General features: G+C 36.6%; 212 protein-coding genes and 1 riboswitch (2 of these 213 running past the window's edge). Of the genes, 192 read left to right on the forward strand and 20 right to left on the reverse strand.

Features of this window, described 5'->3' with window-relative positions; genetic code table 11:
- The 14 genes from lpdA to holA all read left to right on the forward strand — a co-directional run.
- Nucleotides 1-396 carry the 3' end of a dihydrolipoyl dehydrogenase gene (lpdA, locus tag BW727_RS02550; protein ID WP_062467673.1) on the forward strand. Its footprint begins 1,011 nt before the window's first position, so 396 of the gene's 1,407 nt are visible here — the last part of the coding sequence; its start codon lies off the left edge, out of view; it ends in the stop codon at nt 394-396.
- 111 nt (nt 397-507) lie between these two features.
- Nucleotides 508-780, forward strand: coding sequence for a UPF0223 family protein (locus tag BW727_RS02555; RefSeq protein WP_062467674.1), 273 nt, complete (start codon nt 508-510; stop codon nt 778-780).
- Nucleotides 781-790: 10 nt separating this feature from the next.
- Complete coding sequence (locus BW727_RS02560; RefSeq protein WP_062467675.1) at nt 791-1,585, forward strand: inositol monophosphatase family protein; 795 nt, start codon at nt 791-793, stop codon at nt 1,583-1,585.
- A 176-nt stretch (nt 1,586-1,761) separates the two neighbouring features.
- On the forward strand, nt 1,762-3,606 hold the full coding sequence (typA, locus tag BW727_RS02565; RefSeq protein WP_062467676.1) for a translational GTPase TypA: 1,845 nt from the start codon (nt 1,762-1,764) through the stop codon (nt 3,604-3,606).
- 179 nt (nt 3,607-3,785) lie between these two features.
- Nucleotides 3,786-4,997, forward strand: coding sequence for an FtsW/RodA/SpoVE family cell cycle protein (locus tag BW727_RS02570; protein ID WP_062467677.1), 1,212 nt, complete (start codon nt 3,786-3,788; stop codon nt 4,995-4,997).
- Between the two features lie 21 nt (nt 4,998-5,018).
- Nucleotides 5,019-6,014 (forward strand): CAP-associated domain-containing protein, encoded by a 996-nt coding sequence (locus BW727_RS02575; protein WP_062467678.1) that lies wholly within the window; start codon nt 5,019-5,021, stop codon nt 6,012-6,014.
- Nucleotides 6,015-6,028: 14 nt separating this feature from the next.
- Entirely contained in the window at nt 6,029-6,481 is a 453-nt protein-coding gene (locus BW727_RS02580; RefSeq protein ID WP_062467679.1) for a YlbF/YmcA family competence regulator, read from the forward strand.
- Nucleotides 6,471-6,758 (forward strand): YlbG family protein, encoded by a 288-nt coding sequence (locus tag BW727_RS02585; protein ID WP_062467680.1) that lies wholly within the window; start codon nt 6,471-6,473, stop codon nt 6,756-6,758. Before BW727_RS02580 ends, BW727_RS02585 begins: the two co-directional genes overlap by 11 nt.
- 13 nt (nt 6,759-6,771) lie before the next feature.
- Nucleotides 6,772-7,329, forward strand: coding sequence for a 16S rRNA (guanine(966)-N(2))-methyltransferase RsmD (gene rsmD / locus BW727_RS02590; protein WP_062467681.1), 558 nt, complete (start codon nt 6,772-6,774; stop codon nt 7,327-7,329).
- A gap of 16 nt (nt 7,330-7,345) precedes the next feature.
- Nucleotides 7,346-7,840 (forward strand): pantetheine-phosphate adenylyltransferase, encoded by a 495-nt coding sequence (gene coaD, locus BW727_RS02595; RefSeq protein WP_062467682.1) that lies wholly within the window; start codon nt 7,346-7,348, stop codon nt 7,838-7,840.
- Between the two features lie 87 nt (nt 7,841-7,927).
- Complete coding sequence (locus BW727_RS02600) at nt 7,928-8,566, forward strand: helix-hairpin-helix domain-containing protein (protein ID WP_062467683.1); 639 nt, start codon at nt 7,928-7,930, stop codon at nt 8,564-8,566.
- A gap of 80 nt (nt 8,567-8,646) precedes the next feature.
- On the forward strand, nt 8,647-9,165 hold the full coding sequence (locus tag BW727_RS02605) for a ComE operon protein 2 (RefSeq protein WP_062467684.1): 519 nt from the start codon (nt 8,647-8,649) through the stop codon (nt 9,163-9,165).
- Complete coding sequence (locus BW727_RS02610; RefSeq protein WP_062467685.1) at nt 9,131-11,461, forward strand: DNA internalization-related competence protein ComEC/Rec2; 2,331 nt, start codon at nt 9,131-9,133, stop codon at nt 11,459-11,461. The genes BW727_RS02605 and BW727_RS02610 overlap by 35 nt, the downstream gene beginning before the upstream one ends.
- Before the next feature lie 32 nt (nt 11,462-11,493).
- The gene (gene holA, locus BW727_RS02615) at nt 11,494-12,516 is read left to right on the forward strand and encodes a DNA polymerase III subunit delta (protein ID WP_062467686.1); all 1,023 of its coding nucleotides are present in this window, start codon (nt 11,494-11,496) and stop codon (nt 12,514-12,516) included.
- A 44-nt stretch (nt 12,517-12,560) separates the two neighbouring features.
- Here the strand turns inward: holA and rpsT are convergent, their stop codons facing one another.
- On the reverse strand, nt 12,561-12,815 hold the full coding sequence (gene rpsT, locus BW727_RS02620) for a 30S ribosomal protein S20 (protein WP_062467687.1): 255 nt from the start codon (nt 12,813-12,815) through the stop codon (nt 12,561-12,563).
- Nucleotides 12,816-13,024: 209 nt separating this feature from the next.
- Between rpsT and uvrB the strand changes: the two genes are divergently transcribed.
- The 8 genes from uvrB (at nt 13,025) to cls (ending at nt 23,160) form a co-directional block, all read left to right on the forward strand.
- Nucleotides 13,025-15,016 carry an excinuclease ABC subunit UvrB gene (gene uvrB, locus BW727_RS02625; RefSeq protein WP_062467688.1) on the forward strand — a complete coding sequence of 664 codons (1,992 nt, stop codon included), beginning with the start codon at nt 13,025-13,027 and terminating at the stop codon, nt 15,014-15,016.
- Nucleotides 15,017-15,145: 129 nt separating this feature from the next.
- On the forward strand, nt 15,146-15,415 hold the full coding sequence (gene rpsO, locus BW727_RS02630; protein ID WP_062467689.1) for a 30S ribosomal protein S15: 270 nt from the start codon (nt 15,146-15,148) through the stop codon (nt 15,413-15,415).
- A 246-nt stretch (nt 15,416-15,661) separates the two neighbouring features.
- Complete coding sequence (pnp, locus tag BW727_RS02635) at nt 15,662-17,767, forward strand: polyribonucleotide nucleotidyltransferase (RefSeq protein ID WP_062467690.1); 2,106 nt, start codon at nt 15,662-15,664, stop codon at nt 17,765-17,767.
- Between the two features lie 264 nt (nt 17,768-18,031).
- On the forward strand, nt 18,032-19,069 hold the full coding sequence (locus BW727_RS02640) for an aspartate-semialdehyde dehydrogenase (protein ID WP_062467691.1): 1,038 nt from the start codon (nt 18,032-18,034) through the stop codon (nt 19,067-19,069).
- 49 nt (nt 19,070-19,118) lie between these two features.
- Nucleotides 19,119-19,292: a hypothetical protein gene (locus tag BW727_RS10595; protein WP_156179541.1), complete on the forward strand. Its 174-nt coding sequence runs from the start codon at nt 19,119-19,121 to the stop codon at nt 19,290-19,292.
- Nucleotides 19,293-19,365: 73 nt separating this feature from the next.
- Nucleotides 19,366-21,045, forward strand: a complete 1,680-nt coding sequence (locus BW727_RS02645; protein WP_062467692.1) for a ribonuclease J — start codon at nt 19,366-19,368, stop codon at nt 21,043-21,045.
- Between the two features lie 13 nt (nt 21,046-21,058).
- The gene (locus tag BW727_RS02650; RefSeq protein WP_062467693.1) at nt 21,059-21,613 is read left to right on the forward strand and encodes an energy-coupled thiamine transporter ThiT; all 555 of its coding nucleotides are present in this window, start codon (nt 21,059-21,061) and stop codon (nt 21,611-21,613) included.
- A 98-nt stretch (nt 21,614-21,711) separates the two neighbouring features.
- The gene (gene cls, locus BW727_RS02655) at nt 21,712-23,160 is read left to right on the forward strand and encodes a cardiolipin synthase (protein ID WP_062467744.1); all 1,449 of its coding nucleotides are present in this window, start codon (nt 21,712-21,714) and stop codon (nt 23,158-23,160) included.
- 48 nt (nt 23,161-23,208) lie between these two features.
- Here cls and BW727_RS02660 read toward each other — a convergent pair whose 3' ends face one another.
- The gene (locus BW727_RS02660; protein ID WP_062467694.1) at nt 23,209-23,559 is read right to left on the reverse strand and encodes a hypothetical protein; all 351 of its coding nucleotides are present in this window, start codon (nt 23,557-23,559) and stop codon (nt 23,209-23,211) included.
- 220 nt (nt 23,560-23,779) lie between these two features.
- Between BW727_RS02660 and BW727_RS02665 the strand changes: the two genes are divergently transcribed.
- From BW727_RS02665 to BW727_RS02755, 19 genes are all read left to right on the forward strand, one after another.
- A complete protein-coding gene (locus BW727_RS02665) occupies nt 23,780-24,100 on the forward strand; it encodes a hypothetical protein (RefSeq protein WP_062467695.1) in 321 nt (106 codons plus the stop codon).
- Entirely contained in the window at nt 24,087-26,051 is a 1,965-nt protein-coding gene (locus BW727_RS02670; RefSeq protein WP_062467696.1) for a V-type ATP synthase subunit I, read from the forward strand. Before BW727_RS02665 ends, BW727_RS02670 begins: the two co-directional genes overlap by 14 nt.
- A 26-nt stretch (nt 26,052-26,077) precedes the next feature.
- The gene (locus BW727_RS02675) at nt 26,078-26,554 is read left to right on the forward strand and encodes a V-type ATP synthase subunit K (RefSeq protein ID WP_418268857.1); all 477 of its coding nucleotides are present in this window, start codon (nt 26,078-26,080) and stop codon (nt 26,552-26,554) included.
- 28 nt (nt 26,555-26,582) lie between these two features.
- A complete protein-coding gene (locus BW727_RS02680) occupies nt 26,583-27,158 on the forward strand; it encodes a V-type ATP synthase subunit E (RefSeq protein WP_062467698.1) in 576 nt (191 codons plus the stop codon).
- A 14-nt stretch (nt 27,159-27,172) separates the two neighbouring features.
- Nucleotides 27,173-28,174, forward strand: coding sequence for a V-type ATPase subunit (locus tag BW727_RS02685; RefSeq protein WP_062467699.1), 1,002 nt, complete (start codon nt 27,173-27,175; stop codon nt 28,172-28,174).
- A complete protein-coding gene (locus BW727_RS02690; RefSeq protein WP_062467700.1) occupies nt 28,164-28,475 on the forward strand; it encodes a V-type ATP synthase subunit F in 312 nt (103 codons plus the stop codon). The genes BW727_RS02685 and BW727_RS02690 overlap by 11 nt, the downstream gene beginning before the upstream one ends.
- 16 nt (nt 28,476-28,491) lie before the next feature.
- A complete protein-coding gene (locus tag BW727_RS02695; protein ID WP_062467701.1) occupies nt 28,492-30,276 on the forward strand; it encodes a V-type ATP synthase subunit A in 1,785 nt (594 codons plus the stop codon).
- Nucleotides 30,269-31,645, forward strand: coding sequence for a V-type ATP synthase subunit B (locus BW727_RS02700; RefSeq protein WP_062467702.1), 1,377 nt, complete (start codon nt 30,269-30,271; stop codon nt 31,643-31,645). Before BW727_RS02695 ends, BW727_RS02700 begins: the two co-directional genes overlap by 8 nt.
- Nucleotides 31,646-31,649: 4 nt before the next feature.
- Nucleotides 31,650-32,279, forward strand: coding sequence for a V-type ATP synthase subunit D (locus BW727_RS02705; protein WP_062467703.1), 630 nt, complete (start codon nt 31,650-31,652; stop codon nt 32,277-32,279).
- Between the two features lie 189 nt (nt 32,280-32,468).
- Nucleotides 32,469-33,080: a guanylate kinase gene (gmk, locus tag BW727_RS02710; protein WP_062467745.1), complete on the forward strand. Its 612-nt coding sequence runs from the start codon at nt 32,469-32,471 to the stop codon at nt 33,078-33,080.
- Nucleotides 33,081-33,087: 7 nt separating this feature from the next.
- Complete coding sequence (gene rpoZ, locus BW727_RS02715; RefSeq protein ID WP_062467704.1) at nt 33,088-33,288, forward strand: DNA-directed RNA polymerase subunit omega; 201 nt, start codon at nt 33,088-33,090, stop codon at nt 33,286-33,288.
- A 139-nt stretch (nt 33,289-33,427) separates the two neighbouring features.
- A complete protein-coding gene (gene priA, locus BW727_RS02720) occupies nt 33,428-35,839 on the forward strand; it encodes a primosomal protein N' (protein ID WP_062467705.1) in 2,412 nt (803 codons plus the stop codon).
- A gap of 24 nt (nt 35,840-35,863) precedes the next feature.
- Nucleotides 35,864-36,808: a methionyl-tRNA formyltransferase gene (gene fmt, locus BW727_RS02725; protein ID WP_062467706.1), complete on the forward strand. Its 945-nt coding sequence runs from the start codon at nt 35,864-35,866 to the stop codon at nt 36,806-36,808.
- Nucleotide 36,809: 1 nt separating this feature from the next.
- Entirely contained in the window at nt 36,810-38,171 is a 1,362-nt protein-coding gene (gene rsmB / locus BW727_RS02730) for a 16S rRNA (cytosine(967)-C(5))-methyltransferase RsmB (RefSeq protein WP_077795710.1), read from the forward strand.
- A gap of 21 nt (nt 38,172-38,192) precedes the next feature.
- Complete coding sequence (locus BW727_RS02735; RefSeq protein WP_062467708.1) at nt 38,193-38,942, forward strand: Stp1/IreP family PP2C-type Ser/Thr phosphatase; 750 nt, start codon at nt 38,193-38,195, stop codon at nt 38,940-38,942.
- On the forward strand, nt 38,936-41,005 hold the full coding sequence (gene pknB, locus BW727_RS02740; RefSeq protein ID WP_062467709.1) for a Stk1 family PASTA domain-containing Ser/Thr kinase: 2,070 nt from the start codon (nt 38,936-38,938) through the stop codon (nt 41,003-41,005). The genes BW727_RS02735 and pknB overlap by 7 nt, the downstream gene beginning before the upstream one ends.
- Before the next feature lie 107 nt (nt 41,006-41,112).
- On the forward strand, nt 41,113-42,009 hold the full coding sequence (gene rsgA / locus BW727_RS02745) for a ribosome small subunit-dependent GTPase A (RefSeq protein WP_062467710.1): 897 nt from the start codon (nt 41,113-41,115) through the stop codon (nt 42,007-42,009).
- A 16-nt stretch (nt 42,010-42,025) separates the two neighbouring features.
- Nucleotides 42,026-42,679, forward strand: coding sequence for a ribulose-phosphate 3-epimerase (gene rpe / locus BW727_RS02750; protein ID WP_062467711.1), 654 nt, complete (start codon nt 42,026-42,028; stop codon nt 42,677-42,679).
- Nucleotides 42,672-43,322 (forward strand): thiamine diphosphokinase, encoded by a 651-nt coding sequence (locus BW727_RS02755; protein WP_062467712.1) that lies wholly within the window; start codon nt 42,672-42,674, stop codon nt 43,320-43,322. The genes rpe and BW727_RS02755 overlap by 8 nt, the downstream gene beginning before the upstream one ends.
- Nucleotides 43,323-43,364: 42 nt before the next feature.
- On the opposite strand, the gene rpmB is transcribed toward BW727_RS02755, so the two are convergent.
- Complete coding sequence (gene rpmB, locus BW727_RS02760; RefSeq protein WP_062467713.1) at nt 43,365-43,553, reverse strand: 50S ribosomal protein L28; 189 nt, start codon at nt 43,551-43,553, stop codon at nt 43,365-43,367.
- Between the two features lie 327 nt (nt 43,554-43,880).
- On the opposite strand from rpmB, the gene BW727_RS02765 reads away from it, so the two are divergent.
- From BW727_RS02765 to BW727_RS02935, 35 genes are all read left to right on the forward strand, one after another.
- Nucleotides 43,881-44,243: an Asp23/Gls24 family envelope stress response protein gene (locus tag BW727_RS02765; RefSeq protein WP_062467714.1), complete on the forward strand. Its 363-nt coding sequence runs from the start codon at nt 43,881-43,883 to the stop codon at nt 44,241-44,243.
- Nucleotides 44,244-44,284: 41 nt separating this feature from the next.
- Entirely contained in the window at nt 44,285-45,958 is a 1,674-nt protein-coding gene (locus tag BW727_RS02770) for a DAK2 domain-containing protein (protein WP_174446762.1), read from the forward strand.
- A 67-nt stretch (nt 45,959-46,025) separates the two neighbouring features.
- The gene (gene recG / locus BW727_RS02775) at nt 46,026-48,062 is read left to right on the forward strand and encodes an ATP-dependent DNA helicase RecG (RefSeq protein ID WP_062467747.1); all 2,037 of its coding nucleotides are present in this window, start codon (nt 46,026-46,028) and stop codon (nt 48,060-48,062) included.
- Between the two features lie 76 nt (nt 48,063-48,138).
- On the forward strand, nt 48,139-49,161 hold the full coding sequence (gene plsX / locus BW727_RS02780) for a phosphate acyltransferase PlsX (protein ID WP_062467715.1): 1,023 nt from the start codon (nt 48,139-48,141) through the stop codon (nt 49,159-49,161).
- 119 nt (nt 49,162-49,280) lie between these two features.
- Nucleotides 49,281-49,520 carry an acyl carrier protein gene (gene acpP, locus BW727_RS02785; protein ID WP_062467716.1) on the forward strand — a complete coding sequence of 80 codons (240 nt, stop codon included), beginning with the start codon at nt 49,281-49,283 and terminating at the stop codon, nt 49,518-49,520.
- A 289-nt stretch (nt 49,521-49,809) separates the two neighbouring features.
- Nucleotides 49,810-50,820, forward strand: a complete 1,011-nt coding sequence (locus BW727_RS02790) for an ABC transporter ATP-binding protein (protein ID WP_062467717.1) — start codon at nt 49,810-49,812, stop codon at nt 50,818-50,820.
- 10 nt (nt 50,821-50,830) lie between these two features.
- A complete protein-coding gene (locus tag BW727_RS02795) occupies nt 50,831-51,772 on the forward strand; it encodes an ATP-binding cassette domain-containing protein (protein WP_062467748.1) in 942 nt (313 codons plus the stop codon).
- A 2-nt stretch (nt 51,773-51,774) separates the two neighbouring features.
- Nucleotides 51,775-52,737 (forward strand): oligopeptide ABC transporter permease, encoded by a 963-nt coding sequence (gene opp4B / locus BW727_RS02800; protein WP_062467718.1) that lies wholly within the window; start codon nt 51,775-51,777, stop codon nt 52,735-52,737.
- A gap of 28 nt (nt 52,738-52,765) precedes the next feature.
- On the forward strand, nt 52,766-53,716 hold the full coding sequence (locus BW727_RS02805; RefSeq protein WP_077795712.1) for an ABC transporter permease: 951 nt from the start codon (nt 52,766-52,768) through the stop codon (nt 53,714-53,716).
- 18 nt (nt 53,717-53,734) lie between these two features.
- Nucleotides 53,735-55,531, forward strand: a complete 1,797-nt coding sequence (gene opp4A / locus BW727_RS02810) for an oligopeptide ABC transporter substrate-binding protein (RefSeq protein WP_062467719.1) — start codon at nt 53,735-53,737, stop codon at nt 55,529-55,531.
- Nucleotides 55,532-55,691: 160 nt separating this feature from the next.
- Nucleotides 55,692-56,390: a ribonuclease III gene (gene rnc / locus BW727_RS02815; RefSeq protein ID WP_062467720.1), complete on the forward strand. Its 699-nt coding sequence runs from the start codon at nt 55,692-55,694 to the stop codon at nt 56,388-56,390.
- A gap of 23 nt (nt 56,391-56,413) precedes the next feature.
- Nucleotides 56,414-59,980, forward strand: a complete 3,567-nt coding sequence (gene smc, locus BW727_RS02820) for a chromosome segregation protein SMC (RefSeq protein WP_062467721.1) — start codon at nt 56,414-56,416, stop codon at nt 59,978-59,980.
- The gene (gene yidA, locus BW727_RS02825; RefSeq protein ID WP_062467722.1) at nt 59,977-60,789 is read left to right on the forward strand and encodes a sugar-phosphatase; all 813 of its coding nucleotides are present in this window, start codon (nt 59,977-59,979) and stop codon (nt 60,787-60,789) included. The genes smc and yidA overlap by 4 nt, the downstream gene beginning before the upstream one ends.
- Nucleotides 60,790-60,807: 18 nt before the next feature.
- On the forward strand, nt 60,808-61,821 hold the full coding sequence (gene ftsY / locus BW727_RS02830) for a signal recognition particle-docking protein FtsY (protein ID WP_062467723.1): 1,014 nt from the start codon (nt 60,808-60,810) through the stop codon (nt 61,819-61,821).
- 127 nt (nt 61,822-61,948) lie between these two features.
- Nucleotides 61,949-62,287, forward strand: a complete 339-nt coding sequence (locus tag BW727_RS02835; protein WP_062467750.1) for a putative DNA-binding protein — start codon at nt 61,949-61,951, stop codon at nt 62,285-62,287.
- A 20-nt stretch (nt 62,288-62,307) separates the two neighbouring features.
- The gene (gene ffh, locus BW727_RS02840; RefSeq protein WP_077795714.1) at nt 62,308-63,732 is read left to right on the forward strand and encodes a signal recognition particle protein; all 1,425 of its coding nucleotides are present in this window, start codon (nt 62,308-62,310) and stop codon (nt 63,730-63,732) included.
- Between the two features lie 87 nt (nt 63,733-63,819).
- Nucleotides 63,820-64,092, forward strand: coding sequence for a 30S ribosomal protein S16 (gene rpsP, locus BW727_RS02845; protein WP_062467725.1), 273 nt, complete (start codon nt 63,820-63,822; stop codon nt 64,090-64,092).
- A 54-nt stretch (nt 64,093-64,146) separates the two neighbouring features.
- On the forward strand, nt 64,147-64,392 hold the full coding sequence (locus BW727_RS02850; RefSeq protein WP_062467726.1) for a KH domain-containing protein: 246 nt from the start codon (nt 64,147-64,149) through the stop codon (nt 64,390-64,392).
- Nucleotides 64,393-64,493: 101 nt separating this feature from the next.
- Nucleotides 64,494-65,012, forward strand: a complete 519-nt coding sequence (gene rimM, locus BW727_RS02855) for a ribosome maturation factor RimM (protein ID WP_062467727.1) — start codon at nt 64,494-64,496, stop codon at nt 65,010-65,012.
- Entirely contained in the window at nt 65,009-65,743 is a 735-nt protein-coding gene (trmD, locus tag BW727_RS02860) for a tRNA (guanosine(37)-N1)-methyltransferase TrmD (RefSeq protein WP_062467728.1), read from the forward strand. Before rimM ends, trmD begins: the two co-directional genes overlap by 4 nt.
- 147 nt (nt 65,744-65,890) lie before the next feature.
- On the forward strand, nt 65,891-66,232 hold the full coding sequence (gene rplS / locus BW727_RS02865) for a 50S ribosomal protein L19 (RefSeq protein WP_062467729.1): 342 nt from the start codon (nt 65,891-65,893) through the stop codon (nt 66,230-66,232).
- A 99-nt stretch (nt 66,233-66,331) separates the two neighbouring features.
- On the forward strand, nt 66,332-66,760 hold the full coding sequence (locus tag BW727_RS02870; RefSeq protein WP_062467730.1) for a hypothetical protein: 429 nt from the start codon (nt 66,332-66,334) through the stop codon (nt 66,758-66,760).
- 134 nt (nt 66,761-66,894) lie between these two features.
- Nucleotides 66,895-67,659, forward strand: a complete 765-nt coding sequence (locus BW727_RS02875; protein ID WP_062467731.1) for a prolyl oligopeptidase family serine peptidase — start codon at nt 66,895-66,897, stop codon at nt 67,657-67,659.
- Between the two features lie 60 nt (nt 67,660-67,719).
- Nucleotides 67,720-68,058: a metal-sulfur cluster assembly factor gene (locus BW727_RS02880; RefSeq protein ID WP_062467732.1), complete on the forward strand. Its 339-nt coding sequence runs from the start codon at nt 67,720-67,722 to the stop codon at nt 68,056-68,058.
- Between the two features lie 83 nt (nt 68,059-68,141).
- Entirely contained in the window at nt 68,142-70,739 is a 2,598-nt protein-coding gene (gene clpB / locus BW727_RS02885; RefSeq protein WP_062467733.1) for an ATP-dependent chaperone ClpB, read from the forward strand.
- Nucleotides 70,740-70,859: 120 nt separating this feature from the next.
- Nucleotides 70,860-71,456 carry an NfeD family protein gene (locus BW727_RS02890; protein ID WP_062467751.1) on the forward strand — a complete coding sequence of 199 codons (597 nt, stop codon included), beginning with the start codon at nt 70,860-70,862 and terminating at the stop codon, nt 71,454-71,456.
- A gap of 4 nt (nt 71,457-71,460) precedes the next feature.
- Complete coding sequence (floA, locus tag BW727_RS02895) at nt 71,461-72,441, forward strand: flotillin-like protein FloA (RefSeq protein WP_062467734.1); 981 nt, start codon at nt 71,461-71,463, stop codon at nt 72,439-72,441.
- Nucleotides 72,441-73,127, forward strand: coding sequence for a hypothetical protein (locus BW727_RS02900; RefSeq protein ID WP_062467735.1), 687 nt, complete (start codon nt 72,441-72,443; stop codon nt 73,125-73,127). The genes floA and BW727_RS02900 overlap by 1 nt, the downstream gene beginning before the upstream one ends.
- A 152-nt stretch (nt 73,128-73,279) precedes the next feature.
- Nucleotides 73,280-74,425: a tRNA guanosine(34) transglycosylase Tgt gene (gene tgt / locus BW727_RS02905; protein ID WP_062467736.1), complete on the forward strand. Its 1,146-nt coding sequence runs from the start codon at nt 73,280-73,282 to the stop codon at nt 74,423-74,425.
- A gap of 61 nt (nt 74,426-74,486) precedes the next feature.
- A complete protein-coding gene (gene yajC, locus BW727_RS02910) occupies nt 74,487-74,801 on the forward strand; it encodes a preprotein translocase subunit YajC (RefSeq protein WP_062467737.1) in 315 nt (104 codons plus the stop codon).
- A gap of 29 nt (nt 74,802-74,830) precedes the next feature.
- Complete coding sequence (locus BW727_RS02915) at nt 74,831-75,112, forward strand: post-transcriptional regulator (protein WP_062467738.1); 282 nt, start codon at nt 74,831-74,833, stop codon at nt 75,110-75,112.
- Between the two features lie 253 nt (nt 75,113-75,365).
- Nucleotides 75,366-77,975 carry a bifunctional acetaldehyde-CoA/alcohol dehydrogenase gene (gene adhE / locus BW727_RS02920; protein ID WP_062467739.1) on the forward strand — a complete coding sequence of 870 codons (2,610 nt, stop codon included), beginning with the start codon at nt 75,366-75,368 and terminating at the stop codon, nt 77,973-77,975.
- 119 nt (nt 77,976-78,094) lie between these two features.
- Nucleotides 78,095-78,748, forward strand: a complete 654-nt coding sequence (locus BW727_RS02925; protein WP_062467740.1) for a metal-dependent transcriptional regulator — start codon at nt 78,095-78,097, stop codon at nt 78,746-78,748.
- Between the two features lie 17 nt (nt 78,749-78,765).
- Nucleotides 78,766-79,896 carry a DNA polymerase IV gene (gene dinB / locus BW727_RS02930; RefSeq protein ID WP_062467741.1) on the forward strand — a complete coding sequence of 377 codons (1,131 nt, stop codon included), beginning with the start codon at nt 78,766-78,768 and terminating at the stop codon, nt 79,894-79,896.
- A gap of 22 nt (nt 79,897-79,918) precedes the next feature.
- Entirely contained in the window at nt 79,919-80,740 is an 822-nt protein-coding gene (locus BW727_RS02935; protein WP_062467742.1) for a ZIP family metal transporter, read from the forward strand.
- A gap of 44 nt (nt 80,741-80,784) precedes the next feature.
- Here BW727_RS02935 and BW727_RS02940 read toward each other — a convergent pair whose 3' ends face one another.
- Nucleotides 80,785-81,720, reverse strand: a complete 936-nt coding sequence (locus BW727_RS02940) for an IS30 family transposase (RefSeq protein WP_077795716.1) — start codon at nt 81,718-81,720, stop codon at nt 80,785-80,787.
- Nucleotides 81,721-81,929: 209 nt separating this feature from the next.
- Here BW727_RS02940 and BW727_RS02945 point away from each other — a divergent pair, with 209 nt between their 5' ends.
- The 3 genes from BW727_RS02945 to BW727_RS02955 are packed head-to-tail and all read left to right on the forward strand — an operon-like array spanning nt 81,930 to nt 84,935.
- The gene (locus tag BW727_RS02945; RefSeq protein WP_062472296.1) at nt 81,930-82,610 is read left to right on the forward strand and encodes a metal-dependent hydrolase; all 681 of its coding nucleotides are present in this window, start codon (nt 81,930-81,932) and stop codon (nt 82,608-82,610) included.
- A 20-nt stretch (nt 82,611-82,630) separates the two neighbouring features.
- Nucleotides 82,631-83,962 carry a DRTGG domain-containing protein gene (locus BW727_RS02950; RefSeq protein ID WP_062472299.1) on the forward strand — a complete coding sequence of 444 codons (1,332 nt, stop codon included), beginning with the start codon at nt 82,631-82,633 and terminating at the stop codon, nt 83,960-83,962.
- Nucleotides 83,963-83,975: 13 nt separating this feature from the next.
- The gene (locus BW727_RS02955) at nt 83,976-84,935 is read left to right on the forward strand and encodes a DHH family phosphoesterase (RefSeq protein ID WP_062472302.1); all 960 of its coding nucleotides are present in this window, start codon (nt 83,976-83,978) and stop codon (nt 84,933-84,935) included.
- A 48-nt stretch (nt 84,936-84,983) separates the two neighbouring features.
- Here the strand turns inward: BW727_RS02955 and zwf are convergent, their stop codons facing one another.
- Nucleotides 84,984-86,477, reverse strand: coding sequence for a glucose-6-phosphate dehydrogenase (gene zwf, locus BW727_RS02960; protein WP_062472305.1), 1,494 nt, complete (start codon nt 86,475-86,477; stop codon nt 84,984-84,986).
- A 123-nt stretch (nt 86,478-86,600) separates the two neighbouring features.
- Between zwf and BW727_RS02965 the strand changes: the two genes are divergently transcribed.
- Complete coding sequence (locus BW727_RS02965; RefSeq protein ID WP_062472309.1) at nt 86,601-87,920, forward strand: DEAD/DEAH box helicase; 1,320 nt, start codon at nt 86,601-86,603, stop codon at nt 87,918-87,920.
- A 44-nt stretch (nt 87,921-87,964) separates the two neighbouring features.
- Here BW727_RS02965 and BW727_RS02970 read toward each other — a convergent pair whose 3' ends face one another.
- Nucleotides 87,965-88,750, reverse strand: coding sequence for a DUF1189 family protein (locus BW727_RS02970; RefSeq protein ID WP_062472312.1), 786 nt, complete (start codon nt 88,748-88,750; stop codon nt 87,965-87,967).
- 149 nt (nt 88,751-88,899) lie between these two features.
- Here BW727_RS02970 and BW727_RS02975 point away from each other — a divergent pair, with 149 nt between their 5' ends.
- On the forward strand, nt 88,900-89,508 hold the full coding sequence (locus BW727_RS02975; protein WP_062472315.1) for a superoxide dismutase: 609 nt from the start codon (nt 88,900-88,902) through the stop codon (nt 89,506-89,508).
- Here BW727_RS02975 and BW727_RS02980 read toward each other — a convergent pair.
- Together BW727_RS02980 and BW727_RS02985 are read right to left on the reverse strand one after the other, a co-directional pair.
- On the reverse strand, nt 89,490-91,208 hold the full coding sequence (locus BW727_RS02980; RefSeq protein ID WP_149025714.1) for an IS1182 family transposase: 1,719 nt from the start codon (nt 91,206-91,208) through the stop codon (nt 89,490-89,492). The two genes, BW727_RS02975 and BW727_RS02980, sit on opposite strands and share 19 nt — an antisense overlap.
- A 122-nt stretch (nt 91,209-91,330) precedes the next feature.
- Entirely contained in the window at nt 91,331-93,997 is a 2,667-nt protein-coding gene (locus BW727_RS02985) for a YfhO family protein (RefSeq protein ID WP_062472176.1), read from the reverse strand.
- Nucleotides 93,998-94,140: 143 nt separating this feature from the next.
- Here BW727_RS02985 and BW727_RS02990 point away from each other — a divergent pair, with 143 nt between their 5' ends.
- Nucleotides 94,141-96,171: a peptidoglycan D,D-transpeptidase FtsI family protein gene (locus BW727_RS02990; protein WP_062472173.1), complete on the forward strand. Its 2,031-nt coding sequence runs from the start codon at nt 94,141-94,143 to the stop codon at nt 96,169-96,171.
- A gap of 49 nt (nt 96,172-96,220) precedes the next feature.
- Here BW727_RS02990 and BW727_RS02995 read toward each other — a convergent pair whose 3' ends face one another.
- A complete protein-coding gene (locus BW727_RS02995; protein ID WP_062472170.1) occupies nt 96,221-96,685 on the reverse strand; it encodes a hypothetical protein in 465 nt (154 codons plus the stop codon).
- A gap of 2 nt (nt 96,686-96,687) precedes the next feature.
- Nucleotides 96,688-97,056, reverse strand: coding sequence for a hypothetical protein (locus BW727_RS03000; protein WP_062472166.1), 369 nt, complete (start codon nt 97,054-97,056; stop codon nt 96,688-96,690).
- Nucleotides 97,057-97,272: 216 nt separating this feature from the next.
- Here BW727_RS03000 and rpmG point away from each other — a divergent pair, with 216 nt between their 5' ends.
- The 5 genes from rpmG to BW727_RS03025 all read left to right on the forward strand — a co-directional run bounded on the left by rpmG (nt 97,273) and on the right by BW727_RS03025 (nt 100,258).
- Nucleotides 97,273-97,422, forward strand: coding sequence for a 50S ribosomal protein L33 (gene rpmG / locus BW727_RS03005; protein WP_062472163.1), 150 nt, complete (start codon nt 97,273-97,275; stop codon nt 97,420-97,422).
- 52 nt (nt 97,423-97,474) lie between these two features.
- The gene (locus tag BW727_RS03010; RefSeq protein WP_062472159.1) at nt 97,475-98,023 is read left to right on the forward strand and encodes a 5-formyltetrahydrofolate cyclo-ligase; all 549 of its coding nucleotides are present in this window, start codon (nt 97,475-97,477) and stop codon (nt 98,021-98,023) included.
- A gap of 36 nt (nt 98,024-98,059) precedes the next feature.
- On the forward strand, nt 98,060-98,737 hold the full coding sequence (locus BW727_RS03015) for a rhomboid family intramembrane serine protease (RefSeq protein ID WP_227807217.1): 678 nt from the start codon (nt 98,060-98,062) through the stop codon (nt 98,735-98,737).
- A 31-nt stretch (nt 98,738-98,768) separates the two neighbouring features.
- On the forward strand, nt 98,769-99,731 hold the full coding sequence (locus BW727_RS03020; protein ID WP_062472157.1) for an ROK family glucokinase: 963 nt from the start codon (nt 98,769-98,771) through the stop codon (nt 99,729-99,731).
- A gap of 125 nt (nt 99,732-99,856) precedes the next feature.
- Entirely contained in the window at nt 99,857-100,258 is a 402-nt protein-coding gene (locus BW727_RS03025; RefSeq protein ID WP_418268838.1) for a rhodanese-like domain-containing protein, read from the forward strand.
- Nucleotides 100,259-100,308: 50 nt separating this feature from the next.
- Here BW727_RS03025 and BW727_RS03030 read toward each other — a convergent pair whose 3' ends face one another.
- Entirely contained in the window at nt 100,309-100,452 is a 144-nt protein-coding gene (locus BW727_RS03030; RefSeq protein WP_077795717.1) for a DUF4044 domain-containing protein, read from the reverse strand.
- A gap of 160 nt (nt 100,453-100,612) precedes the next feature.
- Between BW727_RS03030 and gndA the strand changes: the two genes are divergently transcribed.
- The 3 genes from gndA (at nt 100,613) to BW727_RS03045 (ending at nt 104,429) form a co-directional block, all read left to right on the forward strand.
- Nucleotides 100,613-102,046 (forward strand): NADP-dependent phosphogluconate dehydrogenase, encoded by a 1,434-nt coding sequence (gene gndA / locus BW727_RS03035; protein WP_062472155.1) that lies wholly within the window; start codon nt 100,613-100,615, stop codon nt 102,044-102,046.
- Nucleotides 102,047-102,199: 153 nt separating this feature from the next.
- Nucleotides 102,200-102,907, forward strand: a complete 708-nt coding sequence (locus tag BW727_RS03040) for a response regulator transcription factor (RefSeq protein ID WP_062472153.1) — start codon at nt 102,200-102,202, stop codon at nt 102,905-102,907.
- A 19-nt stretch (nt 102,908-102,926) separates the two neighbouring features.
- Complete coding sequence (locus tag BW727_RS03045) at nt 102,927-104,429, forward strand: HAMP domain-containing sensor histidine kinase (protein WP_062472151.1); 1,503 nt, start codon at nt 102,927-102,929, stop codon at nt 104,427-104,429.
- A gap of 56 nt (nt 104,430-104,485) precedes the next feature.
- Here the strand turns inward: BW727_RS03045 and yidC are convergent, their stop codons facing one another.
- Together yidC and BW727_RS03055 are read right to left on the reverse strand one after the other, a co-directional pair.
- Entirely contained in the window at nt 104,486-105,412 is a 927-nt protein-coding gene (gene yidC / locus BW727_RS03050) for a membrane protein insertase YidC (protein ID WP_077795718.1), read from the reverse strand.
- Between the two features lie 100 nt (nt 105,413-105,512).
- Nucleotides 105,513-105,791, reverse strand: a complete 279-nt coding sequence (locus BW727_RS03055) for an acylphosphatase (protein WP_062472148.1) — start codon at nt 105,789-105,791, stop codon at nt 105,513-105,515.
- Nucleotides 105,792-105,909: 118 nt separating this feature from the next.
- Here BW727_RS03055 and BW727_RS03060 point away from each other — a divergent pair, with 118 nt between their 5' ends.
- The 22 genes from BW727_RS03060 (at nt 105,910) to queA (ending at nt 132,040) form a co-directional block, all read left to right on the forward strand.
- Complete coding sequence (locus BW727_RS03060) at nt 105,910-106,200, forward strand: DUF1033 family protein (RefSeq protein WP_062472145.1); 291 nt, start codon at nt 105,910-105,912, stop codon at nt 106,198-106,200.
- 127 nt (nt 106,201-106,327) lie between these two features.
- A complete protein-coding gene (locus tag BW727_RS03065) occupies nt 106,328-108,766 on the forward strand; it encodes an FtsK/SpoIIIE family DNA translocase (protein ID WP_062472142.1) in 2,439 nt (812 codons plus the stop codon).
- A gap of 162 nt (nt 108,767-108,928) precedes the next feature.
- A complete protein-coding gene (locus BW727_RS03070; protein ID WP_062472139.1) occupies nt 108,929-109,999 on the forward strand; it encodes a BMP family lipoprotein in 1,071 nt (356 codons plus the stop codon).
- Between the two features lie 189 nt (nt 110,000-110,188).
- Complete coding sequence (locus tag BW727_RS03075) at nt 110,189-111,763, forward strand: ABC transporter ATP-binding protein (RefSeq protein ID WP_062472135.1); 1,575 nt, start codon at nt 110,189-110,191, stop codon at nt 111,761-111,763.
- Nucleotides 111,756-112,829 carry an ABC transporter permease gene (locus tag BW727_RS03080; RefSeq protein WP_062472132.1) on the forward strand — a complete coding sequence of 358 codons (1,074 nt, stop codon included), beginning with the start codon at nt 111,756-111,758 and terminating at the stop codon, nt 112,827-112,829. The genes BW727_RS03075 and BW727_RS03080 overlap by 8 nt, the downstream gene beginning before the upstream one ends.
- A complete protein-coding gene (locus tag BW727_RS03085; RefSeq protein WP_062472130.1) occupies nt 112,830-113,786 on the forward strand; it encodes an ABC transporter permease in 957 nt (318 codons plus the stop codon).
- 125 nt (nt 113,787-113,911) lie between these two features.
- Complete coding sequence (yfmF, locus tag BW727_RS03090; protein ID WP_062472128.1) at nt 113,912-115,183, forward strand: EF-P 5-aminopentanol modification-associated protein YfmF; 1,272 nt, start codon at nt 113,912-113,914, stop codon at nt 115,181-115,183.
- On the forward strand, nt 115,176-116,477 hold the full coding sequence (gene yfmH / locus BW727_RS03095; protein ID WP_062472125.1) for an EF-P 5-aminopentanol modification-associated protein YfmH: 1,302 nt from the start codon (nt 115,176-115,178) through the stop codon (nt 116,475-116,477). The genes yfmF and yfmH overlap by 8 nt, the downstream gene beginning before the upstream one ends.
- Nucleotides 116,474-117,199 (forward strand): elongation factor P 5-aminopentanone reductase, encoded by a 726-nt coding sequence (gene ymfI, locus BW727_RS03100; protein WP_062472121.1) that lies wholly within the window; start codon nt 116,474-116,476, stop codon nt 117,197-117,199. Before yfmH ends, ymfI begins: the two co-directional genes overlap by 4 nt.
- Before the next feature lie 69 nt (nt 117,200-117,268).
- The gene (locus tag BW727_RS03105) at nt 117,269-118,129 is read left to right on the forward strand and encodes a helix-turn-helix domain-containing protein (protein ID WP_062472118.1); all 861 of its coding nucleotides are present in this window, start codon (nt 117,269-117,271) and stop codon (nt 118,127-118,129) included.
- Between the two features lie 31 nt (nt 118,130-118,160).
- Nucleotides 118,161-118,745: a CDP-diacylglycerol--glycerol-3-phosphate 3-phosphatidyltransferase gene (gene pgsA, locus BW727_RS03110; protein WP_062472115.1), complete on the forward strand. Its 585-nt coding sequence runs from the start codon at nt 118,161-118,163 to the stop codon at nt 118,743-118,745.
- A gap of 94 nt (nt 118,746-118,839) precedes the next feature.
- Complete coding sequence (locus BW727_RS03115) at nt 118,840-120,087, forward strand: competence/damage-inducible protein A (RefSeq protein ID WP_062472112.1); 1,248 nt, start codon at nt 118,840-118,842, stop codon at nt 120,085-120,087.
- Nucleotides 120,088-120,188: 101 nt separating this feature from the next.
- The gene (gene recA, locus BW727_RS03120; protein WP_062472108.1) at nt 120,189-121,244 is read left to right on the forward strand and encodes a recombinase RecA; all 1,056 of its coding nucleotides are present in this window, start codon (nt 120,189-120,191) and stop codon (nt 121,242-121,244) included.
- A gap of 216 nt (nt 121,245-121,460) precedes the next feature.
- The gene (rny, locus tag BW727_RS03125) at nt 121,461-123,014 is read left to right on the forward strand and encodes a ribonuclease Y (RefSeq protein ID WP_418268858.1); all 1,554 of its coding nucleotides are present in this window, start codon (nt 121,461-121,463) and stop codon (nt 123,012-123,014) included.
- Nucleotides 123,015-123,126: 112 nt separating this feature from the next.
- Nucleotides 123,127-123,927, forward strand: a complete 801-nt coding sequence (locus BW727_RS03130; protein ID WP_062472102.1) for a TIGR00282 family metallophosphoesterase — start codon at nt 123,127-123,129, stop codon at nt 123,925-123,927.
- A 6-nt stretch (nt 123,928-123,933) separates the two neighbouring features.
- Nucleotides 123,934-124,299, forward strand: coding sequence for a YlbF family regulator (locus tag BW727_RS03135; protein WP_062472099.1), 366 nt, complete (start codon nt 123,934-123,936; stop codon nt 124,297-124,299).
- Nucleotides 124,300-124,308: 9 nt separating this feature from the next.
- A complete protein-coding gene (mutS, locus tag BW727_RS03140; RefSeq protein WP_062472096.1) occupies nt 124,309-126,870 on the forward strand; it encodes a DNA mismatch repair protein MutS in 2,562 nt (853 codons plus the stop codon).
- Between the two features lie 11 nt (nt 126,871-126,881).
- Nucleotides 126,882-128,687, forward strand: coding sequence for a DNA mismatch repair endonuclease MutL (gene mutL / locus BW727_RS03145; RefSeq protein ID WP_062472181.1), 1,806 nt, complete (start codon nt 126,882-126,884; stop codon nt 128,685-128,687).
- A gap of 74 nt (nt 128,688-128,761) precedes the next feature.
- Nucleotides 128,762-129,187, forward strand: a complete 426-nt coding sequence (gene msrB, locus BW727_RS03150) for a peptide-methionine (R)-S-oxide reductase MsrB (RefSeq protein ID WP_062472093.1) — start codon at nt 128,762-128,764, stop codon at nt 129,185-129,187.
- A 145-nt stretch (nt 129,188-129,332) separates the two neighbouring features.
- Nucleotides 129,333-129,935: a Holliday junction branch migration protein RuvA gene (gene ruvA / locus BW727_RS03155; protein WP_062472090.1), complete on the forward strand. Its 603-nt coding sequence runs from the start codon at nt 129,333-129,335 to the stop codon at nt 129,933-129,935.
- A gap of 14 nt (nt 129,936-129,949) precedes the next feature.
- The gene (gene ruvB / locus BW727_RS03160) at nt 129,950-130,963 is read left to right on the forward strand and encodes a Holliday junction branch migration DNA helicase RuvB (RefSeq protein WP_062472087.1); all 1,014 of its coding nucleotides are present in this window, start codon (nt 129,950-129,952) and stop codon (nt 130,961-130,963) included.
- 30 nt (nt 130,964-130,993) lie between these two features.
- Complete coding sequence (gene queA, locus BW727_RS03165) at nt 130,994-132,040, forward strand: tRNA preQ1(34) S-adenosylmethionine ribosyltransferase-isomerase QueA (RefSeq protein ID WP_062472084.1); 1,047 nt, start codon at nt 130,994-130,996, stop codon at nt 132,038-132,040.
- Between the two features lie 62 nt (nt 132,041-132,102).
- Here the strand turns inward: queA and BW727_RS03170 are convergent, their stop codons facing one another.
- Nucleotides 132,103-132,285 carry a YjzD family protein gene (locus BW727_RS03170; RefSeq protein WP_062472081.1) on the reverse strand — a complete coding sequence of 61 codons (183 nt, stop codon included), beginning with the start codon at nt 132,283-132,285 and terminating at the stop codon, nt 132,103-132,105.
- A gap of 131 nt (nt 132,286-132,416) precedes the next feature.
- Between BW727_RS03170 and dnaE the strand changes: the two genes are divergently transcribed.
- The 14 genes from dnaE (at nt 132,417) to BW727_RS03240 (ending at nt 148,696) form a co-directional block, all read left to right on the forward strand.
- Nucleotides 132,417-135,746, forward strand: coding sequence for a DNA polymerase III subunit alpha (gene dnaE, locus BW727_RS03175; RefSeq protein ID WP_062472078.1), 3,330 nt, complete (start codon nt 132,417-132,419; stop codon nt 135,744-135,746).
- Nucleotides 135,747-135,899: 153 nt separating this feature from the next.
- A complete protein-coding gene (gene pfkA / locus BW727_RS03180) occupies nt 135,900-136,862 on the forward strand; it encodes a 6-phosphofructokinase (protein WP_062472074.1) in 963 nt (320 codons plus the stop codon).
- Nucleotides 136,863-136,896: 34 nt separating this feature from the next.
- A complete protein-coding gene (gene pyk, locus BW727_RS03185) occupies nt 136,897-138,654 on the forward strand; it encodes a pyruvate kinase (RefSeq protein WP_062472072.1) in 1,758 nt (585 codons plus the stop codon).
- Nucleotides 138,655-138,841: 187 nt separating this feature from the next.
- Complete coding sequence (locus BW727_RS03190; RefSeq protein ID WP_062472069.1) at nt 138,842-139,714, forward strand: CvfB family protein; 873 nt, start codon at nt 138,842-138,844, stop codon at nt 139,712-139,714.
- Nucleotides 139,715-139,733: 19 nt separating this feature from the next.
- Complete coding sequence (gene xerD, locus BW727_RS03195) at nt 139,734-140,624, forward strand: site-specific tyrosine recombinase XerD (RefSeq protein ID WP_062472065.1); 891 nt, start codon at nt 139,734-139,736, stop codon at nt 140,622-140,624.
- Between the two features lie 15 nt (nt 140,625-140,639).
- Nucleotides 140,640-141,812 (forward strand): phosphopentomutase, encoded by a 1,173-nt coding sequence (gene deoB, locus BW727_RS03200; protein ID WP_062472062.1) that lies wholly within the window; start codon nt 140,640-140,642, stop codon nt 141,810-141,812.
- 24 nt (nt 141,813-141,836) lie between these two features.
- Nucleotides 141,837-142,655: a purine-nucleoside phosphorylase gene (locus BW727_RS03205; RefSeq protein WP_062472059.1), complete on the forward strand. Its 819-nt coding sequence runs from the start codon at nt 141,837-141,839 to the stop codon at nt 142,653-142,655.
- Nucleotides 142,656-142,767: 112 nt separating this feature from the next.
- Nucleotides 142,768-143,151, forward strand: a complete 384-nt coding sequence (locus BW727_RS03210) for a GNAT family N-acetyltransferase (RefSeq protein WP_062472056.1) — start codon at nt 142,768-142,770, stop codon at nt 143,149-143,151.
- The gene (locus BW727_RS03215) at nt 143,151-143,924 is read left to right on the forward strand and encodes a segregation and condensation protein A (protein ID WP_062472053.1); all 774 of its coding nucleotides are present in this window, start codon (nt 143,151-143,153) and stop codon (nt 143,922-143,924) included. The genes BW727_RS03210 and BW727_RS03215 overlap by 1 nt, the downstream gene beginning before the upstream one ends.
- Nucleotides 143,925-143,926: 2 nt before the next feature.
- Nucleotides 143,927-144,505 carry an SMC-Scp complex subunit ScpB gene (scpB, locus tag BW727_RS03220; RefSeq protein WP_062472050.1) on the forward strand — a complete coding sequence of 193 codons (579 nt, stop codon included), beginning with the start codon at nt 143,927-143,929 and terminating at the stop codon, nt 144,503-144,505.
- 12 nt (nt 144,506-144,517) lie between these two features.
- Complete coding sequence (locus BW727_RS03225) at nt 144,518-145,249, forward strand: pseudouridine synthase (RefSeq protein ID WP_062472047.1); 732 nt, start codon at nt 144,518-144,520, stop codon at nt 145,247-145,249.
- A gap of 33 nt (nt 145,250-145,282) precedes the next feature.
- Nucleotides 145,283-145,984 (forward strand): response regulator transcription factor, encoded by a 702-nt coding sequence (locus BW727_RS03230; RefSeq protein ID WP_062472044.1) that lies wholly within the window; start codon nt 145,283-145,285, stop codon nt 145,982-145,984.
- A 34-nt stretch (nt 145,985-146,018) separates the two neighbouring features.
- Nucleotides 146,019-147,785 (forward strand): HAMP domain-containing sensor histidine kinase, encoded by a 1,767-nt coding sequence (locus BW727_RS03235; RefSeq protein WP_062472041.1) that lies wholly within the window; start codon nt 146,019-146,021, stop codon nt 147,783-147,785.
- 76 nt (nt 147,786-147,861) lie between these two features.
- Nucleotides 147,862-147,995, forward strand: a riboswitch (FMN riboswitch).
- 125 nt (nt 147,996-148,120) lie between these two features.
- On the forward strand, nt 148,121-148,696 hold the full coding sequence (locus BW727_RS03240; RefSeq protein ID WP_062472038.1) for an ECF transporter S component: 576 nt from the start codon (nt 148,121-148,123) through the stop codon (nt 148,694-148,696).
- A 58-nt stretch (nt 148,697-148,754) separates the two neighbouring features.
- Here the strand turns inward: BW727_RS03240 and BW727_RS03245 are convergent, their stop codons facing one another.
- Together BW727_RS03245 and BW727_RS03250 are read right to left on the reverse strand one after the other, a co-directional pair.
- Nucleotides 148,755-149,690 (reverse strand): IS30 family transposase, encoded by a 936-nt coding sequence (locus BW727_RS03245; protein WP_077795672.1) that lies wholly within the window; start codon nt 149,688-149,690, stop codon nt 148,755-148,757.
- Nucleotides 149,691-149,803: 113 nt separating this feature from the next.
- On the reverse strand, nt 149,804-150,028 hold the full coding sequence (locus BW727_RS03250) for a ferredoxin (RefSeq protein ID WP_062468463.1): 225 nt from the start codon (nt 150,026-150,028) through the stop codon (nt 149,804-149,806).
- 46 nt (nt 150,029-150,074) lie between these two features.
- Here BW727_RS03250 and BW727_RS03255 point away from each other — a divergent pair, with 46 nt between their 5' ends.
- The 20 genes from BW727_RS03255 (at nt 150,075) to BW727_RS03350 (ending at nt 173,558) form a co-directional block, all read left to right on the forward strand.
- Entirely contained in the window at nt 150,075-151,136 is a 1,062-nt protein-coding gene (locus BW727_RS03255) for a YpbB family protein (protein WP_062468465.1), read from the forward strand.
- The gene (locus BW727_RS03260; RefSeq protein WP_062468466.1) at nt 151,118-152,566 is read left to right on the forward strand and encodes a RecQ family ATP-dependent DNA helicase; all 1,449 of its coding nucleotides are present in this window, start codon (nt 151,118-151,120) and stop codon (nt 152,564-152,566) included. Before BW727_RS03255 ends, BW727_RS03260 begins: the two co-directional genes overlap by 19 nt.
- 65 nt (nt 152,567-152,631) lie before the next feature.
- Nucleotides 152,632-153,282, forward strand: a complete 651-nt coding sequence (locus BW727_RS03265; protein ID WP_062468468.1) for a LysM peptidoglycan-binding domain-containing protein — start codon at nt 152,632-152,634, stop codon at nt 153,280-153,282.
- A 59-nt stretch (nt 153,283-153,341) separates the two neighbouring features.
- Nucleotides 153,342-154,022 (forward strand): (d)CMP kinase, encoded by a 681-nt coding sequence (gene cmk / locus BW727_RS03270; protein ID WP_062468470.1) that lies wholly within the window; start codon nt 153,342-153,344, stop codon nt 154,020-154,022.
- A 144-nt stretch (nt 154,023-154,166) separates the two neighbouring features.
- On the forward strand, nt 154,167-155,420 hold the full coding sequence (rpsA, locus tag BW727_RS03275; RefSeq protein WP_418268843.1) for a 30S ribosomal protein S1: 1,254 nt from the start codon (nt 154,167-154,169) through the stop codon (nt 155,418-155,420).
- Between the two features lie 207 nt (nt 155,421-155,627).
- Nucleotides 155,628-156,941, forward strand: coding sequence for a ribosome biogenesis GTPase Der (gene der / locus BW727_RS03280; RefSeq protein ID WP_062468497.1), 1,314 nt, complete (start codon nt 155,628-155,630; stop codon nt 156,939-156,941).
- A 186-nt stretch (nt 156,942-157,127) separates the two neighbouring features.
- Nucleotides 157,128-157,406: an HU family DNA-binding protein gene (locus tag BW727_RS03285; protein ID WP_062468472.1), complete on the forward strand. Its 279-nt coding sequence runs from the start codon at nt 157,128-157,130 to the stop codon at nt 157,404-157,406.
- Nucleotides 157,407-157,543: 137 nt separating this feature from the next.
- Nucleotides 157,544-158,815, forward strand: coding sequence for a tetratricopeptide repeat protein (locus BW727_RS03290; RefSeq protein WP_062468473.1), 1,272 nt, complete (start codon nt 157,544-157,546; stop codon nt 158,813-158,815).
- Between the two features lie 14 nt (nt 158,816-158,829).
- Entirely contained in the window at nt 158,830-159,390 is a 561-nt protein-coding gene (locus BW727_RS03295) for a YpiB family protein (RefSeq protein ID WP_062468475.1), read from the forward strand.
- Between the two features lie 24 nt (nt 159,391-159,414).
- Nucleotides 159,415-160,986, forward strand: a complete 1,572-nt coding sequence (locus BW727_RS03300; protein WP_077795875.1) for a CCA tRNA nucleotidyltransferase — start codon at nt 159,415-159,417, stop codon at nt 160,984-160,986.
- Between the two features lie 191 nt (nt 160,987-161,177).
- On the forward strand, nt 161,178-162,131 hold the full coding sequence (locus BW727_RS03305; protein ID WP_062468477.1) for a sugar ABC transporter substrate-binding protein: 954 nt from the start codon (nt 161,178-161,180) through the stop codon (nt 162,129-162,131).
- A 52-nt stretch (nt 162,132-162,183) separates the two neighbouring features.
- Nucleotides 162,184-163,671: a sugar ABC transporter ATP-binding protein gene (locus tag BW727_RS03310; RefSeq protein WP_062468479.1), complete on the forward strand. Its 1,488-nt coding sequence runs from the start codon at nt 162,184-162,186 to the stop codon at nt 163,669-163,671.
- A 10-nt stretch (nt 163,672-163,681) separates the two neighbouring features.
- Nucleotides 163,682-164,614, forward strand: coding sequence for an ABC transporter permease (locus BW727_RS03315; RefSeq protein WP_062468481.1), 933 nt, complete (start codon nt 163,682-163,684; stop codon nt 164,612-164,614).
- A 148-nt stretch (nt 164,615-164,762) separates the two neighbouring features.
- Nucleotides 164,763-165,230, forward strand: a complete 468-nt coding sequence (locus BW727_RS03320) for a hypothetical protein (protein WP_062468483.1) — start codon at nt 164,763-164,765, stop codon at nt 165,228-165,230.
- 142 nt (nt 165,231-165,372) lie between these two features.
- Entirely contained in the window at nt 165,373-168,120 is a 2,748-nt protein-coding gene (locus BW727_RS03325) for a helicase C-terminal domain-containing protein (RefSeq protein WP_062468485.1), read from the forward strand.
- A 13-nt stretch (nt 168,121-168,133) separates the two neighbouring features.
- Entirely contained in the window at nt 168,134-168,613 is a 480-nt protein-coding gene (locus BW727_RS03330) for a cell wall elongation regulator TseB-like domain-containing protein (protein ID WP_062468487.1), read from the forward strand.
- A gap of 16 nt (nt 168,614-168,629) precedes the next feature.
- Complete coding sequence (locus BW727_RS03335; RefSeq protein WP_062468489.1) at nt 168,630-169,814, forward strand: pyridoxal phosphate-dependent aminotransferase; 1,185 nt, start codon at nt 168,630-168,632, stop codon at nt 169,812-169,814.
- A 39-nt stretch (nt 169,815-169,853) separates the two neighbouring features.
- A complete protein-coding gene (asnS, locus tag BW727_RS03340; protein WP_418268859.1) occupies nt 169,854-171,137 on the forward strand; it encodes an asparagine--tRNA ligase in 1,284 nt (427 codons plus the stop codon).
- A 67-nt stretch (nt 171,138-171,204) separates the two neighbouring features.
- A complete protein-coding gene (locus BW727_RS03345) occupies nt 171,205-171,900 on the forward strand; it encodes a DnaD domain-containing protein (protein ID WP_062468493.1) in 696 nt (231 codons plus the stop codon).
- A 134-nt stretch (nt 171,901-172,034) separates the two neighbouring features.
- Entirely contained in the window at nt 172,035-173,558 is a 1,524-nt protein-coding gene (locus BW727_RS03350) for an IS1182 family transposase (protein ID WP_077795725.1), read from the forward strand.
- A 102-nt stretch (nt 173,559-173,660) separates the two neighbouring features.
- On the opposite strand, the gene BW727_RS03355 is transcribed toward BW727_RS03350, so the two are convergent.
- Nucleotides 173,661-176,276 carry a PBP1A family penicillin-binding protein gene (locus BW727_RS03355; RefSeq protein WP_062470556.1) on the reverse strand — a complete coding sequence of 872 codons (2,616 nt, stop codon included), beginning with the start codon at nt 176,274-176,276 and terminating at the stop codon, nt 173,661-173,663.
- Nucleotides 176,266-176,910, reverse strand: a complete 645-nt coding sequence (gene recU, locus BW727_RS03360; protein ID WP_062470553.1) for a Holliday junction resolvase RecU — start codon at nt 176,908-176,910, stop codon at nt 176,266-176,268. The genes BW727_RS03355 and recU overlap by 11 nt, the downstream gene beginning before the upstream one ends.
- Before the next feature lie 195 nt (nt 176,911-177,105).
- Here recU and tig point away from each other — a divergent pair, with 195 nt between their 5' ends.
- From tig to BW727_RS03470, 22 genes are all read left to right on the forward strand, one after another.
- Nucleotides 177,106-178,386, forward strand: a complete 1,281-nt coding sequence (gene tig / locus BW727_RS03365) for a trigger factor (RefSeq protein ID WP_062470550.1) — start codon at nt 177,106-177,108, stop codon at nt 178,384-178,386.
- 176 nt (nt 178,387-178,562) lie between these two features.
- Nucleotides 178,563-179,807, forward strand: a complete 1,245-nt coding sequence (gene clpX / locus BW727_RS03370) for an ATP-dependent Clp protease ATP-binding subunit ClpX (RefSeq protein WP_062470547.1) — start codon at nt 178,563-178,565, stop codon at nt 179,805-179,807.
- Nucleotides 179,808-179,896: 89 nt separating this feature from the next.
- Entirely contained in the window at nt 179,897-180,478 is a 582-nt protein-coding gene (gene yihA / locus BW727_RS03375; RefSeq protein ID WP_062470544.1) for a ribosome biogenesis GTP-binding protein YihA/YsxC, read from the forward strand.
- Nucleotides 180,479-180,584: 106 nt separating this feature from the next.
- Nucleotides 180,585-182,444 (forward strand): DNA primase, encoded by a 1,860-nt coding sequence (gene dnaG / locus BW727_RS03380; RefSeq protein ID WP_062470541.1) that lies wholly within the window; start codon nt 180,585-180,587, stop codon nt 182,442-182,444.
- A gap of 27 nt (nt 182,445-182,471) precedes the next feature.
- Nucleotides 182,472-183,599, forward strand: coding sequence for an RNA polymerase sigma factor RpoD (rpoD, locus tag BW727_RS03385; protein ID WP_062470538.1), 1,128 nt, complete (start codon nt 182,472-182,474; stop codon nt 183,597-183,599).
- A gap of 160 nt (nt 183,600-183,759) precedes the next feature.
- A complete protein-coding gene (locus BW727_RS03390; RefSeq protein ID WP_062470536.1) occupies nt 183,760-184,461 on the forward strand; it encodes a tRNA (adenine(22)-N(1))-methyltransferase in 702 nt (233 codons plus the stop codon).
- A complete protein-coding gene (locus BW727_RS03395) occupies nt 184,458-185,603 on the forward strand; it encodes a Nif3-like dinuclear metal center hexameric protein (RefSeq protein WP_062470533.1) in 1,146 nt (381 codons plus the stop codon). The genes BW727_RS03390 and BW727_RS03395 overlap by 4 nt, the downstream gene beginning before the upstream one ends.
- Before the next feature lie 20 nt (nt 185,604-185,623).
- Nucleotides 185,624-186,859, forward strand: coding sequence for a peptidase T (gene pepT / locus BW727_RS03400; protein WP_062470530.1), 1,236 nt, complete (start codon nt 185,624-185,626; stop codon nt 186,857-186,859).
- Between the two features lie 16 nt (nt 186,860-186,875).
- The gene (locus BW727_RS03405; protein ID WP_149025716.1) at nt 186,876-187,127 is read left to right on the forward strand and encodes a DUF1294 domain-containing protein; all 252 of its coding nucleotides are present in this window, start codon (nt 186,876-186,878) and stop codon (nt 187,125-187,127) included.
- An 86-nt stretch (nt 187,128-187,213) separates the two neighbouring features.
- Nucleotides 187,214-188,140, forward strand: coding sequence for a tRNA pseudouridine(55) synthase TruB (gene truB, locus BW727_RS03410; RefSeq protein WP_062470527.1), 927 nt, complete (start codon nt 187,214-187,216; stop codon nt 188,138-188,140).
- Between the two features lie 12 nt (nt 188,141-188,152).
- The gene (gene ribF, locus BW727_RS03415) at nt 188,153-189,118 is read left to right on the forward strand and encodes a riboflavin biosynthesis protein RibF (RefSeq protein WP_062470523.1); all 966 of its coding nucleotides are present in this window, start codon (nt 188,153-188,155) and stop codon (nt 189,116-189,118) included.
- A gap of 15 nt (nt 189,119-189,133) precedes the next feature.
- A complete protein-coding gene (hemW, locus tag BW727_RS03420; protein WP_062470521.1) occupies nt 189,134-190,267 on the forward strand; it encodes a radical SAM family heme chaperone HemW in 1,134 nt (377 codons plus the stop codon).
- A gap of 97 nt (nt 190,268-190,364) precedes the next feature.
- Nucleotides 190,365-191,411, forward strand: coding sequence for a heat-inducible transcriptional repressor HrcA (gene hrcA, locus BW727_RS03425; RefSeq protein WP_062470519.1), 1,047 nt, complete (start codon nt 190,365-190,367; stop codon nt 191,409-191,411).
- 12 nt (nt 191,412-191,423) lie between these two features.
- Nucleotides 191,424-191,945 carry a nucleotide exchange factor GrpE gene (grpE, locus tag BW727_RS03430; protein ID WP_077795728.1) on the forward strand — a complete coding sequence of 174 codons (522 nt, stop codon included), beginning with the start codon at nt 191,424-191,426 and terminating at the stop codon, nt 191,943-191,945.
- A 48-nt stretch (nt 191,946-191,993) separates the two neighbouring features.
- Nucleotides 191,994-193,814 carry a molecular chaperone DnaK gene (gene dnaK, locus BW727_RS03435; RefSeq protein ID WP_062470515.1) on the forward strand — a complete coding sequence of 607 codons (1,821 nt, stop codon included), beginning with the start codon at nt 191,994-191,996 and terminating at the stop codon, nt 193,812-193,814.
- Between the two features lie 174 nt (nt 193,815-193,988).
- Nucleotides 193,989-195,134 carry a molecular chaperone DnaJ gene (dnaJ, locus tag BW727_RS03440; RefSeq protein WP_062470512.1) on the forward strand — a complete coding sequence of 382 codons (1,146 nt, stop codon included), beginning with the start codon at nt 193,989-193,991 and terminating at the stop codon, nt 195,132-195,134.
- 158 nt (nt 195,135-195,292) lie between these two features.
- On the forward strand, nt 195,293-196,939 hold the full coding sequence (locus tag BW727_RS03445) for a phosphoenolpyruvate carboxykinase (ATP) (protein ID WP_062470509.1): 1,647 nt from the start codon (nt 195,293-195,295) through the stop codon (nt 196,937-196,939).
- A gap of 182 nt (nt 196,940-197,121) precedes the next feature.
- Entirely contained in the window at nt 197,122-198,945 is a 1,824-nt protein-coding gene (gene lepA, locus BW727_RS03450) for a translation elongation factor 4 (RefSeq protein ID WP_062470508.1), read from the forward strand.
- Nucleotides 198,946-199,053: 108 nt separating this feature from the next.
- Nucleotides 199,054-200,727 carry a formate--tetrahydrofolate ligase gene (locus tag BW727_RS03455; RefSeq protein ID WP_062470563.1) on the forward strand — a complete coding sequence of 558 codons (1,674 nt, stop codon included), beginning with the start codon at nt 199,054-199,056 and terminating at the stop codon, nt 200,725-200,727.
- A gap of 60 nt (nt 200,728-200,787) precedes the next feature.
- Complete coding sequence (locus BW727_RS03460) at nt 200,788-202,677, forward strand: ABC-F family ATP-binding cassette domain-containing protein (protein ID WP_062470506.1); 1,890 nt, start codon at nt 200,788-200,790, stop codon at nt 202,675-202,677.
- A gap of 16 nt (nt 202,678-202,693) precedes the next feature.
- Entirely contained in the window at nt 202,694-203,641 is a 948-nt protein-coding gene (locus BW727_RS03465; protein WP_062470503.1) for a thymidylate synthase, read from the forward strand.
- 17 nt (nt 203,642-203,658) lie between these two features.
- A complete protein-coding gene (locus BW727_RS03470) occupies nt 203,659-204,132 on the forward strand; it encodes a dihydrofolate reductase (RefSeq protein WP_062470500.1) in 474 nt (157 codons plus the stop codon).
- A gap of 54 nt (nt 204,133-204,186) precedes the next feature.
- On the opposite strand, the gene trhA is transcribed toward BW727_RS03470, so the two are convergent.
- Complete coding sequence (gene trhA, locus BW727_RS03475) at nt 204,187-204,834, reverse strand: PAQR family membrane homeostasis protein TrhA (protein ID WP_062470497.1); 648 nt, start codon at nt 204,832-204,834, stop codon at nt 204,187-204,189.
- Nucleotides 204,835-204,939: 105 nt separating this feature from the next.
- On the opposite strand from trhA, the gene BW727_RS03480 reads away from it, so the two are divergent.
- The 14 genes from BW727_RS03480 to codY all read left to right on the forward strand — a co-directional run bounded on the left by BW727_RS03480 (nt 204,940) and on the right by codY (nt 218,012).
- Nucleotides 204,940-205,572 carry a YpmS family protein gene (locus BW727_RS03480; RefSeq protein WP_062470494.1) on the forward strand — a complete coding sequence of 211 codons (633 nt, stop codon included), beginning with the start codon at nt 204,940-204,942 and terminating at the stop codon, nt 205,570-205,572.
- 28 nt (nt 205,573-205,600) lie between these two features.
- A complete protein-coding gene (locus BW727_RS03485; protein ID WP_062470491.1) occupies nt 205,601-205,825 on the forward strand; it encodes a YozE family protein in 225 nt (74 codons plus the stop codon).
- A gap of 29 nt (nt 205,826-205,854) precedes the next feature.
- The gene (gene deoD, locus BW727_RS03490; RefSeq protein ID WP_062470488.1) at nt 205,855-206,559 is read left to right on the forward strand and encodes a purine-nucleoside phosphorylase; all 705 of its coding nucleotides are present in this window, start codon (nt 205,855-205,857) and stop codon (nt 206,557-206,559) included.
- Between the two features lie 41 nt (nt 206,560-206,600).
- Nucleotides 206,601-208,085, forward strand: a complete 1,485-nt coding sequence (locus BW727_RS03495) for a S41 family peptidase (RefSeq protein WP_062470485.1) — start codon at nt 206,601-206,603, stop codon at nt 208,083-208,085.
- Nucleotides 208,086-208,622 (forward strand): signal peptidase I, encoded by a 537-nt coding sequence (gene lepB / locus BW727_RS03500; RefSeq protein ID WP_062470482.1) that lies wholly within the window; start codon nt 208,086-208,088, stop codon nt 208,620-208,622.
- 30 nt (nt 208,623-208,652) lie between these two features.
- A complete protein-coding gene (gene lepB / locus BW727_RS03505; protein ID WP_062470480.1) occupies nt 208,653-209,318 on the forward strand; it encodes a signal peptidase I in 666 nt (221 codons plus the stop codon).
- Nucleotides 209,319-209,376: 58 nt separating this feature from the next.
- Nucleotides 209,377-210,237, forward strand: a complete 861-nt coding sequence (gene ylqF, locus BW727_RS03510; RefSeq protein WP_062470477.1) for a ribosome biogenesis GTPase YlqF — start codon at nt 209,377-209,379, stop codon at nt 210,235-210,237.
- 8 nt (nt 210,238-210,245) lie between these two features.
- Complete coding sequence (locus tag BW727_RS03515) at nt 210,246-211,022, forward strand: ribonuclease HII (protein ID WP_062470474.1); 777 nt, start codon at nt 210,246-210,248, stop codon at nt 211,020-211,022.
- A gap of 55 nt (nt 211,023-211,077) precedes the next feature.
- Complete coding sequence (gene dprA / locus BW727_RS03520) at nt 211,078-211,983, forward strand: DNA-processing protein DprA (RefSeq protein ID WP_062470471.1); 906 nt, start codon at nt 211,078-211,080, stop codon at nt 211,981-211,983.
- A gap of 107 nt (nt 211,984-212,090) precedes the next feature.
- Entirely contained in the window at nt 212,091-214,157 is a 2,067-nt protein-coding gene (gene topA, locus BW727_RS03525) for a type I DNA topoisomerase (protein ID WP_062470468.1), read from the forward strand.
- Between the two features lie 129 nt (nt 214,158-214,286).
- On the forward strand, nt 214,287-215,201 hold the full coding sequence (gene xerC, locus BW727_RS03530; protein WP_062470464.1) for a tyrosine recombinase XerC: 915 nt from the start codon (nt 214,287-214,289) through the stop codon (nt 215,199-215,201).
- A gap of 39 nt (nt 215,202-215,240) precedes the next feature.
- On the forward strand, nt 215,241-215,768 hold the full coding sequence (gene hslV / locus BW727_RS03535; RefSeq protein ID WP_062470461.1) for an HslVU peptidase proteolytic subunit: 528 nt from the start codon (nt 215,241-215,243) through the stop codon (nt 215,766-215,768).
- A gap of 15 nt (nt 215,769-215,783) precedes the next feature.
- Complete coding sequence (gene hslU, locus BW727_RS03540; protein ID WP_062470458.1) at nt 215,784-217,190, forward strand: ATP-dependent protease ATPase subunit HslU; 1,407 nt, start codon at nt 215,784-215,786, stop codon at nt 217,188-217,190.
- A gap of 12 nt (nt 217,191-217,202) precedes the next feature.
- Nucleotides 217,203-218,012 carry a GTP-sensing pleiotropic transcriptional regulator CodY gene (gene codY / locus BW727_RS03545; RefSeq protein ID WP_062470455.1) on the forward strand — a complete coding sequence of 270 codons (810 nt, stop codon included), beginning with the start codon at nt 217,203-217,205 and terminating at the stop codon, nt 218,010-218,012.
- 44 nt (nt 218,013-218,056) lie between these two features.
- On the opposite strand, the gene plsY is transcribed toward codY, so the two are convergent.
- Nucleotides 218,057-218,665, reverse strand: a complete 609-nt coding sequence (plsY, locus tag BW727_RS03550) for a glycerol-3-phosphate 1-O-acyltransferase PlsY (RefSeq protein ID WP_062470451.1) — start codon at nt 218,663-218,665, stop codon at nt 218,057-218,059.
- Nucleotides 218,666-218,868: 203 nt separating this feature from the next.
- Here plsY and parE point away from each other — a divergent pair, with 203 nt between their 5' ends.
- The 10 genes from parE to BW727_RS03600 form a co-directional block, all read left to right on the forward strand.
- Complete coding sequence (gene parE / locus BW727_RS03555) at nt 218,869-220,902, forward strand: DNA topoisomerase IV subunit B (protein ID WP_062470448.1); 2,034 nt, start codon at nt 218,869-218,871, stop codon at nt 220,900-220,902.
- Nucleotides 220,902-223,373: a DNA topoisomerase IV subunit A gene (gene parC, locus BW727_RS03560; RefSeq protein ID WP_062470447.1), complete on the forward strand. Its 2,472-nt coding sequence runs from the start codon at nt 220,902-220,904 to the stop codon at nt 223,371-223,373. The genes parE and parC overlap by 1 nt, the downstream gene beginning before the upstream one ends.
- Nucleotides 223,374-223,667: 294 nt before the next feature.
- Nucleotides 223,668-224,429 (forward strand): pyruvate formate-lyase-activating protein, encoded by a 762-nt coding sequence (gene pflA, locus BW727_RS03565; protein WP_062470443.1) that lies wholly within the window; start codon nt 223,668-223,670, stop codon nt 224,427-224,429.
- Nucleotides 224,430-224,525: 96 nt separating this feature from the next.
- Nucleotides 224,526-225,455: a manganese-dependent inorganic pyrophosphatase gene (locus BW727_RS03570; protein ID WP_062470440.1), complete on the forward strand. Its 930-nt coding sequence runs from the start codon at nt 224,526-224,528 to the stop codon at nt 225,453-225,455.
- A gap of 117 nt (nt 225,456-225,572) precedes the next feature.
- Nucleotides 225,573-226,061: a Cys-tRNA(Pro) deacylase gene (gene ybaK, locus BW727_RS03575; RefSeq protein WP_062470437.1), complete on the forward strand. Its 489-nt coding sequence runs from the start codon at nt 225,573-225,575 to the stop codon at nt 226,059-226,061.
- 31 nt (nt 226,062-226,092) lie between these two features.
- Nucleotides 226,093-226,917, forward strand: coding sequence for a metallophosphoesterase (locus tag BW727_RS03580; protein WP_062470434.1), 825 nt, complete (start codon nt 226,093-226,095; stop codon nt 226,915-226,917).
- 148 nt (nt 226,918-227,065) lie between these two features.
- Entirely contained in the window at nt 227,066-228,019 is a 954-nt protein-coding gene (locus BW727_RS03585; RefSeq protein ID WP_062470431.1) for a glycine betaine ABC transporter substrate-binding protein, read from the forward strand.
- A 21-nt stretch (nt 228,020-228,040) separates the two neighbouring features.
- On the forward strand, nt 228,041-229,192 hold the full coding sequence (locus BW727_RS03590; RefSeq protein ID WP_062470428.1) for an ABC transporter permease: 1,152 nt from the start codon (nt 228,041-228,043) through the stop codon (nt 229,190-229,192).
- On the forward strand, nt 229,185-230,117 hold the full coding sequence (locus BW727_RS03595; RefSeq protein ID WP_062470425.1) for an ABC transporter ATP-binding protein: 933 nt from the start codon (nt 229,185-229,187) through the stop codon (nt 230,115-230,117). Before BW727_RS03590 ends, BW727_RS03595 begins: the two co-directional genes overlap by 8 nt.
- Nucleotides 230,104-230,686 carry the 5' portion of an ABC transporter permease gene (locus tag BW727_RS03600; protein WP_062470422.1) on the forward strand. Its footprint extends 152 nt past the window's final position, so only the first 583 of its 735 coding nucleotides appear in the window; its start codon is at nt 230,104-230,106; the stop codon falls past the right edge of the window. The genes BW727_RS03595 and BW727_RS03600 overlap by 14 nt, the downstream gene beginning before the upstream one ends.

Consider the following 230,686-nt stretch of genomic DNA (forward strand, 5'->3'; position numbering starts at 1 on the left):
TCAGGAAAAGCGTCTGCTATTGACTATGTTGCTATGCCAGCAGTAGCATTTACAGATCCTGAGTTAGCAACCGTTGGTTTAACTCAAAAAGAAGCAAAAGAACAAAACATAGATGTAAAAGTATCTAAGTTCCCGTTATCCGGAAATGGACGAGCACTTTCGCTAAATGCAACTGAAGGATTCGTTCGTTTGGTAACAACCAAAGAAGATAACGTGTTGGTTGGAGCCCAAGTAGCTGGTGTAAGTGCATCAGATGTAATTGCTGAACTTGGTCTCGCAATTGAGTCTGGAATGAATGCAGAAGACATCGCGCTTACCATTCATTCACATCCATCCTTATCAGAAACGGTTATGGATGCAGCAGAGTTAGCGTTAGGGTTACCTATCCATATCTAAATAGTACAAAAAGCCTTGAATTTTATTCAAGGCTTTTTTTACTATCTCGTTTATTGATTAATAAGCATATATGGTATGATAAATGAAATGATAGTAGTGGAGGAAAGACAAATGAACAATTATAATTATCCCCTGGATTTGCAATGGACTCGAGAAGAGCTGCAAATTGTTATTTCAACTTGGAATGCCGTTGAAGCAGCTTATGAAGGCGGAGTTGATCGAGAAGATTTCATAAAAAAATATCGCTTATTTAAAAAAGTTGTCCCATCAAAAGGTGAAGAGAAACAACTTGGAAATCAATTTGAAAAAGTTTCTGGTTATTCGCTTTACCGAGTTGTCAAAGCAGCACAAACAGAAGTAAAAAAAATAAATATAAGGGAGTAGGGAAAAAGTAATGGATATCGCTGTAACAGCTAAACTTGTTCGAGGATGGGTTGAGGAAGCTGGACAACTGTTACGAGAATCATTATCAAATACTTCGATTGTAGTAGAAGAAAAGAGTCACCCAAGTGATCTCGTAACAGAAATGGATCGTTTTATAGAGGCCTTTTACGTAGAAAAAATTCGAAAAGAGTTTCCAACTCATCAAATTATTGGTGAAGAAGGAAGCTATGGAGAAGTTGATAACATGGACGGTTATGTTTGGATTATTGACCCGATTGACGGTACTTTGAACTATGTAAAACAAAAGAGGAATTTTTGTTCAATGATTGCCTTATATAAAGATGGTGTGGGTATCTTTTCTTTTATTAATGATGTTATAAATGAAGATATCTATTATGCCATAAAAGGAAAAGGCGCTTATTGTAATGATAAGCAATTAGAAAATGTTACAACGTATCCTTTAGGAAAAGGTCTCGTTGCATTGAACACTAAGATGGTTATGCTAAAACCTACGCTTTCCAAAAAAATTATTCAGGAAGCACTTGGTGTGCGTCTGATTGGATCTGCGGGTTTGGAAATGGTACAAGTCATTACAAACCGAGTATCTGCGTATGTGACAACGCCACTTAATTTTTGGGATGTGGCTCCAGGCATTATGATTGCAAGCGAACTAGGTCTTAAATGTTCGCGTACGGATAATAGTCCTATTAAGATGTTAGAAAAAAATCCAATTGTAATCGCAAATGAGAATACGCACCAAGATATTATCAATATAATGAAAAAAACTAGCAATATAGATGTATAAGAAGTTTTTTTCTTTCCAAATAATTAATGGCATGGTACAATGGACAAGTTGAAAATGTGCTAGATAAAAACTAAAATATTTAAACAAAGTTATTCGAGTAACCGTTTGATTGCCCCTATCTCATAGGAAAATTGAGGGCATTCTTTTAGGCAGTAGATAAGTGGAGGAATAAAAAAATGAAGTTAAGAGAAGATATCAGAAACATCGCAATTATCGCCCATGTTGACCACGGAAAAACAACTATGGTTGATGAACTGTTGAAGCAATCTGATACATTGAGTGAGCGTGCACATATTGAAGATCGTGCCATGGACTCAAACGATATCGAAAGAGAACGTGGGATTACTATCCTTGCTAAAAATACTGCAGTATCTTACAAAGGAAACCGTATCAATATTATGGATACACCAGGTCACGCGGATTTCGGTGGCGAAGTAGAACGAATTATGAAAATGGTAGATGGTGTCCTTTTAATTGTCGATGCCTATGAAGGCACAATGCCACAAACCCGATTTGTTTTGAAAAAAGCATTGGAACAAAAATTGATACCAATTGTCATTGTTAATAAAATAGATAAACCAACTGCACGTCCGGCAGAAGTAGTAGATGAAGTTTTAGAATTATTTATTGAATTAGGTGCGGATGATGATCAGCTTGAGTTTCCAGTTATTTATGCTTCTGGATTAAATGGAACATCTAGTTTATCTGAAGACCCAGCAGACCAAGAAGCGTCTATGGATCCAGTTTTTGATGCTGTATTAGAGCATATTCCTGCACCCGTAGATAATTCCGATGAACCCTTACAATTCCAAGTTGCGATGTTAGATTATAGCGAGTTTGTCGGGCGTATCGGTATTGGTCGAGTCTTCCGCGGTAAAATTAAGGTTGGCGATCAAGTATCATTAATGAAACTAGACGGTACAGCTAAAAACTTCCGTGTAACCAAGTTGTTTGGCTATTTTGGTCTAGACCGTATTGAAATTGATGAAGCCATAGCAGGAGATTTAATTGCTATTTCAGGGGTAGAGGATATTTATGTAGGGGAAACCATTACACCAATCGACCACCAAGATGCACTTCCTATCTTACATATCGACGAACCTACTTTACAAATGACCTTTCTAACAAACAATTCTCCTTTTGCTGGTCGCGAAGGAAAACATGTGACATCTCGTAAATTGGAAGAACGTTTGATGAAAGAACTTCATACAGATGTTTCCTTACTGGTTGAAAATACAGAATCACCTGATGCATGGGTTATATCTGGTCGTGGAGAGTTACATTTGTCCATCCTAGTCGAAAACATGCGTCGTGAAGGATTCGAATTACAAGTATCTCGTCCAGAAGTAATTATCAAGAATTTTGATGGTGTTAGAAGTGAACCGTTTGAACGTGTGCAAATTGACAGTCCAGAAGAATATATGGGCTCCATTATTGAATCGTTAAGCGAACGTAAAGGTGAAATGCAAGATATGGTTAACCCCGGTAATGGACAAATTCGTCTAATTTTCTTGGTGCCATCTCGCGGATTGATCGGTTATTCTACAGAGTTTCTTTCTTTGACACGCGGATATGGGATTATATCTCATACCTTTGACTCTTACTTACCAGAATTAAGTGGTAAAATTGGAGGTCGCCGTAATGGCGCACTAGTATCTACTGAAACCGGTAAAGCAACGACTTACGGAATCATGGGTATTGAAGACCGTGGTACTATTTTTGTTGAACCAGGAACAGAAATATACGCCGGAATGGTTGTTGGTGAAAATGCCCGCGAAAATGATATAGCAGTTAACATTACTAAAGCAAAACAACAAACCAACGTTCGTTCAGCAAATAAAGACCAAACAAACGTCATCAAACGTCCACGTATTTTAACTCTAGAGGAGTCACTTGAGTTTATGGGTGAAGATGAGTATTGTGAAATCACACCGAAGAGTATTCGTCTACGTAAACAAATACTTGATAAGAGTGAAAGAGAAAAAGCTGCAAAACGTAAAAAGAAAGCCTTAGAAGAATAAGTTTAAACGGATATGCGTCTTTTGATGCATATCTTTTTTTATATATCAAGAAAACTCTATGCTATAATAACGAAGGAGGGAGCTAATCAGATGCATACAAGAATAGTCGCCCTTAAAGGTTTAAGCGATGGTACTAAAAAATATGCGAACGAGTCGCTCTCATATAAAGGAGAGTAAAAATGGAAAAAAAGAAGAGTGTAGTATTTTCTCAAGTAAAAGAAAAATTAAAATATGTTGACTGGAAACTAATCGTTCCTTACCTTGTTTTGTTAGGAACTGGTTTGTTAATGGTTTATAGTTCGAGTAGCTATTTTGCTATGACGCAGTTTAATAATTCGGAATATTTCCTAATACGACAGCTTATCTTTACTGTCACGAGCATTTTAGTAATTTTTATAGTCTCAATGGTCAATGTAAGAATTTGGAAGTCACGAACATTTCTGATTTATACAGGATTTTTAATATTTTTAATGCTTATCTTTCTGCTCGTTAGAGGGGTTGCTATAAATGGTGCGAGTGCTTGGATTAATTTAGGGTTTTTCTCCATCCAGCCGTCAGAATTATTAAAAGTCATTCTAATATTATATTTAGGTGTCTACTTATCAGAGAATCAAGAGAAATTTGCAAATATTCAAATTGTTAATGAAAAAAGTATATTTAAAAAAATTTATTATGTTGCTAAAAAACCACTTCTCATAATCGGATTATTTATACTGTTGGTTGGTCTTCAACCCGATATGGGTGGCGTCATTATTATTAGTGGTATCTGTCTAGTCATGATATTAGTGAGTGGATTGCCTCTGCGGTACAGCTTAGGAGCAATCGGGATTATAACTGGCATTTATTTAGTGTTCATTCTGTTTGTGAAGTGGCAAGGAACGCTTCCTTTTTTACCAGCTTACATGGTAGAGCGGTTTACGGCCTTTCTTGATCCTTTTGGTGATACAAAAGCTTCTTCTTTTCAACTCGTTAATTCTTTTTATGCTTTGGCTCGAGGAGGATTGTTTGGTGTTGGAATTGGGCATAGTGTTCAAAAAACAGGTTACCTGCCTGAATCCTATACAGACTTTATTATTCCTATTATGGCAGAGGAATTAGGTTTAATTCGTGTCATCATTATTTTAATGTTGTTTTTCTATATAATCTACCGTATTTTTAAAATTAGCTTAAAAGTAAAAGACTCCTTTGGACAATTAGTCACTATTGGAATTGGCACCATGTTTTTGATTCAAGGAACAATCAATGTCGGTGGTGCGATAGGCATCCTTCCCCTAACAGGTGTTACTTTTCCATTTGTAAGCTACGGAGGATCAAGTCTTTTAGTCTCAACAGTTGCACTAGCAATCGTGAACAATATTTATATAAATGATCAAATGAGGAAACGCAAATGAAGGGATTAGGATGGGACGCAAGTGCTTAAAAGAATTTTATTTTTTGTTGTACTACTATTAGTAGGCTTGTATTATGGGCCCATTATATACGAAGTTGAACGTGAGCAAGAATACATAACTAATATCGATAACCAAGAACCATTTTTATTTACAGAAAATGATACGGTTTACCCACTTCCAGCAAATGGTTACGAAAATTATGTGGGTACAAATATTGATAGTTATGTGGAACGACATGGAAGTCCAGATAAAGTGATTGTAGACAAGGAAAGCAATCGAAATTGGTGGAGCTATCACCTTCATTCAGACGAATTTCTTCAACTTGAAGTTGTAAATAAAATTATTCAGTCGATTTTTGTAATGGGAAACCAGGTACAAACAGGAACGATTCATGTGGGAATGACACGGGAAAACTTACATGAGGAAACGCAGTTAAGTGACACGTTCAAATTTAAGGTAAACAGTGAGGCATACCAATTAAATCTTACTAAAGCTCAAAAGCAACGATTTCCACTTGTCCAGTTTGATAATAATACATTTGCGATGATATTTTTCCATCCCCAGTTAGATAATGTTTATGCTATTCGTTATTTATCACCTCGTACGTTAGTTAGAATCAACTATTACGAAACAGAAGGTGGAGAATATTTACCGTTAACCTATGCTTCTAGCACAATAGAAGCACTTTTCCCCCTTTATAGTCTTGTTATGTTTCAAAATATAGAAAATGAAAACTTTGAATACGAACCACGCCTCAGACAGTTTGGAGAGCAGGTAATCGAAACCGAAGGGGAAAATAGGTTGACTTCTCATGGACTGTCGAGTGGCTCAATAGCGCATTATGCAGATGCTGGTAAAGAAGTTTTTTACACAACAGGAAATCAGATTTGGGATCCACCAACACGTTTTGGAACATTTTATAATGAAATAGCAAATCATGCTATTTTCCGAAAGACTAATAAAAAGACATTCGCAGTAAAAGCCGTTGATAATGACTTGCTATTTATTTTTGAATGAGAAGGTGGATTTTTGTGATTATTAACCAAGAACTATTCGATATAGAGGATCAATGTGAGGCTGTGTTGGAAAAGATTAGAACATCTAATTTGCAGATATCACTCCAGAAGGCAAAGCAAAAATTAGCAGAGTCCTTACCGGCTCAAAGGAAAATCACCATGTTTAACGAAGCAAAAGTCGCATTTGAACAAGTAGCGGATTATGGTACTTATGCTCCGGATTACCAACAACTTCGGAAAAAATTGTTTGAGACAAAACGACATATGGATTTAGACAAAGATATTTACGGCTACCGTTTGGCAGAACGAGATTTTCAAGTTCAATTAGACTTGGTAGCCAATCGGATAGCTACTGCTGTGTCGGAAAATATCATAGTTACAGCAGGGGATGCTTTCTCTTTATCAGCTACAGGCTTGTCAGAAGCATGTGAAATTCATTTAGAAAAGAGGAAAGAAATTGAGTTTTGAAGTAACGAAAAGACAAGGCGTGATTATTTGGGTTTACACATTGCGACAATTAAAAAATTTAAGGAGGTTCGGATATATTCATTATGTATCTAACCGACTAAAATATGTTGTGATGTATGTGAACCAAGATGTTATTGAGGAAAAAATGAAACAATTGAGTAACTTACATTATGTACGTAAAGTAGAGCCGTCATACCGTCCTGAAATTGATATGACCTTTAAAAATAGTCTGAAACAACTCGAAGAAGAAAATAAAGAACAAGTAGAGGAAAGCTAAGGGAGGTTTCAAAATGCGCGTTATTTCTGGAGAATATAAAGGAAGAAAATTAAAATCTACTGCTGGGGATAATACGCGTCCGACAGCAGATAAAGTAAAAGAATCGATTTTTAATATGATTGGTCCCTATTTCGATGATGGTGAATGTTTAGATTTATTTGCTGGTAGTGGTGGATTAGGAATTGAAGCCGTTTCACGCGGCATGAGTCATGCCATTTTATCAGAAAAAAATCGTCATGCCGTTCAAACAATTAAAGAGAACGTTACAATGACCAAAGAACCAGAACGTTTTACGATTTTAATGGGTGATTCTCGTAAAAATATGCTGAAACTAGCAAATAAAGAGCCGAAAATCATTTTTAAATTAGTTTTTATTGACCCTCCTTATCAAGCAGAAAAAACAGCAGCGGATATTCAATTACTAATAGAAAATGGTTTAATTGACGATGAAACGGTATTAGTTTGTGAAATGGATAGTAAAAAAAGTTTACCAGAAGAAATTGCTTATTATTATAAGCGTAAACGAGTAGAATATGGTGCTATTGCGGTCGAAATATTTGAAGCGAAGTAGAAAGGTGACTATGCATATGAGTAAAAAAATTGCTTTATTTCCGGGAAGCTTTGATCCTTTGACGAATGGACATGTGGATACAATTGTTAGAGGACAAAATATTTTTGATGAAATAGTTGTTGCGGTGTCAACTAACATTTCAAAAAAATCACTATTTACAGGAGAAGAACGGCTAGAATTAGCAAAAGAAGTTTTAAAAGATAGAGATAAAGTTCGAGTTATCGAACATACTGGTGGGCTGACTGTTGACATGGCTAGAGATTTAGGAGCTACAGGTATTCTACGCGGAGTACGTAATATAAAAGATTTTGAGTATGAAGAGAGTATTGCTATGATGAACCGTACCCAATATCCTGAGCTAGAAACCGTATTATTAGTGGCGTCCGCAAACTATCGGTTTTTAAGCTCAAGTTTAATTAAAGAAGTAGCTATGTTTGGTGGTGATATATCACAATTGGTGCCCCTAGCCGTAAATAAAGCAGTCCTAGATAAATACAAAAACAAGCAATAAGCAAAGTGTGCCAATAAAATGGCCACTTTTTTTGTTAAAAAAACGTTTTTTTGATTATTCTACGTATCTATATATAGGAGGGACCCTATGAGTAGAGAAAAACGAATACCAACCCAACTATTAGTTGGGGTAGGAATCATTCAACTAATAGCTATCTGTATATTATTGATTCTGGTCTTAAGCAGGGAAAGTAAAAAAGATGAAAATCTAACAGATGAATTTTGGTTGGAATCTTCTATTGTAGCAATAGAAGATTCTGTTGTTGAGTCAACAAGCGTAGCTACTGTAGGATGGGTTGTTGATGTGAAGGGAGCAGTTGCTAATCCAGGTATATATGACGTTGAATCCGACATGCGTGTTCAACATGCCATCGATCTCGCAGGAGGATTTTTGAGCGAAGCAGAAACAAGTCAACTTAACTTATCTCAAAAAATTACAGATCAGATGATGATTTATGTCCCTCTTAAAGGTGAATTAGTAGCAGAGTCAAGCAATATGACAGTTAATCCACTTGAAGAACCAAGTGTTAAGAGGGTTAATATTAATAAAGCAACTGAAGTTGAGCTACAAGCATTACCTGGTATAGGAGAAAAGAAGGCAGCCCAGATTGTCGCTTTTAGAAATGAAAACGGATCTTATACTTTTATAGAAGATTTAATGAATGTAAATGGAATAGGTCAAAAAACATTTGATGGATTAAAAGATTTAATCACTATATCAGACTAATCTATGGTAGTTAAATTAGAAAAAATAGCTGGCATCGTTTCTTCTTTCGTGTATGATAATAAAAAAGGAGTGACGAAGAGATGCAAAAAAGAATACCTTGGGATCAATATTTCATGGCACAAGCAGTTCTATTGTCATTAAGAAGTACATGTACACGGCTAGAAGTGGGTGCTACCATCGTTAGAGATAAGCGAATTATCGCAGGTGGCTATAATGGTTCTGTATCTGGCGACGTTCATTGCATTGATGAAGGCTGTTATATGGTTAATGGTCACTGTTTAAGAACCATCCACGCCGAAATGAACGCAATCCTCCAATGTGCAAAATTTGGTATTCCTACTGAAAATGCCGAAATTTACGTAACGCATTTTCCTTGTCTCCAGTGCCTAAAAATGATTCTTCAAGCAGGCATAAAAAAGGTATACTATTTGAAAGATTATAATAATCATGAATACACATTGGCTTTGCTAGAAAGAATGGAAATACCTTATGAGCAAGTTGCATTAGATCCAGAATATTTTAAGACCTTAACTGAACTGCCTGCGATTTTATCGGAGGAAAAAAATGAAAGTAACTATACAGATTCTTCAGAGAAATAAAGGTTATTATCTACTAGCTAGTCTAACGGCTACCGCTCTCATCTTACTCATTTTGCTTCCTAAAAATGCGTTTAGCTGGGGGTTTTTTTTATTCATGTGTGTGCGGGTGATCCAAATGAAATCCCCACCATTTACTTTTTTAGCAATTATAATTATTCTATTCACCTTAGGGGTGACATTGTTACACACACTAACAAATCATTCCAAGCTAACAACAAATTCACATATAGAAGAGATTTATTTGAACCCGGTATCTTATCACGTTAATGGCGATTATCTATCGGGAGAAGGTGAAGTAAAGGGAGAGAAAGTTAGTTTCTATCATCGTATTGAAACAGTTGAGGAACAAGTCTATTGGCAAAATTTACTTGAACCCGTCTCGATTACAGCTCAATTAAATTTGGATAAACCAGAAAAAGCTCGAAATCGTTATCAGTTTGACTACCAAAAATACTTATCCGAGAAAAGAATTTTTTGGACGGTAGAAATAAAAAAAATTACTAAAATAAATAAAGTTATTTCTATAAACGCCTATTTATCAAAAATCAAGCTAACAATTATTCATTTTTTCCATTCTAAATTACAAAACGGTAAAACACATGATTACATAATGGCCATGATTTTTAATCAAGCTGACTACGTAGACGCCAACAATATGGAGTTTTATCGTCAAATCGGTGTTATTCATTTATTTTCAATTTCTGGAATGCATGTTCACTTGCTTATCCAAGCTTTTCAATATCTGTTGCTTCGTCTGGGAGTGACACGCGAACGGACAAAGCCCATATTACTAATCACAATTCTTTTGTATGGGTTTATAAGTGGTGGAAGTGTAGGCATATTTCGAGCAGTTCTGACGCATAGCCTATTATTAATTGCTGATATTTGTGAGGTAGATTTGGAAGTTAAGGATGTTTTTGCTTTTGTATTGCTTCTCTCTTTGTGGTTGAATCCCTATATCGTATTTAGCCTTGCTTTCCAGCTGAGCTACACCTTATCAGGTTTGCTTTATATGCTTTCGGCACGTTTGGAACTATTAAAAATTTCGGTTTTTAGAAAAAGTGTTTTTTTGTCTTTTATTATGACGTGTACAGCGGGTATTTATTTAAGCTACCATTATTTTGAAATTGCCTGGTTAGGGGTGTGGGTTAATGTTTTATTTTCATTTTTATTTACAACGGTCTTATTTCCCATATTTTGGGGTCTTTGTCTTCTGATACTTTTGCCATATTTCCAACTTATAAGTGCTCCAATTTTCTTATTAACAGACAAGTTACTCTTAGTAACCGAAAACTTATCACAGTATTTAGCTAACAAAAATGGACTGATAGCCATTACGGGTCGTCCAATTTTTATCTTTTATATCTTATTATTAATCATTGTAATTCGTTTTTTAGTTGCTATTGAAGAAGAAAAACATATTCGAAGAATGACTCTTCTAACAATTTTTGCTTACGTCTGTTTTAGTTCTCTTCCTTACCTTAATCCAAATGGTCGTGTGATTATTTTAGATGTTGGTCAAGGAGATGCGATTTTAATTAAGACCCCCTTTCAAAAACAAACTATTCTAATTGATACTGGGGGTTATGTATCTTTCGATCAAGAAAAAGAGCCATGGCAAATACGGAATACTATGGACCACAATGGCAAAGAACTTGTGTCAGCAATAAAAGCAGAGGGAGTAAAAAGACTAGATGCAGTCTTTTTGACCCATGCTGATACTGATCATATGGGGAATATAGGTTATTTGATTAATAAATTTTCTGTTGAAACGGTTTATGTTCCAAGTGGGATGGAAGAGGATACAGGTTTTATGACTGTTTATCGTAATTTACAGGAGAAACCGGCTCTGATTGCTTTAGTTGCCCCCCAAGTTGTTTCTCTAGCTGATTTACATTTTAAGGTCTTATCTCCGCACACAAAAGGGCGTGCAGATAACAATTCGTCGTTAGTCTTGTTAACTAAAATAGCTGGCTTGAACTGGTTATTTACAGGAGATTTAGAAGAGTCAGGTGAGTTGAACTTAATTAATCGCTATTCGCAATTAAGAATTGATGTATTAAAAGTAGGACATCACGGAAGCAATTCTTCCAGCTCTGAGGAATTTTTAAATCACATCAACCCTAGAGTAGCCTTAATATCAGTAGGCCCTAATAACAGATATGGACATCCTCATGGTGACGTAATAGAGCGCTTAAGTAAAAAAAATATGAAAATTTATCGAACTGACAAACAAGGTGCCTTGCATTTTATTTATTCCAGTCGGAAAAAAATAATGCAAACTATGCTACAATAAATAAAAGATTAAAATGATTGTGATGTGAAACTATGAGTTATATGAATGAACTAACAAAAATAAAAAAGGGTGAATTTAGTCCTGTTTACTTATTTCTAGGGACAGAGTCCTTTTTTATTGAAGAAGCAAGAGCCGCCTTGCTTGGGAGCGCCATGCCGATTGAAGACCAAGAATTAAATGTCGGAATATATAATATGGAGGAAGTTCCTTTAGCCAATGCACTTGAAGACGCAGAATCAATGCCTTTTTTCGGCGACCGTCGTTTAGTTATGATCGATAATCCTTATTTTTTAACAGGTGAAAAAGCAAAAAGTCACTTGGAACATGATACAAGTTGGCTTGAAAACTATTTACAACAACCGTCTGAAACGACAATTTTAGCAATTTTTGCTCCCTATGAAAAGATTGATAACCGTAAAAAAGTATCAAAGTTACTCAAAAATAAAGCTACAATGGTTGATGTTAAACCGCTGGAGCCAAGCGCTAGTCGGAATTATTTAAGTCAACTAATTCGTAATGCAGGGTATCAAATGGAACGCCAAAGTGTGCAATTCTTTTTCGAACGAATCGATGATAACTTATCTCAAGGTGTACGTGAGTTAGAAAAATTATTTTTATCCGCGCGTGATGATAAAATTATTACCAAACAAATGGTAATTGATTTAGTTCCACGCAATTTGGAACAAAACATTTTTGATATTGTTAATTTGGTTTTGAAAAAACAAGCTGATCAAGCGATTCAAATCTATCGTGACCTCTTATTACAAAAAGAGGAACCATTAAAAATTAATGCGATTCTCCTGAGCCAGTTTCGCCTCTTGCTACAAGTGAGGATACTAGCTAAAAAAGGCTATCAGCAACCTGATATGGCGAAACTTTTGCGTATTCACCCATACCGTGTAAAGTTAGCAAATCAACAAATTCGCACACTCGATGAGAAAGTACTAATGGAAGCTCATTTGGGGTTGGTTGAAATTGAAACTAAGATGAAGACAGGCGATGGTTTGAAAGAAATTCAATTTGAATTGTTCATGTTGAAATACGCTCAAGCTTGAGAAATAAAAAAAGCAACCTTTATAGGCTGCTTTTTTAATGTGCATTATTTATTAAGTTTTTTAGCTAGACGTGATTTATCACGAGCTGCTTTGTTTGCGTGGATAAGTCCTTTAGAAGCGACTGAATCAATCGCTTTTTGAGCATCTAACAATAGAGCTTCGCTGTTTTCTGCACCTTCAGCTACTGCTGCTTCGTACTTTTTAATTTTAGTACGCATCGCGCTCTTTTGATTGTTATTCAATAGGTTTGCTTTTTCACTCGTGCGAACACGTTTGATTGCTGAGTCAATATTTGGCATTGGGTTCACCCCTCTTTCAGTATTTCTGTTTAGTCAGACATTTGTTGCCAACACGCCATATTATACAGAATTTTTAAACTTATTGCAATAAAGAATGAGAATCCTTTGAAAAAGTTTTGGAAGAGGCAGGATTCTTGGCGAATGTACGTTCAAGTGATAGAATAGAGAGAACATAAAAGTGTAGGCAAATATGAGGAGAATGCAAAAAAATGATAGACCAATTTAAATTAGAATCACATTATCAGCCTAGTGGCGATCAACCAACCGCGATTAAACAATTGGTTAATGGACTAAATGAAGACAAAGAAGCACAAATTCTTCTAGGTGCAACTGGAACTGGTAAAACGTTCACCATTGCAAATGTTATCCAAGAGGTTAACAAACCGACACTTGTATTAGCGCATAATAAAACATTAGCGGGACAGTTATATAGTGAATTAAAAGAATTTTTTCCTAACAATGCAGTCGAATATTTTGTGAGTTACTATGATTATTATCAACCAGAAGCTTACGTCCCTTCAAGTGATACCTTTATTGAAAAGGAAGCGAGTGTTAACGACGAAATTGATAAACTCAGACATTCAGCAACCAGTTCATTAATTGAACGACGGGATGTTATTGTCGTTTCGTCAGTCTCTTGTATTTATGGATTAGTCAATCCTGAAAACTATCGTGAACATGTCTTATCAATTCGAAAAGGTATGATTATGGAACGCAATGACTTACTGAGACAATTAGTTGATATGCAATTTGAAAGAAACGATATCGATTTCCAGCGTGGGCGATTCCGTGTTCGAGGCGACGTTGTTGAAATTTTCTTGGCTTCTCGAGACAGTGAAGCCATCCGCGTGGAATTTTTTGGAGATGAAATTGAACGCATTCGTGAAATTGATGTTTTGACGGGTGAGATTAAAAATGATGTCGATCATTTTCCCATATTCCCTGCAACTCACTTTGTTGCTAACGAAAGTCAAACACTAAAGGCAGTCAGCTCGATTCGTTCCGAGTTAAAAGAACGTTTACCAGAACTACGTTCTGAAAATAAATTATTAGAAGCACAAAGACTCGAACAACGGACAAATTATGATTTAGAGATGCTGATGGAAATGGGCTATTGTAACGGCATTGAAAACTACTCTAGACACATGGATGGCCGTAAACCAGGTGAATCCCCTTATACGTTAATTGACTTCTTTCCAGAGGATTTTTTGATTGTAGTAGATGAGTCACATATGACTATGCCGCAAATTCGTGGTATGTATAACGGTGACCGTGCGCGTAAGCAACAATTAATTGATTACGGGTTCCGTCTTCCTTCAGCTTTGGATAACCGTCCACTCAAAATTGAAGAATTTGAAGAACACGTAAACCAAATTATTTATATCTCAGCAACACCTGGTCCTTACGAATATGAAAAAACAGATGAAGTTGCTCAGCAAATCATTCGACCAACGGGATTACTCGATCCAATCATCGAAGTTAGACCGATAAAAGGTCAAATTGATGATTTGATTAGTGAAATTAATGCCCGTACAGAAAAGAATGAACGTGTCTTTATTACGACCTTAACGAAAAAGATGTCTGAGGATTTAACTGACTATTTAAAAGAAGTAGGGATTAAAGTTAAATACCTCCATAGTGATATTAAAACACTGGAACGAACTGAAATATTACGCGATTTACGTTTAGGTGAGTTTGATGTCTTAATTGGTATTAACTTGTTACGTGAAGGCTTAGATGTTCCGGAAGTGTCACTTGTTGCGATTTTGGATGCCGATAAGGAAGGTTTTTTACGTAGTGAGCGTGCTTTAATTCAAACGATTGGACGTTCCGCTCGTAACGAACATGGCCGAGTAATCATGTATGCAGAAAGAATTACTGACTCAATGCAAAAGGCTATCGATGAAACCAGCCGCCGTCGTTCGATTCAGCAAGCTTATAACGAAAAACATGGTATTACTCCAAAAACAATTATTAAAGAAGTTCGCGGCTTGATATCAATTACGCACCCCGCAGACGATGTGGTTGAAACAGGCAGTACTTATGAGATGTTCAAACAGATGACGATGGAACAAAGAAGAGTGTTACTCGATGAAATTGATCTAGAAATGCGACAAGCTGCTAAAGAATTAAACTTTGAAAAAGCTGCTGAGTTACGCGATATTGTTTTGGAACTAAAAGCAGAATATAAAGGATTATAATTTCTCTTGCTTTTTATTATTGAGTGAGGTAATATTAATTTTGTCTAAATGACACAACCTTTTTCTTGGTTTTACGAATCACCAACGTATTACTCAGAATAAGGCAATCTAATAGAAGAGGTGAAAAGAATGGCAATTTCAAAAGAACGTAAAAATGAAATTATCAAAGCATATGCTATTCATGAAGGAGATACTGGTTCTCCAGAAGTGCAAATTGCTGTATTAACTGAAGAAATCAATCACTTGAACGAACATGCACGTGTACATAAAAAAGACCACCATTCATACCGTGGTTTGATGAAAAAAGTTGGACACCGTCGTAACTTGTTAGCATACTTGCGTAACAAAGACGTTCCACGTTACCGTGAACTAATCCAACGATTAGGTCTACGTCGTTAATATAACGTTTAAAATGAACTCTCGTCTGGGAGTTCATTTTTTTGTATATATAAAGCGGAATAATTAACAGAACAAAAGAAAAGAATCTGATGTTTTAGTGTTAAAGAACTATATTTTAAGCTATAATAAATAATGTCTCCCTGTGCTTGGCACTACTTTACAAACGTGAGGTCACTCATTCGTGAAGACTTGACTTTTGTTAAGTAGTCAGCAATTAGGGAAGAACAATTAAAGGAGAATAGTGGAATGACAGAAAAAAAAGTATTTCAAATGGATTGGGCAGGACGTCCTTTACAAGTAGAAATCGGGCAAGTAGCTAAACAAGCAAACGGTGCTGTTTTAGTTCGTTATGGCGATACCGTTGTATTGACTGCTGCAGTTGGATCAAAAAAAGCAAAAGATACCAATTTCTTCCCATTAACAGTTAACTATGAAGAGAAAATGTATGCAGTTGGTAAAATACCCGGTGGATTTATTAAAAGAGAAGGTCGTCCAAGTGAAAATGCGACGCTAACAGCACGTATGATAGACCGTCCGATTCGCCCAATGTTTCAAGAAGGATTTCGTAATGAAGTTCAAATTACAAACGTTATTATGTCAGTAGATCAAGCATGTCCACCAGAAATGGCAGCAATGTTTGGTTCCTCTTTAGCTTTATCAATTTCAGATATTCCTTTTGGAGGACCGATTGCAGGGGTAAATGTGGGCCGTGTTGATGGAGAATTGGTGCTAAATCCAACTCCCGAACAGCAAGAACAATCTGATATTGAATTAACGGTTGCTGGTACAAAAGATGCTATCAATATGGTAGAAAGTAGTGCCAAATTTGTTAAAGAAGAAGATATGCTTGCAGCCTTACTCTTTGGTCATGAAAATATCAAAGAACTCTGTGAATTCCAAGAAAAAATTACTGCAGAAATTGGTAAGGAAAAGATGGAAGTGACCTTATTAGCAACAGATTTAGACTTGGCGACAGAAGCAAATGAACTGTTTAGTGTTAAAATGAAAAATGCTATTTTAACAAAAGATAAATTACAACGAAATGACAATATTGATGCGGTTAAGTCAGAAATTGACGATTACTTTACGAAAAAATTCATGGAATCAGAAAATTTTGTAGAGATTATGAAAGATATCCAACAAATTACAGAAGATATCGAAAAAGAACAAGTTCGCCTTTTGATAACTAAAGATAAAATCCGCCCTGATTTCCGTAAAGTAGACGAAATCCGTGATTTAGATTCAGAAGTAGGCATTTTACCACGGGTTCATGGTTCTGGTATGTTTACGCGTGGACAGACTCAGGCTATTTCAGCTGCTACCCTAGCACCACTTGGTGAGCATCAAATTTTAGATGGTTTAGGACTTGAAGAGAGCAAACGGTTTATTCACCACTACAATTTTCCACAATATTCAGTAGGAAGCACCGGGCGTGCTTTTGGACCTGGTCGACGTGAAATCGGGCATGGTGCGTTAGGCGAACGTGCACTTAAACAAATTATTCCCGATGTTGAAGATTTTCCATATATGATCCGTTTAGTATCAGATGTATTAGAATCTAATGGTTCTTCTTCACAAGCAAGTATCTGTGCGGGCACTTTAGCTTTGATGGATGCAGGTGTTCCAATTAAAGCACCAGTTGCTGGTATCGCAATGGGACTAGTGAAAGATGGCGAAAATTACACCATCCTAACGGATATTCAAGGAATGGAAGATCACCTTGGCGATATGGACTTTAAAGTAGCGGGTACAAGAGAAGGAATTACTGCACTTCAAATGGATATAAAGATTGATGGAATTACGGAGCAAATTTTAGAAGAAGCACTGAATCAAGGTAAAAAAGCACGTGTTGAAATTCTCGATCACTTGGAAACAGTGATGCCTGCACCGCGCAAAGAACTTTCTCAATACGCACCAAAAATTGAAATGATGCAAATTAAACCTGACAAGATAAAAGTTGTCATTGGTAAAGGTGGCGACACCATTAATGGTATTATTGAAGAGACAGGTGTTAAGATTGATATCGATCAAGATGGGAATGTAAGCATTGCTTCTGCCGATGCAAGTATGATTCAACGTGCTAAAGAAATCATTGATGAATTAACACGTGAAGTAAAAGTAGGCGAAGTGTATCTTGGAACAGTAAAACGTATTGAAAAATTTGGAGCCTTTGTTGAGATTCTTAAAGGAAAAGACGGACTCGTCCATATATCTGAAATCGCTAAGGAAAGAATCAAGCAAGTTGAAGACGTACTAGCAATTGGAGATAAAATAGAAGTGAAAGTTATTGAAATTGACAGACAAGGTCGCATAAATTTATCACGTAAAGTTTTACTTGAAGATAAAGAATAAAGTCCATTAGAAGCACTGGAAACCAGTGCTTCTTTTGTTATTTTTAATTATAAGGCAAGAAAATAGCAGGAAATAGTTTGCTTTACTTATTTGGCTATCGGATATGACTAGTTTATTAACCTAAGAAATTAGAACCTCAAAAGCTCTTTGCCTAAACTTGCAAAGAGCTTTTTTGAAACATAAAATTAAAATTTTCTCATAATTATGTTAGTATGAAATCATCAGGATAGCAAAATAAAAACTCAAGAAGTGAGGCAGCTGAGAATGAAAAAATATAGTGTAGCTATTGTAGGTGCAACTGGTGCAGTTGGTAAACAAATATTATACTTACTAGAAAAATCAACCATTCAAATTGATCAATTACGTTTACTAGCTTCCGCAAAATCAGCAGGTAAAACAGAAAAGTTCAAAAATAAAGAAATAGTGGTTGAGGAAACAACAGAAGATTCTTTTAAGGATATTGACCTAGCCTTTTTCAGTGCAAGTGGAACAGTTACCAAAAAATACCAGCAAGTAGCAAGAGATTTGGGAGCCATTGTTATTGACAATACAAGCGCCTTTAGAATGGATGCAGATGTCCCTTTGGTCATTCCAGAAGTAAATCCCGAACAGTTACATGCGCATAATCAGCTAATAGCAAATCCTAACTGTTCGACGATTCAAATGGTGGTTACACTAAAACCAATTGCAGAAGCATTTGGTTTGCAACGGGTGATTGTATCCACCTATCAAGCGGTGAGTGGAGCTGGATTGGATGCCTTAAAAGAAATGGAAACACAAACGCAAGCGGTTCTCAACGGAAAAAAACCTCAGGCACATATCCTGCCATCAAGCTCAGATAAAAAGCACTATCCAATCGCTTTTAATGCTATCCCACAAATTGATTTATTTTCTGAAGATGGTTATACACTAGAAGAATGGAAAATGATTAACGAGACTAAAAAAATCATGAAAATTGAAGCATTACAAGTCGCCGCGACTTGTGTCAGAATACCAGTTAAAAGTGGTCATTCTGAGTCAATTTATCTGGAAGTGAATAAAGATAATGTTACGGTGAACGACATCAAAAAAGTTTTAGAAAATGCTCCTGGAGTCCTATTAGAAGATAAACCGTCAAATCAGATTTATCCAATGGCAATCACAGCAGCAGGAAAAAAAGAAGTATTTGTTGGTAGAATTAGACGTGATCTTGATAACAAAAAAGGGTTCCACCTTTGGGTTGTTTCTGACAATTTAATCAAAGGTGCTGCTTTGAATGCGGTGCAAATTGCGGAGAAAATGATTGATATGTCCTTGCTCTAAAGTTTTTTATATTTGCTTATTGTTACAAATTGATTGCGGATAAGGTATAATGGTTGAAAAGAGAGTTTCCTTTACGAAACTTAGAGAAGGTTCTTTAGAGACTATTATTTATTTCGTATTAAAAGAGAAAAGTTTTTTCATACGGATGTTGACGGATGAGGTTCTGTTGCCTGCTTATAGAACCCTTTTGGAAGCATACGTCATGATGGGAGCTGTTCTCTAATAATAAAAGGATTAATATCCTTCGCTCTTAAAAAATATATAAAAAACAATAAGTATAATAGAAGAGGTGTCTTATGAGTAAAATAAATATTATTCCGTTAGGCGGCGTTCGCGAAAACGGAAAAAATATGTATGTAGTAGAAGTAGATGAATTAATTTTTGTGCTGGATTGTGGACTGTTGTACCCTGAAAGTGATTTATTAGGGATCGACATCGTTATTCCAGACTTTACCTACTTAGAAGAAAATAAAAATCGTATAGCTGGTGTATTTTTAACACACGGCCATGAAGATGCAGTAGGAGCGCTTCCGTACTTTTTAGAAAATATCGATGCTCCTGTATTTGGTACCGAGTTAACGATTGAACTGGCTAAATTGGCAGTTAAAGAAACAGGATTAACTCCAAAATTTGATAGCTATCATGTTGTTAACGAAAAAACAGCAATTGAATTTGAAAATGTTGTCGTGAAGTTTTTCCGAACCACCCATTCTATTCCTGATTCAGTAGGGATTTGTTTACAAACAAAAGAAGGTAGCATCGTTTATACTGGTGATTTTAAATTTGATCAAAGTTCTCCGGATATGTATAAAACAGATTTTGCACAAATTACTTCTATCGGTACAGATGGTGTTTTAGCTTTATTAAGTGATTCAAGTGACGCAGAATCTGCCCTTGAAAATGCCAGTGATTTACGCGTCACAGAAGAGATTGTTGATACTTTCAACAATGCAGAAGGACGTGTTATCGTTGCCAGTATTGCTAGTAATATTATGCGGGTCCAGCAAATTTTTGATGCTGCTTACCAAACAAAACGTAAGATATTTATGACGGGTTCAAAACTCGTTGAAGTAGTTGATACAGCTATAAAACTTGGAAAACTTGTCTTACCTTCTCGTGATGTCATTGTGACAGAAGAAAATTTAGATAAGTATGCAGATAATGAATTAATTATTCTAGAAACAGGACAAACTGTTGATCCGATGCAAGCTCTTCAAAGAATGGCAAAAAATAAACATAGCCAAATTCAGATAGCCGAAGGAGATTTGGTGTACATCACAACAACTCCTTCCACCTCGATGGAAACAGTAGTAGCTAAAACAAAAAATATACTATATCGTGCTGGAGCAACGGTAAAAGAAATATCGGATACATTGAAAGTTTCCGGTCATGCAACACCAAATGATTTGAAGTTAATGATGAACCTCTTGCAGCCTAAATACTTTATTCCTGTACAAGGTGAGTATCGCTTTCAAGCGGCCCATGCTGAACTAGCAAACGAAGTGGGTATTCCATATAAAAATATTTTTATACCTGGTAAAGGTGATATTATGGAATATAAAGATGGCCGTATGCGTATGGCAGGCCAAGTACCGGCAGGGAATGTCTTGATTGATGGTATTGGAGTTGGAGACATCGGGAATATTGTCTTACGTGACCGTAAATTGTTAGCAGATAATGGTATTTTTATTGCGGTGATAACAATTTCACGTCGGCAAGGTAAAATACTTTCCGGTCCAGAAATTATTTCACGCGGATTCGTTTACATGAAAGTCAGTGAAGATTTAATTAAAAACAGTGCCGAAATAGCTAGAAAAGTAGTGGAAGATAATTTAAAAAATAAAGATTTTGAGTGGGCAACTTTGAAGCAAGAAATAAGAGATTCATTAAGCAGATATTTATTTGAAGAAACAAAACGTCGCCCAGTTATTTTACCAATTATCATGGAAGCTTCTAGTTATACTAAGAAACGATAAGGAGAGTAGCTAAATGGGTTCGACAAGTTTAAAAAATTGGATGGAAATTTTATTAGCAGCGGCAATAGCGTTTGTATTAACGCTGATACCGATTGTGATAGGAGAGTTTCAAATCACCTTGGCAATATTGCCACTTATTTATTTTGGGCTGCGTAGGGGATTAGCTAAAGGGTTAGCTGCTAGCTTGTTAGCTGGAGTAGCTTTGTTAGCACTTCATCAAGGACAATCAAACTTTACAACAGTTTTTGTTACTCATGTAGGTCCCTACGCCTTTATTGGAATTACTGGATTATTTGCCAGAAATACACAACGTACTTTAAATAATAAACGTTTTCCAAACGCTGCATTAAATATTATTACGGCCACTACTATTGCAACAATTCTATTAGTTATCTGGCAGTTATTAGCACAAGGAGATACAGAAAATATTCTTATTTCCGGTGTCTTAACCCTTGTTGCTAACGCCATAATTTTAATGCTTGTAGCAAGATTTAGTCCAAAGGCTTATATCCCGAAAGATACACCATTTTTAAGTCGTAAAGAAAAATCTAAACTATTAAATGATTAAAAGTTGCTACTATAAGTTTATAAAGAAGGAGGAAGGTAAATCCTTTCTCTTTTTTATTTTCAAATTAAGCAGAATAAATTGGGGTGTGGGTCATGAGTATGAGTATCTGGTTAATAATTGTTTCAGCGATTATATTTCTTAACACTGTCGTCGCTATTTTTACAGTTTTTTATGAAAATAGGGATGTAACAGCAATCTGGGCCTGGCTATTAACACTCATCATGTTGCCTGGTATTGGATTTGTTATTTACTTTTTTATTGGTAAAAAAATGTCATCTAGCCAAATATATGATTTGAATACACAGCAAGTTTTAGGTATGTCAGAATTAGCAGAGTTTCAAAAAGAGATGTTAGAAGATAGTGAATACAGTGAAATTAGTACGGAAGAAGTTTACAGTGTCCATACCGCGATACTGTTGCTAGAAAGTAATGAATCCATTTTAACTCGAGGTAATAAAGTCGAAGTGTTGGTTGATGGAGAAAAGCTATTTGATCAATTTATTGCGGATATTGCCCAAGCGACCCAACACGTTCATATACTGTACTATACTTTTCGTTCTGATGGTTTAGGCAGACGGGTGATGGCAGCTTTAGAAGAAAGAGCCGAAGCAGGTGTTGAAGTTTTAGTAATTTATGATGCATTAGGTTCTCGAACAATCGATAGGGATTTCTTTGATCGCTTAGAAGAAAAAGGCGGAAAAGCACGGGTGTTTTTCGGATCCAAAATACCAATTGTAAATTTCCGAATGAACTACCGCAATCACAGAAAAATTTTAGTTGTAGATGGGAAAATTGGTTATATGGGTGGGTTTAATATAGGAGATGAATACCTCGGTTTAGGTCCTTTAGGAAATTGGCGTGACACCCACTTGAGAATTCAAGGAAATGCAGTACTTAGCCTACAAAACAGGTTTTTTATAGATTGGAATGCTGTTGTATCCAATGAGGAAAAGGTCAAATACGAAGAACATTATTTTCCTATTGCAAAAAAAGTCGGTGAAACAGCCATGCAGATTGTAGCGAGCGGACCTGAGAATGATGTCCAAGCTATTAAAATGGGATTCATTAAAATGATTAGCCAAGCTAAGCATTCTGTTTATATCCAAACACCTTATTTTATACCAGATATGAGTGTTTACGAAGTTATTAAAATTGCTGCTTTATCAGGTGTCGAAGTAAATATTATGATACCCAATAAACCGGATCATCCATTCGTATACCGTGCGACGGAGTATTTTGCAAAGGATATATTAGATTCCGGGGCAAATGTTTATACGTATGATAAAGGTTTTTTTCATTCTAAAGTGATGGTGATTGATAATGAAGTGGCTTCAGTTGGTTCTGCTAACATGGATGTCAGAAGTTTTCGTCTCAATTTTGAAATTAATTCATTTATTTATGATACAGAAGTTGCGAGTGAACTAGCGAGTCATTTTAATAACGATATAAAAAATAGTACGAAGCTCGATTTAGAGTATTTTATGAATCAGTCTAAATGGCGTAAGTTTAAGCAGCATTTTTCGCGCTTACTATCTCCTATACTATAATGAGGTAACAAAAAAAGGTTGGAAAAAAAACCCAACCTTTTTTGTTATCTAAACTTCAGCCAATTGAATAGCTAAAAGTTGCTCAATGCTAAGAATATAAGTAATATTAGGATTATTAGTTTCAAAGACAATTTGTCTATTTTCATTTACAAGAGAACGAAAAATGCCTTTAAAAGTTTTTCGAGTGTAGGATCCATTGGCTCGTTTAAATTCAATAGTTGTATAGACTTTAAGTTGATGTTTTGATGCTTGGTTGGCAAAGCGAATAATCTGATACAAAGGCATGATTGAGTCGATTAATTCTGGTTGAATAGAGTGGACCTTCTTTTGTTGTTCTCTTGTTGAGCGAGTGAACTGCTTGGTTACGGGGCGGAAGTGACGACTATGATTATTTTCCATACTATTTCCTCCGAACGTTTGTTTGTATATAACCATTATAGAACATATGTTCTATAATGCAAGTAAAATCAAAAAATAATAAAAAAAATCCAAGTTCTTCCTATTATATAGAGGGGTTTTAATAGAGATGCTCTTTTTAAATTAATTTGATACATCGTTGATAAGAGGCTATAATAGGAATGTAGCATAAAAACCAGATAAAAAAATGGAGGTGGTATATTTGAATATGATATCTGAAGTCAAGAAAATAGAAGAAGAAGCAAAACAGCTAGAAAAATCTTATGATGAGAAACTTCTTGAGATGGATAGAAATGCCGACTCCAGAATTTCGGAGATGAGAGAAAATATTGAAAGCGATCTAGAAGTTTTTCAAATGACTGAAAAACAAAGTCGTGAGAAAAAGCTTGACGAGATGAGAGCTTCACTACTTGCGGAAACAAACCAGGAAAAAGAAAACCTTCATAACCTGTTCCGCAACAAAAAAAACGAGCTTGTCGATATTGTAATTGAAGAGGTGATGAAACAGTATGGCAATAGCTAAAATGAAAAAAATTAAACTTATTTCATTCCAAAATCAAAAAGATGCTATTTTAGAAGGAATCCAAAGCCTTCAAAGCATTGAGTTAATTGATATGTCAGCGGAATATGCTGAAGTGAATGCAATGAGTGTAAGTAGCAGAGATTATTTTGAATCGCAAAGTAAAGAGTGGGAAGAAAAATATAACAGCTACCAAGATTTGTTATCTTTTTTACGTCCCTATCTGCCACAGCCAAAGATGTTAACAAAATTACGGACACCTAAAGAAATGTTAACCATTCAAGAAATGCAAACTGAGTTATCAAAAGTTGATAAAGAGTTGATTTTAAAAACACTTAATGATGCACGTCAAAGATTAAAACAAAATGATCAAGAAGTGGAACGGTTAAATGAAGAGGAATCCTTTTTACTCAAGTGGCAAAAATTAGAACACATTCCAAGTGATATTGTAACGAATGAGTATGTCGGTACTTTAACCGGCTTAGTCCCACAAACGGTATCAGATTCTTTTATTCGCGAAATCAAAAATCATAAAGATATTTTTGTTGAAGAAGTATTTCAAACAAAAGATGAATATGGAATTACCGTTGCCTTTGATAGAAAATTTGAACAAGAAGTAAACAAAGTATTAGATGAAAATCACTTTGCGGTGTTACACTATCCTTTTGAAGAAATTCCTGGAATCGAACTGAATAGAATTTCCGAAGAAAAAACGCAAATGATTGAGGATTCGAAAGCATTAAAAGAACAGCTTGGAAAGATGCAAAAAGAAGAATGGGTATTAAAACTCATGGTTGAAATTTCTTATGCAGAACTTCAACGTGCACGCAGTAAGCAATTGCTAGTAGACGAACGTCATCTGTTTGTTCTAGAAGGTTGGATGGAAGATAGCAAGGTAGGCGACATTCGTGAAGCGTTAGAAGAGCGGTTAGAAAAAGAAAACTTTGCTTTGGTTACAGAAGAAGTTCAAGAAGAAGAAATGGATAAAGTTCCGATTGTCTTAGAAAATAATAAAGTCGTTACTCCTTTTGAAAACATTACCGATATGTATAGTTTGCCTAAGTATAATGAAATGGATCCAACACCCTTCTTAACACCATTTTATTTATTGTTTTTCGGAATGATGTTAGCTGACTTAGGTTATGGAATGCTTTTATTCGCTGCTACAGCAGTTGCACTAAAGTTTTTCCACTTTGATAAAGGAATGAGAAAGAACCTCAGCTTTTTCCACTTATTATCTTATCCTACGATGATGTGGGGATTAATATATGGATCGTTCTTTGGATTTGAACTACCATTTGTTTTACTATCTACTATGGATGACGTTAATACCATTCTTGTACTTTCAATTGTATTTGGGGTTTTACAAATACTTTTAGGACTCGGACTGAGAACTTACCTGCTTTTACGCGATAAAGACCCGTTTGGCGCAGTAGCAGAGGGAATTGGTTGGATTGTTATCTTTGTAGGAATCATCATTGTACTAATAGCAAATATGGTGTTCCCAAATGCCTTCGTAGCCACACTAGGACAAGGAATTGCAATAGCAGGTGTTGTCGCAATCTTGGTGGCATCCACATTAGGTTCTGAAAGTAAAGGGCTTGGTTTTGGTTCAGGTCTTTACAACCTATATGGGATTACCGGATACGTTGGGGATATTGTTAGTTACACACGTTTGATGGCGCTTGGTGTTTCAGGAAGCAGTATCGCATTAGCATTTAATATGATTATCGGTTTCTTACCACCCGTCGCAAGATTTACAGTAGGGATTTTATTATTTATTGCTTTACATTCCATAAACTTCGGACTTTCATTATTAAGTGCGTATGTGCATGGCGCTCGTTTAATTTTCGTTGAATTTTTTGGTAAATTCTACGAAGGTGGGGGGAAAGCACTAAATCCCTTGAAAACTTCAGAAGAATACATAGAATTAAAAAATAATTATAATCGATAAGATGGAGGAATATATTAATGGAAAACATGACATGGTTACAATTTTTTATTGAAAACAGCGGTGGTTACGTCTTTGCAGCACTAGGGATCGGTATGGCAGTAATATTCGCAGGTATGGGTTCAGCTAAGGGTGTTGGTATGACAGGTGAAGCTGCAACCGCGCTTATTAAAGAACAACCTGAAAAATTCGCTAAAGCATTGATTCTACAACTATTGCCAGGTACACAAGGTTTGTATGGTTTCGTTATTGGTTTCCTAATTTATATAAATATGTCTCCAGAAATGGCATTTCAAGATGGATTGTACATGTTCATGGCAGCTCTACCAATTGCATTTACTGGATTAACATCAGGTGTTGCACAAGGTCGTGTGGCTACTGCTGGTCTACAAATTCTAGCAAAACGTGAAGAACATAACACTAAAGGAATCATCTTTTCAGCGATGGTTGAAACGTATGCAATTCTAGGGTTTGTTATCTCCTTCCTACTAGTTCTAAACGGATAATAACGAACGAAGGGATGGTTGAAAATCGATGAAAGAATTAGAAGGACTGTCAAGTCAAATATTGAATCGAACAAAAGAAAAAGGCCAGGAAAAACTGGTTGCAAAAGAAACAGAATTAAATGCTAAGATTGAGGCAAATCGTATTCGTTTAGTAGAGTTTCAAAAAAACCAAAAAGAGTTGATCCATTCCAGAAATGAAATGGAGTATGAGCGTCAAAAACAATCATTACGCAACGAAAAACGAAATACACTATTAGGTGAAAAACAAGCTATATTAGCAGACATTTACGAGGGTGCTATTGAAAAAATGTCTAATTGGGATACCGAAACCTTCCAGCAATTTGCTGGGAATATTCTAAAACGATTCTCAAATAAGGCCGTCACTTTCGTAACTGGGGAGAAATCAGCAGAGCACATTACCAGTGCATTCAAATCTGCAAATCCGTCCGTCACGTTTTCTGATGATTTTATGCCAGGAAAAGCTGGCTTCATCGTGAGTGTCGATGGAGTAGATTATAATTATTTCTTTGATCAAGTTGTGGAGGAAATCCAAAAAGATTTCACTCCTAAGTTGGCCTCCCTTGCATTTAAAAAAAATGAGTAAGGGGTGAAGGATGCATGAAAGATACTGATTACAAAGGTATCAATACATTAATTCGCACATATGAATTACGTTTACTAAAGTCTGAAGACATGGAGCGTTTATTAAAAGCTGAGTCTTTAAGAGCTGCTTTAGAAATGTTGAGAACAACTGATTACGATTTTGATATCGAAGCTGTTATAAATAGTAAAGATTTTAATAGGTTTTTGATAGCGCATTTGCACGATGTCTATCAAGAATTATATGAACTAGCACCAGAACCTGAGCTATTAGGTTTGTTTACATTACGCTATAGTTACCATAATTTAAAAGTAATGTTTAAAGAGCGCTTTTTAGATGAGCAGCATGATGATTTATTAATTCCGATTGGTGAGATGTCATTAGAATCGCTGCGAAATTTGGTGGAAACTGGTGAAAGTTCACAAGCCCACCCAATTATGGTGGAGGCAGTTCAAGCTTTGAAGACAGAGTTTGAAGAGAGTGGACGTATAGAAGCAGTTACAGTCTACATGGATACTTATTATTTACGTCATTTACGGGCTGTTACGGATGAAGTTAATTATCCAAGTGTGACTGAAATTGCTGACACTATTATTGATATGTATAACTTAACATCTGTAGTGAGAAGCCAGAATCAAGATAAACCACGAAGTCATTTATATACGCTGCTATCATCAGCGGGTTCGATCGCTAAACAAGATATTATAGATGAATCTATAAACGGTTCTGTTGCGATTATTCGTAAACTGTATGCTGGAAAAGCTTACAGTGGAAGATTAGAGAGTGTGATAAATGACAATAAGGTGAACACATTAAAACTCGATCAGTTAATGAACGAGTTGATTCACGAAGTTGTTTCGGATGGTTTTTATCAAGCCTTTGGTCCTTTGCCATTACTCGGTTATATTTATGCTAAAGAAACAGAAGTGACAAATTTAAGATTAATTTTAGTTGGTAAAGATAACGGAATTAGTGAAGATATTTTACGTGAAAGGGTGCGATTAGTTTATGGCTCATAATATTGGTGTTGTTGGCGATAAAGATTCCATCCTCCCATTCAAAATTTTAGGTTTCTCAGTTTTTGCAAGCACAAATCCTAGAGAAGCAAGAGAAATTGTCGATCGACTTGCACGTGAAAATTATGGAATTATTTATCTAACAGAAGAATTAGCTGCTCAAATGTCGGATACCATTGAACGTTACGATGCGACATTAGTTCCTGCTATTATTCTTATTCCAAATCACAGTGGGTCTTTAGGAATAGGTAAAAGAAGAATTCAAGAAAATGTAGAAAAAGCAGTTGGACAAAATATTTTATAAGTAGGAGGGAACTTGTTTGAAAAATGGAGAAATTATAAAAGTTTCCGGTCCTTTAGTTATGGCAAAAGGTATGGAAGCAGCAAACATTTTTGATATCTGTCGTGTTGGCGATTTAGGGCTAATTGGAGAAGTTATCGAAATGCGTGAAGACGTTGCTTCTATTCAAGTTTACGAAGAAACCTCAGGAGTTGGACCAGGTGAGCCTGTTATAACAACTGGTGAAGCTTTGTCAGTTGAACTAGGACCAGGAGTTGTATCTCAGATGTTTGATGGGATTCAAAGACCTTTAAATGTATTTATGGAAGAAACAAACAGTGATTACCTAGTCAGAGGGGTTCATATCGAACCACTTAACCAAGAAAAAAAATGGGACTTTGAACCAAAGAAAAAAGTTGGTGACAAAGTCATCGCAGGTGACATTGTTGGGACAGTTCAAGAAACAAAGGTAATCGAACACCGTATAATGGTACCTTATGGTATTGAAGGAACCATCGCTTCAATAGAAAGCGGTAGTTTTAATTTAAAAGATACTGTTTATACGCTTGAAACGGAAACTGGAGTTAAAAAGTTTACGATGATGCAAAAATGGCCTGTTCGTACTGGTCGTCCGATTGCACAAAAATTAGATCCCAATATTCCCCTAACAACAGGGCAACGTGTTATTGATACTTTTTTCCCGATTACTAAAGGTGGTAGTGCCGCTGTTCCAGGACCATTTGGAGCTGGAAAAACAGTTGTACAGCATCAAATCGCAAAATTTGCTGACGTTGATTTAGTTGTCTATGTTGGTTGTGGTGAACGTGGAAATGAAATGACGGATGTACTTAACGAGTTTCCGGAGCTAATTGACCCAAATACTGGTGAATCATTAATGGAAAGAACTATACTGATTGCTAATACTTCTAATATGCCAGTTGCTGCTCGTGAAGCATCTATCTATACAGGTATTACAATTGCTGAATATTTCCGTGATATGGGTTATAGTGTCGCGGTTATGGCCGACTCAACTTCACGTTGGGCAGAAGCACTCCGCGAAATGTCAGGACGTCTAGAAGAAATGCCTGGGGATGAAGGATATCCTGCTTACCTAGGAAGCCGTATTGCAGAATATTATGAACGTGCTGGACGCGTAACTGCTTTAGGTAGCGATGGTCGGGAAGGAAGTATTTCGGCAATTGGTGCGGTATCGCCACCAGGTGGAGATACATCTGAACCGGTTACTCAAAATACACTCCGAGTGGTTAAAATATTCTGGGCCTTAGATTCCACACTTGCTCAAAAACGTCACTTCCCAGCTATTGACTGGTTAACTTCTTACTCACTTTATAGTTCTGAAGTAGGGAAGTATATGGATAACCACTTAGAAAGTGATTGGTCACAAAAAGTTCAATATGCTATGAATTTGTTGATTAAAGAGTCAGAATTGGAAGAAATTGTTCGTTTAGTTGGTTTAGACTCACTTTCTGAAAAAGACCGCTTAACAATGGCTGTTGCAGAGTCACTTCGAGAAGATTTCCTCCAACAAAATGCTTTTGATGATGTCGATACTTATACATCTCAAGAAAAACAATATGCTATGCTAGATAATATTTTAAGTCTAGAAGACGAAGCTAGAAAAGCAATGGAGCTAGGTGCTTACTTTGAAGAAATTTTTGAAGGGACCGCAAATATTAGAGAGCGTATCGCACGTTCTAAATATATTAGTGAAGAGAACCTAGAAGATATCAAACAAATTAAGGTTGATTTAAAAGAAACAGTTCGCAAGGTTGTAGCTGAAGGAGGAATGACGAGAAATGCTTAAAGAGTATAAAACAGTTACTGAAGTCGTCGGTCCTCTTATGGCAGTTGAAGGCATCGAAGGTGTTAAATTCGATGAAGTTGTTGAAATTCAAATGCAAACTGGTGAAATTCGTACTGGTCAAGTTTTAGAAGTATCTGAAGACAAGGCTATGGTACAAATTTTCGAAGGCCCAAGCGGAATTAACATCAAAGAAACTAAAGTCCGTTTTCGTGGAAAACCGTTGTCAGTAGATGTCTCTGAAGATATGGTGGGACGTATTTTTGATGGTATGGGACGTGTAATAGATGGGGGACCTGAGATCATTCCTGAAAAGTCGCTAGACGTGAATGGTCAAGCGATTAACCCTGTTGCACGCGATTATCCAGATGAGTTTATCCAAACTGGTATCTCAGCAATCGACCATTTAAATACTTTAGTACGTGGTCAAAAACTTCCTGTTTTCTCAGGTTCAGGTTTGCCTCATAAAGAATTAGCAGCACAAATTGCACGTCAAGCTACTGTTGTAAATAGTGATGAAAACTTTGCGGTTGTTTTTGCCGCAATGGGGATTACTTATGAAGAAGCAGAATACTTTATGGATGACTTTCGAAAAACAGGCGCAATCGATCGTTCGGTAATGTTTATCAACTTGGCCGATGATCCTGCAATTGAACGAATCGCAACTCCGAAAATTGCTTTGACAACAGCTGAATATCTTGCCTTTGAAAAAGATATGCATGTACTCGTTATCATGACAGATATGACAAATTATGCAGAAGCGCTACGTGAAATTTCTGCAGCACGTCGTGAAGTACCAGGTCGTCGTGGTTATCCGGGTTACCTCTATACAAACCTTGCTACGCTCTATGAACGTGCAGGCCGTTTAGTTGGTAAAAAAGGTTCTGTTACACAAATCCCAATTTTAACGATGCCAGAAGATGATATTACGCATCCAATTCCTGACCTTACTGGTTATATTACAGAAGGACAAATTATTCTTTCACGTGAGTTAAACGGATCCGGTATTAAACCTCCGATTGACGTATTGCCATCTTTATCTCGTCTAAAAGATAAAGGGACTGGTGAAGGGAAAACCCGTAAAGACCACGCTCCAACAATGAACCAGCTGTTTGCTGCTTATGCAGAAGGTAAGCAAGCGAAAGAATTGGCTACTATTTTAGGTGAGTCAGCACTTTCTAAAACAGATAAGTTGTACGTGGAATTTACAACGCGCTTTGAACAAGAGTATATCAATCAAGGATTCTATAACAATCGTACAATTGAAGAGTCTTTGGATCTAGGGTGGGAACTTCTATCCATTCTACCTAAGTCTGAATTAAAACGGATTAAGGATGACATGATCGAAGAGTTTATGCTGAAAGGAGAATGATCCTATGGCACGCTTGAATGTCAAGCCAACACGTATGGAGCTATCGAATCTAAAGGATCGCCTCGCACTTTCAACACGTGGTCACAAGTTACTTAAAGATAAACAAGACGAGCTGATGCGTCAATTTATCGTTATGATAAGAAAAAACAATCTCTTACGTGACGAAGTAGAAGCAGAGCTCATCGCGGCAATGCAAGAATTTGTTGTTGCAAAATCGTTAATAAATGAATCATTTATTGAAGAGTTATTTGTGGGAACAGAAACAAATGTCGAGTTAAACATTGTTGAAAAAAACATTATGAGTGTTCTTGTACCAGAAATGAATTTTACGACAAGTGAAGCAGAGGTTTCATCGGATGTACAATATGGTTATTTAAATTCAAGTAGTGAACTTGATGAGGCGATTGATCGTATTGAAACAGTATTACCGAAGTTACTCGAACTGAGTGAAATCGAGAAAACGTGCCAGTTGATGGCAGATGAAATCGAAAAGACCAGACGTCGTGTAAATGCGTTAGAGTACCGCATGATTCCTCAGCTTCAAGAAACCATTCGTTACATTCAAATGAAGCTTGAAGAAAATGAGCGTTCGGCGATTGTCAGAATGATGAAAGTTAAAGACATGGGTGATTAGAAAAGGGAGTGTGACAATGTCGCACTCTTTTTTAAATACCCATTTCGTAATTTTTATACAACATATGATAAATCAATGAAAAGTTTCCTCAAATGTTTTCATAGTCAAGGATTTATGTTACACTAGGTAGAAATAATAATGCACACGCAAAAGCAACACAGAAAGTAATAAATGGATGGTGGTTTGAAAGTGACCGAAAAAGGGTTGTTAATTGTATTATCTGGGCCTTCTGGAGTTGGTAAAGGAACAGTTAGGCAAGCGATTTTTTCAAAAGGAAAACGGGAATTCATATATTCCATATCAGCAACAACACGTCAAAGTCGCCCAGGCGAAGTAGATGGTGTTGATTATTTTTTTAAAACTAGAGAAAGTTTTGAAAAAATGATTGAAGCAGAGGAATTGTTAGAGTATACGCAATATGTTGGCAACTACTACGGAACACCGATCGATTATGTCAAAAAGACCTTGGAGTCGGGTAAAGATGTTTTCTTAGAAATTGAAGTTAGAGGCGCGATGCAAGTAAAAGAGCGAATGCCTGAAGGCGTCTTTATCTTTTTAACACCACCAAATATGGATGAATTAGAAGCACGTATAATCAATCGCGGAACAGATGCATCACCGATTATTCGTCAGCGTATGGAAAAAGCGATTGAGGAAATTGATCTCATGCGCTATTATGATTATGCTGTTGAGAATGATACAGTCGAGAACGCCGTTAATAAGATTTTGGCAATTATTCAAAGTGAACATCTAAAAGTATCCCGTTTATTAGAATCGAAAATATCAAACGAAGAGGAATGATGTAATAATGATGCTTTATCCATCAATTGATAAATTGTTAGAACAGGTAAATTCTAAGTACACAATGGTTATTTTATCATCAAAACGAGCGCATGAACTTCATAATAATGGTCAACCTTTATTAGAAGAATATAAATCTTATAAAAATGTGGGTCGTGCTTTAGAAGAAATTGTTGCAGGCGAATTATCCGTTATGGAAGAAAAATAGGATTATAACAAAATCAAAAACTGCTGTATTTGCTAGTCAAATTCAGCAGTTTTTGATTTTATTTCGAATTAGCAAGACATTGGATGCCGAATCTAGTAAAATTAATAGTAGGAACAAATTATTGAAGGAGGCAAAAAAGATGAACCAAATTGCTAAAGTCGTTGTCGATGTGCCTGTTATGCAGACAAATCAACCATACGACTATGTGATTCCTCCGGAGTTGATTAATCGATTAGAAAAAGGGATGCGCGTTGAGGTTCCATTTGGTCCTCGTCATATACAAGGATTTATTGTGGATATTGTCAATCAATCTGACTTTGTTGGAAAGTTAAAAGAAATTATTCGGCCCCTTGATTTAGAACCCGTGTTAACACCTGAACTTCTAAAATTAGGCGAAGAAATGGCTGAAAAAATATTCGCTTTTCGTATCCACTGTTATCAAACCATGTTGCCACCAATGCTAAAGGCAAAATACGAAAAAGAATTTTATTTAACAAACGAAACCTATACTGAAAAACAAAAAGATGTTTTTGAAGGGCTACAAGCGATTAGCTGGGACGATGCGATAGAAAAAGAATTGCTTCCTCTTTTACTTGAATGGAAAAAACAAAATGTTGTAGATATCCGCTATCTCGTAAAGAACCAAGCGAAGGCTAAAAAGGTAACAGTTTATCAGCCTAATTTGCTACCCGTTGATATTGAAAAAGAACTTAATTCCTTATCTCAACGAGCTAAGAGCCAACGCTCTTTATTGAAAGTGATAGGTGATTTAGAACCAGAAGCTACACTGACGAAGCAAGAATTTTTTGAACTTTTTGAAGTAACCAATCGAACCCTTCAAATTGGGATTAAGAACGGCTGGCTTAAATCAATTGAAAAAGAAGTTTACCGTAATCCTTTGAAAAATCAAATGTTTCCAAAAACGCAGGCTAAAGTCTTAAATGCAGGGCAATTGAAAGCTTTTGACGCAGTTATGAAATCTATTCAAGAGGAAAAACATGATGTCTTTTTATTAAAGGGAATTACCGGAAGTGGAAAGACGGAAGTTTACCTCCAGCTGATTGGAAAAGTCTTAGATGAGGGTAAAACGGCCTTAATGCTTGTTCCGGAAATCGCTTTGACACCTCAGATGGTCCATCACTTTAAAGGTCGCTTTGGTGAACAAGTAGCGGTTATGCATAGTCGTTTATCTACTGGAGAAAAATATGATGAGTGGCGTAAAATAAAAAGTGGAGAAGCACGAGTGGTTGTAGGTGCACGCTCTTCAATTTTTTCTCCTGTAGAAAATGTAGGAATTATTATCATTGATGAAGAGCATGAGACAAGCTACAAACAAGAAGAGAACCCAAAGTATCATGCTCGAAATGTGGCAATTCATCGCGGTCAGTATCATCATTGTCCCGTTGTTTTAGGAAGTGCGACACCGTCATTAGAGTCGCGTGCTCGTGCTCAAAAGAATGTTTTTCACTTGTTAGAATTAAACGAGCGCGCAAACCAACTCGCTTTACCAGATGTTGAAATCGTCGATATGCGTCAGGAATTCCAAAATAACAATCGGGGTAATTTCTCACTATTATTACAGGAAAAAATAAGGGACCGTTTGGAAAAACGTGAGCAAGTTGTTCTGCTCTTAAATCGCCGTGGCTATAGTTCGTTTATTATGTGCCGGGATTGTGGTTACGTGCATGAGTGTCCGAATTGCGATATCAGTATGACATTCCATATGGATACCAAAGGTATGAAGTGTCATTATTGTGGTCATGAAGAAAATGTCCCTCACCGTTGCCCGAAATGTCATGGGAATCAGTTTCGCTATTTTGGTACGGGGACACAAAAAATAGAAAATGAACTGCAGGAACTTTTTTCTCAAGCCAATATTATCCGTATGGATGTAGATACGACGCGAAAAAAAGGCGCACATGAACGTTTGCTCGCTTCATTTGGTAAAGGGCAAGCTGATATTTTATTAGGCACTCAGATGATTGCCAAAGGGTTAGATTTTCCAAACGTAACTTTAGTAGGCGTCATCAATGCAGATACCTCTTTAAACTTACCTGATTTTCGTTCTTCGGAAAAAACGTTTCAACTTTTAACGCAAGTGAGCGGCCGTGCAGGAAGATCAACGTTGGCTGGTGAAGTTATTGTACAATCGTTTAACCCCGAGCATTACGCTATTAAGTATGCACAAAATCATAACTATGATGGCTTTTACCGACAAGAAATGGCTTTAAGACACCGCGGCGGTTATCCACCTTACTATTTTACAACCCAAATTACTGTCAGTGATATTGATGAAAATAAAGCGCAAGTAAAAATATATGAAATTAATGCCTTTTTGCGAAAAAAACTAGGCAATAAAACGGTTATACTAGGGCCTTCTAAAAGTTCGATTGCTAGAATGAATAATCGTTATTATTTTCAGTTATTAATCAAGTATAAAAACGAACCCGATTTACAAAATGTATTGACCGAAATATTAAACAATTCTCAAAAAGATAATGCAAAAGGCCTTTATATTTCAATTGATACTGAACCAATCAATTTCTTTTAAAATTATAAAAAAGGAGCGATATGAATGAAAAAAATTATATTTATGGGAACACCAGAATTTTCAGTACCTATTTTAAAAGCCTTGATAGCCAGTCAATACCAGGTCATTGCTGTAGTTACTCAGCCTGATCGTTTAGTAGGAAGGAAACGTACATTAACACCACCTCCTGTAAAAATAGCCGCCTTAAGACATGACATTCCTATATTTCAACCCGAAAAAATATCAGGATCGCAAGAAATGGAACAGCTAATTGAAATGGATGCTGATTTAATTGTCACTGCTGCCTATGGACAATTTTTACCTACAAAATTATTAAATGCACCTAAATACCGTGCCATTAATGTGCATGCTTCTCTATTACCAAAATACCGAGGCGGAGCGCCTGTTCACTATGCCATAATAAATGGAGAAAAAGAAACAGGTGTTTCCATTATGTATATGGAAAGAAAGATGGATGCTGGAGATATCTTGGCTCAAAGAAGTATTCCAATTAAAGCAGATGATGACGTCCAATCCATGTTTGATAAATTAAGTATTCTTGGACGGGATTTATTAATGGAAACTTTACCGAAATTATTTGATGGGCAACTACAGCCTATTCCCCAAGATGAATCATTGGTTACTTTCTCACCCAATATTAGTCGAGAAGAAGAACGTATTGATTGGAATAAATCTGCTCAACAAATTAGTAATAAAATTAGAGGAATGCGACCATGGCCAGTTGCGCATGCATTATTAAGTGGTGAGCGGTGTAAAATCTGGCAAGCTCAACCTCTCGAAGACCAAACAACAAGTGAAGCCCCTGGAAAGATTATTTCATGGGATAAAACAAGTATGTCAGTAGCTTGTGGTCATGAAAGTGTCCTGCAAATTTTAGAAATCCAACCAGCAGGGAAAAAACGGATGTCGGTTGCAAATTTTGTTAATGGAAATGATATGGAAGCTTTATCTCAGATAGGATTTGATTAGTTTGGCTAAGAAAAAAAATAATAAGATTTTACATTCTGTTCGCTATTTAGCGATGGAAATTTTAGAAGCGATTGAAACTGAAGGAGCTTATTCAAATATACTTTTGAATGCAACTATTGAAAAAGAAAAATTAGATGCAAAAGATGCGGGACTGTTAACGACTCTGGTTTATGGGGTAACGCAAAGAAAATTAACGATCGATTATGGACTTGAACCATTCATCCGGTCTCCTAAAAAATTGGAGAACTGGGTTAAAAATTTAATTCGTTTATCTGTTTACCAAATGGTTTATTTGGATAAAGTACCCGATCACGCTGTTTTGTTTGAAGCAGTAGAGATCGCTAAGATAAAAGGGCATGTAGGGATATCCAAACTTGTAAATGGTATTTTACGTAATGTACAACGAAACGGTTTGAAGGACTGGCAGCAAATTGAAAATCCAACACAACGTATCAGTATTGGAGCAAGTGTTCCAGAATGGTTGGTTAAAAAATTTGTAGCTGAACGTGGTCTAGAAAAAACTGAAGCACTTTTCTTTTCTTTGTTAACAGCTCCTTATATATCAATACGAGTGCAGAATGCTAGTGAACTTAACAAGGTAATAGAAGATTTAGAAAGTAGTGGTATTCAAGTAGAAAAAAGTCCTCTTTCTCCTGTGGGACTGCGAGTTTTATCAGGGAAAATAGTTGACTCCCCTTTATTTAAAGACGGTACCATTACGATACAAGATGAATCTAGTCAACTAGTGGCACTACTGGGATCTTTAAAACCTGTTGATTATGTGTTAGATGCATGTGCCGCTCCAGGTGGAAAAACAACTCATATAGCTAGTTTTATCGATTCTGGTTTAGTTCATGCTCTAGATATCTACGATCATAAAATACGCTTAGTCAGAGAAAACGCAAAACGCCTACAAGTTTCTGAAAAAATTAAAACCCATATTTTAGATGCCAAAAATGCCGAAGAAACATTTGAAAAGGATACCTTTGATAAAATATTTGTTGATGCACCTTGTTCTGGTCTTGGTTTAATGCGACGAAAACCTGAAATTAAATATGGGCTTACACCAAATACTTTTAATCAGCTACAAAAGGAACAATTAGAAATATTAAACGCAGTTGTACCATTATTAAAAAAAGGTGGACGTTTAGTGTATAGTACTTGTACACTGGCGAAGGAAGAAAATCAAGAGGTAGTAAAACGTTTTTTAAGTGGTCATTCAAACATGCAAAGCCTTGCTATTGACTGGGAAGATTACAATCTTCCCAGTCAGGTTATAACTGCAGAGGGGATGGTTGAAATTTCACCTGAACAGTTTGGAACAGATGGTTTCTTTATTTGTATAATGGAGAAAAAGAAGTAACAGAAGGGCAGAAGATAGCTTATGCAAATCGCATTTAAAAGTGACATTGGTAAAAGTAGAACTACAAATGAAGACTATGTAAATTGGTTTGAAAATTCGAAAGGCCAACTATTGATGATTTTATGTGACGGTATGGGTGGCCATCTCGCAGGCGATGTTGCGAGTGAGATGGCTGTGTCTCATATGGGCGAAGCGTGGAAAGAAACAGCTTTTGATAAACCGGAAAATGTTTCAACATGGTTACTACAAACCATCCAGAAAATAAATCGTCTTATTTTCCAAAAATCACTCGATTTTATTGATTTAGATGGGATGGGAACAACTTTAGTAGCTGCCGCTTATGTGGAAGGAGAAATAACACTGGCTCATGTTGGGGATAGCCGCGCTTATTTGTATCGTGATTTTCTTTTGAAGCAATTAACAGAAGACCATTCGTTAGTTTCTGAGTTAATTAAATTTGGAGAAATTACGTATGAAGAAGCCGAAAAACATCCACAAAGAAACTATATTACGCGAGCAGTTGGAATGAAAGAAAAAATTTTAATTGATCTCACTACTTTCACTATGCAAGAAGGTGATACCTTAATTTTGTGTACGGATGGGTTAAGTAGTGTATTAAGTACCAATCAAATTAAACACGTTTTAAAAGGTTGGCATCCGATTAAAGAAAAAACCAAAACCCTCGTTGACCTTGCGAATAAGGAGGGCGGACCAGATAATATTTCAGTACTTATTGCTGAAGTTGGAAAAGGAGAGGAAGGGCGATGCTGATTGCAATTGGTACTAAAATAGGTGGTCGATACAAAGTATTAGGACTAATTGGACGAGGCGGAATGGCTAATGTTTATTTAGCTAGAGATTTGATTTTAGATCGTGATGTAGCTGTAAAAATTTTACGTTTTGACTTCCAAAGCAACAAAGAAGCTTTAAGGCGCTTCAAGCGCGAGGCTCTTTCGACGACGCAACTAATACACCCAAATATTGTATCCGTTTATGACGTTGATGAAGATGATGGGCTTCAATATATTGTTATGGAATACATCCAAGGTAGAGACTTAAAAAAATTTATCCAAGAAAAGGGTCAATTATCACTTGAAGATGTGATTCATATTATGAGTCAAATCCTATCTGCGATGGCTTTGGCTCATCAAAATCGGATTATTCATAGAGATATTAAACCCCAAAACTTGCTGATTGATAGCGATAATGTTATCAAAGTCACAGATTTTGGAATTGCTATTGCGCTTTCTGAAACATCGCTAACGCAGACAAACTCTTTGTTGGGCTCGGTTCACTATATGTCACCAGAGCAAGCGCGTGGAAGTATCCCAACTATTAAATCTGACATCTACGCCTTAGGAATTGTTTTATATGAATTAGTAACCGGTAAAGTACCCTTTGACGGCGAATCAGCGGTTTCAATTGCTTTGAAACATTTTCAAGAACCTATTCCCTCTGTCAGAGCAGAACGGCCTGAGATCCCACAAGCATTAGAGAATGTTATCTTGAAGGCAACGGCTAAAGAGCCACACGATCGCTATAATTCTTGCGAAGAAATGTCTCAAGATTTGCAGACTAGTCTTGACGATAGTCGTTTGCAGGAAGCAGCTTTCACACCAGAAGTGATGCTTGATGAAACAAAAGTAATCACACCGGTTAAATTAGAAGGAAACGACCTACCAAAAACGGAAAATACAGATCAAGTGACAGACGTAAGGAAATCACAAAAAAAACCACGTAAGAAAAGAATCGTATGGGGGATTTTATTAATTTTATTGCTAATTGTTACGGGTGGTAGTTTAGCAGCAATGATTACTAATAATAACCCAGATTTAATCGCAGTTCCAAATGTATTAGGGGTCAAAGAAGAAAAAGCACGTGAGATGTTATTAGAAGCAAACTTTACAATAGGTGAAGTATATACGCAATATAACGAAAATGCCGAAGAGGGCAGCGTGTTTAAAGTTGATCCCGAAGTAAACACACAATTAGCACCTAAAACAGCAATCAATTTATATATAAGCCAAGGTGTAGAACCATTTTTAATAGAAGACTATTCTGGACAACCCTATTCTGATGTCCGTAAAGAGCTGGTAAAAAAAGGTATACAGGTAGAACGCGAAGATGTCTATGATTCTCTTGATGAAGGATTAATAGTTGGTCAAAGTCTAGAATCAGATACAGAAGTAATCCCTAATGAGACAACGATTACCTTACGAGTTAGCCTGGGACCAGAGACATTTACTATGGAAAATTTAAGTGGTTACACACGTGAAGACGTTGAGCGTTATGCGGAAAACTATGGTCTAAAGCTCACCATCAAAACTGAAAAGTCCGAAGAAGTTGCTGAAGGGTTAGTGCTTTCTCAATCTATTGCTGCAGAAAGCAGCTTTTACAGTGGGGATTCTTTGGAAGTTATTATTTCCGAAGGAATGCCGCAAACTTCAACAGAAACAGAAAAACCAAAACCTGAAAAACCAGAATCCCAAGCGACAGAATCTAGCTCAGAATCCAAAACAGAAGAACCAGAGATTATAACTTTCACAAAAAAAATAACGATTCCTTACCTTCCGCCTGAAGAAAATTCAAGTGAAACGGACTCAGAATCAGATAGTCCAGACGTTGATAATGAAGAAGAACTCAAAGCATCCAACCATATTATTATCTATATGTTGGATAGTGACCATCAGTTAACGGAAGTTTTTCGAGAGTTTGACATAACCGAGGATAAAGAAGTGAATTTAAATTTCCGTATTTACTCTGATCAACCTGGTGCTTTTATTGTTGAACGGGATGGTATAAATATAATGGAAGAAACCAATCTAATTGATTAAAAACAATCGAAAAACAGGCGGTATGATGAAACGATCATGACTCCTGTTTTTTAGTTTCGACTTTTTTGGTATAATAGCTATGAATGAAAGATAAAAGGAGATGAATTATGCCAAAAGGACAAATTAGAAAAGCGTTGAGTGGGTTTTATTACGTCTATTCTGAAGGCGAAACCTACCAAACTCGCGGGCGTGGAAATTTCAGGGTACGTGATATCACACCGCTTGTGGGAGACATTGTTGAATTTGAAAGTGGCAGTCTAACAGATGGAATGCTCCACTCTATCTACCCAAGAAAGAACGAATTGGTTCGACCGCCTATTGCCAACATCGATATAGGCGTGATTGTGATGTCAGCAATCGAACCAGATTTTTCAACCTATCTTTTGGATCGCTTCTTAGTCTATTTAGAGGGACAAGAAATCGAAGCGATTATTTATATTACAAAAACAGATTTATTAGATGAATCTCAAAAGCTTGAAGTTGAGAACTATAAAAAGGCTTACCAAGAGTTAGGGTATACTGTAATTATGTCTGATTTTCCTAGCGAAGAGTCTTTAACGCGCTTATTAACGGTTGTAAAAGATAAAATTGTTGTTTTTATGGGGCAATCGGGTGTGGGAAAGTCAACACTCCTTAACCAGATTTTACCAGAATTAAAAATTAAAACAGGTGAAATTTCAACTGCGTTAGGAAGAGGGCGCCATACTACCCGACACGTGGAATTGATTCCAGTTGCTGGTGCACTTATTGCAGATACACCCGGGTTTAGCAATGTTGAATTAGTAGAAATTGAAGAGCAAAATTTACCTGATTTATTTCGTGAGTTTTTAGCTAATCGTGATGAGTGTCGTTTTTCAGGTTGTCTTCATCTTAATGAACCTGGTTGTAGAATTAAAGAACTTGTTGCTGAAGGAGAAATTATGTCTTACCGGTATGAACATTACTTACAATTTTTAAATGAAATTCAAACGCGGAAACCGATGTATAATAAAAATAAAAAGTAAAGGTTGTTGGAAAGAAATGAAAATAGCGCCATCAATTTTAAGTGCAGACTTTGCTAATTTAGAAAAAGAAGTAAAAAGAATAGAAAAAGCTGGGGCAGACTACGTTCATATAGATGCTATGGATGGGGTTTTTGTTAATAATTTGACCCTCGGACCTAATATTGTTCAAGCTATTCGTCCTCACACCAAGTTACCTCTGGATTGCCATTTAATGATCCAAAATCCTGAGAATTTGATACCTGCCTTTGCAAAAGCTGGTGCGGATATTATTTCTATTCATGTAGAAGCAACAAACCATATTCACGGTGCCATCCAATTAATAAAAAATGAAAAGATTGCTGCTGGTGTTGTTATTAATCCTGGAACACCGCTTGCAATGATTAAACCTATCTTAGGAGATGTTGATATGGTTTTAGTCATGACGGTTAATCCCGGTTTTGGCGGGCAAACATTTATTGAAAGTACTCTGTCAAAAATAAAAGAATTAAAAGAATTACGTGAAACGAATAATTATACTTATAAAATAGAAGTTGACGGTGGAATTTCAGATCAAACTATTAGTCGCGCGCTCGAAGCTGGAGCAGACATTTTTGTTGCAGGATCATACATTTTTGGCGCTACCGATATGGATCAAGCTTTTAAAGCTTTGCGTGATGCTGAACATGTATAAAAAAGCTTTTCTTGTAGCTGGTGGAGATAAAGATAATCTTGAGGCGTTTTTTTTAAATATTCATGATGATGAGTTAGTTGTCGGTGTTGATGAAGGAGCATTTTATCTGCTAAACAAAGGAATCCATGTCGACATAGCAGTGGGGGACTTTGACTCAATCAGTAAGGAACAACTCTCTATTTTAAAGAAACATATCGGGAAAGTTGTTCTATTACCGAGTGAAAAGGATTTAACGGATACAGAAGCGGCACTTGAGTATGTATTTCATCATTACGAACTTGATGAAGTCAAACTCTTTGGCGTCTTTGGGGGCAGAGTGGATCATATGATTAGTAATTTATGGATTGCCTTTCTTCCTCAATTTGCTAAAAATATTGAAAAAATCAGTTTTTTTGACAAAAAAAATAAACTATCGTTTTATAAACCGGGTGCTTATGAACTGGAAAAAGAAGAAAACAAAAAATATCTTTCCTTTATTTCTATGACGGCGCTTGTTAACCTCAACTTAAAACAAGTTAAATATCCGTTAGAAAATAGCAACTATGAACACCCAGTGGCTCTCATCAGCAATGAGTTTAAATCGCAAACTATGCAGTTTACTTTCGATGAAGGACTACTGGCGGTTATACAAAGTAGCGATTAAAAAAAGAGGCTGGAACAAAATGTTCCAACCTCTTCTCTATTATTAAACGCGTTCTACTAGACCAGATTTCAAAGCGCGAGCTGAAACCCAAACTCTTTTTGGAGCACCATCAACCATAATGCGGACTTTTTGCAAGTTTGGTTTGAAGGTACGTTTTGAGTGATTCAATGCGTGAGAACGCGTGTTACCAGTTCTAGTTTTACGACCTGTAACATAACATACTTTAGACATAATTTTACCTCCTTTGATTGATTCGGAAAAAACTAACTTTAAAGTTTAACTTAAACCAAATTTCATACACTTGAATATTCTATCATAACTCAAAAAAAAAGCAACTAATTTAAAAGTACTCTAGGTAACAGTTTGTATTGAAATTTTTTTTATTTCTAGGTAACATAAGGAAAGCTTGTCAAATAGAACCTTTATTTGGCATCTTATCACGACTTCCACTACAAACTTTGTTATAATATACTTAAGAAAAGCTAATTTTAAGCAGAATATATGCTATGATTGTTGTTAATAGTATTTTTCTGTTCAAACTCAAGGAGGCTATTTAACATGGCAGTAACAATGCAGACAAATTTAGGCGAAATTATCCTAAACAACGAAGTAATTGCAACAGTAGTCGGCGGAGCAGCAACGGATAATTATGGTGTTGTTGGGATGGCAAGTAGAAGCCAAATTCGTGATAATATTAATGAAATATTGAAAAAAGAAAATTATTCAAGAGGTGTCATTGTACGACAAGAAAATAATATCGTTTCTGTAGATGTGTATATTATTGTTCTGTATGGGACCAAAATTTCCGAAATCTGTCGAAATGTCCAAATCCAAGTGAAATATAATCTAGAAACAATGTTGGGATTTTCCGCAGAGAAAGTAAATGTCTACGTACAAGGCGTTCGTGTTATAAATGACTAACGAGAGATCACCATTTCATATGGTGAAGGGGGATATGCAAGGTGAATAAAAGAGAACTAACTGCAAGTGATTTTAAAGCGATGGTAGGAGTTGCGAATGAGCGTCTGCATGAAAATGCCGAATACGTAAACTCATTAAACGTTTTTCCTGTCCCAGATGGTGATACAGGAACAAATATGAATTTATCATTTACGTCCGGTGCGGAGCGCGTCTCTTTATCAGATGCCAGTCGGGTTGATGTACTGGGTAAAGATTTAGCGAAAGGTCTTTTAATGGGGGCCCGTGGTAACTCAGGTGTCATTTTGTCACAACTGTTCCGTGGGTTTTCAAAAGCCATGGAAGGCAAGGAAACCTTGGATGCAAGTCAATTTGCCTCAGCTTTTTCTCAAGGCGTAGAAACCGCCTATAAAGCAGTTATGAAACCGGTAGAAGGAACGATTCTCACCGTTGCGCGAGAATCAGCTGAAGCAGCGGTAGAAAAAGCTAAAAGTACTGACAATATTATTGAAATCATGGAGACAGTCGTTGAATCCGGTAACGTTAGTCTCGCTAATACACCAAATCTTCTAGCAGTTTTAAAAGAAGTCGGCGTTGTAGATAGTGGGGGCCAAGGGCTCTTATATATTTATCAAGGATTTTTAGAGTCATTGACTGGAGAGAAAGTTTCGGCGCAAGCGAATATTCTTCCAACGATTGACGTCACTGAGCTAGCACATCACGAAAACTTTGACCATATTGGCCATTCTGTTTCAGCTGAAGATATCAAATACGGATACTGTACAGAAATAATGGTACATTTAGGCGAAGGTGAAACAGTTACAGATACGTTTAACTACGATACTTTCCGGAATCATCTAAATGAGTTAGGTGATTCTCTGCTTGTTGTTGCCGATGATGAGATTGTCAAAGTACATGTGCATACGGAGTATCCGGGTGAAGTCATGAATTATGGTCAAAAATTCGGCTCTCTTATAAAGATGAAAGTTGATAATATGCGCTTACAACATGAAGACGTTCTTGAAAAAGGCAAAGCTACTAGTAAAGAAAGCAAAGCTTCTAAACCCTATGCCGTGATTGCGGTAGCCGCGGGTGAAGGAATTTTCAAACTATTCAACAGCCTTGGTGTTTCGAACCTTATCAAAGGTGGACAAACAATGAATCCAAGTACTGAGGATATTTTAAAAGCGATTGATGAAGCTAATGCTGAAAAAACAATTATTTTGCCCAACAATAAGAATATTTTTATGGCTGCGGACCAAGCGGCTCTTGTATCAGACAAAAATGTAGTAGTTATCCCATCAAAAACGATTTCACAAGGGTTAACCGCCATGCTGGCTTTTAATGACCAAGTAGATTTAGAAACAAATAAAGCCAATATGACTGATGAACTGGACAGTGTCAAGAGTGGCCAAATTACTAATGCCATTCGAGATACTGAAATTGATGGCGTATCTATTAAAAAAGACGACTATATGGGGATTGTTGATGGAAAAATTGTTATATCTATCGCAGATCGAGAAGAAGTCGTTTTAGAGACATTACGAAAAATGATTGACGAAGAGAGCGAAATTGTTACTTTGATTTACGGTGAAAGTATCACTGCTGAAGAATGTCAGGGGATAGCTGATAGAATCTCTGAAGAATACGAAGAGCTAGACGTTGAAATTCAAGAAGGATTACAACCAGTTTACTGCTATTTGATTTCAGTTGAATAATCTTTCGGGAGCTGGAGCTTTTGCTTCAGCTTTTTCTATTAAAAAAGGAGGCCAAGCTATGGCAACTATGACGATTTATGATCCTGTGGAAGTAATTAGTGGTATTGGCCCGAAGCGGTTAGATTCTTTGCATGCATTAGGTATTTACACAATTTACGATTTACTGACGCACTTTCCATTCCGTTACGAAGATATTCAAGTACGTAGTTTGGATGAAATTGAGGATCAAGAGAAAGTGACACTAAAAGGGCATGTCGTTACACAAGCTGTTGTTCAATATTACGGGCACCGTAAAAGCCGCCTGTCCTTCAAAATGTCATTAGATAGTGCGGTTGTCAGTGTTACTTTTTTTAATCAGCCCTATTTAAAAAGCAAAATTAATCTTGAAGATGAAATAGCTGTTTTTGGTAAGTGGGACTCATTGCGACAAAATTTATCTGGCTTTAAGATTTTAGGGACAAGTGACGGTGATCAAGATTTTGAATCTGTTTACCATGTCAATAGTGGTATCAAACAAAAGACAGTTTTAAACCTTATTAAAGAAGCCTATGATCGCTACCAGTCGCTTATACCTGAGATAGTCCCGGAGTCCTTGAGACACCGTTACCGATTGATGACTCATAAAGAAGCAATCCGTTCGATGCACTTTCCACAAACAGAAGAAGAATTTCAAAAAGCAACCCGACAAGTCATATATCAAGAGTTTCTAGTTTATCAAATGAAGTTGCAGCTTATTCGTTTTAAACGAAAAAGTGAACGGAATGGGCAAGCGATTTACTATGATGTGCAAAAACTTAAAGATTTTATAAAACTATTACCTTTTGAATTGACAGATGGGCAAAAAAAAGTAGTGAACGAAATATGTCGTGACTTACGTGCACCATTTGAAATGAACCGCTTGTTACAAGGAGATGTGGGAAGCGGAAAGACAGTTGTTGCTGTTATAGCACTTGTAGCAAGTATTTTAGACGGATATCAAGGTGCTTTTATGGTTCCCACAGAAATATTGGCAGAGCAACATTTTCAAACGATAGCGCAACTGTTTTCCAAAACAGATTATACCGTCTCTTTATTAACAGGAAGCACCAAAAGTAAGGAGAGGGTAGAAATCTTAAAACAACTAGCTTCTGGAGAATTGGATTTACTTATTGGTACCCACGCGCTAATTCAAGAAGATGTTGTTTTTCATAACTTAGGGCTTGTTATTACAGATGAGCAACACCGGTTTGGGGTTAAACAACGACAATTATTAAATGATAAAGGGAATAATCCGAATGTCTTATATATGACAGCAACACCTATTCCAAGAACCTTAGCAATCACAACGATGGGGGAAATGGATGTTTCTGTATTAGACCAAATGCCAGATGGACGTATTCCTATTCGGACTATTTGGAGTAAGTCTGATCAATTAGCTAAAGCACTCACCTTTATAGAACAGGAATTACAAAAAGGAAGACAAGCTTATATCATTACCCCTTTAATTGAAAAATCAGAACTTATTGATTTGAAAAATGCGGAAGAAGTGCATCAAAAAGTAAGTGAATTTTATGGTAATAGGTGGCGAGTGGGATTACTTCATGGTCGATTAAAACCAAACGAAAAAGACGAAATCATGCATGCCTTTAAGGATAATCAGTATCAGGTACTTGTATCAACAACCGTTATCGAAGTAGGCTTAAATGTCCCTAATGCGACAGTAATGGTTATACAAGATGCCGAACGTTTTGGTCTCGCCCAATTACATCAACTACGTGGCCGAGTGGGACGAGGCGAAGCTGAATCTTATTGTATCTTGCTTGCAGACCCAAAGACTGAAATTGGTAAAGAACGTATGAAGATTATGACAGAGTCAACAGATGGTTTTTATCTTAGTCAAAAAGACTTGGAGCTTAGAGGTTCAGGAGATTTATTTGGAGTCAAACAATCTGGGTTACCGCAATTCAAATACGCAGATGTTATCAAACATGCAGAGATTTTGGATACTGTAAACAGCGATGTCCTGTTACTATTAAATGAAGGCTCTTTTTTTGAGAAAAAAGAATACCAACCTTTACGCGAATTTTTAAAAACAGAGCAAAACTTAGCACAAAAACTTCAATAAATAAGCAATAACGGATGACAATCAGCAAATGCTTCTTTAAAATAGAGAATAGGTAATAATGAAAAGAGGGTAAAAAATGAGAATAGCTGTAGATGCAATGGGTGGCGATCATGCTCCGCAAGCAATTGTAGAGGGAATTCTTTTAGCTGCTCAAGAATATTCAGACGTAGAATTTATTTTATATGGTGATGGAGAAAAAATAAAACCTTATTTGGGAGATCATTACAATACAGACAAAATTAAAATCGTTCACACATCTGAGAAAATTGAAAGCGATGATGAACCCGTTCGTGCTATCCGTTCAAAAAAACAAGCTTCAATGGTCTTGGCCGCCAGAGCTGTAAAAGAAGGGAAAGCAGATGCTTTGTTTTCAGCGGGAAATACCGGTGCTTTGCTAGCGGCAGGGTTGTTAATTATTGGACGTATTAAAGGTATTGATCGTCCTGGCTTAATGCCAGTTTTACCAGTGATTGGTAAAGATGAGCAATTTGTCTTTATGGATGTAGGAGCAAATGCAGATTCCAAAGCAGAAAACATGCATCAGTTTGGTATTTTAGGTTCTTATTATTCTGAGTTTGTTCTTGGTAAAAAAAATCCAAAGGTAGCATTGTTGAATAACGGATCTGAGCCACGTAAAGGAAGCGAGTTATCAAAAAAAGCGTATGATTTGTTAGCTGCAGATGAAGGGATAAATTTCATTGGAAATACAGAGGCTCGTGAACTGTTCTCGGGTCTAGCTGATGTTATTGTAACCGATGGCTTTACAGGTAATGCCGTGTTAAAAACAATTGAAGGGACCGCTATGAGTGTGATGGAATTAATGAAAGCAAGCATTCTAGATGGCGGTGTAAAGGCTAAGTTAGGAGGCCTTATGCTGAAAGACTCTCTCAGAACGGTTAAGGATACAATGGATTACTCGAAATTTGGTGGTGCCGTATTATTTGGACTACGGGCGCCGGTAGTTAAAACACATGGATCCGCGGACAAAGTCGCGGTCTACCATACCATTAAACAAATTCGACAAATTCTAACATCGAATGTTATTGATGACCTCGTTGTTCATTTTGAAACGCTAAATGAAAAGCAAGCGATTGAATAGCAGGAGACAATTAGTAAATTAGATTGGACAAATTTTTGTGGAAACGGTAGAATAAGCTATATTAATTTCAAACAAAAGTTTTAAGATTAATAAGACTGAATAGGCAGGAGGTGTTTTCTTTGTCAGAAGATACGACACTAGAAAGAATTTCTACTATGATTATTGAGCGTTTTGGTGTTGATGCTAAAAAGGTATCACGTGATTTAACGTTTCAAGAAGATTTAGGTGCAGACTCTTTAGACGTTGTAGAATTAATTATGGAAATGGAAGACGTTTTTTCAATCCAAATTTCAGATGAGGATGCTGAAAAAATTACCACCATTGGTGACGCCGTTGATTATATCAACAATAATAAGTAAGCGACAAACTCCATGTCAGCTAAGTAAGAGCAACATTAGCCTGAGTGTATCTGGTGAATGTTGCTCTTTAATAACCTTTTTTTTTATTAATAAATAAGAAGAAAATTATAAAGTTAAGATATGATGAAAAAAAAGGTTGTTTTTATAATATTAAGTTAGTATAATTAATACTATTAATAAACACACTGGTGATTTCACAAAGAAACACAGATTTCAAATAAAGAAATGCTCAGTCACAGTGTAGTCATTATAGATTACGAATATTCACTAATTAGAAGGAGGGCGTCCCATGCAAACAGGGAAACCACTGCTAGAGATAAATAATCTCCATACAGCATTTAGAATTAAAGATGATTATTACGATGCTGTTGATGACGTTTCCTTAACCTTAGAAAAAAATGAGATTTTAGCTATTGTAGGGGAATCTGGGTCAGGGAAAAGTACATTAGCAACAACAATTGTAGGGCTTCATAACAAAGCAAATACCCAAATTAAGGGTCAAGTTTTATATCAAGATTTAAATTTAATAGACTTAAATGAAACCTTATACAACCGAATTCGCGGAAATGATATTGGAATGATTTTCCAAGATCCCTTGGGTGCATTAAATCCACTTATGACGGTAGAAGATCAAATTGAAGAAGCATTGGTTTATCACACTAAAATGGATGCAAATGAACGGAGAGCAAGAGTTTTAGAATTGCTAGACCAAGTTGGTATTCCAAAGCCAGAACGGATTGCTAAACAATTTCCTCATGAACTATCCGGTGGTATGAGACAACGTGTTGTTATTGCAATTGCCTTATCATGTAAGCCACCCATTATCATTGCCGATGAGCCTACAACAGCCCTTGACGTGACGATTCAAGCACAAATTCTCGATTTATTAAATGATTTACAAGATGAAATGGGAACCGGTATTATTTTAATTACGCACGACTTGGGAGTAGTGGCAGAAACTGCAGATCGTGTAGCGGTTATGTATGCGGGGCAGATTGTTGAACTTGCTTCAGCGGTTGAGCTTTTTACTAACCCAAAACATCCTTATACGCGTTCATTATTAAAATCAATACCACAATCAGAAGAGTTAGAAGGAAGTTCTGCTGAGTTACATGTTATTCAAGGGACCGTTCCATCGCTGAAAAATCTACCAAGAACAGGTTGTCGATTTGCGCCGCGTATCCCATGGATGCCAGCAGAAGTACACGAAGAACACCCAACCTTGCATGAAATTTCTCCAGATCATTTTGTGAGATGTACCTGTTATAAACATTTCCATTTTGAAGGGGAGGCTGAATAACTTGAGTTTTATGCAAATTAAAGATTTAAAAGTTCATTATCCAATTCGAAGTGGCTTTTGGAACCGTGTCACTGACCATGTATATGCCGTTGATGGTGTGGATTTAGAAATTGAAGAAGGTAAAACGTATGGTCTAGTTGGAGAATCTGGTTCTGGTAAATCAACAATAGGAAAAGCTATTATCGGTCTTGAACGAATCACTTCTGGAAAAGTTTATTTTGAAGGACAAGACGTTACTAATAAAGCTCGGAAACGTACTTCCTCTTATAACCGTAATGTTCAAATGATTTTCCAAGACTCTATTTCTAGTTTAAACCCGCGTAAACGTGTTTTAGATATTATATCTGAACCCTTAGACAATTTTGAACGACTATCGCCTGATGAAACAAAGCGTCGTGTAATCGAGTTATTAGACATTGTAGGCTTACCTGAAGACGCGCTCTACAAGTACTCACACGAGTTTTCAGGAGGGCAAAGACAGCGTATTGGAGTTGCTAGAGCGGTTGCAACAAATCCAAAGCTAATTATCGCAGACGAACCAACGTCAGCTTTAGACCTTTCGGTACAAGCCCAAGTTTTAAACTTTATGAAACGAATTCAAGAAGAATATAATGTTTCTTATTTGTTTATTTCACATGACTTAGGTGTTGTAAAACATATGTGTGAAGATTTAGCTATCATGTATCGCGGACGATTTGTTGAATTTGGGAATAAAAAAGATATTTATACGAATCCTGAACATATTTATACAAAACGACTACTTTCTGCTATTCCAGCAATGGATCCAGTTAATAGAGAAGCTCACAAAGCTGAACGTATTGCTGTGGAGCAAGAATATGAAAGAAATAAAGAGAAGTTCTACGATGAAGATGGCCGTGTATACGATCTAACTGCGTTGTCAGATACACATAAGGTTGCCATTCGTCCCAGCTTCATTAAGGGAGGCGCTTAATTATGTGGAAAACAATTTTACGACGTGTTTTAGTGATGATTCCACAAATTTTAATTTTAAGTTTATTGGTTTTTTTAATGGCACAAATCATGCCAGGGGATCCTTTTACTGGTTTAATCACACCAGATATGGACCCTCAAACAATTGAAAAATTAAGAGAAGCTGCAGGGTTGAATAATCCTTGGTACATTCAGTATTGGGATTGGATTACTAATGCATTACAAGGGGACTTTGGAAAAAGCTATACGTATAAAGTTCCAGTAGCCGAACTAATTGGGCAACGTGTCGGTAATACAATTTGGTTATCAATTGTATCTCTCATCTTTACATACTTAATTGCTTTACCATTAGGTATGTATGCAGGGCGTCACAATGGCTCTTTAGGCGACAAAGCGATTAGTTTTTATAACTACATTAGCTTTGCAATTCCAGTCTTTGTTTTCGCCTTGCTATTAATTTGGATCTTTGGTTTTGTCCTTGGTTGGTTCCCAACAAGAGGAACGGTTCAAACCGGCTTAGCCGAGGGGTCGTTGGCCTATATTTGGAGTCGTTTCTATCACTTGATTTTACCAGCTTTATCTTACGCTCTGTTAGCCACTACGGTTATCATTCAGTATTTAAGAACAGGAGTTATCGATGCTAAGCAAGAAGACTATGTTAAAACTGCTCGAGCAAAAGGTGTTCCTGAAAAAGTTGTCTACAACAAACATATTTTCCGTAACTCAATTTTACCTATTGCATCCTTCCTTGGGTATGACATTACCGGTTTAATTGGCGGATCGATTTTTATTGAACGTGTTTTCTCTTTCCCTGGTATGGGACGTCTGTTCATTGATTCGCTACTAGCCCGAGACTATAGTGTTATTACTGCATTGATTCTATTATTCGGATTAACAGCGTTATTTGGTACTCTATTATCTGATATTATTATGAGTATTGTTGACCCTAGAATCCGTATTGAATAATAATGAATAAGGAAAAGGAGGTTATGAGATGCAATCTGAAGAAGAAAAAAAATTAGCTGAGATAGAAAGAAATGAAACAGAGCTTGATTCCTTAGTAGAAAATGCTGATGAACAAGGAACGGTTGTTGGATTTGCCGTTATTGCGCGTGAATTTAAAAAAGATAAACTCGCTATGTTTTCATTGGGTTTATTAATTACAATGTTGCTAGTGATTTTTATAGGATCGTTTGTCTTGTTTGATCAAAGTGAAGTAATGAAAGTTAGCATCTTGAACCGCTATGAAGCGCCAGGAGCTGAATATCTACTAGGAGCTGATGAAGGAGGACGAGATGTTTTAGGACAACTCTTTATCGGCGCACGAAATTCTATTATTATAGGGTTTAGTGTAACAATTTTGACAGGTATTATTGGAATAGGATTAGGAATTATTTCTGGTTACTATGGAGGAATTATCGATAATATTTTGATGAGAATTGTTGACTTCATAATGGTCTTACCTACTAATATGATTATAATTGTTTTTGTTTCAATGATAAAAGATTATAATATTGTATCTTTTGTACTGATCATGAGTGCGTTTAGTTGGGTAGGTAAAGCGCGGATATTCCGAAGTAGAACATTATCTGAAGCAGAACGCGACTATGTAAATGCTTCTAAAACATTAGGTACAAGTGATTTTAAAATTATGTTTCGAGAAGTGATGCCTAACCTTAGTTCATTGATTATTGTTAATTCAACATTAAACTTTGCAGGGAACATTGGGATAGAAACCGGATTAAGTTTTTTAGGGTTCGGCTTACCCCCTTCTGTACCGAGTTTAGGAACACTCATTGGGTTTGCGACATCCCCAGATGTCATAGAAAATAAAACGTGGGTTTGGTTGCCAGCGTCAATATTAATTCTAGTATTGATGTTAAGCATAAACTATGTCGGTCAAGCGTTGCAGCGCTCGGCAGACTCAAAACAAAGATTAGGATAAGAAAAGGGAGGAAAAGATATGTTTAAGAAAAAGATTGGTTTAGTTTCATTAGCAGCATTTACACTCGTTTTAGCAGCTTGTTCAGGTGGGACTGACGAAACTGCTGGTTCCACAGATACAGGAATGGCGTCAGACTCTACTGCTGAAAGCAGTGGACTAGTTGAGTTCGAAACAGTCATGACAAATGATGAAGAAGCAATTGAAGGTGGAACGTTACGCTATGCTATGGTAGCTAGTTCTCCATTCCAAGGGATTTTCAGTCCAGAATTCTATGAAGATGCCTACGATGCTGAATTAATGGGGTTTACTCATCAAGAGTTATTCTCTATAGATGAAAACTTCATGTATTCACAAGATGGTATGGCAACATATGAATTTGATGAAGAAGCTAGAACAATTGCGATTACCTTAAAAGATGATTTGAAATGGTCTGATGGTGAAGACTTGACAACCGAAGATGTTTTATTCTCTTATGAAGTAATTGGCCACCCAGACTACCCAGGTGTTCGATATGGGGCTGACTTTGCCAATATTGTAGGGATGGAAGAATATAACAGTGGTAGTGCTGACACTATTTCGGGAATTACCATAGAAGATGATCAAAATATTACAATCGAATATATTGAAGTTAATCCGTCAATTCTTCAAGCAGGTGGTGGTATTTGGGGTTATCCAATGCCAAAACACCAACTTGGTGATGTTGCTATAGAAGATATGATAGCTTCTCCAGAAATTCGTAAAAACCCAGTTGGAGCTGGACCATTCCGAGTTAAATCAATTAACCCGGGTGAGTCTGTTGAATTTGAAGCAAATGAATACTACTGGAAAGGTGCTCCAAATGTAGATGGCGTTGTTCTTGAAGTAGTATCACCAGAAACAATCGTATCTGAAATGCAAAATGGGAACTATGATATTGCTAAAATGCCTACTGACCAATTTGATACCTATAAAGACATGGAGAATATTACTCTCTTAGGACGTCCAGAATTAGCTTATACCTATATCGGCTTTAAATTAGGTCACTTTGATAAAGAAGCTGGAAAGAACGTTTCTGATCCAGATAAGAAAATGGCAGATGTCAATTTACGTAAAGCAATGGCATATGCTATTGATAACAACGCAATTGCATCTGAGTTTTACCAAGGTCTTCGTGAAAATGCTAAGGGTATGATTCCACCAGTATTCGGTGATTATGTAAATACTGATATTGAAGGATACTACTATGACCATGACATGGCAAACCAACTTCTTGATGATGCAGGCTATGAAGATGTTGATGGTGACGGATTCCGTGAGAACCCAGAAGGTGAAGAGCTAGTTATTAAGTTTGCTTCAATGTCGGGTGGTGCTACAGCTGAGCCAATCGCCCAATACTACATGCAAGAATGGAATGAAGTTGGACTGAATGTTGAATTGTCAACAGGTCGTTTGATTGAATTCCAAGCGTTCTACGATATGCTTGAATCAGATGACGATGAAATTGATGTTTTCCAAGCCGCTTGGGGTACAGGAACCGATCCAAACCCAACTGGACTTTACGGTGAGACAGCAAGCTTCAACTACATCCGTTACGTTGATGAAGAAAACAGCGAACTTCTAAGCAAAATTAATTCTAAAGATGCTTTTGATCCAGAATTAAAATTCCAAGTTTTCCATGATTGGCAAGAACATATGTATGAAAATGCACCTGTAATTCCAACACTTTGGAGATCTGAGTTATTTGCAGTTAACAACCGTGTTAAGAATTATGGAATTGATTATGATAGATTAGAGGGTTATGAAGCAATTGAATTAACTGCTGATTCACCATATTAATTCGATTAATGAAAGTCTTAAGAGCTGAGAGCAATCTCAGCTCTTTTTATTGTTACGATTACTTAAGGATACACAATTATTTCTATTTAATGAAAAATGTCTGATTTTAGCGTATAATATAAAAGGATAACCATAATATATTTTGAAAGGAGGAAATAAGATGAAAGACTTAAGTGAGATGTTGAAAGAAAAGTATGGGGTTGTTTTTAACAATCAAGAATTGTTAAAAGAAGCCTTTACCCATTCATCATATGTGAATGAGCATCGTCAGTTGAAACTAAAACATAATGAACGTTTAGAGTTTTTAGGTGATGCTGTTTTAGAAATATCCGTTTCTGAGTTTTTATTTCACTATTATCCACAATGGAGTGAAGGTCAGTTAACGCGTTTGCGTGCCAAAATTGTATGCGAACCAAGCTTGGCTAATTATTCAAAAACGTCAGGTTTTAACAAACATGTTTTACTTGGAAGAGGAGAAGAAACAATGAACGGTCGTAAACGACCCGCCTTACTAGCAGATTTATTTGAAGCTTTTATAGGTGCTTTATTCTTAGACCAAGGGATGGATGCTGCCAAGAACTTTATTCAATTAACAGTATTGGATTCTATTAAAGAGGATGCTTTTTCACATGCGATGGATTATAAAACATTGCTTCAGGAAGAATTACAGAAAAATGGTGATATTTTAATTCAGTACATCATACTAAAAGATGAAGGACCTTCGCATGCGAAGTTTTTTGAAGTGGCGGTAAAGGTAAAAGGTCAACATTTAGGTATTGGTACTGGTACAAGTAAAAAGAGTGCTGAACAGGCTGCTGCGCAACAAGCCTTAAAAGCGCTAGTCAGTCAAGGAAAATAGGTTTTCTAGGAAGGATGGTTTTTTTGCATCTTGAAAGAGTTGAAATGATTGGATTCAAATCATTTGCAGATAAAACCGTTATTGAATTCGATAAAGGTGTAACTGCGATTGTCGGCCCAAACGGGAGTGGGAAGAGCAATCTTTCTGAAGCCATTCGTTGGGTACTGGGGGAGCAATCTGCCAAAAATTTACGTGGTATGAAAATGAACGATATAGTTTTTTCAGGTTCTGATTCTAGGAAACCAGTTAATATCGCAGAAGTAACACTCGTATTAAATAATGAAGATCGAACGTTACCGATTGATTTTACTGAAGTGAGTTTAACGAGACGAATTAATCGAAATGGAGAAACGGAATGTTTCATTAATAGAAAGCCCTGTCGTTTAAAAGATCTAACAGACCTTTTAATGGATTCTGGTATAGGGAAAGATTCTTTTTCACTTATTTCCCAAGGTAAAGTCGAAAAAATATTTCAAAGTAAACCCGAAGAACGCCGGTTTATATTTGAAGAAGCGGCGGGAGTAGCGAAATATAAAACACGCAAACTTGGGGCTGAGCGTAAGTTAAATGAAACACGCGAACATTTGAATCGAGTAGAAGATATTCTGCACGAAATAAAGGATCAAATGGATCCGCTCGAAACGCAACAAAAGATTGCTAAAATTTACCAAGAAAAAAGCAGTCAGCTTAGCGAGATAGAAGTCGCCTTGTTGGCAAGTGAAATTAATGTATTGAATCAGGAATGGCAAAAAAGTAAGGCGCAAATAGATGTTTTTCAAAAGAAAGTTATTCAAGAAGAGAAAGAACAAACAGAATTACAAGATGATTTAGCTTTGCTGAAGCATCAGTTGTCACTGTATGAACAAAAGTTACAGACGCTACAAACAAATTATATTGATACGATTCAAAAAATCGAACAATTAGAAGGTCAGAAAAACGTGTTGATGCAAAAAACAGCTTTTTCTGAAAAAAACCAAGAAGAACAAGAGTACTTATTAGCAGAAAAACAAGCGAACATAAAAAAAGAAACAGATAAAATGATTGCTTTTAAAAAGCAGATAAATGAAAAACAGACGAATTATGAGCAACTACAAGCGGTTATAAATGATTTAGAAAAACAAAAAACACAGCTATTAGATGATAATAATTTTAGCTTACAGGAAGTTAGAGACCACTATATCGATAAGCTTCAAGAACAATCAGTAAATAAAAATACGATTCAACAGCTTGAGCGAGAAAAAGAAATCATTTCTGAAAAATTATCTTCAGTTGTAAGTAAATTATCAGATTTACGAGATTCAATTGCAAATAGTAAAGAAGAAATGCGTCAATACCAAGATGAACGCATAAAAAAAACGGTAGCGCTTAAAGAGAAACAGGAAGAATTAAATGCTATTGTTCTGTCCTTAGCCCAAGCAGAAAGAGAGCGCGTAGCATATGATAAAAACATTACCGATGTTTTGCGTACCATTCACCAAGCTGAAGCACGCCGTGAGAGTCAACAAGAATTAACGGATTCTTACGCTAGTTATTATCAAGGAGTTAAGGAAGTTTTAAAACGTAAAAAACATCTTCCGGGTATATACGGTCCTATTGGCGAACTCTTCCAAGTATCAGAAACCTATACGCTCGCAATCGATACGGCTTTAGGAGGAGCGATTCAAAGCATTGTGGTTAATCATCCTCAAACAGCTGCCAAAGCAATCCAAATGCTAAAAACGAATCGCCTAGGGCGTGCTACATTTTTACCATTAAGCGTTATTCAAGGGAAACAAATTCCTAATAACTTAAAAGAAAAATTAAACAAGCAAGAAGGATTTATGGGCCTTGCTTCTGAACTTATAGAATATGATGATATCTACTCTAATGTTGCTACTAATTTATTAGGAACAACAATTATTTCTCAAGACTTAAAAACAGGATTAGTACTTTCCAAATTTTTAAATAATCGTTATCGCGTTGTATCTCTAGAAGGCGATGTGATTCATGCGGGTGGATCAATGACCGGTGGTGCCTCAAAAAACCAACAGGGAAATTCAGTTTTTAACCGCAAAAATACAATTATAAAACTAACTAAGTCTATAGAAGAAAATACCCATCTGTATGAAGATATGAAAGCAAAAAAACAAGCATTATTAGCGAATGATAGGGAAACACTTGAACAAAAAGATGGTTTACAAGAAGAAATTCGCCAATTACAATTTGAAATTGATAAAAATCAAGAAGATTTAGAAAATAACAAAAAGCGTATTTTAGAATTTGAAGATAAGCAAGCTGTTTATCTTTTTGATAAAGAAGAATACCAAAAAAATCTACTTGAATTTAATGATATGTTAGCCAAAGAACTGGGTAAGAAAGAATCTTTAGTAACAGAATTAGAAGTTATAAAAAAAGATATGGCTAAACTAAGTTTAAGTGAAGAAGAAAGACAAACCTTACTTGAGTCGATTCAAACTGATTTAAGCATCAATCAACAGCAGTTTGCAGTTTTGAAAGAACAGTTAAAACAGCTGAAGAATACTGTTAGAGCTAATCGTGACTGGATCGAAAAAGAAACCCAAGTAATCCAAAGACTCCAAAAAATGCTTGAGTCTAATAATTTAGAAGAAACAACTAATCGCCAGCTGACTTCAAAATTACTAGAAGCACTAAAAATAAGTGCTAGCCAGAAAGAACAATTAAATCAAGAGCTAAGTGATATCCGTGAAAAGAAACATAGTTTGGAAGAAGAAACAGAAACTAAAAATAATCAATTAAGAAAATTGACGATAAGTATCCAGGATACACTTGAAAAACTATCGAAATTAAAAAGTGAATCGGGCCGACAAGAGTCATCGATTGATCATCATTTGAATCGGTTAAGTGAAACCTATGGATTAAGTTATGAAGCAGCGATTGCCAAGTTTAAGTTAACCCTATCGGTTGAAGAGGCCAAACAAATTGTTTCACAGTTAAAACAAGAAATTGTAAATCTTGGACCTGTTAATATCGCGGCAATTGGAGAATATGAACGTATCTCAGAGCGATTCACTTTCCTAAGTCAACAGCAAGCAGATTTAATGGAAGCAAGACGGTCCTTGCTAGGAACCATGGAGGAAATGGATGCAGAAGTTTCAAAACGTTTTCTAATTACTTTTAATGCCATCAAGAAACAATTTGAGAAAACTTTTCCTAAATTGTTTGGTGGAGGTAAAGCTACCATTGTTATGTCAGAGCAAGATAATATTTTAGAAACCGGAATAGATATTATTGCTCAACCACCTGGGAAAAAATTAGAACAACTCAGTCTACTTTCAGGTGGTGAAAAAGCCTTTACGGCTATTGCCCTACTGTTTGCTATTATTGAAGTTTCACCGGTTCCTTTTTGTGTTTTAGACGAAGTAGAAGCGGCATTAGATGAAACAAATGTTACGCGATTTGGTAAGTACCTCGCTTCTTTTGAAAACCAGACACAATTTATCGTTATCACCCATCGTAAAGGAACAATGGAAGAAGCTGATGTTCTATATGGGGTTACGATGCAAGACTCAGGAGTTTCTCGTTTAGCGTCTGTTAAATTTGCAGAAAATCAGGAGGAAGAAATAAAATGATTAAATTAATCGCACTTGATTTAGATGGGACGTTATTAAATTCTCAAAAAAAAATAAGTAAAGCAAATAAAGCTGCCATCCATTCAGCAATAAAAAAAGGTGTTAAAGTGGTGTTATGTACAGGAAGACCCTTGATGGGGATTAAACAATATGTTGATGAGCTACAGTTATTAGATGCGGAAGATTTTTCAATTACTTATAATGGTGGGTTAGTACAAAGAAATCATAATTCGGAAGTCTTATCCCAAAAAACTTTGTCTTACGAAGATATTCAAGCCATTTATACTCTGAGTCAAAAATTGGAAGTACCAATGAATATATTAGATTTGAATTATGTTTACGAACCAGCGTATCCCGTTGATCGCCCTTCTTTATACCCCTCCTTACAGAGCGCCAGTTTGCCCTTTATAAAATGTGATATTGATTCGTTTAAAGAAAATCAGCGATTCAATAAGGTTGTCTTTTGTACAGAAGCCAAATTTTTAGATCAAACAATTTCTAAAATACCAGCAGATTTTTACCAACGTTTTTCAACAATGAAATCTCGTCCGCTTCTATTTGAAATTATGCATCCAGAAGTGAATAAAGGTTCCGGTATTGCACAACTTTGTAACTTACTCAATATTACATCTGACCAAGTAATGGTCTGCGGGGACGAAGAAAATGATTTAGCTATGTTAGAGTATGCGGGTGTAGCTGTTGCGATGGCTAATGCAAGTGAACAAGTTAAAAAAGCTGCTACATTTATTACGAAAAGCAATGATGAGGATGGCGTTGCATACGCGATTCAACACTATGTAAACGAATAGATAAAGGGAGTGAAGAAAATGGGTTTATTTGATCGCATAAAACGAGCATTTACCGGCGAAGACGTTACACAAGAACCAGTTAGCGAAGAGAAACGCATCGTAATTGATAAGTTTGATAAAGGTATGGAGAAAACACGAAAAAGTTTTTCAGAAAAAATTAATGAACTATTTGCTGGCTTTCGCGAAATCGATGAAGACTTCTTTGATGATTTAGAAGAGGTGTTGATCTCAGCAGACGTCGGTTTTGACATGACTATTGCCATTTCAGATGTTTTACGCGAAGAGATGCGTGTGCGTCCAGGACGAACCGGTGAAGAAGTAAAAAATATTATTATTGAAAAAATGGTTGAAATTTATGAAAAGGGTGAAATTGATTTACCCGTTATCAATGAAAATCCTAATGGCTTAACGGTGATCTTATTTGTAGGAGTTAACGGTGTCGGGAAAACAACGACTATCGGAAAATACGCCTATAAGCTTAAAAATGAAGGGAAAAAAGTTTTACTAGCTGCCGGGGATACCTTCCGAGCAGGTGCGATTGAGCAGTTAGAGGTGTGGGCTGAGCGTGTGGGCGTAGATGTTGTGACGAACGCTGCAAAATCAGACCCTGCAGCTTTAGTCTTTGATGCTCTGAAAAAAGGTAAAGCTGATCATTATGACTACTTATTAATAGATACAGCCGGTCGTTTGCAAAACAAAGTCAACTTAATGAAAGAGCTAGAAAAAATAAATCGTATTATCGAACGTGAAATTCCAGGTGGCGCTTCTGAAACGCTTTTAGTCTTAGATGCAACAACAGGACAAAACGCTTTAATTCAAGCTAAACAATTTAAAGAAACCACCAATGTAACAGGATTAATTTTAACCAAGTTAGATGGAACTGCTAAGGGTGGCGTTATCTTGGCTATTCGCCAAGAAATGGAAATACCTGTTAAATTTGTAGGACTAGGAGAAGGGTTAAACGATTTGCAGACCTTTGATCCTGAACAATATATTTATGGCTTAGTAAAAGGTTTAGTTGAGAAAAATTAAAAATGGTTGATGCCTTTATTGAACGTTTTACCTATAATTCACATTGACATTTAGATAGAGAGTCGGTATTCTAGAAAGTAATGTAAAGTCGTTACCTTGACAAAGAAAGTGGGATGAAAGAATAATGGTGGCAATTTCAAAAACTAATTACATGAATACCTTATTCGATTTTTACGGTATTCTACTAACATCCAAACAAAGAGGGTACCTCGCACTTTACTACGGCGATGATTATTCATTAGGAGAAATTGCTGATGAATTCGAAGTGAGTCGCCAGGCTATTTACGATAATATTAAACGAACTGAAAAGCTTCTAACGGCCTACGAAGAAAAACTCCATTTAGTGGAAAATTTCACCTTACGTCAGGACTTACTAGAGCAGCTCAAGGAACATGCAAATGAGAAATACGTAGATGATACAGAATTAAATCATCTTATTTATCAACTGGAATCAATCGATGAGTAATTAAAAGGATGTGAATGAATATGGCATTTGAAGATTTATCAGATCGTCTCCAAGGAGCGATGACCAAAATCGGTAAGAAAGGTAAAATTACCGAAGCAGATTTAAAAGAAATGATGCGTGAAGTACGCCTTGCTTTACTTGAAGCTGATGTTAATTTTAAGGTAGTAAAAGACTTTGTTCGAAAAGTAAACGAGCGCGCGTTAGGGTCAGATATACTAGAATCCCTTTCACCTGCCCAACAAGTTGTTAAGATTGTTAACGAAGAATTGACCGAATTAATGGGTGGCGAACAAGAACCATTTGTTTTCGCTAAAAAGCCGCCTACAGTTGTAATGATGGTTGGTTTACAAGGGGCCGGGAAAACTACGACTGCTGGTAAAATAGCAAACTATATGAAGAAACGTGAAAATAAAAGACCTTTGCTAGCAGCAGCCGATGTTTACCGTCCAGCAGCGATTGACCAGTTGCAGACTATTGGTCAACAACTAGATTTTCCAGTTTATTCAAAGGGAACCGAGGCAAATCCAGTAGACATTGCTCGCGAAGCAGTTGAAGAAGCACGTTTGACTGGCCGTGATTTGGTTATTATTGATACAGCGGGACGCTTACACGTCGATGATGTTCTAATGACAGAGTTAAAAAATATTAAAACAGCTATTCAACCAGATGAAATTCTTTTTACAGTGGATGCAATGACCGGACAAGATGCCGTCAATGTTGCTAAAGCCTTTAATGAACAATTAGATATTACTGGCGTTGTCTTAACAAAACTAGACGGTGATACACGTGGTGGTTCTGCTCTTTCTATTCGTTCGATTACTGGTAAGCCGATTAAGTTTACAGGTCAGGGCGAAAAATTAGATGATATTGAACCATTCTATCCGGATAGAATGGCGTCACGTATTTTAGGGATGGGCGATATGCTTACTTTAATTGAACGTGCGCAACAGGACTATGACGAAGATAAAGCCAAAGAAATGGCGGACAAAATTCGCGAAAACACCTTTAATTTTAATGATTTTATAGATCAAATGGACCAAGTAGCTAATATGGGTCCCTTAGAAGACCTACTAAAAATGATTCCGGGTATGAACCAAATGCCAGGGATGGATCAAGTAAAAATTGATCCTCAAGATATGGTTCATATGAAAGCCATCGTTCAATCCATGACCAATGAAGAAAGAGAAAATCCGGATATGCTATCGCAAAGCAGACGTCGCAGAATTTCCAAAGGTTCAGGGCGAAATTTAGCAGAAGTTAATCGGATGATTAAACAATTTAATGAGTCACGTAAAATGATGAATAGCATGTCAAAAGGTAATTTCAGCGGCATGGAAGGCCTAATGGGTAACGGACCAAAGGGTAAGCTTAACCAGTTAGCGATGAAAAAAATGGCTCGTAAAATGGGTAAAAAGAAGAAAAAGAAGAAAAAGAAAAAAAAATAGGCCTGTAAAGAAAAAACACTTTACAAGCTCCTTATTAACTGGTATCATATCATTTGTGAGATTTAGAAATTGGAGGTGTATTTAAGAATGTCAGTTAAAATTCGTTTAAAACGTATGGGATCAAAAAGAAATCCTTTTTACCGTGTAGTTGTTGCTGATTCTCGCGCTCCGCGTGATGGTCGCTACATCGAAAAAATTGGTTCATACAACCCAGTTGTAGAACCAGCTGAAGTGAAATTTGATGAAGAACTTGTATTAAAATGGTTAGCTAATGGTGCGCAACCTTCTGATACAGTAAGAAACTTGCTATCCAAAGAAGGCATTATGAAAAAATTCCACGACTCTAAATTAGCTAAATAATGAATGAGTTGAGTATTCAGTAGCATTGAAATTACCAAAAGGATGGTGGATTACATGCCTGATATTGAAGAATTGATTCTAACCATGGTCAAACCACTCGTAGAGCATCAAGATGAGGTTTCGATTGATATTAAAGAAACAAAAGAGTTCCTCGAGTATCATTTAAACGTTAACCCTGATGATGTTGGCCGTGTCATTGGTAAACAAGGTCGGATTGCTAAAGCAATTCGAACAATCGTGTACAGTGTCCGTACAAAACAATCGAAACGTGTCCGCTTAGTTATTGACGGTGGAAACTAAGAAAAGTTTAAACGACGCATACACAAATATAAAAAGAGGACATTCAATTTTTATTGATCTGTCCCTTTTTTTTTTCAAATTAATTTCGAAGAGGTGGATAAATGGAAGAATACTTAGAAGTAGGAAGTATTGTTAACACACAAGGTTTAAAAGGTGAGGTTCGAGTCGTTTCTGTAACGGATTTTGCTGAAAAACGCTATAAAAAAGGGTCGGAATTACTTCTATTTCAGGATGGAAAAGATCCAATCACCTTAACTGTTAAGAGTCACCGTAAACATAAGAACTTCGACCTTTTGACATTTGAAAGTAAAAATTCCATTGAAGCTGTTGAAATATATAAAGGTGGGATATTGAAAGTCTCTACTGATGATCTTCATGAATTACCAGGAGATGAATATTACTATCATGAAATTATCGGCTTAACTGTTAAAACAAAAGAAGATGAGATATTAGGTGAGGTAAAAGAAATTTTACCATTAGGTTCAAATGATGTTTGGGTTGTTCAGAGAAAAGGCAAAAAAGATTTATTATTGCCTTATATCAAAGATGTCGTTCAAAAGGTTGATCTAAACGAAGGTATAGTGGAAGTGACTCTTTTGGAAGGAATGCTGGACGAATGAAAATCAATATTTTAACCCTTTTTCCAGATATGTTTGAAGGTCCTTTAACAGATTCAATTATTGGTAAGGCAGCTGAAAAAGAAATTGTAAAAATTGAAACCACTAATTTTCGTGATTTTTCCGATAGTAAACACAAAACAGTCGATGATTATCCCTTTGGTGGTGGAGCAGGAATGTTGTTAAAAGCACAACCAATAGTGGATGCGATTACTCACATTGCTCAGGAAAACCCTGAAACTAAAAAAAGAGTTATACTAATGGATCCAGCTGGTAAAAAGTATAATCAAAACTTAGCTGAGGAATTAGCTCAAGAAGAACATCTTGTATTCATATGTGGCCATTATGAGGGATACGACGAGCGTATTAAAGCACATATTACAGACGAAATTTCAATTGGTGACTTTATTCTAACGGGTGGAGAATTGAGTGCGATGGTTATTATAGACAGCGTTGTTCGACTACTCCCAGAAGTATTAGGCAATACCTTATCGAATCAAACTGATTCATTTTCAACAGGCCTGCTGGAACATCCTCAGTATACACGGCCCCGTGAGTTTCGTGGACAAGAAGTACCCGAAGTGTTGCTCAGTGGCAATCATGCTAAAATTGCTGAATGGCAAGATAAAGAATCCTTGCGTAAAACATGGATTAGACGTCCGGATATGCTTGATAAGCTTGATTTAACGCAAAAACAAAAAGAATGGATACAAGAATTTGAAGTAGGAAACTAAAAGAATCTAAAATATTAATTAAGACTTTACAGATATTTTTAATTATGTTAAACTCATACGAGTGGGCAGGAAACTGTTCCAAGATAACGATATTCCGCTGATAGGTTATAGACTATATATGAATATTTGTTGGAAGGAGAAAAAGATATGAATCTAATTGACAAAATTACTCAAGAACAACTACGCAGTGATATTCCTAGTTTCCGTCCAGGAGACACAGTGCGTGTACACGTTCGTGTTGTAGAAGGTGAAAGAGAACGTATTCAGCTATTTGAAGGCGTTGTAATCAAACGTCGTGGCGCAGGAATTAGCGAAACTTATACAGTTCGTAAAATTTCTAATGGCGTTGGCGTTGAACGTACATTCCCTATCCACACACCACGTGTTGCTAAAATCGAAGTTGTTCGTTTCGGTAAAGTACGTCGTGCAAAACTGTACTACTTACGTGCATTACACGGAAAAGCAGCTCGTATTCGCGAGCGTCGTTAATCAAATATGCGTCTTAAAAGAGTCAGCTTATGCTGGCTCTTTTTGTTTATATTCATCTGTGATATACTGGATTAGTAAAATCCGAAGGGGGTAAAAAGATTGAAAATTTTAGAAGCGATTGATACATTATTTGCTGAGAAAAAATTACCACTAAAAAGACAAGATATTCCTAATAATCAATATTTATACCAAGGAAATTTTCAAATTCGTCCAGGTAGAAGAATTCCATTCGGTCTGGTAATTGCAGAGGGAGAAGAAATAGTAGATTTCCAAATAAGTTTTAAAAGACTTGCCTATTTGACGAATTATGATGACAAAACAAAAATTTTAGAGTTACTCAATGAGTTGAACAATACAAAGACTTTTTATTACCGAGCTTGTTTAGCAGCAGACGGCGAAATTTTTCTGAAGGCAATGGGAAAAACGACTGAAGATGTCCGTCCTATTTATGAGCAATTAGTGATTGGATCCAGAGTAGCAAAACTAGTAATTGATGAACTTGAAAAAATAATTCCACCAGTTGAATAAGCGCAAAAGCCACCAATTATTGGTGGCTTTTTTTAGAAAAAACGAACGGCCTAAAGTGGTTCTTAACTCGCTATAATGGTAAACTTATATTAATAGGTTAATGAACCAATTAGTTGCAGAAAGGCGATGTCAACGTGATTATAGTAAATGAATTTGAGATTTCAAATATACCGGTTATAGAAATGGTTGAGAAAGATGCCACCAATAAAAAGCTGCCACTCGCTTTTTTTCTTCATGGATTTACCAATCAAAAAGAACATGGCTTGATGCCGGGTTATGAAATGGCACGACAAGGCATGCGGGTAATAATTCCAGATGCATTTTTGCATGGTGAAAGAAAAGACGAGTCTTTTTCTGAATCAAAAGAGAGAGCATTTTGGGAGATTGAGTGGAAAACAGTTCATGAGTTACCAGATATCGTCGATTATTATGTTTCTAAAGGTCTTGCAGCTAAAAATGATGTTAGTGTAACAGGACTTTCGATGGGAGGCATTGCGGTTTGCATGGCGATGGTAAAGTATCCGTGGATTCGTTCGGCTGCCTGCCTTATGGGAAATCCCAATCCCTTGCACTTTACTAATTGGTTGTTAACTTCAAAATGGCAGACTGATCGTGAAGAATTACAAGTTATCAGTCCGGAAGCAATCGATGAGATGATGAAAGACTTTATTCCGCTAACGCTACAAGCTTTTCCGGAGAAAATTGCCGGTCGGCCGTTTTATATTTGGCACGGGAAGGCAGATGATACAGTACCTTTTTCACATATGCAACACTTTGCAAATGAACTTGTTGGCAAAGATTATGCACGACAGGTTCATGTCGATTTTTATGAAGGATATGGCCATAAGGTACCGTTAGAAGTTTTTAAAAAAATGGCACTGTTTTTAGCTAGTCAGTAAGAAGTTGTGAATCTATAAAGGCCTTGTTAAAATAAAGAAGAGAAAACAGGAGGTGATTGAATGGCTAACACGGTTGAATATACAAATGAAGAAATAGAATCAATTAAGGATCGTGCTCTTGAGGCACTTGAGACCGTTATAGACCCTGAATTAGGAATCGATATTGTGAATTTAGGTTTGATCTATGATGTCATCATTGAAAATGATGGATTCTGTCAAGTTAACTTAACACTTACAACTATGGGTTGCCCATTGGCTGATGTAATTACAGATGAAATTAATCGTGCATTAAAGACAATCCCTGAAATCAGTGACATAAAAACAAAGTTGGTTTGGTACCCAGCGTGGACGACTGAACGAATGTCTCGCTACGCGCGTATTGCATTAGGTATCAGATAAGAAGTGTGAATGACGCCTACATAAAGTGGATAAAGTTTTCTAATTTTATCGTTACCCTTGGTTATTGAAAAGGAGAGGTATTTATGGAAGTAGAAAAAATGACACAAACGATGCAAGATGCAATAGGCGAAGCACAAAATGTTGCGGCTACAAGAAAACATCAATTCATTGAAATTCCTCATCTTTGGAAAATATTTCTTCAACCCCAATCTTTTGCGCGCAACGTCTACCAAGAGATAGGGGTAGATATAGACGCTTTTGAAAATTTTATCGATATCCAGTTAGATAAAATTTCTCAAGTGAGTGGGACCAACATTCAATACGGTCAGTCTATTGGACAAAATTTGTACCAACTACTCTCAAATGCGCAGCAAGAAATGACTCTGTTTCAAGATGAATATTTGTCAACAGAAGTAGTCCTACTCGCTATATTTTCTTTGAAAAATCATCCGATTACTACTTACTTAGTAAAACAGGGGATAACAAAAGAAAAAATGAAACAATACATTACAACAATTAGAGGAGGAGAGCGTGTGACCTCGAAAAATCAAGAAGACAACTATCAAGCGCTTGAAAAATATGGAATCGATTTGGTTCAAGCGATGAAGAGTGGTCAAGAAGATCCCGTCATTGGACGTGATGAAGAAATTCGTGATGTTATTCGTATCTTATCCCGTAAGACAAAAAATAATCCCGTCCTAATTGGTGAACCAGGTGTAGGTAAAACGGCAATAGTGGAAGGATTAGCACAGCGGATTGTCCGTAAAGACGTTCCAGACAACCTAAGAGATAAAACGATTTTTTCTTTAGATATGGGTTCTTTAATTGCCGGTGCAAAATATCGTGGTGAGTTTGAAGAAAGATTGAAGGCTGTACTAAATGAAGTCAAAAAGAGTGAAGGTAAAATCATTCTTTTCATCGATGAGATCCATATGATTGTCGGTGCCGGAAAAACAGAAGGAAGCATGGATGCAGGGAACCTCTTAAAACCCATGTTAGCCAGAGGTGAACTACATTGTATTGGTGCAACAACCTTGGATGAATACCGCCAAAATTTTGAAAAAGATAAAGCACTTGAACGGCGTTTCCAACGTGTCATTGTCTCGGAGCCTACTGTAGCAGATACCATCAGTATCTTACGTGGATTAAAAGAACGGTTTGAAATTCACCACAGTGTTAGCATCCATGATAATGCACTTGTAGCGGCCGCAACCTTATCAGACCGTTATATTACCGATCGTTTTTTACCCGATAAAGCAATTGACTTAGTAGACGAGGCGTGTGCAAGTATCAAAGTAGAGATGAACTCTATGCCAACAGAACTAGATCAAGTGACACGTCGTCTCATGCAATTAGAAATCGAAGAAGCCGCTTTGAAGCAAGAGTCAGATACACTTAGCCAACAGCGACTTGAGCAGCTCCAAGAAGAGTTAGCCCAAACGCGTGAAGAAGCTAATCGCTTGAAAATGCAATGGGAAATTGAAAAAGAAGAAGCAGAAAAAATTCGTTCAAAACGAGAAGAACTTGATAAAGCGAAACGACAACTAGAAGAAGCCGAAGGGGAGTATGATTTAGAAAAAGCTGCTGTACTAAGGCACGGTACCATTCCGCAATTACAAAAAGAAGTATTAGCGATGGAAGAAAAAAATGAAGAGAGTAATCATTCGCTTACAAGATTAGTTCAAGAGGCTGTGACAGAGAATGAAATAGCTGTCGTAGTAGCACGATTAACAGGCATTCCAGTTACCAAACTCGTTGAAGGGGATCGCGAAAAATTGTTGAAGTTAAGCGAAACCCTGCATAAACGCGTAGTTGGGCAGGAAGAAGCGGTTGAAAGTGTGACGAATGCGGTTTTACGCTCGCGTGCGGGCTTACAGTCACTAAATAGACCCATTGGCAGCTTTCTCTTTTTAGGCCCGACAGGGGTCGGTAAAACAGAATTAGCTAAGGCTTTAGCTGAAAACCTCTTTGATTCGGAGGACCACATGGTACGAATCGATATGAGTGAATATATGGAAAAATATTCAGTAAGCCGTTTGGTGGGGGCACCTCCTGGTTATGTCGGTTATGAAGAAGGAGGACAATTAACTGAAGCAGTCAGAAGAAGTCCTTACACCATTATTTTATTAGATGAAATCGAAAAGGCGCATCCTGACGTCTTTAATATCCTCTTACAAGTACTAGATGATGGCCGATTAACGGATTCAAAAGGTAGAACAGTCGACTTTAAGAATACTGTTTTAATCATGACTAGTAATTTAGGTTCAGAATTATTATTAGAGAGTATGGATGAAGAAGGTCAAATATCAAACCAAGCAGAAGAGCAAGTTATGGCATTGCTTCGTGCAACCTTTAAACCAGAATTTTTAAATCGGATTGATGACACAGTGTTATTCTCTCCTTTAACAAAAAAAGATATTCGTACGATTGTGGCCAAAAATATAGCCGAGTTAGAAGAACGATTAGCTCAACGTCATATTCAGTTAGAGTTGACATCTGAAGCTGTTGAGTGGATTGCTGATAATGCATACGATAGCCAGTATGGAGCGAGACCACTCCGAAGATTTATTACCAATCATATCGAAAACCCATTAGCACGTGAAATTATCAAAGGAACAATCGATGAGGATAGTAGTGTAAAAATAAAATTAGAAAATAATCATCTTGTTTTTGCCCATTAAAGTAAAGGCGCGATAGTATGATAAATTGTCACTATCGCTATCTTTATTGAATAAAATGCGATAAAATAAGGGTATCACAAAATTTCATAAGCAGTCCTCAGTTAGGAGGTGGTAAATGTGATGGAAGTTCTTTTCTTGATTGTCGGATTTATTAGTCTCGTTCTATTGCTTTTTACCAATCGTTTTTTAGTCTTTGGCTTTTTGTCAATCGCTAGTTTCCTCAGTTATTTCATGATTGTGGGAAGTGGAACATGGTTAAGTTTTTTCTTGTTTCTATTTGGAATATTACTTATTATACTTGAGTTATTTATCCCTAATTTCGGGTTAATTGGTATAATTGGAGGGTTATCTTTAGGGTTTGGGTATTTTACTAGCCAAGTGGATGTATGGGGAAGCGTACTTGATTTAGCACTTGCTTTTATCCTTGCAACAGTAACTGCTTTTATATTATTGAAAAAAGGATATAGTTTTTTACCTGCTAAGACGCTTGTATTAGGGACATCCATGCAGAAAGAACAAGGGTATTCAGCTGGTAAAGACTACTCTGCGTATTTAAGAAGAAGAGGGGTTGCGGTAACTACTCTAAGGCCTTCAGGAAAAGTTGAGATAGATGGAAATGTTTTAGATGTTGTCAGTAACGGACCAATCATTCGTGAAGGGTCTGAAGTTGAAGTTATCCACGTTGAAGGAACAAAAATAATAGTCAGGGAGTTGTAGAAAAATGCCAGAAGGATTTATTGGATTAATTGTCATTACTGTTATTCTTATCCTAGTACTGTCACTGTTTTTCCGTTTTGTGCCAGTAGGTTTATGGATTACTGCCTATTTCTCAGGGGTTAAAGTTAAAATATCTGATCTAATCGGTATGCGTTTGAGACGTGTAACACCAAGTATGATTGTACAACCAATGATTAAATCGACTAAAGCAGGTTTAGATATTGATATTAATGAACTAGAAGCCCATTATTTAGCAGGTGGAGACATTAATTTAGTCATTGATGCTTTAATTGCAGCCCAACGTGCCAACATTGATCTTGGCTTCAAGCAAGCTGCAGCTATTGATTTAGCAGGACGTAATGTATTTGAAGCAGTACAAGTAAGCGTTAATCCCAAAGTCATTGAAACACCTATTATTGCAGGTGTGGCTATGAATGGGATTGAGGTTCAAGCAAAAGCTAAAGTAACAGTACGTGCCAACATCGAACGACTTGTTGGTGGGGCAGGAGAAGAAACAATTATTGCCCGTGTTGGTGAAGGGATTGTTACAACAGTAGGCTCAGCCATAACCCATTCCCAAGTATTGGAAAATCCTGACTCTATTTCACAAACAATTTTACGAAAAGGATTAGATTCAGGAACAGCTTTTGAAATTCTATCCATTGATATTGCAGACGTGGATGTTGGACGAAACGTTGGGGCGAAACTACAAGCCGAACAAGCCGAGGCTGACAAGCGTGTGGCCCAAGCAAAAGCCGAAGAAAAACGTTCATTAGCTGTTGCAGAAGAACAAGAAATGATTGCTGAAGTTCAAAGACAGCGTGCTAAAGTTGTTGAAGCAGAAGCACAAGTACCATTGGCTATGGCTGAAGCTCTACGCAATGGAAACTTAGGTGTGATGGATTATTATAAAATGAAAAATGTCAATGCTGACACAGAAATGAGAAGTTCGCTAGCTGGCGATAAAGATAGACGTGATTCCTAATGGCAGGAATAGCTATCGCATTCGTTTTTAACTTTATAATTGTCCTTTTTGTGGCTTTTGTTGTAGGAAAGTTTTTAAGAGATTTAATGCAAAATGCTCGTAGCAGTGCCTATCGAAATACAAGTGCTCAGGGGCAAAACACTCAAGTAAACCAAACAAAAACAGTAGAAAGTAGTCGGTCAGTTGCTAATAATTTACAATTACTGTTAAAGAAGGAACCAGCTGAGCAGTATCAAATCTTGCGTGAAAGATTGCCGGAACGTTACCATAAAGAATTAAAAAGTGTCTATACATCATCACAGTCCAAACTTGCGGTTATAAAGTTTATAAGACGTAAAGATATATGGCCGTATTTGCAAGATTTGAAAGTATCAGAAGGAGTACGAAATCTAAATAAACAACCAAGAATAGACCAAAGAAAAAATACGACACAAAGGTTATCTGGAAATTTAAAACAAGATACTTCGTACAAACCGGTAGAGATGGAAAAATACATCAACGATTTTACTGATGAATATGATAATTATGGTGTTTATTTTGACCAATTATTAGGAGATATTTCCTCGGGATTACAACCCCCGACAAAGGAAATAATTCAAATCGAAAAAATTACAGAATCTAAGGAAAAAAAATGGTTGCGGCAGGCTATTATAGGAAGTACTATTCTAGAACGCCCAAAACATTAATTTTTAATTAATGGCATAGATTTGAGAAAGGCTAATCCTCTATGGGTTAGCCTTTCTATTCTGATTATCTCTGTAATAAAACTTCAATATATTCTATAAGGGGAATATGTTATACTAAAATACAATATGTTTTACAGAAAGGAATAAATAGAGTGACTGAACCAGCAATTACATACAGATTGATTAAAGAAGAAAAGCATACCGGAGCAAGATTAGGTGAAATTACGACACCACATGGAACGTTTCAAACACCCATGTTTATGCCTGTTGGTACGCTCGCAACTGTTAAGACAATGACTCCTGAAGAATTAAAAGAGATGGGCTCACAAATTATTTTGAGTAATACTTACCATCTGTGGTTACGTCCAGGAGCAGAGCTGATAGAAGAAGCAGGTGGACTTCATAAGTTTATGAACTGGGATCAAGGTATTCTAACCGATTCAGGGGGATTTCAAGTTTTTTCATTAGCAAAAAACCGTAAAATTACAGAAGAAGGTGTACATTTTAGAAATCATTTAAATGGATCGAAAATGTTTCTATCACCTGAAAAAGCGATTGATATCGAAAATAAATTAGGCGCAGATATTATTATGAGTTTTGACGAGTGTCCACCATTCGATGAAAGCTATGATTATATTAAAGCTTCTGTTGAACGAACAAGTCGTTGGGCAGAAAGAGGTTTAAAAGCCCATAAAAAAGCAGATACGCAGGGTCTTTTTGGAATTATTCAAGGGGGCGGTAATAAAGATTTACGTTTGCAGAGTGCTCATGATTTACTCGCAATGGATTTTCCAGGTTATTCAATTGGGGGGCTATCTGTAGGTGAAACTAAAGAAGAAATGAATGCTGTTCTAGATTATATTACGCCGGTCATTCCAGCTCATAAACCACGCTATTTGATGGGAGTAGGAGCACCGGATTCGTTAATTGATGGCGTTATTCGAGGAGTTGATATGTTTGATTGTGTCTTGCCTACTCGGATTGCGCGTAATGGTACATGTATGACAAGCCAAGGTCGTTTGGTTGTTAAAAATTCTAAATATGAACGCGATTTTCGTCCGCTAGACGAAAAATGTGATTGTTACACATGTAAAAATTATACACGAGCTTATATTCGCCATTTATTTAAAGCAAATGAACTACTAGGAATGCGTTTAACGACTTATCATAATCTTCATTTCTTGCATAATCTAATGAGTAATGTACGTCAAGCGATTATGGATGATAATTTGTTAGAATTTCGAGAAGCATTTATGGAAGAATATGGGTATAATAAAGAAAATGCTAAACTGTTTTAATAATTTATGTTATGATTTCTCATAGATTATTAATTGAATATATTAATGGAGGTCAATAGTTATGAATGGTATTGTAATGTTAGGTTTTTATGGACTTTTATTTGGAGTCATGTATTTCTTGATGATTCGTCCACAAAAAAAACGTGCTAAAGAAACACAAGATATGCTAAGTCAAATGAAGCCAGGGGATAAAGTTGTCACAATTGGAGGACTTCACGGTATTATTGATGAAGTTAACGCAACCGATAATACAGTAACGTTGGACTGTGAAGGGATTTTCTTAACTTTTGAAAAGAGATCAATTGCTCGTATCAAAGAATCTGGATTAGGTGCAACCGTAAGTGACCCTATTGTTGACAGTCAAATTGAAGAATAATGTTTTTGCAGTAATGGAGTGAGAAGCGAATGGCTGAAGAAAAACCGGATTATTATGAAGAATTACTCCCATGGTTTGAATTGAAGGTGTCTGAATTTTCTAAAGAAGGCTATCCAAATATTGAAACAGAAAGTATCTATCTTTGTTTTAAAAACTTTGTATGGAAGCATACGTTACCGGAACATTATTATCAACGCGTATTCGATATCATGAAATTTAGTGCAAATCAATATTTCGATTATGAATCACTAGAAGCTCAAATCTATAATGTCTCTTCTTTAGAAGATATTGACTTTAATGATTTCTTATAAAACAATGATTTAAGAGACCGTAACGGGTCTCTTTTTTATTTGATAAAAGCGACATGTACTATATTTGCACATCATGTATAACGATTCACAAACTTTAATTGGCTATATAAGTTGTCAATTCAAAAATGAAAACGCAATCAGTGTTTTTCATTGTGTATATGTGAAAGTAATCACAATAGACTATGTACTCTCTGAAGGTGCTGATATACAATGTTCTTGTAGAGTAATTAATAAATTATTAGGAGAGATCATGATGGCTAACAATACAAAAACAGATGTAAAAACGTTATCAGCTACTGAATCAGTCTCAATATTAGCAAAAAAAGGAAAAGAAGCTCTTGCAATACTTGAAACCTTCAATCAAGAACAAGTTGATAAAATTGTTCACGATATGGCTATTGCTGCTCTAGATAAGCATATGGAACTCGCTAAACTTGCTGTAGAAGAAACAGGACGTGGCGTATACGAAGATAAGTGTTTGAAAAATATCTATGCTTCCGAAAATATATGGCATGCAATCAAAAAAAATAAAACAGTTGGAATCATCGAAAATAATGATGTTGATCAAATAATGAAAATAGCTGCACCTTTAGGTGTTATTGCTGGAATCATCCCAACTACAAATCCAACTTCGACAACTATTTTCAAGGCTTTAATTAGTATGAAAACAAGAAATCCTATTATTTTTTCTTTCCATCCAAGTGCAGAAAAATGTTCTGCTCGTACAGCGGAAATTCTATACCAAGCAGCTTTAGATGCTGGTGCTCCTGAAGGATGTATCCAGTGGATTGAAAATGTCTCGATGGACAAAACCGCTGCGCTTTTAAACGATCCTGATGTTGCTTGCGTTCTTGCTACAGGCGGATCTGCAATGGTAAAAGCTGCTTATTCAACAGGAAAACCAGCTTTAGGAGTTGGTCCTGGGAACGTTCCGGCATACCTAGAAAAATCAGCAAATATTCAAAAAGCAGTGAACGATCTAGTTTTATCAAAAACGTTTGATAACGGCATGATCTGTGCTTCCGAACAAGGCGTCATTGTAGATAAAGAAATTTACGAAGAAACGAAAAAAGAATTTTTGAAACGGAATGTCTATTTTGTAACAAAAGCAGAACTTCCTCAGCTAGAAGATGCAATGATGCGTGAAGATCGCATGGGTGTCAAAAGTAATATTGTTGGAATGCCTGCTACAGAAATTGCAAAATTAGCCGGAATTAAAGTGCCAGAGAAAACGAAGATGTTAATTGCAGAATTGGACGGCGTAGGTGCTGATTACCCTCTTTCACGAGAAAAGTTATCTCCCGTTTTAGCAATGTTGAAGGCAGATTTCACTGAGCACGGATTTGATTTGAGTAAACAGATGTTAGATTTAGATGGTTTAGGCCATTCAGCATCCATCCACACCAGAAGAAACGAATTAATTGAAAAATTTGGGAAAGAAATGAAAGCTTGTCGTATATTAGTAAATTCTCCATCAGCACAAGGTGGAATTGGTGGTTTATACAATCATAATATCCCATCGCTAACATTAGGGTGTGGCTCATATGGACATAACTCTGTATCAGGAAATGTTTCAGCCTTTGATTTGTTAAACATTAAAACAATTGCTAAAAGGAGAAATAATATGCAATGGATGAGAGTGCCTGACCGGATTTACTTTGAAGAAAATTCAATTCGTTACTTACGTGATATGCGTGGAATTGATCGCGTATTTATTGTTTGTGATGACGGGATGATGAAATTAGGGTATGTAGATAAAATAATTGAACAATTAAAACAACGTAACACTCGCGTTTCTTACACAATTTTCTCTGATGTTGAACCGAACCCTTCTACAAATACAGTACAACGAGGAACAGAAAAAATGCGTGATTTCAAGCCGGATACAATTATTGCAATCGGGGGTGGTTCACCGATGGATGCTGCTAAGGCAATGTGGTTATTCTACGAGCACCCAGACAGTAATTTCTTTGGAGCAAAACAAAAGTACCTAGACATTCGTAAACGTACCTATAAAATTGAACCAATGACCAAAGCACAGTTAGTGTGTATCCCAACGACATCAGGTACTGGTTCTGAAGTTACGCCGTTTACAGTTATTACTGATAGTGAAACAAATATTAAATACCCACTGGCAGATTATGCTCTTACACCAGATGTGGCTATCATAGACCCACAGTTTGTCTATAGTGTTCCCAAAGTTGTTACCGCTGATACAGGTATGGACGTTCTTACACATGCAATTGAGTCATATGTATCAGTCCTAGCAAGTGATTATACAAAAGGGTTAAGTCTCCAAGCAATTAAACTAGTTTTTGATCACTTACATCACTCCTATGAGTACGGAGATCAAGAGTCACGCGAAAAAATCCATAACGCCTCTACAATTGCTGGTATGGCTTTCGCCAATGCTTTCTTAGGAGTTTCCCATTCACTTGCACATAAAATTGGTGGTCTATGGGATCAAGTTCATGGGCGTACAAACGCAATTTTATTACCACATGTTATTCGCTATAATGCATCAGAACCTAGCAAATTGAGTATGTGGGCAAAGTATGAATCTTTCCAAGCGGATGAAGACTACGCAACAATCGCCCGTTATATCGGATTAAAGGGAGAGACAACTCAAGAGTTAGTAGATGCCTTAGCTAATGCGGTATATCAATTAGGGATTGATGTTGGAATTAAGATGAGTTTACAAGAGCAAGGTGTTTCTGAAGAATGGCTGGAACGAGATGGCGATCGGATTGCTGAATTAGCATTTGAAGATCAATGTACAACAGCAAATCCAAAACAACCGCTTATCTCTGAACTAAAAGAAGTTCTAACAGCCGCTTACTACGGAACTGGTAATAAAAAATAAATGGATAAACAAGAAACTCAGGGGTTAGGATAACCTCTGAGCTTCTTTGTTTGTTGCTTTGATACGTATTTACTCGTATAATTTAACTAAATTTAGGTAAACCTAAAGGAGGGGATTGGGTGACACCACAAAAAGAAGATTATTTAAAAACAATCATAAAACTGGGTGGAAACACAAAACTGATTAGTAATAAACTGATTGGCCAAGCTTTGTCAGTTTCAGCTGCTTCAGTAACTGAAATGTCAGCTAAATTACTCAAAGAAGGCTACATTATTCATGTCCCTTATCGAGGCGTCAAACTAAGTGAAAAAGGAATTGCTTATGCCAACCAAATGATAAGAAAACATAGGCTATGGGAAGTTTTTTTGTCTAAACACTTAGGCTTTAACTGGGATGAGGTACACGACTTAGCTGAAACGTTAGAACATGTTTCGCCTGATATTTTAATTGAACGGCTAGATGCTTTTTTAGATTATCCAACTCAAGACCCACATGGCGGTCTCATTCCTGATGGGGAAGGGAACATTTCTGAAACGTCTTTTAAGTCTATGAGTGATATCAAAGAAGGAGACAGTTTTAAGATTGTAGAGGTAGCAGATGATTCAGATTTTTTAAAAAAATTGACGGATAAAAAAATCCTTATGGGAAAAGTATATCAAATCGTCCAAAATAAACAGTCTGCAGAATATATTTATTTTTCAGACGAAAGTGGGGAAAGGTATCAGATTTCTTTTACGACGGCTGAAAAAATTCGTGTCCAAGAGCTGGCTTAATAGAAAAGGAGATAAGTATGGAATATGGCATGTTAACTTTTAAGGAACCATTCAACAATGTCAATCGAAAAATAATCCATATTGATATGGATGCTTTTTATGCTTCTGTTGAAGAGCGTGACAACCCTTCCCTAAAAGGTAAGCCTCTTATTATTGCCCATGATCCAAGAAAAACAGGTGGGCGAGGGGTTGTGACAACCGCTAATTATGCAGCTCGAAAATTCGGTGTCCATTCTGCGATGAGTTCTCAACTCGCTTATGAGAAATGTCCAAAAGCGACGTTTATTGCACCTCGAATGAGTTATTATGCAGAGGTATCACAAGAAATTAGAAAGATTTACAAACAATATACGGATGTTATCGAACCACTGTCATTAGATGAGGCCTATCTAGACGTAACGCTTAATAAAAAAGAAATAAAAAGTGCAACACTAATAGCTAGAAGTATTCAACGTCAAATATGGAAAGAGCTAAGGTTAACCTGTTCAGCGGGAGTGTCGTATAATAAATTTATAGCAAAAATTGCTTCTGATTATAAAAAACCTTCTGGTATAACGGTTATTCCGCCACAAGATGCTCAAAAGTTCTTATTGAATCTTCCCATTAACAAGTTTTACGGTGTTGGGAAAAAAACAGCAGAAAAATTAGAAAAAATGGCCATTGAAACGGGTAGCGACTTGTACCAGTTATCTGCCAAAGATCTTACAGATTCATTGGGCAAGATGGGGTATACACTCTATCAACGTGTACGTGGGATTGATAATAGACCTGTTGCAGTCGATCGCGAGCGTAAATCAATTGGTAAAGAAAGTACCTTTGGGCCTTTTCTGGTTTCTGAAGAACAAGTTGAAAAAGCTTTGCAACAAATAGCAGAAGGTGTCGCTAAGAGTTTAGAAAAACATAAATTGCACGGTCGTGTTGTTACCATAAAAATTCGTTACGGTGATTTTGAAACTTTAACACGTCAAAAAAGTTTTTTTACTTTTACAGAAGGAGCAGAAGATATCTTTTGGAAAGCGCGAGATTTATGGCAAGAGCATGGTGAAATAGAAAAAGAAATTCGTTTATTGGGTATAACCGTCTCACAATTAGCGCCTCATTTTTATACAAACGTACAGCTACCCTTATGGGAAACACCTAAATTCTAATGAGAAAAGGGAGTGATAGAACATGTTAGAAACGTTTGGGGGATTCAATCCCATCTTACAAGCACTTATAGCGGGATTATTTACTTGGTTTTGTACAATTGTTGGATCTTCGTTTGTATTTCTATTTAAAACAGTGAACCGTAAAGTTATGGATGTAATGGGAGGATTTGCGGCAGGAGTTATGATTGCAGCATCGTTTTGGTCCTTATTAGCACCATCCATTTCATATGCGGAATCCAATGGTTATGGTATTTGGTCTTTTGTTCCGGCAGCTGTAGGTTTTCTTTTAGGTGGAGCTTTTTTACGCCTGACAGATGCCATAATCCCGCACCTCCATATGGGTGATCCAGTGGAAAAAAGGGAGGGACCGGAAACAAAGGCTTCGCGAAATTTATTACTTTTTTTAGCAATTACTATTCATAATATACCTGAAGGATTGGCAGTGGGGGTTGCTTTTGGAGCAGCTGGTTTAAGTTTAGCAGTAGATAGTACTCTGGTGGGGGCAATCGCTTTGACACTTGGTATTGGACTACAAAATATTCCGGAAGGATCAGCATTGTCTATGCCAATTCGAGCGGATGGAAATAGCCGATGGCGATCTTTTAATATTGGACAGCTATCAGCTATCGTTGAACCAGTAGCGGCTGTTATTGGTGCGGCAGCGGTTTTATCTATGACAGCCATTTTACCTTATGCACTAGCTTTTGCTGCAGGAGCAATGATTTTTGTAGTTGTTGAAGAGTTGATTCCAGAGTCGCAAACTAATGGTAATAGTGATATTGCTACAGTAGGCTTAATGTTTGGCTTCACAGTAATGATGATTTTAGATGTTGCTTTAGGATAAAAAGTGCTGAGACGTTGGTCTTGGCTTTTTTTTGTGATAGTTTGTCAAATTAAGTGCAACACCTCTTCCATAAAGACCTCGTGAGGTGTTCGGTAGCCAAGACATTTTCTTGGTCTATTATTAATCAGGTACAAAGCTTTTTGAAGTTCTTCCTGTTCCACATGATCAAAGTTGGTTCTCTTCGGAAAGAACTCCCTCAGGAGTCCATTACTGTTTTCATTGCTTCCTCGTTGCCAAGAAGAATAAGGATCTGCGAAATAAACAGGGATGCTTAAGTCTTCTTCAATGACAGGATAACAGCTGAATTCCTTTCCTCTGTCTGTCGTAAAACTTTGGAAGGCAGTTTCAGGAAAAAGCGTAGTCAGTTTTCGTATAGCCCCTTCCATTGAGGAAGCGGAACGGTTGGGTATTTTGATGGCGAGGTACCAGCGGCTTTTCCTCTCTAGGAAAGTAGCAACGCAACCTTTTGCCTGTCCGCGTCCTGATACGACGGTGTCCAGCTCCCAGTGACCGAAGGTCGTTCGCTTCTTGACGTCTTTTGGTCGTTTTGAAATAGAGGTTCCGATATTGAATCTTCCTCTGGTTTCTTTTGGTTTCTGTCGTTTGCCTTTTTGTCTCAGAACGGACAATGGAACTTGTAAGAGACCGTAATAGAGCCAGCGATAGATTGTTTTGAAAGAAATTTTCCCTTGAAATAGCCGGCCTACAATTTGTTCTGGAGACCAGGTAAGAGTTAGTTTTTCCTGAACCTTTTCTTTGATTTCAGAAGTCAACTTTGATTTTGCTCCACAGTTCGCTTTCTTTTGTTTATAGCGTTCCTGTGCCTGATCACACTGATAATATGGGTTCCTGTTCAGTTCCCGTGAAACAGAAGAAGGGACACGACCAAGGATTCGAGCGATCCGGCGGATCGAAAAACCTAGATCACGAAGCGTTTCTATTTTTGAGCGTTCGGCTATGGTAAAATGAGTGTAGCTCATGGCGAGTCCTCCAGTCGAATGTTGTGTGGTAACTCCATTCTACACGAGGTCGTCATGGGTTTCTTTTATTTTACCTAGGTGTTGCACTTAATATTACAATTCATCTTGTAAAAAAAATTATTTAATTGGCGAATTTGCCTTTTACTGATAGAATAAGTAAAGAATGATACAGTTTTTAGTAACAGGACATAACAGAGAGGAAGATAAAAATGAAAGTCGGATTCCACGGACAGTCTTGTGTAACAGTCGTTAGCAAGAAAGGGCACAAAATCCTAATAGATCCATTCATAGAAGGTAATCCTTTAAGTGATTTAGATGTTGATACAGTGACTTGTGATTTTATTATTATCACGCATGGGCATAATGACCATGTAGGAGATGCGGAAGCAATCGCTAAAAGAACTGGAGCATTAATTATTTCCACCGTTGAAATTGCTAACTACTTTAATGCGCGCGGCTTAAAAACACATGGCATGCAACCAGGTGGCGGATATACATTCGAATTTGGCTATTTGAAGTTAACGCCTGCTATTCATGGGTCGACGCTTGAAACGCCGGAGGGAGCTATTCCTTTAGGTTTAGCAATAGGGTTAATCATTCATGAAGAAGGGAAAACAATTTATCACGCAGGTGATACGGCATTGTTTTCTGATATGAAACTGATTGGAGAAGAGTTTCCTATTGATCTAGCCTTTCTGCCAATTGGAGATAATTATACTATGGGGCCAAAGGATGCGGCAAAAGCTGCTCAATTATTACAGGCAAAAAAAGTAGTGCCAATGCACTACAATACATTCCCTTTAATTAAGCAAAACCCAGAAGATTTCACAAAACGCTTAGCTAGTGAACAAGGAGTTATTTTACAACCAGGTGAATCGATTAAAATATAAAATGAGTGTGAGGGATAATTATGGTAACGAAGCATGAACAAATCATCCAATATATAGAAACCTTGCCAGTTGGCGAAAAATTATCCGTACGCTCAATTGCTAAAAATATGCGAATGTCGGAAGGAACAGCCTACCGAGCAATTAAGGAAGCTGAAAATAACGGGTTAGTATCTACAATTGAACGTGTGGGAACCATTCGTATTGAAAGAAAAAATAAAGATAATATCGAAACGCTTTCCTTTGGTCAGATCGCTAATATTATCGAAGGAGATATTTTAGGTGGACATCAAGGTTTAGATAAAACCTTGAGCAAATTTATTATTGGGGCTATGCAACAAGAAGCTATGGGGCGTTATATTAGCCCTGGTTCTTTAATGATTGTCGGTAACCGCAATAATATACAGCGGTATGCCCTTGAAAATGGTGCGGCGGTATTAATTACAGGGGGCTTTGAAACCGAAAATGAAATAATTGATTTAGCAAATCAGTTAGAAATGCCTATTTTGCGTACTACTTACGATACCTTTACGGTTGCAACAATGATAAACCGTGCGCTTACAGATCAGCTTATTAAAAAAGATATTATGGTTGTAGGGGATATTTATACACCTTTAGAAGAAACAAGCTATTTGACAGCAGAGCATACCATTCTAGACTACCAACATTTAAACACACAAAGTAAGCATTCACGCTTTCCAGTTGTCAATCATAACATGCGATTGATCGGCGTTATTACGGCAAAAGATACATTGGGAAAATCTGACACATTAAATATGGAACGGGTTATGACTAAAGATCCTATTTTTGCCAAGGAGCATATGAGTGTTGCCAGTATTGCACATCAGATGATTTGGGACGGTTTAGAGGTGATGCCAGTTGTGAAAGATAATTTACAATTGCTTGGTATTATTTCGCGTCAAGATGTAATGAAAGCTATGCAAGTAGCTCAACGGCAACCTCAAATTGGTAATACCATTGAGGATCAGATATTAGAAGGTTTAGAAGTGAGTGCTAATGCCAATAAAAATGATTCCAAAAGTGCACCTACTTATCAGTTTAAGGTTACTCCCCAGATGACTGATAATCTTGGTACTGTTTCATTTGGAGTGTTGTGTGAAGTCATTGCAAGTGTCAGCAAAAAGGCGCTCTACCATATTCAAAAACGAAGTGCGGTTATTGAGCAAATTGATGTCCATTACTTTAAAATGATTCAAATTGAGAGCGTAATCGAAATAAAGACAGCTGTATTCGAAGTTGGAAGACGATCTTCGAAACTGGATGTTGAAATCTACTTGGAAAATTCAATTGTGGCAAAGGCATTAGTTGTCTGTCAAATGATGGAGCAAACTTGAAAGGAAGATTTGGTTGATTAAAGAATTATACGAGCGTATTTATGAAGAGATAAGAGCATATGAAACCATTATTATTCACCGCCATCTGCGGCCAGATCCAGATGCACTTGGTTCACAATTAGGTTTAGCTTATCTAATTAAAAATAAATTTCCTGAAAAAAATATAAGAGTAGTCGGTTCTGAAGTTGATAGTTTAACTTATTTAGGTGTTATGGATCAAATTGAGGACAAAGAATATGCACATTCGTTAGTAATTGTGACAGATACTGCGAACCGTCCTAGAATCGATGATAAGCGCTATAGCCAAGGGGAAAAACTGATAAAGATTGACCATCATCCTAACGATGATGAGTACGGAGATATTCGTCTCGTAAATACTAAAGCAAGTAGTTGTAGCGAAATCATCGCCGATTTATCCATTTATTTAGGAGAACGACTTCCTATGGTAAATAAAGCTGCACGAGTTTTATATGCCGGTATGATTGGTGACACGGGCCGTTTCCTTTATCCATCCACGACCGCGCACACTTTGCGTACAGCTTCTTATTTGATGGATTTTGATTTCTCGGCATCTGAAGTAGCACAATCAATGAATACGAATTCTCAAAAAATTGCGCAATTATCGGGATATGTGCTGCAAAATTTAAAAATCAGTGAAAATGGTGTAGGATCTATTATTCTGTCTCGTGAAGTATTAGATAAATTTGATGTGAATGATGATGACACAGCACCGGTCGTTCCTTTACCTGGCACCATTGAAGGGGTAATATGTTGGGGCATTTTTGTTGAACAAGTGAGTGGTTATTATCGTTGCCGCTTACGATCAAAAGGTCCGGTTATCAATGAAGTTGCAAAAGCTTATAATGGTGGAGGACATCCTTTGGCCAGTGGTGCAAATGCAAAGGATAAGCATGAGATTAATGAGATATTAACTGCTTTTGATGCGCTAGTTAGAGATTGGCAGAAAGAATAAGTAAAAAAAACCACCTACAATTTATTATTTTGTAAGTGGTTTTTCTCTTTAATCTTTTTTGTAATGTCGAGCCCAGTCAAAAGAAATCCATTCGAACCCGTCACGTTCTAATAATTCAAAGCTTTCTTTAGGGCCCATAGAGCCTGCTTCATAATCGAATAATTTCCATCCATTCCTGTCCCAGGTTTCACGAATATAATCAATAAATCGCCATGATTGCTCAACTTCTTGCCAGTGGGTAAAGTTAGTTGGATCTCCATTCAAACAGTCTAGCAGAAGACGCTCATACGCTTCTGGACTGTTAGCAACAGCTTGCTCATCAAAAATTGAATGCATACGAATGTTTTGTATTTCTGTTCCCTGACCTACACGCTTTGCATTCATTCTTAAAGAGAATCCTTCTAAAGGAGAGATATGGATCGTTAGAATATTTGGTTCGGCCACATCTTCGACACCTTCTGTTGGGAAAAGTTCCATTGAAACATGTTTAAACTGAACATGGATATAAGTATCTTTTTGAGACATTCTTTTTCCAGTTCGGATATAAAAAGGAACACCTGCCCATCGGAAATTATCAACTAATATTTTACCAGCGACAAAGGTTTCTGTATGAGAATCCGGGTTCACCTTAGGTTCTTCTGTATAACCGAGCATCTCTTCGTTAGCAACATATTGACCTCTGACAAAATTGTTGAGGACGTCATTGCTATCTTTATAGAGATGCAAAGAACGCAGAGCTTTAATTTTTTCATTTCGTATATCGTTACCGTTTAAAGATAATGGTGGCTCCATTACTAAAAGCGCAACGGTTTGTAAAATATGATTTTGTACCATATCACGTAAAGCACCTGTTTTATCGTAATAATCACCACGATCTTCCACGCCAACTGTTTCTGCTAATGTTATTTGAACATTATCAATATACTTATTATTCCAGAGCGACTCAAAAATCATATTAGAGAAGCGAACGGCAGAAATGTTTTGAATCATCTCTTTTCCTAAGTAATGATCGATACGATAAATTTGATCTTCTGAAAACGACTTTGTTAATTGATTATTCAGTTTTGTAGCTGATTCTAAATCGTGTCCAAAGGGCTTCTCTATAATTAACCGATTGAAACCTTCATCCGTAATTAAATGATTAGAACTAAGCATATCACCAATAATACCGAAAAATTGCGGTGCCATTGCTAAATAGAAAATACGATTTTGTTTGATGGCATACTTTTCATCTAATTGTTCGGACAGTTTCTTTAACTCGATATAATTATCAGCATCTGTGACGTTATGTGAGATGTAATAAAAGTGGGATATAAACTCGTGCAGCTCTGTTTCATCCTCTACCAAATTCTGAATAGATTTAGTAATGACCTCGTGAAAGTAGTCATTCGACCACTGTCTTCTTGCCGTTCCTATAACTGCGAAGTTATTTTTAATATACCCTTTTTTGTATAACCGAAAGAGTGAAGGGTAAAGCTTACGATTCGCTAAATCGCCAGTAGCTCCAAAAATAGTAAATAGTGCACGGATATCAGTGTCCATAATAGCCTCCCCAAATTATTTGAAAATGTTCATTTTTCTATTGTACTATTATCATTTTTTAACTGCAACAGGTTTTGTGTTATAATAACACGTAACTATACAAAGAGACAGAAGAGGTGCATCATGAAATTCGAATCATTTAATCTCAAGCCGTTTATTTTAAAGGCTATTGAGGAGTTGGGTTTTGCCGAACCAACTGAAATACAAGAAAAAATTATCCCAATCATTCAAAAAAATAATAGTGTGGTGGGAAGATCCCAAACAGGTTCAGGTAAGAGCCATAGCTTCCTTATTCCACTTATTAATCGATTAGATGCCACAAGCCAAGATACCCAAATTGTTATTACATCACCAAGTAGAGAATTAGCTGAACAATTATACCAAGCTGCTCTACAGCTCGTCGAACACGCGCCTCAAGAAATTAGAATTTCTAATTTTGTTGGCGGAACCGACAAGCAACGTCAAATTTCAAAATTAAAAAATCAACAACCACATATCGTTATTGGAACACCTGGTCGAATTTTGGATTTGATTAACGAGCAAGTTCTAAAAATCCATACTGCTACATCATTTGTTGTGGATGAAGCTGATATGACACTTGACATGGGTTTTTTACATGATGTGGACCAAATTGCGAGTCGTTTGCCAAATAAACTGCAAATACTGGTTTTCTCGGCAACCATTCCTAACAAGTTACAACCTTTCTTGAAAAAATATATGGATAATCCATTAGTTATTAATTTATCACCAAAAGAAATTATTGCCCCATCCATTACTAATTACTTGTTAGCAACAAAAGGGAGCGATAAACTGGATGTACTCGATAAAGTTTTATCAATCGGGCAACCTTATTTCACGCTTATTTTTGCAAATACCAAGCAAAAAGTAAATGAAATTGCTCAAGACCTTCGCGGACGAGGTTATGATTTAGCCGTACTCCATGGAGATATCCCTGCTCGAGAGCGTAAAAGAATTATGCGCCGCGTTCTTAATCTAGAATTTCAGTTTATGGTTGCTACCGATTTAGCAGCTCGGGGATTAGATATTGAAGGTGTCTCACACGTTGTTAATTTTGAAATTCCTAAAGATACCGAATTTTTCATTCACCGAATTGGTCGAACCGGTCGTAAAAACTTGCCCGGAACTGCGATTACTTTATATGGTCCTGATGAATTAGAAGGCGTTGAAGCAATCGAAAAGGTAGGTATTAAATTTCAACCGGTTATTGTTAAAGACAAAGAATTTATTGAAATCGACGACAGAAGAAATCGCGATCGAAAGAAACCAGTGAAAAAGGAAGAAACGGATTCACGTATTATAGGAATGGTCAAGAAGGCCAAAAAGAATGTTAAGCCAGGGTATAAACGCCGTTTGAATGAGCAAATTAAGCAACAAGTTCGTAAAAATAAAGGTTCAGATGGAAAACGTAGAGGAAAAAAATAAGTAAATAAAAAGAGGAGGCTACTTGAATAAACAGCCTCCTCTTTTTATAAGTTTTCTTTTAAATGTTTAACAACCCCTATATGGTAAAAGTAGAGAGTTAAAATGGAGATAAGTATAAGTTGGCTGTTCGGGTAGATGCTAAAGCTATTCATAAGCGAAAAGATTGATACAGGTATAAAACTAGCTACCATAACAAACTTTAAATTTAGACTAAATGGCAGTTGTAACCGAGATAAGAGTGCGTAAATGTTGACCATCATCGTTAGTAATAGAACTTGAACGCCTGTTTCAATGATACCTGCCAGAAAACTTACAATTAGAATTGGTAGTAGTGTAAAAAAGCTAAGGTTGTTAAACTGGTTCATGATGGTTTTAAAAAACGCATCTGATAACCCTTCAAATAAATCATAATTGAATTCAAAAGATTGTTGGGGCGTTTTAAATATAAGTTTTGTCTGTTCTAAAAACAAGCTAATTGGAACACGGGCAACTTCTTTATCAATCAAATTCGATTCATTAAGTTGATCAGAGTTAATAAAGAGTGTCACCGTATTTGTTTTAGAAATAAATGGTCGATCGAGGTCAGTTTCGAATTTGATTTCACCATCTTCAATAACAAAAGCAGGGATTCTCTCAGCGATTTTCCCCATGTCATTCCCAATTGTTCTTAAATCATTAACACTGTCTAATGCGTAAGGAATAGACATGATAAGAGCAGTTAAGAAAAATAATTTAATAGCTTTCCCTCTTGTTAAGGCTGTTACTTTCCAGAGTTCTTTTGGATTCATAAATGTATTTTTAATTATTTTAAATAATGAAATGTTAACCACACTCTTCCTTTTTAAATATAATAACAGCTTAGCGAAAAAAAATAGAAAAGGCAATCTTGAAAATGATAAGCATAAATTTTGAATTAAAGCCTTCTGAATGGTAATATGAAATTAGTTAGATTTAAAATAAATTTTGGGAGGAATTATTAATGGCTTTCAAATTACCAGATTTACCATACGCTTACGATGCACTAGAACCAAGTATTGACAAGGAGACAATGCACCTTCATCATGACAAACATCATGCTGGTTATGTAAATAATGCAAATGCTGCATTAGAAAAACATCCGGATTTGTCAGATAAAACAGTTGAAGAATTACTTGCTGATTTAAATGCAGTTCCAGAAGATATCCGGACTGCTGTTCGCAATAATGCTGGAGGACATGCAAACCATTCATTATTTTGGGAAGTTTTATCTCCAAATGGTGGCGGCCAACCGACAGGTGCGGTTAAAGATGCGATTGAAGAAGCTTTCGGAACCTTTGAAGACTTCAAAAAGAAATTTGCAACAACAGCTGCAACGCAATTTGGTTCTGGTTGGGGATGGCTAGTTGTAAATAACGGTAAACTTGAAGTAATGTCAACTCCTAACCAAGATAGCCCAATTTCAAATGGTAAAACTCCTATTCTTGGAGTAGATATTTGGGAACACGCTTATTATCTAAATTACAAAAACTTGCGTGCGGACTACATCGATGCATTCTGGAATCTTGTTAACTGGGATGAAGTAAACAAACGTTACGAAGCAGCAAAATAATAAATAAACTCAATTAAAAAGGGCTGGGAAAAAACTAGCCTCCAATAAAAAAATCGTAATGAAAGAATCAAAATTCTGATTGTTTCATTACGATTTTTATTTTTTACTGCTTTTTTGTAAAAAGAACCCACTTTCCTTCTAGCCTCAAGGGCTAGTTTTGTAAGATTCATGCTCATAAGCATGATGCCGATGTCATTATGAACGGCTTGCTTACCTCTGACATGGGTTCTGCGCATGCCAAATACACCTTTCAAACGACCAAAAACAGTTTCTACGTCAATTTTTCGTTGTGCGTAGATTTCTTTGCCACGATCGCTTTCAAGATTTTCTTTTGCATGCTGCTTAAAGTATTCCCAGTTATAGTTGACCGCTGTCTGGCGCTGGGCACCTTTCGGTGTCTTGGCTAATTGCTTGCGTGTTTCGTCCGGTTGTTCCTCATCAGCCTTGTATACTTTAAATTGTCTTTGGTAACCGTTCTTATCATTTCGCGTACTGTAATGTGAGAAACTAAAATGGACGCCGTCTAAATCTGTATAAGCATCTTTAATCTCATCATAGTCCCAGTTAGCGCGGTGTTTAGGATTAGAACGATAGGTTTTACTGTTCTCTTTATGATACATGCCGTATGGAATGAGCGGTACTTTCTGAAAGGTATCCAGAACCGCCTCGTAATTTTCTTCACTGCCATAGCCAGCGTCTGCGGCGATATATTTAAATAAATCTAACGTTTGAATAGATTCTAAAAAAGGGATAAACGTGCGTGTATCCGTCGGATTTGAAAAAATATCATACGCAATGACAAACTGATTGCTCGATGCGACTTGAAGATTATAACCTGGTTTTAACTCACGGTTCTTCATCGGGTCTTCTTTCATGCACATGAACGTTGCGTCTGTATCTGTTTTTGAGAAACTGTTGCGGCCATCAAATATGGCGTTTGCTTCTTTATAGCGTTGCTTACGCGGCAAGAAATCTTTTTTACATTTATTCCGATGTTTCTTGAGGATGCGACGACGTCGCTTCAGTTTTGAACCCCCTTTGGGAATCACTTTTTCTTCTGTAATCGCCGCTTCAACGGCCACAAGTTCTTTGTCTAGGGAACCGATTATTTCTTCAATGCCTTCGGATGTTTGTAAGGTCTCTTCCGATAGAGCGAGGTTTACTTTTGCTTGGATGAGCTCCTCATACAATTGTGAAACGTTGTCATTGAGTTTCGCTTCATAGCGTGCAATTGCTTTCTTCCAAGTGAAACTATAAATATTGGCATCGGCTTGTATCTTTGTACCATCGATATAGAGCGCATCTTCATGAATCAAGCCGTTGTCACTCAAGAGTGTTGTGAAAAGAATAAAGGCATACTTGATGAGTTTTGATGCGTGCTCACTTGACCGGAAATTATTGATAGTCTTGTAGCTAATAGGAGTATCGCCCGTTAACCACTTCATAGGAATGGATTCTTCATTCATCCGTTCTATTTTGCGTCCAGAAAAGGTTGTGCGACTATAGGCAAACAAACACATTTTTAAAAGCATGGCGGGATGAAAAGCAGGACGACCTGTATGAGACGTTTCTTCCAGAAGAAATTCCGAAGGAATCGAATCGACAAAACGGCTAATGAGGCGGGCTTCATGGTCATTCGGGATTGTAAAATCCAATTGTAGTGTGAAGGCTGTTTCCATTGTGTTATAATTTTGATACACGGTGAGTCACTCCTTTGGTTTTTGGTCGTACTTAAATTATAAGGTATTCGACTCACTGTGTCTTTTAAAACGATAAAAATTCCCCACTCCTTCAAAATGAAAGAGTGGGGGATTTTCTTTATTCAGAGACTAAGTTTTTTCCCAGCCCCTTTTTTTCTGCTAATGATAAAAACAATACCAAGTGAAGTGAGGGAAATGAGTGTTCCTTGCCATAAATAAGGAGTTTGATACTGTAATTTTATAGAATGGTAGCCAGGGTCAATATTTACCGCTAAAAGACTATCTAAAACTTCGAGTGTATCAACCTCTTTATCATCAACTTTTACTTTCCAACCGTTTGAATAGGGGATCGTGAACATTAATACCGGCTTAGTAGCATCTGCCATCACGCTACCTTCAATTTTTGTCTGAGAAAAAGAATCGATATCCAATTGATTCGATTTTGTTTCGGCTACTACACGCTCGAATTCTTTCTGATCAAACTGATATACTCTCAAATCATGGATAGTGAGTGATTCTTTTTTAAAATCAAACGTAAACTGTATGTGTTGGTCGTTAACTCCACTTGCGAGATTGATAACTTGATCATTACGGTATGTTTTATAATAGTTCAGTGGTTGACCGTCCAGCTTTAAGTCAGCTACGTCTTTATCGATTTTTGAATCAAGAACCAGATAATAAGGGTCCTTAGATTTAGTAGTCAATTGAATTTCTAAGCTGGCGTCTTCATTCGTATCTTTCTTCGTATAAGTTCTATTTAAATCACTGCTCTGGCTAGAACGGATATTAGTTGTTATAAGAGTATTAATTGGAACCTCTGCGTAGAAGGGCTGAAAAACAGAACTCACGCTTAAGGCCTCTAGAATTTTTTCTTGATTTTCTATCGGTCGACTATTTTCTAGGTTAGTAGATAATATTTTTTCAGGGGCTGTAAACCCTAGAGATAAGGCATATGGATTTTGATAAGTTTTGGTCCGAAATGCTTCCGACATTAATTGGTAGTGTGTAAGGTCAGGTCGATTTGCATTTGCACGTAAATCATAAAAATGCTCTGTATTTTGGATGGTTTCTGGCAATGGTTTATTTTCAATCATATAGCGAATACCAAAAAAAGCGTCCGTAAACAAAGTTCCTGATGAATAGGAGATCACAAAGGAGCTATCCGGAAAACCCAAGCGTCCGAATAAACCTGGTGTTTCGGTTTCAAAAGTCGAGCTAAAATGTGATGCACTTGGGTAATGCGCTTGAAAGCTATCATTTTTAGAACGCTGGAACACTTTTTCAATACGATAGAAATCATCTTCAGGTGGACGTATATCTGCAAGCATAGTGTTTAAAACACTCTGATAATCATTGAAGGGTGCCATATCGACATAGCTAAGTCGTGTTAAATCAATTGCCGCATTCGCACTCATTTCTACTATTGTGACCAATAATAAAAGTCCCGGTAACCAATTATATTCAGTCTCCCTTAGTAAAAATAAAACAAGAACAAAAACAAGTAAAAGAACTGTTGCTAGTACTTGAAGTGGGGTTAGAAATGAAAAATCTTTCTTTAGAACATATAAGGCGCTAGCTGTTTGCAAAAATAATAAGGTAATAGCAAACCAAAGTGGAAAATGTAATGTCTTATTCAGACTTCTAAAACCGTTTAAAATAAAAAAGAAACAGACAAGAAAAGAAAAACGGTACGGATACCAGGCTGGGTTTTGGAAAGCATGCCAAACCTTATTGAGAAAATCAACATTCATACTGAAAAAGAAAAAAATTGTCAAGAGGGTAGCAGTTAAGCGTTCTTTCCAAGAAAACTTTTTATTAACTAAGTAATATAGGAAGCTAATAATAGCCACGGTTCCAACAAATAAATTTGGATGGCCACTTGGCATTTGGTCAAAATTAAAAGAACCAATATAAAATTTTGACAAAACCTCTAGGAAAGGGTACTTTAGTCCCCAATCTAATATTTCGCTTGTATGACTGGCCTTTCCTCCTAGAAGGGATACGAAGTTAGGCAGAAGTGAAAAGGCTGCTAGACCGCCTGCAAGTAGAGAATAGCCAGTGAATTTTAAAAAACGATTAATATAGAAGCGAATGGTCTGTGAACGAGTAAAAAATTTAGTATGTGTCTGTTTAACTATTGCAAATACAAAGTAAAAAATGAGAAACAGACAGATCATATAGGTTAAATAATATTGGGAGAATAAAGCAAGCCCTAAAATTAAACTATAAAAAACGCCACTCTCACCATCAATTATTTTTTCGAGCCCCAATATGATAAGGGGAAGGAAAATAAGACTATCTAACCACATGATATGTAGCTGATTGACAATTATAAATCCCATAAGTGCATAAGAAAGTGAAAAAATAGGAACGAGTAAATCTTTTCCTTCGAATTTTTTTATCAATAAGTAAGCAAATGATAAACCTGATAAGGCAATTTTAATTAATAATAAAACAGTTACCCCTACCGGTAAAAAACGCTGCGGGAATAATAGCATGATTAAATTAAAAGGACTATTTAAATAATAAGACCATAAACCGGTCATTTCACCGCCAATTCCTTTAGAGAAAGAATAAAAGAGTGCTTGCGGTTCATGTAATAAAGTGTGGCGATAATAGCTTAAAAAATCAACATATTGCTGGCCCAAGTCAATTGTCAATAGTGTCTCTTTTCCAAAGGGGTAAACACCCATAGCTATATAAATAATAGTCATAATAAAAAAAGGTAAAAGAAAGGCTAGTATTAATAAAAATTTATGTGAATAGATTTGTTTTTTAGATGAAGACATATAAAGTTTCCTCCCTTACCAGTGTTAGTCTTTTAATAAAATACCATAGTTAAGAAAGTAATGCATTTCTGACTGGCCGTTGAATTAGCACTTTTTTTTGTTATAATAGGTTATTGAATGTGAAGGAACAAGAGGTGTAAACAGTGAACAAGAAAAATCACGAATTTAAAAAAAATAAATCTCATATTCCCTTTCGATTGAATCTCTTATTTTTTATTGTATTTGTTCTCTTCTCAACCATTATTATTAGGTTAGGATATTTACAAATTATTAGAGGCGAGGAATTCGAAGCAATTGTTAGAAGAACAGAGACAACGCTAATTACGCAAACAGTTCCGCGGGGATTAATTTATGATCGAAATGGGAATGTGCTCGTCGGGAATGAAGCGCAACATGCAATTACCTATACCAGGGGAACCAACGACAGTGCTGCCTCGATGGCAGAGACAGCTTTGCAATTATCCGATATGATAGAGATTGATGACAGTGGATTGAGTGAAAGAGATAAAAAAGATTTTTGGGCTGCTTCTAATCGTGAGACTTTACTTGATCGATTAACTGAAGATGAAAAACTACTTTCCGGAAGCGAAGTTTATGAAGTGGAGCTAGCGAAAATAACTGAACAAGACATTGCCTTTTCAGAAAAGCAAATACAAGCGGCAGCCATTTTTAAAAAAATGAATGGTGCCACTGCATTAACCAATATAAATATAAAGAATGAAAATGTAACTGAAAAGGAATTAGCAACCGTAAGTGAAAACCTGGCACAATTGAAAGGTATCAATGTTTCAAAAGACTGGACACGTGTCTATCCAAACGGTTCCTTGTTAGCAACCATTTTTGGTGGCGTCACTTCAGAGAAAACAGGTATCCCAACCAATATGCTCGAAACTTACTTAGCGATGGGGTATGCACGTAATGATCGAGTAGGAGATGCTTATTTAGAGCAGGAATACGAAACGGTATTACGTGGGACTAAAGCGAGAATTGACACGGTTACCAATCAAGATGGAGAAGTTGTGACCACAACAGAAACTTATAAAGGTAAACCAGGTGATAATTTAGTCTTAACAGTTGATATCGAGTTTCAAAAACAAATTGAAACGATTGCGACAAATTTCTTAGAAAGTCGGATTGATCCTTGGAATGACCGAGTTTACATTGTAGCAATGGATCCCAATAATGGTGATATTATTGGGATGACGGGAAAGAAAATTAATGTAAATACAGGTGAAATTACTGATAGTGTTCATGGTGTTTTAAATGAGAACTTTATTGTTGGATCGAGCATCAAAGGAGCAACCGTTTTAGCAGGCTATATGTCAGGTGTGATTGACTTTGATAATAACGTTATGGTGGATGAACCAATCACATTTGAAGGTACAGAAAGAATCTCTTCTTTGTTTAACCGAAATGGCAGTGTCTCTTTAAACGACATTGGTGCTTTGGAAAAATCATCAAACATTTATATGATTAAAATTGCTTTAATGATTGGTGGCCAATATAATTTTGAAAATAATACCAAGATTGGTATTGACATGGACGATACACTTGCCCAGTTGAGAAGCTACTATTCACAATTTGGTCTTGGTGTTAAAACCGGTATTGATTTACCTTCCGAGTCTTCTGGAATATTAGGAATTCCCGATAATCCAGGGCTGGTTCTTGCCCAGTCTTACGGACAATTTGATAACTATACCCCCTTACAATTAGCTCAGTACGCTGCAACCATTGCTAATGGTGGAACTCGTTATGCGCCACGTTTAGTTAAAGAAATTAGAAGTTCAGATGAATTAGGTGGCTTGGGTCCTATTGAACTAGTGAAAGAACCTATTATTATGAATCAGGTTAATGTAAGTGCTGAAGCAATGGAACGTGTCCATGCTGGTTTTTGGGCAGTAACCCATGATCCAGGAACAGGTTCTTACAGAAATTTTGCTAACTATCCAGTAGGAGTAGCAGGCAAGACAGGTTCAGGGGAGTCTTTCTACCAGGGAGACGTTGATGAGATTTTGAATAGTCAAACGACTAATTCAACCTATGTTGCTTTTGCACCAGCGGATAAACCAGAAATTTCTGTTGCGGTAGTTGTCCCGTACATCCAATCAGATACTATTATACCGGCTGGAGATCTTGCTCGCGCAACTTTAGATGCTTATTTTGGATATAATTAAACAAGCAGGCTTACCCAATATAAAGGGCAAGCCTGCTTGTTTCATTATTTTACTCTTGTGTAATGAAGGTAGTAAAAATTTCTTGATAGGTCATGTCCTTGGTTAATTCATAAGTTCCAAAAGGAATACGACTTGCCAAGTTCTCTTTCTCTAGATAGGCTTGAGCCGCGTCAATATCATCGATAAGGTCTGCCTTATGGAGATTTTCAATGATAACTAAAGATGGTTCACCTTCTTTTATAGTAAATAAAATAGGTTTATCCGTCTTAGAATCAGTATCAGAACTGACCGATTCTTCTTTTGAACTTTCTTCAGGTCGCGATAGTGAAGATGCTGAAGACGATGCAACACTCTCACTCGTAGACTCTATAGATAATTCGGTAGTTGTTTCATTTTCGGTAATGCTCAAATTTGTTATATTAAAACCACTACTTTGTAATAGTTGGAAGGCCATTAGAAAGATGGCAGATAAAAAGAATCCCAAGGCCAGAAAACGTAATTTTTCTTTTTTCATGTCTAATCCTTTCTATCGCTATCGTCCATTGAATCTTGATGATTATCAATGACTAACTCAACGGTTGTTTCAGGTAATGTTAATTGGTCCGCAATCTCATCAAAAGTTTTGCCATTTTCATAGAGTTTTAAAACTTGTTTTTTGGTAATATCATTAACTTTTTTTACAGTAATTTCTTCATTCGGAGTACCAAGGTTTTTCTCGAGTTGAGTAATGCGTGTTTTTAGTGCCTGAATTTCTTCTGTCATTTGCAAGGTGTATTCAGCGACTTCAGCTAGAACACCATCATCATTATTATTAACAAAGAATGAAATAACTAAAAGAATAGATGATATCACTAATAAAAGTATAATAATTGGCCATAATTCCATATTTTCACCCCAATTCTTTAATGTTCATTCATCATTAACATTTTAATATGCCACATTACTTTGTGCAACCTCAACTTTTTCTTTTTATTATCTTGAATAAAGTGTATAATAAAATCAGTTGTTATTTAAGGCTGGCTTTTCAGCAAATAAAATGATACAATTCAGAATGCAAGAAGATGAGAGTCTTCAATTTTTTTATGTTTGGAGGTATAAACAATGAGAGTACACATTACATTAGAATGTACAGAATGTAAAGAACGTAATTATCTTTCTACTAAAAACAAACGTAACAATCCAGATCGTTTGGAAGTTAAAAAATACTGCCCACGTGAAAGAAAAGTTACCCTTCATCGTGAAGTTAAATAACAACAGGGCCTCCTGTTGTTTTTTTTATTAAAATAAAGAAAGGGGTTTCTTAATGCTGAAAAAAGATATTCGTCTTCAAGTATTAAAAGAGCTAAGAGAAATTCCACATGCCATTAGAAAAGAATATAATATAGATATACAAAATCAACTTTTTGCAAGCCAAGAGTGGAAACAAGCAAAACATATTGGTATTACCTTATCACGCTATCCTGAGGTGGACACGGAAGCCATTATCAAACAGGCGTGGGAAGAGGGTAAATCAGTTTCTATCCCTTACAGCACAACCGATAGAAAATTGTATTTCTACTTATACAAGCCTGATACGAAATTAGAATTGAGTAAGTTTGGTTTGTTAGAACCCACTGTTAAAACACATCCACAGCCCAAAGAAGCAATTGATTTATTAATTGTTCCTGGTGTTGTTTTTAATCAATCAGGATACCGGATTGGTTTTGGTGGCGGCTACTATGATCGTTATTTAAAAGATTACAACGGTAAAACAATTTCTTTAGCATATCCACTGCAAATTAAAAATGAAGTAGACAGGTTAATTGAAGGTCATGATGTGCCTATTGGAAAAATATTTCTTGCTGCTAAATAATGCGATTAAGGATGCAACAAGAAGGAGGCTTAAGAAGTGAAAAATTTAAATATTAACAAAAGTTTTCTTAAACAGAAACCAGTTATGACCTATTTATTCCTAGCCTTACAACTTTTCGTTTATGTTTTATTATCCTTGAACGGAGGGAGTACGAATACTTATACTCTCATTGCATTTGGAGCAAAATTTTCACCTGCAATTATCGCCGGTGAATGGTGGCGATTGGTCACACCCATTTTTATTCATATTGGATTTACACATATTCTTTTAAATAGTATTACCCTTTATTATTTAGGAAGTCAGATGGAATGGATTTTGGGTAGTTGGCGATTTGCTATTGTTTACTTATTAGGTGGTATTATGGGAAATACTATGAGCTTTGCTTTTTCTCCTTCAGTTTCTGCAGGAGCCAGTACTTCTCTGTTTGGACTTTTTGCCGCAGCAATTGTTTTGGGTAGGTTTTATCCCACTAACTACACAATTAGAAGTACAGCACAAGGGTTTGCTATCTTGATTGCTTTGAACTTTGTAAGTGGCATAATCTCTCCTGGAATTGATAATTGGGGTCATTTAGGTGGTGTATTAGGTGGAGGATTGGCTGCTATCCTTCTAGGCGTGCCAAGATTACGTGCGATTAATTTAAAAACTCGTACCATTGCAAGTCTCGCCTATATTATCTTATTTAGTTTGTTTGTCGTAATCGGAACTTTTTAGTTAGTTCATTTTAATTGAGGAGGGTTTCAAAATGTCAAAGAAAATCTTAGGAATTGATTTAGGTGGCACATCTATTAAATTTGCTATTCTAACAGAAGCAGGAGATATTCAACAAAAATGGAGTATTGAAACGAATATACTGGATGATGGGCAATTTATTGTTCCCGACATTATCGAATCAATTCAACATCATTTTTCCTTATATCAAATGACGGCAGAAGATTTTTTGGGAATTGGTATGGGGTCACCGGGAGCAGTTAATCGTGAAAAAGGGACAGTATATGGTGCCTATAATCTCAATTGGAGAGAATTAGTAGAAGTAAAAAAGCCGATTGAAGAAGCGATTGGTCTACCTTTTTACATCGATAATGATGCGAACGTAGCAGCACTGGGAGAAAAGTGGAAAGGTGCCGGCGCAGATGATGAAAATGTTGTTTTTGTAACCCTAGGAACAGGTGTAGGGGGTGGCGTTATTGCAAATGGAGAGCTCGTTCATGGTGTGGCAGAATCTGGTGGCGAGATTGGACATGTGACTGTTGATCCCAATGGTTTTGACTGTACATGCGGTAAAAAAGGCTGTCTGGAGACAGTTGCAAGTGCGTCTGGGGTTCTCAACTTGACGCGCAAGTTCTCAGAAGTATACGCAGGTGATTCGGTTCTAAAAAAGATGGTCGATGACGGAGAACAAATAACTTCTAAACAAGTCTTTGAACTTGCAAAAGAAAATGATGACTTAGCTGTTAAAGTTGTTGAGGAGTTTTCTTTCTTTCTCGGACTTGCTTGTAGTCACTTAGGAAATATTTTAAATCCACAATTTATAGTTATTGGTGGTGGTGTATCTGCAGCGGGAGAATTTCTTCTTGAAAAAGTTCGTAAAAATTTTGAACGATTTACTTTTCCTAATGTTCAAGAATCAACTAAAATCAAAGTTGCCAAACTTGGGAATGATGCCGGTGTAATAGGAGCAAGTTACCTTGTAAAAATGGGCAAGTAAGCTTTGTAGTTGGAACGACTGTTCCAACTTTTTTCTGTTCTTTAGTCAAAATATTAAAAAAGATAGAAAATAAACCAAAAGTTGTGTAGAATTAAGAAGTGATATTTATGGAAGGATGAGAAAATGTGAATTTGAGTGGACTTAATATATTAACGATTGTTTTATGGGCAGGATTAATTATTTATGGCATTTACCGTCTATACCGCTTTTTTGAAGGAAGACGCGCTTCAAAAGCTTTAGAATCAGATGAATTTCGTCAAGATATGCGTAAAGTTCAAGTCATTGATATTCGAGAAGCCCCAGAATTTGAAGCAGGACATATTCTAGGTGCACGTAATATTGCCTATACACAATTTAAAGATCGTTACCGTGAAATACGTAAAGACCAGCCTGTTTACCTTTATGATCAACGTAACGTTTTAACAGGTCGTGCAGCGGCAAGATTAAAAAAAGCAGGTTATACAAATATCTACACCTTAAAGGGTGGCTACGACAAATGGAATGGAAAAATTAAAAAAGGCCGTTAAATTTAACAGGAGGTTGGGACCAATGTCCCAACCTCCTGTTAAATTTTAAATTATAAGTTAGTTAATAAAGAGGCGAATAAAGAAATAACAATACCGCCAACCATCGCAAAGACCATAAGCCAAATAATAAATTTTGAAATTTTATTGAATTTTGAGGATGACGAACTTGATTTTTTATCCAAACGTATTCCCACCTTTTTTTATATCATTGTTAAGTTTACAAGAAAAAGAAGCGTTTGTAAACATTGTTCCCAATAAATAAGTTAAGTAGAAAAGATTACTTTTCATTTTCATGAATTTTTGATAGGATAACAATTAGATAAACATGTGTCTAGTATGAAGGGAGTCTTAAATATGACCAAGCAAGAAATTGGTGTTGTAGGAATGGCTGTTATGGGTAAGAACCTAGCATTAAACATTGAGAGCAGAGGATATTCTGTTTCAATCTACAACCGAACTGGATCGAAAACAGAAGAAGTAATGAAGGAAAACCCTGATAAAAAATTAGTTCCTACGTATACGATTGAAGAGTTTGTGGCGTCGCTAGAAACGCCTAGACGTATTTTATTGATGGTAAAAGCGGGTGCTCCAACTGATTTAACAATCCAAGCTTTGCTACCCCATTTGGATAAAGGAGATGTTTTGATAGATGGAGGAAATACCTTCTATCAAGAAACCATTCGTCGCAACAAAGAACTTGAAAATTCAGGTATTAACTTTATCGGAACAGGGGTTTCAGGTGGAGAAGAAGGCGCGCTGAAAGGACCTTCCATAATGCCTGGTGGGCAAAAAGAAGCATATGAATTAGTGGAACCGATTTTAAAAGAAATTGCTGCTAAAGCAGACGATGGAACACCATGTGTCATTTATATCGGAAGTGACGGAGCAGGTCACTATGTAAAAATGGTCCATAATGGTATTGAATATGGCGATATGCAACTCATTGCCGAGTCCTATGATTTAATGCGCCATTTTCTAAACATGAGTGTAGAAGAAATAGCAGCTGTTTTTAAAGAATGGAATGCAGGAGAACTAGACAGCTATCTTATTGATATAACGGCTGATATCTTAACAAAGTATGATCCAGAAACAGGTAAACCAATGGTTGACGTTATTCTTGACCGTGCTGGTAATAAAGGTACAGGCAAGTGGACTTCTCAAAGTGCACTTGATTTAGGAGTGCCATTACCATTAATTACAGAGTCTGTTTTTGCACGCTTCATTTCCGCACTAAAGGCAGAGCGAATCATGGCAAGTAAAATACTTCCTAAAGTTGAGGGAGAGTTCCCTACCGTCGATCGTGAACAGTTCTTAGAAAATATTCGTCAAGCATTATATTTTAGTAAGATTATGAGCTATGCCCAAGGATTTTCACAAATGCGTATAGCAAGCGAAGAAAATAACTGGAATCTTGAATATGGTGAGATTGCTAAAATATGGCGCGCAGGTTGTATCATCCGTGCAGGTTTCTTGCAAAATATTACAGATGCTTATGCTAAAAAACCTGACTTAAGTAATTTATTGCTAGATGATTATTTTGTGGATATAACAAAAAAATATCACCAGTCAGTGCGTAAGGTTGTTGCAACAGCAGTAACATCAGGAATTCCTGTTCCAACTTTTTCTTCTGCTATTGCTTACTTCGACTCTTATCGAGCTGAAACACTGCCAGCAAATATTATTCAAGCACAACGAGACTACTTTGGTGCTCATACATATGAACGAACTGATAAACCAGGAAACTATCATTTTGAATGGGATACTGAAGTAGAAACACTTCAAGATTAACAACAAGCATGAAGCAGGAGATGGCCAAGTCGTCTGCTGCTTTTTATATTTTTACTATTGCAATACGCTTTTAGTAGGAAATGTGTTAAAATAAGAAAAGAATTTGATTATAAAAAGAATACATGACAATTAAAGTAATAAAAGGAGACGCCTATGGAAAAAAATGGAAAACAACGAATATTGATTATAGAAGATGAAAAAAATTTAGCACGCTTTATTGAATTGGAATTAAAGCATGAGGGGTTTGAAACACAAACATGTGAAAACGGTCGGACTGGTTTAGAAGCGGCACTTAGTTCAGATTGGGATCTTATTCTACTAGATTTGATGTTACCAGAACTAAATGGGATTGAAGTTTGTCGCCGTCTTCGCCCCGTCAAGAATGTACCAATTATTATTATGACTGCACGCGATTCAGTAATTGACCGTGTGTCGGGATTAGACCATGGCGCAGATGACTATATTGTCAAACCTTTTGCTATTGAAGAACTATTGGCTCGTATTCGTGCATTATTACGTCGAATTGATATTGAAGAAGAACAACGTAAAGTCAAACAAACAACTGTCTCTTATCGTGATCTCGTTATTGAAAAAGAAAATCGCATTGTTAAACGAGGTGACGAACAAATTGAATTAACTAAGCGTGAGTACGAGTTACTCTTAATCCTAATGGAAAATATCAATATTGTTTTATCACGGCAAGTTCTTTTGAACAAAGTATGGGGTTACAAGTCTGAGGTAGAAACAAATGTCGTTGACGTTTATATCCGTTATTTGCGTAATAAAATCGATGTTCCTGATAAAGACAGCTACATCCAAACTGTCCGTGGAACAGGATATGTCATGCGCTCATCCAATTAGGAAATGATAGGTGACAGTTATGCTAAATAAGAAAAAAGGAAACCCTAAATCCATCCGGTGGAAATGGGGTTTTCGTTTAACAATTGCATTTTTTTTACTAGTTGTATTAACGGCTACGGTCTTATTAAACGGGTTTAGAGATAAACTTTACGAGCAAGAAAAAGAAAATGCACGCGTTTTCGTTAGTCGGATTTCAGAAACGTTTGGACAAGTAAACACACGTCTTACCGCACAAAACGTAGAGAGTTTGATTGAAAAGATTAATGTGTCCACCACTACAAGAGGACTAGTACGAGTTAATAATATACCTTATATTGACGCATTAAGGGAGCAAGGAATTGTTATCCGTGTGTTTAATCCAAAAGGAGAGCTTCTCTACCAAACACGACAAAATAATTCTAACTTTGCAAGACCATCAGGTTTTTATTTATTAGAAACACCCTTTAATGGAAAAGAGGGTTTTACCGGTGGAGATACAATCGTGAGCGAAAATGAGGGTGTTTTAAATGGATACGTTCAAGTATTCTTTCGTCTTTACGATTATCATGACATAGTTGCTTCAGCCAATAAGTTAGTTTTTATTATTATACTAACTGGTTTTTTTATATCGGCAGCATTAGGATATGGGTTTGCGCAAATATTCTTTCGTCCTATTAAACAAATGACTGATACTATGACAGAAATTACCGAAGATAATCTATCGCAAACGCGTATCCGTATGAAAAAAATTGGGAGTGAAGATGAGTTGAGTGACTTGTCTTTTCAAATCAACCATTTATTGGATAAAATGGCTACTTATGTGACACAGCAAAAACAATTTGTAGAAGATGTTTCACATGAATTACGGACTCCAACGGCAATTGTAGAAGGTCACTTAAAGTTATTAAATCGGTGGGGAAAAGATGATCCGCAAGTATTAGATGAATCACTTGCAGCGTCATTAAATGAAATAACGCGTATGAAAACGCTCGTACAAGAGATGTTAGATTTATCACGAGCCGAGCAAGTACAAACGCACTATCATAGCGAAGTAACGCCCGTTGTAGACGTCATATCGCAAATATTTCATAACTTTAAAATACTTTATCCAGATTTCACTTTTTATTTCGATAACGATTTATCTAAAGAACGAGAAATTCAAATTTATAGAAATCACTTAGAACAAATATTGGTGATATTATTAGATAATGCCGTTAAATATTCAACAACACGAAAAGAAATCCACATTTCTATTTCAGAAACATTAATGAAAATTCAAATTGCTATTCAAGATTTCGGTGAAGGCATGTCACGAGAAGACCAGGAGAAAGTATTTAATCGTTTTTATCGGATTGATAAAGCCCGTTCACGCGAAAAAGGGGGACACGGGCTAGGACTGTCAATTGCTAAAGAGCTAATTGAAGGTTACAAAGGCGATATCTCTGTTGAGAGCGCTTTGGGCCACGGAACTGTATTTCGTATTCAATTACCATTTATAAGTGATGAAATAGATGAAAAAAATATGTTGGACAACCAACTATAAGATAATAAAAGGGCCACTCTCCAAAAGAGTGGCCCTTTTATTATCTTAGTAATCGTTTATTTTCGTTGTTGTTTTCCAGCATTACGGTTACGCTTTTTGCTTTTATTGGCGTACTCTTGTGAAGAGGATAGTGTTTTTACTTCCGTTTTTGGTGCTGGTTTTACTTTTTTGATTGGGCGTTTAATTGGATTTTTTGTCATTTCTTCTGAAACTTGTGACTTAACACGCGGTTTAATCAACTTGTTTTGTAAGTAGGTTTGACCAATTGCGAATAAACCACCTGCAAACCAGTAAAGAGCCAACCCAGCAGGTGAAGACCATGAGAAGAATAAAATCATCAATGGGCTCATCAGAGTCATTGTTTTCATTTGTTGTCGTTGTGCTTCTGGCATGTCAAGCATCGATATTTTACTTTGAATATAGTAAGAGATACCAGCTAAGATAGCGAGTAGAGCACTTGGTTCACCTAAATTAATACCTAAAAAAGTACTTTGAGAAATTTCAGGTGTTAAGTTAACAGCTTGATACATTGACGTAAAAATTGGCATTTGGATGAGAAGGGGTAAACAACCAATCCCACCTGTCATACTAATATTATTATCTTTATAAAGGGCCATCATTTCTTGAGAAATTTCTGCTTTTTCTTCCTGATTTGTTGCTTCTTTTTGACGACGCTGAATATCGTCTAAATCAGGTTTGATATACTTCATTTTTTCTTGCTGAATCATGGATTTACGCATTTGACTAAAGTTCAATGGCAAAATAATAATCCGGACAATGATGGTAATTACAATAATCGCAAGGCCATAATTTCCACCTAAGGATTCTGCCAACCAGACAATTGCCTTGCCAGTGGGAACAACAAGATATTCATAAATAAATCCAGTTGGATTTCGGTCGCTATCATACTGCATACAACCGGTTAGAAACGTAACGATTGCAAGCATTTGTGCAGAAAACAATAACTTTTTGCTTATTTTCATATCAACATTCCTTTTTCTAAATTTCAATCGCTTTTAACTATAGCGTACCGTTTCACTTATTTCAATGGCCTTTAGAATAAATAAGGAAAACTAAAGGAATTTAAGGATAAACTATTTTAAACGAATTGTAGTTAGGCAAATCATTTTCTGTAGTCACCGTCACATCATCTATTACGGCGAAGGAAGGCTTTTTATTTTTTAACTGTGAGACAAAGGTTTGTAAATCTTCTTTATTAGAAGAAGCATGAATTAAAACAGAACCATCTGATTGATTTTCTACTGTTCCTAAGATGCCTATTTGATCAGCTAAAGTTTTTGTATGGTAACGAAAGCCAACACCCTGAACTTTCCCTTGGACAACTATTTTTACATTTTCCATATTAAGGCTCCTTTCGAAAGCTAAAAATTTTATTCTTCCTTTCTTATTTGTTATATTTCTAGTGTACCGACTTATAGAATACGCGTCAATTTTAATCCTAGTGAAATGAGGGAATTTTATGTATCAAGTTATTACAATGAAAGGCGAATATGAACCTTGGTGGTTCTTTGATAATTGGGAATTATTAATTGAAAGGAACGAATCCTTTCCTAAATTTGAACAAGCACTTCAAGTTTATGAAGAAAAACTAGCCGTCTTATCTAAGAAATATCCAAATAGAAAAACAAAGGAACCATATCTAACAGCTTTTTGGACTAAGGAAGAAGCTACTTATTGCGAGTCATGCTCAGATGATTTACAAATATACCATGGGTTAATTTTATTAAAAGATAATAAAAGAATCAGTTAAGGTGGTTTACAGTATTTCCTCAAGGAATGCTGTTTTTTTAGTATCTTTGTAAATTTTAAGGAATCCTCTATAAACATGTTATAATGTCATATAGTGTATATGATTTTATTAGAAATGAGTGAGCGTTATGGCAAGACAAAAAACTACAAAGAGAAAATTGAATCGGCCTAGAAAAAAAACGAGTCGAATGTCTTATGAATTAATAGGCATTTTATTCGTATTTGCAGCAGTTTTAGGAATAAGTCACCTAGGTTTTATCGGGATATTAGTTGCGAATTTTTTCCGGTTCTTTTTTGGAGAAGTCTATCAGATCCCTCTTTCTTTATTTGGTATCTATGGTCTATATTTACTCATAATAGGCAGGGAACCACGTATTAGAAAACGTTATTTATTTTCACTACTGATTATTTTAGCAGCAGGCATGCTACTATTACATGCTCTGACATTTAAACATGTCATCAATGATAACAGTTCATTGTTTCAAATAACGTTGCTGCGTTTTCTAGCTGATATGAATGCTGGCCTTATTTCAGGCATCATGGGCGGGGGAATGATTGGTGCTCTTTTATACACAGTGAGTCATTTTTTGTTTGCACAATGGGGAACCTACGTGATTGTAGCCATTCTACTATTTTGGGGTATTTGTATTGCTTTAGGTTTAACGACAAAGGATATTATGGATAAAATTCGAACGTTTACATTATATGTCATTCGTTCAATCAAACAGCTGTTAAGTCCTGTAGTTAGATTTGTTAAGTCTAAATTTGCTACAGCAAAAGAAAAATCACAAAAGAGTAAAACAGAGAATCCAGTTGTTGTAAATAACCATATGAATACTGAACGATCACAAGATTATACAGAAAATAAAAGTGTAAAGACTTCTTGGTTAGATAATGCTAAGAATAAAATAAATAAAGTAGCAAAAAATTTAGAAGAGGATACTGCTTTAAAAAATGAAAAAAACGAACAATTAACAATTGATAGTTATCAAACAGAAGAGTTATCACAATTAAAACTAGCAGTAGAAAAGGATGATTTATTAAACGATCAAAATGAGGAAATGGATAGTGAGGACGATAACGAAGGTGTGTTAAGTTTTGAAATAGAAGCAGAAGCTGAAAATCGAGATTATCAGTTACCTCCGGTTACTTTGCTTAAAGAATTACCTCCAACAGATCAATCAAATGAATACACAATTATCGAAAAAAATGTAAAAAAATTAGAAGATACCTTTTCTAGTTTTGGTGTTGATGCTAAAGTTCGTAAAGCAAATTTAGGTCCTTCAGTTACAAAGTATGAAATCCAACCTGCTGTGGGGGTAAAGGTTAGTAAAATTGTCAGCCTGTCTGATGACTTAGCGTTGGCCTTAGCAGCAAAAGATATCCGAATAGAGGCACCGATACCAGGGAAATCATTTATTGGTATTGAAGTGCCTAATAGTGAAGTAAGTACGGTTTCTTTTAGAAGTGTGATTGAGCGCCACTCCAATGCAGATAAATTATTAGAAGTTCCGCTAGGAAGAGATGTTTCTGGTTCTGTCCAATATGCGGATTTAACCAAAATGCCCCATCTTTTAATTGCCGGAGCAACTGGGAGTGGTAAGTCAGTAAGTATCAACGGTATTATTATTAGCATCTTAATGAAAGCTAAACCAAACGAAGTTAAAATGATGATGATTGACCCAAAAAAAGTAGAATTAAATGTTTATAATGGGGTACCGCATCTTTTAACACCAGTTGTTACGAACCCACGTAAAGCTGCTCAAGCGCTACATAAAGTGGTAGCAGAAATGGAAAGGCGCTATGAATTGTTTGCTGGAACAGGTATGCGAAATATTGATGGCTACAATGAGCTCGTCCTTGAACATAATATTGAAACAGGAGAAAACAATCCAAAACTACCTTATATTGTTGTAATAGTCGATGAACTAGCTGATTTAATGATGGTAGCAAGTAATGAGGTCGAAGATGCCATTACGCGTTTAGCTCAAATGGCACGAGCAGCTGGTATTCATATGATTTTAGCTACACAAAGACCTAGTGTGGACGTCATTACAGGAATTATTAAGGCAAATGTCCCATCCAGAATTGCGTTTGCAGTTTCGAGTTCAATTGATTCTCGAACGATATTAGACGGATCAGGCGCAGAAAAATTATTAGGACGCGGGGATATGTTGTACCGCCCTATGGGGGAGAATAAACCCAAACGTGTTCAAGGTGCCTATATTTCTGATTCTGAAGTGGAAAGGATTGTTACTTTTGTTAAAGAGCAGCAAGAACCCAATTATTCTGAAGAAATGATGAAACTCGATACAACACCGGTTCAAACAGATGAACCCGAAGATGAATACTTCCAACCAGCATTAGAATTTATTATTGATGAAGAATCCGCTAGTATTTCTAAGCTACAACGTCGATTTAGAATTGGCTACAACCGAGCTGCTCGGATTATAGACGATATGGAGGCGCGTGGTTACGTAGGGCCAGCAGACGGAAGTAAACCTAGAAAAGTGAATGTTACAAGTGATATGATAGAAGATAATTCGGATTCTACGGAGTTAATTTGATAGTAAGTGTTTTCAAAGAGACAAGTCATTAATGTAAAATGAAAATTAGATAATAATTAACTGAAGTATATTCCTTAATTTTTTTAAATGTGCTATTCTTTAACTAAGCGAGAGATGAACTTGCAAAAATAGAGTGAATTTACTCAAAATGGAGGGTTTATATTGAAAAACAAAAAATTAATCAGCTTACTAACGCTAGGAATGAGTGCCAGCGTATTACTTGCTGCATGTTCTAGCGAAGGAGAAGAAGTGTCATCTGGATCTGTCGAAACAGCAGGTGATGATTTTTCAGTCGCAATGGTTACAGATACAGGCGGCGTTGATGATAAGTCCTTTAACCAAAGTGCTTGGGAAGGTTTGAAAGCATGGGGTGAAGAAAATGGAAAAGAAAAAGGATTAAGTGGTTATGACTACTTCCAATCTGAAAATGAATCTGATTTCATTACACACTTTGCAACAGGTGCGAATAGCGGTTTTGATGTGATGTTTGGTGTTGGTTATCTTCTAAAAGATGCAATTCAAGAGTCTGCTAATAACTACCCAGATACTAAATTTGCTATCATTGACGATACAATTGAGGGTGAAAATACAACTTCTGTCTTATTTTATGATAACGAAGCGGCATTTTTAGCTGGTGTTGCAGCTGCTAAAACAACTAAAACTGACCATGTGGCCTTCGTAGGTGGTATGGAAAGTGTGGTAATTGACCGCTTTGAAGCAGGTTTTGTTGCTGGTGTTGAGCATGTAAACCCTGATATTGAAATTTCAGTTCAGTATGTAGGTAGTTTTGCAGATGCAGCACAAGCTAAATCAATTGCCAACGGCCTATACTCAAACGGCGCGGATATTATCTATCAAGCAGCTGGTAATGCTGGAAATGGTGTCTTCTCCGAAGCGCGTGATATTGTAACGGCTGATCCAAGTCGAGAAGTATATGTTATCGGTGTTGACCGTGACCAAGAAGAAGAAGGTAAGTTAGAAATTGATGGGGAAGTACGTGATTTAACTTTAACATCAACAGTTAAAGGTGTCGGAACTGCCGCTCAAGAGATTGCTAATAAAGCTTTGAATGGCGAATTTCCAGCTAATGAAACACAATTCCTTGGTTTGGCAGATAACGGTGTAAGCTTAACCGATGGTGTGCTAAGTGAAGAAGCACTTGAAGCAGTTAGAGAAGCAGAAGAAGCGATTATTAATGGTGAAATCGAAGTACCTGAATCACCTGCTGAATAATTAAATAACAATAGATAACACTTGTGAGTCGGTTGGAACAATTGTTCCAACCCTTTTTTACCCTTTTTTTCAACGAAATCCATACTAATTATCATCATATTTTAATTAATAAAGCTATAGTCATCTAAAGATTCTTCTAGTATAATAGTTGTAATTATTTTAAATAAGATTTAATAAGGAGGAAAGCTAATGGCTGAGGAGAACGTGGTTATTGAAATGCTCAATGTCACGAAGGCTTTCGGGAATTTTAAGGCAAACGATAATATTAATCTCAAAGTTAAAAAAGGTGAAATCCATGCGCTTTTAGGAGAAAATGGTGCTGGAAAATCAACGCTAATGAATATCCTTTCTGGTTTACTTCAACCAACAAGTGGCGTCATTAAAGTAAACGGGAAAGAAGAAGATATTGCATCACCTACAATCGCAGACAAACTTGGTATTGGAATGGTTCACCAACATTTTATGCTTGTTGATGATTTTACTGTTACTGAAAATATTATTTTAGGTAAAGAAACAAGTCAAGCCGGTGTTTTAAATAATAAAAAAGCACAAAAAATGATTAAAGATTTATCGAATCAGTATCGCTTATATGTTGATCCAAAAGCGAAAGTAGCTGACATATCGGTAGGGATGCAACAACGGATTGAAATTTTAAAAACGCTCTATCGAGGAGCAGACATACTAATTTTTGATGAACCAACAGCTGTTTTAACACCTCAAGAGATTGATGAGTTAATGTCTATAATGAAGGGCCTAGCTGCAGAAGGAAAATCAATTATTCTAATTACTCATAAATTAGATGAAATAAAACAAGTTGCAGATAAAGTTACTGTTATACGTAAAGGACAAAGTATTGGAACCGTAAACACGGCTACAACATCAAAACAAGAACTAGCAGACATGATGGTTGGACGCTCCGTTATATTTAAAACTGATAAGACTGAATCTAATCCAAAAGATGTTGTTTTAGAAATAGATGACTTACATGTCAAGGAAAGTCGTGGGCTGGAAGCTGTTAAAGGTCTAAATTTGAAGGTCCGTGCAGGTGAAGTAGTCGGGATTGCAGGTATTGACGGCAATGGTCAGTCAGAACTCATTCAGGCTATAACGGGTTTACGTAAAGTAGAAAGTGGCACCATCCGTTTAAGCGGTGAGGATGTTACGAATCTTCCACCTAGAAGAATTACTGAAACTGGTTTGGGTCATATTCCGGAAGACCGCCAACGTCATGGACTCATCTTACCAATGACTTTAAGTGAGAATATTTCACTACAAAGTTATTATAAAGAACCGTTAAGTAAAAATCATTTTTTAAATGAAGATGAAATGGATAAATTTGCAGTTCGACTCATTAAAGAATTTGATGTGCGGACTCAAAGTGAGCGCTCAACAGCTGGCTCTTTATCTGGTGGAAACCAACAAAAAGCCATTATTGCTCGCGAATTAGAGCGACAACCGGATTTATTAATTGCGGCTCAACCGACACGAGGGTTGGATGTTGGTGCTATTGAATTTATTCACCAAAGATTAGTCAATCATCGTGATGCAGGTCATGCAGTTATCCTGATGAGCTTTGAATTAGATGAAATATTAAATGTCTCAGACCGCATTGTGGTTATGTATGATGGTAATATTGTCGCAGAAGTAAAACCATCTGAAACAAGTGAACGTGAATTGGGATTACTGATGACAGGTAGTACACTTGAAAAAGCGCGTGAAGAATTAGCAGAAATGAATGTAGGAGGAGGAATAAAAGATGCGTAATCTGTACGACGACAAACGGTTTCAGTCGCTGGCTATTCCTTTTTTCTCAATTATATTAGGAATTATTGCAGGGGCAATACTCATGGTAATGTTTGGCTATGATCCGATAGCAGGATATCGTGCCATGGTTACCGGAGCAGTCGCAAACCCTTTTTATATCGGTCAGACCCTTCGACTAGCAGCTCCTTTAATCGTTATTGGTCTTGGTTTTGCCGTAGCTAACACAGCAGGGTTCTTTAACATTGGTCTATCCGGACAAATGTTAATGGGTTGGTTCGCTTCTGTTTTTGTGGCTCAAGCTTTTCCAGACTTACCGAAATTAATACTTCTACCACTTGCTGTTATAGCAGGTATGATTGCTGGTGCCCTATGGGCCGGCATTGCAGGGTATCTCCGTGCCTATTTTGGCACAAGTGAAGTAATTGTAACCATTATGCTTAACCATATTTCTTATCATGTTGTGAATCATGTTGTCCGGACTTATATGGCAGAAGTTGGCGATTCAACAGAAAAAATTAGCCAAAACGCTAGTCTTCGTTTACCGTTTCTGACAACAATCACTAATAATTCAACGCTTCACAGTGGGATTTTTATTGCGATCATTATGGTTTTTCTTGTATGGATATTTATGAACCAAACAACATTTGGTTTTGAATTACGTTCTGTAGGTCTTAACCCGGATGCAACTGAGTATGCTGGAATGAATGCTAAGAAAAATATTATTTTGGCCATGTTAATGAGTGGGGCACTTGCTGGGTTAGGTGGAACCATGGAAGGATTGGGAAATTTCCAAAACCTATTTGTTCAGGGTGGAATTCCACAACTTGGTTTTGATGGACTAGGTGTGGCATTACTGGGATCAAGTAACCCAATTGGTATTTTATTCTCTGCTTTGTTATTTAGTGTTATGAAAACAGGTGGGACAACTATGCCTTTAGTGGCAGGAATCCCTAATGAAATTGTTGATATTGTGATTGCGATGATTATATTCTTTATCGGCGCTAACTATATTATTCGTTTACTCTTATCAAAAATGAAAAAAACAGAAAAGAAAGAGGTGGCTTAAATGAATATCATCGGAATACTGACGTTAGTTGTGTCGAATACTTTGGTTTATTCTGCCCCTCTGATATTTGCAGCCTTGGGTGGAACTTTTTCTGAACGAAGTGGGATTGTTAACGTAGGGATTGAAGGAATAATGGTTATGGGAGCTTTTTCTTCAATTGTTTTCAACTTGAGTTTTGTTAATGTTTTTGGAAATGCAACACCTTGGGTAGCTTTGTTAGTGGGTGGAATTGTTGGGATTTTATTTTCTCTCATACATGCAGTTGCAACCGTTAACCTACGTGCTGATCATATTATTTCTAGTACTGTTTTGAATTTATTAGCACCGGCACTCGCTTTATTTTTAACAAAAGTCCTTTACCAAAAAGGACAAACAGAATTTATCTCAAAAAACTTTGGAAAAACTAGTTTTCCTATATTAAAAGATATTCCAATTATTGGACCAATCTTTTTTACTAATACACTAGCAGTTGCTCATGTGGGTATTCTTGTAGCAATTATTAGTTATTTCATAATATTCAAAACAACATTCGGGTTGCGCCTTCGTTCTGTAGGAGAGCATCCACAAGCAGCTGACACTCTAGGAATCAATGTTTATTTAATGCGTTACGCAGGAGTAATGATTTCTGGTTTCTTAGGTGGATTTGGTGGGGCTATCGTCGCACAATCAATTTCATTAAACTTCTCACATGCTACAATAGCTGGCCAAGGCTTTATTGCGATGGCTGCGATGATTTTTGGGAAATGGAATCCAATTGGTGTGATGGGCGCAGCTCTATTCTTCGGTTTTTCACAAAGTCTAAGTGTCATTGGAAACTATATTCCAATTATCAAAGATATTCCAAACGTCTATTTATTTATTTTACCTTATGTGTTAACCATTGTTATTTTAGTTGGTTTTATTGGGAAATCCAAAGGACCAGCAGCAAATGGGACAACCTATGTCAAAACAAAATAGACAGGTTAGTGAAAAAACATATGACCCTAAAAAGTCGTATGTTTTTTTGTTTTCATAATTTGTAAATGCCCACTAAGTAGAGTATAGTTTCATTGTATATGCAATTAAGACGAGGAAGTGATCAAATGGATTTACAAATAGCAAACGGTGTTCAAGCACATATTCAAACAACAAATAAGTTCAAAACAGTCCTTATTGAATACAAATTTAGAACCTTATATGAACCGGAAACGGCAACGGCACGTACGTTACTAAAAAATATCTTAGTAACAAATACAAAAAAATATGCATCTCAAAAAGCTCTAGATAACCAAATGTCATGGTTATATGGTGCTTCTTTGAGTTCTGGGTCGCAAAGATATGGTGACCAACATGTCGTAACCTTTCGTTTAAATGTCGTGAACGACCGGTATATTGGTGGGGATGATCATTTGTTAGAGGAAGCATTTTCTTTTTTAAGAGAAATTATTCATCATCCTAACGTTGAAAATAAAAAGTTCCATCAAAAAACTTTTGATCGTGAGAAAATAAATCTCAAACATTATTTTGGTTCATTAAATGATGATAAATCACGCTATGCTGTTATGAAGTTAAATCAACTTCTATTCAAAGGAACAAAACAAAGGTATCTGGGGATGGGGTCAGAAGAATATTTAGATGAAATTACGAGTCAGTCACTCTATCAAACTTACCAAAGTATGATTGAGTCAGATACGGTTGATGTTCTTGTCTCAGGAGATGTATCTTTAAAACGAATAGATGAGATATTAAAAAAGGAATCCCTTCAAGATCGTCAAGCGTTACTAGAATTCCCATTTGTAACATTACCTACACGCGATATAGTCGAAAAAGTTGAAGAAGTTTCAGAAGTCATCCAGGGGAAATTACTTTTGGGATTCCATTCCCCAGCTTATTATAATGAATCAACCTATTTTGCTGGAATCGTTTTTAATGGTTTATTTGGTGGATTCCCTCATTCCAAACTATTCCAAAATGTTCGCGAAAAAGAAAGCCTTGCTTATTCCGCTTCTAGTTTTATGGATTTTATTCGCGGAACAATGGTTGTCCAAACAGGAATCGCATTTGATAAAAAAGATCAAGTGGAAGAAATTGTCCTCGAACAATTAGAAGCAATGAAAAAAGGTGATTTTTCGGACTTGCTGTTTGTACAGACCAAAGATATGCTAATCAATCATTACAACCAAAATGATGACAGCCAGTCTGGTTCATTATCCAAGGTATATTCGAATCGAATCTTGAGAGGAAAAGATTTTTCTGATGATGAATGGTTAGCGGGTGTCAGTCAGGTTACAAAAGAAGAAGTTATGAACCTTGCAGGACAGCTAACACTCCAAGCACTGTTCTTTTTGAAAGGAGAGGAATTACCAAATGCATAAAGTTGAATATCCTTTATTAGATGAAGTAGTTTATTATGAAAAACTTCAAAATGGCCTTCAGGTTATATTGATTCCCAAACCTGGTTTTGCTAAAACCTACGGAATTATGACTACAAATTTTGGTTCAATTGATAACCATTTTATTCCTTTACAGTCTGATCGTGAATTACGAGTACCGGATGGTGTTGCCCACTTTTTAGAACATAAACTTTTTGAAGGAGAAAAGCATGATGCGTTTGAAGATTTTTCTAAATTAGGCTCTTCTGCTAATGCGTTTACTTCCTTTACCCAAACAAGCTACTTGTTCTCTGCAACAAGTCGTGTACTGGAAAATATTGAGACCTTATTAAACTTTGTTCAAGATCCTCATTTTACAGAGGAAGGAACAGAGAAAGAAAAAGGTATCATTACACAAGAGATTCAGATGTATGAAGACAATCCCGATTGGCGATTATTTTATGGGTTGTTAGAAAATATGTATCCCAAGCATGCTATTTCAATTGACATTGCCGGTACAGCTGAGAGTATCCAAGAGATTACGCCAGAGATTCTTCAAATGTGTTACGATACGTTCTATCATCCATCAAATATGAATTTAGTTATTATAGGTAACTTTAATCCTGAAGAAGTGATAGAAGCAGTTCGGATCAATCAGCATAAAAAAGAATTTGCTAGAGAAGAGCCAATCGTGCGTTTTACTGCAACGGAAAACATTGAAGATATTATTCCGCATAAAGAGATTCAAATGGATGTTAAGCGTCCTAAAGTAATGATGGGACTCAAAGGGTTAATTGAACCAAATGCAGGTGACGAGGCAGATAATTATTATTTGATAGGAACACTGCTAATGGAACTTTTATTCGGTAAAGGCTCTGATAACTTTAATCGTATGTATGACGAAGGTATTGTCGATGATAGTTTTGGTTATAATTTTAATATTGATCGTACTTTCAACTTTTTATCGTTAGAAGTTGACACAAACCAGCCTGATCAAGTAATCAGCGAGTGGAAAAAGGTGTTAGTCAACTGGCAAGAAGATGCTGATTTTAATGAAGAAAACTTCCAACTTCTTAAGCGTGCGTTTATCGGCGAGCAATTGCAAGCGTTCAATTCTTTAGAATATATATCTAACCAATATGGTTATTTATACTTTAGTGGAATTGAAATGTTTAAAAGAATAGAACGTTTAGAGGCTATTTCTTTAAATGATGTAAAAGATTTTGCAGCACAGTATATTCGCGAAGATGCTATTAGTACGTTTATAATTAAACCAAAGCGAGTGAACGATCTATGAAAAGCGCTCTTGTCACAGGATCTTCCGGGGACATTGGCAGAAGTGTCTGTAGAAAGCTAGCGGCAGATGGTTGGTCTTTATATTTGCATTATCATTCGAACAAGAAAGTAGTAGATGATTTAATTTATGAATTTACCATTCTTTATCCAGAGCAAGATTTTTTCCCATTGCAAGTTAATCTTGAGGAAGATTATGCAATTGAGCGTCTAAAGAAACAAATATTTTCACTCAATGCAGTTATATTTGCGCACGGAACAACTGAATATGGACTTTTAAAAGATCTAACGTCTGAAAAAATGGATACGTTATGGAAGATGCATGTAAAAATTCCAATATTAATCACACAAGCTTTTCAAAATAAACTTCACCGCGATAGAAATGGAAGAGTCGTTTTTATAAGTTCAGTATATGGCGAAATGGGTAGTGGGAATGAAGTTTTTTATAGTACAGTTAAAGGGGCCCAACTGGCCTTTGTGAGGGCTTATAGCAAAGAGGTAGCAAGTTGGGGAATAACCGTTAATGCCATTAGCCCTGGTGCTATTGATACGCATATGAATGAACACTATTCAGATAATGATTTAGAAGTTTTAAAACAAGAAATTCCAATGCGTCGATTAGGAAAAGCGAGTGAAGTAAGTTTCTGGGTAAGCCAACTCTTACAACCTGAAAGTAGTTATATGACTGGGCAGTCATTAACAATTAGTGGTGGTTGGCTAAAATAGTCGTCTACTTCTATATACTAGAAAATAATATGCTATAATAAGTAAAAAAATATGGAAGGTGGTGTTGGAGTGAGTCAATCGAACCACATTGGTGAAAAATTGAAAAAAGGACGAATTGCAAAAGGATATACTTTAGATTATTTACAACAAGTTACAAAAATTCAAAAGCGTTACCTCATTGCGATTGAGGAAAATAAGTTCGAAGAGCTTCCGGGTGACTTTTTTATTAAAACATTTATTCGCCAGTATGCAGATATAGTAGACGTTGACTTGAATGAGGACAATTTAAATTTTTACAATTTGGACTCTAGCCTTGAACCGCCTGTTAAAGAAACGAATACTGATGATAAGGAACGATTAACCCGTTCACAAGTCAGAAAAAACACAAAGGGGTTAGCCTTTACTTATAATAGTGAAGCGAAAGCTACATTAGCGACCTTGTTAGTTCTATTATTATTTATTTTAATATTAGGAATGATTTGGTTTTATGGTTTTTATAACCGGGATAATTCGATACAGCCAAACCAATCGATTATTAATCAAACCCAAACGGTGCCCTCACAAGAAGGTACTGATTCTGAAGAAGCTGCAGCTGATACAGGGATCACACAAATTAATCAAACTGGATTCGATTTAGAAGCACCCGTATATTCCGTCACACAATTGGAATTTCCGTCTACACTTGTATTGGATATTAATCCAACAGGAGATTCTTGGGTAAGGGTTGATATTGGCGATGAAACACTATTTGAAGGTACGATTAGTGCTGGTTCTCAGGAAGAAATAGAACTTGATAACAATATAGAAGAGATTGTTATCTCGGTAGGATACCTTCCTTCAACTTCAATCACTATTGGAGATGAACAAGTGAATTTGCCGGATAATATTGAAACCACAGAATCTCAAGTATTAACCTTCCAAATAGAGTAACATTAGAAAATATAGTTAGGAGCTTTTTACTTTGAATTTACCAAATAAATTAACTGTGTTACGAATTTATATGATTCCACTTTTTATTATTTTAATGGTTGTTCCTTTTAACTGGGGAGCAATAGAATTATTAGGATCGACAATTGCTACATCCGATTTAATCGGAACAATTATTTTTGCTATCGCCAGTTTTACCGATTGGTTGGATGGCTATATTGCTAGGAGAGACAACATCGTTACTAATTTTGGTAAGTTTGCTGATCCATTGGCAGATAAAATGTTAGTCGCAACTGCCTTTATTATTTTAGTTGAAAAAGGGTTAGCTCCCGCTTGGGTGGTTGCAATTATCATTAGTCGCGAGCTAGCGGTAACCGGACTGCGTTTATTGTTGGTAACAGGTGGGGAAGTCATGGCAGCTGCTTGGCCTGGTAAAATCAAAACAATGACACAAATGCTAGCAATCATTCTTTTGTTTCTAGATAACCTTCCGTTTGAAGGATTAGGTTTACCCGTTGCTACAATCATGCTGTATATTTGTTTATTCTTTACTGTTTATTCGGGTGCTGATTATTTTATTAAAAACAAACAAGTATTTACAGATTCATTTGATAACTAAGATTAGGCTTCAAAAAGAGAACAATTTAAAAATTGTTTTCTTTTTTTAACTGAAATTTAGTCGCTTCGCATATATATGTATAGGAGGAAGATATATGATTGCTGAAATTATCTGCATAGGAACCGAACTATTGATGGGTCAGGTCGTTAATACAAATGCTACTTATATAGCTGATAATTTGTCGCAACTAGGCGTCAATGCATATTTTCAAACGGTTGTCGGTGATAATGTTGATCGAATTGAAGAAGCAATAAAGATTGCTGAAAAAAGAAGTGATTTACTTATTTTTTCAGGTGGTTTAGGACCAACGCAAGATGATGTAACCAAACAAACAGTTGCGAATTGCCTAAACGAACCACTCGTTTTAGATCAAGAAGCTCTCGAACAGATTGAAACTTTCTTTAAGAAAACCAATCGTGAAATGACTGAGAGTAATAAGCAACAAGCACTAACTTTTCTTAATGGGCGCTCTTTCCAAAATAAAAATGGACATGCAATTGGGACTTGGATAGAAAAAGGTCAAAATAGCTACTTGCTACTACCAGGACCACCCAAAGAATTGAAATTGATGCTTGAAGATTCTGTTTACCCTTTCCTAGAAGTAAGAGTAGGTAAAAATAGGGATTTTATTATTTCAAAGACGCTTAGGTTTTATGGAATTGGCGAATCAACCTTAGTTAATAGATTAAACGATTTAATAGAAAAACAGACGAATCCAACAATTGCTCCTTATGCAGGTGAACATGAAGTAACCCTGAGAATAACTGCTAGTGGAAATGGCGTAGAAGAATGCGAGAAGATGATAAAAAAAGTAACAGATAAAATTATTGACCGTGTGGGTGACTATTATTATGGAGAAGGATATAATAATTCCTTAGTAAAAGTAGTCGGAAACTTATTAAGAGATAATAAAAAAACAATTAGTGCTGCAGAGAGTTTAACTGGTGGATTGTTTCAATCACAAATGGTTTCGATTCCCAAATCGGGTGATTTTTTTGTCGGGGGTATAGTCACCTATCATACTGAAATAAAATACCAGGTATTAGGTGTACCTGAACGTGTCATTAAAGAATACGGTGTTGTCAGTGAAGAATGTGCTATTTCGATGGCGGAGAACTGTTTAAAACTATTTGGTACTGATATTGGAATTTCATTTACAGGTGTAGCAGGTCCAGAACCTCTCGAAGGAAATGAAGCCGGAACGGTATGGATTGGTTTGAGTTTTAAGAATAAAGATTCTGTAGCTTATAAGTATCATTTTATGCATAATCGTGAGGGAAATCGTCAAAGAACTGTTATGCAAGGTTTGGACTTATTACGTCGTTCCTTAAACAATAACTAGAACCGAACATGCGTTCACATTTTCCTTGCTTTTTTGGTGTAGGTGTTATAGTATTAGGATGCTGATTAAGAGAAACGAAAAAACCTTTTGGAGGCTATATAATGGCAAGTAATAAAGAAAATAGACAAAAAGCATTAGATGAAGCATTGAAAAAAATTGAGCGTACTTACGGAAAAGGCTCTGTTATGAAAATGGGCGATAAGATTGAAACTGAAATTTCTACTATTCCGAGTGGTTCAATTGCACTTGATATCGCTCTAGGTGTAGGTGGATACCCCCGTGGTAGAATTATAGAAGTCTATGGACCAGAGTCTTCTGGTAAGACTACGGTTGCATTACATGCAATTGCCGAAGCACAGAAAAAAGGGGGCGTTGCGGCATTTATTGATGCGGAGCATGCCTTAGACCCTAAATATGCACGTGCTATTGGTGTCAATGTGGATGAACTTTTGCTATCTCAACCCGATACAGGGGAACAAGGGCTAGAAATTGCAGATGCACTGATTTCCTCTGGAGCAATCGATATTTTGGTTATTGACTCGGTAGCTGCTCTTGTACCACGTGCTGAGATCGAAGGGGAAATGGGAGACTCACATATGGGTCTACAAGCTCGCTTAATGTCACAGGCATTACGTAAACTTTCTGGTTCCATTAACAAAACTAAAACAATCGCTATCTTTATTAACCAAATCCGTGAAAAAATAGGGATTATGTTTGGTAATCCAGAAACAACACCCGGTGGTAGAGCTTTGAAGTTTTACTCAACGGTTCGTTTAGAAGTGAGACGTGCAGAACAAATTAAATCAGGTACAGATATTATGGGGAATCGGACTAAAATTAAAGTTGTAAAAAATAAAGTTGCTCCTCCGTTTAAAATTGCTGAAGTTGACATTATGTACGGAGAAGGTATTTCTAGTGTTGGTGAGGTCGTTGATTTAGCTTCTGAACATGACATTATTAATAAGAGTGGTTCTTGGTACTCATATGAAGATGAACGTATCGGCCAAGGACGCGAAAATGCAAAAAACTATCTTTTAGAAAATCCAAAATTGCTTGAAGAAATAGATAATAAAGTGAGAGCAATTTATGGTATCGGGGTAGACACACCTAAAGAAGCAACAGTTGAAAAAGAAAATGATGGAACAGAAACAAAATAATTTAAATGAAAAGGTTTCGGACAAAAAAGTCCGAAACCTTTTTTTGTCTTATAAAGCACTAAATTCTGTAAGGCCTTTTATAATTTGATTGACAGTAACGGTTACAAAGTTTAGAATGTAGAGTATGTGTTACACTTATAAATAAACACATAAATTAAAAACTTTTTAATTTTTAACGACAAAATGAGTAGATACGGAGGTGAAACGATGGAATGGATGTACCTTGCCTTCGCTGCTATCATAGCCTTAATCTTGGGTGTCGTTATCGGGTATGCATATCGGAAATCGAGTCATGAAAAAGAAATAGCTGGAGCGAAAAATACTGCTGCCGGAATTCTAGAAGAAGCAGAAAGAGAAGCGGAAACAAAGAAAAAAGTAGCTATGTTGGAAGCGAAGGAAGAAAGCCAAAATTATCGTTCAACTATTGAGGAAGAAATTCGTGATAGAAGAAACGAACTTGCCAAACAAGAAAATCGACTTATCCAAAAAGAAGAAAATTTGGATAGAAAAGATAATAATTTTTCCAGACGTGAAAAAACGATTGATCAAAAAGAAGAAGATCTTTTCAAGCGCATGCAAACATTAGTAACTGAAGAAAATCGTATCCAAGCTATCATTGAAGAACAACAGTTAGAATTGGAACGGATTGCAACACTATCAAGAGATGATGCCAAATCTATTATAATGCAAGAAACTGAAGACCAATTAGTCAACGAACGTGCTAAGATGGTTAAAGAATCACAGCAACAAGCGAAAGACGAAGCAGATCGAAAAGCGAGAAATATTATTCTTCAAGCTATTCAACGCAGTTCTGCAGACTTAGTGTCTGAGAGTACGGTTTCTGTTGTTATTTTGCCGAATGATGATATGAAAGGTAGAATAATTGGTCGTGAAGGACGAAACATAAGAACACTTGAGTCTCTAACAGGAATCGATTTGATTATCGATGATACACCTGAAGCAGTCGTGTTAAGTGGTTTTGATCCGATTCGTCGTGAAGTTGCAAAAATTGCACTAGAAAGATTAATCCAAGATGGGCGTATCCATCCAGCTCGTATTGAAGAAGCTGTAGATAAAGCTCGTAAGGAAATGGATGAACGTATTAGAGAGATTGGTGAACAAGCAGCCTTTGAGGTTGGTATTCACTCGCTCCATCCTGATTTAATCAAGATTCTTGGTCGTATGCAGTTTAGAACGAGTTACGGTCAAAATGTTTTAAACCATAGTATCGAAGTTGCAAAACTTGCAGGTGTTATGGCAGCTGAACTTGGAGAAGATATTACTCTAGCAAAACGAGCAGGGCTACTTCATGATATTGGAAAAGCTCTTGATCATGAGATTGAAGGCTCCCACGTGGAAATTGGAGCAGAAATTGCTCAAAGGTATAAAGAAAACCCTGTTGTTGTTAATGCAATCGCATCCCATCATGGTGATGTTGAAGCCAACAGCACAATTTCAGTTCTGGTTGCAGCAGCAGATGCATTGTCTGCAGCACGTCCAGGCGCGCGTAGCGAATCCCTGGAAAATTATATTCGTAGATTAGAACGATTGGAAGGTATTGCGAACGAGTTTGAAGGCGTAGACTACAGTTTCGCTATTCAAGCAGGTCGTGAAATCAGAATTATGGTCAAGCCAGATGCAATTGATGATTCACATGCAGTTCTGATGGCTCGTGACATTAAAGAAAAAATCGAAGAAGAATTAGACTATCCGGGACACATCAAAGTAACGGTTATACGCGAAACAAGAGCAGTTGAATATGCGAAATAAAAAGACAGGGTTTTTACCCTGTCTTTTTCTATTGTCATCAAACTATTTTAAAACTGATTTTATGTTAAACTAATAGAATAGACAAAGTGTAGAGAAGAGGCTTATAAGAATTATGAAAGTGTTATTTGTAGGAGATGTAGTGGGGTCGATTGGTAGAAAGATGCTTTTTGAAACCTTGCCTTTACTAAAGAGCAATTATCGGCCGCAACTTACTATCGTTAATGGAGAAAATGCTGCAGCAGGTAGAGGTATGACAGAAAAAATATACAAAGAATTTTTACAAGCAGGTGTAGACCTTATTACCATGGGTAACCATACTTGGGATAACCGTGATATTTTTGAATTTATTGGAGACGAACGTATAAAAATGATTCGACCCGCCAATTTCCCAGATGGAACGCCTGGAATTGGCTATAAAATAATTCAAATCAATCAAAGTAAAATTGCCGTTATTAATTTACAAGGGCGTGTCTTTTTAAATGATTTAGATGATCCATTTCGGAAAATAGATGAAATTTTAGAGGAGATTCCAAAGGACGTTTTATGTATATTTGTCGACTTTCATGCAGAAGTAACAAGTGAAAAGCAAGCAATGGCTTGGTACCTAGATGGTCGCGTTTCAGCTGTTGTCGGCACTCACACGCATGTCCAAACAAACGATGCCCGTATTTTGCCAAGTGGAACTGCTTATTTAACAGATGCAGGGATGACGGGCGCTTATGATAGCATATTAGGTGTTGAAACGAATATTATTATTAATCGTTTCCTGACCCAAATGCCAGTTCGTCATCAAATACCAGAAGAAGGTCGTAAATTGTTAAGTGGTTGCTATATTGAAATAGACGATAAAACTGGTAAAGCTACTAAAATCGAACCAATTATGGTAAATGACGACCGCCCATTTAAGGAGTGAGTGATTTTGGAACCAACTATTGATCAGATTGAGCCTAGAATAGCGAAGGAATTAGATCAATTAATCACGATGCTAGCAAATAAAGAAGAAATTGTACGGTATAAAGAACTAGAAAAATACGTGCATGAAAATAAGTGGATTAACCACACAATTGAACAAATCAAGAAAAAACAAAAAGAGTTAGTTCAATTTGAACACTACGATAAACCAGAAGCTCATAAGAAAGCACTTGAGGAACTAGCTGAGTTAAATCGACTCTTGGATGAAAATATTACGGTCAAAGCTTACCGAGCATCATTAGAAGAAGCAAATGACATAGTCCAGTTTATTTTTAAAAAAATGCAAGATGAAATAGATATGATTAATGATTGAGGTGACAGAATGCCACAGAAAAAAAAGCAAACACCCATGATGGAACAGTACGCTGCTATTAAAGCACAAAATCCAGATGCTTTTTTATTTTATCGATTGGGTGATTTTTACGAATTATTTAATGAAGATGCTATTAAAGCGGCTAAAATTTTAGAAATAACACTGACAAGTCGCAATAAAAATGCGGAAGACCCTATCCCTATGTGTGGAGTTCCTTATCACTCTGCCAAAGAATATATTCGGAAACTTATTAACGAAGGTTATAAAGTCGCCATATGTGAGCAAATGGAAGATCCTAAAACAACCAAAGGAATGGTTCACCGTGAAGTTGTCCAAGTGCTAACGCCCGGAACTTATATGGATGAATCAGCTGGAGATGGAAAAAATAATAATTATTTAGTTGCTATTGAGAAACATCAACAGACTTATGCGCTTGCTTATGTAGACATTGGCACTGGAGAAGTACGCGTAACCTTATTGAATAATATTGATGCTGTTTTAAATGAACTTCAAACGTTTCAGTCGAAGGAAGTGGTTTTACCCCAAGGATCAGATTATTCTTTTGTAACTTTATTAAAAGAAAAATTCAGGATAGTTGTTTCCTATCAAGAGAAGAAAGAAAAAAGCCAACTTATCGCAACGGTGATGGATGATATCGAAGAAGCAAGTTGCCAAGAAGTTCTGACCTTACTATTGAGTTATTTATCAGATACACAAAAAAGAAGCTTGTCACATATCCAAAAGGCCATCCGTTACCAGCCGGACCAGTATTTAAAGATGGATACCTATGCAAGAAGAAACTTAGAATTAACCACGTCTATACGTGATCAGCAAAAGGCCGGTAGTCTGCTGTGGCTAATCGATCGTACGAAAACAGCTATGGGAGGGCGTAAGCTAAAACAGTGGCTAGAAAAGCCTTTGATAAACCAGGCAGATATATATGTGCGACAAGATAAAGTGCAATCACTGTTGAATCATTACTTTGAACGTATGGATATCAGTCAGGCTCTGTCATCAGTTTATGACTTAGAGCGTTTAGTGGCTAAGATTTCCTTTGGCAATGTTAATGGTCGTGATTTAATTCAATTAAAACATTCTTTGCAACAATTACCTACGCTAAGAAATATATTGTTGGCAACGCAAGATGATATTTGGCAAGAAACGCTCTTAAAGCTAGAAGAAATGCCTGAATTGGTTCATTTAATCGATGTTGCAATTGTTGAGGATCCACCCAACCTCATTACCGATGGTAACATTATCAAAGATGGCTTTCACTCACGACTCGATCAATACCGTGATGCGATGACAAATGGGAAAAAATGGATTGCGACTCTTCAGCAAACTGAGAGGAAGCGGACTGGAATTAAAACGCTCAAAATTGGCTTTAACCGCGTTTTTGGTTATTATATCGAAGTAACAAAAGCCAACGTCCCGCTTCTGCCAGAAGGACTCTATGATCGCAAACAAACCCTTGCAAATGCAGAACGCTTTATTACACCGGAATTGAAAGAAAAAGAGCAAATCATTCTCGAAGCAGAAGAAAAATCGGCCAGTTTAGAATACCAGCTATTTTTAGAAGTACGTGAAAAAGTAAAACAACACAGTGAAAAACTACAGGAATTGGCTAAACAAATTTCTGAAATAGACGTGTTTCAGTGCTTTGCAGAAATTTCTGAAGAAAAACATTATACGCGTCCTAAAATTTTGGCAGATTCAAAAACCATTACTATTGAAAACGGACGCCATCCAGTTGTTGAAGAAGTATTAGGAAAAGAGAAATACATTGCTAATGATTTAAAAATGGAAGAGGGTACTGATATTTTACTCATTACCGGTCCTAATATGTCTGGTAAAAGTACCTATATGCGTCAGTTAGCCTTAATTGCCATTTTAAGTCAGATAGGTTGTTATGTACCTGCTGATCGCGTAGAATTACCAATATTCGATCAAATATTTACACGTATTGGAGCCGCAGACGACTTATATTCTGGTCAAAGTACGTTTATGGTTGAAATGGTTGAAACCAACCAGGCGATTCAATATGCGACCGATCGTAGTCTTATTTTATTCGATGAAATTGGTCGTGGGACCGCAACATTTGATGGCATTGCTTTAGCAGAGGCGATTTTACGCCATTTAAATCAATCAAATAAAGGAAAAGTTTTATTTTCAACCCATTATCACGAATTAACCGTTCTGGATCAAGAATTGCTAGGGGTAACGAACGTCCACGTTGGGGCGATTGAACAAAATGGTGAGTTAGTCTTTTTACATAAGGTTATGCCTGGTCCAGCTGATAAGAGTTACGGGCTTCATGTAGCGAAATTAGCTGGGATGCCGACGAGCTTGCTAACAGAAGCAAGACAAATTTTAAATCGTTTAGAAAAACAAGATAAAAAAGCAAAAGTGAATGATGATGGTGAGCAATTGTCATTATTTATGGAATCCCAGTTTGACTTGAACGAAAAAGAAGTTATAACAGAATTAAATGATTATCCTCTAGAGAAATATGCACCTCTTGAAGTCATGAACCAAGTGCATGAATGGAAGCAGTTATTGAAGAAGAAATGAAGGTGAGAATTTTGGCAACTATTAAAGAATTATCAGCACAGTTAAGTAATCAAATCGCTGCCGGTGAAGTCATTGAAAGGCCGTCATCTATTGTTAAGGAATTGGTTGAAAATTCAATTGATGCTGAAAGCACCCAAATTGATATTTATGTTGAAGAAGCAGGGTTACGTAAAATTATTGTAAGTGACAACGGCCAAGGCATTCATCCAGATGAAGTCAAACTCGCATTTGAGCGTCATGCAACCAGTAAAATTTATACGGCACATGATTTATTTCGAATTCACTCACTTGGTTTTCGTGGTGAGGCTTTGCCCAGTATTGCTTCGGTTTCAAAGGTAACACTTGAAACGGCAATTGAAGACATGCCAGGTAAGTACATCAGGATTGAAGGCGGAGTCGTTGTAGAAGAACGCCTTCATGGAGCAAGAAAAGGGACAACAACGACCGTTGAAAGCTTATTTTATAATACACCAGCACGATTAAAGTACGTCCGAACCTTGCAAACGGAATTAGCGAATATTGTTGATATTGTAAATCGCTTGTCACTTAGTCATCCAAACATCGCTTTCCGTCTTGTAAATGAAAGCAATCAAATGTTAAGAACAAGCGGGAATGGCGATTTAAAACAGGCAGTAGCAGGTGTTTATGGAACGGATGTAGCACGGAAAATGCTAGCCATTGAATCTGAAAACTTGGACTTTAAGGTTTCTGGATATGTTAGCAAACCAGAAATTACTCGTGCCAGTCGCAACTACATAACACTGATTTTAAACGGCCGTTACATTAAAAATTACACCTTACAAAAGGCAATTGTAGAAGGCTACGGATCAAGGTTGATGGTTGGCAGGTTTCCAATTGCTATTATTAAGGTCGAAACAGATCCGCTTCTACTAGACGTTAATGTCCATCCTTCAAAAAAGGAGATTCGGATCAGTAAAGAAGCAGCATTGGCATCACTTGTTATAGAAGCTATTCAACTGTCTATGCAGGAGTCAACATTTATACCCAGTGGGATTGAAAATCTAGCATTCGAACGTCGGTCAAGTAGAGAAAATACTTACCAACAAATGCAAGTTGATTTTCAAACGGAGAAAAGTACGTTAGCAGAAGAGCCTCAGCCCTTAGAGATAAAAAAAGATAATAGCAATTTTCTACAACCAAGTAATCACAACGAACCAATCTTTAAAACAGTTGAAAACATGCAAGAAGAAGAGGTTGTTGAACGCCACTTTCCTCAACTTTATTACTTTGGACAAATGCATGGTACTTATTTATTTGCACAGAACGAAACAGGCTTATATATGATTGATCAGCACGCTGCTCAAGAGCGAATCAAGTATGAATATTTCCGAGAAGAAATCGGTCATGTATCAGACAATCAACAAGGATTACTCGTACCAATTACAATTGAGTTGCCTTTAGATGACTACTTAAAAATCAATGAAAATTTGGATAAAATGCTTGAAATGGGGATTCAATTAGAACCATTTGGCAAACAAACCTTTCTCCTATCCCAGCATCCAAGTTGGTTTGAAGCAGGACAAGAAGAAGCAATTGTAAAAGATATTGTTCAAATGATTCTATCTGAAGAACGTGTTTCCGTGAAAAAATTACGAGAAGAAACGGCAATTATGATGAGTTGTAAACGATCCATTAAGGCTAATCACTATTTAAGTGATGCGGAAGCGATTCAACTACTGAATGATTTAGCACAAACAAAAAACCCTTTTAATTGTCCACATGGGCGCCCCGTTTTGATTCATTTATCAAACAAAGACATGGAAAAAATGTTTAAACGTATTCAAGACCCGCACTAAGTCGAGTTATTTTAAAAATACAAAAAAATCAGGTATACTATTAAGACAAAGGCAAAAGAAAAAGGTGAAAACATATGGTTAATAAAGAAGATTTGAAACAACGATTGACTCGTGAACAATATGAAGTAACGCAAAATGAAGCAACTGAACGTCCTTTTTCAGGTGAATACGATGATTTTTATGAAAAAGGAATTTTTGTAGATGTTGTTAGCGGAGAGCCATTATTTAGCTCTACAGACAAATATGATGCTGGGTGTGGTTGGCCATCCTTTACGAAACCCATTTCTAAACTAACTGAAAAAACCGACCGTAAACTTTTGAGAACGCGGACAGAAGTGAGAAGTTCGGAAGCCGATTCTCATTTGGGTCATGTTTTTGAAGATGGACCGCAAGAATTTGGTGGCCTTCGCTATTGTATTAATTCAGCTGCAATGCGCTTTGTTGCCTATGAAGATTTAGAAAAAGAAGGATACGGCGACTATAAATCTTTATTTGAGTAAAAATCATAAAGCAGATGTAGAAAGTTACCGGAAGGGACTTTCTACTTTTTTTGAACATGATTTTATAAAATAAAGTTTTTATCCAATGTTTTTATTGGATATGATATGATGATTGATAGAGATAATTGGAAGGGGAATAGGAATTATGTATGAGTATATGCGTGGGAAGTTGGAAGAAATCCATCCACTCTATGTGGTTTTAGAACTTAGTGGGATTGGTTACCAAATTCTTGTAGCAAATCCATTCCGTTATTCATCGCAACTTAAACAAGAGATTCAGCTATATATTTACCAAGCCGTTCGTGAAGATAGTCAAACCTTGTATGGTTTTAAGGATTTTAAAGAAAAACAACTGTACTTGAAGCTGATAAGTGTTTCGGGTATTGGGCCAAAGAGCGGCTTATCCATATTGGCTAATGGGGATCATGAGGGGCTTATTCAGGCGATTGAAAACGAAAACAGTAAATACTTGACTAAATTCCCTGGAGTAGGTAAAAAAACAGCTTCACAAATTATTTTAGATTTGAAGGGTAAATTATCCGATCTTTTAGATGGCTCTGAACTGGACGTAAGCGAAGGATTAAATAGTCATGCTGATACATACATTAGTGAAGCCGAAGAAGCACTGCAAGGATTAGGGTATTCAACTCGTGAAGTAACGAAAATAATGCCACAACTAAAAGCAACTAATTATACAAGCACAGAAGAGGTACTTCGAGTTGCATTTAAATTATTACTTAAAGGATAGGAAGGAGGGTAAGTATGACGGATGATTATCGCGTGATGTCAAGTGATATAAGCGACGATGGTGAAGAAGTCATTGAATTAAGTTTGCGCCCACAAACTTTAAGTGAGTATATCGGCCAAAAAAAGGTAACGGACGAGCTTAAAATATATATTGAAGCAGCAAGGTTCCGGAACGAAGCCCTCGATCACGTTCTTTTATATGGACCACCAGGACTCGGGAAAACCACATTAGCGCGTGTAATCGCGAATGAGATGGGTGTGAATATTCATACAACGAGTGGCCCAGCAATCGAAAAGCCAGGGGATTTAATGGTTTTATTGAATGAATTAGAAGCCGGAGACATTTTTTTTATCGATGAAATCCATCGTTTGCCGCGTATTGTAGAAGAAATTCTTTATTCGGCTATGGAAGACTACTTCGTAGATATTATTGTGGGACAAGATGCAACTGCCCGCCCTGTTCACTTTTCTTTGCCACCTTTCACCTTAGTAGGCGCAACTACTAAAGCCGGAAGCCTTTCGGCGCCATTACGAGCCCGTTTTGGTATTGTTTTGCGAATGGACTTTTATGATGAAAAGGATTTAGAAAAGATTGTTGTTCGAACTGCAAATGTTTTAAATAGTAATATTGAAAAAGATGGTGCCATTGAAATTGCGCGACGCTCCAGAGGGACCCCGCGAATTGCGAACCGCCTCTTACGTCGAGTTCGCGATTACACACAAGTTTATGCGGATGGAATTATTTCCAACATTATGGCTGATAAGGCTTTAACTCTGTTACGAGTAGATCAAAAGGGACTGGACGCTGTAGACCGACAAATTTTGACTACTATGATTGAACACTATCAGGGTGGCCCTGTTGGAATAAGCTCAATTGCTGCCACAATAGGGGAAGATCGCGATACGATTGAAGATATGTATGAACCATACCTTTTACAAATTGGTTTTTTAAGAAGAACACAACGGGGACGTATGGTAACTGCTTCTGCTTATGAGCATCTGGGTTACCAAATACCAAAAAATATCTAATAAACTTAATCAAGAAAATGAGGAATAGATGTGAAGACAAGTGATTTTGACTTTGATTTACCGGAAGAATTGATAGCTCAAGTACCTTTGAAAGATCGTACTTCATCGCGTTTACTACTTTTAGATTCAGATACAGGACAGATAGAAGATAGCCATTTTCCATCTATTTTGGATGAATTAAAAGCAGGTGATGCTTTAGTCCTAAACAACACGCGCGTCTTACCCGCACGACTACATGGTGTTAAACCAGATACAGGAGCTCATATGGAAGTATTGCTTTTAAACAATACTGAAGGTGATCGCTGGGAAACTCTCGTAAAACCCGCTAAACGTGCCAAAGTAGGGACTGTTCTGTCTTTTGGGAAAGGCCAGTTAATAGCAGTCGTAAAAGAAGTTTTGGATCACGGAGGAAGGATTATTGAATTCCAATATGAGGGGATTTTCTTAGAGATTTTAGAAGCACTAGGCGAAATGCCACTACCACCTTATATTAAAGAGAAATTAGATGATGCAGAGCGTTATCAAACGGTCTACGCAAAAGAAAACGGTTCAGCAGCAGCACCAACAGCAGGGTTGCATTTTACAAAAGAATTAATAGCCCAAGCAGAAGCAAAAGGGGTACAAATTGTTTATTTAACCTTGCATGTCGGACTAGGGACGTTTCGTCCGGTATCTGTAGAGGATTTAGATAGCCATGAAATGCACTCTGAATTCTATGAGCTTTCTGAAGAATCTGCTCAAAAATTAAAAGAAGTTAAACAGACAGGTGGACGTATTATTGCAGTAGGAACGACTTCTATCCGTACTTTAGAAACAATTGGAACCAAATTCAACGGTGAAATCAAGGCAGACAGTGGCTGGACGGATATTTTTATTTCGCCTGGCTATACGTTTAAACTGGTAGATGGCTTTATTACTAATTTTCATTTGCCAAAATCGACTTTAATCATGCTAGTGAGTGCCTTTGCTGGACGTGAACGTGTTCTTGAGGCTTATGAGCATGCAGTAAGAGAAAAGTACCGTTTCTTTAGTTTTGGAGATGCGATGTTTGTCAAACCTAAGTCAGAATCCATATAAAAAAGGAACCGCCTTTGAGTCTTAACTCAAATAGCGGTTCCTTTTAAGCACTGATTGAAAAATTAAACATTTGCACTTTTACTCTTAGGGAATATTTCTGTAATAGCGATAACAATTAGAGCTACAAATAAACCTAGAATAGAGGCTCCCACAAAGTTATAAGCATTTCCTTCTAGTGCACTCCCTATATAAAAAGCAACTTGACCTAAAATAAATCCCCAAATTAATGTTACGATATATTTCATGTTTTGCACCTTCTCTCACACTATATTGTAACACTTTTCAATAATAACTCAAGATAATATTAAACAGAATGGCTATTTAATCGGTGCGTATTCGTATATACTAGATTTGTATAGGAAGGAGGAGAGGTACGGTGTCATTCGTCCATCTTCAAGTAATTAGCCATTATTCCCTGCTCCAAACCACAACGTCTTTAGAAGATCTAGTCCGACTTTCTAAAGAAAGAGGATACCAAGCAATTGCCTTAACAGATTACAATTACTTGTATGGGCAGCTAGATTTTTTTAAATTATGTAAAAAATATAAAATAAAACCCATAATAGGCGTTCAAATAGAATTACCAGGTATTATTCAAACAGACAGAGAATTCCCTCTCGTTATACTGGCTAAAAATGACAAGGGATATAGAAATTTGATGGCATTATCAACCTTGAAGTCAAAAGGTGATATGCTTACTTTCAAAAAAGTTTTACAAGAAGGTATGGCAGATCTTATTGCTATTACTCCAGGTAAAACGGGAGAGATTGAGTGGTTTTTAAATCAAAATGAGATAGAAAAAGCCCAAGAAATAGCACTTTACTGGAAAAAAACATTTGAAAGAGAACAATTTCTTTTAGGAATTCAAGTATATAAGAGCATTCAAAATTTAATTCTACCTTTGAAACGGTTAGGAGAAAAGACAGGTATCCCAACTATCGCCATGGGAGATGTCCGTTACTTGAATGCTGATGATTATTTCAGTACGAAAGTTCTACAAGCAATCGGCAAAGGCGAACAAATTGAAATAAAAGAAGAAGCTCTAACGGGTCAACACTATTTAAGAGAGGCCACGGAAACATTAGCACTTTTTTCAAAATGGGATTTGGAAAAAGAAGCGGCTATGACCGTCAAAGTGGCAGAGGCGATTCACATAAATATTCCCTTACATCAAAACCTATTGCCACGCTATCCCATCCCAAAAGAAACCACTACGCAAAACTATTTAAAAGATCTGTGTAGGGAAGGGCTTAAAAATAGAGTGCCTAGTGCGGGAGAAGAGTACTTTAAACGGCTCAATTATGAATTATCAGTTATTCACGATATGGGTTTTGATGATTATTTTTTAATTGTTTGGGACGTTATGGATTACGCGCGTCGCAAAAAAATATTACCCGGTGCTGGGAGAGGGTCTGCAGCCGGTTCTTTAGTTGCTTACGCATTGAATATCACTCATGTGGACCCAATTCGATATGCCTTGCTATTTGAGCGGTTTTTAAATAAAGCACGTTATACGTTGCCAGATATTGACCTTGACTTTCCAGATGACCGTCGTGATGAAGTCTTACATTACGTCCAACATAAATATGGGGAGGACCACGTTGCTCAGATTATTACCTTTGGGACACTGGCAGCGAAGATGTCTCTACGTGATACTGCCCGTGTGTTTGGACTGACTACGCAAGAAGCGGGAAGATGGTCGGCGGCAATCCCTAATCAATTGGGAATCAATTTAAAAGAGTCCTTTAGAAAATCATCAGGCTTACAAAAATTGATTGAAGAATCTCCAAAAAACAAATTATTATTTGAAACAGCCCAAAAAATTGAAGGATCTCCTCGACACATTTCAACGCATGCAGCAGGGGTAGTTATAAGCGATCGTTCCTTGGTTGATTTGATTCCGCTTCAATATCGCGAGGGAGAACTTCTCCTCACTCAGTATCCTATGGGGAATGTTGAAGAAATTGGCTTATTGAAAATGGATTTTTTAGGTTTAAAAAACTTAACCATTTTAAATAACGCCATTCAGCTAGCAGAGGAACAAGCACACCTATCAATCGATATATTTGCTCTGCCAACCGATGATCAAGAAACCATGAACCTATTTAAGAGAGCCGATACAAATGGGATTTTTCAATTTGAATCAGCTGGTATTCGAAATGTTTTACGTCGACTTGGGCCAGAAAACATTGAAGATTTAGTAGCTGTTAATGCTTTATATCGACCTGGTCCAATGGAGCAAATAGAAGCATTTATCAATCGTAAAAAAGGCAAAGAAGCAATCGTTTACCCGCATCCTAATCTAGAACCTATTCTGAAAGTCACTTACGGAATTATGGTATATCAAGAACAAGTTATGCAGGTGGCATCAAAATTAGCTGGGTTTACACTTGGTGAAGCAGATATTTTGCGCCGTGCAATCGGGAAAAAGCACAAAGAAACGATTGATCAAGAGCGTGATCATTTTATTACAGGCGCCCTAGAAAATGGCTATGACCAGAGTACAGCGATACAAGTATATGACTATATAGAACGTTTTGCGAACTATGGATTTAACCGTTCCCATTCGGTTGCCTATTCATTCATTGCTTATCAGATGGCTTATATGAAGACTCATTACCCCGTCGCTTTTTTTGCTGCTTTATTAAATTCGATTAACCCTCATTCTGATAAGATGAATGATTATATTTTAGATATAAAAAAACATCATTTAGAGACGCTTCACCCTGATATTAATGAGAGCATTTGGAATTTTTCAGTACAAAATGGCAAAATACAGTTTGGTTTAGGTAGTATCAAAGGTTTAAGACGGGATTTTATTCAAGCTATTTTAAAAGAGAGAAAAGCATCCGGACCTTATAAACATTTTGTACAGTTCTTGAGGCGCTTACCTGAAAAATGGTTAAAATCAGAACTGATTGAACCGCTTATTTTCAGTGGTGTTTTTGATTCTTTTGGATACAACCGTGCGACACTTTGTCAATCTTTACCAGGGATGCTTACAAGTATTGCTTACAGTGGGAATAATATTGGACTATTTCAGGTACTGGAACCTAAGTATATTTTAAGTGAAGAATTGTCACCCATTCAGTTGGCTGAAAAAGAAGAAGAGTACTTAGGTTTTTCTCTTAGAGGGCACCCAATTGATGCATATGATTACCTGTACGCACAAGAAGGCTTAAAATATATTAGTGAATTAGAAGCTTCACGACCTGAACAAATCATGGGATTATTAAAAGAAATTAAAAGGATACAAACGAAAAAAGGAGATGCCATGGCATTCTTAACGGTTACCGATAGTTCAGGCGTTTTGAGCGTGACAGTCTTTCCAGAATTGTATCGCCGCTATTTAAAAATATTAAAAGAAGGGCGTTTACTTGTTTTAAATGGTAAACTCGATGTTAAACGCGGAAAAGATCATGAATCATTTATTGTTAAATCAATAACAGAGTTAGAAGAATTTGTTCATAAAAGCCAAGAAAAATCAAAGAAATGTTATATTCGGTTAACACCAGAGAATAAAAAGCAATTTGAAGAAGTGGGCTTATTATTGAAAAAACACCCCGGAGAAACACTGGTTATCGTTGTTGATACAATCAGTAATCGTACAATATTAATGGACAAAACTTACTGTTTCAATTATTCTGAAGAAGTGGCAAGATCACTTGAATTACTAGTAGGTAAGTCTAATTTTATTTTAAAATGACGATTTTGATTGTTATCGATAACAAGAATGTAAACTTTTGTCATTTTTAAAAGATTTCTACATAAAAAAGTGTTAAAATGAGTAGTGATTTGGTAGAACATTACCTGAAAATATAAATAGAGTGTTTTTAAAATTCTTAATGAGGTGAATAATTTGAAACGTATTGCAGTTTTAACAAGTGGTGGGGATGCACCGGGAATGAATGCAGCCATCCGAGCAATTGTACGAAAAGGCATCTATGATGGCTTAGAAGTATACGGAATCAATTATGGTTATGCAGGAATGGTTGCCGGCGATATTCATCGGTTAACAGTAGACGATGTTGGGGATACGATTTCTCGTGGTGGAACAATTCTTTACTCTGCTCGCTATCCAGAATTCAAAGATTTAGAAGGACAGAAAAAAGGGATCGAGCAGTTGAAAAAGTTCGGTATTGAAGGATTAATCGTTATTGGTGGGGATGGTTCTTATCGCGGTGGAGCAGCCCTTACGAAATTAGGCTTCCCAACCATTGGTATCCCAGGAACGATTGACAATGACATAGTTGGAACGGAATATACACTTGGATTTGATACAGCCATTAATACGGTATTAGATTCTGTTGATAAAATTAGAGATACTGCAACAAGTCACGTGCGAACTTTTATCATTGAAGTAATGGGTCGCAATGCTGGAGATATCGCACTTTGGGCTGGTATCGGTAGTGGTGCGGAGAGTATTGTGATTCCTGAAATAGATTTTCGTATGGAGGAAGTAGTTAAAGAAATTAGAGCCGGTCGTGAGCGTGGTAAAAAACATACCATCATTATGCTAGCAGAAGGTGTGATGCAAGGAACTGAGTTTGCAGAAAAACTTAAAGAATACGACAATTTCCACACACGTGTAACCGTACTGGGACACGTCCAACGTGGTGGTTCTCCCTCTGCTCGTGACCGCGTTTTAGGTAGTTTATTCGGCTATAATGCTGTACAATTACTGGAGGAAGGAAAGGGCGGATTGTGTGTAGGGATTGTTGGATCTGAACTAGCCTATAGCGACATTTCTGAAACCCTAAATACCAAGCGTGATGTACCGTATCTTTCTTTGTATCAAATCAATAAAGAAATCTCATTTTGATTTTTACTTATAAACGAAAAGAGGAGTTTTATATATGAAAAAAACGAAGATTGTATGTACGATTGGACCTGCAAGTGAATCATTAGACACGCTGATTACCCTTATAGAATCGGGTATGAATGTTGCACGTTTAAATTTTTCCCATGGTGACCATGAAGAACATCTAGCACGTATCAAAAACATCCGCGAAGCATCTCGTATTACTGGTAAAATGGTTGGGATTCTCTTAGATACAAAAGGCCCAGAAATTCGTACCCATAATATGAAAGAGGGTAGTGTAGAATTAATTTCTGGACAAACCATACGTATTTCTATGACAGAAGTTGAAGGAACGAAGGATGTTTTTTCAATTACATACCCCGGACTAATTAATGACGTTGTTGTAGGGGATCACATTCTGCTGGATGATGGGTTAGTGGATTTAGAAGTTACTGAACTCGATCAAGAAAATGATCATATTGTAACAGTTGTAAAAAACTCGGGTCTTTTAAAAAATAAAAAAGGTGTCAATGTTCCGGGTGTTTCAACAGACCTCCCAGGTATTACAGAAAAAGATGCAAGTGATATTGAATTCGGTATTGCCAATGATGTTGACTTTATTGCAGCCAGCTTTGTTCGTCGCGCTAGCGATGTTTTAGCTATCACTGAAATTTTAGAAAAACATGATGCAACCAACATTCAAATTATTCCAAAAATAGAAAACCAAGAAGGTATGGATAATATAGACGAAATCCTTAAGGTTTCTCATGGTTTAATGGTCGCACGTGGAGACTTAGGAGTAGAAATTCCAACTGAAGATGTTCCAATTGCTCAAAAATTACTTATCCAAAAGTGTAATGCTTTAGGTAAACCAGTTATTACAGCTACGCAAATGTTAGACTCTATGCAACGCAATCCGCGTCCTACAAGAGCAGAAGCAGGAGACGTTGCAAATGCAATTTTTGATGGAACAGATGCAGTTATGCTTTCTGGTGAAACAGCAGCAGGAGATTATCCAGTTGAATCTGTTCAAATGATGGCTTCAATTGCCTTACGGACTGAAGAAGCGCTTGTGGGTCAAGATTCCTTTACGCTTAAAGCTTATTCAAACACAGATATGGCGGAAGCGATTAGTCAATCGGTTGGTCATACAGCGCGTAACTTAAATATTCAAACAATTGTGGCCGCTACTGAATCGGGTCATACAGCACGAATGATTTCTAAGTATCGTCCAAAAGCCCATATTGTGGCAGTGACCTTTACAGAAAGTCAAGCACGTGGGTTATCATTGTCTTATGGTGTTTATCCGTATGTGACAGAAAAACCAGACTCAACAGATGAAATGATGGATTTGGCTACAATTGTGGCTAAAGAGAGTGGTTTCGCTAAAGAAGGCGATCTAATTATCATTACTGCGGGTGTTCCTGTTGGCGAACGTGGTACTACAAACTTGATGAAGATTCAGCTGATTGGATCAAAATTAGCAACGGGTCAAGGAGTTGGAAACCAATCGGTTATTGGTAAAGCTGTAGTAGCACTATCCGCTGAAGAAGCAAATAGAAACGCAACAGAAGATTGTATCTTAGTAGTTAAGACAACTGATCGAGACTATATGCCGGCTATTGAAAAAGCAAGTGCCATTGTAGTCGAAGCTGGAGGTTTAACGAGCCATGCAGCTGTTATTGCGATTGCGCAAGGTATTCCTGTTATAGTAGGAGCGCAAGATATAACCAATCTTGTAACAGACGGGGAAATTATAACAGCCGATTCTCGCCGTGGTATCATTTACCGAGGAGCAACTACTGCTATCTAATCATATAAATTGATTGAAACTGAGAAGAACACTTTTAGTGTCATCTTCTCAGTTTTTATTTATACGAAATGATTTTAAAGATAACATTTGAAAAGTTATATGTTAAAATAAAAGCAGACACATTTCGGCCTAAGTGTAGAATAAATAAGAGGATCCTCAGATATGGATCCGCTTGGAGGAAAGATAGATGAATAAAGATTTGGGAACCGTCATAACAGCGCTTATTACTGACGAAAATGAACAAGCTTTTTTTGCTCAAAAAAATGGTGTCACTTATCGCTTGAATAAAAGTGAAGAAAACGACCAGTTGCAAATTGGTGATACGGTAGAGGGTTTTGCCTATGAATCAATGAAAAAAGATTTAACAATTACACCTACAATACCAAATAGTCAAGTTGACCAATATGGGTGGGGAACAGTTGTAGATGTACGCAAAGACTTAGGCGTTTTTGTTGATATTGGTTTACCTGATAAAGAAATTGTCGTTTCATTGGACTATTTATCAGATATAAAAAGTTTATGGCCTAAAAAAGGTGATCAATTAATGATTGCTTTAACCGTAGATGAAAAAGATCGTATTTGGGGAGAGTTGGCTGATGAAGAGGTCATGCGTTCAATTTCCAAAATCCCTCAAGCTGACGGTTGGCAAAATAAAGATGTTACCGGAACGGTATATCGTTTGAAGATGGTAGGAACTTTTGTCCTAACCGATGATTATCATATTGGTTTCATCCATCCAACAGAACGGGAAGTAGAGCCGCGTTTAGGTGAAAAAGTACAGGCACGTGTGATTGGGGTTAGCCCACATGGTATGTTAAATCTATCACTTAAACCACGTGTTCATGAAGCTTTAGAAGGGGATGCTCAAATGATTTTGACCTTACTTGAACAAAGTCCGACGCATTCATTACCTTACTATGATAAAAGTGATCCAGACACAATCCGTGATTATTTTGGGATTAGTAAAGCTCAGTTCAAACGGGCGCTGGGCAGATTGATGAAAGAAAAATTAATTGTCCAAGAGGATGGACAAACAAAGTTAATCAAAAATAAAGAGTAAGTAAAAGTAGGTTTCAAATATGAATGATAAAATTCAAGAATATTTGCACCATTTACGAATTGAACAAGGGTTAGCAACGAATACCATTCAAAGTTATAAACGCGACTTAGAAAAGTATGAAGGCTTTCTAAAAGATAACCATATTAATCATTTTTCAGAGGTTACCAAAAAAAACATTCTCACTTACCTAACCTATCTAGATAGCCAAAAATTAGCTGCTAGTTCTATTAGTCGGATGATTTCAGCTCTACGCCAATTCCATAAGTACTTAATTCAAGAAAAAACAATTCTAATCAACCCGATGGATGATATTCGTTTACCTAAAAAGAAACAATCACTACCAAAATCGTTAAGTTTTGAAGAAATAGAGCGTCTACTGACAACGCCAGATACAAAAACCGATTTGGGATTACGTGATCGTGCTATTTTAGAAGTGTTGTATGCAACAGGATTACGCGTGACAGAACTGATAACGTTGACTTTGAGTGAGGTACATTTAGAGCTGGGCTTTGTCCAATTCATTGGTAAGGGTGATAAAGAAAGAATTGTGCCTTTAGGTGAAGAAGCTATCTATTGGGTAGAAGAATACTTGTCCACCAGTCGGCCCAACCTAGCAAAGGGTCGAACGCCGAGTCCACATCTTTTTTTAAATTTCCACGGGCATGGGTTTAGTAGGCAAGGAATTTGGAAGAATTTAAATGGTATGGTTAGACAAGCAGGTATAACTAAAAATGTTTCACCACATATGTTGCGCCATTCATTCGCCACGCATATTTTAGAAAATGGTGCAGATTTACGGGTGGTTCAAGAATTGTTGGGCCATTCTGATATATCAACCACTCAAATTTACACACACATTAGTAAAGCACGAATGGTAGAGTCCTACCGTCAATACCATCCTCGTGCTTAAAAAGGGGAGTTTTATATGAAAAAATACAAACGTATACATGTAGTTGTAATGGATTCTGTAGGGATTGGAGAATCTCCTGATGCAGGAGATTTCGGAGATTTAGGAGCTCATACTCTGGGCCATATCGCAGAAACAGCAGGATTAAATGTTCCTGAAATGGAAAAGTTAGGTTTAGGCCATATTACAAATATCGAGCAAATTAAAGCAGTAGAAGAGATTAAAGGTTACCACACAAAATTAGAAGAAATATCTGTTGGTAAAGATACCATGACAGGGCATTGGGAAATAATGGGGTTAAATATTGAAACGCCATTCCGCGTTTTTCCAGATGGGTTTCCTGAAGACTTAATCAACCAATTAGAAACTTTTTCAAACCGAAAAATTGTTGGTAATAAACCAGCAAGTGGAACAGAAATATTGGATGAATTAGGCGAGCATCAAATGAAGACGGGGGACTTAATTGTTTATACCTCTGCAGACTCAGTTCTACAAATTGCTGCTCATGAAGAGGTTATCCCGCTAGAAGAGTTGTACAAGATTTGTGAATATGCACGTGAGATTACTTTAGAAGATCCTTATATGATTGGACGCATTATTGCCCGTCCTTACCTTGGTAAACCGGGAGATTTTAAACGAACCAGTAATCGTCACGACTACGCATTGAGTCCCTTTGGAGAAACTGCCATGGACCATTTAAAGAATGCTGGTTTAGATGTAATAGCGATTGGTAAAATTAGTGATATTTTCAATGAACAAGGCGTTACCGATTCAGTTAGAACAAAGAGTAATATGGATGGCGTTAATCAGTTTATTAAAGTTCTAGATCGCGATTTTACAGGAATTAGTTTCTTAAACCTTGTTGATTTTGATGCCGTTTATGGACATCGTCGTAATCCACAAGGATACGCTGAGGCAATTGAGGCGTTTGACAGTCGTATTCCAGAAATATTATCACATTTAAGAGAAGATGATTTATTGCTCATCACCGCAGATCACGGAAATGATCCGACTGCGCCAGGGACAGATCATACTCGTGAATATGTACCATTACTAGCTTATAGTAAATCAATGACAAAATCAGGTAAGTTACCACAAGGTTATTTTTCTGATATCGCACAAACCATAGTTGATAATTTCGACGTTAAACCAACTGAATATGGTAAAAGTTTTTTAAATAAATTAGTTTAATAACACGAAAAGGGGCAAATAACAATGACAATTACAATTGAAAAACTGACACAATCAACTGATTTTTTAAAGGAAAAAGGCTTTGAAAATCCTGAAATCGGCCTTATATTAGGTTCCGGATTAGGTGATTTAGCTGATGAAATTAAAGATGCAATCGCTGTTCCATACGAAGAAATTCCTAACTTTCCAGTATCAACTGTTAGTGGACATAAAGGACAGCTTGTTTATGGCACGCTAGAAGGTAAAAAAGTTATTGCTATGCAAGGTCGTTTCCATTATTACGAAGGTTATCATATGCAAGAAGTAACTATGCCTGTACGTGTTATGAAGATGTTAGGTGTTCACACCTTAGGTTTGACTAACGCCGCTGGTGGGGTAAATATGGGCTTTACACCAGGAGATTTAATGCTAATTACTGATCATATCAATTTTACGGGTCAAAACCCCCTAATTGGAATTAATTATGATGAGATTGGTCCGCGTTTTCCTGATATGAGTGAAACTTACAGTAAAGAATATCAAGAACTAATTAAAAAAACAGCAAATGAAATGGACGTTACCTTAAAAGAAGGTATTTATATGGGGTATACAGGGCCTACTTATGAAACACCGGCTGAAATAGAAATGTCACGTACGCTTGGAGCAGATGCCGTCGGTATGTCAACCGTTCCAGAAGCCATTATTGGTCGACATGCTGGATTAAATATTTTTGGTATTTCATGTATTACAAACTTAGCAGCGGGAATGCAGTCTAACTTAAACCACGAAGAGGTTGTGGAAGTAACCACACAGGTTAATAAAACGTTTAAATTACTTATTAAAAAAATTCTGAAAGCTATATAGAATTAAGCGACACTATTGTATTTGTAGTTCATTCCTCTATGTGTTAAAGTAGCCTATGGTCACTAAATGGGATAATTTATTTCAATAATCGTATAGATGTGAGGAGAAAAGCGTGCTTATTTCTTATAATCAAAGCTATGAAAAAATTGCAATGGGACTATTGTCCTATATTGAAGATTTTAAATCTGTTGAGCGTTTACGCGAAGCAATGGATAATTATATACAATCAGAAGATCGTACTCTATATTTGTGGAAAGACGGAGAAACCGAGAATATCGTCGGTATTGTTGGTGTTGAACACAGTGATGTAGTCGTTTTAGTTCGACATATAGCAATTAATCCTTCTTTTCGTCAAGAAGGAGTCGTTTACCAAATCTTGGATAAATTACAAACTAGATTTCCTGATTTAGCAATCAATGGTACCTTAGAAACGGTACCATTGATTACTAAATGGGCTCAAAAAAATAACCAACTCGATAATACGGTGTGTGAATAATGCTAGAAAAGCCAGATACATTAACAATCAAGCTTGAAGCCTTCGAGGGACCCTTAGATTTACTACTTCATCTGATCAAAGAGCTGAAAGTAGATATTTTAGATATTCCTATGATAGAAATTACCGAACAGTATCTCCAATATCTTCATGCGATGCAAGAGTTAAGTCTTGATATTGCTGGAGATTATTTGTTGATGGCTGCTACTTTAGTAGAAATCAAAAGTCGAATGCTTTTACCAAAAAAAACAATGTTAATAGATGAAGAATTTTATGAAGATGGACAAGATCCACGCGAAGAATTAATTCGACAGTTGGTTGAATATAAACGTATACAAGAAGCAGCGAAAGTATTAAAAGAAATGGAAAATGAGCGTGGCGATTACTTCACCAAGTTGCCAGCAGAGTTAGAAAATTTTCGTCATGCTATCCCGCTCAATCCTGGGGAAGTGACAAAAGAAGATTTATTGGTTGCTTTACAAAGAATGTACGTGCGCTTACAAAAAAGAGCACCTTTACAAGTAGAAATGGATAAAGAAGTATTCTCAGTTGAGGAAACGATGGATGACATTATGGAAGAGTTCAATCAAAAGTTCGAAGAAAATCAACTTCAAATTCCCTTTACTCATTTTTTTGAAAAAAATGCTTCAAAAAAAGCAATTGTCAATACCTTTTTAGCTATGTTGGAATTAGTTAACCAAAAGAAAATTTGGTTTAGACAAGAGGTTCTTTATGGAGAAATCTTTTTAGAACGATTACTTGGGAGTGTTTTATAATCATGGAAAAAATAGCTGCACTGGAAAGCCTCTTATTTGTTACGGGCGATGAAGGCATTAGTCTAGAAGAACTTGCAAGCCTACTAAATATTACAAGTTTAAAAGCTCATAAGTTAGTGGCAAGCCTTAGGCAACGCTATGATAGCGACAACAGCTCTGGCCTAACTATTATCGAAGCTAGAAATCGCTATCAAATGGCTACTAAGCGGCAATATTCAGAAATCATTCGTAAATATGCCGTGTCACCTTTTATGTCTCAATTATCTCAAGCTGCTTTAGAAACATTGGCAATTGTTGCGTATCGACAACCTGTCACAAGAATTGACATAGATGATATCCGTGGTGTTCAATCTTCTAGTCTACTCCAACGTTTAATGTTAAGAGGATTAGTTAAAGAGCTCGGGCGAGCAGAAACGCCTGGTAGACCTATCCTTTACGGGACGTCTGACTACTTTATGAATTACTTTGGATTAAAAGATATCAATGAATTACCTGATGCAGAGGCTTTGTTCGACTTGCAAGAATCTGACATTTTTGATTTATTTATGCAAGAAGAAGTAACAAAAAATGAAGAACAGTAATGGGGAGATAAAATGGAACGTCTACAAAAGGTGATTGCGCACGCAGGAATTGCATCACGAAGAAAAGCCGAAGAATTAATTGAACAAGGGCGCGTAACAGTTAATGGGAAATTAGTAACAGAATTAGGTGTCAAAGTGTCATCTCGTGACAAAGTTGAGGTAGATGGACTACCAATTTATCGTGAAGAACCAGTTTATTATCTATTTTATAAACCAAAAAATACTCTTTCAGCAGTTTCTGATGAATTTGATCGGACAGTTGTAAATGATTATTTCCCCAATGTAAAAGAGCGTATTTATCCTATTGGAAGGTTGGATTTCGATACTACCGGTTTATTGTTGATGACAAATGATGGAGAATTTGCCAACTTATTAATGCATCCACGCTATCATGTTGAAAAAACTTATGTTGCAAAGGTGAATGCTATTCCAACCCGTGAAAACTTATTAAAGTTAGAACGAGGCGTTATAATTGATGGCAAAAAGACTTCTAAAGCAAAAGCACGGTTAATTTCGCAAAATACCAAAAAAAATTCAGCAGTTGTTGAGTTGACCATACACGAAGGATGGAACCATCAAGTGAAAAAAATGTTTGAAAGTATTAATTGCCCGGTTGTTAAATTGAAACGTGAAAAATTTGCTTTTTTAACATTAGATAATCTCCAACCTGGTATGTCACGGCCGCTAAAAACTTTTGAAGTTGATAAATTAAAAAATTTAGCCAAGCAAAGTATTGATAAATAAAAAGTACCTAACTAAGGAAAGGAGGGGTGCGTGATGAGCTCAAAAACAACCATATTAATAGTGGACGATGAAGAGCGAATCAGAAAGCTTCTTAATCTTTACTTAGTTAAAGAAGGCTATCGGACTGAAGAAGCTTCAGATGGGACTTCTGCTATTCAGATGATGGAGAGCAAAAATTATGACTTAGTCTTATTGGATATTATGTTACCGGGTATGGACGGATTAGAAGTCATTAAAGAAATCAGAAAAACCAAGGACACGCCTATCATCATGATATCAGCACGAGGTGAGGAGAACCATCGAGTAGAGGGATTTCAATCCGGTGCAGATGATTATATTGTTAAACCCTTCAGTCCAAGAGAAGTAATGTTGCGTGTAAGTGCGCTTTTAAAACGAACCAAAGTAGAAGAAAAACAAGTAGAAATTATTAAATATTCACAGCTAGAAATTTATCCAGAATCTCGGCTCGTTTTAGTTACAAGCCAACCGGTAACATTAACCCCGAAAGAATTCGACTTAATTTTATTTTTATCTCGGAATCCCGAACAAATTTTTACACGTGAAATGTTATTAAAAGAGGTTTGGTGTTACGATTTTTTTGGAGATTTACGTACGGTTGATACACACGTAAAAAGATTAAGAGAAAAACTGCAAAAAAATTCTGTCTTAGCTGCAAAAATGATTGTAACGGTATGGGGAAAAGGTTACAAATTTTCACCAATTGAAGGGGAGTAAAGACAGAGTTCTCTTTGGTTAAAGGATGGTAGAAATGAAGAGAAAAGATAAAATCCTTCAAAACAGAATTTTTTTAGTTCTAATTATTTTTTTCGTGTTATTTCTTTTTAATTATATGAATAAAAAAAATTTCCAAGAAACAGTGGAGTCAGATTCATTTAAAACAGTTGAATGTTCGATGCGATATGCTGAAAAATATCTGATGTCTCTTAACAATGCAGAACAAGAAGGGCAAATTATTTTTCAACCAGATGTGAGCGTTATTTTAGTCTCAAAAGGAAACACGTTTGAATTAAACAAATTAGTAACTGATCAAGAACATTCGCGCTATGTTCAAACAGAGTTTTTGTCTATAGGCAAGGGAAAAGATTTGCTGAATATACCGCAAACAAAAGCAAACCAGTACGCCTTAAAGGATGATAATCATCAGTTGCGAACATTCATAGCCCTCTCAAGTAAAGTCGGTGATGATGTTTTAATCGTATCTAAAAATGTGTCTCATTATAAAACCTTTATAAAAAATAGCGAATTACTATTTTTAGGACTATTAATCGCTTCTATTATTATGATTACAATTTATACGATTCACCAAAGACGTTATTTCTATTCGCCAATAGAGGAGCTAACAGACTTAGCTTATGAATATTCGGAAAATAACTTTAGTCATCATAAAGAAACTACCTCAAATGATATGATTGGCCATTTGGAAACAGCAATCAATAAGCTAGGTAAGGTACTTGAAACAAATAGTCTGATGAATAAAAGAGAACGCGAATTAATGACGCATATTTATGACTCACTTGACATTGGAATCATCTATGTAACCAAAGAAAATATTGTTTTCCCCTTTAATGTAGAAGGGAAAGACTATTATACCGCTTTCATAAAGAGTGACGATCAAGAAAAAAGAATAAAAGATTCTTATCGCAAACTCATCCATGAAGCCATTGTTAATAAAAAGAATAGTCATATGGAAGTTCAACAAAATCATCTGATTTATGATTTAGAATTTTCTCCCGTAGCCTCGCTAACAGGAGTTGTTATTTTCATTAAAGACATAACAAGCGCCAAACAATTGCTATCTATTCGTGAAGATTTAATCACAAATGTTTCACACGATTTGCGAACGCCATTGGCAACTATCCAGGGTTACAGTGAAGCCATAAAAGATGATATCGCGGAAACCATTCAAGAAAAAAATGAAATGGCTCAGATTATCCACGAGGAAGCGAGTCAAATGAATCATATGATCACCCGTTTATTGGAAGTGTCGTCTATTAAGGCGGGAGAATCTACTGTGAACAAAAAACCCGTTCACTTAGCGGAATTTTTTAATGGTGTCATGCATCGTTTTTCACAAACCCTTAAAAGCGAAGGAATCCAGTGTGAACTCGAGATTGCCTATAACATTAGCTATTTTTCAATGGACGCTGATAAAATGCATCGTGTTTTTTATAATTTAATTGATAATGCCATTAAGTATGCGGCTGATCCTCGTACACGAGAATCGCGGTTTATTAAAATAACCGTTAACTTCGATGGATTAATCGATGAACTATTCGTTACTGTCTCTGATAATGGAATTGGTATCAGCAAAGAAAGTATTCCGTATATTTTCGAACGTTTTTATAAGGATGATAAAGCAAGAACGAAACCGAAAACAAATGGCTCAGGAATCGGGCTTTCAATTGTTGAAAATATTATCAAAGAACATAGTGGAACAATAAGCGTTAAAAGTCTCCCCGATGTAGGAACTTGTTTCATGATACGCTTACCACTTTTGGACGATACCATAGAATAAAACTGAATTTAATTCAAGAGTTGATTAAATTATCCAAATGCTATATAGTTATCTATGTATAAAAAATATAAATATGAAACGTCTTCAGGGCAGGGTGAAATTCCCGACCGGTGGTAAAGTCCACGACCTCATATCAAACGCAACGTTGATATGGGCTGAACTGGTGAAATTCCAGTACCGACAGTAAAGTCTGGATGGAAGAAGATTAGGTTTCTTTGGTATAAATATAACCAAAGAGCTTATTTTACCCTGTTTGGTTTTTACGCAGGATAAGTAAGCTCTTTTTTGTACCTAAGAAATACTTCTCTGAGATAGTTTCAACAGGAGGATTTCATATGTTAAAAGGCAAGACACACAGGATTGTTGGGATTTCACTATTTGGAGCGCTCGCATATATTTTAATGCTGTTTGCATTTCCAGTAATCCCTGCTTTCTCTTATTTAAAAGTAGACTTTAGTGATGTTTCACTACTTATTTCCTTTTTAATTTACGGGCCAGTTGGTGGATTTATGTCGACATTAATTCGGACCATTTTGCACTACATCCAAACGGGTGGGGATATGGGGTATCCGATAGGAGACATGGCAAGTTTGCTCGCATCCGTTTCATATTGTTTACCTGTTTATCTGATAGTGAAACGAGCTAAAACAAAGACCGGCTTGATTACTGCTCTATTTGTGGGTACTTTAACTATGACCATTGTTTTAACTATTGCCAATTGGTTTATTATTACGCCTCTTTATTTGTATATTTTAAATTTTAGTGTTGGAAATTTGAGAGATTACATTGTAATAGGGGTCGTACCCTTTAATATTATTAAAGGGCTCATTATAAGTGCTGCCATTTTAATTATATTACCGAAATTGAAACCTTGGCTTGTTAAACAATATAAGTTCATGGCAATAAAATAGTTTCAACCAGAAGGAGGGTGGATTTTTGTCTCAACCTTTCTTTTTTTATGATAGTTTGTCAAATTAAGTGCAACACCTCTTCCATAAAGACCTCGTGAGGCGTTCGGTAGCCAAGACATTTTCTTGGTCTATTATTAATCAGGTACAAAGCTTTTTGAAGTTCTTCCTGTTCCACATGATCAAAGTTGGTTCTCTTCGGAAAGAACTCCCTCAGGAGTCCATTACTGTTTTCATTGCTTCCTCGTTGCCAAGAAGAATAAGGATCTGCGAAATAAACAGGGATGCTTAAGTCTTCTTCAATGACAGGATAACAGCTGAATTCCTTTCCTCTGTCTGTCGTAAAACTTTGGAAGGCAGTTTCAGGAAAAAGCGTAGTCAGTTTTCGTATAGCCCCTTCCATTGAGGAAGCGGAACGGTTGGGTATTTTGATGGCGAGGTACCAGCGGCTTTTCCTCTCTAGGAAAGTAGCAACGCAACCTTTTGCCTGTCCGCGTCCTGATACGACGGTGTCCAGCTCCCAGTGACCGAAGGTCGTTCGCTTCTTGACGTCTTTTGGTCGTTTTGAAATAGAGGTTCCGATATTGAATCTTCCTCTGGTTTCTTTTGGTTTCTGTCGTTTGCCTTTTTGTCTCAGAACGGACAATGGAACTTGTAAGAGACCGTAATAGAGCCAGCGATAGATTGTTTTGAAAGAAATTTTCCCTTGAAATAGCCGGCCTACAATTTGTTCTGGAGACCAGGTAAGAGTTAGTTTTTCCTGAACCTTTTCTTTGATTTCAGAAGTCAACTTTGATTTTGCTCCACAGTTCGCTTTCTTTTGTTTATAGCGTTCCTGTGCCTGATCACACTGATAATATGGGTTCCTGTTCAGTTCCCGTGAAACAGAAGAAGGGGCACGACCAAGGATTCGAGCGATCCGGCGGATCGAAAAACCTAGATCACGAAGCGTTTCTATTTTTGAGCGTTCGGCTATGGTAAAATGAGTGTAGCTCATGGCGAGTCCTCCAGTCGAATGTTGTGTGGTAACTCCATTCTACACGAGGTCGTCATGGGTTTCTTTTATTTTACCTAGGTGTTGCACTTAATATTACAATTCATCTTATATTATCAACTAAATGGTGTGTCTGAACGCATAATTGCCCCGGTAGGACAACTCCTATAAGCTTTTTTAAAAGGCAGTGTGTCTTCTTTAGCTAAGGGATATGTGCCTGTATTATTGTCTTTTTTTGTATAAGCAATCCCATTCTCATCATATTCATAAATATCTGGTGCAATAAGTTGGCATAGCCCACAAGCGATGCACCGTTCACGATCTATTTTGGTATAATACATAAAGAACACATCCTTTTATTTATATCATTCAAATGAGGTGTCATGATTGGAACTAACATATATAGATTATCTTTTTTTAGATTTATTTTCAATAGACGAATCTCGAAAACCTAACACACTCTATCATGTGTTAAACGGAAAACGAACCGTATCGGTCCTCCTTCAAACGATGAAGATGGATTTGACAGCTTTTTTCCATTTATTCCCCAAGTTAACATTAACAGATTTTGAAAGTCATATTAAAGAGTTTCAAAAAAGAAAATTAGTGACCGAAAACTATTGTTTAACTCAAAAAGGCTTGGAAGCTAAAAGAATTTTTTTTAGAACACATCGGCAAGTGGTAGAGAAGCAAAGATTAAAATATGCAAGGGTACTTCCTCAATTTATTTCTCGAACTCTCTTTTTAACACAAGTATTATCCGAGTTAAGGTATCAAAATAAAAATTATTTACCAATCCAAGCTCGTGCATCAGAACAGTTGTGGATAAAATCTTTTTTAGACAAAAATCGTTTGGGAAAAGATGAAATTGGGAAGCAGTTTGGTATTGAATGGCTTGAAATTATAAAAAAATCGCAAATAAAGCAGCCACCTTTATTTTTAGAACAATTAGAAGGGCATGATAAATCTAGAAAAACATGGCGACAAATAGCGATAGATAATCATCTAGACGAAAGCGAATTATATGTTTACTTTCAAGAAGATTGGTTGAAGATTATTACTTGTATTGAGGATAATGAGCTTTTTTTTCCTCTATTTACAGCTATTTTAAAGGAACTAACGCATAAAGCAGGCTTGTGTTCAACTAGCGCCCAAGAAACCTATCAGCTTTGGGTTCAAGGTCGCTCTGCGCTGGATATTGTTAGAGAAAGACGATTAAAACCTAGTACCATTAATGATCATTTTACAGAAATTGCGCTCTTCTACAGAGATTTTCCTTTTGAACAATTTTTGACAGTTGAGCAAATACAATTTGTCGAACACAGACCTTCCCCAAATAGTAATTTGACGCATGAAATGATTAAGGAGCGCTTCCCCGACATACCTTTTTTTCAAAGCCGTTTGATGCAAGTGAAAGGAGATTCAATTAAATGGAGGAAACAGATTTAATAAAAAATCTAAAAGAGTGGTTTAACTTTGATCGTTTTCGAGCTGGACAAAAAGAATCAATCGAAACCATTTTAAATGGTGAAAATACGTTAGCTATTCTTCCGACTGGAACAGGTAAGTCGCTTATATATGAATATTGTGGTTATGTCACTGAGGGACTTGTCCTTATTGTCTCACCTCTCCTATCACTAATGGACAACCAGGTTCTCCAACTAAATCAAGCAGGTGAAAAGCGAGCAGCCGCTTTAAATAGTATGCTAAACCTTGAAGAGCGGCGGTTAATTGAAAAACGTCTTGACTACTATAAATTTTTATTTGTATCCCCAGAAATGTTGCAGTCTAAATGGTTGGTTCAGCGTTTAAGTCGCCTTAAAATCGCTTTATTTGTTGTAGATGAAGCTCACTGTATTTCGCAATGGGGACTCGATTTTAGACCGGATTATCTCTATTTAGGTAAAATTAGAGAAGAACTAAATAATCCTTTGACACTCGCTCTAACGGCAACAGCACCCCAAGAAGTTATTGACGATATTTTAAAAACACTAAATTTAGACCCTACCGATACTGCCGTTTACCAATCAAATCCAAATCGGGAAAATATTTATTATGATTTCCGAGAAATAGAAGACAACGATAAGGATACTGAATTGTTACAACTAATAAATGATTTTCCAAATCCTGGTATCATTTATTTTTCCAGTAAGGTAAAGGCTGAACGAATATGTCAATTATTGAGAGAGAATACGGAGCAAGCAGTTGATACTTACCATGCTGATCGTTCAATAGAAGATCGAAAAATTATTCAAAGACAATTTCTAAATGGAGAATTAGATATTATTTGTGCAACTACTGCCTTTGGTATGGGAATTAATAAAAAGAACATTCGTTTTATTATTCATTATCATATCCCAAATTCTATAGAAGAATATTTACAAGAAACTGGTCGAGCTGGTAGAGATGGCTTGCAGAGTATTGCGGTACTTCTTTATTCTAAATCAGATGCGGTATTTAAATTTAAAAAAATGAAAGAAACACAATTAAACGATAATATTATCACGATGAACGATAAGAATGAATCACTTGAACCGTGGGGGCTATCTGATTCCGATCTAGCGATGCTCCAAGTCATTAAAGCGCGGCATTTAAGCAAAGAACAAGCAAAAAGCCTGATTAACCAACGCCTAGAAAAAAGAATCAGTAAATTTGTAGCTATGGGACAATTAGCCACGCAGAATAGGTGTAAACGAGAAATGATGTCTATTTATTTTAATCAAAAGAATGATCCGGTGCAAATATGGTGTTGCTCATTTTGCCAATCAGATATACAATCATTGGTGGAAGAAATGCAATTGATTTCACAACCGAAAAAAATTCAAATTAATTATGAAAAAAAATGGGATCAAGTCATCAAGGAACTTTTTATTCTGTAGTGTCTTTATTTTCAAACCATAAATATGCTACAATTAGTTCGAAGATTATTAGGGGGGGATTTTTAGTGAGTAAGAAAAAAAACAATGATAAACCGTGGTCGCGTCGATTCGATGAGGACGAAAAAAATAATAGTAATAATCAATTTAGATCGGGTCGCAAATCACAGGATAAGGAAGTGGCTCCTTTGTATAAGGTGTTACTGTTTTTGTTCTTAGCTCTGCTCATTATTCCTTTCGCTACCTATTACTGGAGTACGCAGACACGTGCAAACCCAAATCCACAAACGGCAGACCAAGTGATGATTAGTAAGAAAAGTAGTGAGTCAGAGTCTGAAAGCAGTAAGTTAGTAAGTTCAGAGTCTGAAAGCTCTGCTAAATCGAGCGCAAAAGAAGTAGAACCAGCATCGAGTGAAGAAGCTGAAAATAATGAACCAAGTACTCCTGTTGTTGAAACGGAACCAGAATCATCAGCAGAAACACCTAAACCAGAAGAAGTTGTTGAAGAGCCGGTAGAATCCGTAGAACCACCTGTTGAGGTTGTCGAAGAAACGCCGGAACCCTTAACTGAAGAATACTCCAACACGTATACTGTTCAACCCGGAGATAATTTGTATCGAATTGCTTTGAATCATGGGATGGATGTGGATGTGCTTAAAGAAATTAATGGCATTTCATCGAATGAGATTGCTGTAGGTACCGTTTTAAAAGTACAATAAATTTGAGCTTCGAGGTCCACGTTTAGCGTGGACCTTGCTCTATTTGCAGGAGGATAAGAGTGGAACAATTTAATATAGCAATAGATGGCCCAGCCTCAGCTGGTAAAAGCACCATTGCCAAGCAGGTAGCAAAAGAATTAGGTTTAACATATCTAGATACCGGTGCAATGTACCGAGCACTAACTTATATGGCATTGGTTCATAAACTGAATTTAGAAGATGAAACAGCATTATTGAATTTATTAGCAGATACAGAAATTTCGTTTCCTTCTAACCAAGGTATGCAACATGTGTTTATAAATAAAATGGAAGTAACTGAGGTTATTCGTTCTAAAGAAGTGACACAAAATGTAAGTTTAGTCTCATCACATAAAAATGTCCGCAAAAAAATGGTTTCCCGACAACAGAAAATTGCACAACAAGGGGGAATTGTTATGGACGGACGAGACATCGGGACCGTTGTTCTCCCAAACGCTGCTCTCAAAATTTATTTGGTAGCTTCTGCTGAAGAACGTGCGCTGAGGAGATACCGTGAATCAATTGAAAAAGGCATGCAAGTATCATTAGAAGAATTAACTGCAGATATGATTGCGCGTGATAACTATGATATGAATAGAGAGGCATCACCTTTGAAAAAAGCTGAGGATGCTATTGAAATTGATTCCACAAATTTATCAATCAACCAAGTAGTTGAAATGATATTGGATTATGCAAAAAACTATCAAAAAAAGGTTAAATGAAGCTTTAAAATGGAGATAACTGGACGATGTATGATCAAAATGTTAAAATGATTATATACGAAGTACGTTTGCATACAGAAGTTTTATTAAAATCTAATAAATTACTTCTGTATGAGAAAAATGCTTTCAAGGAGGAAATGTCATATGTCAGAACACAATGAGAATTTAGAAGAAAAAGAAGAAATGACACAAAGTACTACAGAAAACGGAGAAATGACAATGGATGATATGTTAGATGCCTATCCACCATTAGAAGTCGGTGATACCGTTCAGGCTGAAATATTAGCAATTGAAGACAATCAAGCGATTGTAGGAATCAAAGATCGCGGAGTCGAAGGAGTAATTCCTTATAAGGAATTAGCAGCTAAGCCTTTTGATGAAGTAACTGAGATTGTTAATGTCGGTGATGTAGTGGATGTTGTTGTTATTAAACAAATCAAGGACAAAGAGAACGGCAGCTATTTGTTATCTAAACGTCGTGTAGATGCAAAAGCTGTTTGGGAAGAGATTCAAGAAAAATATGATAATGAAGAATACATTGAAGCACCTGTAAAAGATGTTGTTAAAGGTGGACTAGTCGTGGATGTTGGTGTACGTGGATTTGTACCCGCGTCTATGGTTGAAGCTTTCTTTGTTGAAGATTTTTCGGAATACAAAGGAAAAACAATGAAATTTAAAATCATTGAATTAGAACCTAGTGAAAACCGTCTTATCCTTTCTCATAAAGCAATTGCACTTGCTGAAAAAGCCGCTAAAAGTGTTGAGCTTATGGCTGAAATTTCTGAAGGTGATATCATTGAAGGAACCGTTGCACGTTTAACTAATTTCGGAGCCTTTATTGATCTTGGTGGTGTGGATGGTCTCGTTCACATTTCTCAAATTGCCCATGAACATATCAAATCTCCGGGTGATGTTTTAACAATCGGTGAAAAAGTGAAAGTAAAAGTTTTATCTGTTGATGTTGAAAAAGGACGTGTTTCTTTAAGTATTAAAGACACACTACCTGGACCATGGGAGTCAATTGAAGAAAAAGCACCAATTGGTTCTGTTCATACTGGTACAGTAAAACGCTTAACAAGCTTTGGAGCTTTTGTTGAAATATTCCCAGGGGTAGAAGGTCTCGTTCATATTTCACAAATTTCCCACCAACACATAGCAACACCACATGAAGTGCTAGAAGAAGGTCAAGAAATTGAAGTGAAAGTTTTGGATGTTAAACCAGAAGAAAATCGCTTGTCGTTAAGTATCAAAGCGTTACAAGAAAAAACCAATGATACGCCTGTTAAAGAAAAGACAATTGAGAAGTATGAAGCATCTGAAGATGATGATTCAAAATTCACTTTAGGTGATTTACTAGGTGATCAATTGAAGGAATTGCAAGACCAAGATGAAGAATAACATTTTTAAGAACTAAAATAGTTTTAAATATTAAAACGGACAACCCCGAGTGATTGAATCCAATTTACTGTAGAAGAAACAGTTGGATTGATCCTGCGTCGGGGTTACGTTTTTGATTATAAATCGAGAGTAAGAGCTTAGTAATTGGCTGTGACTTCTGTCTCAGCCTTATTTTTAAGCTATCAATTATTTAAGGGAGTGATGAAAATGCCAAATCCTGTTTTAGCAATCGTCGGAAGGCCAAATGTTGGAAAATCAACCATTTTTAATCGATTAGCGGGAGAAAGGATTTCCATCGTTGAAGATATTCCCGGAGTAACACGTGACCGTATTTATGCTCAAGGAGAGTGGTTAGGTAGAACGTTTGATGTTATCGATACTGGTGGTATTGATATTCTAAATGAGCCTTTCATGTCTCAAATTAAATTACAAGCACAAGTAGCGATGGAAGAAGCAGATGTAATCCTGTTTTTGACAAGTGTTAGAGAAGGTGTAACAGAAGCTGATGAAAATGTAGCGCGTTTGCTATACAAATCCGGTAAACCAGTTATTTTGGGTGTCAATAAAGCTGATAATCCAGAAATGCGTGCAGATATATTTGAGTTTTATAGTTTAGGTCTGGGTGACCCGTATCCGATTTCAGGAAGTCACGGTTTAGGACTGGGTGACATGTTAGATGCAGTAGTTAATGAATTCCCTTCAGCTGAGGAATTAGAAGAAGAAGATGATTTAATTAAATTTTGTCTGATTGGACGCCCGAATGTGGGGAAATCTTCACTGGTCAACGCTATTCTAGGAGAAGACCGTGTTATTGTTTCTTCAATTGCCGGAACCACACGTGATGCGATTGATACAACCTTTGAAGATGAGGAAGGCGCTCGCTTTACTATGATTGATACAGCCGGAATCAGAAAAAAAGGTAAAGTAACTGAGAGTACCGAAAGATTTAGTGTTATGCGTGCCTTACGTGCCATTGACCGCTCTGATATCGTCCTAGTCGTTTTGAATGCAGAAGAAGGAATTCAAGAACAGGATAAGAAAGTTGCTGGTTACGCACACGAAGCAGGCAAAGGTATTATTATTTTAGTTAATAAGTGGGACAAAATTGAAAAAGATAACCATACAATGAAAGAATTCGAAGAAAAGATTCGAAATGAATTTCAGTACTTATCTTATGCTCCGATTCTCTATGTTTCTGCACTTACAAAGCAACGATTGATACATATACCTGCAAAAATTAAAGAAATTAGTCAATCACAAAATCGTCGAATCTCATCGTCGGTGTTAAATGACGTTTTAATGGATGCGATTGCGAGAAATCCGACCCCTACTGATAAGGGTAGACGATTGAAAATTTATTATGCGACTCAAGTCTCTGTTAAACCACCAACCTTTATTTTATTTGTGAACGATCCTGAGCTCTTGCACTTTTCTTATGTGCGATTTATCGAAAATCAAATCCGAAAAGCCTTCGAGTTTGAAGGGACACCGTTCAAGGTAATTGCTCGTCAAAAGAAATAATCATGAGAAATGTATCAGAAACAGTGATAATCATTGCAGTGATAGCTTTTCTGTGATATTCTTTATAAGAAATAACCAAAACAAACGGTATTTCAATTACTATTTTTGGACCACTCAAAAATAGTTTTCATGTTGTTATATCATAAGAGCATGGATTTTCTTTTTAGCAGGAGGTGAAAACACAATATGGCAAATAAAGCACAATTAATCGAAAAAGTTGCTGAAAAAACTAACCTTACTAAAAAGGAAGTTACAGTTACTGTAGATGCATTGTTTGAATCTATTCAAGAAACTTTAGCAACAGGTGAAAAAGTTCAAGTTATCGGATTTGGTAACTTTGAAGTTCGCGACCGCGCAGCTCGTAAAGGACGTAACCCACAAACTGGGGAAGAAATCCAAATCGCTGCAAGCAAAGTACCTGCATTCAAACCAGGTAAAGCGTTAAAAGATGCAGTAAAAAATTAATTTTAAAAAAAGCCAGAGACTTTGTCTCTGGTTTTTTTGTTTCTATCTTGTAATTTGCTACTAAAAAGGAAGTTTAAGAGCTAGGAATATTAGAATGTGTTAAAATGAAATTAGACAATATAAGTAGGTGATAGTAATTGAATGATAAAGCAAAAGAAATGTTCGAAGCGATTCGAGAAAATGAGCTAGAAATTGCGCAAATTAATTTTGAAGCTTCACTCAAACAAGCACTCTTGGAAGATGATATTGAAGGGCTTGTTGAATTTGCGGAAAGACTCCACCAAGCAGGTTTTTTAAGTGAAGCTAAACAAACCTATGAACTTTTAAAGAATATGGCACCGCATATTGAGGAATGGGATCTATTCTTAGCAGAATTGGCAATCGATCAAGATCACGTATTAGAAGGCATTGATTTATTATTAAAAATTGATTCAACAAATGAACTATATCCAAATGCACTACTTTTGTTAGCTGATGCTTACCAAACAATCGGTCTATACGAAGTCAGCGAACAAAAAATATTAGAAGCAATATCAATTTTGCCAGAAGAACCCATCTTACAGTATGCATTAGCAAAACTTTATTATGCAATTGGAAGTTTTAAAAAAGCTATTCCGATTTATGAAAACTTAATTGAACTGCAACCCGATTTCGTAGAGGCAGAAAACATCTTGATGCAACTAGCTGAGTGTTATCATGCAATTGGTGATTTCGAAGAAGGGGTTTATTACCTAGAGCAAATTGAATCAAAAAAACATACTTCTGATAGTTTATTTCAATTGGGACTTGGTTATTTACAGTTAAAAGATTATGGACGAGCTGTTCGAAATTTTGAAGAACTTCTAAGTAAAGATCCAGATTATTTAAGTGCTTATTTATACTTAAGTCAGGCCTTAGAGGCAGATTTACAGCTAGAAGAGGCGCTCGGTACAATTCTAAAAGGGATTCAAGAAAATCCTTTTCAAGCCGAATTTTATTTAGCTGCTGCAAATCTACACCGGAAATTAAAGCAACCGGAACAAGCACATTTACTACTAGAAAAAGCTTTAGAGCTTGAACCAGACATTATGGAAGCGGTAGCGATGAAAGTTGATTTGGCAATGGAGGCAGAGCAATATGAAGATGTGATTTCTATTTTAGAATCTCAAGAAGATTATATGAATCAGCCGCTTTACCAATGGAGCTTAGCACGTGCTTACAATTATTTAGAGGAATATGAACGAGCTAGCGACTACTTTGACAAGGCCTATTACCAACTAGATGAGAATCTAGACTTTTTACAAGATTATAGTCAATTCCTTCGAGAAGAAGGCAGAGTAGAAGACAGAGCTGAAATTATAAAAAAGGCATTATCCATCGAACCAAATAATCCTTACTTTTTAGAAATGGACAAGAATCAATTTGAGTAAAAAGGGGTGGGAATATGATGAAGGCGTCATTAGAAGATAAAAAGTCTTTCTTAACTTGGTTTATCCAGAATAATCAATTGAAACGCCGCGAATCATTGTGGATTTTAAATTACCTGCTCAACCATGAGCAATTATTAAAAAATGTTCATTTTATAGAAGAAGTATCGCTAACTAATCGCGGTATGGGTTTAGCTACAATTGAGAGTGAACAAGATCCATTTGTTTATTATAAAGACGGGCGAAAATTCGAAGATCCAGAACAAGCATTTCATGATTTAAGATTAAATTGGCAAGAAACCTTTTATTTAGAACTTTATTTTGATAATGCTTATCAAGTACTCTCCGCTTATGGTATTCTAGAACAGAATCCAAACATTGAAGAAGGATCAGACATGTCGTTTGAATTAGGAGAAAAAGTAGAGAGTTCTTTAAACCGATTAGCCTGGAAAGAACGTAAACGCCAATTACTCCTACTTATCGATCAAGCACTTAGTGATCAAAACGAAGAAAAGTTTCAATCTTTCACGGATGAATTAAGAAAAATTGATGAAAAAATAAAAGCTAATGACTTATAAAATGGTGATAGAATGGGTTTAAAAATGATTGATATTGATAAAATTCCAGAATTTAAAAAAGCAAGTTCTTTAATTGCTAAAATAGAAGCGGCGAATTATGAAGCATACTTTGTTGGAGGCGGTGTTCGCGACACGCTCTTAAACCTTCCGATATCTGATATTGATATCGCTAGTAGTGCCACACCAGATGAAATTCAAAGGATTTTTCCAGTTACCTTTGATGTTGGGATTAAACATGGAACTGTAATGGTGTTACAAGATAACGAAACTTATGAAATAACAACATTTCGAACAGAATCAAAGTATGAAAATTTTCGTCGGCCAGAAAAAGTAGCCTATGTTAGAAGCCTTGAAGAAGATTTAAAAAGACGTGATTTTACAATCAATGCGATTGCACTAGATCGAAAGGGTTATCTTCAAGACCCTTTTAATGGTGAGCGTGATATTGAATTACAGTTAATCAGAGCGGTTGGCAATCCAATCGAGCGTTTTAGGGAAGATGCGTTACGAATGATGCGAGCAGCGCGCTTTATTAGTCAGTTAAATTTTGATATTGAAAGGGAAACGAAAGAAGCTGTTATAGATTACCATCCGCTTTTATCAAAAATTGCTGTAGAAAGAATCCGAGAAGAATGGACTAAGCTGTTATTAGGACGCAATCGTAAAGGTGGCATCAAATTCTTCGTTGAAACACGATTATTTCATATGTGTCCCGGATTTCAAAATAAAGATAAGCATCTCGTTGACCTGGCTTTATTTCCTTTAAGGTTTGAAAGTTCACTTAGTGCTTGGACTAGTTTGCTTTACTTTTTAAAGATAGATGAAACAGATGTGGATGCTTTTTTACGCGCATGGAAACTTTCAAACAAAGAAATTAATGATACAAAGAGGGCATACCATGCGCTCCATAAGAGATTAGAGTGTTATTGGGATTATTCACTACTCTTTCAAACAGGGTTACCCATTGCATTAGAGGTTGAAGGTCTGATTGCTGGCTTTGGCTTGGATAATGATTTTGAAGGCCTTTTGGCGATGGGTAGAACAATTCCTATTCATACTGTTAAAGATCTTAAAGTGGATGGAAAAGATATTATGGCGGTTTTAAGTATGCAGCGTGGTGGCCCATATCTAGGGAAAATACTTGAAGAAGTGAAACAAAGGGTACTTAATGAGAAGCTTGAAAATGATAAACAAGCAATTATGACTTTTATTGAAAAAAGAAGGTTGATTTATTTGGATGAGGTGTTCGAAAAACGATATCTTGTAGAAGAAAAAGATACTGCCATTGAAATGGGATCTGGTGATTTACCTGTTCTTGCTTCACCTAGCTTAATTGCTTTCATGGAAAACACTTGTAAACATATGATGATGAATTTATTAGATGAAGGTGAGACATCCGTCGGAACCTTTATCAGTATGAAACACAGTGCTCCAACTAATGTAGGTGAAAAGGTAGTCATTGAGGCTCGCATTAAAGAATTAAGTGGCAGTAAATATTCATTTTCAATTGTAGCCAAGTCTCAAGACTTAATCATCGCAATGGGAGAGCACACGCGCTCAGTTGTTAATATCGATCGTTTTATTAAAAGTATATAAATTTAAATAATGAAAAAACTCCTCTCTACTATGGTTAAAGTATCTAAACCATAGTGGAAAGGAGTTTTTTTAACGAGCGTGTATGGCAAGTGTGACCATTTGAATTTTTAGTAATAAGAGCTCAGAACAGTTATAATATAATTAAGAAAATTTTTGCTATAAAGTCAGATCATGGAGGAAGGAATATTATTATGAAGAAAATACTTATATTTATCCTGATGCTTTCCGTTTCATTTAGCTTAGTAGCTTGTACCACAGATGGAAACGATGCTTCATCAGGAGAGGCGAATGAAAATCTTAGAATGGGATATATCACAATGGATCTGGGGAATCCTTATTTCGTTAGATTAGTAGATGGTATGGAGGAAAAAGCTGAAGAATTAAACATAGAACTTAGTATTCACGATGGCGAAAATGAAGTGGAACCTCAAATAAGAGCGATGGAAAATCTCATTACGCAGCAAGTAGATGCCATTATACTGAGTGCAAACGATTCACAGGCCCTAAATGCTATGGTCAAAGAAGCGCAAAATGCATGTATACGAGTGATTGCTGCGAATGGGCCAGTAGAAGAACCTGATGCATTTATAGGTTCCATAGAATATGATAACGGCTTCCAAGCGGGCGAAATAGCAGGTGAATATATAGCAGAACATTTAAATGGAGAGGCAAAAGTAGCTATCTTGCAATTATCGACCATACCAGCTGCCCTTGAGAGAGCCCAAGGACAAAGAGAAGGATTGTTGTCTTTGGCTCCAAATGCACAAATTGTTGGCGAACCCAATGCTAGTACAAGAGAAGGTGGATTGTCGGCTATAGAAACGTTGCTACAAACTCACCCAGATTTGAACGTCGTCTTAGGTGTCAACGATGACTCTGTTCTTGGCGCTTACCAAGCCATGAAGGCAGCGGGAAAAGAAGGAGAAGATATCGCTTTAGTTGGTTTTGACGCCATAGAAGAAGCTCTGCTAAAGGTCAAAGAGGGCGGAATATATCGAGGAACGATAGATATAGCGCCGTTTGAAAGCGGCAAAGTCATTATAGAAACGGCAGCTAAAGTAGTAGAAAAAGGTCCCATAGAAGAATTGATAGAATTCCCAGTTACAAAAGTGACTGAAGAAAATGTAGATGAATTTTTAGATTAATGACAAGTAACCGACATTTGATTGGCGGTTCATTTGTCATATGGAGGAATAGATGGAAAACGATATTTTAAGAATAGAAAACGTTACAAAAGAATACCCAGGCGTGACAGCACTAAAGGATGTCTCAATCACTTTTGAAAAGGGTAAAATACATGGCTTAGTAGGAGAAAATGGTGCTGGAAAATCGACACTTATAAAATTACTAACTGGTGCTATAGATAAAACTTCGGGGAAAATTTACTATAAAGGGCATGTCTTGGAGAACAATACACCCATAAAAAGTTTAAACATGGGAATTGTACCAGTTTACCAAGAATTAAATGTGATTCCTGCACTTTCGGTATCTGAAAATATATTTTATGGACATGAAAAAATTAAGGGGAAAATTTTAGATAAAAAATATATGCGGGACAAAACGATTGAACTTCTCAAACAAGTGGGCCTTAATGCCTCTCCTCAAACCATAGTAAGAGATATGGGTATTGGGAATCAACAATTAGTCGAAATATCAAAAGCACTCATAAAAGAAACGGACGTATTGATATTAGATGAACCGACCACCTCCCTTACGGATGTAGAGGTAAAAAACCTCTTTCGTATATTGCAAAATCTTAAAGAAAACGGGGTAAGTATTATATATATCTCCCATAAATTGGACGAGGTACTTCAGATGTCAGATACAATTACCGTCTTAAGAGATGGAGAAGTAATAGATACAAAACCTGCACAAGGATTGGATGAAGAAAATTTAATAAGTATAATGGTTGGTAGAGAACTCTCAAGAAGTAAAAGAAGCGAAGATAAAATGATTCAAAAAGAAAAGGTCCTTGAACTTAGAAACGTTAACACAAATAAGATTAAGAATATATCCTTTCATTTATTAAAAGGTGAAATACTCGGTGTTGCGGGTCTTATGGGCTCCGGAAGAACAGAGTTGGCAGAAGCAATATTCGGGATAGACAAGCTAAATTCTGGAGAATTTTTTATAAATGGTAAATTAAAAGAAATTAATAGTCCTAAAGACGCTGTTGAAGAAAACATTGCTTTTATAACAGAAGATAGGAAAAGCCTAGGTCTGATGCTTCATCTGTCCTTACTTGAAAATGTTACTTATGTTTCTCTTGATAAGATAACTAAAAACGGTGTTATTAATAAAAAAGAAGAAAAACAAGTCGTAGCAGATATCCTTGAAAAATTAAATGTCAAATACGCTTCACTAGACGAAAAAATTCTGAATTTAAGCGGTGGAAATCAGCAAAAGGCCGTCATAGCAAAGTGGTTGCTCTCAGAGGCCCAAATATTTATTTTTGATGAACCTACTCGTGGAATAGACGTTGGTTCTAAGGAAGAGATATACGGTATATTAAGAGGTTTAGCTAAAGAAGGGAAATCTATTATTCTGATTTCTTCAGAAAATGAAGAAATTATCAATATAACAGATAGAGTCATGATAATGAGTAATGGAGAAATAGCCTCAGAGTATAATTCCAAAACACTCACAGCCCACACAATATTTAAAGATTCGTCAAGTCTATTATAGGAGAATAAAGATGGAAAAAGTTAAGAGAACAGGGATTTTCACATATGGTATATTGATATTTTTAATTGTATTATTTGTCGTATTGTCATTTAGTAGCTCCTATTTTTTCACAATTGGTAATTTGACTACGGTTTTACGACAAGTAGCAGTAGTAGGCATAATTACCGTCAGTATGACGATGATTATACTAACAGGAGGCATAGACTTATCAGTTGGGTCTATGTTAGGACTTTGCGCTGTTATTTTGGCAAAACTCATGGTTCAAGGTACAAATATGATTTTAGCTATAATCATTACACTTGTTGTCGGTACGATTCTTGGGTTGTTTAATGGGTTTTTAATAAATGAAATCAACATTTCCCCTTTAATTTCTACTCTTGGAACAATGACTATATTCAGTGGTGCTACCTATATACTAACAGGAGGTGAAGGAATTTTTGGCTTTCCCAGCCAGTTTTCTTTTATAGGACAAGGTTATGTATGGAACGTGCCGGTTCCGATAATTATTCTTGTCTTCGTCTATGCCTTTGGCTTTTTTGTATTAAACAATACCCGCTATGGCAGATACCTTTATGGTATTGGAGCCAATGAAAAAGCTTCAATTCTATCGGGTGTAAATGTTAAAAAAGTAAAATATATTGCTTACGCGATGTCTGGTTTATTGTCATCTTTAGCTTCAGTCGTTATGCTTTCTAGAGTAAATAGCGCCCTTCCAAACTTAGGGAGTGGTTTAGAGTTTGATGTCGTAACAGCAGTCGTCTTGGGTGGTATAAGTGTCAATGGCGGAGAAGGGAAATTGCAGGGGGTCGTTATAGGGCTACTTATCATAGCGATACTCTCTAATGGTATGGTTCTATTAGGTGTGGGGAACTATTTCCAAACTGTTGTAAAAGGGCTCGTCCTCCTTATTGCTGTTGGGATTGATAATATTTCAAAAAAATAGAAGGTCAAAAGGATGAACTGAAACGGTGAGAGCTCATTATAATTACCTAGATCCGCCGATTTAAGATAAAATAAATTTTTTAGATACTATTCTGTTTTAACTAGAAGTGTGTTAAAATATTCACAAGAAAGAAATTAGGGGGAAGAACATGAAAAAAGTAATGGCACGTTTAAAATTCATTTTTCGTAATGGTGAAACTTGGACCATAAATAAAGAACATATTGGTGATTTGTGGATTAAACAAGTAACTACAAGTTATGGACGTATCGGTAATAGTGAGTTCCAAGAAATTCACCCATGTGAGTCTTTACGAATTGAAGTCTATCCTGAGGCAAATAATGTAAATTCACATGATATTAATTTAGGCGGTATTGAAGCTGGTATGTTTGATCGAATTTCAAAATTCCAAGACATTGAAATGATGGATATTTTATACTTAGATGAAGATCATCCAAAATCAGATGTAATCGTCCAAAGCGATCGTATTTATTTCCCATATAAAGCCCTTGATACAGATGGGCACGATAATGAGCATCAATCTTCCAAAATTATGAATGGAAATATTTATATCGTAGTAGATCCTAACTTAACGGTAGAAGATATTTACCCAGGTTAACTGACGAAAAAGCTTAGACTCTGTCTAGGCTTTTTTTAATGAAATAGAATAACTTTCGCTTCCTACTACAATTTCATAGCATTTTTTAGTAGAATAGAAAGAGCGGTGATGAAGTACGGCAGAATCGGGGTATAAAATACGTATGAAATATGAAGATGAAATGTTCGCTGTTGTTGATTTAGAAACGACGGGCTCAAGTTACCGAAAAGGAGGCCGCATTATACAAGTGGGTATTACGCTTGTAAAAGAGGACAGAGTTGTTCAAGAATATGACTTTATGGTCAATCCGGGCAAAAAGATTCCCGTTGTAATTGAAAATCTAACAGGTATTTCAAATCGGGATGTTCAAGCTGCTCCCTATTTCGAAGACGTTGCTGATTATATTTTTAATCTTTTAAATGGGTGTACTTTCGTTGCTCATAATATCAATTTCGATTACCGATTTTTAAATCAGTCTTTTAGAGATATTGGACTGCCTGAATTAACAATTCCAGGTATAGATACGGTCGAATTGACAAAAGTCTTATTCCCTACTTTAGATAGTTATCGTTTGTCTGATTTATCTAAGTTTTTTGGTTTTTCTCATGAAAATATTCATGATGCTGCAGGGGATGCGCGAGCGACTGCAGAATTATTTATTCTTCTTAAAAGTCGTGCGGTCAGCTTACCATTAGTAACACTTGAAAAATTAAATGTTTTAGCAATTCATACGCAACGAAATAACTCTGACTTCTTTGAAATGTGTCTGGAATTAAGTCGCCACAATAAAAAGAAGTTAGCATCTTCTCTTATTATAGTGAATGGCTTAGCAGTTAATGATAAAAAGAGTCATTTAGAGCAAACAGACTATCGACAAAAAAGTAATCTAACCAGTCAAGAATTGTGGCAAGCATACCAAGAACGGTTTGGCTTACAAAAAAGAGCTGATCAGCTAGATATGATAAATAAAATCGAAACTTTTTTTTCTCAAGGCAGACAGAAAGATTTTGCTATCGAAGCACCAGCGGGCTTTGGTAAGACCATGGCATACCTGTTACCAGCTGTTTTAACTGCTCGACCTGATAAAAAAGTTGTTATTTCTACGTCTACATTGCTTTTACAAGAACAGTTAGAAGAAGTCGTTGCCCACTTAGAAAAAGCTTCTCCTTTTTCATTTAGGTATGCACGTTTATCCAGTCGACAGCATCTTATTCACTTAGAAAAGTTTGCGAATATGAAGCTAGAAAAACTAGTGGGGATGGATGCTTTAATCATGATGGGCTTATTTGTATGGCTTACTGAAACTGAAACAGGGGATCTTTCAGAATTAAGCACGAGTTATCAATCAGCAAGCCTTTTAGAGGAAGTAGCCTATCAGCACAATGAGTTTGATATTTCTGAAAAGTGGTACGCGATTGATTTTTATCGCTATCATCAAGAAAATGCCAAACAAGCTAGCTTATTGATTACCAATCATGCTTATCTTAGTCACCACATCGAAACGATTGCTGACATTTGTCCAGACGGAAACTTTCATCTAATTATTGATGAGGCTCATCGTTTACCTACTATTTATAAAGGTAAAGAAAAAAAAGTTGTAGAATTTACTGAGCTAAGAAAAAAAGTCTCTAAATTTGCGGTTGATGTCAGAAATTATCGCGAGCATTTGGAACAGCATGCAACAACTACTTTTCCTCATTATGAATTAATTAATTTAGAATTTTCAATGGATCAATTAATCCACGGTTTTATAGAAATAGAGAATCACTTAGAGTTAAAATTTGAGTGCAAGGAAACTAAGAAACCTTTTGAAAAATTCTTTTATCTAGATAAAGATGAGCTAACAACGAGCAAGTTTCAACGTTTTTCTAGGAAGTTATTGCTTCATTTTGAAGAAGTCATTATTACGGGAAAGCGTTATGTGGAATCAGATCAGCCATCTGAAGGCAATACCTTCTTACAACGGATACAGTCATTTATGCTTCTTCTAGAAAAAAAGAAAAAAGATTTTTCAGTATTACTAAGTCCAACGCCGTACGGTTACTATGCAGTTAAATGCGAGCAGCAATTAGGTTCTAATCGTTTTTCTTTAGAATATGGGGAGTGGAATATTGGAGATAAGTTACAAGCACGTTTGCATTCCAATTTTTCAAAAGTTCTTTATATCAGTGCTTCTCTCTTTTTGAATGAAGGTATTAGCTATTTTTCAAGAAAAATTGGTATTAAAGACTTAGATGCCTATAGTTATGCCTCTGAAACTGAAGGAGGAACGAAAGAACTTCAAGTATTCGTACCGAATGATATCCTACCCATTAATCAAATGGGGCAACATGATTGGGAAAATATGCTGACACATTTTATTTTTAATCTCGCAATAGAATCACATAAAAAAATACTAGTTCTTTTTAATTCCAATCATGTTTTGGAGCAAGTGTTAAAAGGATTACGCGGTTTAAATGAAAAAGAAAAAACCAATATTGACTTTCTAGCACAAGGATTTTCTGGTAGTCAAAGGCGCGTTCACCGGCGCTTTTTAGAGGCAGAAAAAGCTGTTTTATTAGGAAGCGGGATGTATTGGGAAGGAATTGATTTTCCAGAACAGCCGGTTGATTTACTGATTATGACACGCCTACCCTTTGATCCACCTGAAACACCGGAAAACCGTGCGATTGAAACTTTTTATAGCACTCATGACGGGAGAAATGCTTTTCATTTAGAATCTTTACCTAAAATGATTATGCGCTTAGTCCAAGGGATGGGGCGGATTTCTCGTCAAAAAGGACAAAAGGGGATTATGATATGCTTAGATACACGTTTTTTACATAGTCCTTATGCGAAACAAATTCAATTCGCACTCCCTAAAGGTGTCAGTGTTAAAGAAAAATCATTGCTTGAATTAACGAAATTGTAAAGAAGGTGTTTATTTGAAGCGGAAGTTTGTCATAGGATCGCTTGTTCTTTTATTAATCCTGATTATTAGTTCTTACTCTGTTTTTTACCAATCGAAACGGCCCATAGTTCAAGCTGAAAAAGAAGCAGCTATTATTGCGGAGGAAAAAGCTGGAATACAAAAAGTTGACGATTTTTATTGGTATAATGGCACAGATGAAACTTATTTTTCTATCGCTGGTTATGATGCTGAGGATCAATATATCTATGTAGTTATCAAGCAAAATGGAGCAAATACAACAATTTTAAATGCTAGTGAAATTGTAACGGAAGATGAGGCAAAATCCATTGCACAAGCTGAAGTAACTCCAACAGAAGTTTTAGAGGCAAGAATTGGTGTTGCAGATGAAGAGCCAATTTGGGAAGTCTCCTATCTCGATAAAAATGGTCAGTTAGGGTATTATATACTATCAGCTAATACGGGCCAAATGGTTAAGGAGTATAAAAATATCTAAAGGTGGTAAATGGAAAATGGTAAAAATTTCAAAACGCCTGATGAAGGTACAGGAATCGCCAACACTCAGTACATCTAATAAAGTTAATCAATTAAAATCAAAAGGCTATGATATTATTAGCCTAACAGTGGGCGAGCCTGATTTTCAAACGCCTAAGCATATTTCAAATGCAGCCATTGAAGCAATCAAACAAAACAAAACAAATCACTACGTTGCGACATCGGGTATACTGCCACTTCGCCAAGCGATTATCGATTATCACAACCTCCATGATGGTGTGACTTATGAACTTAACCAAGTGATTGTTACTACTGGAGCGAAAGATGCCTTGTATGGGGTCTTCCAAACGATTATCGATCCAGGAGATGAAGTTTTAATACCAGCACCTTATTGGGTGAGCTACACAGAACAAGTAGAATTAGCTGGTGGTGTAAACATTATTATTGATTCATCTCTTGAGAATAATTTTAAAGTGACTGTTGAGGACCTAGAAAGTAAGCGAACCGAGAAGACAACAGCGCTGATTCTGAACTCGCCAAATAATCCTACTGGCTCTATCTATTCACGGGCGGAATTGGAAACCATAGGTAACTGGGCAGTAGAAAATGATATCCTGATTATTTCCGATGAAATTTACTACAACCTTTGCTACAATGGTCATGAGGCAGTTTCAGTTGCATCGCTTTCTGAACCGATAAAGAATCAGACTATTGTGATAAACGGGGTTTCTAAATCTTATGCAATGACAGGTTGGCGGATAGGTTATGCAATGGGGAATGAAACTATCATTAAGAAAATGACGCAGTTCGCGAGTCATTCAGCTAACCCAGCAGCGGTGAGTCAATATGCTGCACTTGCAGCTTTGACTGGTAAGCAAGAAGTTGTAGATGATATGCGCCGAATTTTTGAAAAAAGATTAAATCACTTCTATCCGTTATTAGAATCAGTACCTGGTTTCAAAATGATAAAGCCACAAGGTGCTTTTTATGTGTTCGTTAACGCTAAAGAAGCGGCAACTAGAACTGGTTTTTCTGACGTAAGTGATTTTTCTTTAGCATTGATTGAAGAAGCAAAAGTCGCCGTGGTTAGCGGGGATGGATTTGGTTTTCCCGATTTTATTCGGATTAGCTATACTTTGGATGAAGAAACATTGACAGAAGCAGTAAATCGTATTAAAAGTTTTATTATTAGCAAATCATAGGTACAGATAAAGGGGTTAGTGACATTGAAAAGAATTACTATGAAACAAGCAAAAGAAAATATCGGACAAGAAGTTTTGATAGGAGCGTGGGTAACTAACAAACGCTCAAGTGGAAAAATCGCTTTTATTCAGTTACGTGATGGGGATTATTACTTCCAAGGGATTGTTTTAAAAAATGAAGTAGAACCCGAAGTTTTTGAAATTGCCAAGTCTCTAACTCAAGAAACATCGGTTATGTTCCAAGGTGTTATCCAAGAAGATACGCGTTCAAAATTAGGATATGAGTTGTTAGTGAATAATATAGAGGTTATTGGCGAGAGTCATGACTATCCAATTACACCAAAAGAACATGGAACAGAATTCTTAATGGATCATCGTCATTTATGGTTACGCTCTTCAAAACAACATGCTATTATGAAAATACGTAATGAAATTATTCGAGCTACTTATGAATTTTTTAACACTCAAGGATTTATTAAGATTGATCCACCAATTTTAACCGGAAGCGCCCCAGAAGGTACGACGGAGTTATTCCATACTGAATATTTTGATCAAGAAGCTTATTTATCACAATCAGGGCAACTTTACTTGGAAGCAGCTGCGATGGCATTTGGAAAAGTATTCTCTTTTGGTCCAACCTTTCGTGCTGAAAAATCTAAAACACGCCGTCATTTAATTGAGTTTTGGATGATGGAACCAGAGATGGCTTTTATGCATCAAGATGAGAGTTTGGAAGTTCAAGAACAATATGTTGCTTTCTTAGTCCAATCTGTTTTAGACAACTGTGATTATTATTTGGATGTTTTAGAGCGCGACAAAGAAATACTAAAAAAATATACACAATTGCCATATGATCGCATTTCTTACGACGAGGCGATTGAGTTGCTTAACAAGAATGGTTTTGATGATATCAAATGGGGAGATGACTTTGGTTCTCCACATGAAACCTTTATTGCCAAACAATCAGAGCGTCCAGTCTTTATTTTAAATTACCCTAAAGCAATTAAACCTTTCTACATGAAAGAACATCCAGATCGTGATGATGTTGTTCTATGTGCAGATATGATTGCTCCTGAAGGGTATGGTGAAATCATCGGTGGGAGTGAACGTGAAGTTGACTATGAAAAACTTAGCCAACAAATTGAAAGCTTTGGCTTGTCATTAGATGATTATGCTTGGTACTTAGACTTGCGTAAATATGGCTCTGTTCCACATTCTGGTTTTGGTTTAGGACTGGAACGAGCAGTTACGTGGATTACTGGAACGGAACATATCCGTGAGGCAAGTCCATTCCCACGTCTCTTGAATCGTCTATATCCATAATTTGTAAAGAAGAAGCGGGGCAGCAGTGTAAACTGTTTTGCCCTTTTTTTGAAAGAAGGAGCGAACTATGAGTGAAGTATTAGAAAATTGGATTAACCAAGGTCAGACGGTTATCAAAAACGGGCTTTTGAAGTACTATCGCTCAATTGGATTAAATAATGAAGAACTGCTGTTTGTTATCCAACTTCAAAGTTACCTAGACCAAAATCTTTTTTTCCCCAATATGGCCGAAATAGCTGATCGGATGGGGAAAGAGGAAGCAGAAGTGTTTTCTATCTTACACCGTTTAATCCAAAATAAAACGATTTTAATTGAAACTGAAAAAGATAATAATGGAAAAGATGAAGATCGGTATTCTCTTTATCCACTTTATGTCAAATTAGCGCGCTTTTTAAATCAAAAAACTGAAACAGAAGAAGCAAATGCAGAAGATATTAACCTTCTAGAAATTTTTCAACAAGAGTTTGGAAGGTTACTTACTCCAATCGAAATGCAGACCATTGGTGATTGGTTAGATAGAGACCGTTATTCCAAAGAATTGATTATGGAAGCCTTGCGAGAAGCTGTTCTAAACCAGAAATATAGTTTAAAATATATGGATCGTATTTTACTATCATGGGAGAAGAAAAATATTCGTACACCCATACAAGCAAAAGAAGAAACAAAAAAGTTTAATAACCACTATCAAAAAAATACTGCAACTGAAGAACCGGAAGAATCAGAGCGGATTCCCTTGTTTAATTGGTTAGATAAAAATGAATAAAGAGGCTGGGACAAAACCTAGCTAAAAAGCAGCCCGGAAGTTTTTCTTCCGGGCTGCTTTGTTATTGGTATAAAAAAAGAAAGCCACCTAGTATAATGTAAATAACGACAAATACATTCAGGAGGGGCTTTCTTATGTATAAAAAATATAACACAAACCAAACCACTTTACCATTGGAATTATCCGCTTTGCTTCCCCAAGACCATCTTGTTTTTGTTATCGATGAATTTATTGAATCGTTAGATTGGTCTGCCTATCCTTTATTCGAGGCTTCCGAAGGAAGGCCTGGTTATCACCCGCGTTTGCTTATCAAGGCTTTGTTATTCGCCTACTCGGAAGGTATCTTCTCGGGACGGAAAATGGAAAAGATGATGTTGGAGAACATCGCTATGATGTGGTTGGTAAGCCAAGAAACGATTTCCTACCGTACAATCAACCGGTTTCGGTCATCACTGTTTTGCCAAAATCTGTTACCGGAATTGTTTGCGGAATTTGCAGCGAAACTGAAGACAGAAAATATGGTCACGATGGAAACCCTCTTCGTTGATGGCACGAAAATTGAAGCAAATGCCAATAAGTTTTCTTTTGTCTGGAAAAAGGCCATTGAGAGATACAAAGCTTCCCTTAAAGAAAAGGCGATGCAGTACTTTAAGGAAGAAATTCAACCATTGGTTGACCAAGCCATGCAGATTGATGATTCTGATGAACTGTCCACCGCTGAGTTGGAAGAAATTGCCACTATCATTGAGCAAGAAATTCAAGACCTGTCTAGTGACATCGAGGCGAATCCAGTTAAAGGGAAAAACCCTAAAAAGCAAAGACGACGGACGCTAAAGAAACACTTGCGTAAATTGGTCAATGACTTTATTCCACGTAAGAAAAAATATGCGGCGTATGAAGAAGTTTTTGAGGATCGGAACAGCTTCTCAAAAACGGATACCGACGCTACGTTTATGCGAATGAAAGATGACTATATGCAAAATGGACAACTTAAGGCAGGATACAATATTCAAATTGGTACTGAAAACCAATTCGCTTTGGCCGTCGGGGTGTTTCCTAATCCTACGGATACGCGGACACTCATCCCTTTTGTAGATTCCTTGACCATTTTACCGAAGACCATTGTAGCTGATGCTGGATATGGCAGTGAGGAAAACCTGGATTACTTGGACCAAATTGATGTGGAACACCTTATCAAATATAATGCGTTTGATAAAGAACAAAAGCGTAGTTATAAATCATCAGATAAAAACAGAAAAAATTGGGAGTATGTGGCGGAAGAAAATTATTTTGTCCATCCGGATCGTACGAAATATTATTTCAGCCATATCAGCCGCAAGAAGAACACGAGTGGTTTCGTTCAGATAATCCATGTATATAAACCGACTAATCCGGAAGAAGCCCCCCAAAAATCATTTAACTATAATTGGCACTATGAGGAATTAAAAGAACAAGAAACGAGTAAGCTTTTATCGCCCGAAGGGTCTCGGATTTTTGCACAACGCAAAATCGATGTTGAGCCTGTTTTTGGCCAGATAAAGGCTAATTTGGGTTTCACTCGATTCCATTTACGTGGAAAAGAAAAGGTAAAAGTTGATATTGAATTGGCCTTGATGGCCAATAACTTGAGAAAATATAATCTAAGGAAGGCTAGTTAACAGAATTACGCGACTTTTTAATACAAAACCAAAAAGATGATTGAGTTTTTTGAACTCATTCATCTTTTTGGTTAGCTGAGATATTTTGTCCCAGCCTCTTTATTACTCGCTTTCTGAATTTTCTGTTTCTTCTTCACTTTCGGGCTTTTCTTCTTGCTCCTCTTCGCTCGGACGCGATTCCACTGATTCGTCAGGGGTAACTTCTTCTGACTCAAGTTCTTCCTCTTCCTGCGACTCCGAACTCGATGAACTTGAAGAGGAGCTTTCTGATTCTGTCTTGTTTTCCTCTTCTGATTCCGGTTGAGTTGCTTCTGGTTCTACTGTTTCTTCTCTTTCTATTGGTTCTTCAATAAATACTTGAATAGAAGTAGCTGGAGAGGTTGTTTCACCAACTTTAACTAAGAGGCTAATTGATATATTTCCTTTTGGAGGGTTATCAATAGTTATTCTATTTTCAGTTATATTATGGGATTCATTCCCAACAGTAATTGAATATTGTGGTGTCCGTTTTTCAGATGCAGCTAATTGGTATTTGTCCCATGTAACGGTTAAGCGATTGGTCTCTTGATTGTATGTGGCGTTTAATCCGGTTGGTGCCTGAATTGATTCACCATACACTTTCGAAACAGATGTCGGCGCAGTACCTTTTACAAATAGCTCTGTTATTCTTAAATTAGCTGGAGTATTTGGTCCTGGCTTAGCCGGCGGATTTGAATATTTTTCCATAGTTGCTTCTACGACTGATTCAGGTTTGACCCAGTCAGGATTTTCGATACCTTGAGAAACAAAGCTCATCAATTCCCTGTAAATATAACGAGTAAGGTTACGATCTTCGAAAGTTAAATAATTACCGCTTTCTGTTTCGTCCTCATACCCCATCCAGACTGCAATTGAATAGTTTGGCGAATAGCCAACAAACCAAGAGTCTTTTGCAACGTTATCGCCACTAGATGCGCCAACTAATGCTAATTCTTCTTCTGTAAATGCTTCAGTACCAGTTTTAGCTGCTTGAGGTAATCCGGGAATAGCTGCTATAGGAGCTTGTTCCGTAACAACATCTTTAAGCATATCGGTCACCATATAAGCTGTTGAATCTTTCATCGCTCTGCTGCCATTTTCAGAAAACTCAAGCACTTGCCCATCTGCTTTTGTAACAGATTGAACAGTATAGGGCTCATAATAAGTTCCTCCATTTGAAAATGCTGCGTAGGCTGCCGCCATTTGGATATTAGAAATAGAGCCTTGAATAGCATTAGAAGGGTTTATAGTGTCGCTACCGTCTGCTTGAATGCTATCTATTCCTAATTTATTTAAGAAGGCATCAGCATTATCAATTCCTACGATATCATTTAATAGTTTTGCAGCAGGAACGTTTCGAGAATCGACCAGTGCTTCACGAAGCGTCAAATCACCACGATAAAGTAAGTCATAGTTTTCTAAGCTATTACCATCTGGATACGTATATTCTTCGTCAACAATTAAGGAGCCAGTTGACAAGTTGTTATATTCAATGGCAGGTGCGTAATCGATTAATGGTTTAATCGTTGAAGCTACACTTCGTGTCGTTTGATCTGCGTAATTGATGGCGAGAAGATTTGTTTTTTTACGGTTTCCTATCACTGCATTAATTGCTCCACTATGAACGTCAACTAAGGTCACTGCCGTTTGCACGCGGTCATCTGGAAAGAGAACATATTCATCTGAATTGGCTATATCGAATAGATGTTGTTGGGCATCCATATCGAGATTTGTTTGGATGGTCAATCCGCCAACTTCAACTTCGAGTCCCGTTTTATCATACACTTCATCCATGACGACTTGGAGATATGAGTCAAGAATAAGCGAGTTGTCTGTGTCATTCGAATGATCAACTAAATTATCAGCGACGGAAACAGCACTCGCTTCAGCACGTTGGACTTCTGTAATGACACCAGTATCTACCATTGTTGTCAGCACGACATTACGGCGCTCTTCTGTTTCAGTAGGATTTACGTAGGGATCATAATAAGAGGGTGCTTGTGGCATACCAGCTAAAGTAGCTGCTTCATCTAGGGATATCTCTGATAAATCTTTACCAAAATAATATTCAGCAGCAGTCCCCATTCCGTAAACATTATTGCCCATATAAACTTTATTGATATAAAGACCTAAAATATCTTCTTTAGAAAGCTCACGTTCTAGTTTTATAGACATCCAGGCTTCCTGGGCTTTTCTTTCTAGAGTTTGGTCTTCTTCAGATGTTCCGAAGAATGATAATTTAATGAGTTGTTGGGTGATGGTGCTTCCTCCTTGAGAAATACCACCTTTTTGAACATTCGCAAGTGCCGCACCTAAAATCCGGATGGGGTCAACTCCGATGTGTTTATAGAAACGTTGATCTTCAATAGATGTTACCGCGTCTTTCAATAAGGGCGGTATTTCATCTGTATTAACCAAGTCACGATTTTGCGAACCTGCTCCAACTTCTAATACGACATCGCCATTTCTATCCAGTATTTCTGAAGGTGCTGTATCTACTAAAGCAGCTTTATTAACTTCTGGAGCCTTGCTAGCGTAATATGTAAATAAACCTGCACCAAATACAAAAACAGCTACTCCGAGTAATAAAATTCCTAGTAAAATCTTTTTTAATAAAGAAGTTCGTTTTTTATTGGTTTTTGTCGGCTGCTTCTTATTTTCTTTTGAACGTTGCTTTCTTGTTTGTGAATTATTCTCCACAATGATCACCTTTTCTTTTATTTTTACTTTCTATTAACTGATCGACTATTTTTAAATAATCAAGAGGTGGTTGGAAACCATAATAAACTTCGTATCCATATTTTTCAATATAGTTCAGTGGGATTGATTTTCTTGTATCATTTTTATCCTGATTATTCCAAAATTGTGAAAGATAACTACTTTCTAAGAGGAACACACGATTTAAAGATGAAAAACGAATGAGTACAAAGGTTAAACCACCTAATTTTTGACATTTCTCCATATGAACAATCTGATGCTCATGAAAATTTTTAAGAGGAAACGATAGTTTATTTTGCGTTTCTTTTGCTTCAAAGTCAATGTATTTGCCTCGATAAATACCGTTGAAGTCAGTTGTAGATGAATGGCGGTAGTAAGCTTCATTAATAACAGCAGCACTTCGTTTGGGATAATCAACTTTAACAACTTGGATAGGAGTTGGTTTTTTATGAATAACAGCGATCTCACGTTCCAGATAAAAGGCGTTAGAAGCTGCAATCTCCTCTTCTAACCTCATTCCACGCTTGCCATGTTGGACGCGGGAAGAGGGCCGCTTCGTTTTTAGAAGAGGAGAAGGTGGGATAAATTTTTTCCCATTTGGGTAATTGATTGTCATATTTTCACTTCCTCTGATAGATTGTAGCAATTTTCAAGCTGAATTGTATAAAATTTCGTTTAAGAATGACAAATAAAAGAGGGAATCGAACATTCCAACGTTTTTTATTTACTTTAATCTATATCTAGTGTAAACTAAACGGGTATGCAATGGTATAACTGTTGCTAAAATAGATACACTTTTGGAGGAAATATAATGACTGTAAACTGGGAAAAAAAAGGCACTAACGATGGTGTGCTAACATTTGAAATACCTGAGGAAACAATGAAAGTTGAAATGGACAAAGTATTTAAAAAAGTAAGAAAAACAATTACTGTCCCTGGATTTAGAAAAGGGAAAGTACCACGTCATATCTTTAATAAAAACTTTGGTGAATCAGCTCTTTATGAAGATGCTCTTAATGCAGCACTTCCAGCAGCATATGAAGCAGCGGTTAAAGAAGCAGGTATTGATCCAGTTGCGCAACCAAATATTGACGTTAAAAGTATGGAAAAAGGTCAACCATGGGTAATAACGGCCGAAGTAACTGTTAAACCTGAAGTTAAATTAGGTGAATATAAAAACTTAACTGTTGAAAAACAAGACCGTGAAGTTACAGAAGAAGAAGTTGAAGAAGGATTGAAACAACGCCAAGAGCGCCAAGCAGAACTAGTCTTGAAAGAAGATGCAGCAGAAGAAGGCGATACTGTTGTGATCGATTACGAAGGGTTTGTTGATGGAGAAGCGTTTGAAGGTGGGAAAGACCAAAATCATTCCCTTGAATTAGGTTCAAATTCCTTTATTTCTGGATTTGAAGATCAACTAGTAGGAACTAAAGCAGGCGAAGAAAAAGACGTCGTTTTAACATTCCCAGAAGACTACCAAGCTGAAGAACTAGCTGGTAAGGAAGCAACCTTTAAAGTACTTGTTCATGAAGTTAAAACTAAAGAGCTTCCACAACTAGATGATGAATTCGCAAAAGACCTAGAAGAAGACGTAGAAAGCCTAGATGAATTAAAAGCAAAAATTCGTAAAGAACTAGAAGAAAGTAAAACAGCTGCAGCTGATGAGGCCGTTCAAGATTTAGCAGTTCGTCAAGCAGTTGAAAATGCTGAAATCGTTGAACTTCCAGGATCTATGGTTCATGATGAAGTCCACCGTCAAATGGATATGTTCTTAAATGACATGCAACGTCAAGGTATCTCACCAGAAATGTATTACCAAATTACTGGTACAACTGAACAAGACTTACATAAACAAATGGAAGCTGATGCTGACGTTCGTACCAAAACACAACTTGTTCTCGAAGAGATTATCAAAGCTGAGAACTTTGAAGTAACTGAAGAAGAAATTACTGAAGAAGTTGAAATGCTTGCTGGCCAATATAACATGGACGTTGAACGTGTTCGTGGACTTGTCAGTGAAGATATGATTACTAATGATATTCAAATGAAAAAAGCAATGGCATTGATTACTGATACAGCAATTGAAGCTTAAAGATATCTGGAAATAAATAGATGGAAAGAGGCATTGCATCAAGCAACTGTCTCTTTCCTTTCATTATGAGCGAAATAGTTGTGATTGCCTTAAGATATGGTAAGATAAAGTGCATTGAGAGAGTAACGCGACTGTTTTTTAGAGTTTAAATATGAAATATAGAGAGGAAAATGTTAATGTTTCGAGAAGATGGTACGAGTATTCACTGTTCGTTTTGTGGTAAGTCTTCCGACCAAGTAAAAAAAATTATTGCTGGACCTGAAGTTTACATTTGTAACGAATGTGTTGACCTCTGTAAAGAAATAATTGATGAAGAAATTTACAGTACTGAAACAGTTGATTTTGGAGAAATTCCAAAACCGCAAGAAATACAAAGTATTTTAAGTGATTATGTTATCGGACAAGATAGAGCTAAAAAAACTCTTTCGGTTGCTGTTTATAACCACTACAAACGTATTAATCAGATGGACTTGCAAAATGATGATGACAGTATAGAATTACAAAAAAGTAATATTTGTTTAATTGGACCAACAGGGTCTGGTAAAACCTTCCTAGGTCAAACCTTAGCGCGTATTTTAGATGTGCCATTTGCAATTGCCGATGCTACCAGTTTGACAGAAGCTGGGTATGTCGGTGAAGATGTTGAAAATATCTTGTTGAAGCTATTACAAGCGGCTGATTTTGATGTTGAGAAAGCTCAACGCGGTATTATTTATGTAGATGAGATAGATAAAATTGCCCGTAAAGGTGAAAATACTTCGATAACCCGTGATGTTAGTGGTGAAGGTGTTCAACAAGCACTTTTAAAAATGCTAGAAGGAACGGTAGCCAATGTTCCACCCCAAGGTGGGCGTAAACATCCTCAACAAGAATTTATTCAGTTTGATACCACAAATATTCTATTTATTGTGGGTGGAGCCTTTGATGGTATTGAAACAATCGTTAAAGAGCGTTTAGGTGAGAAAATTATTGGTTTCGGTAAAGGCTTAGCAAAAGACGAAACTAACAAAAGTCTTATGCAACAAATTATCCCAGAAGACTTGTTAAAATTTGGTCTGATTCCTGAATTTATCGGACGGCTACCAATTATGGCTGCCCTAGAAAAATTAACGGAAGAAGATCTTGTTAATATTCTTACGAAGCCAAAAAACGCACTGGTTAAACAATATCAAAAACTGATGGAATTAGATGATGTGAGTTTAGAATTTGAAGAAGAGGCGCTTTCTGCCATAGCACGACATGCTATTGAGAGAAATACGGGAGCGCGTGGACTTCGTTCAATCATTGAGAATGTTATGCTTGATATCATGTATGAAATTCCAAGTAGAGATGACATTACAAAAGTAGTGATTACGAAAGATATTATAGAAGGTGTTGGGAAACCCCTTTTATACGATGAAAATCAACGTTTAATTAGTTAAAAACTCAAACCGATGTATGGGACAATTGCGCCATGCATTGGTTTTTTTCATGTATAATAAAAATATATTTTATAAAGGAAGTGAAAAAGATGCAGGTACATGATGCAGAAATAATTATAAGCGCAGTATCACCTAAACAATATCCAGATACAGGATTACCAGAGTTTGCTTTAGCCGGTCGCTCAAACGTAGGTAAATCATCTTTTATTAATAAGCTTATTAATCGAAAAGCCTTAGCTAGAACATCTAGTAAACCTGGTAAGACTCAGACGCTGAACTATTATTTAATAAATAAAATGTTCTACTTTGTTGATGTACCCGGGTATGGTTACGCAAAAGTTTCTAAAACAGAACGAGCAAAATGGGGCGAAATGCTCGAAACGTATTTCACAACCCGAACAACCTTGTTGCATGTTTTGTTAATGGTTGATTTTCGCCACCCACCCACTGCAGATGATATTCAAATGAAAGAATTTATTGATTATTATGATATCCCTTATACAGTGGTAGCTACTAAATGTGACAAAATTAAGCGTGGGAAATGGAATCAACACGCATCTATCATAAAAAAAGCAATGAATCTGCCTAGTATGGACTCGTTAATTATTTTTTCCTCAGAGACAGGTGAGGGAAAGGAAAAAGTTTGGAAATTATTAGAGCAATACCTATAGAGTCTTACAAACAGTTAGATTGCTAATTTCACTGTATTTTGCTATAATTTATGTTGTATCTTTATGCACATTTTAACAATGGAATAATGGTAATGAGGTGGATATATTGGCAACCAGAATACCAGAAGAAACAATTAATAAAATTAGAACTGAGACAAATATTGTTGATGTCATTAGCCAGTATGTGCAATTAAAGAAAAGAGGAAAAAACTATTTTGGTTTTTGTCCATTTCATGATGAGCGTACCCCATCTTTTTCTGTAACAGATGAAAAGCAAATTTTTCATTGTTTTAGTTGTGGTCGTGGTGGGAATATCTTCACTTTTCTAATGGAAATAGAAAGTATTAGTTTTGTTGAATCAGTAAAAAAAGCAGCTGACTTAAGTGGTGTTTCAGTACAGATTGATACACATATAGACCAACCACGCAGTGAACTTCAAACAAAGAAAGATCAACTGCTTGCAGTTCATGAATCAGCAACCGCTTTTTATCATCAAGTACTGATGAATACTGTTACGGGTGAAGAAGCTTTAAAATATTTAAAAGAGCGTGGCTTTACGACAGAGTTGTTAGAAGAATTTCAAATCGGTTTTTCACCATCTGACAAAACAGCCACTCAACAAATTATGAAACAACGAAACTATTCGGAACAATTAATGCGTGAAAGTGGCATTTTTTCAGATCGTACCGACTCTGACGAACTTTTGGACCGCTTCGCCTCCCGGATTATTTTTCCCTTAAGGAACGAGAAAGGGCAGACCATTGCTTTTTCAGGACGAACCTTACCTAAAAAAGCACTGGAATCATCTGACTTTCACGAAGCGAAGTATTTAAATAGTCCAGAAACAGTTTTATTTTCAAAAAGAAATTATTTGTTTAACTTAGATAAAGCACGCGTACAAATGCGTAAAACGTCCGAAGTTGTTTTGTTTGAAGGTTATATGGATGTTATATCAGCATGGAATGCAGGAGTAAAAAATGGTGTTGCTTCAATGGGAACTGCTTTGACGGAGGAACAAATCCGTATTTTAAATAAGATGGTTGACTCCGTCGTTATTACCTTTGATGGTGATCGTGCTGGGTTAGAAGCAACAAAAAAAGCTGTCGACTTATTGAATGATAGCCGTCACTTTGAAGTTTCGGTCTTTCCCATGCTAGGAGGCATGGACCCAGACGACTATATCCAACAAAAAGGGGCCCCGGCATTTTTAGAGGGTTTGAGTAACCAACGGGAATCCTCTTTTCAGTTTCAATCGCGTTATTTAAAGGCTAATTTAGACCTTGATTCGGAAACAAATCGTTTAGTTTATTTAGAAAAAGTGTTGCGGATGCTAGTAGAAGTAGATTCTATTATTGAACGCGAGCTCTATTTGAATGAGCTGTCTGAAGAGTTTGAACTTGATCCAGCTGTTCTTAAGAACCAATTACTGATATACCAACAAGAATTTATGCTTACCAATAAAAGGAATACTAAACCGTCTAGTGATAAACCAACCTTTGTTATTGATATGCCTATCCAGCAACAAATGACTAAGTCAGATTTAACAGAAAGGCAGCTTTTAAATCGCCTCTTTCATCATGAAGAGGCTTGGCACTATTTAAACAAATTATCGCCTGATTTTAATTTTACAAATGAACAGCACCAAACTATTTATTTACTCTACAGTGCCTTTCACGATGAGATGCAATCAGTAGGTTTTGTGCCACAATTTTTAGACCGTTTAAAAGATTCAAGCATGGGTGCAATTGTTACGGAAATTACCATGAATGAAATCCAATCAGAAGTTACGGAACAAGAAATAGCAGATATACTTAGTTATTTAGAAAATACCTCTCTTATGGATCAGTTAAAACAAAAAAATCAGGCTATGAAGCAAGCGACACGTAATTTAGATATGGATAAAGCTAAAAGTCTTTTACAGGAAATTATCTTTTTAAATCGAGAGTTAAAAAAGACAAAAAAATAATCCATACTGGAATGGAGGAAATAATTTATGGCAATTAGTAAAAATGAAAAAGGCCAAACATTAAATCAAGCAACGACACAGGTGATTAAGGAACAAAAATTATTAGGAACTATTTTTTATGACGACCTAACTGACAAAATAGCAACACCATTCCAGCTAGATGCAGATGAGATGGACAAATTAATTCAAAAAATGGAAGATGGCGGCGTCAGTGTTGTTGATGCTGATGGTGGACCAACTGCACGACAATTAAAAACTGAAGAAAAAGAAGATGCGGGTAAAAAGAAAGAAAAAGAAGTGGATGATACTGCTGCACCTCCAGGAGTAAAAATAAATGATCCGGTTCGCATGTACTTAAAGGAAATAGGACGTGTGTCTTTACTAACAGGCGATGAGGAAAAAGAATTAGCAATTCGTATTTTAGATGGTGATTTGAGTGCGAAACAAGAATTAGCAGAAGCTAACTTACGTTTAGTAGTATCAATTGCGAAGCGGTATGTTGGGCGTGGGATGCAATTTTTAGACTTAATCCAAGAAGGAAATATGGGATTGATGAAAGCAGTTGAAAAATTCGACCATACTAAAGGCTTTAAGTTTTCTACGTATGCGACATGGTGGATTCGTCAAGCAATCACCCGTGCAATTGCCGACCAAGCACGTACCATTCGAATTCCCGTTCATATGGTAGAAACCATTAATAAACTGGTTCGTATTCAACGTCAACTCTTACAAGACTTAGGTCGCGAGCCTACTCCAGAAGAAATCGGAGCAGAAATGGATTTGCCAACTGAAAAAGTCCGAGAAATTCTTAAAATTGCTCAAGAGCCGGTGTCGTTAGAAACCCCTATCGGTGAAGAAGATGATTCACATTTAGGAGACTTTATCGAAGATCAAGACGTTACAAGTCCAGCTGAGCATACTGCTCAAACCTTACTAAAAGAACAGCTTGAAGAAGTTCTTGATACGCTAACAGACCGTGAGGAAAATGTTCTTCGTTTACGTTTTGGTCTAGATGACGGAAATGTGCGTACTCTTGAACAAGTAGGGAAAGTATTTGGAGTCACACGTGAGCGGATTCGCCAAATTGAGGCTAAAGCTTTACGTAAATTACGCCATCCAAGCCGTTCTAAACAACTAAAAGACTTTCTAGAATAATAATTAAGGAGATTGGGACTACGGTTCCAATCTTTTTTTATAGACAATAAGTTTTTTAAGACCTCATAAAACAACTAGATAATCAAGGGCAGTACTTTAAATATGAAGTAGAAACTGATAAGATGTAAGGGTTAATATAAAAGTGAAAGGAGGAGCAGAAATGAATGAAAATCAGCTTTCTAAACGGTTAGCGACTGCTGCATCCTATATCAACAAAGGAGCCAGATTAGCAGATATTGGCTCAGACCATGCTTATTTACCCTGTCACCTCGCACAAAAATCGCGGATATCTTTTGGAATTGCGGGCGAAGTTGTGATGGGACCTTTTGCTTCTGCCAAAAAACAAATACAAGCTTCTCAAGTAGAAGAGGTTGTGGAAGCACGATTGGGTGACGGCCTTCAAGTTATTGAAAAAACGGATCAGATTGATACAATTACGATTTGTGGAATGGGTGGCGACTTGATTGCGCGTATCCTAGATGATGGAAGTAAGAAGAACAAATTGGATTCAGTTAAACGACTCATTCTTCAACCTAATAACGCCGAGCTAAAACTTAGACGTTGGTTGATCAATCATGATTATGTGATTATTGACGAAACTATTTTAGAAGAGAATGATAAAATATATGAGATTCTTGTCGCAGAGCCAGGTGTGAACCCCCTAAGCTATTCATTTGAGGACTATCTATTCGGGAGAATATTAAGAACTGAAAAGAGTACTATTTTTGTAAAAAAATGGAAAAAAGAATTAGATAAATATGATTATATTTTACAACGTTTAGCTGAGTCCAATCGTGATACAAGAGATAAAAAAAGTGAAGTAGAACGAATGATGATGATAATAAAGGAGGAAATCTCATGACAAAACTAACCGGTCATGAACTAGTGGTAGCTTTTGAAAAAAAATACCCGCTTTGGTTAGCAGAAGAAGGGGATCCAGTAGGATTGCACGTGGGAGACTTGAATCGTCCTGTAAAAAAAATACTAGTAACCTTAGATGTACGACCCGAAGTCGTTAAAGAAGCAATTGAAAACAAAGTGGATTTTATCCTAGCCCATCATCCTCCCATCTATAAACCCATCGCGCGTTTAGACCTTTCAGAACCCCAGAACAAAATGTACGCAGATTTAATTAAACATGATATAACGGTTTATGCTGCCCATACAAATGTGGATAACGCAACGAATGGAATGAATGACTGGTTATCGGAGGCACTTGAATTAAAAGATTTAGAGATTATGTCAGTTTCTAAAACCATTCCTTTAAAACGATTAAATGTTTATGTGCCAAAAGAAGCCGTTGAGAAGGTTCGACGTGCTATAACAGAAGCGGGAGCTGGTAATATTTCTAATGATTATCAAGATTGTTCTTATTCCGTTTCGGGTGTTGGCCGCTTTACTCCAATAGCAGACGCGAATCCAGCTATTGGAGAGGTTGGGAAGCCGGAAGAAGTAGCGGAAGAAAGAATAGAGGTTGTTTTACAAGCCTCAAAAGTGGCATCTGTTTTAAGTGCCATGCTTCAAGCGCACCCTTATGAAGAGCCGGTTTACGAAATTTATTCCATTGACCAAACCCAAAAAGAATCATTTGGTCTTGGAAGAGTAGGTGAATTACCAAAAGAAATGACTATTTCTGAATGTGTGGAGTATATCAAAAAAGCATTTGATGTCACCGGAGTTCGGATTGTCCTTCCACCTACTACTTCTTTGAATGATTTAGTCAAGCGCGTTGCAATTTGTGGCGGTGACGCTGGAAAATACTATAAAGAGGCTATTAAGAAACAAGCAGATATCTATATTACGGGAGACGTCTATTACCATACCGCTCATGACATGCAAGCAGACGGTCTGACAGTGATTGATCCCGGCCACATTATTGAAAAAATCTGTATTCCAAAATTAGCAGATATGCTCTATGTGTGGGCTGAAAAGGAAGAATGGGCACTTGAAATTATTAAATCTCAAGTTGCTACGAATCCATTTATTTTTGATCATGAATTGTAAAGAAGAAGGAGAACTCAGCTATGAAGGAAAAATTAATCGCGCGTTTTTTGACCTATGTCAAATACGATACGCGTTCAGATGAATCAAGTGACACGGTCCCTTCGACATTGTCCCAAGTTTCTTTTGCTAAAGAAATTATCATCCCACATCTAAAGGAAATAGGTCTTTCTAATATTGACTATAACTCTGATAATGGTTTTGTAACAGCAGTATTACCAGCAAATACGAAAGGAGCGCCTACAATCGGTTTTATTGCCCACATGGATACCGCTGACTTCGAATCGAAACAGGTTCAACCAGTCTTTCATGAAAACTACAATGGCAAAAAAATTGTTCTAGATGCCAAAAAAAATATTGTCTTATCCCCAGATGATTTTCCTAATTTAAAAAATTATGTCGGGCAAACCTTGATTACAACCGATGGCCATACTTTATTAGGAGCTGATGATAAAGCTGGAATTGCTGAAATTATGTCAGCTGTAGAGATAATTAAAAATGATGAAACAATCCTTCATGGTGATATAAAGGTTGCTTTTGGGCCAGATGAAGAAATCGGTAAAGGCGCAGATCTGTTTGATGTTGAGGGATTTGCTGCAGATTTTGCTTATACTATGGACGGTGGTCCAGTAGGTGAGTTGCAATTTGAAAGCTTTAACGCTGCACAAGCTACCGTCTATATACAAGGTAAGAATGTGCATCCTGGTACTGCTAAAAACACCATGGTTAATGCAATCAAGTTAGCGATGACTTTTGACGCACAACTACCGCAAAATGAAGTGCCAGAAAAAACAGAAGGGCGAGAAGGTTTCTACCATCTTCTAGGTATTGAAGGAACAGTGGAAGAAAGTAAGTTAGTATATATCATTCGTGATCATGACCGCAATCGTTTCGAGGCTAAGAAAAAAAACCTTCAGTCTCAAGCAGATAAAATGAACGCTGCTTTTCCTGAACCGCGTCTTAAAATTGAGATGGATGATCAATACTATAATATGGGTGAAATTTTAAAAGATGATTGGCAGGCCGTTGAGTTAGCTAAACGTGCAATGGAGTCTTTAGATATCGAACCCATTATCGAACCTATTCGTGGTGGTACTGATGGTTCTAAATTAACTTATATGGGATTACCTACACCTAATATTTTTGCTGGCGGAGAAAACTTTCATGGTCGCTACGAGTATATCACGGTAGAAGCAATGGAAAAAGCGACAGAAGTGATTGTCGAAATCATTCGTCAAAGTACCTTGGCAGCTAATTAAGATGTCAGAGGAAGTGATGATTAGCTGGCTCATCTTTGCTAATAGTTGGCTTTTTGGTTTAATGTATATTGATAAAAAAAAGGCTTCAAAAAGACAATGGCGTATACCAGAGAGAACGCTCCTCATATTAGGAATTCTAGGCGGAGCGTTTGGTGGGTTGTTTGGAATGATTGTTTTCCGACATAAAACGAAACATACTTATTTTTATTGGATATACGGGTCTATGATCACTATTTGGTTAGGCTTCATCTTTCGTTTTTATAATTAAAAAGTTAAAAGCCAATGAGCAGGCCTCATTGGCTTTTTAACAAGTGAGATATGGTATAATTACATGGTTGATAAAGGGGGATAAAGATGGACGGAATCTTACCATTATGGAAAGAGCGTGGCATGACAAGTCACGATTGCGTTTTCCAGCTAAGAAAAATATTGAAAACAAAAAAAGTCGGACATACGGGTACTTTGGATCCTGAAGTGGATGGAGTTTTACCTATTTGTATAGGACCGGCAACAAAAGTGGCAGAATTTATGACAGATATGGGGAAAGCTTACCAAGGTGAAATTACTTTGGGCTATGCAACGACAACAGAAGATGCTCATGGTGATATTACGGACCGTCAACCCGTCATAACCGCACCTACAGAAGCAGAAGTAGATCAGATCATGCAAACCTTTATTGGAACGATTGAACAAATACCCCCTATGTATTCTGCAGTAAAAGTAAATGGAAAAAAACTTTACGAGTATGCTCGTAATGGCGAGTCAGTAGAGCGACCTGTTCGAAAAGCTTCTATTTATTCGTTTGTACGAACCAGTAGCTTGCCTTACGATGCTCACAATGAAACGGTCTCTTGGGATTTTGAAGTCCACTGTGGGAAAGGAACTTATGTACGAACGCTAGCTGTTGATTTGGGAAGGAAGCTGGGTTATCCCGCTCATATGTCGCGTTTAACGCGTACAGCAAGTGGTCCTTATACAAAGGAAAACTGTGCGACTCTAGATCAAGTACGTGAGTTGATGACAGCAGGCGCTATTCAAACAGTCCTACAACCCATCGAAGCAATTTTTACTGATTTACCGGCCTACCAAGCATCAGAAGCAATGTGGGATAAAATTAAAGATGGCGCAGTTTTAGATTCCGCCTTATTTACTGGTGTAGAAGAAGAACCTTTAATCGCCATTTACTATCAAAATAGATTAGTAGCCTTATATAAAAATCATCCTTCAAAAATAGGAATGAAAAAGCCGAGAAAGATGTTTTTAACATCGATTGGTCAATGAAAGAGTGAGAGTATGGAAATAATTAATATACATCATCCTTATACCAAAGAACAAATACCAAGTGATCCTGTGGTCTTGGCATTGGGTTTTTTTGATGGTGTACACGCCGGGCATCGAACTGTGATTGAAACAGCAAAAAAAGAAGCCAAAAAACGGCATGCTAAACTAGCTGTTATGACATTTAATCATCATCCTAGTATTGTTTTTAAGAAAGTAGATGCCGAGAGTATCCGCTATTTATCCGTTCAAGATAGAAAAAATCAACTCATGAAAGAGTTAGGAGTTGATTATCTCTATATTATTGAATTTACTTATGATTTTGGAACGTTACAACCCCAAGAGTTTGTGGATGATTATATCGTTGGGTTAAATGCCTTAGCTATCGTAGCAGGATTTGATTATACTTATGGACCTAAAGACATTGCGGACATGGCACACCTGCCAGATTATGCACGAAAACGGTTTGATATTATTGAAGTAGCACCACAAATTGAGAACGGCTATGAAAAAATTAGCTCGACCAGTATTCGTGAAGCACTTGATACAGGTAACATTGAAAAAGCGAATAGAATGTTAGGGTATATCTACCAATTTAGCGGTTATGTGATGCATGGAGATGCGAGAGGACGGGAGCTTGGTTACCCAACAGCGAATATAAAAATACCTAAAAATATCCGATTGCCTAAAGGAGGCGTTTATGTTGTCTCTGTTCTTGTACAAGGTCAATGGTTTAGAGGAATGGCTTCGATTGGGTATAATATAACCTTTGAGGAAAACCGTGATAAAACAGTAGAAGTCAATATCTTTGATTTTGATAAGATGATTTATGGTGAACAGATAACGGTAAGGTGGCACCATTATTTGCGCGATGAAGTAAAATTTTCAGGAGTTGAAAGTTTAATTGTGCAACTAGATGAGGATAAAAAAGCGGCCGATGCCTATTTTGAAGAACATGGAATGCCAATTGAATCAGAATAGATTGGAGTTTATATTATGACAGCAGCTTATCTACACATACCCTTTTGCGATCATATCTGCTTTTACTGCGACTTTAATAAGGTTTTTTTAGAAGGGCAACCGGTAGATGCATATGTGGAGGCAGTCATTCGCGAAATGGCTATCATGCGTGAACAATATCCTCAAGAAAAAGTAGAAACATTTTATGTTGGTGGGGGGACACCAACAACGCTAACAGCTAAACAAATGGAAAAATTGTTAAAAGGTATCCGAACCTACTTTCCTATGGCGCAAGATGCAGAATTTACTATGGAAGCCAATCCAGAAAGTATTACGTCAGAAAAATTTAAGGTTATGAAAGAATATGGTGTCAATCGATTGAGTATGGGAGTTCAATCTTTTAATGACAAGATACTAAAACGAATTGGTCGGATCCATACCTCTGATCAAGTTTATGAAGGGGTCAAACTCGCACGGGATGCTGGATTTGAAAATATCAGTATTGATCTTATATTTCGTTTACCTACTCAAACCGTCAACGATTTCGCCGATACACTAACAAAAGCTTTGGAGTTAGATTTACCACATTATTCCATTTACTCTTTAATTCTAGAAAATAAAACCATTTTTTATAATTTGATGCGCCAAGGAAAACTACCACTGCCGAGTGAAGATGAAGAAGTAGAAATGTATGCATTAGCGATTGATACTATGGACAAATTTGGTAGAAAACAGTATGAAATTTCTAGTTATGCAAAACCTGGTTACCAGTCCCAACACAACCTTGCTTATTGGAAAAATGATCATTACTTCGGGTTTGGAGCAGGGGCACACGGTTATCTTCACGATAACCGTTATGTTAATCATGGTCCCATACAGCATTACTTAGCACCTTTAGAAAAGAATCAGTCTCCAATTATTTACAATAATGAAATTACAAACCGAAACAAAATAGAAGAAGAAATGATATTAGGACTAAGAACCATGCAAGGCATTGACTTATCAAAATTTAAATTTAAGTATGGAAAGCCGGTTACGGATTACTATGATATAGAAATTAAAACCTTGCAACAAAAAGGGCTACTAAAATTAGAGGATAATCATTTGCGTTTAACACGCCAAGGGACTTTTTTAGGTAACGAAGTTTTTCAGTCTTTTTTATTTAACTAAATTATGGATGAATTTTGTTGACAAAGAAATGCCTACATGATAAATTAAATCATAGGTTAGCACTCAAGAACCCTAAGTGCTAAAGCGAGGTGAAAGGATGTTAACAGAGAGACAACTATTAATTTTGAATTTAATTATTGATCACTATGTTGAGCATGGCGAGCCAATTGGTTCGAACACTTTGTTGGAAGAATCCAATTTACCTGTTTCGCCAGCAACAATAAGGAATGAAATGATGCGGATAGAAGAACTGGGTTTTTTGAAAAAAATGCACTCATCATCCGGAAGGATTCCATCGATCCTAGGGTACCGTCATTATGTCGATCAATTAATGGCAAAGAAGCGTGAACTGTCGTTTGAAGATATTCGAAAACAAGTCCAAGCATCTCTACGCGTTCCCTATAAAGAGGCTCAAGAAATTGTTGAATCATCTGCAGAATTACTTTCGTATATGACAAATTATACGGCTTTGAGTATTGGTCCTGAAAAAACAAACAGCCGTTTGACAGGATTCAGGCTAGTTCCGGTTACGAAAGGCCAGTTTATGGCTATTTTGGTAACGGATAAAGGTTATGTAGAGAGTAAAATCCTGACGATTCCACATGCAATTTCTGCTGCAAAAATCCAAAAAATGGTCAATATTTTTAATGAAGAATTAGTTGGTTTGAAGTTGATGGATGTTCATAATAAATTGCAAGTAGAAATTCCACGTATTATCGACAAATTCGTAGGAAATGAAATTGATTTGCATGCAATTTTTCGCGGGATTTTATCAAAAATGGATAGTGAACGAATTTATGTGGGTGGAGAAATGAACTTATTGAATTACTTCAATTTTGAAGAAGTCAATCAAAGGGAAAAAATTAAATCCATATACAATCTCATTCACGAATCAAAAGATTTACAAGAACTATTAGTACCAGATCACAATGATATTTCAGTTCGCATTGGGACTGAAATGGGCAATGATTTACTATCAAACTTTAGTTTGATAACGGCCTCCTATGATTCCGGTCATAATGGTAAGGGGCTAATTGCGTTACTTGGCCCAACAAATATGCCGTATGAGCAAACCATCAATATTATGCGTATCATGCGTGATGAGTTATCTGATAGTATGCATGGTTTTTATCAAAACGAGTAAAGGAGAATAGCCGTGACTGAAGAAAATAAGCAAGAAAAAGAATTTGAAGAAACAGATGTTGTTGAAGAAGAAGCAGCAGAAGTATCAGAAGAAACGGAATTGAACCAACAACTAGAGGAAGCACAGGACCGTTATTTAAGAGTACAAGCGGAACTTGCTAATATCCAAAAAAGAAATGCCAAAGAAAGACAAGATGCGGCTAAGTATCGTTCACAAAGCTTAGCTACTGAACTTTTACCTGTTATCGATAACCTAGAACGCGCTTTAGAAATAGAAGTTGACGATGAGAAAGCAGTTAACTTTAAAAAAGGTGTTGAGATGGTTTATAATATGATGGTGGAAGCATTGAAGAATGAAAAAATTGAAGCAATTAATCCAATCAATGAGCCATTTGATCCGAATTTCCATATGTCTATTCAGGTACAAGAGGCAGAAGAAGGACAAGAGCCTGATACTGTTATCAACGTCATTCAAAAAGGTTATAAATTGAATGACCGTATCTTGAGACCAGCGATGGTCGTTGTAGCACAATAAGGAATCAATATTTATTAAATAAATTTATGAAAAGAGAGGAAATTAACTATGAGTAAAATTATTGGTATTGACTTAGGAACTACAAACTCAGCGGTAGCTGTTTTAGAAGGTGGAGAAGCAAAGATTATTCCAAATCCAGAGGGTAATCGTACGACTCCATCTGTTGTTTCATTTAAAAATGGAGAAATTCAAGTTGGTGAAGTAGCAAAACGCCAAGCTATCACAAACCCAAACACTATTGGTTCAATTAAACGCCATATGGGTGAAACCGGTTATACAGTAAAAATGGAAGACAAAACCTATACACCTCAAGAAGTTTCCGCAATGATTCTACAGTATCTAAAAGGTTATGCGGAATCATATTTAGGTGAAACTGTTGAGAAAGCTGTTATTACAGTTCCAGCTTACTTTAACGATGCACAACGCCAAGCTACTAAAGATGCTGGACGTATTGCAGGTTTAGAAGTTGAACGTATTGTTAACGAGCCAACTGCTGCAGCTCTTGCTTATGGTTTGGATAAAACAGAAAAAGAAGAAAAAATTCTTGTTTTTGACCTTGGTGGAGGAACGTTTGATGTTTCTGTCCTTGAACTAGGTGATGGTGTCTTTGATGTACTAAGTACAACTGGTGACAATGAACTTGGTGGCGATGACTTTGATAGTAAAATCATTGAATACATGGTTGCTGAGTTTAAGAAAGAAAATGGTATTGACTTATCTAATGATAAAATGGCTAAACAACGTTTGAAAGATGCAGCTGAAAAAGCTAAAAAAGACTTATCCGGTGTGACATCTACACAAATTAGTTTACCATTTATCACAGCTGGCGAAGCCGGTCCATTGCACTTGGAAATGACTTTGACACGTGCGAAATTTGATGAATTAACACAAAGCTTAGTTGAACGTACAAAGGCTCCGGTTCGTCGTGCTCTAGAAGATGCTGGCGTAAAACAAGGAGATATTGACGAAGTCATCTTAGTAGGTGGTTCAACACGTATTCCAGCCGTTATTGAAGCAGTGCGTCGTGAATCAGGTAAAGAGCCAAATAAATCGGTTAACCCTGACGAAGTAGTAGCAATGGGTGCAGCTATTCAAGCAGGTGTTATCTCTGGTGATGTGAAAGATATTGTCCTATTAGATGTAACACCATTATCACTTGGTATCGAAACAATGGGTGGCGTATTTACAAAATTGATTGATCGTAATACAACAATTCCAACAAGTAAGTCCCAAGTATTCTCAACAGCAGCTGACAACCAACCAGCCGTAGACGTACACGTTTTACAAGGAGAACGACCAATGGCAGCAGATAACAAAACATTAGGTCGCTTCCAACTGACTGATATTCCACCAGCACCACGTGGTATCCCACAAATCGAAGTAACGTTTGATATTGATAAAAACGGGATCGTTAATGTAAGTGCAAAAGATTTAGGAACACAAAAAGAACAAAAAATTACAATCAAATCTTCTTCAGGCCTAACAGATGAAGAAATTGAAAAAATGGTAAAAGATGCCGAAGCAAACGCTGAAGCAGATAAAATACGTAGAGAAGAAGTAGAACTTCGTAATGAAGTCGACCAATTGATTTTCCAAACAGATAAAACATTAAAAGATCTCGAAGGAAAAGTAGATGCAGACGAAGTGAAAAAAGCTGAAGATGCACGCGATGAGCTAAAAGAAGCAGTTGAAGCAAATGATCTAGAAGCTATGAAAACAAAACGCGATGCATTAAATGAAATTGTTCAAAACTTAACGGTAAAATTATACGAACAAGCAGCAGCTGAACAACAAAGTCAAGAAGGACCAGAAGGTTCTGAAGGTTCAGATGATGGCGTTGTAGACGCAGATTTTGAAGAAGTAGACTAATAACTTACTATATAAATCAGAAAAATAGCAGGGAATCCCTTCCTTGCTTTTTTCCTGAGTAAGTGGCCAATACTCGTGAGTAACTATAGCATGCGGATGCCTTGTTTTGATATCCCGTGGTAACATCGTGATCGGAAAACGTCCGTATCATAGTGATCAATTGGAGGAAAATTAATGGCGAAAAGAGACTATTATGAAATACTAGGCGTACCTAAAGGCGCCTCAGATGATGAAATAAAAAAAGCTTATCGCAAGCTATCAAAAAAATACCATCCTGATATCAATAAAGAACCGGATGCTGATGAGAAATTTAAGGAAGTCACTGAAGCTTATGAAGTTTTAAGTGACTCACAAAAACGAGCAGCTTATGACCAATATGGTCATGCAAGTACCGATCCCAATTTCGGTGGTGGGGGCTTTGGTGGAGGCTTCGGTGGTAGTGGTTTTGGAGGATTTACAGGCGGTTTCGATGATATTTTCGATACTTTCTTTGGTGGCGGTGGCGGTCGTTCACGTAACCCGAACGCACCACGCCAAGGGGCAGATCTGCAGTATCGCATGAATCTCAAATTTGAAGAAGCGATTTTTGGAAAAAAAGAAACCATTCGTTACCAACGTGACGAAGAATGTGCAACCTGTCATGGGTCAGGAGCGAAACCTGGAACAGAACCAGTAACTTGTTCGAAATGTCACGGATCCGGTACTATTCAAGTTGAGCGAAATACACCGTTTGGCCGTGTCATGACCCAAGCAGTGTGTGATGTTTGTGGTGGTACTGGAGAAGAAATTCCTGAAAAATGCCCAACCTGTCATGGATCAGGGCATGTCCAAAAAACGCATTCTGTAAATGTTACCATTCCAGCCGGTGTTGAAGATGGTCAACAACTTCGACTAGCAGGACAAGGTGAAATCGGACAAAACGGCGGCCCATATGGCGATTTATATGTCGTGTTTGCAGTTGAGGAAAGTGATATTTTTGATCGCGATGGATCAGAAATTTATTATGTATTACCTATTTCCTTTGTTCAAGCGACATTGGGTACAGAGGTCGAAGTTCCAACTGTTCATGGAAACGTGAAACTAAAGATTCCTGCAGGAACACAAACGGGTACAACTTTCCGTCTAAAAGGAAAAGGTGCACCTCGCTTACGAGGAACTGTTAATGGCGATCAACACGTAAAAGTAACTATTACAACACCGAAAAATCTGAATGAAGAGCAAAAAGAGGCGCTTCATAAATTCGCAGATGCTTCTGGTGAGCTTGTATCAGATGGCCATGGTGGTTTCTTTGATAAAATGAGAGACGCTTTTAAAAAATAATCCAAAATGAAACTCAGAGGTTAGACTTTAAAGTCTAACCTCTGAGTTTCTTTAATTATAAACAATTTTTGTTTTAAGTGATTCACTATTTGAAAGGGGTTACATTTCGATAAAAGAAGTCTATAATATAACTAACAACATAAAAGGAGTGGTAGTAGATGGCAACTGTAGAGAAGTATGACAAAGCGGATTTGAAGGCAACGAATAGCTTGTTAACACGATTCAGAACAACAGTCGAAACTGCATTTTATGGCAATAATATTAAACTGGTTGATAATGTTCAAGAAGCCTATTATCTTGCGAAGGACTCTGGGAGCACCATTGTAACTGATTTATCTGTTAAACACACCGCAGATTTAGGGTTGCCAGATGAGGCGAAGGTGCTAGTGGAAAATGGTGGCAAAGTTGTAGGCCGTGCCGCCCATGCTCGAGTCATTCGTGGTGAAGATAAGGAACTCGATCTTAAAATCGAAGGAATTGTTCGTGATGCGATTTATAATAATCGCAAAACAAACTATTATGAGGCAACCGGTTATGTGGGATTAGATGAAGAATTTATGATAAAGGCTCATATTGCCTTTCCCGAAGGACAAGAAAATAACCTTTATTCCTGGTTGCTTAACTTCCAACCGACTAATGAGAAATATAATAGTATGTATAAGAATTCTAAAACATACGAAGACGGTGATATTTATATTTATACTGACCCTGACTGGAGACATCCTGATTTTCCAATCGGCCTTGCTTACTTTGAACCAGATAAAAACGTTGCCTGTATTTTAGGAATGCAATATTTTGGCGAGTTTAAAAAGGGAACGTTGACATTAGCTTGGGGAACTGCTCATCGAAACGGTTATGTTGCTTGTCATGGTGGTCAAAAAGCTTTCTACCTTGATGACGGCTCGGTTTACGTTGCTGCATTCTTTGGGTTATCCGGTTCTGGGAAATCAACTTTGACCCATGCTAAACATGAAAATAAATATGATATTGAAGTACTACATGATGATGCATTTGTTATTAATCTAAAGGATGGCTCCTCAATTGCTTTAGAACCATCTTATTTTGATAAAACTCAAGATTATCCAGCAGATCATCCTGAACAAGACTATTTTGTGACCGTTCAAAACGTGGGTGTGAGTCTTGATTTGGAAGGTAATAAGGTTTTGGTTACTGAAGATATTCGCAATGGAAATGGTCGAACTATTAAATCGCGTTATTCAACACCGAACCGGGTTGATAAATTTCCAGATCCGATTAAAGCGGTATATTGGATTATGAAAGACGACGCCTTACCACCGCTTGTAAAAGTGGAAAATCCAGTTTTAGCTTCTACTTTTGGGGCTACATTGGCTACCAAGCGATCGACTGCAGAAAGTATAAAAGTAGGTGAATCAAGAGATAATTTGGTTATTGAACCTTATGCTAATCCCTTTAGAGTTTATCCATTGGTGGAAGATTTTGATGATTTTAAAGAGCTATTAAGTCGGAAAGATATGAATTGCTATATTATTAACACGGGCTATTTCTTAGATAAAAAAATACCGAAAGAAGTAACGATTGGTGTCATTGAAAGCATGGTTGAAAATGAAGATAATTTCCAACCGTTTGGAAAAGTAGAGAGCTTAAGTTACCTAGATGTAGATGGGTTTAATCCAGATTTTACTGATAACGAATATGTAGACTTATTAAAGAGTCGGATGCAGATGCGTCTATCGTTTTTAGAGACTTTTAATAAAAATCATCAAGATAATCCTCTACCTGAAGAAGCCGTCAATTCCGTAAGAACGATTATCGATACCCTTTAAGAATGTTTGAAGAGACTAGGAGAAAAGTCCCAGTCTCTTTCAGTTTTTTTGAGTAAGAATCATTAAAAAAATACGGACGCTTTCGAATGTTTTATAGTGGGGATATGGGGGATACTTGTTACTTCGCAACAAAATTGGTATAATTTTATAATAATAGTTTTATTTAGAAAGCGAGTAGTTAAATGAATTTAGAGCAGATGAAAGAAAGACAAAAGAAAATACGGAATTTTTCCATTATAGCCCATATTGATCATGGGAAATCTACATTAGCTGACCGCATCTTACAACAGACCGATACGGTTGCTGATCGTGAGATGCAGCAACAATTGTTGGATTCCATGGACTTGGAACGTGAACGTGGTATCACGATTAAGTTGAATGCAGTAGAATTAACTTATACAGCACAAGATGGCGAAGAATATATATTTCACCTAATCGATACGCCAGGGCATGTCGACTTTACTTATGAAGTTTCGCGTAGTTTAGCTGCCTGTGAAGGTGCCGTTTTGGTAGTGGATGCTGCTCAAGGAGTAGAAGCACAAACATTAGCGAACGTTTATTTAGCAATTGATAATGATTTGGAGATTATCCCAGTCATTAATAAAATTGACTTACCGGCTGCAGATCCAGAACGTGTTAAAACTGAAATTGAAGAAGTTGTAGGAATAGATGCGAGTGAAGTAGTCTTAGCAAGTGCTAAATCAGGAATTGGTATTTCCGAATTATTAGAACAAATTGTCGAAAAAATACCTGCTCCAGAAGGTGATTTAGAAGAGCCTCTTCAAGCCTTGGTATTTGATTCCGCTTATGACCCTTATCGTGGTGTCGTATTGAATATCCGTGTTCAAAATGGCGTTTTACGTCCCGGTGATAAAATCAAGATGATGTCAAATGATAAAGAGTTTGACGTAACAGAAGTGGGTATCTTTTCACCTAAACCCATTAAGCGTGATTTCTTAATGGTAGGAGACGTGGGTTACGTTACAGCCAGTATTAAAACCATTAAAGATGCTCGTGTTGGTGATACAGTCACTTTAGCAAACAATCCAACTGAAAAAGCTTTGGAAGGTTATCGTACTTTGAATCCAATGGTTTATTGTGGGATTTACCCTGTTGATTCTTCAGATTTTAATGACTTACGGGAAGCTTTAGAAAAACTTCAACTGAATGATGCTTCCTTGCAATTCGAAGCAGAATCTTCTCAAGCACTTGGCTTTGGCTTTCGTACAGGGTTTTTAGGAATGTTACATATGGATGTTATCCAAGAACGCCTAGAACGTGAATTTGATTTGAGTATTATTACAACTGCTCCATCGGTTATTTATAATATTAATAAAACAGATGGTACAACGATTTCAATTGACAACCCGTCTGAAATGCCAGATGCAAGCGAAATTGAAACGATTGAAGAACCATATGTTAAAGCAACCATTATGGTACCGAATGACTATGTGGGTGCTGTTATGGAAATTGCCCAAAGAAAACGTGGTAATTTCTTAACGATGGACTATCTAGATGACTCGCGTGTAAATGTGGTTTATGAAATACCTTTAGCAGAAATAATATTTGATTTCTTTGATAACCTTAAATCTAGTACTAAGGGCTATGCGTCACTTGATTATGAAATGACTGGTTATCGCGAAAGCCGTCTAGTTAAAATGGAAATTTTACTTAACGGTGAGCAAGTTGATGCTTTGAGTACAATTATCCATCGCGATGCGGCTTATCATCGTGGGCGTGCTATTACCGAGAAATTACGTGAAATTATTCCGCGTCAGCAATTTGAAGTTCCTATTCAAGCTGCGATTGGGCATAAAATACTTGCTCGAACAACGATTAAAGCTTTGCGTAAAAATGTGTTAGCCAAATGTTATGGTGGAGATGTGTCTCGAAAACGTAAGTTATTAGAGAAACAAAAAGAAGGTAAAAAACGTATGAAACAAATTGGTTCAGTAGAAGTACCTCAAGAAGCCTTTATGGCTGTATTACAATTAGATGAAGAGTAAAAATCAACGAACAAGACTGGCATTTCTTCTTAGCTGAAGAAATGTCAGTCTATTTTTTACTTTTTATATGATAGAATAGAAAAAAGTGTTGGAATGGGGATGGGAAATGTGAAGACTGATATTCAAATTGCACAAGAAAATGATATGCTACCAATTATTGATATTGCGAATCAAATAGGGTTGAAACAGGCAGATTTAAATCTGTACGGAAACTATAAAGCAAAAATAAATTGGGATGCCGTTGATAAATTAAGAGATAATAAATCGGGTAAACTTGTGTTAGTCACCGCAATTAGCCCGACACCTGCTGGAGAAGGAAAATCGACCGTTACAGTAGGTTTAGGAGACGCCCTAACAAAGGCAGGGCAACGGACGATGATTGCCTTGCGTGAGCCTTCTATGGGTCCTACAATGGGAATGAAAGGTGGAGCGGCAGGAGGTGGCTATGCACAAGTACAGCCTATGGAAGAAATTAATTTACACTTTACAGGTGACTTCCATGCGATTACTTCCGCCAATAATGCACTCGCTGCTTTCATTGATAATCACTTGCAACAAGGTAATGAATTGGACATTGATGAGCGCCGTATTACTTGGAAACGGGTTATGGATATAAATGACCGTGCACTTAGAAATATCATTGTGGGTCTAGGTGGCCCAACGAATGGGGTTCCTCGTGAAGATGGCTTTGATATTACAGTGGCGAGTGAAATAATGGCAATCCTTTGTTTAGCAACATCTATAGCGGATTTGAAGGAACGGATTGGCAATATCGTTTTTGGTTATGATAGACAGCGGCGTCCTTTGACGGTCCGTGATTTAAAAATGGAGGGTGCCCTAACGTTGATCTTAAAAGATGCGCTAGAACCCAATTTGGTTCAAACGCTTTATCATACCCCTGCCCTTGTTCATGGGGGACCGTTTGCGAATATTGCTCACGGGTGTAATAGTGTCATTGCGACTCAAACAGCTTTAAAATTAGCTGATTATGTTGTAACTGAAGCTGGTTTCGGAGCTGATTTAGGTGCAGAGAAATTTTTAGATATCAAGGTCCCTGTATTGGGTAAGACGCCGGATGTTATTGTTATTGTCGCTACTATCCGTTCTTTAAAAATGCACGGAGGTATTAAAGTAGCCGATTTAAAAAATACTACGGATCCAAGTGCGGTTAAAAGAGGTTTTAGTAACTTAAAAAAACATATTGAGAATATGCAGCGCTATCATGTGCCAGTTGTAGTAGCGATTAATGCCTTTACACAAGACACAAAAGAAGAAGTAGCCGTTGTTGAGGCTGAATGTGAACGATTAGGTGTTTCTTGCCAAGTAACCGATGTATGGGGACAAGGTCCAGAAGGTGGTTTAAAATTAGCAGAAGCGGTTGTCAAAGCCTCTGAAAATAAACAAGACTACACTCCCTTGTATGAATGTTCAAATACGATAATAGAAGAGAAAATCAGTCGAATTGTAAAAGAAATTTATGGTGGAGAAGAAGTTCTTTATACACCTAAAGCACGTCAGCAATTGAAACAATTCACAAAGAATGGTTGGGATAAACTCCCCGTTTGTATGGCTAAAACCCAGTACTCACTATCAGATGATCCAAAAAAATTGGGGCGTCCACAAGGGTTTACAATTACAATCCGTGAATTTGTACCCAAAATTGGCGCCGGTTTTATTGTTGCTATGACAGGAGATATTCTGACCATGCCAGGCTTACCAAAACAACCTGCGGCTTTGAACATGGATGTTTTAGAAGATGGGACAGTAACCGGTCTATTTTAAAAGTGGATATAAAGCACTAAAAATACTAGTATTTAAAAGAAACTGAGGGTTGACTCGAAAATGAAAGATTTAAAAGCAGTTGGATTATCAAAGACGTATGGCATGAAAAAACTTTTTGAAGATATTACTTTTACAATTCGTGAAGGTGAATATGTTGGATTGATTGGGCAAAATGGTAGTGGTAAAAGTACCCTAATGAAAATAATTGCTGGTGAAGATTCAGCTGATACTGGGACTATTGAAACATCTAAAGACTACCGCATCAATTATCTCCCCCAAGATCCCATTTTAGATGAGTCGCAAACTATTTTCGAGGCCTTATATTCAAGTGAAACACCACTTATCCAAACTATTCGCCGTTATGAAGAGGCCATCAATAATTTTGCAAATTATAGTGAAGATATCCGTTACCAAGAGGCCTATGCACATGCCGAACAAGAAATGAATCGATTAGACGCGTGGCAAACGGAAACGCAGTATAAAACAATCTTAAATAAATTAGGCATTTCAGATTTAAATCTTAAAATCGGTAATCTGTCAGGTGGCCAAAGAAAGAGAATTGGCCTTGCCAAAGTTCTGATGCAAGCACCTGATCTGTTGTTATTAGATGAGCCAACGAACCATTTAGATGTAGGTGCAATTGTATGGCTTGAAAAATACCTTTCTCAATATAGAGGAGCGCTTCTATTAGTTACGCATGACCGTTACTTTTTAGAACGTGTAACGAATCAAATGATTGAGCTTAAAAATGGCGCTGTTGAAACCTATTCAGGTAATTACGCTTCTTATCTCGAACAAAAAGCAGAAAGAGAAGCCATTCAACAAAAAATGACAGAGAAACAAGCGAAACTTTATAAAAGTGAACTAGCTTGGATGCGAAAAGGTGCAAAAGCCCGGACAACTAAGCAACAGGCGCGTATCCATCGTTTTGAAAGTTTAGAAACAGAAGTCAAATCTGCTACTGGAGAAGAACAACAACTTGAAATCAATTTTGACAGTTCCCGTCTAGGAAGACGTGTCTTCCAATTGGAAGATGTGACTTTAAAAGCAGGCGATAAGACAATCTTAGAACATTTTAATCATATTTTTCAAGCTAAGGATCGTATTGGCATAGTGGGAGAAAATGGCTCTGGTAAAACAACGATTTTGAATTTATTAGCACGAGAAAAAGAGGCAGCTTCGGGAATTGTGACCGTTGGCGAAACAGTTAAAATTGGATACTATCGCCAAATTATGGAACCATTTCCAGAAGACAAGCGGGTCATTACTTATTTACAAGAAGTCGCTGAAGAAGCTAGGATTGCTGATGGAACAATTGTTAGTGTAACAGAGCTACTGGAAACCTTCTTATTTACACGCGACATGCATGGAAGCCTCATTCGTACCTTGTCAGGTGGCGAACGGAGAAGACTTTATTTATTAAAATTATTAATGAGTCAGCCTAACGTCTTGCTTTTTGATGAGCCGACTAACGATTTAGATATCGAAACTTTAACAGTTTTAGAAGATTACTTACAAAGTTTCCCTGGGGCTGCTCTCGTTGTCTCACATGACCGGTATTTCTTAGACAAGGTAGCTGAAAAGCTACTTGTTGTAGATGGGACAGAAGGTCCGTTCTTGTTTTACGGTAGTATGAGTGATTATCTAGAAGTTGCAGACGAGTTGTCAAAAGAAGTTACTCTAAAAGATAATAAAGCAAAAGAAAAACCAGAAATAAAAAGTGACAAAGCAAAATTGACTTACAGTGAGCAACTCGAATGGGATAGTATAGAAGAAGAAATCATGCTTTTAGAAGAAAGAGTAGAAGAATTAAAAGCCAGTATGCTTGAGCATGTAAGTGACTTTGTCAAATTAGGTGATTTACAAAAAGAAGTCGACGAACAAGAAGAAATCCTGGCCAAAAAATGGCACCGCTACGAATATTTAAGTACTTTTACAAGTGAAACATAGGAGAGGGGGAATAAAAATGACAAAACAATATTTAGAATTAGCACAAACAATATTAGACCATGGTATTGAAAAAGGAGACCGCACAGGTACAGGCACGAAAAGTATATTTGGTTATCAGATGCGTTTTGATCTGCAAAAAGGATTTCCTTTGCTTACAACGAAAAAAACAGCTTTTGGGCTGATTAAAAGTGAATTACTATGGTTCTTAAAAGGTGATACAAATATCCGTTACCTGTTAGAGAATAAAAACCATATCTGGGATGAGTGGGCATTTGAACGTTATATTGCAACTGACGCTTATCAAGGACCGGATATGACGGACTTTGGAAGACGCTCCCTTGAAGATGCTTCTTTTAAGAATCTTTATCAAGAGCAAATGGCAATTTTTAGAGAAAAAATTTTAACAGATGATGACTTTTCTAAAACTTATGGTGAGCTAGGTAATATTTATGGCTCACAATGGCGTAACTGGAAAACCAGTCAAGGTGAAACGATTGATCAAATTAAAGACGTCATTGAAATGATTAAAAAAAATCCGGATTCGCGTCGTTTGATTGTTTCTGCCTGGAACCCAGAAGATGTTCCAAATATGGCTTTACCGCCTTGCCATACACTTTTTCAATTTTATGTTGCAGAAGGTAAGCTAAGTTGTCAGCTTTATCAACGAAGTGCAGATGTATTCTTAGGAGTTCCTTTTAATATTGCAAGTTATGCTTTGTTAACCCATTTAATTGCAAATGAAACAGGCTTAGAAGTGGGCGATTTTGTTCACACAATGGGAGATGCTCATCTTTATTTAAACCATATGGACCAAATAAAAGAACAATTAACACGTGAAACTTACGCATTACCGGAACTTATTATCCATAGTCCTGAAAAATCTATTTTTGATATGGATAAAGAAGACATCGGCATAAAGGCTTACAAGAGTCATCCACGTATAAAAGCACCGATAGCAGTATAAAAGAGAGGGGTATGAAGATGATTATATTAATTTGGGCTGAAGATGAAACGGGCGCAATTGGTAAAGATGGTCATCTTCCTTGGCGTTTACCCAATGACATGCGCTTTTTCAAAGAAACAACTACTGGGCATGCCATCGTGATGGGAAGGAAAACGTTTCAAAGTATGAATGAGCGACCATTACCGAATCGTGACAACTATGTTCTGACGCGACAAGCTGATTATAAAAAATCGGGTGTACATATTATTCAGGACATAAAAGATTTACCACATGAAAGAGATGTATATGTTATCGGTGGGAGTGAAATTTACAAACTTTTTTTACCTATGGCTGATGTATTAATAAGGACAAAAATTGTTGGTGATTTTTCGGGAGATACTTTCTTTCCCGAAGTAGATTGGAATCAGTGGCAATTAACTGAAGAAATAATAGGACAAGAAGACGATAGAAATAAATATGCTCACTCTTTTCAAACATTTCACAGAAAATAAAATAGGAGAGTTTGGGTTTAAAAACCCAGACTCTCCTATTCTTTTTTTAAAAAATTAAACGTAAAGCAAGATGGTAAAATAGTGGAAAGCAGCACCAGCTAAAACAAATAGGTGCCAAATGACATGCATATAGGCTAGGTGATTTTTACTATAAAAGATAGTTCCTAAGCTATAAGCCAAGCCTCCTAAAATTAAAAGAATGAGGCCAGGTGTTCCCAAATGAAGACTGATTGGTTTAATAAGAAAAATGGCTAACCAGCCCATGCATAAGTAGAGGACGGTTGAGATTTTGTTAAACCTTCCAACGAAAAATATTTTCAAGATAACTCCTAAAAGTGCGATTCCCCAAACGGCCAGAAGAAGTATCTGTGCTTGGACGCCTTCTAGAGCAATGAGAGCAAAAGGTGTGTATGATCCTGCAATTAAGAAATAAATAGCAGCATGATCGACGTATTGGAAGATGGTTCTGAAACGCGTGAAATTAAAGCTGTGGTAGAGTGTTGAAGCGAGAAAGAGTAAAATCATCGACAGTCCATAAACCAGATATGCAACGAGATGAACGGTGCTACCAGAATTAATTCCCTTCTTAACGAGAAAAAACAGCGCAATTGTACTCAGAATCGTTCCAATTCCATGGGTAACGGCGTTCCAAATTTCAATAATGATTTTTTCTCGATTATTACTCAATGAATGATTAAACATATGAACCCTCCCCATTTCAGAAACAGTATTACAAACTAATAGAAGTATAGCATAATTAGTGCTAAAATAAAAAAGTAGTCTAACTTTTAAAGAAGGATGATTGCAATGAGAAAAAATATATTAAAAGGAAATTCTTTTTGGAAATGGGCTTTCTTTATTTTATTGCTCATAAACATCATTGTGTTTGGTTATATCATTAATTTATTTTTTGGATCTAGAACATCAACGGAGGCGGATATCTCTTCTAATCGTTCGAATAAAATAGAAACGGTTAAACAAGAAGAGCAAATTGAAGCGACCATTAGTTTAAATGGTCAAGAATTACAACTGTTACTTCAAACCATTTTAGAAATGGAAGCAGATCAGCAACAAGTCCCTAATATTTTAATTACTGATTCAATTATATTAACGGGTGAGATAGAGTTATTAGGGTTTCCATTAGAATATTTTATTGAGGCTGAGCCTTTTACTACTAATAATGGTAATTTGCAGCTAAAAGTAGCAAAGGTAAACATGGGTTCCTTATCCCTACCAATTGAACAATCATTAGAAATTATCCAAGGTTTTTTTAACCCATCTATACCTGTAGAAGTAAATGCAAGTGAACATTTCCTTGTAATCTTGTTAAGTGAAATAAAAACCGATTACTTTGAAGGGATTGAACTTAAAAAAATTGATAAAGAAAAACAAGAGTACACATTTAATATCAGCATTGCAAGCAAAAATTTGCTACAATAGTATTAGTAAAGAAATTGGAGGGAACACAATGGATTTACAATTTTATCAATTTGCCATGACTTTTCGAGATCCCTATAAGACCGATTCCTTAACCAAATTAGCGAATCGCTTAGACAAAGATACAGGTTTTCCTCGGAACCACTCTGATTATCATATATTATCCGATTACCTTGAATTAAGTGGTGAATACGAAGCTCATCTCGATGATTTTGATGAAATGTATCAGCTTTATAAAGAACGGAAACAAGCGTAAACCAAAATAAAAAAAAGTGAGGAATAAAAATGAGTGTACATATTGCAGCGAAACCAGGAGAAATTGCAGAAACAGTTTTATTACCAGGAGATCCTTTACGTGCCAAATATATAGCAGAAACTTATTTGGAAGATGTTGTACAATACAATTCTGTCAGAAATATGTTTGGATATACAGGAACTTATAACGGTAAGCGTATTTCTGTTCAAGGGACAGGTATGGGCTTACCATCTATCATGATATATGCAAATGAGTTAATCACGGAATATGGGGTTAAAAACTTAATTCGCGTCGGTTCAGCTGGAAGTATACAAAAAGATGTTCATATTCGTGACATTGTCCTTGCTCAAGGTGCAACGACTGACTCAAGTGTTGTAGCAAACATATTCCAAAACCAAGTGAACTTTGCACCATTAGCCAGCTTCAACCTTTTAAAAAATGCTCATGATCTTGCGAAAGAACGAGATTTAACGGTTCATGTTGGGAACGTCTTGTCATCCGATCGTTTTTATAACGCAGAACTTGATAAAAATAAATTAGCTGATTATGGTGTTTTAGCAATTGAAATGGAAGCAACCGGTTTATATATGTTAGCTGCCCAACATCAGGTTAATGCCTTAGCAATTTTAACGATTAGTGACCATATTTTAACTGGTGAAGAAACAACCTCTGAAGAACGTGAAAAAACATTTGATGACATGATGCTAATAGCATTAGACAGCGTTTTAAAGTAGGCATCTTTCTTCGAGAAAATAAGTAGGGGGGACCCGTAAATATGGATAAAAAAAAGAAAAAAAGAAAAATTGGTATTAAACTTCCCGTTTATTTTCTCTCCCTTTTTGTCGTAGCTTTAATATCTGTTGGCTTGACTTATTGGCTTGTAACAAATGGGTTGTTTCAAACGAACCCAATTGCACGAACCAATCCAGAATCAAAACAGCCAATCACTGAAATAAAAAATGTTGAGGGATTTCAAAATATTGAAGCGGTTTATGAAATTATCCTAAGTAACTATATTGAAAATGTTGATGAAAAAGATTTAATCGAAGGTGCTCTGTCAGGAATGGTAAGCGCTGTTCAAGATCCTTATAGTCAATACTTGAATATTGATGAGTCTGAAAATATGAACGATACAATCTCGGCTTCATTTGAAGGTATTGGAGCCGAAATTATGAGTATGGATGACCAAATTACCATTGTTTCACCTATAAAAGGCTCCCCGGCTGAAGAAAGTGGCCTTTTGCCTAATGATATTATTCTTAGTGCAGATGATGTTTCATTACAAGGGATGACAGCTACCGAAGCAGTCACACTCATTCGAGGCGAGCGCGGTAGTACGGTAACTTTAGAAATCAAGCGAGGGACACAAGTTTTCACCGTCGATATTGTTCGGGATACAATTCCAATTGAAACAGTAGGTTTTCATCTTGATGAAAATGATGATAAAATTGGTGTAGTTGCTGTTTATAATTTTGCGAGACCAACTTATCAAGAAATCGTTGATGCCGTTCAAGAATTGCGGACCCAAGGTGCTGAAAAATTTGTTTTCGATTTTAGACAAAACCCCGGTGGTCTCCTTGATCAAGCACTGAAAATAGCTAATATGTTTGTGGAAGATGGAGCAATACTTTTACAAACAGAAGAAAAAGGTTCTGAACCGTACATCATTCAAGCTAGTGACCAAGAATATGGGGCTTTCCAAATAAAAGAGCCTGCTGTTATGTTAATAGATGAGGGAAGTGCCAGTGCATCAGAGATTGTTGCAGGAGTTATGAAAGAAGAAGCCGAAGTACCACTAGTAGGTACTACTTCTTTTGGAAAAGGGACAGTTCAATCTATCTATCCTTTGACTGCTAAAAGCGAGTTAAAACTTACCGTCGCAAAATGGTTAACACCAGAAGGTAACTGGATACACGATGAAGGTATTGAACCCGATTATAAAGTTAATCTTCCCGATTATGCGTTTCTAACGCTTATTGATACTTCAGAGACTTATGAATTAGGTGCAGTATCAGAGGCAGTAAGTAATGTGGAAGAAATTTTGGAGGCTGTAGGTTATGCAGTTACCGCTGATGGCTACCTCGACTATGATACTGTAGCAGCTATTGAACAAATTCAGGTAGACAACCAATTAAAACCAAGTGGAGTACTAGATGATGAAACAGCCCGTGTTTTAACTGAAGAATTGAGAGAAGTTATCCAAGATAATGATACGCAGTATGCAAAAGCAATTGAAGTTCTAGAGGGTTTGAGTGAGTAAATGAAAAAATCACTTTCTGATTGTATTTGGGATTGGTTTAAAGCGTTTCTAGTCGCATTTTTAATAGCCTTATCCATTCGTTATTTTGTTCTTATCCCTCTAAAAGTAGTGGGTGACTCAATGAGTCCCACCTTAGAACCGGATACTTATATTTTATATAGTAAAAACAAAAAAGTTGATCGTTTTGATATCGTTCTATTTCATGATGCTAACAACCAAGTTTTTATTAAACGTGTCATTGGCTTGCCCGGTGAGACAATTGTATACCAGGACGATCAGCTTTTTATAAATGATAAAAAAGTATCGGAACCTTTCCTTCATAATGATTTAGATGAGGAGCAAGTTTTTACTACAGATTTTCCATTGTCTGAAGATTTAGATAATAAAAAAATACCAGTGGATAGCTATTTTGTTTTAGGCGACAATCGTCCACGTAGCAAAGATAGTCGCATGCTCGGTTTTATTCCGATCGAAGCCATTGAAGGTAAAGCAAGATTGGTAATCTATCCACTCGATCAATTTTCTATATTAGACTAATTAATTTACAAGTGAAAGGAGTGTGGCCGTATGGATCATTTAGAAAATGAACGTGAGTCTAATCAGTACGATTATAAAAATCCAAAGCAATCAAGAATGAACAACTTCATTAAAGAAACTGTTAATATATTATTGTCTGTACTGGTGGCTTTTATTTTATTTGTTTTTATCCGTACGTTCCTTTTCTTTCCTTTTGAAGTGGTTGGACAATCAATGGAACCAACGCTCTTAAGTGGTGATCGCTTAATCTTAAATCGTCTAGGGAGTGTGGACCGGTTTGATGTGGTCGTTTTTCCTGCACCAGACGATCCCAACAGTGGTGAAGAGTACGTCAAACGGATTATAGGTTTGCCAGGGGACGAAATTAAGTATATAGAAGATAATTTATATATAAATGGAAACTTAATAAATGAACATTATTTGGAGCCTTCGAAAGAAGAACTGCAAAAAAAATTAGAAGAGAATCCGGAGCAAGTAAACTTTACTCAAATAACAAATGACTTTTCGTTATTAGATATATCTATCGGTGATTCGGCTGTTGTTCCACCAGACACTTACTTTGTGTTAGGCGATAACCGACAAAATTCTAAAGATAGTCGGGTGTTTGGTTTTTTGAATCAAGAAACGGTTGAAGGTACAGCTAGTTTGAGAATTTGGCCGTTAAATCGTATTGGTTTTCTAGAAAAAAATGAATAATAAAAAAATGGCTGGAGCTTAGCTCCAGCCATTTCTAAGGTAATGGAGGAGTGAGCGTATGGTTATTCAATGGTTCCCAGGACATATGGCGAAAGCTAAAAGACAAGCAATTGAAAACAGAAACATGGTTGATATCGTTCTTGAATTAGTAGATGCACGAATACCCATTTCAAGCCGGAATCCTTTGATGGATGAAATTGTTGGTGGAAAACCACGTTTGATTATTTTGAATAAAGCAGATTTAGCTGATAGCAACATGACTAATGATTGGTTAGAATATTTTAATCACCCAGAGCATAATCAAAAAGCTATTGCGGTTAATGCTTTTAATCAATCGGATATTAAAAGAACTAAAAACATTATTAAAGAGATGATGATTGAAAAAATGGCTGCGCGGGAAGCAAGGGGAATAAAGCCACGTGCGATTCGATTAATGGTCTTGGGAATCCCAAATGTGGGTAAATCAACTTTTATTAACCAAATTATCAAACGAAATCGTGCGAAAACTGCTAACAAACCTGGCGTTACCCAGCATCAACAATGGTTAAAAATCGAGAATGATTTTGAATTACTTGATACACCGGGAATTCTCTGGCATAAGTTTGAGGATCAAGCGATCGGCATGAAGCTGGCTTTAACAGGTGCCATTAAAGACACACTGTTTCATAAAGATGACATTGCGCTTTATGCTTTAGAGCTATGGACGAATAGATATCCTGGCCGTCTTAAACAGGTCTACCGCTTAGATGAATCACTTGGCAAAGAATCATATCCAGATATGCTAATGGCCTTAACTGAACAGTTAAATTTTGGCGATGAATATGATCGGGCAAGTGAAAAATTAATATTTGATATCCGTGATGGAAAACTTGGTACCTTTACATTGGATGAGGTACCTGAAAATACAAATTCACAATAGAGGTTAGTATGGAAAAAAAACAGACAATTGCTGAAATAAGAGAACGATTATCACAAATTACGGATCCAGAAGAGGCAGTATTTGCCGAATTATTACAGGATACTCGAAAAGGTATCCAATTAGAAATAAAGCGTTGGCAAAATAATTATCAAAAAAAAATACAGTTACTTCAACATCAAGAAACGATGTTATACCACGAAAATGTATTATCTAAGCAAGGTTTTACTACTATAGCAGGAATTGACGAGGTTGGACGAGGACCGTTAGCTGGTCCAGTAGTTGCAGCTGCTGTTATCCTTCCACAGGACATGCCAGCTTTGCCTATCAATGATTCAAAAAAACTTTCAAGAGCCGTTCGGGAAGAATTGTATGCCATTATAATGGAAAAAGCACAAGTGGGAATCGGTATTATTGATAATAAGGTTATTGATAGTGTAAACATTTATCAAGCCACTAAATTAGCTATGATGCAAGCTGTTAACAATTTAAACCTACAACCGGATGCTTTATTAATTGATGCTATGAAACTGCCTTTAGCCCAAAAACAAGTATCTCTAATAAAAGGAGATTTGAATTCTTATTCCATAGCCGCAGCTAGTATTGTTGCAAAAGTCTACCGTGATCAAATGATGACGGATTATGCGAAAGAGTATCCCCACTATGGATTTGAAAAAAATGCTGGGTATGGGACAAAAGCTCATTTAGATGGATTACACAAGTATGGCTTAACTTCCATCCATCGAAAAAGTTTCGAACCTATCAAAACAATGGTTAGAAATCAATAAAAAAGGTTTTAACTCTTTTTTCTCTATATATAGGTAGAGAAAAGGGGGTTTTTTTGTGCAAAATGAAGTGAGAGAAAAATTAATTGATTGTTCGTTAATGAATGTTTTTAGTATTGATCAGATGTTAGCGATATTAGATACTCTAGTAGCAGAACCTGACTTATCTTTAGAAGATATTCTTTTAAGAAGAAAACTGATGTCTTCTCAAAAGGCTGCTCTTAAAAAAATGGATCAAATTAGAGAACGGCTAAAAAAAGAAGCGATTACAACTTCCAGAGAGCAAACATTAAATGCTGGTATAAAAATTTGTACCATCCTTGATTCAGATTATCCTTTTGAATTGAAAGAGATTTATCAACCACCTGTTGTTATCTACTACCAAGGCGATTGGGATTTAACAAAAGGCCGGAAATTGGGAGTCGTAGGAAGTAGAACTGCTTCTGAATATGGAAGACTTGTATTAAGAAAAATGATACCTGAATTAGTATGCAAAGGCGTTACAACGATTAGCGGTCTAGCAAAAGGGATTGATCAAGAAGCTCATATTCAAACACTCAAAGCTGGGGGTAAGACTGTTTCCGTTATTGGGACAGGATTAAACTATTTTTATCCTTTAGAGAATAAAATCCTACAGGAAAAACTTACGAGAGAACAGCTTGTTTTAAGTGAATATCCCATCAATACCGGTCCACAACGCTATCATTTTCCTTTGAGAAATCGCATTATCGCAGGTCTGAGCCAAGGAACTTTAGTAGTTGAAGCGAAGGAGCGTTCGGGGAGTTTAATTACTGCGAACGTTGCTTTGCAAGAAAACCGCGAAGTTTTTGCAATACCAGGTAGTGTGTTAGAATCAAGTTATGCAGGTACAAATCAATTAATTCAAGCAGGAGCAAAACTCGTCACAAATGCCTCTGATATTTTTTCAGAAATGGCTTATTTATGGAAAATGTCTGACTCGTAAAATTTTAAAAAGAATAATTATTTGACAAAGGTCTATTTGGTGGCATAAGATGATTAACGATTTTAGATTCATCAAAAAGACAAGATCTAAATGGAAGGAGTTTTCCTTTGGCGTATAAATATTTGGTGATTGTTGAATCACCTACCAAAGCAAAAACAATTGAAAAATATCTCGGACGTAATTACAAAGTAGTAGCAAGTAAAGGACATCTGCGTGACTTACCAAAAAGTAGAATGGCAATCGACTTTGAAAACGACTATGCACCTGATTATATTTCTATCAGAGGTAAAGGTCCAATCATAAAAGAGCTTAAAAAATATGCAAAAAAAGCTGAAAAAGTCTTTTTAGCTTCTGACCCGGATAGAGAAGGAGAAGCAATTGCTTGGCACTTAGCACACCTATTAGGATTAGAACCAAACGATAATATTCGTGTCGTTTACAATGAAGTAACTAAAGATGCCGTCAAGCAAGCAGTTAAAAATCCACGACCTGTTAATATGGATTTAGTGTCGGCCCAACAGGCACGACGGATCCTTGATCGAATCGTAGGTTACTCTATTTCCCCTATACTATGGAAGAAAGTGAAAAAGGGATTAAGTGCTGGGCGAGTTCAATCGGTGGCTTTGAAGCTGATTATTGACCGTGAAGAAGAAATTAAACATTTTGAGCCAGTAGAATCGTGGACCTTAGATGGTACTTTTCAAAAGGATAAACATGTTTTTAACGCTGCTTTCTATGGCCTAAATGAGAAAAAAAGATTGAAACTAAATAATGAATCTGAAGCTCAAGAAGTATTAGCTAAATTAAAAGGCAATGAGTTTATGGTTTCAAATGTTGAAAAGAAAGAACAAAAAAGAAACCCATCTGCACCTTTTACAACTTCAAGTTTACAACAAGATGCAGCGAACAAATTAAATTTTAGAACTCGTAAAACCATGATGGTTGCACAACAATTATACGAAGGTATTCCACTAGGTAAAGCTGGTACAGTCGGATTAATTACTTATATGCGTACGGACTCCACACGTATTGCGGAAAGTGCAGTAGCCGAAACGCACCAATTTGTTATTGATGAATACGGTAAAGAGTTTGTTGCTAAAAAATCGAAGACAGTTAAACAAGCAGGTGGATCACAAGATGCCCACGAGGCGATTCGCCCATCAAGTGTCTTGCGAAAACCAACTGATATTGAAAGTTATTTAACTAAAGATCAATTTAAACTTTATCAACTTATCTGGTCTCGTTTTGTAGCAAGCCAAATGATGCCCGCCATTTTTGATACTATGCGTGTTAGTATTGTTAATCAAGATTTAGTGTTTCGTGCTAATGGATCAAAAGAAAAATTTGCCGGTTATCGAAAAGTTTATGAAGATACGAAAACAAAGGACAACATATTACCAGATTTAGAAGTTGGTGATACGGTCTTTTCTAAAGACATCATTCCAAACCAACATTTCACGCAACCACCTGCCCGTTATTCTGAGGCAACTTTAATTAAATCGTTAGAAGAGAATGGTGTTGGTCGTCCTTCAACTTATTCCCCGACAATTGAGACGATTCAAAAACGTTATTATGTTAAGTTAAACGCAAAACGCTTTGAACCCACAGAATTAGGAACGATTATACACCAATTAGTGGATGCTTATTTCCCTAATATTGTTGATATTTCTTTTACTGCTAATATGGAAAAAAAGCTGGATGAAATTGAGTTAGGTAAGTTAGAATGGGTAGAAGTGATTGATGAATTTTATAAACCATTTGAAGAGCATGTTGTTAAAGCAGAGTCTGAAATGGAAAAAATCGAAATAAAAGATGAACCAGCTGGGTTTGATTGTGAAGTCTGTGGAAGTCCAATGGTTATTAAAATAGGTAAATATGGTAAATTTTATGCATGTAGTAATTTCCCAGAATGCCGCAATACAAAAGCAATTGTTAAAAAAATTGGAGTAACGTGTCCAACATGTAAAAAAGGTGAAGTCATTGAGCGAAAATCGAAGAAAAACCGAATTTTTTACGGTTGTGATCGCTACCCAGAGTGTGAATTTGTATCATGGGACAAACCAGTTGCCCGTAACTGCCCGAAATGTAATCACTATTTAGTTCAGAAAAAGGTACGTGGCGGACTGCAAGTAAAATGTAGTAATTGCGATTACGAAGAAGAAGTTCAAAAATAAATATAAAATCGAAGAGAAGCATCCTGCTTCTTTTTTTGGTATCATGAAATATGTAAGCGATTATTTATAAAAGTGAATTGAATTATTCTGTTTCCTATGATAATTTAATTTCAGGGACGGAGGAGTAAAGTGTCTACTAATAATAATCAGTTGGAGACTTTTATACACCATCTAGCAATCGAAAGACGCTATTCAGAAGAAACTGTAAAAGCTTACCTTCAAGATTTAAAAAAGTTTGAAACTTATTTGGCTTCTACCGGACAATCTAGTTTTACTGGTGTTCAATTAGCGGATATACGGCTTTTTCTCGGTTTTCTTGACGAAGAAGAAATGAGTCGTAATACGATTTCGCGTATCTTATCTAGTTTAAGAAGTTTTTATACATTTTTGATGCGAGAAGGTCATATGAATGAGAATCCAGTCTCAAGTATTAGTTTTAAAAATCGGTCATTACGTTTACCTAAACATGTCTATCAAGCCGAACTGATAAAAATATTTGAAGCTGCCAGTGGCACAGGACCTCTTGATTACCGTAATGTAGCATTATTAGAATTGCTATATGCTACGGGAATTCGAGCGAGTGAATGTAAAAACATTTTACTCTCTCATATTGATTTTGATTTAGGTGTAATCCTTATTACAGGTAAAGGGAATAAAGAACGCTACGTTCCCTTTGGACAATTTGCTTTGAATGCAATAGAAATATACTTAGAAAAAAGTCGATCTCTATTAATGAATAAATTTAAGCAGAGCCATGACTATTTATTTATAAACCGGTTAGGCGAACCCATTACTGTAGGTGGTATTGAGTATATTCTTAAAAAAATCATGAAAGAGTCAGGTTTGACAGGAAACTTACATCCACATATGTTGCGTCATACCTTTGCAACGGATATGTTAAACGAAGGAGCAGATTTGCGTACCGTTCAAGAATTACTCGGGCATGCAAGTTTATCATCGACACAAATTTATACGCATGTTACGAAAGATGCTTTACAGCGTAATTACAATGCCTATCATCCACGTGCTAAAAGGAAGAAATAAGGTATAATAAATAGAGTGACTATAAAGGAGATTTGAATAATGACAACAATTTGTGCAATTCAACATAATGGAAAATCAGCAATGGCGGGCGATGGCCAAGTGACAATGGGCGAATCTGTTATTATGAAGGGTTCAGCTAAAAAAATTCGTCGTATTTATAATGATGAAATCATTGTAGGATTTGCTGGTGGTGTTGCAGATGCTTTTACTTTAAGTGATAAGTTCGAAGAAAAGCTCAAGCAATATAAAGGTAATCTAATGCGTGCTTCCATCGAGGTGGCTAGAGAATGGCGTGGCGATCGTGCTTTGCAAAAACTCGAAGCACTCTTAATCGTTATGGACAAAAATCAAATGTTTCTTGTATCCGGAACTGGAGAAGTCATTGAACCAGATGATGGGATTTTAACCATTGGATCAGGTGGTAATTTTGCTCTATCTGCTGCACGCGCTTTGAAACGAAATGGTACCAATCTATCTGCAAAGGAAATGGCCTACCAAAGTTTAAAAATCGCATCAGAAATATGTGTCTATACAAATGATAATATTATAGTAGAAGAGTTCCAATAGAAGGAGAGTTAAATGATGAGTGAAAACATTAACCAAACACCACGTCAGGTGGTAGCAGAGCTTGATAAGTATATTATTGGACAAAACGATGCGAAGAAGTCGGTTGCTGTTGCCTTACGCAATCGTTTTCGTCGGATGCAATTAACCGAAGAGATGCAAAAAGAAGTAACGCCAAAAAACATTTTAATGATTGGCCCCACTGGTGTTGGTAAAACAGAAATTGCACGTCGACTTGCAAATCTCGTACACGCACCTTTTGTTAAAGTAGAAGCAACTAAATTTACAGAAGTTGGCTATGTCGGTCGAGACGTTGAGTCAATGGTGAGAGATCTCGTTGAAAATGCCATTTCTCTTGTTGAAAAAGAAAAACGTAGTGACGTTTATAGTAAAGCATACACGCAAGCTCTAGAAAGAATTGCAAAAGCACTTAAACCAGGTGTGAAGAAGAAAAAAAGTGCTAGTCCTAATAGTATTCAGAGTATGTTCCAACAAATGGGCCTACCTGCTGATTTAGGACCTGAAGAGGAAGAAGTAGAAGAAGTATCAACTGAAGTAGCTTCGCAACGGCGTGAAATTGTAGAACAGCTACGTAAGGGGATTTTAGATAACCGCGAAGTGACTTTAAAAATTGAAGATAAAGCGACTAACCCACTTGGAGCTGCGGGCGGGAACGAACAAATGGTTATGTTACAATCAGCACTTGAATCCATGACGCCAAAAAGAAAAACAAAGCGCACTCTGAAAGTGAAAGATGCCATAAAAATATTAACAGAAGAAGAAACAGATAAATTAGTAGATAAAAATGACTTAGCAACTGCTGCTTTAAAACTAGCTGAAGAGGGCGGCATCATCTTTATCGATGAGATCGATAAAATCACTTCGAAATCTGATCAAGGTGGTCAAGTTTCACGTGAAGGTGTACAACGGGATATTTTACCTATTGTTGAAGGGTCACAAGTTTCGACAAAATATGGAAATATTCAAACTGACCATATTCTCTTCATCTCATCAGGAGCTTTCCATGTCTCAAAACCAAGTGATTTAATTCCTGAGCTGCAAGGCCGTTTTCCAATACGTGTTGAGTTGGACGATTTAACCGAAGAAGACTTTGTACGTATTTTAACAGAACCAGATAATGCCTTGTTGACACAATATCGTGCGTTATTAGAAACAGAAGGTGTTGGCGTTACCTTTACAAAAGAAGCAATCGCACGGATTGCAGCCATAGCTGCTCAGGTAAACGACGAAACCGATAATATTGGTGCACGTAGACTCCATACTATTCTTGAAAAGTTATTAGAAGACTTATTATTTGAATCACCAGATATGCCTGGACAACAGATTACAATTACCGAAAACTATGTGGATGAAAAACTCGCTCATATTGTATCTGATCAAGACTTACGCCGCTACATATTATGAGGTTAGTAAAATATGGATGAGTTGTTAGAAAGACTAAGAAGTATCAATACGATGTTACAAAAAAAAGGCGGCTTTGTTAACGAGAATAATCTGATAGACCTTCCTTTTTTAGATATGATTGAAAAATTAGCAGAAATATTAGAAGCAAATGCTTATTTGATTGATGATGAAGGAACGCTATTAGGATTTAGCGAAGTGATAGCAATCAATAATATCCGCGTTAAACAAATGCTTTATGAGAAGAAATTTCCACTTAATTATACAGAAGGTATCAATGCGATTACAGATACAAAAGCTAATATCGGCGTTGAATCGGATCTAACTGTATTCCCAATTGAAACACGAGATATTTTTATTTCTGGGTTAACAACCGTTGTCCCCATATTTGCGGCTGGAAAACGTTATGCTAGTCTTATCTTTGCACGGTTAGATCGTTCTTTTGGTAGTGGAGATCTCATCTTAGCAGAGCACAGTGCTACTGTAATTGGCATGGAGGTCTTACATTTAAAAAATGTTGCAACAGAAATTGATAGTCGTGCCGAAGCGGCCGTTACGATAGCCTTGCAATCACTCTCTTATAGCGAAACGGAAGCGATAACTGAAATATTTAAGCATATTGAAGGTTTAGAAACTCGAATTATTGCCTCAAAGATTTCTGCTAGCCAAGGAATTACACGATCAGTTATTGTGAATGCGTTAAGGAAACTAGAATCTGCAAGTATTATAGAATCAAAATCGCTTGGTATGAAGGGAACCTACATAAAGGTTCATTCCGAACTACTATTAAAAAAAGTTAAAACTAAACTGGAATTGAATGCTTAAAAAAAAGATGCCAACTGGCATCTTTTTTTAAGTCTTATAGTCTTTTACTTTTGATTGTGGCGTTTATAATTACGTCCAAATGGGATCATGCTTTCAGTACCATTTCTAATACGTTGTATATTGGATCGATGACGAAAGATAATGTAACTTGATAAAGCAAAAGTTACAAGAATAAGCCATAAATCTCCAAAAAACAAAGAAAGAATCATAGCACTTATACAAGCTGTAATGCTTGAAAAGCTAACCATACTTGAAAAATAGAGATAAATAAGGAAACACGATATGGAAAGAATAAAAAATAGAGGGTTATAAGCTAATAACATTCCAGCACTTGTTGCTACAGCTTTTCCTCCTCTAAAACCCGCAAAAATAGGAATGGTATGGCCGATTGCAGCAAAAACGCCTGCTAGTAAGGGATGGATTTCAGCTCCTAATAAAGCGGGTAAGAGTGTTGCCAAAGACCCTTTTAAAATATCCATAATCAAAACGATGACACCGGCTTTGGTACCAAGAACTCGAAAAGTGTTGGTCGTCCCCATATTACCACTACCATGCTCACGTATATCTATTTTATAAAATAGTTTTCCAATCCATACACCTGATGGGATGGAACCTAATAAGTATGCTAATATCACGACGATAGCTGAAATCAATACAATCACTCCTATAAATCAAATAAAACTTCTTAAAATAGTTTACCATTAAACACAAGCATTTCCTATTGATTATTTAGATAAAGAGTATCATCCGGACCTTCTGAAAAATGTTAAATATTAAATTTATTTTGCAAAAAAAATAATTTCGAGTATTATGAGAGAATGGATGTTCGAATTCCGTACGATAAAGGGGTTTTACGATGAAAGAAATAAAAGGAAATCAATACAATGATGCATCTATCCAAGTCCTGGAAGGATTAGACGCCGTTAGAAAAAGACCAGGTATGTACATTGGCTCAACTGACAGTAGAGGGCTTCATCACATGGTCTATGAGATAGTAGACAATGCGGTTGACGAGGCACTTTCTGGATTCGCTGATGAAATTAAAATAACCATTCATAAAGATCAAAGCGTGACCGTTTCCGATAATGGTCGCGGAATGCCAACCGGTATGCACCAGAGTGGTGTCCCAACGATTCAAGTTATTTTTACAGTCTTACATGCAGGTGGAAAATTTGGACAAGAAGGTGGCTATAAAACGTCTGGTGGTCTCCATGGGGTAGGGGCTAGTGTGGTAAATGCACTCTCAGAATTTCTAGAAGTGAGCGTAGTCCGTGACAAAGTCCGGTACCAATTATCCTTTGAAAATGGTGGTAAACCAAAAGGAAAAATGAAAAAAACCACTAAGGTTAATCAACCAGATGGTTCATCGGTACACTTTTTACCAGACCCCCAAATATTCGGGAAATCACAATTAAATTATGATCTTTTAGTAGAGCGCATCCGTGAATCTGCTTTTTTATTAAAAGGGCTTCGTATTTCTTTAACAGATGAGCGAACCAATAAAAGTGAAACCTTTCAATATCACGAAGGTATTAAAGAGTTTGTTGCTTACTTAAATGAAGAAAAAGATACATTAAGTCCTATTGCTGCTTTTACAGCCTCTATTGAAGATATCGAAGTAGATTTTTCCTTTCAATATAATGATGGCTACTCTGAAACCATTCTTTCTTTTGTTAATAATGTCCGAACAAAAGATGGGGGAACGCACGAAGTAGGTGCTAAAACCGGTATGACTAAGGCCTTTAATGAGTATGCTAGAAAGGTAGGTCTTCTAAAAGAGAAGGAAAAAAACTTGGAAGGTAGCGATGTACGCGAAGGATTGACTGCTGTTTTATCTTTACGTATCCCAGAATCTATTCTGCAGTTTGAAGGTCAAACTAAAGAAAAACTCGGCACCACACAAGCGCGCTCCATTGTAGATAACTTGATCAACGAACGTTTAGGGATTTATTTAATTGAAAACGGGGAAGTAGGTCAAATGCTTATTCGTAAGTCTTTGAAGGCTCGAGAAGCACGTAATGCAGCCCGTAAAGCTAGAGAACTGTCTCGTAACGGTAAAAAGCGTAAAGGTGAGTTACTACTATCTGGTAAGCTGACACCTGCCCAAAGTAAAAATGCTAAAAAAAATGAGTTGTATTTGGTAGAAGGAGACTCTGCTGGCGGGTCAGCCAAACAAGGACGAGATCGCAAGTTTCAAGCTATCCTACCATTGCGTGGAAAAGTTATTAATACAGAGCGAGCTAACATGCAGGATATCTTAAAAAATGAGGAAATTAGCACTATTATTCACACAGTGGGTGCTGGGGTAGGTGCTGATTTTGATGTCAATGATAGTAACTATGACAAAATTATTATTATGACTGACGCGGATACAGATGGTGCGCACATCCAAACACTCTTATTAACGTTTTTCTACCGCTATATGAAACCTTTGCTTGAAGCCGGAAAAATATATTTAGCGCAACCACCTCTTTACAAAGTTTCCAAAGGTGTTGGGAAAAAAGAAGTCATTGAGTATGCATGGACTGAAAAAGAATTGGAAGTGGCCATTGATAAAATTGGTAAAGGTTACATTATACAGCGTTATAAAGGTTTAGGGGAAATGAATGCCGATCAATTATGGGAAACTACCATGGACCCAACAACGCGAACTTTAATTCGTGTAGTGGTAGATGATAAAGCGCTATTAGAACGTCGTGTTACTACTTTAATGGGAAATAAAGTAGAGCCTAGACGAAAATGGATTGAGAAAAATGTTGAGTTTTCTTTAGAAGATGATAAGAGTATTTTAGAAGAAACCGATGTAAATGCAGATACCCAAATGAAAAAACATTTAGATGAAGAAACTGAAGCAATGGAATTAGCAGAAAGTGAAAGAGGTGACGCATAATGGTAGAATCGCAGGAAATTAAGGAAATGATGATGGAAGATATTATGGGGGATCGGTTTGGCCGCTACTCTAAATATATCATCCAAGATCGTGCACTTCCCGATATCCGTGATGGTTTGAAACCGGTACAGCGTCGTATTTTGTATGCAATGTATGAGAGTGGTAATATTCCTGGTAAACAATTCCGTAAATCAGCAAAGACGGTTGGGAACGTTATTGGTAACTATCATCCACATGGGGATTCCAGTGTTTATGAAGCGATGATTCGTCTCAGTCAAGACTGGAAAATGCGCGAAACTTTAGTAGAAATGCATGGGAATAACGGAAGTATGGATGGTGATTCTGCCGCAGCAATGCGTTATACAGAAGCACGTTTAGCAAAAATTTCAATGGAACTATTAGGTGATATTGACAGTGACACAGTAGACTTTATTTTAAACTTCGATGATACAGACGAAGAACCACTCGTATTACCAGCTCGTTATCCCAATTTACTTGTAAACGGCACAACAGGAATATCAGCTGGTTATGCGACAGATATCCCTCCGCATAATTTAGGCGAGGTCATCGATGCTACTACTTACCTAATAGATCATCCTGATGCAACTGTCAAAGATTTGATGAAATTTATCAAAGGTCCTGATTTTCCAACAGGTGGAATTATTCAAGGACTAGAAGGTTTACAAAGTGCTTATAAAACAGGGCGTGGCAAAATTGTTATTCGCTCAAAAACAAAAATAGAGAATTTACGTGGTGGTAAACAACAAATTGTTATCAATGAAATTCCTTATGAAGTAAATAAAGCACAACTTGTCAAAAAGATGGATGAGATTCGTATTAACCGGAAGTTAGAAGGAATTGCTGAAGTTCGTGATGAATCCGATCGTGAAGGCTTGCAAATTGTTGTTGAGTTAAAAAAAGATGCAAATGCCGAAGGAATTCTAAACTATTTTTTCAAGAATACTGATTTACAAGTAAACTATCATTTTAATATGGTGGCTATCGATGAACGCCGTCCTCATCAAGTTGGCTTGGCACGCATAATTACTGCCTACTTGGAACACCAGAAAGAAGTTATTATCCGTCGGACGCGCTTTAATTTAAATAAGGCTGAGACACGTTTACATATTGTAGATGCACTTATTCGAGTTATTTCAATTCTAGATGAAGTCATTCAGATGATTCGGGATAGTAAGGATAAAAAAGATGCTAAGCATAATATCATGAAAGCATTTGATTTTTCTGAAAAACAAGCAGAAGCTATTGTCTCCTTACAACTTTATCGTTTGACCAATACCGATATTGTAGCCTTACAGAATGAGAAGTTAAATCTTAACGAGCAAGTGGCTTCTTATAATAGTATTTTAAACAATGAAAAAATATTACTTAAAGTTATGAAAAATGAACTGGTTGCGGTCAAGAAAAATTTTGCTACGCCAAGGCGCTCTACCGTTGAAGCAGAAATTGATGAAATTACTATTGAAACGGAAGTACTTATTCCGGATGAGCAAGTTTATGTTGTCTTGACACAAGAAGGTTATTATAAACGAACAACTTTACGGTCATTTGCAGCAACCGATGTTGCTGATGTAGGTATGCGTGAGGGCGATCAACCCTTATTAATTGAAAAAGCGTCTACTCTGGATGCTATTGTAATCTTTACCAATAAAGGAGACTACATTCATCTTCCAATTCACGAGTTACCTGAGCTAAAATGGAAGGAAATGGGTCACCATTTATCGCAAATGATTCCCTTTGCACCAGGTGAAGAAATTGTGGCTGCTCATATTTTAAAAAATGACGTGCAATTATCTGATAAGCAGACGGTTTTATTTATTACTAAAGAAGGATTGATTAAACATACTCTTCTAGCTGATTATCCAAGTTTTCGTGGTTATCGAAAGAAAAAAATCATGGCTATTCGATTGAAGACTGAAACAGATGAAGTAGTCAGCATTGATTTTGTTAATAAAACGGAAAGTGATTATGAAGTCTTAATCGTTACACATAATGGATTCAGTTTGCGATTCCTATTAGAAGAAGTCAATCTTACTGGTGCACGAACAAGTGGCGTTAAGGCTATTAACTTAAAATCTGAAGATTATGTAGTCGGAGGAGCACTAATTTCTAAAGATGATGACAAGCATCCCTTGTTAATTGTTACGCAACGGGGCAATGCCAAACGCTTCCGTGCTGGAGAAATTACGCGTTCAAGTCGTGCGCAACGAGGCTTACTGTTGATTAAAGAATTAAAAACTAATCCGCACCGTATCATCTATCTGGATGCCAACCCGGAAGTGGATGCGACCTACGCCATCCGGACATCTCGGGGGCAAAATAAAACCTTTGCTTCCAAGTCCTTACCATTTACACCGCGCTATACGAACGGCTCCTCTATACTTATTGAAAGTGATGAGGGCGCTGTTTATACTATTAAAAAAGAGTATGTTTTCTCTGAAATGGATGAGTAAAAGGGATATAAGAGTTAATTTGAAACAGACTACACCTGTACTATATAACAGGGGTAGTCTGTTTTTTATGTTTCATTTTAATAAACCATCGTATCTATGAACTTATATTTTTTCGAATGATTGATGTACAGGTATTTTCTTATTCTTAATCCACTGAGTAATCCAAGTTATGAAAAGTATTGCACAAACTTCTAAACGTGTTATAATGATTTTGTAAAAGTTGTTACATGGTTCACAAATACAAGGAAATATATAATGAAATGTTAAATAGAAATTGATAGAGGAGAAATGTTTATGACTACCCCATTAAAAGGTTTTGTTCATTCTACTGAGAGTTTTGGTTCAGTAGACGGTCCAGGAATCCGTTTTGTGGTCTTTATGCAAGGATGTCGCATGCGCTGTCAATTTTGTCACAACCCTGATACTTGGAATATCGGTGCCGGAACAGAAATGACAACCGATGAACTATTGGATATGGCTATGGAATACGAATATTTTTGGGGTGATAAAGGCGGCATCACTGTTAGTGGGGGAGAGCCACTACTTCAAATTGACTTTATCATTGAATTATTCCAAAAAGCCAAAGCATTAGGAGTTAACACGGCTTTAGATACGTGTGGCCAACCATTCACACGTGATGAACCATTTTTTGGTCGTTTTGAAGAATTAATGAAAGTAACGGACTTAATCTTGATGGATATTAAACACATTGACCGTCAAAAACATAAGGAATTAACCATGTGGGTAAATGATAGTATTTTAGATATGACACAATATCTCTCAGAAATAGGGCAACCCATTTGGGTTAGACACGTGCTGATACCTGAGCGGACGGACTATGATGAGTTTTTAACACGTTTAGGGGACTATATAGCTACATTGAAAAACGTTCAAAAAGTTGAAATATTACCTTACCATAAAATGGGAATCTATAAATATCAAGCGTTAGGGATTCCTTATAAACTTGAAGGAATTGATTCACCTACTCAAGAAAGAGTAGAAAATGCGCGTCGATTACTAAGATGCGATGAATATAAAAATTATTTAGCTGTATAGTCAAAATTTGGGAAAAGAAAAGGTCGATTTTTATTGCCCTTTTCTTTTATTTTGATTATCATTAAAAAAGAGACTGTTTAAGAAAGAGGGACAAAAATGGAAAAATTACTTGTTTTCGGCCATCAAAATCCAGATACCGATGCTGTAACATCAGCAATTTCATTTGCACACTATTTAAATCAAATGGGAGTTGAAGCGGAAGCTGTTGCTTTAGGTGAAGTAAACGAAGAGACTGACTTTGCATTGCGTCATTTTGAAGCAGATTTCCCACGCGTCATTACGACAGCATCCAATGAAGTGAGTGCGGTCGCTTTAGTAGATCACAACGAATTTCAGCAAAGTGTTTCAGATATTTCAAATCTTGAAGTTAAATATGTGGTTGATCACCACCGGATTAGTAACTTTGAAACAGCAAATCCTCTTTATTACCGTGCTGAACCAGTAGGATGTACAAACACCATCATTTATAAACTATTTAAAGAAGCAGAAATTGCAATTCCTAGTCAAATTGCTGGCCTAATGGTATCAGCAATCATTTCTGATACCTTACTGTTCAAATCACCAACTTGTACAGGCGAGGATATCAAAGCTGCTCAGGCCCTTGCTGAGCTTGCTGAGCTTGATTTAGAGGCTTATGGATTAGAGTTGTTGAAAGCAGGAACTGCTTTAGAAAACAAATCGAATGAAGCGCTTTTGAATATGGACGCAAAGTCATTTTCAATGGGAGACAAAATCGTCCGAGTAGGTCAAGTTAATACTGTTGACATTGATGAAGTCCTAGAACGCCAAAAAGATTTAGAAAAGTTAATGGAAGTAACCAACGCCTCTGAAGGCTATGATTTATTTGTTTTGATGATTACAAATATTATCGAAAATGATTCGAAGATATTAGCTGTAGGCTCTGGAGCTGCAAAAGTTGAAACAGCTTTTGACGTGACTCTAAAAGACCATACTGCATTACTTGAAGGGGTTGTATCACGTAAAAAACAAGTGATCCCTCAATTAACTGAAGCCTATACAAATTAAGTAGACCTCACGAGCTCCCTAGGGAATTCGTGGGGCTATTTTTTTTAGACTCTGCTCATTCTATGTTAGAATAAGAATAATTGACATGGAAATTTTGTTTATGGATGGTGAAGTAGGATGTCAAAAGGTAAGACAAACAAAACAAATGCGATACGAAAATTAGACCAAAAAAATATTGCTTATCAAATTCATCACAACCCATGGACTGATGAAGGACCACATGCGAAGAAAAAAATAGTTTCTGAAGAAAAGCGGATCTTCAAAACACTTGTAGTAAAAGGAAATGAGACCGGACCAATTGTTGTCTGTTTACCGGCGAGTAAAGAAATTAATCTAAAAACTTTGGCAAAAGTGAGTGATAACAAAAAAGTCGAGTTACTTCCACTAGAAGAATTAGAGAAAACTACTGGTTATATCCGCGGTGGAACCTCTCCTATCGGTATGAAAAAAAGTTACAAAACGTTCATAGCTAGGGAGGCAGAAGATTTAATTACCATAATTGTCTCGGCTGGAAAAAGAGGGTTACAAATAGAATTAGCGCCCCAAGATCTTTTGGATTTAACAAAAGGGACATTGGCAGATATTTCTTCTAGTATTAACAAATAAGACATAACTAGTTTCTCAAGGAGGGTATATTATGAAAATAGGTGTTCTTTCAGATCTTCATATTGATATTAATGATCGTAAGTTAGCCCCGGGAACAACCTATGATCAATTACTGGCTGAGCTTCTCTACAATAATGAAGTGGATATTCTTCTCTTGGCTGGTGATATTAGTTCCGACTATCGGGATTCGTTAAAATTTTTAGATAAAATGAGGAATCACAACGTTTCAAAGCTATTTTTTGTCCCTGGAAATCATGATTATTGGTCAGTACGTAATAATGAAACCAATACGAAAAAAATTGATCGTATTTTCAACGAACGGGATGAGTCACTAGTGGGACGTCCGTTTATTTTAAATGAGAATCAGGCAATTGTGGCTAATCCCGGTTGGTATGACTATGGATTTGCTAGCAAAAAGTATTCATTAGAAGAATTTGAAAATAAGAAGTTAAATGTTGGAGGCTGGAATGATCGTTTGTATGTACACTGGAACAAACCAGACCAAGTAGTTGCTTCTGAAATGTTGCAACAAATTGAAAGGGATATTCAATCGACAAATAATCGTGACATTATCTTAATGACTCATGTTGCCACGCATCCACAATTTGTAGTACCTCTACCTAACCGAATGTATGATTATTACAATGCTTTTTTAGGAAGTAAAAGTTATACGGCTTTGTATGATAAATACCCAATAAATAAAAGTATCATGGGTCACGTCCATTTTCGTAAGACCTTAAAAGAAAAAGGCATTGTCTACTACTGTTCTTGTTTGGGAAATGGCAGACACTGGTGGTCAGATGACCCAATTGTTGAATTATCTTATGCAATGGAAACTTTTGAAATAGAGGAATAAACGTGGTTTGAACTGGAAGGAGACAGTACTAAGTTTTTAGTTAAAGAGCTATTTCCTGTTAGGAATAGTTATTATATTTGATTCATTTCTCGATTATATGGTACTATCATCGTAATATAAGCGTTATAAAAAATGGGGGTCAGTTAGTATGAAAAAAAATAAACTTTATAGTTTCTCGTTATTTCTAGTACTTCTCGTGTTATCAGCTTGTGGTTCAACAGATAATAATGAAGAAACAGAGGCAATTAATCCCGACGACCCGATTGTTTTAGGTTCCTTTGTTGATACTGAAGGTGGTATTCTCGGCAATATGCTTTTGTTAGCACTTGAGGAGAATGGCTACACAGTTACAGACAAAGTGCAATTTGGAACGCCGGACGTGCAACGAAACGCCCTTTTACAGGGAGAATTGGATATGGGAATCGATTATACCGGAAACGGCCAATATTATTCTGAAGGGTTTGAAGAAGCGGTTTGGGGAGATGCACAAGAAGGTTACCAAGCTATTAAAACATATGACGAAGAAAATAATAGTTTAACGTGGTTAGAACCTGCAGAAGCAAATAATACAGAAATGTTAGCTGTTAAAAAAGACTTTGCGGATGAAAATAACTTAAAAACGTTAGAAGATTTTGCAGCCTATGTTAATGATGGTGGCGAAGTTAAGTTTATTACAAGCCAATTATTTGCAGAAAAAAATATGGGTCTTTTGGGAATGGAAGAGGGATACGGCTTTAAATTAGATCCTGACCAACTTATCATGTTGCCTCATGGAAATACAGCAGAGACAATCAGTGCACTCGAAAATGGAACGGATGATGTGAACGTGGCTTTAGTTTACGGAACGGATGGTTCGGTGCCTGAGCTAGACTTAGTAGTCTTAGAAGATCCACTTTCTATTCCGCCTGTATTCGAACCTTCTGCAGTCATTCGAACTGAAGTGCTAGAAGAGTATCCTGGAATTAAAGAAGTGGTTGAAAATACATTCCAAACCTTAAATCTGGAAAACCTTCAAGTCATGAATAAAAAAGTAATTGTAGACGGCTTATCACCAGCAGATGTTGCCAGAGAGCACTTAACTGAAGAAGGCATTCTAGATTAAATAAACACAAAAGGTGAGTACATGAAGATAATAAAAGATAAAACATTGCTGCTGCTTTCCTCCTTAGGGACAGCAGCATTTGTTTTTATGAACATAATAGAATACAAACCAAATCGAATCTCTCAAGGAATAAAATATTCAAGTTTCCAGTTTTTTGGTAGTTTAGGAATGATTATCCTCATTCTGTGGCTTGCTTTATTAGGTTTGTCTTTTTTTGAAAGAAAAGATAAAAATAGGCTTGTTTTTATACTAGCAGTCTTCTTGCTGTTAGCGCTTATTTGGATTTTACAACTAAAATCTGGTAGCGTTTCAGCTAGAGAAAGTTCAGCACGAATTAGTTTTTCGGCAGGTTTTTATACTCAAGTTTTCTGTCTTTACTTATTATTCTCAACTTACACGCAACGTATTAAAGATGACTCATTTATAATAGGGATTGGTTTTTTAAGTGTATTATCTGTTTTGGTTTACTTGTTTTTAACAGGTGCTTTTGAAGATTTTTCACTAATTAAAGAATATAATATTAAAAAGACGCAATTTAGCGAGAATTTAAGAATTCATGCCTTACTGACTGTTAGTTCGGTTGTAACAGGCGCTCTTATAGCTATCCCTCTTGGATTTTTAGCTTATTATAAAAAAAGTTTCGAAGATAAAGTGATGGTTCCTTTAAGCATTATCGAAACTATACCGAGTCTTTCGTTGTTTGGGATTCTCTTAGTGCCTTTATCTGGACTTGGTAAACTTCCATTTTTTGATGCCCTTGGAGTAAGTGGCATTGGCTGGGCTCCTGCCTACATAGCCCTTACTTTGTATACGCTTCTTCCAATTGGAAGAAATACCTTGACAGGGTTTTATTCTGTCGATAAGAATATAAAAGAAGCAGCAAAAGGGATGGGGATGAGTAAACGACAAGTTTTACAAAAGATTGAACTCCCCCTTGCTTTTCCGGTTATCTTTACGGGTATTCGAATTGCTTTTATTCAAACGATTGGTGGTGCCGTACTAGCTGGTTTAGTAGGTGGCGGTGGGATGGGGACGTTTGTATTCCTAGGTCTTGGCGAAGCGTCACCAGATTTAATTCTTTTAGGAGTGCTTCCCATTGTTTTTTTCACAGTGCTCCTTGATTATTTATTGAGAGCCTTTGAAAAACAAGTGAGGAGTGTCCTTTATGATTAAAATAAATAATGTCACTAAAAAATATGGTGACTTTACAGCTGTAGATAAGCTTTCTTTAACGGTAAATAAGGCAGAGTTTTTAGTAATACTCGGTCCTTCAGGCTGTGGTAAATCCACTTTACTTCGTTTAATCAATAAAATGATTGACCGTAACGGTGGAGAAATCCAAGTGAATGGCGAGGACATCGATACTGTTAAAGGGGAAGAACTAAGAAAAAAAATCGGCTATGTCATTCAAAGTACCGGACTATTTCCTCATATGGATGTTAAAAAGAATATCGCAACTGTACCAAACTTATTAAATTGGGAAGAAAAAAAGATTTCAAAACGTGTGGATGAAATGTTGACTTTAGTTGGATTGCAACCAGAAAAATACAAAGATAAAAAACCATCGGAGTTATCAGGTGGAGAAGCCCAACGAATCGGTGTTGCAAGAGCGATTGCATCTGATCCCGATATTCTTCTTATGGATGAACCTTTTGGAGCGGTTGACCCAATAAATAGATTAAGACTTCAAAAGGAATTTAGAAAAATTCAAAGGGAACTCAAAAAAACAGTTGTTTTTGTAACGCATGATATTGATGAAGCCTTACTATTAGCAGATAGAATTTGTGTCATGAATAAAGGCGAAATCGTTCAGTTGGATACACCTGAAAATATTGTTCTCCATCCTAAGAATGATTTTGTCAGTGATTTCTTTAAAGGAGAGGGTATTTTAACTATCTTATCCAGAAAGCCTGCAGTTGATTACGCAAATGAGTCGGTGATACTGGAAGAAGAACCGTTAGATAAGAATGCAACACTTCGTGAAGTTTTAACAGATATGTTAACGACAGGAAAAGAACAGGTGGCGCTTGTAAACGGTAGTATATCTTGGGACAGTATATTAAAAATAGCTGGAAGTGATTTGAATGATAGCGAATAAAAAAGGTCTTATAACTGCAGCTATACTTGCTGGTATCCTTTTCTTAATAGTTTTGTATTCACAGGGGTTTGAAACTATTTTGTACAAATTTTTCAGTTCTAAAAGTACAGAGGGATCTCGCACGCTTTTATATGTTTACTTTATGGAGCATATTTGGATGGTTTTATTATCGAGTTTGCTAGCAGTCACAATTGGAACAACCCTAGGGATTTTTGTAACGACAACAGCTGGTCAGGAATTTAAAACGTTACTGTTGAAGGCCGTTAATTTAGGGCAAGCTTTCCCATCACCGGCTTTATTGGCTTTAACAGTCCCAATACTCGGATATGGTATAAAAGGTGCGCTTATTGCCTTGGTTGTCTATGCTTTGATGCCGATTACTTATAACGTTATAGTGGGTATAGAAGAAGTGCCAAAAGACATTATTGATGCTGCTAAAGGGATGGGGATGACAGAAGCAGAAATATATATAAAAGTAAAAATTCCTTTAGCATTAAATGTTATGTTAGGTGGAATACGTACCGCGCTAGTTATAAATATTAGCGCAGCAACTTTGGCAGCCGCGGTGG

Source organism: Jeotgalibaca dankookensis (assembly GCF_002005405.1).
In the GTDB taxonomy this organism is placed as follows: Bacteria; Bacillota; Bacilli; order Lactobacillales; family Aerococcaceae; genus Jeotgalibaca; species Jeotgalibaca dankookensis.

What these genes read in the sequence shown, in the direction of transcription:
- BW727_RS02605 (WP_062467684.1), top strand. Translation starts at nt 8,647, where the DNA reads ATGCAAAAAAGAATACCTTGGGATCAATATTTCATGGCACAAGCAGTT.
- BW727_RS03295 (WP_062468475.1), top strand. Translation starts at nt 158,830, where the DNA reads ATGATGAAGGCGTCATTAGAAGATAAAAAGTCTTTCTTAACTTGGTTT.
- pyk (WP_062472072.1), top strand. Translation starts at nt 136,897, where the DNA reads ATGAAAAAAACGAAGATTGTATGTACGATTGGACCTGCAAGTGAATCA.
- BW727_RS03130 (WP_062472102.1), top strand. Translation starts at nt 123,127, where the DNA reads ATGAAAGTGTTATTTGTAGGAGATGTAGTGGGGTCGATTGGTAGAAAG.
- BW727_RS02705 (WP_062467703.1), top strand. Translation starts at nt 31,650, where the DNA reads ATGGCACGCTTGAATGTCAAGCCAACACGTATGGAGCTATCGAATCTA.
- hrcA (WP_062470519.1), top strand. Translation starts at nt 190,365, where the DNA reads ATGTTAACAGAGAGACAACTATTAATTTTGAATTTAATTATTGATCAC.
- BW727_RS02945 (WP_062472296.1), top strand. Translation starts at nt 81,930, where the DNA reads ATGAAAGTCGGATTCCACGGACAGTCTTGTGTAACAGTCGTTAGCAAG.
- rnc (WP_062467720.1), top strand. Translation starts at nt 55,692, where the DNA reads ATGAAAGACTTAAGTGAGATGTTGAAAGAAAAGTATGGGGTTGTTTTT.
- zwf (WP_062472305.1), bottom strand. Translation starts at nt 86,477, where the DNA reads ATGGACACTGATATCCGTGCACTATTTACTATTTTTGGAGCTACTGGC.
- BW727_RS03240 (WP_062472038.1), top strand. Translation starts at nt 148,121, where the DNA reads ATGTTAAAAGGCAAGACACACAGGATTGTTGGGATTTCACTATTTGGA.
- BW727_RS02700 (WP_062467702.1), top strand. Translation starts at nt 30,269, where the DNA reads ATGCTTAAAGAGTATAAAACAGTTACTGAAGTCGTCGGTCCTCTTATG.
- BW727_RS03085 (WP_062472130.1), top strand. Translation starts at nt 112,830, where the DNA reads ATGAATATCATCGGAATACTGACGTTAGTTGTGTCGAATACTTTGGTT.
- BW727_RS02995 (WP_062472170.1), bottom strand. Translation starts at nt 96,685, where the DNA reads ATGAAAAAAGAAAAATTACGTTTTCTGGCCTTGGGATTCTTTTTATCT.
- pepT (WP_062470530.1), top strand. Translation starts at nt 185,624, where the DNA reads ATGAAGGAAAAATTAATCGCGCGTTTTTTGACCTATGTCAAATACGAT.
- BW727_RS02880 (WP_062467732.1), top strand. Translation starts at nt 67,720, where the DNA reads ATGGCTAACACGGTTGAATATACAAATGAAGAAATAGAATCAATTAAG.
- fmt (WP_062467706.1), top strand. Translation starts at nt 35,864, where the DNA reads ATGAAAAAAATTATATTTATGGGAACACCAGAATTTTCAGTACCTATT.
- BW727_RS03485 (WP_062470491.1), top strand. Translation starts at nt 205,601, where the DNA reads ATGGATTTACAATTTTATCAATTTGCCATGACTTTTCGAGATCCCTAT.
- BW727_RS02570 (WP_062467677.1), top strand. Translation starts at nt 3,786, where the DNA reads ATGGAAAAAAAGAAGAGTGTAGTATTTTCTCAAGTAAAAGAAAAATTA.
- rsmD (WP_062467681.1), top strand. Translation starts at nt 6,772, where the DNA reads ATGCGCGTTATTTCTGGAGAATATAAAGGAAGAAAATTAAAATCTACT.
- der (WP_062468497.1), top strand. Translation starts at nt 155,628, where the DNA reads ATGCCAAATCCTGTTTTAGCAATCGTCGGAAGGCCAAATGTTGGAAAA.
- BW727_RS03190 (WP_062472069.1), top strand. Translation starts at nt 138,842, where the DNA reads ATGAATAAAGATTTGGGAACCGTCATAACAGCGCTTATTACTGACGAA.
- BW727_RS03230 (WP_062472044.1), top strand. Translation starts at nt 145,283, where the DNA reads ATGAGCTCAAAAACAACCATATTAATAGTGGACGATGAAGAGCGAATC.
- hslU (WP_062470458.1), top strand. Translation starts at nt 215,784, where the DNA reads ATGAGTGAAAACATTAACCAAACACCACGTCAGGTGGTAGCAGAGCTT.
- floA (WP_062467734.1), top strand. Translation starts at nt 71,461, where the DNA reads ATGCCAGAAGGATTTATTGGATTAATTGTCATTACTGTTATTCTTATC.
- ruvB (WP_062472087.1), top strand. Translation starts at nt 129,950, where the DNA reads ATGACGGATGATTATCGCGTGATGTCAAGTGATATAAGCGACGATGGT.
- coaD (WP_062467682.1), top strand. Translation starts at nt 7,346, where the DNA reads ATGAGTAAAAAAATTGCTTTATTTCCGGGAAGCTTTGATCCTTTGACG.
- BW727_RS03205 (WP_062472059.1), top strand. Translation starts at nt 141,837, where the DNA reads ATGACAATTACAATTGAAAAACTGACACAATCAACTGATTTTTTAAAG.
- lepB (WP_062470482.1), top strand. Translation starts at nt 208,086, where the DNA reads ATGAAAAAATCACTTTCTGATTGTATTTGGGATTGGTTTAAAGCGTTT.
- rpe (WP_062467711.1), top strand. Translation starts at nt 42,026, where the DNA reads ATGAAAATAGCGCCATCAATTTTAAGTGCAGACTTTGCTAATTTAGAA.
- BW727_RS03350 (WP_077795725.1), top strand. Translation starts at nt 172,035, where the DNA reads ATGTATAAAAAATATAACACAAACCAAACCACTTTACCATTGGAATTA.
- lepA (WP_062470508.1), top strand. Translation starts at nt 197,122, where the DNA reads ATGAATTTAGAGCAGATGAAAGAAAGACAAAAGAAAATACGGAATTTT.
- BW727_RS03460 (WP_062470506.1), top strand. Translation starts at nt 200,788, where the DNA reads ATGAAAGATTTAAAAGCAGTTGGATTATCAAAGACGTATGGCATGAAA.
- dnaJ (WP_062470512.1), top strand. Translation starts at nt 193,989, where the DNA reads ATGGCGAAAAGAGACTATTATGAAATACTAGGCGTACCTAAAGGCGCC.
- BW727_RS03225 (WP_062472047.1), top strand. Translation starts at nt 144,518, where the DNA reads ATGGAACGTCTACAAAAGGTGATTGCGCACGCAGGAATTGCATCACGA.
- rpsP (WP_062467725.1), top strand. Translation starts at nt 63,820, where the DNA reads ATGTCAGTTAAAATTCGTTTAAAACGTATGGGATCAAAAAGAAATCCT.
- rplS (WP_062467729.1), top strand. Translation starts at nt 65,891, where the DNA reads ATGAATCTAATTGACAAAATTACTCAAGAACAACTACGCAGTGATATT.
- BW727_RS02685 (WP_062467699.1), top strand. Translation starts at nt 27,173, where the DNA reads ATGAAAGATACTGATTACAAAGGTATCAATACATTAATTCGCACATAT.
- BW727_RS03395 (WP_062470533.1), top strand. Translation starts at nt 184,458, where the DNA reads ATGACAAAACTAACCGGTCATGAACTAGTGGTAGCTTTTGAAAAAAAA.
- adhE (WP_062467739.1), top strand. Translation starts at nt 75,366, where the DNA reads ATGGCTAACAATACAAAAACAGATGTAAAAACGTTATCAGCTACTGAA.
- pflA (WP_062470443.1), top strand. Translation starts at nt 223,668, where the DNA reads ATGACTACCCCATTAAAAGGTTTTGTTCATTCTACTGAGAGTTTTGGT.
- parE (WP_062470448.1), top strand. Translation starts at nt 218,869, where the DNA reads ATGAAAGAAATAAAAGGAAATCAATACAATGATGCATCTATCCAAGTC.
- typA (WP_062467676.1), top strand. Translation starts at nt 1,762, where the DNA reads ATGAAGTTAAGAGAAGATATCAGAAACATCGCAATTATCGCCCATGTT.
- BW727_RS03325 (WP_062468485.1), top strand. Translation starts at nt 165,373, where the DNA reads ATGAAATATGAAGATGAAATGTTCGCTGTTGTTGATTTAGAAACGACG.
- BW727_RS03470 (WP_062470500.1), top strand. Translation starts at nt 203,659, where the DNA reads ATGATTATATTAATTTGGGCTGAAGATGAAACGGGCGCAATTGGTAAA.
- lepB (WP_062470480.1), top strand. Translation starts at nt 208,653, where the DNA reads ATGGATCATTTAGAAAATGAACGTGAGTCTAATCAGTACGATTATAAA.
- BW727_RS03285 (WP_062468472.1), top strand. Translation starts at nt 157,128, where the DNA reads ATGGCAAATAAAGCACAATTAATCGAAAAAGTTGCTGAAAAAACTAAC.
- BW727_RS02640 (WP_062467691.1), top strand. Translation starts at nt 18,032, where the DNA reads ATGAAAAAATATAGTGTAGCTATTGTAGGTGCAACTGGTGCAGTTGGT.
- BW727_RS10595 (WP_156179541.1), top strand. Translation starts at nt 19,119, where the DNA reads ATGGTTGAAAAGAGAGTTTCCTTTACGAAACTTAGAGAAGGTTCTTTA.
- ylqF (WP_062470477.1), top strand. Translation starts at nt 209,377, where the DNA reads ATGGTTATTCAATGGTTCCCAGGACATATGGCGAAAGCTAAAAGACAA.
- rpoD (WP_062470538.1), top strand. Translation starts at nt 182,472, where the DNA reads ATGGCAATTAGTAAAAATGAAAAAGGCCAAACATTAAATCAAGCAACG.
- BW727_RS02805 (WP_077795712.1), top strand. Translation starts at nt 52,766, where the DNA reads ATGCAATCTGAAGAAGAAAAAAAATTAGCTGAGATAGAAAGAAATGAA.
- BW727_RS03315 (WP_062468481.1), top strand. Translation starts at nt 163,682, where the DNA reads ATGGAAAAAGTTAAGAGAACAGGGATTTTCACATATGGTATATTGATA.
- recG (WP_062467747.1), top strand. Translation starts at nt 46,026, where the DNA reads ATGACGATTTATGATCCTGTGGAAGTAATTAGTGGTATTGGCCCGAAG.
- rpsA (WP_418268843.1), top strand. Translation starts at nt 154,167, where the DNA reads ATGTCAGAACACAATGAGAATTTAGAAGAAAAAGAAGAAATGACACAA.
- opp4B (WP_062467718.1), top strand. Translation starts at nt 51,775, where the DNA reads ATGTGGAAAACAATTTTACGACGTGTTTTAGTGATGATTCCACAAATT.
- dinB (WP_062467741.1), top strand. Translation starts at nt 78,766, where the DNA reads ATGGAATATGGCATGTTAACTTTTAAGGAACCATTCAACAATGTCAAT.
- BW727_RS03310 (WP_062468479.1), top strand. Translation starts at nt 162,184, where the DNA reads ATGGAAAACGATATTTTAAGAATAGAAAACGTTACAAAAGAATACCCA.
- BW727_RS03235 (WP_062472041.1), top strand. Translation starts at nt 146,019, where the DNA reads ATGAAGAGAAAAGATAAAATCCTTCAAAACAGAATTTTTTTAGTTCTA.
- recA (WP_062472108.1), top strand. Translation starts at nt 120,189, where the DNA reads ATGGCAAGTAATAAAGAAAATAGACAAAAAGCATTAGATGAAGCATTG.
- BW727_RS03065 (WP_062472142.1), top strand. Translation starts at nt 106,328, where the DNA reads ATGGCAAGACAAAAAACTACAAAGAGAAAATTGAATCGGCCTAGAAAA.
- BW727_RS02940 (WP_077795716.1), bottom strand. Translation starts at nt 81,720, where the DNA reads ATGAGCTACACTCATTTTACCATAGCCGAACGCTCAAAAATAGAAACG.
- plsX (WP_062467715.1), top strand. Translation starts at nt 48,139, where the DNA reads ATGAGAATAGCTGTAGATGCAATGGGTGGCGATCATGCTCCGCAAGCA.
- rimM (WP_062467727.1), top strand. Translation starts at nt 64,494, where the DNA reads ATGGAAGAATACTTAGAAGTAGGAAGTATTGTTAACACACAAGGTTTA.
- BW727_RS03495 (WP_062470485.1), top strand. Translation starts at nt 206,601, where the DNA reads ATGGATAAAAAAAAGAAAAAAAGAAAAATTGGTATTAAACTTCCCGTT.
- BW727_RS03260 (WP_062468466.1), top strand. Translation starts at nt 151,118, where the DNA reads ATGGAGGAAACAGATTTAATAAAAAATCTAAAAGAGTGGTTTAACTTT.
- uvrB (WP_062467688.1), top strand. Translation starts at nt 13,025, where the DNA reads ATGATAGACCAATTTAAATTAGAATCACATTATCAGCCTAGTGGCGAT.
- hslV (WP_062470461.1), top strand. Translation starts at nt 215,241, where the DNA reads ATGACAACAATTTGTGCAATTCAACATAATGGAAAATCAGCAATGGCG.
- recU (WP_062470553.1), bottom strand. Translation starts at nt 176,910, where the DNA reads ATGACAATCAATTACCCAAATGGGAAAAAATTTATCCCACCTTCTCCT.
- BW727_RS02985 (WP_062472176.1), bottom strand. Translation starts at nt 93,997, where the DNA reads ATGTCTTCATCTAAAAAACAAATCTATTCACATAAATTTTTATTAATA.
- BW727_RS02735 (WP_062467708.1), top strand. Translation starts at nt 38,193, where the DNA reads ATGCAAATCGCATTTAAAAGTGACATTGGTAAAAGTAGAACTACAAAT.
- mutS (WP_062472096.1), top strand. Translation starts at nt 124,309, where the DNA reads ATGCCACAGAAAAAAAAGCAAACACCCATGATGGAACAGTACGCTGCT.
- clpX (WP_062470547.1), top strand. Translation starts at nt 178,563, where the DNA reads ATGTTTCGAGAAGATGGTACGAGTATTCACTGTTCGTTTTGTGGTAAG.
- ymfI (WP_062472121.1), top strand. Translation starts at nt 116,474, where the DNA reads ATGAAAAGCGCTCTTGTCACAGGATCTTCCGGGGACATTGGCAGAAGT.
- BW727_RS02950 (WP_062472299.1), top strand. Translation starts at nt 82,631, where the DNA reads ATGGTAACGAAGCATGAACAAATCATCCAATATATAGAAACCTTGCCA.
- BW727_RS03595 (WP_062470425.1), top strand. Translation starts at nt 229,185, where the DNA reads ATGATTAAAATAAATAATGTCACTAAAAAATATGGTGACTTTACAGCT.
- BW727_RS02900 (WP_062467735.1), top strand. Translation starts at nt 72,441, where the DNA reads ATGGCAGGAATAGCTATCGCATTCGTTTTTAACTTTATAATTGTCCTT.
- BW727_RS02690 (WP_062467700.1), top strand. Translation starts at nt 28,164, where the DNA reads ATGGCTCATAATATTGGTGTTGTTGGCGATAAAGATTCCATCCTCCCA.
- pnp (WP_062467690.1), top strand. Translation starts at nt 15,662, where the DNA reads ATGACAGAAAAAAAAGTATTTCAAATGGATTGGGCAGGACGTCCTTTA.
- rpoZ (WP_062467704.1), top strand. Translation starts at nt 33,088, where the DNA reads ATGATGCTTTATCCATCAATTGATAAATTGTTAGAACAGGTAAATTCT.
- BW727_RS03020 (WP_062472157.1), top strand. Translation starts at nt 98,769, where the DNA reads ATGTCAAAGAAAATCTTAGGAATTGATTTAGGTGGCACATCTATTAAA.
- BW727_RS03515 (WP_062470474.1), top strand. Translation starts at nt 210,246, where the DNA reads ATGGAAAAAAAACAGACAATTGCTGAAATAAGAGAACGATTATCACAA.
- BW727_RS03570 (WP_062470440.1), top strand. Translation starts at nt 224,526, where the DNA reads ATGGAAAAATTACTTGTTTTCGGCCATCAAAATCCAGATACCGATGCT.
- BW727_RS03115 (WP_062472112.1), top strand. Translation starts at nt 118,840, where the DNA reads ATGATTGCTGAAATTATCTGCATAGGAACCGAACTATTGATGGGTCAG.
- BW727_RS03000 (WP_062472166.1), bottom strand. Translation starts at nt 97,056, where the DNA reads ATGGAATTATGGCCAATTATTATACTTTTATTAGTGATATCATCTATT.
- BW727_RS03170 (WP_062472081.1), bottom strand. Translation starts at nt 132,285, where the DNA reads ATGAAATATATCGTAACATTAATTTGGGGATTTATTTTAGGTCAAGTT.
- BW727_RS03305 (WP_062468477.1), top strand. Translation starts at nt 161,178, where the DNA reads ATGAAGAAAATACTTATATTTATCCTGATGCTTTCCGTTTCATTTAGC.
- holA (WP_062467686.1), top strand. Translation starts at nt 11,494, where the DNA reads ATGAGTTATATGAATGAACTAACAAAAATAAAAAAGGGTGAATTTAGT.
- asnS (WP_418268859.1), top strand. Translation starts at nt 169,854, where the DNA reads ATGAAACAAGCAAAAGAAAATATCGGACAAGAAGTTTTGATAGGAGCG.
- dnaK (WP_062470515.1), top strand. Translation starts at nt 191,994, where the DNA reads ATGAGTAAAATTATTGGTATTGACTTAGGAACTACAAACTCAGCGGTA.
- BW727_RS02650 (WP_062467693.1), top strand. Translation starts at nt 21,059, where the DNA reads ATGGGTTCGACAAGTTTAAAAAATTGGATGGAAATTTTATTAGCAGCG.
- BW727_RS03480 (WP_062470494.1), top strand. Translation starts at nt 204,940, where the DNA reads ATGAGAAAAAATATATTAAAAGGAAATTCTTTTTGGAAATGGGCTTTC.
- scpB (WP_062472050.1), top strand. Translation starts at nt 143,927, where the DNA reads ATGGAAAAAATAGCTGCACTGGAAAGCCTCTTATTTGTTACGGGCGAT.
- BW727_RS03010 (WP_062472159.1), top strand. Translation starts at nt 97,475, where the DNA reads ATGCTGAAAAAAGATATTCGTCTTCAAGTATTAAAAGAGCTAAGAGAA.
- yidC (WP_077795718.1), bottom strand. Translation starts at nt 105,412, where the DNA reads ATGAAAATAAGCAAAAAGTTATTGTTTTCTGCACAAATGCTTGCAATC.
- ruvA (WP_062472090.1), top strand. Translation starts at nt 129,333, where the DNA reads ATGTATGAGTATATGCGTGGGAAGTTGGAAGAAATCCATCCACTCTAT.
- BW727_RS03390 (WP_062470536.1), top strand. Translation starts at nt 183,760, where the DNA reads ATGAATGAAAATCAGCTTTCTAAACGGTTAGCGACTGCTGCATCCTAT.
- ffh (WP_077795714.1), top strand. Translation starts at nt 62,308, where the DNA reads ATGGCATTTGAAGATTTATCAGATCGTCTCCAAGGAGCGATGACCAAA.
- hemW (WP_062470521.1), top strand. Translation starts at nt 189,134, where the DNA reads ATGACAGCAGCTTATCTACACATACCCTTTTGCGATCATATCTGCTTT.
- BW727_RS02965 (WP_062472309.1), top strand. Translation starts at nt 86,601, where the DNA reads ATGAAATTCGAATCATTTAATCTCAAGCCGTTTATTTTAAAGGCTATT.
- ribF (WP_062470523.1), top strand. Translation starts at nt 188,153, where the DNA reads ATGGAAATAATTAATATACATCATCCTTATACCAAAGAACAAATACCA.
- BW727_RS03080 (WP_062472132.1), top strand. Translation starts at nt 111,756, where the DNA reads ATGCGTAATCTGTACGACGACAAACGGTTTCAGTCGCTGGCTATTCCT.
- trhA (WP_062470497.1), bottom strand. Translation starts at nt 204,834, where the DNA reads ATGTTTAATCATTCATTGAGTAATAATCGAGAAAAAATCATTATTGAA.
- BW727_RS03245 (WP_077795672.1), bottom strand. Translation starts at nt 149,690, where the DNA reads ATGAGCTACACTCATTTTACCATAGCCGAACGCTCAAAAATAGAAACG.
- rpmG (WP_062472163.1), top strand. Translation starts at nt 97,273, where the DNA reads ATGAGAGTACACATTACATTAGAATGTACAGAATGTAAAGAACGTAAT.
- tig (WP_062470550.1), top strand. Translation starts at nt 177,106, where the DNA reads ATGACTGTAAACTGGGAAAAAAAAGGCACTAACGATGGTGTGCTAACA.
- BW727_RS02680 (WP_062467698.1), top strand. Translation starts at nt 26,583, where the DNA reads ATGAAAGAATTAGAAGGACTGTCAAGTCAAATATTGAATCGAACAAAA.
- BW727_RS03075 (WP_062472135.1), top strand. Translation starts at nt 110,189, where the DNA reads ATGGCTGAGGAGAACGTGGTTATTGAAATGCTCAATGTCACGAAGGCT.
- BW727_RS02555 (WP_062467674.1), top strand. Translation starts at nt 508, where the DNA reads ATGAACAATTATAATTATCCCCTGGATTTGCAATGGACTCGAGAAGAG.
- BW727_RS03045 (WP_062472151.1), top strand. Translation starts at nt 102,927, where the DNA reads ATGCTAAATAAGAAAAAAGGAAACCCTAAATCCATCCGGTGGAAATGG.
- deoD (WP_062470488.1), top strand. Translation starts at nt 205,855, where the DNA reads ATGAGTGTACATATTGCAGCGAAACCAGGAGAAATTGCAGAAACAGTT.
- rpsT (WP_062467687.1), bottom strand. Translation starts at nt 12,815, where the DNA reads ATGCCAAATATTGACTCAGCAATCAAACGTGTTCGCACGAGTGAAAAA.
- ybaK (WP_062470437.1), top strand. Translation starts at nt 225,573, where the DNA reads ATGTCAAAAGGTAAGACAAACAAAACAAATGCGATACGAAAATTAGAC.
- BW727_RS03590 (WP_062470428.1), top strand. Translation starts at nt 228,041, where the DNA reads ATGAAGATAATAAAAGATAAAACATTGCTGCTGCTTTCCTCCTTAGGG.
- yihA (WP_062470544.1), top strand. Translation starts at nt 179,897, where the DNA reads ATGCAGGTACATGATGCAGAAATAATTATAAGCGCAGTATCACCTAAA.
- parC (WP_062470447.1), top strand. Translation starts at nt 220,902, where the DNA reads ATGGTAGAATCGCAGGAAATTAAGGAAATGATGATGGAAGATATTATG.
- BW727_RS03320 (WP_062468483.1), top strand. Translation starts at nt 164,763, where the DNA reads ATGAAAAAAGTAATGGCACGTTTAAAATTCATTTTTCGTAATGGTGAA.
- opp4A (WP_062467719.1), top strand. Translation starts at nt 53,735, where the DNA reads ATGTTTAAGAAAAAGATTGGTTTAGTTTCATTAGCAGCATTTACACTC.
- BW727_RS03345 (WP_062468493.1), top strand. Translation starts at nt 171,205, where the DNA reads ATGAGTGAAGTATTAGAAAATTGGATTAACCAAGGTCAGACGGTTATC.
- rpmB (WP_062467713.1), bottom strand. Translation starts at nt 43,553, where the DNA reads ATGTCTAAAGTATGTTATGTTACAGGTCGTAAAACTAGAACTGGTAAC.
- BW727_RS02790 (WP_062467717.1), top strand. Translation starts at nt 49,810, where the DNA reads ATGCAAACAGGGAAACCACTGCTAGAGATAAATAATCTCCATACAGCA.
- BW727_RS03060 (WP_062472145.1), top strand. Translation starts at nt 105,910, where the DNA reads ATGTATCAAGTTATTACAATGAAAGGCGAATATGAACCTTGGTGGTTC.
- BW727_RS03465 (WP_062470503.1), top strand. Translation starts at nt 202,694, where the DNA reads ATGACAAAACAATATTTAGAATTAGCACAAACAATATTAGACCATGGT.
- deoB (WP_062472062.1), top strand. Translation starts at nt 140,640, where the DNA reads ATGAAAAAATACAAACGTATACATGTAGTTGTAATGGATTCTGTAGGG.
- BW727_RS03445 (WP_062470509.1), top strand. Translation starts at nt 195,293, where the DNA reads ATGGCAACTGTAGAGAAGTATGACAAAGCGGATTTGAAGGCAACGAAT.
- BW727_RS03300 (WP_077795875.1), top strand. Translation starts at nt 159,415, where the DNA reads ATGATTGATATTGATAAAATTCCAGAATTTAAAAAAGCAAGTTCTTTA.
- BW727_RS02675 (WP_418268857.1), top strand. Translation starts at nt 26,078, where the DNA reads ATGACATGGTTACAATTTTTTATTGAAAACAGCGGTGGTTACGTCTTT.
- BW727_RS03250 (WP_062468463.1), bottom strand. Translation starts at nt 150,028, where the DNA reads ATGTATTATACCAAAATAGATCGTGAACGGTGCATCGCTTGTGGGCTA.
- msrB (WP_062472093.1), top strand. Translation starts at nt 128,762, where the DNA reads ATGGTTAATAAAGAAGATTTGAAACAACGATTGACTCGTGAACAATAT.
- rpsO (WP_062467689.1), top strand. Translation starts at nt 15,146, where the DNA reads ATGGCAATTTCAAAAGAACGTAAAAATGAAATTATCAAAGCATATGCT.
- BW727_RS03215 (WP_062472053.1), top strand. Translation starts at nt 143,151, where the DNA reads ATGCTAGAAAAGCCAGATACATTAACAATCAAGCTTGAAGCCTTCGAG.
- cls (WP_062467744.1), top strand. Translation starts at nt 21,712, where the DNA reads ATGAGTATCTGGTTAATAATTGTTTCAGCGATTATATTTCTTAACACT.
- BW727_RS03040 (WP_062472153.1), top strand. Translation starts at nt 102,200, where the DNA reads ATGGAAAAAAATGGAAAACAACGAATATTGATTATAGAAGATGAAAAA.
- BW727_RS02610 (WP_062467685.1), top strand. Translation starts at nt 9,131, where the DNA reads ATGAAAGTAACTATACAGATTCTTCAGAGAAATAAAGGTTATTATCTA.
- clpB (WP_062467733.1), top strand. Translation starts at nt 68,142, where the DNA reads ATGGAAGTAGAAAAAATGACACAAACGATGCAAGATGCAATAGGCGAA.
- BW727_RS02645 (WP_062467692.1), top strand. Translation starts at nt 19,366, where the DNA reads ATGAGTAAAATAAATATTATTCCGTTAGGCGGCGTTCGCGAAAACGGA.
- ftsY (WP_062467723.1), top strand. Translation starts at nt 60,808, where the DNA reads ATGGGTTTATTTGATCGCATAAAACGAGCATTTACCGGCGAAGACGTT.
- BW727_RS03335 (WP_062468489.1), top strand. Translation starts at nt 168,630, where the DNA reads ATGGTAAAAATTTCAAAACGCCTGATGAAGGTACAGGAATCGCCAACA.
- BW727_RS02935 (WP_062467742.1), top strand. Translation starts at nt 79,919, where the DNA reads ATGTTAGAAACGTTTGGGGGATTCAATCCCATCTTACAAGCACTTATA.
- pknB (WP_062467709.1), top strand. Translation starts at nt 38,936, where the DNA reads ATGCTGATTGCAATTGGTACTAAAATAGGTGGTCGATACAAAGTATTA.
- yajC (WP_062467737.1), top strand. Translation starts at nt 74,487, where the DNA reads ATGAATGGTATTGTAATGTTAGGTTTTTATGGACTTTTATTTGGAGTC.
- BW727_RS02890 (WP_062467751.1), top strand. Translation starts at nt 70,860, where the DNA reads ATGGAAGTTCTTTTCTTGATTGTCGGATTTATTAGTCTCGTTCTATTG.
- BW727_RS02765 (WP_062467714.1), top strand. Translation starts at nt 43,881, where the DNA reads ATGGCAGTAACAATGCAGACAAATTTAGGCGAAATTATCCTAAACAAC.
- BW727_RS02850 (WP_062467726.1), top strand. Translation starts at nt 64,147, where the DNA reads ATGCCTGATATTGAAGAATTGATTCTAACCATGGTCAAACCACTCGTA.
- BW727_RS02660 (WP_062467694.1), bottom strand. Translation starts at nt 23,559, where the DNA reads ATGGAAAATAATCATAGTCGTCACTTCCGCCCCGTAACCAAGCAGTTC.
- BW727_RS03580 (WP_062470434.1), top strand. Translation starts at nt 226,093, where the DNA reads ATGAAAATAGGTGTTCTTTCAGATCTTCATATTGATATTAATGATCGT.
- BW727_RS02975 (WP_062472315.1), top strand. Translation starts at nt 88,900, where the DNA reads ATGGCTTTCAAATTACCAGATTTACCATACGCTTACGATGCACTAGAA.
- rny (WP_418268858.1), top strand. Translation starts at nt 121,461, where the DNA reads ATGTACCTTGCCTTCGCTGCTATCATAGCCTTAATCTTGGGTGTCGTT.
- BW727_RS02670 (WP_062467696.1), top strand. Translation starts at nt 24,087, where the DNA reads ATGGCAATAGCTAAAATGAAAAAAATTAAACTTATTTCATTCCAAAAT.
- truB (WP_062470527.1), top strand. Translation starts at nt 187,214, where the DNA reads ATGGACGGAATCTTACCATTATGGAAAGAGCGTGGCATGACAAGTCAC.
- codY (WP_062470455.1), top strand. Translation starts at nt 217,203, where the DNA reads ATGGATGAGTTGTTAGAAAGACTAAGAAGTATCAATACGATGTTACAA.
- BW727_RS02915 (WP_062467738.1), top strand. Translation starts at nt 74,831, where the DNA reads ATGGCTGAAGAAAAACCGGATTATTATGAAGAATTACTCCCATGGTTT.
- BW727_RS02755 (WP_062467712.1), top strand. Translation starts at nt 42,672, where the DNA reads ATGTATAAAAAAGCTTTTCTTGTAGCTGGTGGAGATAAAGATAATCTT.
- BW727_RS02795 (WP_062467748.1), top strand. Translation starts at nt 50,831, where the DNA reads ATGCAAATTAAAGATTTAAAAGTTCATTATCCAATTCGAAGTGGCTTT.
- gndA (WP_062472155.1), top strand. Translation starts at nt 100,613, where the DNA reads ATGACCAAGCAAGAAATTGGTGTTGTAGGAATGGCTGTTATGGGTAAG.
- BW727_RS03405 (WP_149025716.1), top strand. Translation starts at nt 186,876, where the DNA reads ATGATTAGCTGGCTCATCTTTGCTAATAGTTGGCTTTTTGGTTTAATG.
- priA (WP_062467705.1), top strand. Translation starts at nt 33,428, where the DNA reads ATGAACCAAATTGCTAAAGTCGTTGTCGATGTGCCTGTTATGCAGACA.
- yfmF (WP_062472128.1), top strand. Translation starts at nt 113,912, where the DNA reads ATGGATTTACAAATAGCAAACGGTGTTCAAGCACATATTCAAACAACA.
- xerD (WP_062472065.1), top strand. Translation starts at nt 139,734, where the DNA reads ATGAATGATAAAATTCAAGAATATTTGCACCATTTACGAATTGAACAA.
- BW727_RS02560 (WP_062467675.1), top strand. Translation starts at nt 791, where the DNA reads ATGGATATCGCTGTAACAGCTAAACTTGTTCGAGGATGGGTTGAGGAA.
- rsgA (WP_062467710.1), top strand. Translation starts at nt 41,113, where the DNA reads ATGCCAAAAGGACAAATTAGAAAAGCGTTGAGTGGGTTTTATTACGTC.
- yfmH (WP_062472125.1), top strand. Translation starts at nt 115,176, where the DNA reads ATGCATAAAGTTGAATATCCTTTATTAGATGAAGTAGTTTATTATGAA.
- BW727_RS03055 (WP_062472148.1), bottom strand. Translation starts at nt 105,791, where the DNA reads ATGGAAAATGTAAAAATAGTTGTCCAAGGGAAAGTTCAGGGTGTTGGC.
- BW727_RS03585 (WP_062470431.1), top strand. Translation starts at nt 227,066, where the DNA reads ATGAAAAAAAATAAACTTTATAGTTTCTCGTTATTTCTAGTACTTCTC.
- BW727_RS02600 (WP_062467683.1), top strand. Translation starts at nt 7,928, where the DNA reads ATGAGTAGAGAAAAACGAATACCAACCCAACTATTAGTTGGGGTAGGA.
- trmD (WP_062467728.1), top strand. Translation starts at nt 65,009, where the DNA reads ATGAAAATCAATATTTTAACCCTTTTTCCAGATATGTTTGAAGGTCCT.
- yidA (WP_062467722.1), top strand. Translation starts at nt 59,977, where the DNA reads ATGATTAAATTAATCGCACTTGATTTAGATGGGACGTTATTAAATTCT.